210 protein-coding genes, 5 tRNA genes, 1 other RNA gene and 2 pseudogenes (1 of these 218 cut by a window edge) are annotated in these 230,686 nt (G+C 72.1%); 123 read left to right on the plus strand and 95 right to left on the minus strand.

The genetic code is table 11. The features are described 5' to 3' along the window. Window positions 1-99 precede the first annotated feature (99 nt). Entirely contained in the window at window positions 100-1,701 is a 1,602-nt protein-coding gene (locus JT362_RS04535) for an SLC13 family permease (RefSeq protein ID WP_260189739.1), read from the minus strand. Between the two features lie 116 nt (window positions 1,702-1,817). Further along, window positions 1,818-6,158, minus strand: coding sequence for an ExeM/NucH family extracellular endonuclease (locus JT362_RS04540; RefSeq protein WP_260189740.1), 4,341 nt, complete (start codon window positions 6,156-6,158; stop codon window positions 1,818-1,820). A 105-nt stretch (window positions 6,159-6,263) separates the two neighbouring features. Between JT362_RS04540 and JT362_RS04545 the strand changes: the two genes are divergently transcribed. Continuing rightward, window positions 6,264-7,394 (plus strand): AAA family ATPase, encoded by a 1,131-nt coding sequence (locus JT362_RS04545; protein WP_260189741.1) that lies wholly within the window; start codon window positions 6,264-6,266, stop codon window positions 7,392-7,394. On the opposite strand, the gene JT362_RS04550 is transcribed toward JT362_RS04545, so the two are convergent. Next, the gene (locus JT362_RS04550; RefSeq protein ID WP_260189742.1) at window positions 7,309-8,073 is read right to left on the minus strand and encodes a protein kinase domain-containing protein; all 765 of its coding nucleotides are present in this window, start codon (window positions 8,071-8,073) and stop codon (window positions 7,309-7,311) included. The two genes, JT362_RS04545 and JT362_RS04550, sit on opposite strands and share 86 nt — an antisense overlap. 174 nt (window positions 8,074-8,247) lie before the next feature. Between JT362_RS04550 and JT362_RS04555 the strand changes: the two genes are divergently transcribed. The 3 genes from JT362_RS04555 (at window position 8,248) to JT362_RS04565 (ending at window position 10,465) form a co-directional block, all read left to right on the plus strand. Next, on the plus strand, window positions 8,248-8,802 hold the full coding sequence (locus JT362_RS04555; RefSeq protein WP_260189743.1) for an NUDIX domain-containing protein: 555 nt from the start codon (window positions 8,248-8,250) through the stop codon (window positions 8,800-8,802). 116 nt (window positions 8,803-8,918) lie between these two features. Further along, window positions 8,919-9,092 carry a hypothetical protein gene (locus JT362_RS04560; RefSeq protein WP_260189744.1) on the plus strand — a complete coding sequence of 58 codons (174 nt, stop codon included), beginning with the start codon at window positions 8,919-8,921 and terminating at the stop codon, window positions 9,090-9,092. Between the two features lie 113 nt (window positions 9,093-9,205). Further along, complete coding sequence (locus JT362_RS04565; RefSeq protein ID WP_260189745.1) at window positions 9,206-10,465, plus strand: helix-turn-helix domain-containing protein; 1,260 nt, start codon at window positions 9,206-9,208, stop codon at window positions 10,463-10,465. A 10-nt stretch (window positions 10,466-10,475) separates the two neighbouring features. Here the strand turns inward: JT362_RS04565 and JT362_RS04570 are convergent, their stop codons facing one another. Together JT362_RS04570 and JT362_RS04575 are read right to left on the minus strand one after the other, a co-directional pair. Further along, the gene (locus JT362_RS04570; protein WP_260189746.1) at window positions 10,476-13,400 is read right to left on the minus strand and encodes an AfsR/SARP family transcriptional regulator; all 2,925 of its coding nucleotides are present in this window, start codon (window positions 13,398-13,400) and stop codon (window positions 10,476-10,478) included. 42 nt (window positions 13,401-13,442) lie between these two features. After that, window positions 13,443-14,351, minus strand: coding sequence for a LysR family transcriptional regulator (locus JT362_RS04575; protein WP_260189747.1), 909 nt, complete (start codon window positions 14,349-14,351; stop codon window positions 13,443-13,445). Window positions 14,352-14,463: 112 nt separating this feature from the next. Between JT362_RS04575 and JT362_RS04580 the strand changes: the two genes are divergently transcribed. The 5 genes from JT362_RS04580 (at window position 14,464) to JT362_RS04600 (ending at window position 17,879) form a co-directional block, all read left to right on the plus strand. After that, window positions 14,464-15,219, plus strand: coding sequence for a class I SAM-dependent methyltransferase (locus tag JT362_RS04580; protein WP_260189748.1), 756 nt, complete (start codon window positions 14,464-14,466; stop codon window positions 15,217-15,219). Between the two features lie 54 nt (window positions 15,220-15,273). Beyond that, on the plus strand, window positions 15,274-15,939 hold the full coding sequence (locus JT362_RS04585; RefSeq protein ID WP_260189749.1) for a vWA domain-containing protein: 666 nt from the start codon (window positions 15,274-15,276) through the stop codon (window positions 15,937-15,939). Window positions 15,940-15,941: 2 nt separating this feature from the next. Further along, window positions 15,942-16,808, plus strand: a complete 867-nt coding sequence (locus JT362_RS04590) for a protein phosphatase 2C domain-containing protein (RefSeq protein ID WP_260189750.1) — start codon at window positions 15,942-15,944, stop codon at window positions 16,806-16,808. After that, window positions 16,805-17,623: a hypothetical protein gene (locus JT362_RS04595; protein WP_260189751.1), complete on the plus strand. Its 819-nt coding sequence runs from the start codon at window positions 16,805-16,807 to the stop codon at window positions 17,621-17,623. Before JT362_RS04590 ends, JT362_RS04595 begins: the two co-directional genes overlap by 4 nt. Window positions 17,624-17,684: 61 nt before the next feature. Next, window positions 17,685-17,879: a hypothetical protein gene (locus tag JT362_RS04600; protein ID WP_260189752.1), complete on the plus strand. Its 195-nt coding sequence runs from the start codon at window positions 17,685-17,687 to the stop codon at window positions 17,877-17,879. Here JT362_RS04600 and JT362_RS04605 read toward each other — a convergent pair. The 5 genes from JT362_RS04605 to JT362_RS04625 form a co-directional block, all read right to left on the minus strand. Continuing rightward, the gene (locus JT362_RS04605; protein ID WP_260189753.1) at window positions 17,845-18,900 is read right to left on the minus strand and encodes a hypothetical protein; all 1,056 of its coding nucleotides are present in this window, start codon (window positions 18,898-18,900) and stop codon (window positions 17,845-17,847) included. The genes JT362_RS04600 and JT362_RS04605 overlap by 35 nt on opposite strands. 150 nt (window positions 18,901-19,050) lie before the next feature. Continuing rightward, window positions 19,051-20,073, minus strand: coding sequence for a LacI family DNA-binding transcriptional regulator (locus tag JT362_RS04610; RefSeq protein WP_260189754.1), 1,023 nt, complete (start codon window positions 20,071-20,073; stop codon window positions 19,051-19,053). Window positions 20,074-20,110: 37 nt separating this feature from the next. Next, entirely contained in the window at window positions 20,111-20,977 is an 867-nt protein-coding gene (locus JT362_RS04615; RefSeq protein WP_260189755.1) for a carbohydrate ABC transporter permease, read from the minus strand. Then, window positions 20,974-21,921, minus strand: a complete 948-nt coding sequence (locus JT362_RS04620) for a carbohydrate ABC transporter permease (RefSeq protein WP_260189757.1) — start codon at window positions 21,919-21,921, stop codon at window positions 20,974-20,976. The genes JT362_RS04615 and JT362_RS04620 overlap by 4 nt, the downstream gene beginning before the upstream one ends. After that, window positions 21,918-23,240: an extracellular solute-binding protein gene (locus JT362_RS04625; protein WP_260189758.1), complete on the minus strand. Its 1,323-nt coding sequence runs from the start codon at window positions 23,238-23,240 to the stop codon at window positions 21,918-21,920. The genes JT362_RS04620 and JT362_RS04625 overlap by 4 nt, the downstream gene beginning before the upstream one ends. Before the next feature lie 194 nt (window positions 23,241-23,434). Between JT362_RS04625 and JT362_RS04630 the strand changes: the two genes are divergently transcribed. The 4 genes from JT362_RS04630 (at window position 23,435) to JT362_RS04645 (ending at window position 28,691) form a co-directional block, all read left to right on the plus strand. Then, on the plus strand, window positions 23,435-25,783 hold the full coding sequence (locus tag JT362_RS04630) for a beta-xylosidase/alpha-l-arabinosidase (protein ID WP_260189759.1): 2,349 nt from the start codon (window positions 23,435-23,437) through the stop codon (window positions 25,781-25,783). A 1-nt stretch (window position 25,784) separates the two neighbouring features. Then, window positions 25,785-26,861, plus strand: a complete 1,077-nt coding sequence (locus JT362_RS04635; protein ID WP_260189760.1) for a Gfo/Idh/MocA family protein — start codon at window positions 25,785-25,787, stop codon at window positions 26,859-26,861. Beyond that, a complete protein-coding gene (locus tag JT362_RS04640; protein ID WP_260189761.1) occupies window positions 26,852-27,730 on the plus strand; it encodes a DUF6807 domain-containing protein in 879 nt (292 codons plus the stop codon). The genes JT362_RS04635 and JT362_RS04640 overlap by 10 nt, the downstream gene beginning before the upstream one ends. Window positions 27,731-27,821: 91 nt before the next feature. Continuing rightward, entirely contained in the window at window positions 27,822-28,691 is an 870-nt protein-coding gene (locus JT362_RS04645) for an SEC-C metal-binding domain-containing protein (RefSeq protein WP_260189762.1), read from the plus strand. Between the two features lie 7 nt (window positions 28,692-28,698). Here the strand turns inward: JT362_RS04645 and JT362_RS04650 are convergent, their stop codons facing one another. The 6 genes from JT362_RS04650 to JT362_RS04680 form a co-directional block, all read right to left on the minus strand. Next, the gene (locus JT362_RS04650) at window positions 28,699-30,936 is read right to left on the minus strand and encodes an alpha-glucosidase (protein ID WP_260189763.1); all 2,238 of its coding nucleotides are present in this window, start codon (window positions 30,934-30,936) and stop codon (window positions 28,699-28,701) included. A 40-nt stretch (window positions 30,937-30,976) separates the two neighbouring features. Beyond that, entirely contained in the window at window positions 30,977-32,092 is a 1,116-nt protein-coding gene (gene pcaDC, locus JT362_RS04660; protein WP_446014125.1) for a bifunctional 3-oxoadipate enol-lactonase/4-carboxymuconolactone decarboxylase PcaDC, read from the minus strand. Further along, window positions 32,089-33,360 (minus strand): 3-carboxy-cis,cis-muconate cycloisomerase, encoded by a 1,272-nt coding sequence (gene pcaB / locus JT362_RS04665; protein WP_260189764.1) that lies wholly within the window; start codon window positions 33,358-33,360, stop codon window positions 32,089-32,091. The genes pcaDC and pcaB overlap by 4 nt, the downstream gene beginning before the upstream one ends. Next, entirely contained in the window at window positions 33,360-34,133 is a 774-nt protein-coding gene (locus tag JT362_RS04670; RefSeq protein ID WP_260189765.1) for a PIG-L family deacetylase, read from the minus strand. The genes pcaB and JT362_RS04670 overlap by 1 nt, the downstream gene beginning before the upstream one ends. Before the next feature lie 17 nt (window positions 34,134-34,150). Then, window positions 34,151-35,347: an MFS transporter gene (locus JT362_RS04675; RefSeq protein WP_311202663.1), complete on the minus strand. Its 1,197-nt coding sequence runs from the start codon at window positions 35,345-35,347 to the stop codon at window positions 34,151-34,153. A gap of 209 nt (window positions 35,348-35,556) precedes the next feature. Then, on the minus strand, window positions 35,557-36,315 hold the full coding sequence (locus JT362_RS04680; RefSeq protein ID WP_260189767.1) for a DUF8017 domain-containing protein: 759 nt from the start codon (window positions 36,313-36,315) through the stop codon (window positions 35,557-35,559). 165 nt (window positions 36,316-36,480) lie between these two features. Between JT362_RS04680 and JT362_RS04685 the strand changes: the two genes are divergently transcribed. Both JT362_RS04685 and JT362_RS04690 read left to right on the plus strand, forming a co-directional pair. Further along, on the plus strand, window positions 36,481-37,710 hold the full coding sequence (locus JT362_RS04685) for a thioester domain-containing protein (RefSeq protein WP_260189768.1): 1,230 nt from the start codon (window positions 36,481-36,483) through the stop codon (window positions 37,708-37,710). A gap of 69 nt (window positions 37,711-37,779) precedes the next feature. After that, window positions 37,780-38,364 (plus strand): putative glycolipid-binding domain-containing protein, encoded by a 585-nt coding sequence (locus JT362_RS04690; RefSeq protein WP_260189769.1) that lies wholly within the window; start codon window positions 37,780-37,782, stop codon window positions 38,362-38,364. A 172-nt stretch (window positions 38,365-38,536) separates the two neighbouring features. Here JT362_RS04690 and JT362_RS04695 read toward each other — a convergent pair whose 3' ends face one another. Both JT362_RS04695 and JT362_RS04700 read right to left on the minus strand, forming a co-directional pair. Continuing rightward, window positions 38,537-39,514: a prephenate dehydrogenase gene (locus JT362_RS04695; RefSeq protein ID WP_446014126.1), complete on the minus strand. Its 978-nt coding sequence runs from the start codon at window positions 39,512-39,514 to the stop codon at window positions 38,537-38,539. After that, the gene (locus JT362_RS04700; RefSeq protein ID WP_375546440.1) at window positions 39,514-40,749 is read right to left on the minus strand and encodes a M20 metallopeptidase family protein; all 1,236 of its coding nucleotides are present in this window, start codon (window positions 40,747-40,749) and stop codon (window positions 39,514-39,516) included. Before JT362_RS04700 ends, JT362_RS04695 begins: the two co-directional genes overlap by 1 nt. A gap of 53 nt (window positions 40,750-40,802) precedes the next feature. Between JT362_RS04700 and JT362_RS04705 the strand changes: the two genes are divergently transcribed. Both JT362_RS04705 and JT362_RS04710 read left to right on the plus strand, forming a co-directional pair. Then, window positions 40,803-41,291, plus strand: a complete 489-nt coding sequence (locus JT362_RS04705; RefSeq protein ID WP_260189771.1) for a tRNA adenosine deaminase-associated protein — start codon at window positions 40,803-40,805, stop codon at window positions 41,289-41,291. Beyond that, on the plus strand, window positions 41,288-41,740 hold the full coding sequence (locus JT362_RS04710) for a nucleoside deaminase (protein ID WP_260189772.1): 453 nt from the start codon (window positions 41,288-41,290) through the stop codon (window positions 41,738-41,740). The genes JT362_RS04705 and JT362_RS04710 overlap by 4 nt, the downstream gene beginning before the upstream one ends. A gap of 229 nt (window positions 41,741-41,969) precedes the next feature. Here JT362_RS04710 and JT362_RS04715 read toward each other — a convergent pair whose 3' ends face one another. Further along, window positions 41,970-43,094 carry a helix-turn-helix transcriptional regulator gene (locus JT362_RS04715; RefSeq protein WP_260189773.1) on the minus strand — a complete coding sequence of 375 codons (1,125 nt, stop codon included), beginning with the start codon at window positions 43,092-43,094 and terminating at the stop codon, window positions 41,970-41,972. Between the two features lie 115 nt (window positions 43,095-43,209). Between JT362_RS04715 and JT362_RS04720 the strand changes: the two genes are divergently transcribed. After that, on the plus strand, window positions 43,210-43,800 hold the full coding sequence (locus JT362_RS04720; RefSeq protein WP_260189774.1) for a dihydrofolate reductase family protein: 591 nt from the start codon (window positions 43,210-43,212) through the stop codon (window positions 43,798-43,800). A 4-nt stretch (window positions 43,801-43,804) separates the two neighbouring features. Then, on the plus strand, window positions 43,805-44,407 hold the full coding sequence (locus tag JT362_RS04725; RefSeq protein ID WP_260189775.1) for a dihydrofolate reductase family protein: 603 nt from the start codon (window positions 43,805-43,807) through the stop codon (window positions 44,405-44,407). Between the two features lie 38 nt (window positions 44,408-44,445). Here the strand turns inward: JT362_RS04725 and JT362_RS04730 are convergent. After that, window positions 44,446-44,532: transfer RNA gene (locus JT362_RS04730), tRNA-Ser, on the minus strand. Between the two features lie 93 nt (window positions 44,533-44,625). On the opposite strand from JT362_RS04730, the gene JT362_RS04735 reads away from it, so the two are divergent. Beyond that, a complete protein-coding gene (locus JT362_RS04735; RefSeq protein WP_260189776.1) occupies window positions 44,626-44,787 on the plus strand; it encodes a hypothetical protein in 162 nt (53 codons plus the stop codon). A gap of 69 nt (window positions 44,788-44,856) precedes the next feature. On the opposite strand, the gene JT362_RS04740 is transcribed toward JT362_RS04735, so the two are convergent. The 3 genes from JT362_RS04740 to JT362_RS04750 form a co-directional block, all read right to left on the minus strand. Further along, a tRNA-Ser gene (locus JT362_RS04740) sits at window positions 44,857-44,943 on the minus strand. Window positions 44,944-44,966: 23 nt separating this feature from the next. After that, window positions 44,967-45,464: a hypothetical protein gene (locus JT362_RS04745; protein WP_260189777.1), complete on the minus strand. Its 498-nt coding sequence runs from the start codon at window positions 45,462-45,464 to the stop codon at window positions 44,967-44,969. A gap of 88 nt (window positions 45,465-45,552) precedes the next feature. Next, window positions 45,553-47,019 carry a glycosyltransferase family 39 protein gene (locus JT362_RS04750; RefSeq protein ID WP_260189778.1) on the minus strand — a complete coding sequence of 489 codons (1,467 nt, stop codon included), beginning with the start codon at window positions 47,017-47,019 and terminating at the stop codon, window positions 45,553-45,555. A 160-nt stretch (window positions 47,020-47,179) separates the two neighbouring features. Here JT362_RS04750 and JT362_RS04755 point away from each other — a divergent pair, with 160 nt between their 5' ends. Then, window positions 47,180-49,237, plus strand: a complete 2,058-nt coding sequence (locus tag JT362_RS04755) for an MMPL family transporter (protein WP_260189779.1) — start codon at window positions 47,180-47,182, stop codon at window positions 49,235-49,237. Here JT362_RS04755 and JT362_RS04760 read toward each other — a convergent pair. The 3 genes from JT362_RS04760 to ffs form a co-directional block, all read right to left on the minus strand. After that, a complete protein-coding gene (locus JT362_RS04760) occupies window positions 49,186-50,220 on the minus strand; it encodes an alpha/beta hydrolase (protein ID WP_260189780.1) in 1,035 nt (344 codons plus the stop codon). The genes JT362_RS04755 and JT362_RS04760 overlap by 52 nt on opposite strands. A gap of 14 nt (window positions 50,221-50,234) precedes the next feature. Then, window positions 50,235-52,421, minus strand: a complete 2,187-nt coding sequence (locus JT362_RS04765) for a terpene synthase family protein (RefSeq protein WP_260189781.1) — start codon at window positions 52,419-52,421, stop codon at window positions 50,235-50,237. A gap of 421 nt (window positions 52,422-52,842) precedes the next feature. After that, window positions 52,843-52,937: signal recognition particle sRNA small type (ffs, locus tag JT362_RS04770), an RNA gene on the minus strand. Window positions 52,938-53,012: 75 nt separating this feature from the next. Between ffs and JT362_RS04775 the strand changes: the two genes are divergently transcribed. From JT362_RS04775 to JT362_RS04825, 11 genes are all read left to right on the plus strand, one after another. Then, window positions 53,013-54,995, plus strand: coding sequence for a DNA polymerase III subunit gamma and tau (locus JT362_RS04775; RefSeq protein WP_260190380.1), 1,983 nt, complete (start codon window positions 53,013-53,015; stop codon window positions 54,993-54,995). Between the two features lie 70 nt (window positions 54,996-55,065). Continuing rightward, the gene (locus tag JT362_RS04780) at window positions 55,066-55,374 is read left to right on the plus strand and encodes a YbaB/EbfC family nucleoid-associated protein (protein ID WP_260190381.1); all 309 of its coding nucleotides are present in this window, start codon (window positions 55,066-55,068) and stop codon (window positions 55,372-55,374) included. 2 nt (window positions 55,375-55,376) lie between these two features. Continuing rightward, entirely contained in the window at window positions 55,377-55,973 is a 597-nt protein-coding gene (recR, locus tag JT362_RS04785) for a recombination mediator RecR (RefSeq protein WP_260189782.1), read from the plus strand. 26 nt (window positions 55,974-55,999) lie between these two features. Further along, window positions 56,000-56,551 (plus strand): uridine kinase family protein, encoded by a 552-nt coding sequence (locus JT362_RS04790; protein WP_260189783.1) that lies wholly within the window; start codon window positions 56,000-56,002, stop codon window positions 56,549-56,551. A gap of 93 nt (window positions 56,552-56,644) precedes the next feature. After that, the gene (locus JT362_RS04795; RefSeq protein WP_260189784.1) at window positions 56,645-58,318 is read left to right on the plus strand and encodes an ABC transporter substrate-binding protein; all 1,674 of its coding nucleotides are present in this window, start codon (window positions 56,645-56,647) and stop codon (window positions 58,316-58,318) included. Window positions 58,319-58,353: 35 nt separating this feature from the next. Continuing rightward, the gene (locus JT362_RS04800) at window positions 58,354-59,376 is read left to right on the plus strand and encodes an ABC transporter permease (protein ID WP_260189785.1); all 1,023 of its coding nucleotides are present in this window, start codon (window positions 58,354-58,356) and stop codon (window positions 59,374-59,376) included. Next, a complete protein-coding gene (locus JT362_RS04805) occupies window positions 59,373-60,305 on the plus strand; it encodes an ABC transporter permease (protein WP_260189786.1) in 933 nt (310 codons plus the stop codon). Before JT362_RS04800 ends, JT362_RS04805 begins: the two co-directional genes overlap by 4 nt. A gap of 6 nt (window positions 60,306-60,311) precedes the next feature. Beyond that, window positions 60,312-61,322, plus strand: coding sequence for an ABC transporter ATP-binding protein (locus JT362_RS04810; RefSeq protein ID WP_260189787.1), 1,011 nt, complete (start codon window positions 60,312-60,314; stop codon window positions 61,320-61,322). Between the two features lie 38 nt (window positions 61,323-61,360). Beyond that, window positions 61,361-62,440 carry an ABC transporter ATP-binding protein gene (locus JT362_RS04815; RefSeq protein WP_260190382.1) on the plus strand — a complete coding sequence of 360 codons (1,080 nt, stop codon included), beginning with the start codon at window positions 61,361-61,363 and terminating at the stop codon, window positions 62,438-62,440. A 331-nt stretch (window positions 62,441-62,771) separates the two neighbouring features. Beyond that, a complete protein-coding gene (locus tag JT362_RS04820) occupies window positions 62,772-63,125 on the plus strand; it encodes a hypothetical protein (protein ID WP_260189788.1) in 354 nt (117 codons plus the stop codon). A 79-nt stretch (window positions 63,126-63,204) separates the two neighbouring features. Then, a complete protein-coding gene (locus tag JT362_RS04825; protein WP_260189789.1) occupies window positions 63,205-63,711 on the plus strand; it encodes a hypothetical protein in 507 nt (168 codons plus the stop codon). 1 nt (window position 63,712) lies between these two features. Here the strand turns inward: JT362_RS04825 and leuA are convergent, their stop codons facing one another. Beyond that, entirely contained in the window at window positions 63,713-65,500 is a 1,788-nt protein-coding gene (leuA, locus tag JT362_RS04830; protein WP_260189790.1) for a 2-isopropylmalate synthase, read from the minus strand. Between the two features lie 27 nt (window positions 65,501-65,527). Between leuA and JT362_RS04835 the strand changes: the two genes are divergently transcribed. Further along, on the plus strand, window positions 65,528-66,046 hold the full coding sequence (locus tag JT362_RS04835; protein ID WP_260189791.1) for a hypothetical protein: 519 nt from the start codon (window positions 65,528-65,530) through the stop codon (window positions 66,044-66,046). Between the two features lie 25 nt (window positions 66,047-66,071). Continuing rightward, window positions 66,072-66,365, plus strand: a complete 294-nt coding sequence (locus JT362_RS04840) for a hypothetical protein (protein WP_260189792.1) — start codon at window positions 66,072-66,074, stop codon at window positions 66,363-66,365. Here the strand turns inward: JT362_RS04840 and JT362_RS04845 are convergent. Both JT362_RS04845 and JT362_RS04850 read right to left on the minus strand, forming a co-directional pair. Further along, window positions 66,362-66,973 carry a nitroreductase family protein gene (locus JT362_RS04845; protein ID WP_260189793.1) on the minus strand — a complete coding sequence of 204 codons (612 nt, stop codon included), beginning with the start codon at window positions 66,971-66,973 and terminating at the stop codon, window positions 66,362-66,364. The two genes, JT362_RS04840 and JT362_RS04845, sit on opposite strands and share 4 nt — an antisense overlap. Continuing rightward, window positions 66,955-68,184, minus strand: coding sequence for a mannosyltransferase family protein (locus tag JT362_RS04850; RefSeq protein ID WP_260189794.1), 1,230 nt, complete (start codon window positions 68,182-68,184; stop codon window positions 66,955-66,957). Before JT362_RS04850 ends, JT362_RS04845 begins: the two co-directional genes overlap by 19 nt. Before the next feature lie 201 nt (window positions 68,185-68,385). Here JT362_RS04850 and JT362_RS04855 point away from each other — a divergent pair, with 201 nt between their 5' ends. The 4 genes from JT362_RS04855 (at window position 68,386) to JT362_RS04870 (ending at window position 72,388) form a co-directional block, all read left to right on the plus strand. Further along, window positions 68,386-69,651 (plus strand): aspartate kinase, encoded by a 1,266-nt coding sequence (locus JT362_RS04855; protein ID WP_260189795.1) that lies wholly within the window; start codon window positions 68,386-68,388, stop codon window positions 69,649-69,651. Next, window positions 69,651-70,709, plus strand: coding sequence for an aspartate-semialdehyde dehydrogenase (locus JT362_RS04860; protein WP_260189796.1), 1,059 nt, complete (start codon window positions 69,651-69,653; stop codon window positions 70,707-70,709). The genes JT362_RS04855 and JT362_RS04860 overlap by 1 nt, the downstream gene beginning before the upstream one ends. A gap of 52 nt (window positions 70,710-70,761) precedes the next feature. Further along, window positions 70,762-71,529, plus strand: a complete 768-nt coding sequence (locus JT362_RS04865) for an NPP1 family protein (protein ID WP_260189797.1) — start codon at window positions 70,762-70,764, stop codon at window positions 71,527-71,529. Window positions 71,530-71,641: 112 nt separating this feature from the next. After that, window positions 71,642-72,388 carry a hypothetical protein gene (locus JT362_RS04870; RefSeq protein WP_260189798.1) on the plus strand — a complete coding sequence of 249 codons (747 nt, stop codon included), beginning with the start codon at window positions 71,642-71,644 and terminating at the stop codon, window positions 72,386-72,388. Between the two features lies 1 nt (window position 72,389). Here JT362_RS04870 and JT362_RS04875 read toward each other — a convergent pair whose 3' ends face one another. Continuing rightward, complete coding sequence (locus tag JT362_RS04875) at window positions 72,390-73,580, minus strand: MFS transporter (protein ID WP_260189799.1); 1,191 nt, start codon at window positions 73,578-73,580, stop codon at window positions 72,390-72,392. Window positions 73,581-73,657: 77 nt separating this feature from the next. After that, a complete protein-coding gene (locus tag JT362_RS04880) occupies window positions 73,658-74,755 on the minus strand; it encodes an alpha/beta hydrolase (RefSeq protein ID WP_260189800.1) in 1,098 nt (365 codons plus the stop codon). A 116-nt stretch (window positions 74,756-74,871) separates the two neighbouring features. Between JT362_RS04880 and JT362_RS04885 the strand changes: the two genes are divergently transcribed. Together JT362_RS04885 and JT362_RS04890 are read left to right on the plus strand one after the other, a co-directional pair. Continuing rightward, the gene (locus tag JT362_RS04885) at window positions 74,872-75,429 is read left to right on the plus strand and encodes an NADPH-dependent FMN reductase (RefSeq protein WP_260189801.1); all 558 of its coding nucleotides are present in this window, start codon (window positions 74,872-74,874) and stop codon (window positions 75,427-75,429) included. A 29-nt stretch (window positions 75,430-75,458) separates the two neighbouring features. After that, window positions 75,459-75,935, plus strand: coding sequence for a Dps family protein (locus JT362_RS04890; protein ID WP_260189802.1), 477 nt, complete (start codon window positions 75,459-75,461; stop codon window positions 75,933-75,935). Here the strand turns inward: JT362_RS04890 and JT362_RS04895 are convergent. The 9 genes from JT362_RS04895 to JT362_RS04935 all read right to left on the minus strand — a co-directional run bounded on the left by JT362_RS04895 (window position 75,859) and on the right by JT362_RS04935 (window position 82,549). Continuing rightward, the gene (locus tag JT362_RS04895) at window positions 75,859-76,665 is read right to left on the minus strand and encodes an SRPBCC family protein (RefSeq protein WP_260189803.1); all 807 of its coding nucleotides are present in this window, start codon (window positions 76,663-76,665) and stop codon (window positions 75,859-75,861) included. The two genes, JT362_RS04890 and JT362_RS04895, sit on opposite strands and share 77 nt — an antisense overlap. After that, complete coding sequence (locus JT362_RS04900; protein WP_260189804.1) at window positions 76,658-76,972, minus strand: ArsR/SmtB family transcription factor; 315 nt, start codon at window positions 76,970-76,972, stop codon at window positions 76,658-76,660. Before JT362_RS04900 ends, JT362_RS04895 begins: the two co-directional genes overlap by 8 nt. Continuing rightward, window positions 76,969-77,484: a TIGR03086 family metal-binding protein gene (locus JT362_RS04905; RefSeq protein WP_260189805.1), complete on the minus strand. Its 516-nt coding sequence runs from the start codon at window positions 77,482-77,484 to the stop codon at window positions 76,969-76,971. Before JT362_RS04905 ends, JT362_RS04900 begins: the two co-directional genes overlap by 4 nt. 31 nt (window positions 77,485-77,515) lie before the next feature. Continuing rightward, window positions 77,516-79,360: a prolyl oligopeptidase family serine peptidase gene (locus tag JT362_RS04910; RefSeq protein WP_260189806.1), complete on the minus strand. Its 1,845-nt coding sequence runs from the start codon at window positions 79,358-79,360 to the stop codon at window positions 77,516-77,518. A 38-nt stretch (window positions 79,361-79,398) separates the two neighbouring features. Continuing rightward, the gene (locus tag JT362_RS04915; RefSeq protein WP_260189807.1) at window positions 79,399-79,965 is read right to left on the minus strand and encodes a lipoprotein LpqH; all 567 of its coding nucleotides are present in this window, start codon (window positions 79,963-79,965) and stop codon (window positions 79,399-79,401) included. A gap of 236 nt (window positions 79,966-80,201) precedes the next feature. Then, window positions 80,202-80,651: a hypothetical protein gene (locus JT362_RS04920; protein WP_260189808.1), complete on the minus strand. Its 450-nt coding sequence runs from the start codon at window positions 80,649-80,651 to the stop codon at window positions 80,202-80,204. Window positions 80,652-80,835: 184 nt separating this feature from the next. Next, entirely contained in the window at window positions 80,836-81,276 is a 441-nt protein-coding gene (locus JT362_RS04925) for a hypothetical protein (protein ID WP_260189809.1), read from the minus strand. Between the two features lie 225 nt (window positions 81,277-81,501). Beyond that, window positions 81,502-81,575: transfer RNA gene (locus JT362_RS04930), tRNA-Pro, on the minus strand. A 17-nt stretch (window positions 81,576-81,592) separates the two neighbouring features. Continuing rightward, the gene (locus JT362_RS04935; protein WP_260190383.1) at window positions 81,593-82,549 is read right to left on the minus strand and encodes a metallophosphoesterase; all 957 of its coding nucleotides are present in this window, start codon (window positions 82,547-82,549) and stop codon (window positions 81,593-81,595) included. Window positions 82,550-82,598: 49 nt separating this feature from the next. On the opposite strand from JT362_RS04935, the gene JT362_RS04940 reads away from it, so the two are divergent. Then, complete coding sequence (locus JT362_RS04940; protein ID WP_260189810.1) at window positions 82,599-83,069, plus strand: GatB/YqeY domain-containing protein; 471 nt, start codon at window positions 82,599-82,601, stop codon at window positions 83,067-83,069. A gap of 217 nt (window positions 83,070-83,286) precedes the next feature. Here JT362_RS04940 and JT362_RS04945 read toward each other — a convergent pair whose 3' ends face one another. Then, a complete protein-coding gene (locus tag JT362_RS04945) occupies window positions 83,287-85,872 on the minus strand; it encodes a penicillin-binding protein (RefSeq protein ID WP_260189811.1) in 2,586 nt (861 codons plus the stop codon). Between the two features lie 250 nt (window positions 85,873-86,122). Between JT362_RS04945 and JT362_RS04950 the strand changes: the two genes are divergently transcribed. After that, window positions 86,123-86,428 (plus strand): WhiB family transcriptional regulator, encoded by a 306-nt coding sequence (locus tag JT362_RS04950; protein WP_260189812.1) that lies wholly within the window; start codon window positions 86,123-86,125, stop codon window positions 86,426-86,428. 8 nt (window positions 86,429-86,436) lie between these two features. On the opposite strand, the gene bagB is transcribed toward JT362_RS04950, so the two are convergent. From bagB to JT362_RS04965, 3 genes are read right to left on the minus strand one after another with little or no spacing between them, the layout of a single operon-like run. Continuing rightward, window positions 86,437-87,555 carry an ATPase BagB gene (gene bagB / locus JT362_RS04955; RefSeq protein ID WP_260189813.1) on the minus strand — a complete coding sequence of 373 codons (1,119 nt, stop codon included), beginning with the start codon at window positions 87,553-87,555 and terminating at the stop codon, window positions 86,437-86,439. Beyond that, window positions 87,552-88,541, minus strand: a complete 990-nt coding sequence (bagA, locus tag JT362_RS04960) for an ATPase BagA (RefSeq protein ID WP_260189814.1) — start codon at window positions 88,539-88,541, stop codon at window positions 87,552-87,554. The genes bagB and bagA overlap by 4 nt, the downstream gene beginning before the upstream one ends. A gap of 46 nt (window positions 88,542-88,587) precedes the next feature. Further along, window positions 88,588-88,839 carry a hypothetical protein gene (locus tag JT362_RS04965; RefSeq protein ID WP_260189815.1) on the minus strand — a complete coding sequence of 84 codons (252 nt, stop codon included), beginning with the start codon at window positions 88,837-88,839 and terminating at the stop codon, window positions 88,588-88,590. Window positions 88,840-88,911: 72 nt separating this feature from the next. Here JT362_RS04965 and sp36 point away from each other — a divergent pair, with 72 nt between their 5' ends. The 4 genes from sp36 to JT362_RS04985 are packed head-to-tail and all read left to right on the plus strand — an operon-like array spanning window position 88,912 to window position 92,537. Further along, a complete protein-coding gene (gene sp36, locus JT362_RS04970; RefSeq protein ID WP_157420884.1) occupies window positions 88,912-89,067 on the plus strand; it encodes a Sp36 family protein in 156 nt (51 codons plus the stop codon). A gap of 5 nt (window positions 89,068-89,072) precedes the next feature. Beyond that, on the plus strand, window positions 89,073-89,531 hold the full coding sequence (locus JT362_RS04975) for a RidA family protein (protein ID WP_260189816.1): 459 nt from the start codon (window positions 89,073-89,075) through the stop codon (window positions 89,529-89,531). A 9-nt stretch (window positions 89,532-89,540) separates the two neighbouring features. Continuing rightward, on the plus strand, window positions 89,541-90,158 hold the full coding sequence (locus JT362_RS04980; RefSeq protein ID WP_260189817.1) for a hypothetical protein: 618 nt from the start codon (window positions 89,541-89,543) through the stop codon (window positions 90,156-90,158). A gap of 48 nt (window positions 90,159-90,206) precedes the next feature. Next, window positions 90,207-92,537, plus strand: a complete 2,331-nt coding sequence (locus tag JT362_RS04985; RefSeq protein ID WP_260189818.1) for a hypothetical protein — start codon at window positions 90,207-90,209, stop codon at window positions 92,535-92,537. On the opposite strand, the gene JT362_RS04990 is transcribed toward JT362_RS04985, so the two are convergent. Continuing rightward, window positions 92,534-93,430 (minus strand): Gfo/Idh/MocA family protein, encoded by an 897-nt coding sequence (locus tag JT362_RS04990; RefSeq protein WP_260189819.1) that lies wholly within the window; start codon window positions 93,428-93,430, stop codon window positions 92,534-92,536. The genes JT362_RS04985 and JT362_RS04990 overlap by 4 nt on opposite strands. A 43-nt stretch (window positions 93,431-93,473) precedes the next feature. Between JT362_RS04990 and JT362_RS04995 the strand changes: the two genes are divergently transcribed. Further along, a complete protein-coding gene (locus tag JT362_RS04995; RefSeq protein ID WP_260189820.1) occupies window positions 93,474-94,331 on the plus strand; it encodes an NUDIX hydrolase in 858 nt (285 codons plus the stop codon). Next, the gene (locus JT362_RS05000) at window positions 94,328-95,095 is read left to right on the plus strand and encodes an MBL fold metallo-hydrolase (protein ID WP_260189821.1); all 768 of its coding nucleotides are present in this window, start codon (window positions 94,328-94,330) and stop codon (window positions 95,093-95,095) included. Before JT362_RS04995 ends, JT362_RS05000 begins: the two co-directional genes overlap by 4 nt. Here JT362_RS05000 and dnaN read toward each other — a convergent pair. The 4 genes from dnaN to JT362_RS05020 all read right to left on the minus strand — a co-directional run bounded on the left by dnaN (window position 95,092) and on the right by JT362_RS05020 (window position 98,858). After that, window positions 95,092-96,198 carry a DNA polymerase III subunit beta gene (gene dnaN, locus JT362_RS05005; RefSeq protein ID WP_260189822.1) on the minus strand — a complete coding sequence of 369 codons (1,107 nt, stop codon included), beginning with the start codon at window positions 96,196-96,198 and terminating at the stop codon, window positions 95,092-95,094. The genes JT362_RS05000 and dnaN overlap by 4 nt on opposite strands. Window positions 96,199-96,228: 30 nt before the next feature. Next, complete coding sequence (locus JT362_RS05010; protein WP_375546442.1) at window positions 96,229-97,452, minus strand: MFS transporter; 1,224 nt, start codon at window positions 97,450-97,452, stop codon at window positions 96,229-96,231. A 318-nt stretch (window positions 97,453-97,770) separates the two neighbouring features. Then, a complete protein-coding gene (locus JT362_RS05015; protein ID WP_260189823.1) occupies window positions 97,771-98,445 on the minus strand; it encodes a Crp/Fnr family transcriptional regulator in 675 nt (224 codons plus the stop codon). Window positions 98,446-98,582: 137 nt separating this feature from the next. Further along, window positions 98,583-98,858: a hypothetical protein gene (locus JT362_RS05020; RefSeq protein WP_260189824.1), complete on the minus strand. Its 276-nt coding sequence runs from the start codon at window positions 98,856-98,858 to the stop codon at window positions 98,583-98,585. 185 nt (window positions 98,859-99,043) lie between these two features. Here JT362_RS05020 and nth point away from each other — a divergent pair, with 185 nt between their 5' ends. From nth to JT362_RS05040, 4 genes are read left to right on the plus strand one after another with little or no spacing between them, the layout of a single operon-like run. Then, window positions 99,044-99,763 (plus strand): endonuclease III, encoded by a 720-nt coding sequence (nth, locus tag JT362_RS05025; protein ID WP_260190385.1) that lies wholly within the window; start codon window positions 99,044-99,046, stop codon window positions 99,761-99,763. After that, complete coding sequence (locus JT362_RS05030) at window positions 99,760-100,347, plus strand: TlpA family protein disulfide reductase (protein WP_260189825.1); 588 nt, start codon at window positions 99,760-99,762, stop codon at window positions 100,345-100,347. Before nth ends, JT362_RS05030 begins: the two co-directional genes overlap by 4 nt. After that, complete coding sequence (locus tag JT362_RS05035; protein WP_260189826.1) at window positions 100,344-101,039, plus strand: NUDIX hydrolase; 696 nt, start codon at window positions 100,344-100,346, stop codon at window positions 101,037-101,039. The genes JT362_RS05030 and JT362_RS05035 overlap by 4 nt, the downstream gene beginning before the upstream one ends. Further along, window positions 101,036-102,220, plus strand: coding sequence for a MarP family serine protease (locus JT362_RS05040; RefSeq protein WP_311202664.1), 1,185 nt, complete (start codon window positions 101,036-101,038; stop codon window positions 102,218-102,220). Before JT362_RS05035 ends, JT362_RS05040 begins: the two co-directional genes overlap by 4 nt. Window positions 102,221-102,273: 53 nt before the next feature. Here JT362_RS05040 and JT362_RS05045 read toward each other — a convergent pair whose 3' ends face one another. Together JT362_RS05045 and JT362_RS05050 are read right to left on the minus strand one after the other, a co-directional pair. Beyond that, window positions 102,274-102,819, minus strand: a complete 546-nt coding sequence (locus JT362_RS05045) for a dihydrofolate reductase family protein (protein ID WP_260189828.1) — start codon at window positions 102,817-102,819, stop codon at window positions 102,274-102,276. Window positions 102,820-102,862: 43 nt separating this feature from the next. After that, on the minus strand, window positions 102,863-103,252 hold the full coding sequence (locus tag JT362_RS05050; protein ID WP_260189829.1) for a VOC family protein: 390 nt from the start codon (window positions 103,250-103,252) through the stop codon (window positions 102,863-102,865). Between the two features lie 90 nt (window positions 103,253-103,342). Here JT362_RS05050 and JT362_RS05055 point away from each other — a divergent pair, with 90 nt between their 5' ends. Continuing rightward, window positions 103,343-103,915 carry a TIGR03086 family metal-binding protein gene (locus tag JT362_RS05055; protein ID WP_260189830.1) on the plus strand — a complete coding sequence of 191 codons (573 nt, stop codon included), beginning with the start codon at window positions 103,343-103,345 and terminating at the stop codon, window positions 103,913-103,915. 7 nt (window positions 103,916-103,922) lie between these two features. Here the strand turns inward: JT362_RS05055 and JT362_RS05060 are convergent, their stop codons facing one another. From JT362_RS05060 to acs, 6 genes are all read right to left on the minus strand, one after another. Beyond that, a complete protein-coding gene (locus tag JT362_RS05060; protein ID WP_260189831.1) occupies window positions 103,923-105,335 on the minus strand; it encodes an alpha/beta hydrolase in 1,413 nt (470 codons plus the stop codon). A 63-nt stretch (window positions 105,336-105,398) separates the two neighbouring features. After that, window positions 105,399-106,340 (minus strand): alpha/beta fold hydrolase, encoded by a 942-nt coding sequence (locus tag JT362_RS05065; protein ID WP_260189832.1) that lies wholly within the window; start codon window positions 106,338-106,340, stop codon window positions 105,399-105,401. Between the two features lie 27 nt (window positions 106,341-106,367). Continuing rightward, window positions 106,368-106,862 carry a phage holin family protein gene (locus tag JT362_RS05070; RefSeq protein ID WP_260189833.1) on the minus strand — a complete coding sequence of 165 codons (495 nt, stop codon included), beginning with the start codon at window positions 106,860-106,862 and terminating at the stop codon, window positions 106,368-106,370. 23 nt (window positions 106,863-106,885) lie between these two features. After that, window positions 106,886-108,091, minus strand: coding sequence for a Na+/H+ antiporter NhaA (nhaA, locus tag JT362_RS05075; RefSeq protein ID WP_260189834.1), 1,206 nt, complete (start codon window positions 108,089-108,091; stop codon window positions 106,886-106,888). 68 nt (window positions 108,092-108,159) lie between these two features. Continuing rightward, a complete protein-coding gene (locus tag JT362_RS05080; protein WP_260189835.1) occupies window positions 108,160-108,879 on the minus strand; it encodes a VIT1/CCC1 transporter family protein in 720 nt (239 codons plus the stop codon). Window positions 108,880-109,036: 157 nt separating this feature from the next. After that, window positions 109,037-111,025 (minus strand): acetate--CoA ligase, encoded by a 1,989-nt coding sequence (gene acs / locus JT362_RS05085; RefSeq protein WP_260189836.1) that lies wholly within the window; start codon window positions 111,023-111,025, stop codon window positions 109,037-109,039. Window positions 111,026-111,157: 132 nt separating this feature from the next. Here acs and JT362_RS05090 point away from each other — a divergent pair, with 132 nt between their 5' ends. Then, complete coding sequence (locus tag JT362_RS05090; RefSeq protein WP_260190386.1) at window positions 111,158-111,895, plus strand: oxidoreductase; 738 nt, start codon at window positions 111,158-111,160, stop codon at window positions 111,893-111,895. Window positions 111,896-112,101: 206 nt separating this feature from the next. On the opposite strand, the gene JT362_RS05095 is transcribed toward JT362_RS05090, so the two are convergent. From JT362_RS05095 to JT362_RS05120, 6 genes are all read right to left on the minus strand, one after another. Next, window positions 112,102-113,028: an N-acetylmuramic acid 6-phosphate etherase gene (locus tag JT362_RS05095; RefSeq protein ID WP_260189837.1), complete on the minus strand. Its 927-nt coding sequence runs from the start codon at window positions 113,026-113,028 to the stop codon at window positions 112,102-112,104. A 20-nt stretch (window positions 113,029-113,048) separates the two neighbouring features. Next, a complete protein-coding gene (locus JT362_RS05100) occupies window positions 113,049-113,966 on the minus strand; it encodes a MurR/RpiR family transcriptional regulator (RefSeq protein ID WP_260189838.1) in 918 nt (305 codons plus the stop codon). 178 nt (window positions 113,967-114,144) lie between these two features. Further along, window positions 114,145-115,908 carry a serine hydrolase gene (locus JT362_RS05105; RefSeq protein ID WP_260189839.1) on the minus strand — a complete coding sequence of 588 codons (1,764 nt, stop codon included), beginning with the start codon at window positions 115,906-115,908 and terminating at the stop codon, window positions 114,145-114,147. Between the two features lie 28 nt (window positions 115,909-115,936). After that, complete coding sequence (locus JT362_RS05110; RefSeq protein WP_260189840.1) at window positions 115,937-117,196, minus strand: exo-beta-N-acetylmuramidase NamZ family protein; 1,260 nt, start codon at window positions 117,194-117,196, stop codon at window positions 115,937-115,939. Beyond that, on the minus strand, window positions 117,193-119,019 hold the full coding sequence (locus tag JT362_RS05115) for a glycoside hydrolase family 3 protein (RefSeq protein WP_375546443.1): 1,827 nt from the start codon (window positions 119,017-119,019) through the stop codon (window positions 117,193-117,195). Before JT362_RS05115 ends, JT362_RS05110 begins: the two co-directional genes overlap by 4 nt. Before the next feature lie 549 nt (window positions 119,020-119,568). Beyond that, window positions 119,569-120,384: an HAD-IB family hydrolase gene (locus JT362_RS05120; protein WP_260189842.1), complete on the minus strand. Its 816-nt coding sequence runs from the start codon at window positions 120,382-120,384 to the stop codon at window positions 119,569-119,571. 425 nt (window positions 120,385-120,809) lie between these two features. On the opposite strand from JT362_RS05120, the gene ssd reads away from it, so the two are divergent. From ssd to JT362_RS05160, 8 genes are all read left to right on the plus strand, one after another. Beyond that, window positions 120,810-121,892, plus strand: coding sequence for a septum site-determining protein Ssd (ssd, locus tag JT362_RS05125; protein WP_260189843.1), 1,083 nt, complete (start codon window positions 120,810-120,812; stop codon window positions 121,890-121,892). 417 nt (window positions 121,893-122,309) lie between these two features. After that, complete coding sequence (locus JT362_RS05130) at window positions 122,310-123,473, plus strand: TadA family conjugal transfer-associated ATPase (RefSeq protein WP_260189844.1); 1,164 nt, start codon at window positions 122,310-122,312, stop codon at window positions 123,471-123,473. Further along, window positions 123,467-124,246 (plus strand): type II secretion system F family protein, encoded by a 780-nt coding sequence (locus tag JT362_RS05135; protein WP_260189845.1) that lies wholly within the window; start codon window positions 123,467-123,469, stop codon window positions 124,244-124,246. The genes JT362_RS05130 and JT362_RS05135 overlap by 7 nt, the downstream gene beginning before the upstream one ends. Before the next feature lie 226 nt (window positions 124,247-124,472). Beyond that, window positions 124,473-125,177, plus strand: coding sequence for a type II secretion system F family protein (locus JT362_RS05140; RefSeq protein ID WP_260189846.1), 705 nt, complete (start codon window positions 124,473-124,475; stop codon window positions 125,175-125,177). Between the two features lie 8 nt (window positions 125,178-125,185). Further along, window positions 125,186-125,371, plus strand: a complete 186-nt coding sequence (locus tag JT362_RS05145; RefSeq protein ID WP_260189847.1) for a DUF4244 domain-containing protein — start codon at window positions 125,186-125,188, stop codon at window positions 125,369-125,371. Beyond that, the gene (locus tag JT362_RS05150) at window positions 125,371-125,727 is read left to right on the plus strand and encodes a TadE family protein (protein ID WP_260189848.1); all 357 of its coding nucleotides are present in this window, start codon (window positions 125,371-125,373) and stop codon (window positions 125,725-125,727) included. Before JT362_RS05145 ends, JT362_RS05150 begins: the two co-directional genes overlap by 1 nt. Then, complete coding sequence (locus JT362_RS05155; RefSeq protein WP_260189849.1) at window positions 125,724-126,146, plus strand: Rv3654c family TadE-like protein; 423 nt, start codon at window positions 125,724-125,726, stop codon at window positions 126,144-126,146. The genes JT362_RS05150 and JT362_RS05155 overlap by 4 nt, the downstream gene beginning before the upstream one ends. 201 nt (window positions 126,147-126,347) lie before the next feature. Further along, window positions 126,348-126,977: a bifunctional DNA primase/polymerase gene (locus JT362_RS05160; protein ID WP_260189850.1), complete on the plus strand. Its 630-nt coding sequence runs from the start codon at window positions 126,348-126,350 to the stop codon at window positions 126,975-126,977. A 785-nt stretch (window positions 126,978-127,762) separates the two neighbouring features. On the opposite strand, the gene JT362_RS05165 is transcribed toward JT362_RS05160, so the two are convergent. Further along, the gene (locus JT362_RS05165; RefSeq protein ID WP_375546444.1) at window positions 127,763-130,093 is read right to left on the minus strand and encodes a DNA 3'-5' helicase SftH; all 2,331 of its coding nucleotides are present in this window, start codon (window positions 130,091-130,093) and stop codon (window positions 127,763-127,765) included. A gap of 280 nt (window positions 130,094-130,373) precedes the next feature. On the opposite strand from JT362_RS05165, the gene JT362_RS05170 reads away from it, so the two are divergent. The 6 genes from JT362_RS05170 (at window position 130,374) to JT362_RS05195 (ending at window position 140,642) form a co-directional block, all read left to right on the plus strand. Then, window positions 130,374-132,680, plus strand: coding sequence for a sodium-translocating pyrophosphatase (locus tag JT362_RS05170; RefSeq protein WP_260189852.1), 2,307 nt, complete (start codon window positions 130,374-130,376; stop codon window positions 132,678-132,680). Window positions 132,681-132,791: 111 nt separating this feature from the next. Next, on the plus strand, window positions 132,792-133,391 hold the full coding sequence (locus tag JT362_RS05175; RefSeq protein WP_260189853.1) for a hypothetical protein: 600 nt from the start codon (window positions 132,792-132,794) through the stop codon (window positions 133,389-133,391). Window positions 133,392-133,562: 171 nt separating this feature from the next. Beyond that, window positions 133,563-136,343, plus strand: coding sequence for a type I DNA topoisomerase (gene topA, locus JT362_RS05180; RefSeq protein WP_260189854.1), 2,781 nt, complete (start codon window positions 133,563-133,565; stop codon window positions 136,341-136,343). 284 nt (window positions 136,344-136,627) lie between these two features. Then, window positions 136,628-137,233, plus strand: coding sequence for a flagellar biosynthesis protein FlhF (locus JT362_RS05185; protein ID WP_260189855.1), 606 nt, complete (start codon window positions 136,628-136,630; stop codon window positions 137,231-137,233). 106 nt (window positions 137,234-137,339) lie between these two features. Continuing rightward, on the plus strand, window positions 137,340-139,448 hold the full coding sequence (locus JT362_RS05190) for a bifunctional MFS transporter/dTMP kinase (protein WP_375546445.1): 2,109 nt from the start codon (window positions 137,340-137,342) through the stop codon (window positions 139,446-139,448). Window positions 139,449-139,451: 3 nt separating this feature from the next. Further along, window positions 139,452-140,642, plus strand: a complete 1,191-nt coding sequence (locus tag JT362_RS05195; protein WP_260189856.1) for a DNA polymerase III subunit delta' — start codon at window positions 139,452-139,454, stop codon at window positions 140,640-140,642. 32 nt (window positions 140,643-140,674) lie between these two features. Here the strand turns inward: JT362_RS05195 and JT362_RS05200 are convergent, their stop codons facing one another. Beyond that, the gene (locus JT362_RS05200; RefSeq protein WP_260189857.1) at window positions 140,675-142,207 is read right to left on the minus strand and encodes a hypothetical protein; all 1,533 of its coding nucleotides are present in this window, start codon (window positions 142,205-142,207) and stop codon (window positions 140,675-140,677) included. A gap of 344 nt (window positions 142,208-142,551) precedes the next feature. Here JT362_RS05200 and JT362_RS05205 point away from each other — a divergent pair. Continuing rightward, window positions 142,552-142,628, plus strand: a tRNA-Thr gene (locus JT362_RS05205). Window positions 142,629-142,739: 111 nt separating this feature from the next. Here JT362_RS05205 and JT362_RS05210 read toward each other — a convergent pair. Both JT362_RS05210 and JT362_RS05215 read right to left on the minus strand, forming a co-directional pair. Further along, window positions 142,740-143,129 carry an XRE family transcriptional regulator gene (locus JT362_RS05210; RefSeq protein ID WP_260189858.1) on the minus strand — a complete coding sequence of 130 codons (390 nt, stop codon included), beginning with the start codon at window positions 143,127-143,129 and terminating at the stop codon, window positions 142,740-142,742. A 71-nt stretch (window positions 143,130-143,200) separates the two neighbouring features. Next, window positions 143,201-143,533, minus strand: a complete 333-nt coding sequence (locus tag JT362_RS05215) for a hypothetical protein (protein ID WP_260189859.1) — start codon at window positions 143,531-143,533, stop codon at window positions 143,201-143,203. A gap of 69 nt (window positions 143,534-143,602) precedes the next feature. Here JT362_RS05215 and JT362_RS05220 point away from each other — a divergent pair, with 69 nt between their 5' ends. Continuing rightward, window positions 143,603-144,406 (plus strand): SAM-dependent methyltransferase, encoded by an 804-nt coding sequence (locus JT362_RS05220; RefSeq protein ID WP_260189860.1) that lies wholly within the window; start codon window positions 143,603-143,605, stop codon window positions 144,404-144,406. Between the two features lie 6 nt (window positions 144,407-144,412). Here JT362_RS05220 and JT362_RS05225 read toward each other — a convergent pair whose 3' ends face one another. Further along, window positions 144,413-145,411 (minus strand): methyltransferase domain-containing protein, encoded by a 999-nt coding sequence (locus tag JT362_RS05225; protein WP_260189861.1) that lies wholly within the window; start codon window positions 145,409-145,411, stop codon window positions 144,413-144,415. A gap of 269 nt (window positions 145,412-145,680) precedes the next feature. On the opposite strand from JT362_RS05225, the gene JT362_RS05230 reads away from it, so the two are divergent. Together JT362_RS05230 and JT362_RS05235 are read left to right on the plus strand one after the other, a co-directional pair. Continuing rightward, a complete protein-coding gene (locus JT362_RS05230) occupies window positions 145,681-146,727 on the plus strand; it encodes a threonine aldolase family protein (RefSeq protein ID WP_260189862.1) in 1,047 nt (348 codons plus the stop codon). A gap of 15 nt (window positions 146,728-146,742) precedes the next feature. Continuing rightward, entirely contained in the window at window positions 146,743-147,264 is a 522-nt protein-coding gene (locus JT362_RS05235) for a gamma carbonic anhydrase family protein (RefSeq protein WP_260189863.1), read from the plus strand. 1 nt (window position 147,265) lies between these two features. Here JT362_RS05235 and JT362_RS05240 read toward each other — a convergent pair whose 3' ends face one another. From JT362_RS05240 to gdhA, 3 genes are read right to left on the minus strand one after another with little or no spacing between them, the layout of a single operon-like run. Continuing rightward, on the minus strand, window positions 147,266-148,030 hold the full coding sequence (locus JT362_RS05240) for a GNAT family N-acetyltransferase (RefSeq protein WP_260189864.1): 765 nt from the start codon (window positions 148,028-148,030) through the stop codon (window positions 147,266-147,268). Next, entirely contained in the window at window positions 148,027-148,809 is a 783-nt protein-coding gene (locus tag JT362_RS05245) for a class I SAM-dependent methyltransferase (protein ID WP_260189865.1), read from the minus strand. The genes JT362_RS05240 and JT362_RS05245 overlap by 4 nt, the downstream gene beginning before the upstream one ends. A gap of 41 nt (window positions 148,810-148,850) precedes the next feature. Further along, the gene (gene gdhA / locus JT362_RS05250; RefSeq protein ID WP_260189866.1) at window positions 148,851-150,200 is read right to left on the minus strand and encodes an NADP-specific glutamate dehydrogenase; all 1,350 of its coding nucleotides are present in this window, start codon (window positions 150,198-150,200) and stop codon (window positions 148,851-148,853) included. Between the two features lie 141 nt (window positions 150,201-150,341). Here gdhA and JT362_RS05255 point away from each other — a divergent pair, with 141 nt between their 5' ends. Continuing rightward, window positions 150,342-150,740 (plus strand): uL11 family ribosomal protein, encoded by a 399-nt coding sequence (locus tag JT362_RS05255; RefSeq protein WP_260189867.1) that lies wholly within the window; start codon window positions 150,342-150,344, stop codon window positions 150,738-150,740. Between the two features lie 3 nt (window positions 150,741-150,743). Continuing rightward, a complete protein-coding gene (locus JT362_RS05260) occupies window positions 150,744-151,127 on the plus strand; it encodes a CGNR zinc finger domain-containing protein (protein WP_260189868.1) in 384 nt (127 codons plus the stop codon). Here JT362_RS05260 and JT362_RS05265 read toward each other — a convergent pair. Continuing rightward, window positions 151,117-153,846 (minus strand): ABC transporter substrate-binding protein, encoded by a 2,730-nt coding sequence (locus JT362_RS05265; RefSeq protein WP_260189869.1) that lies wholly within the window; start codon window positions 153,844-153,846, stop codon window positions 151,117-151,119. The two genes, JT362_RS05260 and JT362_RS05265, sit on opposite strands and share 11 nt — an antisense overlap. 212 nt (window positions 153,847-154,058) lie before the next feature. Here JT362_RS05265 and glyA point away from each other — a divergent pair, with 212 nt between their 5' ends. Beyond that, the gene (gene glyA / locus JT362_RS05270) at window positions 154,059-155,321 is read left to right on the plus strand and encodes a serine hydroxymethyltransferase (protein WP_260189870.1); all 1,263 of its coding nucleotides are present in this window, start codon (window positions 154,059-154,061) and stop codon (window positions 155,319-155,321) included. 56 nt (window positions 155,322-155,377) lie between these two features. Here the strand turns inward: glyA and JT362_RS05275 are convergent, their stop codons facing one another. Further along, complete coding sequence (locus JT362_RS05275) at window positions 155,378-156,946, minus strand: glycoside hydrolase family 10-like protein (RefSeq protein ID WP_260189871.1); 1,569 nt, start codon at window positions 156,944-156,946, stop codon at window positions 155,378-155,380. A 188-nt stretch (window positions 156,947-157,134) separates the two neighbouring features. Between JT362_RS05275 and JT362_RS05280 the strand changes: the two genes are divergently transcribed. Together JT362_RS05280 and JT362_RS05285 are read left to right on the plus strand one after the other, a co-directional pair. Next, the gene (locus JT362_RS05280; RefSeq protein WP_260189872.1) at window positions 157,135-157,638 is read left to right on the plus strand and encodes a MarR family winged helix-turn-helix transcriptional regulator; all 504 of its coding nucleotides are present in this window, start codon (window positions 157,135-157,137) and stop codon (window positions 157,636-157,638) included. After that, window positions 157,639-159,297: a DHA2 family efflux MFS transporter permease subunit gene (locus tag JT362_RS05285; protein WP_260189873.1), complete on the plus strand. Its 1,659-nt coding sequence runs from the start codon at window positions 157,639-157,641 to the stop codon at window positions 159,295-159,297. A 37-nt stretch (window positions 159,298-159,334) separates the two neighbouring features. Here JT362_RS05285 and JT362_RS05290 read toward each other — a convergent pair whose 3' ends face one another. Beyond that, window positions 159,335-159,832: an inorganic diphosphatase gene (locus JT362_RS05290; protein ID WP_260189874.1), complete on the minus strand. Its 498-nt coding sequence runs from the start codon at window positions 159,830-159,832 to the stop codon at window positions 159,335-159,337. Window positions 159,833-159,912: 80 nt separating this feature from the next. On the opposite strand from JT362_RS05290, the gene dacB reads away from it, so the two are divergent. From dacB to folK, 15 genes and pseudogenes are all read left to right on the plus strand, one after another. Continuing rightward, window positions 159,913-162,594, plus strand: a complete 2,682-nt coding sequence (gene dacB / locus JT362_RS05295) for a D-alanyl-D-alanine carboxypeptidase/D-alanyl-D-alanine endopeptidase (RefSeq protein WP_260189875.1) — start codon at window positions 159,913-159,915, stop codon at window positions 162,592-162,594. A 50-nt stretch (window positions 162,595-162,644) separates the two neighbouring features. Then, complete coding sequence (locus JT362_RS05300) at window positions 162,645-163,730, plus strand: Rv3626c family coenzyme F420 biosynthesis-associated protein (protein WP_260189876.1); 1,086 nt, start codon at window positions 162,645-162,647, stop codon at window positions 163,728-163,730. A 114-nt stretch (window positions 163,731-163,844) separates the two neighbouring features. Further along, entirely contained in the window at window positions 163,845-164,786 is a 942-nt protein-coding gene (gene tilS / locus JT362_RS05305; RefSeq protein WP_375546454.1) for a tRNA lysidine(34) synthetase TilS, read from the plus strand. A gap of 11 nt (window positions 164,787-164,797) precedes the next feature. Beyond that, window positions 164,798-165,352: a hypoxanthine phosphoribosyltransferase gene (hpt, locus tag JT362_RS05310; protein ID WP_260190389.1), complete on the plus strand. Its 555-nt coding sequence runs from the start codon at window positions 164,798-164,800 to the stop codon at window positions 165,350-165,352. Further along, a complete protein-coding gene (locus JT362_RS05315) occupies window positions 165,349-166,020 on the plus strand; it encodes an ESX secretion-associated protein EspG (RefSeq protein ID WP_260189877.1) in 672 nt (223 codons plus the stop codon). Before hpt ends, JT362_RS05315 begins: the two co-directional genes overlap by 4 nt. A 94-nt stretch (window positions 166,021-166,114) precedes the next feature. After that, window positions 166,115-166,480, plus strand: coding sequence for a hypothetical protein (locus JT362_RS05320; RefSeq protein WP_260189878.1), 366 nt, complete (start codon window positions 166,115-166,117; stop codon window positions 166,478-166,480). Then, window positions 166,477-167,037, plus strand: a complete 561-nt coding sequence (locus JT362_RS05325) for a DUF3558 family protein (RefSeq protein WP_260189879.1) — start codon at window positions 166,477-166,479, stop codon at window positions 167,035-167,037. The genes JT362_RS05320 and JT362_RS05325 overlap by 4 nt, the downstream gene beginning before the upstream one ends. Before the next feature lie 14 nt (window positions 167,038-167,051). After that, the gene (locus JT362_RS05330; protein ID WP_260189880.1) at window positions 167,052-168,428 is read left to right on the plus strand and encodes a hypothetical protein; all 1,377 of its coding nucleotides are present in this window, start codon (window positions 167,052-167,054) and stop codon (window positions 168,426-168,428) included. 1 nt (window position 168,429) lies between these two features. Beyond that, a complete protein-coding gene (locus tag JT362_RS05335) occupies window positions 168,430-169,173 on the plus strand; it encodes an ESX secretion-associated protein EspG (RefSeq protein ID WP_260189881.1) in 744 nt (247 codons plus the stop codon). A gap of 202 nt (window positions 169,174-169,375) precedes the next feature. Beyond that, window positions 169,376-171,760: an ATP-dependent zinc metalloprotease FtsH gene (gene ftsH, locus JT362_RS05340; RefSeq protein ID WP_260189882.1), complete on the plus strand. Its 2,385-nt coding sequence runs from the start codon at window positions 169,376-169,378 to the stop codon at window positions 171,758-171,760. Between the two features lie 78 nt (window positions 171,761-171,838). After that, window positions 171,839-172,006: pseudogene (locus tag JT362_RS05345) on the plus strand (GTP cyclohydrolase I); the annotation flags it as partial. 600 nt (window positions 172,007-172,606) lie between these two features. Continuing rightward, window positions 172,607-172,954: pseudogene (gene folE / locus JT362_RS05350) on the plus strand (GTP cyclohydrolase I); the annotation flags it as partial. Between the two features lie 44 nt (window positions 172,955-172,998). Next, window positions 172,999-173,799, plus strand: a complete 801-nt coding sequence (folP, locus tag JT362_RS05355; protein WP_260190390.1) for a dihydropteroate synthase — start codon at window positions 172,999-173,001, stop codon at window positions 173,797-173,799. Next, entirely contained in the window at window positions 173,796-174,176 is a 381-nt protein-coding gene (gene folB / locus JT362_RS05360; RefSeq protein WP_260189883.1) for a dihydroneopterin aldolase, read from the plus strand. Before folP ends, folB begins: the two co-directional genes overlap by 4 nt. Next, window positions 174,173-174,670 carry a 2-amino-4-hydroxy-6-hydroxymethyldihydropteridine diphosphokinase gene (gene folK / locus JT362_RS05365; protein WP_260189884.1) on the plus strand — a complete coding sequence of 166 codons (498 nt, stop codon included), beginning with the start codon at window positions 174,173-174,175 and terminating at the stop codon, window positions 174,668-174,670. Before folB ends, folK begins: the two co-directional genes overlap by 4 nt. A gap of 123 nt (window positions 174,671-174,793) precedes the next feature. Here folK and JT362_RS05370 read toward each other — a convergent pair whose 3' ends face one another. Beyond that, the gene (locus JT362_RS05370; protein WP_260189885.1) at window positions 174,794-175,720 is read right to left on the minus strand and encodes a MerR family transcriptional regulator; all 927 of its coding nucleotides are present in this window, start codon (window positions 175,718-175,720) and stop codon (window positions 174,794-174,796) included. Window positions 175,721-175,781: 61 nt separating this feature from the next. Here JT362_RS05370 and JT362_RS05375 point away from each other — a divergent pair, with 61 nt between their 5' ends. The 7 genes from JT362_RS05375 (at window position 175,782) to JT362_RS05405 (ending at window position 182,215) form a co-directional block, all read left to right on the plus strand. Then, complete coding sequence (locus JT362_RS05375; RefSeq protein WP_260189886.1) at window positions 175,782-176,267, plus strand: DUF3180 domain-containing protein; 486 nt, start codon at window positions 175,782-175,784, stop codon at window positions 176,265-176,267. 58 nt (window positions 176,268-176,325) lie between these two features. Next, window positions 176,326-177,822: a DUF6779 domain-containing protein gene (locus JT362_RS05380; RefSeq protein ID WP_260189887.1), complete on the plus strand. Its 1,497-nt coding sequence runs from the start codon at window positions 176,326-176,328 to the stop codon at window positions 177,820-177,822. Window positions 177,823-177,908: 86 nt separating this feature from the next. Next, the gene (locus JT362_RS05385) at window positions 177,909-179,063 is read left to right on the plus strand and encodes a PrsW family intramembrane metalloprotease (RefSeq protein WP_375546446.1); all 1,155 of its coding nucleotides are present in this window, start codon (window positions 177,909-177,911) and stop codon (window positions 179,061-179,063) included. Between the two features lie 76 nt (window positions 179,064-179,139). Further along, window positions 179,140-180,042 carry a Rossmann-like and DUF2520 domain-containing protein gene (locus JT362_RS05390; RefSeq protein ID WP_260189888.1) on the plus strand — a complete coding sequence of 301 codons (903 nt, stop codon included), beginning with the start codon at window positions 179,140-179,142 and terminating at the stop codon, window positions 180,040-180,042. Then, window positions 180,039-180,926, plus strand: a complete 888-nt coding sequence (panC, locus tag JT362_RS05395; protein WP_260189889.1) for a pantoate--beta-alanine ligase — start codon at window positions 180,039-180,041, stop codon at window positions 180,924-180,926. Before JT362_RS05390 ends, panC begins: the two co-directional genes overlap by 4 nt. 12 nt (window positions 180,927-180,938) lie before the next feature. Then, on the plus strand, window positions 180,939-181,433 hold the full coding sequence (gene panD / locus JT362_RS05400; RefSeq protein WP_260189890.1) for an aspartate 1-decarboxylase: 495 nt from the start codon (window positions 180,939-180,941) through the stop codon (window positions 181,431-181,433). 5 nt (window positions 181,434-181,438) lie between these two features. Continuing rightward, window positions 181,439-182,215 (plus strand): type III pantothenate kinase, encoded by a 777-nt coding sequence (locus tag JT362_RS05405; protein WP_260189891.1) that lies wholly within the window; start codon window positions 181,439-181,441, stop codon window positions 182,213-182,215. On the opposite strand, the gene JT362_RS05410 is transcribed toward JT362_RS05405, so the two are convergent. Continuing rightward, entirely contained in the window at window positions 182,212-182,958 is a 747-nt protein-coding gene (locus tag JT362_RS05410) for a class I SAM-dependent methyltransferase (RefSeq protein ID WP_260189892.1), read from the minus strand. The two genes, JT362_RS05405 and JT362_RS05410, sit on opposite strands and share 4 nt — an antisense overlap. A gap of 54 nt (window positions 182,959-183,012) precedes the next feature. Here JT362_RS05410 and lysS point away from each other — a divergent pair, with 54 nt between their 5' ends. Then, window positions 183,013-184,512: a lysine--tRNA ligase gene (lysS, locus tag JT362_RS05415; RefSeq protein WP_260189893.1), complete on the plus strand. Its 1,500-nt coding sequence runs from the start codon at window positions 183,013-183,015 to the stop codon at window positions 184,510-184,512. Window positions 184,513-184,639: 127 nt separating this feature from the next. Further along, entirely contained in the window at window positions 184,640-184,987 is a 348-nt protein-coding gene (locus tag JT362_RS05420; RefSeq protein WP_260189894.1) for a histone-like nucleoid-structuring protein Lsr2, read from the plus strand. Between the two features lie 22 nt (window positions 184,988-185,009). On the opposite strand, the gene JT362_RS05425 is transcribed toward JT362_RS05420, so the two are convergent. Next, window positions 185,010-186,239 carry an MFS transporter gene (locus JT362_RS05425; RefSeq protein ID WP_260189895.1) on the minus strand — a complete coding sequence of 410 codons (1,230 nt, stop codon included), beginning with the start codon at window positions 186,237-186,239 and terminating at the stop codon, window positions 185,010-185,012. Between the two features lie 67 nt (window positions 186,240-186,306). On the opposite strand from JT362_RS05425, the gene JT362_RS05430 reads away from it, so the two are divergent. Further along, window positions 186,307-187,284, plus strand: coding sequence for an ArsR/SmtB family transcription factor (locus JT362_RS05430; RefSeq protein ID WP_260189896.1), 978 nt, complete (start codon window positions 186,307-186,309; stop codon window positions 187,282-187,284). Window positions 187,285-187,287: 3 nt separating this feature from the next. Here the strand turns inward: JT362_RS05430 and JT362_RS05435 are convergent, their stop codons facing one another. Further along, complete coding sequence (locus JT362_RS05435; protein WP_260189897.1) at window positions 187,288-187,941, minus strand: (2Fe-2S)-binding protein; 654 nt, start codon at window positions 187,939-187,941, stop codon at window positions 187,288-187,290. Between the two features lie 488 nt (window positions 187,942-188,429). Here JT362_RS05435 and JT362_RS05440 point away from each other — a divergent pair, with 488 nt between their 5' ends. From JT362_RS05440 to JT362_RS05450, 3 genes are all read left to right on the plus strand, one after another. Then, entirely contained in the window at window positions 188,430-190,979 is a 2,550-nt protein-coding gene (locus tag JT362_RS05440; protein WP_260189898.1) for an ATP-dependent Clp protease ATP-binding subunit, read from the plus strand. Between the two features lie 313 nt (window positions 190,980-191,292). Beyond that, entirely contained in the window at window positions 191,293-191,499 is a 207-nt protein-coding gene (locus JT362_RS05445) for a hypothetical protein (protein WP_260189899.1), read from the plus strand. Further along, entirely contained in the window at window positions 191,492-192,502 is a 1,011-nt protein-coding gene (locus JT362_RS05450) for an endonuclease/exonuclease/phosphatase family protein (protein ID WP_260189900.1), read from the plus strand. Before JT362_RS05445 ends, JT362_RS05450 begins: the two co-directional genes overlap by 8 nt. A gap of 3 nt (window positions 192,503-192,505) precedes the next feature. On the opposite strand, the gene JT362_RS05455 is transcribed toward JT362_RS05450, so the two are convergent. Further along, window positions 192,506-193,972: a M1 family metallopeptidase gene (locus tag JT362_RS05455; protein WP_260189901.1), complete on the minus strand. Its 1,467-nt coding sequence runs from the start codon at window positions 193,970-193,972 to the stop codon at window positions 192,506-192,508. A gap of 84 nt (window positions 193,973-194,056) precedes the next feature. Between JT362_RS05455 and JT362_RS05460 the strand changes: the two genes are divergently transcribed. Further along, window positions 194,057-194,839 carry an alpha/beta fold hydrolase gene (locus JT362_RS05460; protein ID WP_260189902.1) on the plus strand — a complete coding sequence of 261 codons (783 nt, stop codon included), beginning with the start codon at window positions 194,057-194,059 and terminating at the stop codon, window positions 194,837-194,839. 69 nt (window positions 194,840-194,908) lie between these two features. Here the strand turns inward: JT362_RS05460 and JT362_RS05465 are convergent, their stop codons facing one another. The 4 genes from JT362_RS05465 to JT362_RS05480 form a co-directional block, all read right to left on the minus strand. Further along, window positions 194,909-195,457, minus strand: a complete 549-nt coding sequence (locus JT362_RS05465) for a 2'-5' RNA ligase family protein (protein ID WP_260189903.1) — start codon at window positions 195,455-195,457, stop codon at window positions 194,909-194,911. 26 nt (window positions 195,458-195,483) lie between these two features. After that, window positions 195,484-196,509, minus strand: coding sequence for a peptidoglycan recognition protein family protein (locus tag JT362_RS05470; protein ID WP_260189904.1), 1,026 nt, complete (start codon window positions 196,507-196,509; stop codon window positions 195,484-195,486). 135 nt (window positions 196,510-196,644) lie between these two features. After that, on the minus strand, window positions 196,645-197,520 hold the full coding sequence (locus JT362_RS05475) for an iron-sulfur binding domain-containing protein (protein WP_260189905.1): 876 nt from the start codon (window positions 197,518-197,520) through the stop codon (window positions 196,645-196,647). A 12-nt stretch (window positions 197,521-197,532) separates the two neighbouring features. Continuing rightward, window positions 197,533-198,024: a beta-class carbonic anhydrase gene (locus tag JT362_RS05480; RefSeq protein ID WP_260189906.1), complete on the minus strand. Its 492-nt coding sequence runs from the start codon at window positions 198,022-198,024 to the stop codon at window positions 197,533-197,535. Between the two features lie 168 nt (window positions 198,025-198,192). On the opposite strand from JT362_RS05480, the gene JT362_RS05485 reads away from it, so the two are divergent. Further along, window positions 198,193-198,912: a hypothetical protein gene (locus JT362_RS05485; protein ID WP_260189907.1), complete on the plus strand. Its 720-nt coding sequence runs from the start codon at window positions 198,193-198,195 to the stop codon at window positions 198,910-198,912. 4 nt (window positions 198,913-198,916) lie between these two features. On the opposite strand, the gene JT362_RS05490 is transcribed toward JT362_RS05485, so the two are convergent. Then, entirely contained in the window at window positions 198,917-200,017 is a 1,101-nt protein-coding gene (locus JT362_RS05490; RefSeq protein ID WP_260189908.1) for a LacI family DNA-binding transcriptional regulator, read from the minus strand. A 193-nt stretch (window positions 200,018-200,210) separates the two neighbouring features. Between JT362_RS05490 and JT362_RS05495 the strand changes: the two genes are divergently transcribed. From JT362_RS05495 to JT362_RS05505, 3 genes are read left to right on the plus strand one after another with little or no spacing between them, the layout of a single operon-like run. Further along, complete coding sequence (locus JT362_RS05495; RefSeq protein WP_260189909.1) at window positions 200,211-201,257, plus strand: metal ABC transporter solute-binding protein, Zn/Mn family; 1,047 nt, start codon at window positions 200,211-200,213, stop codon at window positions 201,255-201,257. Continuing rightward, the gene (locus JT362_RS05500) at window positions 201,254-202,108 is read left to right on the plus strand and encodes a metal ABC transporter ATP-binding protein (protein WP_375546447.1); all 855 of its coding nucleotides are present in this window, start codon (window positions 201,254-201,256) and stop codon (window positions 202,106-202,108) included. Before JT362_RS05495 ends, JT362_RS05500 begins: the two co-directional genes overlap by 4 nt. Then, window positions 202,108-202,989, plus strand: coding sequence for a metal ABC transporter permease (locus tag JT362_RS05505; RefSeq protein ID WP_260189910.1), 882 nt, complete (start codon window positions 202,108-202,110; stop codon window positions 202,987-202,989). The genes JT362_RS05500 and JT362_RS05505 overlap by 1 nt, the downstream gene beginning before the upstream one ends. On the opposite strand, the gene JT362_RS05510 is transcribed toward JT362_RS05505, so the two are convergent. Next, window positions 202,952-204,115 (minus strand): DUF445 domain-containing protein, encoded by a 1,164-nt coding sequence (locus JT362_RS05510; protein WP_260189911.1) that lies wholly within the window; start codon window positions 204,113-204,115, stop codon window positions 202,952-202,954. The genes JT362_RS05505 and JT362_RS05510 overlap by 38 nt on opposite strands. 123 nt (window positions 204,116-204,238) lie before the next feature. On the opposite strand from JT362_RS05510, the gene JT362_RS05515 reads away from it, so the two are divergent. Continuing rightward, on the plus strand, window positions 204,239-205,228 hold the full coding sequence (locus tag JT362_RS05515) for a methyltransferase (protein WP_260189912.1): 990 nt from the start codon (window positions 204,239-204,241) through the stop codon (window positions 205,226-205,228). Window positions 205,229-206,136: 908 nt separating this feature from the next. On the opposite strand, the gene JT362_RS05520 is transcribed toward JT362_RS05515, so the two are convergent. Genes JT362_RS05520 through JT362_RS05545 form a run of 6 tightly spaced genes read right to left on the minus strand, consistent with a single transcriptional unit; the run spans window position 206,137 to window position 211,680 of the window. Next, a complete protein-coding gene (locus JT362_RS05520; RefSeq protein WP_260189913.1) occupies window positions 206,137-207,567 on the minus strand; it encodes an MBOAT family O-acyltransferase in 1,431 nt (476 codons plus the stop codon). A gap of 57 nt (window positions 207,568-207,624) precedes the next feature. After that, window positions 207,625-208,581, minus strand: coding sequence for a 23S rRNA (guanosine(2251)-2'-O)-methyltransferase RlmB (gene rlmB, locus JT362_RS05525; RefSeq protein ID WP_260189914.1), 957 nt, complete (start codon window positions 208,579-208,581; stop codon window positions 207,625-207,627). A gap of 1 nt (window position 208,582) precedes the next feature. Further along, window positions 208,583-209,968 (minus strand): cysteine--tRNA ligase, encoded by a 1,386-nt coding sequence (gene cysS / locus JT362_RS05530; RefSeq protein WP_260189915.1) that lies wholly within the window; start codon window positions 209,966-209,968, stop codon window positions 208,583-208,585. A gap of 43 nt (window positions 209,969-210,011) precedes the next feature. Beyond that, window positions 210,012-210,485, minus strand: coding sequence for a 2-C-methyl-D-erythritol 2,4-cyclodiphosphate synthase (gene ispF / locus JT362_RS05535; RefSeq protein ID WP_260189916.1), 474 nt, complete (start codon window positions 210,483-210,485; stop codon window positions 210,012-210,014). After that, window positions 210,482-211,168, minus strand: a complete 687-nt coding sequence (ispD, locus tag JT362_RS05540) for a 2-C-methyl-D-erythritol 4-phosphate cytidylyltransferase (protein WP_260190394.1) — start codon at window positions 211,166-211,168, stop codon at window positions 210,482-210,484. Before ispD ends, ispF begins: the two co-directional genes overlap by 4 nt. Before the next feature lie 20 nt (window positions 211,169-211,188). Further along, window positions 211,189-211,680 carry a CarD family transcriptional regulator gene (locus JT362_RS05545; RefSeq protein WP_075129788.1) on the minus strand — a complete coding sequence of 164 codons (492 nt, stop codon included), beginning with the start codon at window positions 211,678-211,680 and terminating at the stop codon, window positions 211,189-211,191. A gap of 284 nt (window positions 211,681-211,964) precedes the next feature. Between JT362_RS05545 and JT362_RS05550 the strand changes: the two genes are divergently transcribed. Then, complete coding sequence (locus JT362_RS05550; protein ID WP_260189917.1) at window positions 211,965-212,723, plus strand: copper chaperone PCu(A)C; 759 nt, start codon at window positions 211,965-211,967, stop codon at window positions 212,721-212,723. Window positions 212,724-212,754: 31 nt separating this feature from the next. After that, on the plus strand, window positions 212,755-214,143 hold the full coding sequence (radA, locus tag JT362_RS05555; protein WP_260189918.1) for a DNA repair protein RadA: 1,389 nt from the start codon (window positions 212,755-212,757) through the stop codon (window positions 214,141-214,143). On the opposite strand, the gene JT362_RS05560 is transcribed toward radA, so the two are convergent. Both JT362_RS05560 and JT362_RS05565 read right to left on the minus strand, forming a co-directional pair. Beyond that, a complete protein-coding gene (locus tag JT362_RS05560) occupies window positions 214,136-215,599 on the minus strand; it encodes an alpha,alpha-trehalose-phosphate synthase (UDP-forming) (protein ID WP_260189919.1) in 1,464 nt (487 codons plus the stop codon). The two genes, radA and JT362_RS05560, sit on opposite strands and share 8 nt — an antisense overlap. A 98-nt stretch (window positions 215,600-215,697) precedes the next feature. Beyond that, window positions 215,698-217,137 (minus strand): threonine/serine exporter family protein, encoded by a 1,440-nt coding sequence (locus JT362_RS05565; protein WP_260189920.1) that lies wholly within the window; start codon window positions 217,135-217,137, stop codon window positions 215,698-215,700. 132 nt (window positions 217,138-217,269) lie between these two features. Between JT362_RS05565 and JT362_RS05570 the strand changes: the two genes are divergently transcribed. Together JT362_RS05570 and JT362_RS05575 are read left to right on the plus strand one after the other, a co-directional pair. Further along, window positions 217,270-217,342, plus strand: a tRNA-Thr gene (locus JT362_RS05570). Window positions 217,343-217,590: 248 nt separating this feature from the next. Beyond that, window positions 217,591-218,379: a mechanosensitive ion channel family protein gene (locus JT362_RS05575; protein WP_260189921.1), complete on the plus strand. Its 789-nt coding sequence runs from the start codon at window positions 217,591-217,593 to the stop codon at window positions 218,377-218,379. A gap of 56 nt (window positions 218,380-218,435) precedes the next feature. On the opposite strand, the gene JT362_RS05580 is transcribed toward JT362_RS05575, so the two are convergent. Further along, window positions 218,436-218,822 (minus strand): DUF6401 family natural product biosynthesis protein, encoded by a 387-nt coding sequence (locus JT362_RS05580; protein ID WP_260189922.1) that lies wholly within the window; start codon window positions 218,820-218,822, stop codon window positions 218,436-218,438. 144 nt (window positions 218,823-218,966) lie between these two features. Between JT362_RS05580 and JT362_RS05585 the strand changes: the two genes are divergently transcribed. The 5 genes from JT362_RS05585 to JT362_RS05605 all read left to right on the plus strand — a co-directional run bounded on the left by JT362_RS05585 (window position 218,967) and on the right by JT362_RS05605 (window position 225,607). Beyond that, a complete protein-coding gene (locus tag JT362_RS05585) occupies window positions 218,967-219,335 on the plus strand; it encodes a YciI family protein (RefSeq protein ID WP_260189923.1) in 369 nt (122 codons plus the stop codon). Continuing rightward, window positions 219,332-220,573 (plus strand): RNA polymerase sigma factor, encoded by a 1,242-nt coding sequence (locus tag JT362_RS05590; protein ID WP_260189924.1) that lies wholly within the window; start codon window positions 219,332-219,334, stop codon window positions 220,571-220,573. Before JT362_RS05585 ends, JT362_RS05590 begins: the two co-directional genes overlap by 4 nt. 116 nt (window positions 220,574-220,689) lie before the next feature. Next, window positions 220,690-221,961, plus strand: a complete 1,272-nt coding sequence (locus JT362_RS05595) for a cytochrome P450 (RefSeq protein ID WP_260189925.1) — start codon at window positions 220,690-220,692, stop codon at window positions 221,959-221,961. A 1,594-nt stretch (window positions 221,962-223,555) separates the two neighbouring features. Then, window positions 223,556-224,299: a class I SAM-dependent methyltransferase gene (locus JT362_RS05600; RefSeq protein WP_260189926.1), complete on the plus strand. Its 744-nt coding sequence runs from the start codon at window positions 223,556-223,558 to the stop codon at window positions 224,297-224,299. Between the two features lie 72 nt (window positions 224,300-224,371). After that, window positions 224,372-225,607, plus strand: a complete 1,236-nt coding sequence (locus tag JT362_RS05605; protein ID WP_260189927.1) for an MFS transporter — start codon at window positions 224,372-224,374, stop codon at window positions 225,605-225,607. Window positions 225,608-225,610: 3 nt separating this feature from the next. Here JT362_RS05605 and JT362_RS05610 read toward each other — a convergent pair whose 3' ends face one another. Further along, window positions 225,611-226,762, minus strand: coding sequence for an acyltransferase (locus tag JT362_RS05610; RefSeq protein WP_260189928.1), 1,152 nt, complete (start codon window positions 226,760-226,762; stop codon window positions 225,611-225,613). 207 nt (window positions 226,763-226,969) lie between these two features. Between JT362_RS05610 and otsB the strand changes: the two genes are divergently transcribed. The 3 genes in view from otsB to JT362_RS05625 are tightly spaced (at most 45 nt apart) and all read left to right on the plus strand, a layout consistent with a single transcriptional unit that may run on beyond the window. Beyond that, window positions 226,970-229,498 (plus strand): trehalose-phosphatase, encoded by a 2,529-nt coding sequence (gene otsB, locus JT362_RS05615; protein WP_260189929.1) that lies wholly within the window; start codon window positions 226,970-226,972, stop codon window positions 229,496-229,498. 45 nt (window positions 229,499-229,543) lie between these two features. Further along, on the plus strand, window positions 229,544-230,134 hold the full coding sequence (locus JT362_RS05620) for an RNA polymerase sigma factor (RefSeq protein WP_260189930.1): 591 nt from the start codon (window positions 229,544-229,546) through the stop codon (window positions 230,132-230,134). Next, window positions 230,127-230,686, plus strand: partial view of a CU044_5270 family protein gene (locus tag JT362_RS05625; protein WP_260189931.1) — the 5' portion only. It continues 529 nt past the right edge of the window; 560 of the gene's 1,089 nt are visible here — the first part of the coding sequence; its start codon is at window positions 230,127-230,129; its stop codon lies beyond the right edge, outside the window. The genes JT362_RS05620 and JT362_RS05625 overlap by 8 nt, the downstream gene beginning before the upstream one ends.

Below are 230,686 nucleotides of genomic sequence, written 5' to 3' on the forward strand. Positions count from 1 at the left end.
CCGGCCTACCCCGGTGGCCCGGAACAGGACGCCGTCCGCGTGGACGAGGAGTGAACCGGGCGGCGCCCCCGGGGTACCCCGCCGGGGGCGCCGCCCGGTTCAGCTGCCCAGGCCGAGGACGGCCACCATGGTGGGGATCGTCAGCATGATCAGGATCGCGCCCAGGACGTCGAACGACGCGCCGGAGCGGATCATCGTGGTGATGGGCACCGCGCCGGAGCCGTAGACGACGGCGTTCTGCGGGGTCGACACCGGCATCATGAAGCCGAACGACGCGGCGAACGTCGCCGCCAGCGCAGGCACGAACGGGTCCACCCCGGCCGCGGCCGCCACCGGGATGATGATCGGGACCACCACCGACGCCGACGCCGTGTTGCTCGTCGTCTCCGACACGATGATCGCCAGCAGCACCGCGAAGATCGTGATCGTGACGCCGCTGGACAGGCCGAGGGCGTCGGACGCGCCGTTGCCCAGGGTCTCCGCCAACCCGGTCGAGGCCAGCAGCGAGCCGAAGATGATCCCGGTCCCGAACAGCACGATCGTGCCCCAGTCGATCTCCGCCGCGTCCCGCCAGCGCAGCGTGAACTCCCGGTCCCGCCACGTGGTCGGCAACACGTACAGCAGCCCGGCCCCGAGCACCGCGACCACACCCTCGTCGAGCCGCTCGGACACCTCCGTGTACACCGCCGAGTCGTTGCCGAAGATCACCGCGAGCACGCCGGGGAAGATCCACAGCGTCACCGTGATCCCGAACGCGATCATCGTGTTCTTCTCCGCGCGCGACAGCGGGCCCATCTCCGCCCGCTGCCGCGCCACGTACTCCGCGACGCCCTCGATCCGCTTGATCTCCGGGCGGTTGAGCAGCAGCAGCACGATCGCCAGGATCACGAACATCACCGCGCAGATCGGCAGCGCCATGCCCATCCACTGGGCGAACGAGATCCGCTCGCCGGTCGCCTCCTCGATCAGCTCCCGGCCGATCAGGTTCGGCGGGCTGCCGACCGGGGTGAGCAGGCCGCCGACGGACGCGCCGTAGGCCAGCATCAGCATGATCGCGGCGCCGACCCGCAGGCGCAGCGGGTCGAAGTTCGACTCCACCAGGCCGCGTTCCTGCAGCAGTTTCGCGATCACCGACAGGATGCCGATCGCGGTCGGCAGCAGCATCGCGACCGTCGCCGTGTTCGACACGAACGCCGACAGCACCGCCGTGATCAGGCCGAACGCGATGATCACGCCCGTCGTCGACTGGCCGAGCCTGGGCAGCGCCAGGATGCGGAACGCGAACCGGCGCGCCAGGCCGTGCTTGAGCATCGCCTGGGCCAGGATGAACGCGCCGATGAACGTGAAGATCGTCGACGAGCCGAACGGCTCCAGGGCGGTGTCCGGCGGCACCACGTTCAAAATCACGATGGCCGCGACGCCGATCAGGCCGCCGATCGGGATGGGCACCGCCTCGGTGACCCACAGGACGATGACGCCGAGCAGCACGCCGGCGAGGGTCTGCTGGTCGGCCGGCATGTCCAGCGGCAGTAACAGGAACACCACCGAGATCAGGGGTGCCAGCCAGAGCCCGGTCGTCCGCCGGGCCTTCTCGAATCTTTCCTCGCGTGGCGACAGGCGCTGCTCGCCGAGGCTGCGGTAGGTCGCGCTGCCCAATAGGGCCTTGTCCACATCGGTCCGGTTGCTGGTCTCTTCAGACACGTTGCCCTCCAACGGATCGACCTTGATCACGCGGAATGGGCAAGTTTCCCACAGAACGGGCCCCGGCGCGGGACGCCTTCCGCGCACTCAATGCACGGAAGGCGTCCCCGTTCCCGTCAGAGCCGTCGGCACTGCCCGATCGCCGCGCCACGGATGCGGTTGGGCGCGTCCGCGTCGGTCGGCGGCGGGTCGTTGCGCACGCAGTACAGCGAACCCGTGATCCGGTTCGCCGACACCACGTGCTCCCCGCCGGTGTTGTCGACCAGCGACACCGGGCCGGTCACCCGGTTGCCGTCGAGCCGCACGCCGCTCCGGTTGCCGAGCAGCGTCAGCGTCCCGGTCACCGAGGCGTTCTCGACCACCACTTCACCAGTGGCGCCGGCGACCGTGACCAGGCCGAGCACCCGCGTGCCGGACACCGTGACCCGCTCCGGCGTGGTCGCGGTCAGCGTGCCGAGCACCATGCCGTCGGTCGCGGTCAGCGACGCGCCGTCGTGCACCCGGACCGACCCGAGCACCACCGCGTCGTCGAGGCACGTCTCGCCGGCGCGGACGTCGACCTTCCACAGCCGCAGGCCGGTGATCGTCTCCGTGCACTCCGGCTCCGGCCGCGGGTCGCCGACCGTCGCGCGCGGCTCCGGGTCGGCGGTGACCGGCGAGTTGGCGCCCAGGTACTCCGTCAGCATCGTCAGGTCGTTGTTGCCGGTGGTGGCCTGGTCGGTGCCCTCGCCCAGGGTGACGAAGTTGTCCCCACCCGCGGCCAGGAACGAGTTCACCGTCACCCGGTAGGTGCCGTCGAGGTCGATCGGCTCACCGTTCAGCGACATCGACGTGATGCGCTCACCAGTCGGGTTGTCCGGCAGGTAGGTGTACGTGAAGCCCTTCGACACGCCCAGGTGCAGCTTCGGCCGGGACGCGCCCTCGGGCTGCCACTGCTCCTCCAGCACCTGCTTGATCTGCGCACCGGTGTAGGTCTTGGTCACCACGTCGTTGGCGAACGGCTGTACCGCGAACGCCTCCGCGTAGGTGACCACGCCGTCCGGCGCGTAGGTCAGGTCGGCCCGCAGCCCGCCGGGGTTCATGAACGCGATCTGCGCCCCGCCCCGGCCCTCCTCGGCGGTGCCGGCGAGCTGGACGTCGGCGACGAAGTTGCCGAGCACCGACTCGCTGCCCCGGTCCTCCGTGCCGTCCTCGGTGAACGCCCGGGTGATGTCGGCGGTGATCTCGCCCAGCGGCTCCTGGCCGAGCACCTCCGCGTTCGCGATGGCGTCCGCCACCAGCTGGGCGACCTCCTGGTCCTCCGGCACGCCGACCACGTCGAGCAGCTCGGCGCCCGTGTTCACGATCTCGCCGCTGGCCGGGTCGACGGTCAGCGTGGCCTTGCCGAGGCGGGTGCCGTAGTCCTCGGCCTGGATGACCGGGCGCAGCCGGTCGGTGCCGGGGATCGGCGCGGTGAACGCGTACGGCTGGTGCGTGTGCCCGCTGAAGATCACGTCGACGTTCGCGCTCAGGTCCACGAACTCGCCGAACACCGGGTCCGCCCGCAGCTCCTCGACCGAGTCGATGTTCTCCGTCGCCGCGCCCTCGTGGGCCAGCAGCACCACGACGTCCGCCTCGCCGTTCGCCTCGTCGCCGTCCTTGAGCTGGCCGGCGACCAGTTCGGCCTCGGCCACCGGATCGCGGAAGGTGATGCCGGCGATGCCGTCCGGGCTGACCAGCGACGCGGTCTGCTCGGTCACCACGCCGACGACGCCGACTCCGACCCCGTCGACCTCCCGCACCACGTACGGCGCCAGGGCGCGTTCGTCACCCCGGTAGACGTTCGCGCCGAGGTACGGGAAGTCCGCCCGGTCGGTCACCCGGCCGGTGAGGTCGTCCATGCCCCTGTCGAACTCGTGGTTGCCGACCGCCGACGCGTCCAGCTCCATCAGGTTCAGCGCGTCCAGCGTCGGGTTGTCGTCGTCGATCGCCGAGACGAACGTCGACGCGCCGATGTTGTCGCCCGCGGACAGGAACAGCGTGTTCGGGTTCGCCTGCCGCTGCTGCTCGACGAGCCCGGCCAGCTGCGCCGCGCCGCCGATCGGGTTGTCGTTCTCGTCGCTCGCCGGCGACTCCAGGCGACCGTGGAAGTCGTTGACGCTCAACAGATCCAGCTCCACCGGGCCGGCGGCCTCAGTGGACAGTCCCACCACGATCGGGTTGTGGTCGCTGGCCCGGTACGGGTCGGCCGAGTAGAAGGCCGGGTGGCCGTCGTACTGGAACGCGTACGACTCGTGCGAGTTGATCTGCCACACGTCCACGCCGGTGACCCGCTCGGCGAGCGCGGGCGAGGCCACCGCGTGGTCCAGCGAGCCCGACTCGCCGGCGAACACGTAGCTCGACTCGCCGGTGTCGTTCAGGTCCTGGAACGACGCCTCGTAGAGCACCCGCATCGGGTCCTCCTGCGTGTAGGCGTTGAAGTCGCCCAGCAGGAGCACGTTCTCCAGACCCGCCACGAAGGACACCAGCGACCGCGCCTGACGGGTCCGGTCGCCGTTGTAGGCGCCCTGCCCGTCACCCGAGTCGGCGTTGTCGCCGGTCGGGTCGCCGGAGGCGCTCTTGGACTTGAAGTGGTTGGCCACCACGGTGAAGGTGACGTCGCTTGCGGTGAACTCCTGCGCGATCGGCTCGCGCGCGTTGAACCACACCGACTCGTCGTCGATCGACCGCGACTCGCCGACCGGGGTCACCGCGCCCGGCTTGAAGATGATCGCCGTGGTGATCACGTCCTGCGCGTCGGCGCCCGGCAGGCTCGCCGGCGACCGCACGTAGTCCCAGGTACCGGCACCCTCGGCCGCGTTCAGCGCCTCGACCAGCCGCTTCAGCGCCTGCTGCGGGTCCTCGGCGTTGAACTTGACCGAGTTCTCGATCTCCTCCAGCGCCACGACCTCCGCGCCCAGCGCGGTGATCGCCGAGACGATCTTGGCCTCCTGGCGGGCGAGCCCGGCCTCGTCGTCCGCGCCGCGCGCCTCGCCGCCGAAGTGGACGAAGTAGTTGAGCACGTTGAAGCTCGCGACCTGGATGTCGCCGCCGACGTCCTCCGGCGCGGGCGTGCGCGGGTTGGTCGACTTGAACGTGGTCCGGTCGATCGCCGGCGTGTCGGCGTTCACCGGGGTGGTCGGCTGCAGCCGCCACTCGTCGAACCCGTAGGACAGCACGGTCGGGCCGAACGCCTCCACCTGGTCGCCGACGCGCAGCGGGGCGTCCGGGTAGACGTACGGCGGCGCCTGGCCGGCCTCGGACAGGTTCGTGGTGCGCCCGTCGTCGACCAGGAGCCGGCCGAGCGCGTTGGCCTCCGCGACCGCCCTGGCCTCCGGCGTGCCGGGCCGGTGCAGGTCGGTGGGGATGCGCGCGGCCTCGGTGCCGGCGGTGAGCACGACCTCGCCGTAGCGGTTGGTGTTGTAGACCTCGGAGACGGTGTACGGGCCGACCGGGGCCACCACCATGGACTCGACCGACTCGCGCGCGGCGGCGTCGAGCGGGAGCTCCAGTGGTGCGGCGGCGGGCAGCGGCGCGTCGTTCGCGCACACCTGCACGTCGGTGCGGGCGCCGATGGTCACCTGGGTGAGGCCGAAGTACTCGCCGACCGTGCCGCGCACCCGGACCTGGTCGCCGACCGCGACGTCCGGGTGGTTGGCGGAGTTCGTGGTCAGGTACACGAACACCGCGTCGGAGGCGGTGCCCGCGGCGGGCGCGCGATCGCCGGAGCCCTCGGTCTGCACGTAGACGCCGTTGTAGCCGCCGGTCCGGTGGTCGGCGGTGACGACACCCTCGACCACGACCTGGTCGCCGACCAGCGGGGAGGCGTCGCCGGTGCCCTGCACCTCGGCGATCGTGTGCGTGACCGGGACGTCGCAGTCGACCGGCTCCGGGTCGGGCCCGGGGTCCTCGCCGCCGGTGTTGCGGGCGCCGAAGCTGTGCGGGGCGGGGGCCTGCCAGACGCCGTCGACCTTCTGCAGCGAGTGGCCGGCCGGGGTGTCGGAGGCCTCGCTGACGCCGATGTCGGTGGCGGTCACGCCGCCCGCGGTCATGGTGCCCTCGTAGGAGAGGAACTCCGCGACCGTCCCGTCCGGAGCGATCAGCGCGACGCCGTCCGGGGAGCCGTTCTGGATGCCGTTGGTCGGGTAGGTCTCGACCACCACCCCGGCGTCCGGCACGGTGCCGGACAGGGTGCGGTTGTCGTAGACCGAGCCGCCGTTGCCGTTGTACAGCGCGAGCCGCCAGCCCGTCAGGTCGAACCCGACCGGGGCCTCGACCTCGATGGCCTCACCGGTGTCCGTACCCGTGTTGTCGTAGTGGATCTCGCTGATACTCGGCGCGGCCGGCTCCTCGGCGGCCGCTGTCGGGGCACCCGTGAACGCGATCGCGGTGATCGCGGTCAGTGTCCCGACGCGGGATAACGGACGTCTGCGTGGCATTGACGGGCCTTCCATGGGCGGGTTGAACCTGCCGGAGCCTAAGTACGTTTGGTGTCCGGAAAAAAGCGCGCAGGTGTACGTAACGCGATCGTTAGCCTGGGTCGCGTGCTGCGAACACTGGCTGTGGAGAACTACCGATCGCTGCGTGACCTGACCCTGCCGCTGGCCCGCCTGACGGTGGTCACCGGCGCGAACGGCAGCGGCAAGTCGAGCCTCTACCGGGCGCTCCGCCTACTCGCCGACGCCGCCCGCAACGGCGCGGTCCCGGCGCTGGCCCGGGAGGGCGGCCTCCAGTCGACCCTGTGGGCCGGGCCGGAGTCCGGCAACGGCTCCACCGGCACCGTCCGCACCAAGCCCATCGCACTGCGCCTCGGCTTCGCCACCGACGACTACGGCTACGCGCTCGACCTCGGCCAGCCCGTGCCCAACTCGTCGTTGTTCGACCGCGATCCCGAGTTCAAACGCGAGTCCCTCTGGCACGGCCCGGTGCTGCGGAAGTCCACCCTGGTCGCCGACCGAGCCGGCCCGGTCGTGAACGCCCGCGACGGCGAGGGCGTCTGGTCCCGCCGCCAGCACCGGATCGCCCCCTCCGACAGCATGCTCAGCGAGTCCGCCGAGCCGGAGGTCCTGCTGCTGCGCGAACGGATCCGCTCGTGGCGCTTCTACGACCAGTTCCGCACCGACCCCGACGCGCCGGCCCGCGCGACCCGCATCGGCACCCGCACCCCCGCCCTGGCCGACGACGGCGCCGACCTCCCCGCCGCCCTGCAGACCATCCGCGAGATCGGCGACGCCGCCGCGCTCGACGAGTCGGTGTCCGACGCGTTCCCCGGCGCGCGGGTGGAGATCGGCTACGCGGATGCCCGGTTCACCCTGCGCCTGCGCCAGCCCGGCCTGCTGCGCCCGCTGGACGCCGCCGAGCTGTCCGACGGCACGCTGCGGTACCTGCTCCTGGTGGCCGCGCTGCTCACCCCGCGCCCGCCGGAACTGCTGGTCCTCAACGAGCCGGAGACGAGCCTGCACCCCGACCTGCTGCCCCCGCTGGCCGCGCTGGTCGCCACCGCGTCCCGGCGGGTGCAGGTCGTCGTGGTGACGCACGCCCGGCCACTGGTCAGCGCGCTGGCCGCGCTGGACGAGGAGGCGGCGGTGCTCACCCTGGTGAAGGAGCGGAGCCAGACCATTCTGGACGGCCAGGGCCTGCTCGACCGCCCGTCCTGGCACTGGCCGAAGCGCTGACGGTGTGCGCCTGGCGCGCGGTCGGGCGGGAGCGCGGGTCGCGGGCGCGGAGCCGCCGGGCCAGGCCGCGCACCGGGCCGCGCCGGCTCAGGTCGCGGAGCAGGACGCCGAGCGCGAACAGGTCCGCGGCCGGGCCGGGGGCGGCGCCGTCGGCGAGTTCGGGAGCGGGGGCGGCCGCGCGCAGCCGGTCCCGGCCGGCGGCGGTGGCGCTGACCAGGTGGGCCAGGGCGACGTCGGTCAGCCGAACCTCGCCGGTACGGGTGAGCACGACGGTGTCGGCGCGGAGGTTCTGGTGCAGCAGGCCCGCGTCGTGCATGGCGTGCAGGCCGGCGGCGACGCCCGCGGCGATGCGGGCGACCTCGTCGCGGTCCGGTGGGCGGCCGGTGCGGAGGCGGTGGCGCAGCGTGGCGCCCTCGACGGCCTCGGACACGATGATCAGCGCGTCCCGATCCTCGGTGAGGTCGAGGACCGCGGCCAGGTGCGGGTGGCGGAGCGCGGTGAGGCGGTGGCGCTCCTCGTGCAGCCGGCGGGCGACCGGCGGCGCCGCCAGGTCGCCGCGCAGGGTGCGGACGGTGACGGGGGTGCCGGTGCGCCGGTCGCGGGCCACGTAGGTCTCGCCGAGCCGGTCCCGCCACAGGGGGTGCACGACCTGGTAGCGGTCGCCGAGCAGTGGTCCCATGCGTGTTCCTCGGGTTGTTGACGGTTCATCGTCGTCCCGGGAGCTGAACCAGAGCTGGACCGGAGGTGGATGTGGTGCGCGTTTGGCCCGGTCGTCCACGTAAAGTTCACCCTTGCGGGGGACCCTGGCGACTGACGCATACGGGCGGATACACGCAATGGTTGGCTTCCCCTCATGACCGAACGGCGCGCCGCGTGGGCGCGGCTGTCCTCGGCCGTGCGGTTCTCCTCCGAGTGGTTCGAGGTGCGCCGCGACGACGCGATCCGCCCGGACGGCAGCCGCACCAGCTACGACCACGTGGTCGCGCCGAGCGCGGTCACCGTGCTCGCGGTGCGCGCCGACGGGCACGTCGCGGTCACCCGGCAGTGGATCTACGTGCACGGGCAGATCCAGTGGCGGCTGCCGGCCGGCGGGATCGAACCCGGCGACGCCGACCCGGCCGCGGCGGCACGGCGGGAGCTGGCGGAGGAGACCGGCGTGCACGCCGAGACCTGGACACCGCTTGGCGCCATCCACTGCGCCGATTCGTTCACCAACCACCGCGACCACGCCTTCCTCGCCACCGGGCTGACCGAGGGCCGCGCGTGCCTGGAGGCGGGCGAGGCCGATCTCGAACTGCACTGGCTGCCGTTCGCGCGCGTGCTCGACCTGGTGCTCGCCGGCGAGCTGCCGCACGCCGGAAGCACGTTCGCGGTGCTCACCGCACGTGTCCGGGGCCTGGCCGAATAGCGTTTCCCGTTTCCTGGAATAGCGGGCAACGGGCAATATCTTGTTCGCCCCGGGTGGGATAGCGAATTCTTTTGGTACGCGGATCGGGTTGATCCGGCGAATACCAGGAGGAAATCATGTCCTTGCCCCGTGCTGCCGTTTTCACGGCGAAGATCGCCGCGCTGCTCGGCGCGGCCGCCATCGCGATCGCCGCGCCGATCACGTTCGCCACCGGTGCGTCCGCCGACGACGGCGCGCCGCCGCCCCCGCCGCCCACCACCACCACCGAGGGGCACGACTGGTCCGGCTGACCTTCGGGGGAGATTCGGGCCCCGTCGACCCAGGCGGGGCCCGAATCATTGCCAAAAGACATTGAGAAATGCTGTACTCGGGTTTCTCGCCATCATGAACCGGGGAGGTCCAGGTGGGCGACTCGTTCGGTGCTCGGTTACAGAAATGCCGACTCGCGGCCGGCATGACGATGGGGGAGTTGGCCAGGAGGACCAACTACAGCAAGGGCCACATCAGCAAGATCGAGAACGGGCACAAGCCGCCGAACCCGATGCTGGCCCGGCTCTGCGACGAGGTCCTGCGCACCGGCGGCGAGCTGGTCCGGTCGCTGCGCACGGCACCGGCGCCGCCCGCCCCCGCCCCCTCCCCGGATGACGAGGTCCTGGTCATGGCGTTCGACGAGACCGGCGAGCTGCGCTACCGGCAGCTGCCCCGCCGGGTCGTACTGGCCGGCGCCGGCGCGATCCTCGGCGACGCGCTCGTCCGCGGCTCCCGCTCGGCCGCCGACGAGCACACCGTGGTCACCCTGCGCGTGATGTTCGACCAGCTCCGCTCGCTCGGCACGATGATGAGCCCGGTCGTGGTGCTCGGCCAGGCCATGGCCCAGCTGACCACCGTGCGCTCGCTGGCCGCCGACGGCGAGGAGCCGGTGCGTGCGGAGCTGCTCCTGCTGGCGTCCAGGATCGCCGAGTACACCGGCTGGATGAGCCAGGAGGCGGGCGACGAGTCGGCCGCCCTGCGCTGGACCGACCAGGCCGTCCGCTACGCCACCGCCGGCCGCGACCCGCACCTGGCGAGCTTCGCGCTGGTCCGCCGCGCGGAGCTGGCGATGTACCGGCAGGACGCCATCGCCACCGTCGCGCTGGCCCGTCAGGCGCAGACGAGCGCCGCCGCCGGCCCGCGGATCCTCGGCCAGGCCGCCCGCTGCGAGGCCCAGGGCCACGCGCTGGCCGGCGACCGCGCCGCCTACGAGCGCGCGATGGAACGCGCCGGCACCCTGCTGGCGGCCCCGGCCGACGGGCCGACCCCCGTACTCGGCTCGGCCAGCGTCACCGACCAGGTGCCGCTCGCGCACGGCTGGTCCCTGTACGACCTCGGCCGGCCCGCCGAGGCCGCCGCCGTCCTCGACGACCACGTGCCGCGCATCCCGCCCGCCGCGCGCCGGGCTCGCGCCCGCTTCGGCACCCGCCGCGCGTTGGCCCACGCCCAACAGGGCGACGTCGACCAGGCGTGCGCCGTGGCCCGCGAGGTGCTCACCGACGCCGCCCAGGTCGACTCCGCCACCGTCCGCATCGACCTCCGTCAGCTGGCCCGTACCCTCGCCCGCTGGCACACCCACCCCGACGTCCGCACCCTGCACCCCCACCTCATGGCCCTCCTGCACATGCCGTGAACGACGCCGTTCAGGGGGTTCCGGCGGCGCAGGGGCAGTGCAGGGTGGCCAGCTCGGCCTGGAGGCGGGGCGCGTCGGGGAGACCGAGCGCGTCGTAGCCGGCGATGGCCGCACGCCAGTGCGTGGCCGCCGGGGCGTGCTGGCCCGCGTCGTGCAGGACGGCGCCGAGGCGGGCGTTCGCGCGGGCCTGCTGGGTGCGGTCGCCGGTGCCCGCGGCCAGGTCGAGCGCGGCGCGGAAGGCGTGCAGGGCCGCGCGGGTGTCGCCGGCGGCGACGGTGGTCTCGCCGCGGTCCAGGTACAGCTGGGTGCGCAGGTTCGGGTCGAGGACCAGGTCCGCGACCGCGCGGGCCCGCTGCTGGAACCGCGCCGCCTCGTCCAGGTCGCCGAGCAGCCGGTGGGTGTTGCCCAGGTTGTTCAGCGCGTACGCCTCGCACACCCGGTCGCCGCTCGCCTCCGCCAGCGCGCGGGCCCCGGTGTGGTCGGCGAGCGCCTCGTCCAGCCGTCCGAGCCGCTGGCGCACCCCGCCCAGGTTGTCCAGCACGTGCGCGGTGCCCTCGGTGTGCCCCAGCGCGCGCAGCAGCGCCAGCGCCTCGAGCCGCCCGGTCTCCGCCTCGGCCAGCCGGCCGTGCAGCTCGTCGAGCTGGGCCAGGTGGTCCAGCACGGCTGCCTGCCCCTTCCCGTCGCCGGTCGAGCGGTAGCCGGCCAGCGCGGCGTCGTACTGCTCGCGCGCCTCGGCGTGGTCGCCGAGGTTCTTGGCCGTGGTGGCGATCGCGCGCCGGGTGTCGGCCTCGCCGCGGACCTCGCCGAGTTCGATCCACAGCGGCAGCGCCGAGCTGGCGAGCGCGTGCGCGTCGGCCATCGCGCCCGCGTGCAGGCGGGCGTTGGCCAGCCACAGCCGGACGTGCGCCAGACCGAGCCGGTTGTCCGAGCCGGCCAGCGCGTCCTCGGCCAGCTGCAGCGTCTCCGCCCAGTCCCGCAGGTGCCCGCCGACGTAGAAGTACCGCCACAGCAGCACCGCGAGCCGCCAGGCGTGCTCCGGCCGGCCGTGCCCGGCCGCGTGCCGGATCGCCGACACCAGGTTCGGCCGCTCGGCGTCGAGCCAGGCCAGCGCGGCCGGCTGGTCGGCGAACCGGGGTATCGCGTGGCTCGTCCGCTCGACGGCGGGCTGGCGGTCGGCGCCGTGCGGGAACGCGGCCTGCATCGCGGCGGCGGTCGAGGCCAGGTAGAAGTCGAGCAGGCGCGGCACGGCGGTGTCGTCGTCGGTGTCGCCGCCGGGCAGGGTGAGGGCGAACGCGCGCAGCGGGTCGAGCATCCCGAACCGCTCCGGCGCCGGCTCCTCCAGCAGGCTCGCCCGGTGCAGGTCGGCCAGCAGCCCGCGGGCGTCGGGCACCGGGCGGTCCGCGAGCGCGGCGGCTCCGTAGGCCGACAGCTCCACCCCGGGGGCCCGCGCGAACAGGCGGAACAGCGCCCGCTGCGGCTCGGTCAGCTGCTCGTAGGACACCGTGAACGCGGCCGCCGCGGCGTCGGGGAAGGCGCCGAGCAGGGTCAGCAGGTGCTCCAGCGGCCAGCGGGTGTGCCGGCGGAACTGGGCGGCGATGACGTGGATCAGCAGCGGCACCCGCCCGCAGCGCTCCACGACGGCGCCCACCAGGTCGCCGCGGGCGCGGACCCGTTCCGGGTCGACCTGCCGCCGGAACAGCTCCACGGCCTCGGCCGCCGGCAGCGGTTCGAGGTGTACGTGGTCGGTGGCGTGGTCGGCACCGAGATCCCGGCTGGTCACGATCGCGAGGCAGCCCGGGGCGACCGGCAGCAGGTCGACGATCTGCGCCTCGGACGCCGCGTTGTCCAGCACGACCAGCGTCCGGGTGCCCTCGAGCTGGGCGCGGTACAGGTCGGCCCGGGCGCGGGTACCGGCCGGGACCAGTTCGGCCGGCACCCCGAGGTCGCCCAGCAGCCGCGCCAGCGCGTCCGCGGGGTCGGTGGGCGCCACGTTCGGCGTGAACCCGTTCAGCTCGACGAACAGCGTGCCGTCGGGAAACCGAGGGGCCACCCGGTGCGCGGCGTGCACGGCCAGCGTCGTCTTGCCCACCCCCGGCATGCCGCTGATCCACAACACCGGGACGTCCACGGTGTCCGACGCGACCTGCTCGACCTTGGCGGTCTCGGCCTCCCGCCCGGTGAACCGAGGCGGCCGGGCCGGCAGCGAGCTGTGCCGCTCGCCGTACTGCGCGAGCCGGGCCATGTCCCGCAGCTCCCGCGAGGTCTCCATGCCGAGGTCGTCGAGCGCGTCCCTGGTCTGGTGGTAGACGGTGACCGCCCGCACCTGGTCGCCGCCACGGACCAGCGCCCGCATCAGCGCCGCGGCGACCCGCTGCTGGCCGCGATCCTCCTCCCAGACCGCGCGCAGCCGGTCCCGGATCGCCCGGTGCTCCCCGGCCGCGAGCTCGAGTTCGGTCAGGTCGACCAGCGCGTCCGCCCGCGCCTCCTCCGACGGCGCCCCCGCCGGTCCGCCGGCCCGGTCGATGTCCAGGTCGGCGAGGTACCGGCCACGCCACAGATCCAGCGCCTCGGTCAGCAGCCGCCTGCGCTCGGCCGGCCGCGCGGTCCCGGCCTCCCGGCACAACCGGGTGAACCGCACGGTGTCGATGGTGTCCTCGTCGACCCGCAGCACGTACCCGGTGGTGGTCTTGTCGATCTCGACGCCGTCCGCGCCCGCGTCGCGGAACACCTTCCGCAGCCGCGCCACGTAACTGGTGATCAGATCGGACTTCGGCTGCTGCCCCGGCCACACGGTGTCCTGCAGGTACTGCCGCGACACCGACCGGTTCGCGTTCCGCAACAGGATGACCAGCACGAGCCGCTGCTGCAGGTCACCCGGCTCGACCTGTCCGCCGTCGTGCCGGACCTCGAACGGTCCGAAGAGCCGAAAGTCCATGCGTCAACCCCTGGTCCAGCCCGAGGAGGAACGCCGAGAACTCTACTCACCGTGACAACGGGAGGCGGCGACCTCGGTGGCGACTTCGGTGGCGATCTCGATGGCCCGCGCGGCGAGCGGTGAGTGGGTTCGTCCGGCCCGCCAGTGCAGGCGGATCTCCCGTGCCGGCGGGGCCGGCCGCAGCTCGTGGACGCGGAGCCGGTGGTCGGCCAGGACGTCGGCGCCCCGGATCGCGAGCCACGGCAGCACCGCCGAGCCCAGGCCGGCGCGCACCATGGACAGCAGGGTGTCGTTGACCGCGCTGCGGAACACGACGCGCGGACGGGCGCCGCCGCGCTCGAGTGCCCGCTCCAGGCCCGGTTGGTCGCAGGTCAACGGCCAGGCCACCACCGGTGAGCCGTCGAGCCGCTCCAGGTCAACCGGACCGTCCGGGAAGACGCCGTCGCCGGCCACCAGGAGGTACGGATCGTCGAGCAACGTGACGTGCTCGACGTCCCCGTCGACCGGTCCGTCGTGGAACAGCAGGTCGAGGTCGCCGATCCGAGGCTGCTCCGGCTCCTCCTCGGACAACCGGATCTCGCAGGCCGGGTGCTCGTCCCGCAGTCGCCGCACGACGGCCGGCAGGATCACCGTGGACACGCTCTGGAAGGTGCCGATGTCGATCCGCCCGTCGCCCGCGTTGAACCGCTCTACCGCGGCGGCCAGGTGTTCGGCCGTCGCCAACAGCTCGCGACCCCGCTCCAGCACCACGGCACCCAGCGGGGTGATCCGCACCGGCCTGGGCCCACCGGGCCGGTCGAACACCGCACCGCCGACGGCCCGCTCCAACGCGGCGATCTGCTGGCTCACCGTCGACTGCGTGTAACCGAGCCGCGCGGCCGCCCGTCCGAACGAACCCTCGTCGACGACGGCGACCATCGCCGCGAGATGACGCAGCTCGACCTCGGTCACCAGCTCAGAATATCGCGAACAACGATCGAATTGATCGAAAACCATCGCTTTCGACGATGAGTGCTTCCGGCCTACCGTGGCGGAACCACCGGACGTCCGAAACGAGGGTGAGATGTTCGACTACGACGCCGAGCTGAGCCGCTACGACGTCCGCCTGCGCGCCGCCGCGGACGTCCGAACCGCTGATCGCGTGCTCGACATCGGCTGCGGCGCCGGACAGACCACGCGGGCCGCCGCCCGCGCCGCGACCTCGGGCAGCGCGCTCGGTGTGGACCTGTCCCGACCGATGCTGGACCGCGCCCGCCACCTCAGCGAGCGGGACGGAATCCGCAACATCGACTTCGAGTGCGCCGACGCCCAGCTCCACCCCTTCCCGCCGGCGGACTTCACCCTCGCCCTCAGCCGGTTCGGCACGATGTTCTTCGCCGAGCCGGTCGCCGCGTTCACCAACATCGCCCGGGCCCTGCGGCCGGGAGCACGCCTGGCGCAGCTGGTCTGGCAGACCCACGACCGCCAGGAGTGGTCCACCGCCGTCCGGTACGCCCTGTCCGGTGACCGCCAGGCGCCGCCCCACGCCGCCTTCTCCCTGGCGGACCCGACCGCCACCGCGGGCGTACTCACCGCCGCCGGCTTCACCGCGGTCGAGATCACCGACGTGCGCGAGCCGGTCCACTACGGCGAGGACACCGCCGCCGCCCGCGACGCCCTGTTCGAGCTGGGGATGGTCCAGGGCCTGGTCGCCGACCTGGACAGCACGGAGAAGGCTCGCGCCCTCGACCGGCTGACGACCATGCTCGACGACCACGACACCGGCGACGGCGTCTGGTTCGACTCCGCCGCCTGGCTGGTCACCGCGCGCCGGCGCTGACCTCGTCAACGTCTGGTCCAGACCTGATGCAGGAGCGCGCGCCATCCTCCGGTTATGCCGGAACAGATACTGCCGTTCTACGTGGTGTGCGACCAGTCCTACTCGATGGCCGACCACCTCGACGGGCTGAACGGCGGGCTGCGTGAGCTGCACCGCGCGGTCGGCACCGACCCGGTCGTGGCCGACAAGACCCGGTTCTGCCTGATCGGCTTCGCCGGGGACGCGCGGGTGCTGCAACCGCTGTGCGCGCTGTCCGACATCGTGACCATGGTCGAGCTGGAGGTCAGTCCGGCCACCAGCTTCGCGGCGGCGTTCGAGCTGCTGCGGACCACGGTCGAGCGGGACGTCGAACGGCTGAAGGCCGACGGGCACCGGGTCTACCGGCCGGCGGTGTTCTTCCTGTCCGACGGGCAGCCGACCGACCCCGCCGCCTGGCCCGCCGCCTACGAGCGGCTGCTCGACCCCGACTGGCCGGCCCGGCCCAACATCATCTCGTTCGGCATCGGCGACGCGGACGAGACGACCATCGACCGGGTCGGCACCGTGCAGGCGTTCATGAGCCACGGCGGGCTGAGCCCGTCCGCCGCGCTGCACGAGTTCGCGCGGGCGCTCACCCGGTCGGTGGTCAGCTCCGGCGAACCCCTCGACGACGGCGACCTCGTGCTGCGCATCCCGCGCCAGGTCACCGGGTTCACCGCCCTGCGAATCGACCAGGTGTGAGCATGACCGTGGACACCACATGGGGAGACCGGGGCGTGTTCCGGCCGAGGGAGGTCGGGCCGCGCGCGGCAGCGGCGGAGGCGCCCTGGCGGCTCGGGCCGTTCGCGGACGTGCCGGACACCGTGCTCGACGCCGGCCGGGTCGGCGCGCTGGAGGTGCGGGCGGCGTCCACCCGGGGATTCGCGCACCGCTGCGACGGCGACGTGCGGCAGGACGCCGTCGGCCTGTCCGCGCCGGCCGGGCGGGTGGTGCTGGCCGCGGTCGCGGACGGCGTGGGCGCGGCGACCGACGCGCACCACGGCGCGCGGCTCGCGGTCCGGCACGCGCTCGGCTACCTGGCCTGGGCGATGCCCGACGGCCCGTTGGACGGCCTGTTGGACGCCGTCGACGTCGCGGCGGCGGTGCACGCGGCCGACCGGGCGGTGGGCCGGGCGGGACCGGCGCCACGACACCGCTCCACCACGCTGACCGTCGCCGCCGTCGACGTGTCGCCGGGAGCGGGCGGGCACGCGTTCCGGGTCGCCCGGGTCGGCGACAGTCCGGCGTTCGTGCTGGCCCACGGGCGTTTCCGGGCCCTGTTCGACGACGTGGAGGGCGAGCTCCACGACCCGGCGACCGACAGCCTGCCCGCCCCGGCCGGCCCGGTGGAGCGGGTCGCGGGGGTGCTGGCGCCGGGGGAGGCGCTGGTACTGGCCTCGGACGGCGTCGGGGTGCCGCTCCGGGAGACCGAGGCCGGCGCGTACCTCGCCGACGCCTGGGCCGAGCCGCCAGGACCGGTGGCGTTCCTGCACCAGCTGCAGTTCAACGTCCGCTCCTACGACGACGACCGGACCGCCGCCGTCATCTGGGCCGGCAGCGAGAGCGCATGAGCGGGGCGCCGCGCGCCGAAGTCCGGCTCGGCGACCTCGGGCCGGTCCGGCGGATCGCCGACGGCGGGCAGGGGGCGGTGTACCGGCCGGCGCGGCCCGGTGGGCTGCTGGTCAAGCTGTACCACGAGGACGTCGCCGTCGACGCGGACGAGCTGGCCGCGCTGATCGCCCTGCCCGCCCGGTTCCCCCCGGCCGCCCGGCGGCTGGTCGGTACCTCGACCGCGTGGCCGCGTGGCCGGGTGTTCGACCGCGGCCGCTGCGTCGGACTGCTCATGCGGGAGGCTCCCCGCCGGTTCGCCACCTCGCTCGCCGGCTCCGCGCGGCTGCTGGAGCTGCAGTTCCTGCTCTACCCGAGGCGCGCGATGTGGCGGGAGCTGGCCCTGCCGTCGGCCGACGGGCGGCGCGGGCTCGCGGTCCGGTACGCGCGGCTGTTCGACACCCTGCACGGCAACGGCGTGCTCCTCGGCGACGTGTCGATGCGCAACCTGCTGTGGTCGACCGCCGGCGGCGCGGGCGTGTTCGCCCTGGACTGCGACGGGTTCCGGGTCCTCGGCCGCCGGCCGGCCGTCCGGCCCGCGAGCACCGCCGGCTGGCTCGACCCGGCCGCCCGCCCCGGCGAGGCCAGCCTGGACACCGACCGCTACAAGCTCGCGCTCGTCGTGCTGCGCCTGCTGCTCGCCGACCACGCCGCCACCCCGGCCGACGACCGCTGCGCCGCGCTCGACCCGGCCCTGGCGGCACTGGCCACCCGCGCCGCCCGCCCCGGCACCCGCCCGTCTGCGGCCGCCTGGCTCACCGCGCTCGAAGAGCGGTGAAGGTCAGCTTCGTCCGGGTCTGGTCCGGCCGGGATGCAGGGCGGAGGCGCATGCTCCGGGTGTGAGCGAGGCGGGGAGGTGCGTCGCGGTGTTGGTCTCGATGTCGCTGCTGGTGCGGATGGTCGCGCTGGGGTTCGCGCTGGGCGTCGTGGTCGGGTTGTGGGTCGGTGTCGGCGGCCGCGTGGACGGGGGGCGGGCGCCGGCACCGGCTCCGACCGTGGTCACGACGACGCCGCCGGTCGAGGCGGGTTTCTGACCGCGGCCGGCAGGCGGGTGAGCTGGTGCCAGGCGCGCAGGTTCGTCGGCGTGTGCCAGTCGGGCAGGGACTCGGCCAGGGCGCGGTGCTCGGCGAGCGCGGACGCGCACAGGTCGTGCCAGCCGACGACCGGGGCTGGATGGTCGCGGAGGTGGTCGTGCAGGGTGAGTTGGGCGCTCAGCGAGTGCCGGAACGCCGACGCCTCCGGTCGCGCGGAGCGGGCCAGCGTGGTGAGCGGGCGGCCGTCGCACTCGGGGCAGTCGCAGTGCCACGACGGCGCGGTCCTGGCCGCGATCGTGGGCAGCGGGCGGTAGTCGAGCAGCTGGGGGACGAAGGCTGAGATCGACGGTAATCGGGGGACCGGCAGCCGACCGGTGCGCGGGTAGACGTGCCGCAACGCGGTCGTGGTCCCGATCGCGGCGGCGTGCGTGCCGTGGGCGAGGGCGGCGACAGCGGACACGTCGGCGCGCAGCAGCACCACCGGCACCTCGGCGGCCAGCAGCGACAGGAACCCGCGGATCAGGTACCGCACGCTGAACGGGTCCTTCTGGTGCTCGATCGCCACCGCCACCGGCAGGCTCGCCCGGTTCAGCTCGGCCACCAGGCCGTCGACCGAGTGCTCGAACCAGCGCGCGGCCAGCGGCAGCACCGGCAGCACCTGGCCGGGCTGGCGGGCGGCACCGGCGAGGATGCGGCGCAGGCCGGGCCAGTCGTGCTCGGCGAGGTAGCCGGAGTCGGTGAGGGCCAGCAGGCCCAGGTCGTGCTGCTCGGCGGTCCACGACCAGCCGGGGCCCGACTCGGCGAACGCGCGGCGGCGGCCCGCGTACCGGGCGGCGTCGCACAGGATCGGTCCGGTGAAGCCGTGTTCGCGCAGTGCCCGCACCACCGGGCCGGGCGTGTGGCCGGTGAGCACCAGGCCGGTGTCGTGCGCGGCCGCGACGCGTGCCGCGTTCTTCGCCTGCCCGGGTTGACACTGGATCAGTAACCGGCCGTTCAGCTCGTCGAGCCTCGCCCCCACCATGTCCAATACTGTGCGGCGCACGGACTGTCCGTGTCATCCGGTGTCATCCGAACGCAGCCAGATCCCCTCGGATGGCGGATGTAACGGTCGCGGTCCGCACACGAAACACGTTCTGCCGGGCGAGTCGGCGACCCTGTGTGCGGTTGTTGGCTACTGTGCGTGCTTGGCGGTGCTGTCCCGGACGACCAGGTCGGTGGCCAGCTCGACCCGGGGGCTGTCCGGATCCTCGCCCCGCGCCAGCCGCAGCAGCGTGCGCGCGGCCAGCATGCCCATCTCCGACAGCGGCTGGCGCACGGTGGTCAGCGGCGGCGACGACCAGCGCGCTTCGGGCAGGTCGTCGAACCCGACCACGCTCACGTCGTCCGGCACCCGCAGTCCGCGCTGGCGCAGGCCCTCGTACACGCCGAGCGCCATCTGGTCGCTGGCCGCGAAGATCGCGGTCGGCGGCTGTTTCAGGTCCATCAGCTCGCCCGCGCCGCGGAACCCGGACTCGTGGTAGAAGTCGCCCGGCCGGATCAGCGTGTCGTCGACCTCGATCCCGGCCGCGTCCAGCGCCGCGCGGTACCCGTCCAGCCTGGCCCGGCTGCACAGCAGACCCGGCGGGCCGGCGATGAAGCCGATCCGCCGGTGCCCCTGCGAGGTGAGGTGCTCGGTCGCGGCCATCCCGCCCGCCCAGTTGGTCGCGCCGATCGTCGGCACGTCCAGCGCGGGCCCGCCGGCCGGGTCGATCACCACGGTCGGCACGTTCAGCCTGCGCAGCTCCGCCTGGTGGGCGGGCTGGAGCGTGGAGAGCACCAGGATCACGCCGTCGGACGCGCGCTGCCGCAGGTTCTCCAGCCACTGCCGGGTGGCCCCGGAGTGCCGGTGCACCGCGCTGATCACCGTGCCGACCGCGGCCGCGTGCGCGACGTCCTCGACGCCGCGGATGATCTCCACCGCCCACGGGCTGTCCAGGTCGTTGAACACCAGGTCGATCAGCCCGGCGCTCTCCCGCCGCCGCGACACCCGCCGCCGGTAGCCGTGCTGGGCCAGCAGCGCCTCGATCCGCGCCCTGGTCTGCGGGGAGACGTCGGAGCGCCCGTTGAGCACCCGGGACACCGTGGGCACCGAGACCCCGGCCTCCTGGGCGATCACGGTAATCGTGACCTTCTTCTCCCCGTCCGTGCTGCTCACAACGCCCCTCCGACTTTTCTGAAACTCTTCCGGAAGGCTACCTGCTACCCATGCCGGCCAGCCCGGCGATGAGCCAGCGCCTGGCCACCAGGTACAGCACGAACACCGGCAGCGCGGTGAGCATGACCGCCATCATCATGCCCGGCAGGTTGATCTGGAACTCCTGCCGGAACCGCTGCAGGCCCAGCGTCAGCACCCGCAGGTCCGGGTTCTGGGTGAGGATCAGCGGGAACAGGAACTGGTTCCACGCGCCGAGCGCCGCGTACGTGCCGACCGCCGCGATGCTGCCCCGCGACATCGGCACCACCAGCTGCCACAGGATCCGGAACGGCCCGGCCCCGTCGATGGTCATCGCGTCGTACAGCTCGTTGGACACGTCCCGCAGCGACCCGGCCAGCACCAGGATCGACAGCGGCAGCCCGAACGCCACCGTCGGCAGGATGATCGCGGTCAGCGAGTCGTACAGCTGCATCCGGTTGATGATCAGGTACAGCGGGATGATCGTCGCCTGCGCCGGGATCGCCAGGCCCAGCAGGAAGATCCGGAACGCGAACCCGGACAGCCAGCTGGTCGAGCGCACGATCGCGTACGCCGCCGGGATCGCCACCGCCAGCGTCAGCACCACGCACGCCACGGTGACGATCACCGTGTTCAGCAGGTACCTGGCGAACCCGCCGGTGACCACCTCGGTGAAGTTCTCCAGGGTGATCGCGCTCGGCAGCGCGACCGGCCCGTTGTCCAGGAAGTCGTCGCGTTCCTGCAGGCTCCAGGAGACCATCGTGTAGATCGGCACCCCGACGATCACCAGCCAGATCGCGGCGAACACACCCGCGATCCGGTTCGGGCGTTCCTTCGGCGGGGTCGACACGGGGCCGGAAACGCTGACGTCCGATACGACGGTCACATTCCCTCCATCGTGGAGCGCATCTTCGCGAAGCCGGAGAACTTGACGATGATCAGCGAGATCGCGGTCGCCACGACCACCAGTACGGTCGCGATCGCCGAGGCGTAGCCGAACTCGAAGGACCGGAAGCCGCGGATGTACATCTCGAACGGCACCGTGTAGGTCGACGTGCCGGGGCCGCCGTTGGTCAGCAGCAGGATCGTCTCGAAGTAGGTCAGCGAGCCGACGACCATGATCGTGGACGAGGTGATGATCGTGTTCCGCAGCTGCGGCAACGTGATGTACCAGAACATGTGCCAGCGGGTCGCGCCGTCGATGGTCGCCGCGTCGTAGAGCACCTTCGGCACGTTCCTGGCCGCCGCCTGGTACAGCAGCGTGTGGAACGGGATGAACTGCCACCCGGTCACGAACACGATCGCCGCGAGCGCCCCGGACGGCGTGCCGAGGATGTTCTGGAACGGCCCGAACTCGGCGGCCAGCCCGAAGTACGGGTCGAGCAGCCGGCTCCACATCAGCGCCACCGCCGCGCTGGACAGCAGCAGCGGCAGGAAGAAGATCGACGACAGGATCGCCCGGTTGCGCTGCGGACCGGCCGCCCACACGCCGAGCAGCAGCGCGATCGGCGTCTGCGTCGCCCAGCCGAGCACGGTCAGCAGCAGCGTCGTCCCCACCACGTCGAGCACCCGCGCGTCGCCGACCAGCCGGACCCAGTTGTCCAGCCCGATCAGCGCCGGGTCGCCGATGCCCTCCCAGGAGGTGAACGACAGGAACACCACCAGCACCAGCGGGAACGCCGCGAAGACACCGAAGAACAACGCCGCCGGCAGCAGGTACCACGAGCTGGGCCGGCTGGTCGCTGGCCGTGACGGGCGGCGCGGGACGGGGCGGGCCGGCGCGGTGGCGTCCGACCCGTCCTCGGGGGCGACCCGCACGGTTGCGGTCACTTGGCCGCGTTCTCGTTGGCGGCCACGAACCCTTCCGCGTCCAGCTGGCCGAGGAACACCTTGGCGAGCGCGTCCAGCATCGGCTGGGCCAGGTGGCGCTCGACCGCCTGGTCCCAGGACAGCTGGAAGCTCGGCGCGTCGACGACCATGTTGTAGACCAGCTCGGCGTAGTCCCGGTTGGCCGCGGCGTCCATCCGCGCCTCCAGGTTCGTCGTCGCCGGGACGTCGCCCGCCTTGAGCCAGGCGTCGATGTAGGCGTCGGAGGCCATCTCGGTGCGCAGGAACTCCAGCGCCGCGTCCACGTTCGGCGAGCTCTTGGAGATGGAGAAGTAGTTCGTCGGGTTGCCGACGATCGCCTTCGGGTCGCCGACGCCGCCGTCGACCGCCGGGAAGTCCGCGAAGCCGAGGTCGTTGGCCGCGTACTCCGGCTGGTCGGTGACCTGGTTGGTGTACTCCCACGAGCCCATCAGGTGCATGCCGGCCTGGCCCTGCGCGATCAGCGTGGACGCGCCGCCGCCCTCCCAGCGGACCGAGGCGAAGCTGTCGCCGAACCCGCCGCGCTCCACCAGGTCGGTGATCATGTTCATCGACCTGATGAGCGCCGGGTGCCGCCAGGCGCCCTCCTCGCCGGCGGCGATCGCCCGGAACACCTCGGGCCCGCCGATCCGGTCCACCAGGTACTCCGGCCACACCAGCTCGCACCAGGCGTCGCCGCCGGCGAGCGCGAACGGGATGACCCCGTTGCCGCTGAGCCGGTCGGACGCGGCTAGCAGTTCGTCCCAGGTCGTCGGCGGCTGGAGGTCGTGGTCGGCGAGGACGGCCTTGTTGTAGAACAGGATGATCGGCTGCATGCCGCGCGCGGGGATGCCGTAGTACTTGCCGTCGATCATGCCCGCGTCGAGCACCGACGGGATGAACTTGTCCTTCCACGCCTGGTCCTGCTCCAGGTGCGGGGTGAGGTCGACCAGCAGGTCGTCGCGCGCGTAGGAGCGGATGCTGCCGCCGCCCCAGTTGTAGAACACGTCCGGCGCGTTGTCCGCCGAGCCCATGGCGGTGTGCAGTTTGTCCCGGTAGCCGTCGTTGCTGGTCGAGACCAGCCGGCCGCGCACCTCGGCGTCGCTGTTGAAGCTGTCCAGCGCGACCCGGTGGGCGACGTTCTGCGCCTCCTCCTGCAGTACCCAGATCTGCATCTGCTCGCCGCCGTCGCCACCGCCGCCGGTGGCGTCCGTGCCGCACCCGCTGGCGGTGGTGCCGACCAGACCGGCGCCGACCCCCGCGCCGACGAGCCCGAGGAACTTTCTCCTGGGAAGAGTGGACATGAGCCGCGCCTTTCCACGAAGTGGTCCGCGATCACAAAAGTTTCGGTCGTCAAACGTAAAGTTGCGACGAGTTAGGCAGAGGTTACGACTGGCCCAGCAGAGCGTCAATCCCTTGCTACCGTCGTAATAACAGGGTTAGCGTGGATGCATCGATTCCGAAAGTTTTCGGAACATTGATTCGAACGGACGGCGGCATGCTCAACGAGGCTGACGGCGCGGCGACGGTCGTCGAACCGTGGCGCGACACGCGTCGCACGATCGACGAGCGGGTCGCGGACCTGCTCGCGCGGATGACACTCCAGGAGAAGGTGGCCCAGCTCTACGGGGTCTGGCTCGGCCAGGACGACGGCGTGGACGACGGCGGCGGTGACGTGGCCCCGTTCCAGCACGAGCAGGTCGACGCGGCGCCGGACTGGTCGACGCTGATCAAGCAGGGCCTCGGCCAGCTGACCCGCCACTTCGGCTCGGCTCCGGTGACCCCGGTCGCCGGCACCGCGCGGCTCGCCGACCTCCAGGCGGAGATCATGGCCGCCGGCCGGTTCGGCATCCCCGCGGTCGTGCACGAGGAGTGCCTGAACGGCCTGATGGCCTGGGGCGCGACCATCTACCCGACCGCGCTGGCCTGGGGCGCGTGCTTCGACCCCGACCTCGTCGGCGAGATGGCGGGCCAGATCGGCGCCACCATGCGGAGTCTGGGTGTCCACCAAGGACTCGCGCCGGTGCTCGACGTGACCAGGGACGTACGCTGGGGCCGCACCGAGGAGACCATCGGCGAGGACCCGTACCTGGTCGCCACGGTCGGCACCGCGTACGTGCGCGGGCTCCAGTCCGCCGGTGTGGTCGCCACCCTCAAGCACCTGGTCGGCTACTCGGCCTCGCACGCGGGACGCAACTTCGGCCCGGTCGCCATCGGCCGCCGCGAGCTCGCCGACGTGCTGCTGCCGCCGTTCCTGCACGCCCTGACCGAGGGCGGAGCGCGTTCGGTGATGAACTCCTACGCCGAGATCGACGGGATCCCGCCCGCCGTCGACACCGACCTGCTCACCCGCCTGCTCCGCGAGGACTGGGGCTTCGCCGGCACCGTGGTGTCCGACTACTTCGCCGTGACGTTCGTCGAGACCCAGCACCGGCTGGTGGCCGGCGCGGCGTCGGCGGCCGCGCTCGCGCTCCGCGCCGGTGTCGACGTCGAGCTGCCGAACGTGTACTGCTACGGCGAACCCCTGGTCGAGGCCGTCCGTACCGGCGCCGTCGAGGAGTCCCTTGTGGACCGTGCGGCGGCCAGGGTGCTGCGGCAGAAGTTCGAGCTGGGACTGCTGGACCCGGACTGGCGGCCGCCGGTCGTGGACGGCCGGATGTCGCTGGACCCGCCGCCCGCGCGGGAGCTGGCCCGCCGGATCGCCGAGGAGTCGGTGGTGCTGCTGGCCAACGACGGCACGCTGCCGCTGCGCCAGGGCACCCGGATCGCGCTCGTCGGCCCGCAGGCGGACACCGTCGGCGCGATGCTCAGCTGCTACACCTTCCCCAGCCACGTCGGCAGCAAGCACCCGGACACCTCGCTGGGCATCGAGATCCCGACCCTGCTCGACGCGCTCACCCGCGAGGTGCCGCCCGAGCTGGTCGAGCACGCCCGCGGCTGCTCCGTGGACACCGACGACACCGACGACACCGCCGGGATCGAGGAGGCCGTTGCCGCCGCCCGGCGCGCGGAGGTGTGCGTGGTCGCGCTCGGCGACCGGGCCGGCCTGTTCGGCCGGGGTACCTCCGGCGAGGGCTGCGACGTGCCGGACCTGCGGCTGCCCGGCGCGCAGGGCAGGCTGCTGGCGGCCGTGCTCGACACCGGCACCCCGGTGGTGTTGGTGCTGATGACCGGCCGCCCGTACGCGCTCGGCCAGTACGCCGACCGCGCCGCCGCGATCGTGCAGGCCTTCTTCCCGGGTGAGGAGGGCGGCCCGGCGGTCGCGGGCGTGCTGACCGGCCGCGCCGAACCGGCCGGGCGGCTCCCGGTCAGCGTGCCCGCCGACCCGTACGGCCAGCCGGCCGGCTACCTCGCGCCGGTGCTCGGCCGGTTGAACGACGCCAGCTCGGTGGACCCGACGCCGCTGTTCCCGTTCGGCCACGGGCTGTCCTACACCGACTTCGAGTGGAGCGGCTACGGCCCGTCGAGCTACGAGACCGGCACCGACGGCGCGGTCACCGTGGGCCTGACCGTGACCAACACCGGCGACCGGCCGGGCTCGGACGTCGTGCAGCTGTACCTGCACGACCCGGTCGCGCAGGTGACCAGGCCGGTGGTGCGCCTGGTCGGCTACGCGAAGGTGCGGCTGCTGCCCGGCGAGTCGCGGAACGTGGAGTTCCTGGTGCCGGCGTCGGCGTCGGCGTTCACCGGGCTGGCCGGGCACAAGGTGGTCGAACCGGGTGAGCTGGAGCTGCGGCTGTCGACCTCCAGCGCGGTCGTGCGGCACGTGGTGCGGGTGCGGCTGGTGGGACCGGAGCTGCGGATCGAGGACACCCACTTCCCGACGGTTGCCGTTACCGTGACCTGACGTGGCTACCTACACGAGCGCGATCGTCGGAACGGGTGTGATCGCCGGCTTCCACGCGGCGAGTCTGGAACGGCTGGGCGGGCGGTCCAGGATCGTCGCCGCCACCGACATCGATCCGAACGCACTCGACGTGTTCGCCGACAAGTGGTCGGTGCCCGGCCGCTACCCGGACCTGGACACGCTGCTCGCCGAGGAGTCGCCGGACCTGGTGCACCTGTGCACGCCGCCCGGCCTGCACGCCGCGCAGGCGGTCGCCGCGTTGGAGCGGGGTTGCCACGTGCTGTGCGAGAAGCCGCCGGTGCTCAGCCTCGCCGAGCTGGACGCCATCTCGGCGGCCGCGGGCCGGGCGCGTTTCGCGACCGTGTTCCAGCACCGGTTCGGCAGTGGCGCCGAGGGCCTGCGCGGGCTGATCGGCGACCCGCGGCTCGGCCGGCCGACCGCCGCGGTGTGCCACACCCTGTGGTTCCGCCCGGACGAGTACTTCGCGGTGCCGTGGCGCGGGAACTGGGACGTCGAGGGCGGCGGGCCGACGATGGGCCACGGCATCCACCAGTTCGACCTGCTGCTGTCGATCATGGGGGACTGGCGGGAGGTGGTCGCGGTGGCCGCCAGGCAGGCGAAGCCGACCGCGACCGAGGACCTGTCGTGCGCGATCGTCACCTTCGCCAACGGCGCGGTGGCCACCGTGGTGAACAGCGTGGTCTCCCCGCGCGAGGCCAGCTACCTGCGGTTCGACTTCGAGCACGCGACCGTCGAGCTGAACCACGTGTACGGCTACGGCGACGACGACTGGACGGTGACCGCCGCACCCGGCCACTCCGACGAGGTGGCCGCGGCGTGGGCGGCGGCGCCGACCGGCGTACGCAGCGGGCACGACGCCCAGCTGGCCGCGGTCCTGGACGCGCTCGACGCGGGCGTGGCGCCGCCGGTGTCGCTGCCGGACACCCGGCGCACGGTCGAGCTGATCGCCGCGATCTACGCGTCGGCGTTCACCGGCCGCCGGATCACCGCCGGCGAGCTGGACGCGGACTCGCCGTTCTACCACCGGATGGACGGTTCGGGGGCGCCATGGTCCTGACCCTGGTCGAGGACCACGGCTCCGCGATGCGGATCTCCAGCGACGGCACGGAGATCGCGCGCTACGTGTACGGCCCGACGGACGCCCGGCTGGAGTCCCCGCGCCCGTACTTCCACCCGCTGCGGACCCTCGGCGGGAGCCTGGTGTCGTTGTACCGCCCGCACGACCACGTGTGGCACAAGGGCATCGCCTGGTCCCTGCCGAACGTGATCTCCCCGGCCGGGCCGGCGAATTTCTGGGGCGGCCCTACCTACGTCCGCGACCGCGGCTACGTGCAGCTGCCGAACAACGGCGCCACCCGGCACGTCGACTTCTCGGTGGTGCACCCCGGCCCGGAGCGGGTGCGGCTGGTGGAGTCGCTGTCCTGGGACACCGAGCAGGGGGAGACCTGGTTCGCCGAGGAGCGGATGATCAGCGTCGAGCTGGTGGCCGGCGGCTGGGCGCTCGGCTTCGGCACCAGCTTCACGAACGTGTCGGAGGCGGAGGTGGTGATCGGCAGCCCCACCACCGAGGGCCGGCCGAACGCGGGTTACGGCGGCCTGTTCTGGCGCGGCCCGCGCTCGTTCACCGGCGGCGGCGTGCACGTCCCCGGCCGGACCGGCGGCGACGAGCTGATGGGCGTCCGCGCCCCGTGGCTGGCGTTCCGCGGCCGGCACGACGAGCGGGGCGGCGAGTCCACCCTGGTGTTCGTGGCCCCCGACGAGCCGAAGTGGTTCGTCCGCTCCGAGCCGTTCGCCGCGGTCTGCCCGGCCCCGTTCTTCGACCGCGAGGTGACCGTCGCCGCTGACCAGACGCTGTCCTACGGCTACACGGTGGTGGTCGCGGACGGCGCGCCCGACCCGGCCGCCTTGGTGGCCTTGGTGGTCTGAGAGGACCGTGCCCGGGCCCTGCTTCAGGTGAGGTACGCGGCCAACCGAGGTCGGCCGGACGTTCGGACGGTGCTCTGAGTAATCTCCGCCCATGCGTGGTGCGAGAGTGAGCGGCGACGACATCGACTTCGCGGTGCGCGACGCCATCGACCAGGGTTCGCCGGACGCGACGATCGACCGCCTGATGGCGGCGGTGCACGACGCCGCGCTGCGCGGCCCCGAGTTCAGCGTGGCGCACGCGATGCTGACCGTCAGCGAGCTGCAGCTGCGTTACGGCCGTGCCCCCGAGGCCGAGGCCACCCTGCGCCTCGCGGTGTCCGACGACGTGCACGACGAGCTCGGTGAGCCCCGTGCCTACCTGGCGGCGCTGCTCGCCGACACCGGACGCGGCGAGGAGGCCGCCCGCGAGTTCGCCAAGCTGGTGGACCTCGGCCGCGCCGGTGCCACCGAACACCAGCTCTACGCCGAGGCACTGGAGGCCGCGGGCGACTTCGAGGCCGCCGTCCGCGTCTACACCGCGGGCGAGGCCCTGGCCTCCGGGCGGTTGGCCGCGCAGCTCCACAAGGCCGCCGACCGGGCCCGCGACGGCGGCGCCTCCCGCACACCGGCGTCGGTGGCGTCGGTGCCACCCACCGTGCTGTTCTGGCCCAGGTCCGACCACGCCCGCGCCGTCGCGACGTGGCCCACCCTCAAGGACGACCTCGGCGCCGACTGGGACGAGCACCGCACGACCGTCGAACGCACGCTGGCCCGCGTCCAGGACCCGACGTACGGGGTGGCCGACTTCGACGCGTTCAACGCCCGTACCCGCGGCCTCCCGCCGATCGGCACCACCCTGAGCGGTTATCTGCGCACGCTCCCCGTCGCCGGCACCTGGCCCCCCGACCTCAGCGCCGCGTGCTGGTGCGGCTCGGGTCAGCGGTACAAGCGCTGCTGCCGCACCCGCGGCCTGGCCGGGTAGCCGGCGCCTACCTGGTCCCCGAGCCGGTGACGACGCGGTCGCGGATCCGCTGTCCCCACCGGTCGCCGACCGGGAAGAACACAGCGGGACGGCCGGGCGGTGCGGCGACCGTCACCGAGGACACGGACCCGGTGTCGCCGTGCTCGGTTCCGGTCCACAGGTGCACCCACCGGCCGGGCGGCAGGTGGGCGGTCACCGTCGTCGCGCCCGGTTCGAGCACCGGGGCGACCAGGAAGGACGGTCCGAACAGGAACTGGTCGTCGCTGCCGGCCGGCCACGGCCGTTCCGGGTGGACCAGCCGGACGTGGCGCAGCACGGGCATCCCGGTGGCGGCCGCCTCGGCGACGACCTCGGCTCGGTAGTCGGCCAGCGCCGCGAACACCCTCGCCTGCTCGGCGAACGCCGCCGCGGCGCCCGCGTCGTCGTACACCTGGGCGTTCTCGGCGGGACGGTTGCCCTCGTGGGTGCGCAGCAGGAGCCCCCAGGCGGACAGCTCGGTCCAGCGGCGGAGTACCTCGGGGGTACGGCGCACCCCGACCAGCGGCTGGGCCAGGCCGGTGTAGCCGCCGGTGTCGGAGTGCGTCAGCGGCATGCCGGACGCGCCGGCGGCGAGCATGCCGTGCAGGGCCGAGGTCATCCCGTCGGCCGCGCCGAAGTCGACCAACTGGTCGCCCGCCCACAACAGCGGAGCCGTAGCGGCGGTGTCCTGGCCGGCCGACCGGTGGAACACCAGGCAGTCCGGCAGTGCCGCGCGCCGGCAGGCCGCCGCGTTGACCCTGGCCCACTCGTCCGGCCACCGGTTGTGCCACTCCTCGGGGTCGCCGCCGTGCAGGACGGCGTCGAACGGCAGTCCCTCGCCGAAGTCGGCCATCCACCCGGCGATCCCGGCGCTGGCCACCTCGGTCGCGATGACCTCGACGTACCAGTCGACCGCCGCCGGGTTGCTCAGGTCGACCAGGGCGGCGGAGAACCCGCCCTGGTCGAGCAGGTAGGGCCCGCCCCGCTGGTCGCGAACCAGGTAGCCGGCGGCCTCCGCCTCCCGGAAGAGGTTCCTGCCCGACCGTCCGGCCGCGTCGACGAGGAAGGGGTTGACGTAGGTCAGCACCCGGATGTCCCGTTCGCCGAGGTCCGCGACCAGGCGCTCCCAGTCCGGGTACCGCTCGCGGTCGACCTGCCAGGTCCACCACAGCCGGTCGCCGAAGTCGGTCCGCCTGCCTCCGGTCCAGTCCTGCAGCCACACCGCGGCGACCGGCGCGTCACGCAGTGCCGCGAGCTTGCGCCGGACCTGGTCGGAGCCGCCCTGCAGGCCGACGATCGCCCCGTCGAGCGCCCAGCCCGGCAGCGCGTCCGGCCGGCCGGTGTCCTCGGTGCGGAGCGCGAGCAGGTCGGCCGGGCGGTCACCGGTGTAGACGGTGGCGTCCACCTCGTCGTGCCAGTGCGTGACGTCGACGAGGTCCGGGCGCCGCAGGTCCCAGGTGGAGTACCGGGTGGTGTCGAGCGCGACCGCCCGCCGGCCCCCGACCATGGCGAACGGGACCGGTGCGTAGGTGGAGAACTCGGCGCCGCCGGCGCCCTCCGTCGCCTCGGCGAGCATCGTCAACGGCTGCCGCCCGCGCCCGACACCCTGCTCCCTGGTCACGACCGGAACGAACTTTCCCGACAGGTCGAACCCGCTGAACTGGGCCCCGAGCCCGTGCACCGCCTCGCCGCCGTCCCGACGGACCCTGAGCACGACACCGTCGGCGCCAGGAACCCGCACCGACACCGCGAGCCGGTGCGGGTCACCGGTTCCCAGCCGCAGCTCGAACGGCACCGTCTGACCGGAACCCGCCAGCTCCCCGGCGACGGTGACCTGGTCGGACCCGGCGTCGACCCGGCCGACCCGCATCGAGGTCCACACCGCCGCACGGTGCTCGGTGGCGGTGAAGTGCCCGGTGTGCTCGCGCCAGTCGACGTGCCCGCGCACCGCCGCCAGCGCCGACCGCCCGTCCCGCGACCCGAACACCGCGGTGCCCTCGGCGTCGACCACCACCAGCCCGCGCTCGCCGGTCACCACGCGGTAGTGACCGGTCTCGGTGTCGACCAGGGCCCCGTCGGCCACCGACACCCGCCCCGGCTCGGGCAGCGGCGCGGGCGGTGCGTAACGCCCGTTGAGCACGGACAGCCCCACGACCGCCACCACACCCGACGCCAGCAACGCCACGATCACGACCAGCAGCGTGACCCTGACCCCCGGACGCGACATCCGCCGATGCTAGTGAAGCGTCCGCGCCGGGCGGTGGGTTTCAGTCCAGGTCGTCGAGGGTCTCGCGGGCGATGGCGAACGCGGTGTTGGCGGCCGGGGCGCCGGCGTAGACGGCGGTGTGCAGGAGGATCTCCGCGATCTCGGCGGGCGTGAGGCCGTTGCGGACGGCGGCGCGGACGTGCATCGGGAGTTCCTCGAACGCCCGGAGCGCGGTGAGCGCGCCCAGCGTGACCGCGCTGCGGGTTCGCCGGTCCAGCCCCGGCCGGGCCCACACCCCACCCCACGCGGACTCCGTCACGTACTCCTGGAACGGCCGGGTGAACTCCGTGGTCCCGGCCACCGCCCGGTCGACGTGCTCGTCGCCGAGGACCGCGCGGCGGACGGCCATCCCGGTCGCGTACCGGGACGGGCGCAGGTGCGCCAGGATCAGCTCGGTGAACTCCGCCGGCCGCTCGGTGTTGCCCAGGTGCGCGGCACCCTCGACCACCGCCAGCCGCGCGCCCGGGACCGCCTCGACGATCCGGCGGGCGTGCTCCGGCGGGGTGGCCCTGTCCTCCGCCCCGGCGATCACCAGCGTGGGCACGCGCACCGAGCCCAGGTCGTCCTCGACGGTCATCGTGCGGATGGCGTCGCAGCAGGAGGCGTAGCCCTCCGCCGGGGTCGCGGCGACCATGCGGCGCAGGCGGGCGGCCAGGCCGGCGTCCGCTCCTGGCGTGAGCCAGCGGCCGACGGCCGCGTCGGCCAGCGGTTCCATGCCGGACTCGCGGGCCGCGCGCGCCCGGTCCAGCCACATGTCCGGCGGGCCGAGCCGCGCGGACGTGCAGCACAGCACCAGGCGCTCCACCCGCGCCGGCTCGTGCGCGGCCAGCCACATGCCGACCATGCCGCCCAGCGACAGGCCGACGTACGACACCCGCGCGATCCCGAGCCGGTCGAGCAGCGCGACCAGGTCACCGGCCAGCTCGGCCAGCGTGTACGGGCCGGGTGGCGCCGGCGACCGGCCGTGCCCCCGGTGGTCGTACCGCACCACCCGGAACCCGGCGCCGACCAGGGCGTCCACCTGCTGGTCCCACATCGTCAGGTCGGTGCCCAGCGCCCCGGACAGCACCACCACCGGCCCGTCCGACGGCCCGCGCACCTCGTGGAACAGGGTCACCGTCCGTCCCTCCGTCGAGCGTGCGCCGCCAGGGCCCGGTCGACGAACTCGCCGGCCGCGCCGAGGTACCCGGCCGGGTCGAGCAGCTCCGGGTCGACGCCGAGCGACGTCAGGTCCCGGCCAGCGCGTACGCACTCCGCCACCGCGTCGTGCGCCTCGACCCGACCCATCGTCGGCGCCAGCTCCGCGGCCACCCGCTCGGCCAGCAGCGCCTCGCCCATCAGGTTCGCGCGCATCCGCTCCGGGTGCACGGTCAACCGGGACACGCTCGTCCGCAGCCACGACACCGCCGAGCCGGTGACCCGCAGCAGGTCCGCCAGCGGCTCCCACTCCGCGTGCCACGCGCCCGCGGCCCGCTGGTGCTCCTGCGCCGCGCACGCCAGCAGCGTCGCCACCAGCCCGGGCGCCCGCACGGCCGAGGCCCGCGCGGACACCGCGGCGACCGGGTTCCGCTTGTGCGGCAGCGTCGACGAGCCACCGGCACCATCGGCCGACTCGGTCAGCTCGCCGACCTCCGTCTGGGCCAGCAGCACCACGTCGCCGGCGATCTTGGCCACGCACCCGCACACCCGCCCGAGCACGCCGGCCAGGTCGGCGATCCGCCCGCGCTCGGTGTGCCACGGGACGTCCGGCTCCCGCAGGCCAAGCCGCCGCGCGTACGCCGCGAGCACCGCCGGGCCGGCCGGGTGCAGCGACGCCAGCGTGCCGACCGCGCCGCCGAGCTGCGCCGCCGGCCGCACCCCGTCCAGGGAACGCCCGGCCGATCCGAGCCCGGACAGCCACCCGGCCACGGTCAGCCCGAACGTCGTCGGCAGCGCCTGCTGCAGCAGCGTCCGCCCGGCCTGCACGGTGTCCCGGTGCTCCGCGCACAGCGTGCCGAGGTCGTCGCAGCACGCCCACAGGTCCACCAGCACCGCCGACACCGCGCGGCGCGCCACCAGCATCGCCGCGGTGTCCAGGATGTCCTGGCTGGTCGCGCCCCGGTGCACGAACCGGCGGGCCTCGGGCGGCACCCGCTCGGTCAGCGCGCGGGCGAGCGGCGCCGCCGGGTTCCCGGTCGCGGCCGCCGCGCCTGCCAGCTCGGCGACGTCGAACCGGGACGCCACGCACTCCGCCGCGATGTCCTCGGCGACGGCCTGGTCGATCAGGCCCGCGTCGGCCTGCGCGCGGGCGAGCGCGGCCTCCGCGTCCAGCATCGCCTGCAGCCACGCCGCGTCGGACACCTGCGCGCGTACCGGCCCGGCGGCCAGCACCTCGTCGAAGAGCATCAGTCGAACAGGTCGTACTCGGCGATCCCCGGCTCCGCGCCGACGCGGATGAACCACTCGGTGCCGAACACGTACCCGAACACCTCGTCCGGCATCGCCAGGAAGAACGACTGCTCGCTGATCTGGCTCGGGTGCGCGCGCATCGCCTGCCGCTTGTAGGTGACCCACGGCGTCACGTCGACCTTGGTGGTCAGGATCGCCTCCGGGCTGCCGAAGTCGTCGCCGAGGTCGGGCATCTCGAACCCGGCCACCTCGGCGAACTGCGACCGCCCGCGCTTGGCCGCGTCCCGGTTCATCGTCGACTGGTACACCCGGGGCGTGCCGGCGAGCTCCGCGGCCCGCATGCCGACCCGGTGCACCTGGATGTGGTCGGGGTGGCCGTAGCCGCCGTGGTCGTCGTACACGGTGAGCACGTCGGCGTTCTCCTCGCGCAGGATCGCCGCGAGCCGCTCGGCGGCCTCCTCGACGTCGGCGGTCCAGAACGTGCCGGGCGCGTCGTTGGTCGGCTCGCCCATCATCCCGGAGTCGGTGTAGCCGAGGAACTCCACGCGCGCCGCGCCGAGGATGCCGGCCGCGTCCTCGGTCTCCTTGACCCGCCGCTGCCACAGCTCCTCGCCCTCGCCGAGGAACCCGTCCGGCACCTCGCCGAGTTCGCCGCGGGTCGCCACCACGAGCACCACCCGGTGCCCCTGCTCGTAGGCCTTCCGCATGACGCCCCCGCAGGCGATGCACTCGTCGTCGGGGTGGGCATGGAAGGTCACCATCGTTGCCATGGTCGGAAACTACGCCCCTATCTTGATTCCTGGACGGCCACCGAGACCGTCTCGTCGTCGGCGCTCGACTCGGCCTTCGGCAGAGTCTCCGGCGCCGGCAGCCACACCAGCGCGGCGACCAGGCACAGCGCGCCGGTGACCGCGAACGCGACGCCGTAGGAGAGCTGGTCGGCGAGCAGCCCGGCGACGATCGGCCCGAGCACCGCGCCGATGTCGGCGGACATCTGGAACGTCGCGAGCACCGGGCCGCCGCGCCCGTCCGAGCCGATCACGTCGGCGACCGTGGCCTGCATCGGCGGCGCGAGCAGCCCCGCGCCGAGACCGGCGACCACGGTGGCGATCATGAAGGTGAGCACGGTGTCGGTCAGCCCGACCCAGATCGTGCCGCCGGCGGAGACCAGCAGCCCGCCCAGCACGATCGGTTTGCGCCCGAGGGTGTCGGCGAGCCGGCCGGACACCAGCAGCATGACCACGTTGCCGGCGGCGAACACGGCGAGCGCGGTGCCGGCGAACGCGTCGTCGCGGCGGAGCACCTCGGTGACGAACAGCGGCACCAGCGACACCCGGACCCCGAACACGGCCCAGCCGTTGGCGAAGCTGGAGCTCATCGCGGCGATGTAGGCCTTGTGCCGCAGCGCCTGCCGCACGGTGATGGTCGGGGCCTTGTCGTCGGTGGAGCGGGCGGCGAGCGTCGAGTGCCGCAGGAACCACCAGACGATGAACACGGCCACGAACAGCGCGCCGGCGTAGACCAGGAACGGCGCGCGCAGGGAGATCGTCAGCAGCCCGCCGCCGAGCAGCGGGCCCATCACGTTGCCGAGCAGGAACCCGGTGCCCCACAGGCCGGACGCGCGCCCGCGCAGGTGCGGCGGGGTGAGCCGGATCAGCAGCGCGATCGCGGACACGGTGAACATCGTCGACCCGATGCCGCCGACCCCGCGGAACACGACGAGCTGCCAGTACTCGGCGGCGAACGCGCAGGCCCCGGTGGTGACCGCGACGATCGAGATGCCGACCAGGTAGATCTTCTGCTCGCCGAGCATGGTGACCAGCCGCCCGGCGGCCGGCGCGAACACCAGCCGCGCGACGGCGAACGCGCTGACCACGATCGACGCGGCGGTGACGCTGACGTCGAAGCTACGGGCGAACGTCGGCAGCGCGGGCGCGACCAGCCCGAACCCGGCCGCGATGACGAAGTTGGCCGCGACCAGCACCCAGACTTCCCTGGGTAGGCGCTTGGACCCCGGTGCCCCCGATGCCGCCGTCGTCGTCCCCGATGCGGCATCCACCCGCGATCACCCACCCCACACGTCGTCCACCACCCGGCCCGGACGGTCCCAACGTCCGGACCGTGCCCAGCATTCCAACGCCATGAGGGTGGCCTTCGGGACGTTGAGCGTCCCGAAGGTCACCCTCATGGCGTTCACGAGACCGCGGCGGACGCGAGGATGTCCTGGGCGACGGAGGTGGGCAGGGGAGCGGGCTCGGCCGGGCCGCCGGCGACGTCGCTGACCACGACGAGCATGGTCACCCCGGTCGGTTCGCCGTCCTCCGCGAGCGCGACGCCGAGGATGGCGATCTCGCCCTCGGTGGCCTGGCACTCCGGGATCGTGACCCGCGGCGTGACCTTCGCGGTGAGCGTCATCGCGGGCCGCCCGTCCAGCTCGGACTCTTGTGGTTTCCCGACCTCGACCCGGGCGCCGGCCTTGAACGAGCCCGTGGCGAAGGACGTGGCGAACTCCCGCACGGTCTTCGCCAGGTCGAGGTCGGAGCCGTCCTTGGCGCGCACGTCGCCGCTGGTGGCGAAGCTGCGGATGTAGGTCTGGCCCTGGCAGGTGTAGCTGCCGTGGTCGGCGGTGCCGGTGAAGTCGACGCCGAGCCCGCTGTCGCGCTTGTCCGGCACGACCTTCCAGTCGTCCGGCACCTGGTAGGTCAGGCCGGCGTCGGCGGTGTTGTCGACCAGCCGCCAGCCGTCCTCGGTCTCTGTCTCTGTATCTGTCTCTGTGGAGGTCGTCGTAGCCGGAGCGGCGGCGGTGGGCGCGGCCGTCGGCGTGCCACCGCTCTTCCGGTTCACCAGCGCGATCGTCACCACCGCGCCGACGATGAGCGTGATCGCCAGCACGCCGAGGATCATCGGCAGCCGCGAGGGCGGCGGCGGGGGAGGCGGCGGCCATCCGTGCACACCCGGACGATAGACGCCGCTCCCCGAGCGGGGGTAGATCGTCAGAGTGACACCACCCCTGACATGGGCGTGTTTGGTGCCTGTGAGTAAGCTGCGGCTCCGCCTGATCGACTTCCCTGTACCACGAGTAGGCGAGGGCTGCACGACGCACAACTAGGAGAGCGCATGGCCAGCAGGTTCAGGGCCGTCCGCACCGCCGTCGCGGTGCTGGGCGCAGCGGTGACGGTGACGATGACCGCGGCGATACCGGCGACGGCCGAACCGGCAACCGGCCTGCCGACGGGCGAGGTCACCGGCTACCACGTGAACGTGGGCAAGGGGAAGCTCCGGGACATCCTCGCCAAGGTGTTCAAGGTGGAGCTGTCCGACGGCAGCACCGTCGACGCGTACTGCGTCCAGGTCCGCCGAGGCAGCGACCCCGAGCACGAGCTGGTCGAGCAGCCGTGGGACGCGTTCCCCGACGCGGACTCCCCGTTCCACGCCAACCGCGACAAGATCAACTGGATCCTGCACAACAGCTTCCCGGCGGTCGGCCGCAAGGCACTGCAGCGCACCCTGCGGGACGAGGGCGTCAAGCTGCACAACGGCGGCCTCAACCGCGAAGAGGCGATCTCCGGTACCCAGGCCGCGATCTGGCACTTCAGCGACGGTGTGGACCTGAACCGCAAGAACCCGCTCCCCGTCGTCGGCAAGGGTTTCGACAAGGACGTCCTGGCCCTCTACGACTACCTCACCGGTGACGCCAACGAGGGCCTGGGCGACCAGCCCACCCCCGCCCTCGAGGTCACCCCCACCGAGCTGTCCGGCGAGGCGGGCGAACGCATCGGCCCGTTCACCGTGACCACCACCGGCAACGTCACCAAGCTCAAGGCCGACCTCCCAGAAGGCGTGACGATCACCGACGCCGACGGCGAGGAGCTGACCGCCAAGCAGATCGAGAACGGCACCGACCTGTACCTGGACGTCCCGGCGGACGCCGAGCAGGGCGCGGTCACCATCGAGCTGACCGCGCGGGCCGGCATCGACACCGGCCGCCTGTTCGTCGGCGAGAACTACGGCAAGGGCGACAAGACCCAGTCACTCATCACCGCGAAGTCCACCCGCACGAAGATCACCGTGACGATCGGCGCCGACTGGGCCGCCGCACCGCCCACGACGACCGTGCCCCCGACCAGCGACACGTCCACCACCGCGCCCCCCACGAGCACCGCCCCCGAGACGACGACGGAACCGACGTCGACCTCGTCGGAGGCAGCCCCGGTGCCGCAGCCGAGGAACACCAGCGGCCTGGCGACGACCGGCGCGTCGATCCTGATGCCCGTCGTGATCGGTCTGGTGCTGGTCGGTGCCGGTATCGGCGCGCTGCTGGTCCTGCGCCGCCGCCGAGGAGCCTGACCGTCCGGTGGCCCCTGCCCGTTCGTGCTGTCGGCCGGGGCCACCACCGGGCCGTAGTAGGTTTGCCCGATGACCTCGCCGCTGATGATGACCTGGCAGGGCGTAGCCGCCCCGTACCTCGAGTCGGCGCGGCTGCTGGTGTCCGACGGTCGGCTCCGGGCGTCCGGCCGCATCGTCGCCGCGGCCAACCCGGCACGGGGCCACGGAGCGTTCAACGCGTCCTTCGAACTGTCGGTCCCCCGCAGCGGCGACGTGGGCAAAGGCCTCCTCCGCACGATCACCGCCGACGAGGAACGCCAGATCTCGGTAGGCCGCACCGAGGACGGCGTCTGGCTCATAGACCACGGCGACGGCACCCAACGCAACGACTTCGACGGTGCCGTGGACGTGGACGTCTCGGGCTCGGTGACGTTCACGTCCTTACCCATCCGCCGCCTGGGCTTACATCGTGAGCCCGGCGAACACGTACTCCCGGTCGTCTACGTCTCGATGCCCGACCTCACGGTCACCCTGGTCCACCAGACCTACCGCACCGTCTCGGTCTCCGAAAAGGGCGCCGTCATCAACTACTCCGTCCCCGACTTCACCACCAACCTCACCGTCGACCGCGACGGCCTGGTCATCGACTACCCCGGCATAGCCACCCGCGTCTGACCCCGCCGGACACACCCGATCCACTTGTCCACAAGTGGATCTTGCCCCCTACCCCCACCCCCCACACCCCGATAGACTGGCCCTGAGGGGAGCCCCCGGGAACGGGTGGGGGATGCCCTTGACGTGTGCGCGCGAGGGTGTGGCAGCGAGAGCGGGCCGGGGCGGGGTGGGTTCAGTCCGGTAGGTCGGCGATCGCGATGTCGCCCTCCAGGCGCAGGATTCGGCCGCCGCCCGAGCCCAGGGAGCGCAGGTCCTCGAACGCCTCCGGGTCCGTCAGGTCGATCCGCAGCTCCTCCCGCGGCGTCTCCCGCAGCGCGACCAACCCGGCCCGCGCCTCGTTCCCCGCTCGGATCGTCGCCGCCAACCCGCCCGTCGACGCCAACGCCCCACGGGCCGCCCCCAACCGCCCCAGCGCGTCGTCCACCGCGTCCAGCAGCTGCTCCCGGTTCCCCTCGCACATCGCCAGCACCAGCTCCGCCCGCGTCCCCGCCACCCGGGTTCCGTCCGCGAACGACCCCGCGGCCAGCGACAACGCCAGCGGCCCTCCGTCCGCACCCGTCGCCGCCAGCACCGCCGCCAGCACGTGCGGCAGATGCGAGATCCGCGCCACCGCGGCGTCATGCTCGCCCGACGTCGTCGGCACCACGTGCGCCCCACAGCCCAACGCCAACGACACCGCCGCCCGCCAAGCCTCCGCCGGCACCTCCTCGTCCGTCGCCACCACCCACGGCGCGCCGTCGAACAGGTCCGCCGACCCCGCCGCCCACCCGGACGCCGACCGCCCCGCCATCGGGTGCCCGCCGGCGTACCGGACCCCCGGCGCGCGCCGAGCCACCGCCGACGCCACCGCCGACTTCACGCTCACCACGTCCGTGAGCAGGCACGACGGCGCCACCGACGCCACCGTCCGCAGCACCTCGTCGACCGCCGGCAGCGGCACCGCCAGCACCACCAGCGCATCCGCCTCCGCCGCCTTGGCCAGCGCCTCCTCGACCGGCAGCACCGTGAACCCGTCGGCCACCGCCGCCTCCCGGTCCTCCGAGGACGCCGTCGCCCCCCACACCGGCCGCCCGGCCCGCGCCGCCGCCCGCAGCACCGACCCCCCGATCAGACCGAGTCCGATCACGCACACCGCTCGCACGGGACCCATCATCGCAGCGTGTCCAGCGCGAACGCCGCGTACATCGCCACGCCGTGCGCGAACGCGGACTCGTCGAAGTGCACCCGGTTCGAGTGGTTCGGCGGCGCCTCGTCCGGCTCGACGCCCGGCGGGCACGCACCGAGGAACGCCAGCGTCGACGGCACCTGCTCGGCGACGTAGGAGAAGTCCTCCGCGGCCATCAGCGGGTCGGCCATCACCGGCCCGAACCGCGACCCGAGCACCGAGCCGGCCAGCTCCAGCACCCGCGCGGCCACCGCCTCGTCGTTGCGCGTCGGCGGGTAGCCGGTGGTGACCTCGAACGACGTCGTGCAGCCGTGCGCGGCGCCGAGGTGCTCGCACACCTTCGGGATCTCCGCCAGCGCCCGCGCCCGCACCTCCGGCGACAACGTGCGCAGCGTGCCCTCCAGCTCGGCGGTCTCCGGGATGACGTTCGACGTGGTGCCCGCGGTGATCCGCCCCACCGTCAGCACCGCCGGGTCGAACACCGAGAACCGCCTGGTCACCATCGTCTGCAGCGCCCCGACCATCGCCGCGGCCGCCGGTACCGGGTCGATCGCGTGGAACGGCATCGCGCCGTGCCCGCCGCGGCCGGTGACCCGCACCAGCCACGCGTCCGCGCTCGCCATGATCGGCCCCGGCCGGCAGGTGACCACGCCGGACGTGGCGGTGGCCGTGATGTGCAGCGCGAGCGCGCGCTCCACCGGCCGCCCACCCGCCTGCAGCACGCCCTCGTCGATCATGTGCCGGGCGCCGTGGTGACCCTCCTCGCCCGGCTGGAACATGAACACGACCCGCCCGGCCAACGCCTCCCGCCGGGAGTGCAGCAGCCGCGCGGCGGAGACGAGCATCGCGGTGTGCGTGTCGTGCCCGCAGGCGTGCATCCGCCCCGGCTCCTCGGACGCGAACGCCAGCCCGCTGTCCTCCGGCATCGACAGCGCGTCCATGTCGCCACGCAGCAGCACGGTCGGTCCCGGCCGGGCCCCGTTGAGCACGGCCACCACCGAGTCGCACGACTCGCCCTTGGTGACGTGCAGGTCGAGGCCCTCCAGCGCGTGCAGCACCGCGGCCTGCGAGCGCGGCAGCCGCAACCCGAGCTCGGGGTGCTTGTGCAGCTGGCGGCGCAGCGCGACCGTGCGGGGTTGCAGCGCGCGGGCGGCCTCGAGCAGCCCGGAGAACCGGGGGTCGTCGGCCGGGACGGGGCTATCGGCGGGTGTCATGCCCATGATGATCGCACCGGTGCTTCCGACTCGGCCGGTTCAGGAATACCGTGTGCGGCATGTCCGAGCAGGATGCGGTGCCAGGCTTCGCGGTCGCGGTGGTACGCGAGGACGGCAGATGGCGGTGCACCGCCATGGACGCCGCCGTGCTGACCGAGCTGGACGCGGCGATCACCGAGCTGCGCAAGGTCCGGTCCACCGGGGCGGTGTTCGGCCTCCTCGGCGTCGACGACCAGTTCTTCCTGCTGCTGCGCCCGAGCCCCCGAGGCATCTCCCTCCTGCTCTCGGACGCCGCCGCGGCCCTCGACTACGACATCGCCGCCGACGCCCTGGACCTGCTCCGCGTGGAGCCCCCCTCCGAGGACGACGAGGAGATCTACCCCGAAGGCGCCCTCGACATCCTCGCCGACATCGGCCTCCCCGCCGCCGAACTGCGCGTCATCGTCGGCGAGGTCGACCTCTACCCCGACGAGCAGCTCCAGATGATCGCCCAAAGGTGTGGCTTCGCCGACGAACTGGCCAAGCTGCTCGACACCATCACCCAGTGACCCAGCCCCTGATCCGCCGCGCGCTCGACGTGGCCCGCGAGGCCACCCGCACCGAGGACATCCCCATCGGCGCCGTCGTCTACGCCCCCGACGGCACCGAACTGGCGGCGGCCTGCAACGCCCGCGAAGCCCTCGGCGACCCCACCGCCCACGCCGAGCTCCTGGCCCTCCGCGCCGCCGCCCGACACCACGGCGACGGCTGGCGCCTCACCGGCTGCACCCTCGCCGTGACCGTCGAACCCTGCACGATGTGCGCCGGCGCCCTGGTCCTGGCCAGGGTGGCCCGGGTCGTCTTCGGCGCATGGGAACCCCGCACCGGCGCGGTCGGTTCGCTGTGGGACGTGGTCCGCGACCGCCGCCTCACCCACCGCCCCGAAGTGATCGGCGGCGTCCTGGCCGACGAGTGCGGCGCCCTGCTGGAGGACTTCTTCGCCCAGCACCGCCAGTGACACCGCGTCACACGGAAGTGGTGACGCCGCCGCACTGACGGGAGGCCCCGCCGGCGGCTGCGATGGACCCACGCGCTCCTGTCGTCCAGCGGCATCCTCCCGACCCTCGACCCGGCCCCGGAGGAGGTCCGGCAAGGTCCACGACCGCGGCAGGGAACTGGAGCGGGGCAACTGGGGCGCCGAAGCCGTGCGCACCGCCGTCACCTGGACCTCCGCGGCGAGCACCTCGTCAACGGCCGCCGCCGTGATCACCTCGACGACCTGAGGAGCCGGGTGCGGTCAGCGATTGGGCGTAGTGGTCGAAGAACAGCCTGGCGACGAGGTCTCCGCGGGATCCGGTGCCGGACTTCGCGAAGATCGACTTCAGGTGGTCCTGCACGGTGTAGGTCGACACCTTCAGCCGGTCGGCGATCCGCCGGGTGGGCAGACCCTGTGCCACGAGCTCGGTGACCTGCCGCTCGCTGGGGGTGAAACCGTACGCGGCGGCCAACAGCGGCGCCAGCTCGGCGGGACGGGCCGCCTCCAGGAGCACCGCGACCGGCGACGCGGCGTCGTCGCCCAGCACCGAGCCGCGAACGACCAGCCACCGACCGGTGTGCGTGCGCACCCTGGCCGTGGCCGGTGCCGCACCCGCCGGCGCGTTCAGGACCGCGCGCGCCTGCCGAGCCACGGCGGGGATCACGACCGGCAACCGCGCACCGGCCCGGTTCCCGGCACCGAGCTCGTCGAGCCAGCGCTCCGCGGTCCGGTTCGACATCCGCACGCCGTCATCGGGGTCGAGGACCAGCATGCCGGCGTCCTCATCGCCGGCACGCGCGCTGTCGAGGAGCAGACCGCGCCGCAGCCCGTCGGCGATCAGCCCGGCGACCGACGAGACCAGCCGCACCTCGGTTGGGTCGAAGTACGGGCTGCTCGCCTCCCGGAACACGGTCAGTTCGCCCCAGGTTCCGGTGCTGCTCGCGAGCACCACCCGCAGTTCGTCGGCGAAACCGCCAGGCCGCCGGATCTCCCGCTGCCGCAGGCTGCGGTCCAGCTCGCCCTCGGTGACCTCACTCAGACTGGCGGCGGGGCGGCCGGCGCCGGTCAGCTCCACCCACTTGTTGAAGTCCGGCTCGCGCACCTCGATCTCGACGAGCCGAAGCAACTCGGCCGCCGGAAGGCCGTTCTCGACGTACTCCGCCGTCGGCAACAGGGTCGCCGGGTCGGTGGTCATCAGGCAGGTGCCCTCGGCCGGCACCGCGCGGGTCAGCGCCGCACCGACGGCCCGCGAGAACTCCGCCACCGGCAGGGCGCGGTGCACCAGGCGCGCGATGTCGTCGCGGACCGCCGCCCGCGCCGCCATCGCGTTCCCCATGCGCCGACCCTACGCCCGTCGACCCGCGCCACCCCAGAATTCTGGGATTCCGCCCCGGGACCGGGGTTCCGCATGCTGGGGCCACGAAGTTCAGCGAAGGAAACGAGGCCGCGAAATGGGTGTGGTTCGGCTGTACATGTCGATGTCCGTCGACGGGTTCATCACCGGCCCGGAGGACGGAATCGAGCACGGGCTCGGCGTCGGCGGCGAACGCCTGCACGACTGGCTGGGTTCCGGTGCCCGTGGTTCGGGCCGGCCGGCCGGTCCTGCCGGCGGCGCCGACGCGACCGTCTTCGCCGAGGCGATGGCCACCGGAGCGGTGATCACCGGCCGGCGCACGTTCGACCACGCGGGGCACTGGGCAGGCGACCACCACGACGGTGTGCCGGTCTTCGTGCTGAGCCGGACCGCGAGGCCGGACGTCGGCCACGCGCGTCACGTCGCCGACGTCGAGTCCGGTGTGGCGCGGGCGAAGGCCGCGGCAGGCGACCGGGACGTTTTGCTGCACGGCGCGTCCGCCGCCCAGGCGGTGCTCCGGGCCGGCCTGCTCGACGAGCTGGAGCTGCACCTGGTGCCGGTGCTACTCGGCCGGGGCAGGCGCCTGTTCGACAACCTGCCGCCGGACCACGTCGAGCTGGACCTGGTCCGCGTCCTCGACGGGAACGACGTACAGCACCTGCGCTACCGCGTGCGATCGAAGGGCTGAAGCGATGGGCGCCATCCGCCTCTACATGACCATGTCCCTGGACGGCTACGTCGCCGGCCCTGACGACACCCCCGATGCGCCACTGGGCGTCGGCGGGTTCCGCCTCTTCAACTGGCTAGATCTACGCGAGAAACCAGGTCCGAGCGGCGAGGTGTACGCCGAGGCGATGGCCACCCGCGCGGTGATCTCCGGCCGGCGCACCTTCGAGCTGGCGAACAGGTGGCACGGCGACCACCACGACGGCGTGCCGATCTTCGTGCTCACGCACGACATACCGAAGGAGCCACCGCCGGGCAGCGCCCGCTATGTCACCGACGTCCACGAGGCCGCCCACAGCGCCCGCGCCGCGGCCGGCGACGAGGCCGTCCTGGTGCACGGTGCCGGCGCGGCGCAGGCCCTGCTGCGATCCGGTGAGCTCGACGAACTGGAGCTGCACGTCGTGCCGGTGCTGCTCGGCCAGGGCAGGCGCCTGTTCGACAACCTGCCGCCCGACCACGTCGAGTTGGAGCTGGTACGCCGGATGACCACATCCGCCGACGTCGATCCAGAACGGCAGGTCACGCACCTGCGCTACCGCGTCGCCGGACCAACGAGAAACGCCAGGTGAACCCGCGAAGATTCACCTGGCGTTCCTGCTGCTCAGAGCGGTAGCGGTGGGATTTGAACCCACGGAGGGCGTGAACCCTCACGCGCTTTCGAGGCGCGCTCCTTCGGCCGCTCGGACACGCTACCGCCGAGAACGATACCTGACCGGGTTCGCCGGGTCGGGGGTGGGGAATACTGCCCGGTGCGTGATCAGCTGACGTGGGAGACGAGGAGGACGTCATGCATGCTGACCAGCAGGAGCGGAAGGACACGGCCACCGGGCACGAGCCACGGCACGGTCGTCACTCCGCCCCCGAGGGGGCTGACCTCCACCCGCTGATCGACCTCGGCCGGGACCCGAACCCGGGGGTGGCCAACCACGCCAAGCCGGACGAGGACTAGCGGGACCGCACAACGGCGAAACGCCGGGCAGCTCGATGAGCCGCCCGGCGTTTCGCCTGTTCAGGAGCGCGGAGGATGCGGGATTTGAACCCGCGAGGGTTTTAACACCCAACACGATTTCCAATCGTGCGCACTAGGCCACTATGCGAATCCTCCGTCGAAGAGGGTAACAGGCCGGCTCAGCCGCGGATCGTGTACCTCGGGGGGTCGCCGGTGTCCCAGATGTGATGGCAGCGCGGGCACTGCTCGGCGCTCGGGCCGTGCCTGCGCGCCCAGTCCTCGGTGCTGATCACCACGTCCGGGCGCCGGAACCGGTGGCCGCACGCGGGGCACACCCGCTCCATCGGGTCCTCGCTCACGGGTGGCGGTCCATCGCCGGTGACCTTGCCGGCGGTGCGCAGGTCGGCCCCGGCCTCGCTCGCGCAGTCGACGTGGGCCAGCCAGCGGAGGTTGCCGAGCGGGTCCGTGGCCGGCGGGTGGTCGGCGGGCACCCGGCCTTGCAGGTCGCGCACCGCGTTCTCCTTCAGCGCGGCGATGTGATCCGCGCCCGCGATCGGGCGGTGGCAGAACACGCACGTGCGAGCGGGTGCCGGCGCCGGGCGGGGGCGGCGGCGGAGCGCGAACACCACCGCGACGAGCAGCGCCGCGAGCACGAGCACGCTGACTAGTGGATCCATACCGACCTCCTCGACCCCGACGTTAGCCACTCGGGTTCTCCACAGGTGGGGACAACACTGGGGATAACTCGAACAGCCGTTCGACGACTCAGTAGTAGTGGCGGAGCTCGGGCCAGAGCTGGGACCACGGCGCGCTCGTACCGGCACACACGACCAGATCGGTGCCCTGTTCGTCGTTGTCGACGATGCCGCGGTGCTCGGCGATCGGCTCGCAGCCGGTGAACTCGGGCGGTGTGCCGCCGTCGAAGTCGCCGACCAGGAGGATCGGGCCGGTCAGACCGTCCGGCGGCGGGCCCCAGTCCCAGTACGACATGTGCGCGGAGTACGGAGCCGGCAGACCCCGGTCGGGACCGTAGTGCTCCAGTGCCCCCGCCTGGCCGTAGTTGCCGGTGAGGATCACCTCGGCGTCGGGAACCGCGTGCCACGCGTCGGCCACCGAGTCCACGAACTCCGGCCAGCCGACCTGCTCGCCCTGTTCGGCGTTGATCGCCAGGACCGGGGCCAGCGCGCTCGGCGGCAGCACCGGAAGGCTGATCACCACGTTGACGGCCAGGACGACGGCGGCCAGGGCGTAGCCGGTTAACCGCCGGCCGCGGACCCAGCGCAGGGCGGACTCCGCGCCGGCCGCGACCAGCGGCAACAGCAGCGGGACCGAGTAGTACGGCTTGCCGCCCAGCACGAGCAGCACCACGCACAGCACCGGGTACGCGACGGCGAACGACCGGCCCCAGCGCAGCTCGGGATCGCGCCACAGCCGGGCGATCCCCGCCAGCCACACCGGCACCACGTACGCCAGCTGCATCGGCACGAACAGGATCCGGTTCTCCGCGCCGTCGTCGGCGGAGATGCCGCTCGCGACGGTCAGCAGGGGGAAGTCGTGCGTGGCCTGCCAGACCAGGGTGGGAGCCGCGACGAGCAGGGCCAGCACCACGCCGGCGGGGAGCCACCACGTGCGCAGGACCCGCCGCGGACCGGCCACCAGCACCCCGACGCCCAGGGCGAGGACCAGCAGCAGGATCAGCCACTTGCTCGCCAGCCCGACGCCGACCAGCGCGCCGACCACGAGCCACCAGCGCCCGTCGCCGGTGCGGAACAGGCGCAGCGCCGCCAGGCCCGTCGCCACCCACAGCAGCGTGTCCAGCGTGGTCGTCGACAGCATGTGCGCCGTCGCCAGCGGAATCGGCGAGCCGGCCGCGATCGCCGCCGCCGCGACCTGGGCCGCCCGGCCGCCGCCCAGCTCCCTGGCCACCAGCGCGACCACCACGATCGTCGCGGCGCCGATCAGGGTCGCGACCACGCGCAGGCCGGTGGGGGTGTCACCGAACAGCGCGGTCGACGCCCTCGCCAGCAGCGGGGTGAGCGGCGGCTGGTCCACGTATCCCCAGGCCGGCCGGTCGCCGGCGGCCATGAAGTACAGCTCGTCGCGGTGGAACCCGTAGCGGCCGGACAGCGCCGTCAGGACCGCCACCTGGAGCGCGACCACGATCCCGACCGCCCCGGCGGCGAAGCGTGGCAGCGGATCGACCCGTCGGACCGGTGACCCGACCGCCGCCACGGCGTCCTCCTGTCCATTGTGGACCGACCGGAGGTCGTGGTCCCGCAGCGGATCCTATCGGCCCGGCGGGCCGGTCAGAAGGCCGAAACCGGGGTTGTCATGCGGGCGGCCGCCGTGGCGGTCATGATCGGGGCGACGAGCGAGCGAGGGGTGGTTCCCGATGCGGTGGTTCCTGCCGGCTCTGCTGGTGGTGGTGTGGCTCGGACTCGGCGCGGTCGGCGGGCCCTACACCGGCAAGCTCGCCGACGTCGCCGAGAACGACAACGCCGCGTTCCTGCCCGAGTCGGCCGAGGCCACGGAGGTCCAGCGGCTCCAGGAGCGGTTCAGCGACCAGGAGGTCATCCCCGCGGTCGTCGTCGCCGAGCGGGCCGGTGGGCTCACCGAGGAGGACAACCGGTACCTCGCCACGCGGGCCCGTGACCTGGCGGCGCTCGACGGTGTCGTCGCCCCGCCCCAGCCTCGGCCGGCCCCCGACGGGGCGGCCGCGCAGCTCGTCGTCTCCATCAGGGGGGACGGCGACCCGGCCGCGGTCGTCGAGGAGCTACGGGCCGCGCTCGAGGACGGCACTCCGGACGGGCTGACCGTCCTGGTCGCCGGGCCGGCCGCGCAGATCGCCGACCTCTCCGAGGCGTTCGGCGGGATCGACGGCCTCCTGCTGCTCGTCGCCGCCTCGGTCGTCGCGGTGATCCTCATCGTGGTCTACCGGAGCCCCATCCTGCCGATCGTCGTGCTGTTCTCGGCGGTGGCCGCGCTCGGCGCCGCCAGTTTCGTCGTCTACCTGCTCGCCGACGCCGACGTCCTCACCCTCAACGGGCAGAGCCAGGGGATCCTGTTCATCCTCGTGGTCGGCGCGGCCACGGACTACGCCCTGCTGATGGTCTCCCGGTTCCGCGAACAGCTGCGGGAGACCGACGACCGCTTCGTCGCGATCGGCCGGGCCTGGCGCGGCACCGTCGAGCCGATCGCCGCCTCCGCCGGCACCGTCATCGCCGGCCTGCTCTGCCTGCTGTTCTCCGACCTCAACTCGAACAAGGGCCTCGGCCCGGTCGCGGCCATCGGGATCGGCGCCGCGCTGATCGCGTCGCTCACGTTCCTGCCGGCCGTGCTGGCGCTGCTCGGGCGGACCGCGTTCTGGCCGTTCCGGCCCGCGCACGGGTCGGCGAAGCCCGAGCACAGCGGGCTGTGGGGGCGGATCGCGGGACTCGTCGGGCGGCGGCCGAGGGTCGTCTGGATCGTCACCACGGTCGTGCTGCTCGCCGGGGTCGCGTTCGTGCCGCAGCTGAAGGCCAGCGGGACGGCGCAGTCCGACCTGTTCCTGTCCGAAGTGGACTCCGCGGCGGGGCAGGACGCGCTGTCCCGGCACTTCCCCGGCGGCTCCGGCGCGCCGACCGTGGTCATCGCCCGGGACCTGCAGGCCGAGGAGGTGCTGACCGCGACCAGGGTGGACGGGGTGGCGACCTCGTCGATCGTGGACCGCCGGGGCGGGTACGTGCTCATCCAGGCCGTGCTCGACGACGCGGCCGACTCCGAGGACGCGCAGGCCACCGTGGCGCGGATGCGGGACTCCGTGCACGCGATCGCCGGCGCGGAGGCGAAGGTCGGCGGGCAGACCGCGATCCAGCTCGACACCCAGCAGGCCGCGGCCCGCGACCAGCAGGTGATCATCCCGATCGTGCTCGTGGTGATCTTCCTGGTGCTCGCGCTGCTGCTGCGGGCGCTGGTGGCGCCGCTGGTGCTGATCGCCACCGTCGTGCTGTCGTTCGGGGCGACCATGGGCGTGTCCGCCCTGGTGTTCAACCACGTCCTGGACTTCCCCGGCGCCGACCCGGCGATCCCGCTGTTCGGGTTCATCTTCCTGGTGGCGCTGGGGATCGACTACAACATCTTCCTGATGACCAGGGTGCGCGAGGAGTCCCTGCGCACCGACACCAGAACCGGCACGCTGCACGGGCTCGCGGTCACCGGCGGCGTGATCACCTCGGCCGGCGTCGTGCTGGCCGCGACGTTCGCCGCGTTGTCGGTGATCCCGGTGCTGTTCCTCGCGCAGATCGCGTTCATCGTCGCGTTCGGGGTGCTGCTCGACACCGTCGTGGTGCGGTCGCTGCTGGTGCCGGCCCTGACCGTCGACATCGGGCCGAAGATCTGGTGGCCGGCCAGGCTCAGCCGTCAGCCGCGGGTGGGGAACCGTTCGCAGAGCCAGGCCAGCGACAGCGGGTAGCGGTACTCGATGGCGCCGTGCCTGGCGTCGAACAGCTCGAAGTGGACCTTCTCGTCGGCGACGCCGGCCCGGTCCAGCGCGCGGCGGTAGGCGACGGCGCCGAAATCGAGGTGGTACTCGTCCCGGGTGCCCGCGTCGATCCAGATCGAGTCCAGCGAGCGCACCGCGTCCCGGTACTCGGGGCGGTCGGCCATCAGCGCCGGGTCCAGCGCCAGCCAGCGCGCCCACACGTCCGGGACCAGCGCGCCGGTGTCGTCGAACGGGAGGTCGACCGAGCCGTCCTCGTTGCCGGAGTAGGCCGCGGCGTAGCCGTACATCTCGATCAGGTCCGAGTCCGACTCGCGGGTGCCGTGCAGCCGGCCGCGCCAGTCGGCGAGGAACGCGTCGTAGGAGCCGCCGTACTCGTCGCGCAGCAGGCGGGCCACGCGGGGGAAGTCCGGCTGGTAGCTGACCTCGAACAGGGCGTCGCCGGCGTGCGTGGCCAGCGAGCCGAACACGTCCGGGCGCAGCATCGGGGTGACCATGGCGCCGTAGCCGCCGCTGGACTTGCCGGCGACGGCCCGGTGCTCCCGGTCGGCGACGGTCCGGTAGCGCGCGTCGACCCACGGGACCACCTCGTCGCACAGGTACGAGTGGTAGCGCCCGGTGGCGGGGGAGTCGAGGAACTGGCTGCCGCCGACCCCGGTCCACGCGTCGACGTAGACCACGATCGCCGGCGGCGTGCCGTTCGCGAACACCTCGTCGGCCAGCTCCGGGAACGGCCGGCGGAACGGCATCCGGTTGAACCACATCCGCACGTGCCCGGTGTAGCCCTGGATCGTGTAGACGACGGGGTAGCGGCGGTCGGAGTCGTCGTAGCCGGGCGGCAGGTAGACGTGGATCGGGCGCTCGTGCGGGTCGCCGAGCCGGTTACCGCGCAGCAGCGCGCTGTCGACGACACCGGACTCGATACGACCGGCCAGTTCGGCGGACCAGGGGAGCATGGTCCGAGGCTAGATCACCGCACCGACAGCAGCCGGGACGTGCGGATGGCGGAGGTGCCGAGGCCGGTGGGGGCGCCGAGCCAGGCCTGCTCGTGGCGGAGCACGGCGTCTTCGTAGCGGTGGCAGCCCTGGTGCCAGTTGAGGATGCCGGCCATCCAGTCCTGCAGGTCCTGGACGTACTCGGCCAGCGCCGCCTTGCCCTCCTCGGCGAGGCCGAACTCGTCGGCCAGCGCCGGCAGCTCGGCCACGATGTGTTCGAACTGCCGCATCCGCCCGGTCATCAGGTCGTTGACGATCGCCATCGCCTGGTCCTGGCCGACGTCGAGGAAGTTGCGGACGACCAGGACGGCGTTGTGCAGCTCGCCCTCGAACTCGATCTCCTTGCGGTAGGAGAACACGTCGTTGAGCAGCGTGGCGTAGTCCATCGCCGCGTTCTCCATCGACGTGACCGGCCCGCTCGCGTACACCTCGGGCGGCAGCGAGTCCGCGTGCGCGAGCCGGGCCAGCGCCTTGGTCAGGTCCGAGCCGAACGTCTGCCGGCGCGTCTCGACGTAGTCCACGGGGTCCGGGATGCGGTTCTGCCGGGTGTTCTCCAGCTCCCACAGCCAGGCGTCCAGCATCCGCTCGACGGCGTCGCGCAGCGTCCGTCGACCCGCCTCGGGTATCGACTCGACCGTACGAACCCACATCGCGGCCAGGCTCCGCTCGACCGCGTTGACCGGCGTGATCGGCGCCGGTCCGTCGACCGGCATCAGCTGCAGGAGCCGCTCGTTGCTGGCCCGCGCCGCGGCCACGTCACCCACCCGGCCGAACACCTTCGGGTAGTAGTCGTCACCGTAGGTACCCCACATCAGCCAGCCCGACGACGTGTCCAGCTCGTCGGCGCTCGCCGTCGGATGGATGCCGGCCGCGCACAGCGGCAGGTCGTTGTTCCGCAGGTCGCGCTCGGTCCACACGCCCTCGTCGAGCAGGCCCCACTCGCGCCCCCACCGGACCACCTGCTCGCGCGAGGCGTCCAGGTGCTCGGACAGCCGCAGCGGGTACGGCTGGTAGATCTCCGGCAGCTCGACGTGCCCGACCGGCTCGAACGGAACGTGCTGGAACGCGCGCGCCCGGAGCGGCATGGTGGACGCCACCGACGCCGCGATCCGCGCCGCCGAGGTACCCAGCCCGGTCGGCCCGCCGAGCACGCCGCCCGGGGTGACCTGCTCGTTCATGTACCGGCTGGAGCGCAGGTGCCACTCGTGCCCGCCGGACTGCCAGTCCTGCAGGCCCTTGACGTAGGCGCCGACGCCGGCCTGGGCCGCCGGGTCGATCCCGTGCGCGGCGAACAGCGGCGGCACCTCGGTGAGCGCGGTGTGCTCGAACTGGTGCAGGCGGGAGGTCAGCAGGTCGTTGACCTTGTCCGCGGCCTCCTGGGTGGAGAGTCCGAGGAACCGCTCGAACACGAGGACCCCGTTGGACAGCTCGCCCTCCTCCTGCACCTCGCGCTGGTAGGAGAACAGGTCGTTGCGCAGGTGCACGCCGTCGGCGAACGCGTCCCGCAGCACCACCATCGGCCGGGACGCGGCGATCCCGGCCGGCACCTCTGCCCCGGCGACGTGCTCGATCAGGTTCGCCGACCACGGCGCCCCGCCGACCTTGCGCCGCATCTCGATGTACTCGATCGGGTTGGCGACCCGGCCCTCGTTGATGTTGGCGAGCTCCCACAGCGACTCGTCGAGCAGGTTCTTGGTGCTCTCCACGAACCGCGCCCGCCAGTCCGCCGAGTGCGCCGGGACGGTCCGGTTCCACAGGTCCATCAGCCCGCGCTCGACCGGATTCTCCGGCTCCTCGGTGATCTCCCCGTCGACCGGCATGAACAACGCGAGCCGGTCCAGGTAGCCGCGAGCCGCCGGCAGGTCCCCCGTCCGCTTGAACAGCTCGAGGAAGTGGTCGTCGAAGTAGAACACCCACACGTACCAGTCGGTCACCAGATCGAGGTCCTCGCCCGAGGCGTCCGGATGCGTGTAGGCACACAGCAGCGCGTAGTCGTGTGAGTCGAAGTCACCCTCGTCCCAGATCTTCGTCCCGTGCTGCGGCACGTCGATCATGTCCATGTCGTACGCCCAGCGCTTGCTGTGCTCCCGCGCACGCTCCAGATTCGGATTCAGCCGAGCCGGATAAGGCATGTAGAACTCAGGAAGCTCGAACGGCTGCATCAAACGAGGGCCCTTCCGGTCGCACCGTGCCTAGGAAGAGGCAACCAAACGCACCACCGAAGGCCAAGCACCCCGGAAACCAAGCACCCGAACGTGCGGACAGTTCCCCCGACCGGTCCAACCGCCGCTACAGGTCAGCGCTCGCCCCGACCGATCCCCACTCGTCGTCCGTCCGCACCAGCCCCCGCCGTCCAGCACCAACGGCCACCCCTCCCGAGTGATCACCGTCTCCGATGTCATCGAGAGCAGCGTTGATCTCATCAGTCAACGACTGTTCCGCTCCAGATAGCGGGACGTAAGCACGCTGAGTCAGCACCGATCGCACCGTGGGGGGTCTCGGGGGGGCTCGGCCCCCCCGGAATGAACGACGAAGACCGACCCCGCGAAGGTGGCGCAGCCACCGAGCAGGGTCGGCCAGAGGTCGAGGGGACCCCACGCACCCGTCAGAGCCCGCTTATCCTTGCTGCCTTCCGGCCCTGGGGAGGTTCACGAGATGAACGCCGCATGGGGTCCACGTTCAGTGTAGCCATGCCCGCCCGACCCGGCCCGTGGGTGGGTCGGGTGTCGGACCCGGCGGGTATGGTCCACGCCGTGGCGCTCGCCCTCTACCGCAAGTACCGTCCGGCGACCTTCGCCGAGGTCGTCGGGCAGGAACACGTCACCGAACCGCTGCGGGTCGCGTTGTCGGCCAAGCGGGTCAACCACGCGTACCTGTTCTCCGGCCCGCGCGGCTGCGGCAAGACCTCCAGCGCGCGCATCCTCGCCCGCTCGCTCAACTGCGAGCAGGGCCCGACGCCGGATCCGTGCGGCGTGTGCGACTCGTGCATCTCGCTCGCTCCCGAGGGGCCGGGCAACGTCGACGTGGTCGAGCTCGACGCGGCCAGCCACGGCGGGGTCGACGACGCCCGCGAGCTGCGGGACCGGGCCTTCTACGCGCCGGCCTCCTCGCGCTACCGCGTCTTCATCATCGACGAGGCGCACATGGTCACCACGCAGGGTTTCAACGCCCTGCTCAAGATCGTCGAGGAGCCGCCGGAGCACCTCGTCTTCGTGTTCGCCACCACCGAGCCGGACAAGGTGCTGCCGACGATCCGCTCGCGCACCCACCACTACCCGTTCCGGCTGATCCCGCCGAGCTCGATGCGCGACCTGCTGGAACGCAACGTCGCCGCCGAGGGCGCCACCGTCGCGCCCGCGGTGTTCCCGCTGGTCATCCGGGCCGGCGGCGGCTCGGCGCGGGACACCCAGTCGGTGCTCGACCAGCTGCTCGCCGGCGCCGGCCCGGAGGGCGTGACCTACGAGCGCGCGGTCGCCCTCCTCGGCGTCACCGACGTCGCCCTGATCGACGAGATGGTCGACGGCCTGGCCGCGGGCGACGCGTCGACCGTCTACGGCACCGTCGACAAGCTCGTCGAGGCCGGTCACGACCCGCGCCGGTTCGCCACCGACCTGCTCGACCGGCTGCGCGACCTGGTGCTGCTCCGGGCCGTGCCGGACGCGGGCACCCGCGGGCTGGTCGCCGCACCGGGCGACGAGCTGGAGAAGATGGCCACCCAGGCCCAGCAGCTCGGCCCCGGCACGCTGACCCGGTACGCGGAGATCGTGCACACCGGCCTGGTCGACATGCGCGGGGCGACCGCGCCGCGGCTGTTGCTGGAACTCCTGTGCGCGCGGATGCTGCTCCCCGGCGCGGTCCCGACCGACGCGGCCGCCGACTCCGCGGTCCTGCAGCGCCTGGAACAGATGGAACGCCGAGTCGGCGCGAGCGGCACGGCCCCGGCCCCCGCCCAGGCGCCGAACCAGGCCCCGCCCGCGGCGCAGGCCCAGGCGACAGCGCCCCCCGCGGCGCAGAAGACCTACCAGCGCCCCTCCCGACCCGAGCCATCCGCGCCTGCGCCGGAGCCGGCTCAGGAGTCATCCCCGCGCTCGTCCTGGCCGTCCGCGCCCCCGCCGGCGAGCGCGCCCGCCGCCCAGCCCGACCAGACCCCCGCGGTCACCACCCCGGCCGCCGAGGCCGCGGGTGAGTCGGGCTCCGCGTCCGTGGACGCCGCCGGCATCCGTCGCCTCTGGTCGGAGCTTCTCGCCGAGGTCCGCAAGGGCAGCCGCAGCACCGAGGCGATGCTGACCAACGCCAGCGTCCAGTCGGTCGAGGGCGACACGGTCACCATCGGCCACACGGCCGCCCCGCTGGCCCGCCGCCTCGCCGAGAGCCGCAACGTCGACGCCATCGCCAAGGCCCTCGCGGCGGTGTTCGGCGGCACCTGGCGGGTCCGCTGCGTGCACGCCGACCCGACCGCCGCCGCCGCGCCACCAGCCGAGAAGTCCAAGCCCGCCCCGACCTTCCAGCGCCCCACGCCGGCCGCCCAGCCTCCCGAGCCCAAGCCGGCACCGGTGTCCGAGGAACCGCCCCCGCCGGAGCCCCCGGACGAGCCGGACGAGCCGGACCTGGCCGACTACGACGCCGGCCCGGCCCCCGACTCGCTCCCCGCTCCCGAGCCGCCGCTGCGCAACCCGGAGGCGGACATGGTCAAGCTGCTCACCGACAAGCTCGGTGCCCGGCAGCTGGACCGCTGACCCGGCTACGCTGGGAAGCCAGACGTACTTATCGAGAGGAGCCGGCGTGCAACCCGGTGGCGTTCCCGACATGCAGCAGATCCTGGCCCAGGCGCAGAAGATGCAGGAACAGCTCGTGTCGGCGCAGGAGGACCTGGCCAACGCGGAGACCACCGGCACCGCCGGCGGCGGCCTGGTCACCGCGACCGTCTCCGGTGCCGGTGAGCTCAAGGCGCTCGCCATCGACCCGAAGGTGGTCGACCCCGAGGACGTCGAGACCCTCGCCGACCTGATCGTCGCCGCCGTGCGCGACGCGTCCAACGCCGCCCAGGACCTGGCGCAGGAGCGGATGGGCCCGCTGGCCGGTGGTCTCGGCGGGCTCGGCCTGCCGGGTATGTAGGAATGTATGAGGGCCCGGTCCAGGACCTGATCGACGAGCTGGGGCGGCTGCCCGGCGTCGGTCCGAAGAGCGCGCAGCGGATCGCCTTCCACCTGCTCGGTGCGGACCCGGCGGACATCGCCCGGCTCCAGCAGGCGCTGCAGAAGGTCAAGGAGGGCGTCGTGTTCTGCGACGTCTGCGGCAACGTCTCCGAGGAGGCCACCTGCCGCATCTGCCGCGACGCCCGGCGCGACCCCGGCTCGGTGTGCGTGGTCGAGGAGCCCAAGGACGTACTGGCCATCGAGCGGACCCGCGAGTTCAAGGGCCGCTACCACGTGCTGGGTGGCGCCCTGGACCCGCTGTCCGGCATCGGCCCCGACCAGCTGCGGGTGCGGGAGCTGCTGGCGCGGATCTCCGACCAGGAGGTCACCGAGGTGATCCTCGCCACCGACCCGAACACCGAGGGCGAGGCCACCGCCACCTACCTGGTGCGCATGCTCCGCGACTTTCCCGGCCTCACCGTGACCCGCCTGGCCTCCGGCCTCCCCATGGGTGGCGACCTGGAGTTCGCCGACGAGCTGACCCTGGGCCGTGCCCTCTCGGGCCGTCGCACGGTGTGAGCGGGGGAACGTCCACCGACGACCGTGTGCGCCTGGTCCGACCCGGACCGGCCCGGCTCGGCCGGGTGCGGCTGATCGCGGTCGACGGGCCGTCCGGGTCCGGTAAGTCGACCTACGCCGCCGAGCTGGCCCGGGAGCTCGGGGCCGCCCTGGTCAGCACCGACGACTTCGCCACCTGGGACGACCCGGTCTCCTGGTGGCCCCGGCTCGTCGAGGGCGTGCTCGACCCGCTCGCCGCCGGCCGGCCGGGGCGCTACGTCCGCACCGAGTGGACCGGCGGCCGCCCGCACCCCGGCGCGACCGTCACCGTCGAGGTCCCCGAGATCCTCGTGCTCGAGGGCGTCTCCGCCGGCCGCCGCTCGATCGCGCCGCGCCTGTCCGGACTGGTCTGGTGCGCGGTCCCGGACCCGGCCGAGCGGCTCGCGCGGGCCGTCGCCAGGGACGGCGAGCGGGCCAGGGAGGCGCTGCTGGCCTGGCAGGCGTTCGAGCGCGGGTGGTTCGCGGTGGACGGCACCGAGCAACGAGCCGACCACATCGTCGTGAACGGCACGGATAGTTCGGATAACGGGCATGCGTGACCGAGTTGTGACCCGTAGGCTTTGCGGACCAACCACCCGATCGGGATAAGGTCGGCGACCGAAACGTGAGACACCGACATCCTGAGGTGCGAAATGGTCCACATTCGCCCGGTCCGCATGGCCGCGCTCGGCTTGACCGCCGCGCTCGTCCTGACCGCGTGCGCTGAATCCGAGCGGGGCGACGACGGGGGTGACGCGGGCGGCCAGACCGGCGGCACGATGACCTTCGGTACCGAGGGCGCGCCGAAGCTGTTCGACCCCTTCTACGCCACCGACGGCCCCACCTTCCGCACCTCCCAGCAGATCTTCGAGGGCCTGGTCGAGTTCAAGCCGGGCACCGCGGAGGCCGCGCCGGGTCTCGCCGAGTCCTGGGAGAACAGCGAGGACGGCCTGACCTGGACCTTCAAGCTCCGCGAGGGTGTCAAGTTCCACGACGGCACGGACTTCAACGCCGAGGCCGCCTGCTTCAACTTCGAGCGCTGGTACAACACCACCGGCGCCGCGCAGAGCCCGGCGGTCACCGGCTACTGGCAGGACAACTTCGGCGGGTTCGCCGACAAGAAGGCTCCGTCGCTGTACGAGTCGTGCACGGTCAGCGACCCGACCACCATCGAGGTCAAGCTGACCCGCTACACCAGCAAGTTCCCGGACATCCTCGGCCTGCCGTCCTGGTCGATGCAGAGCCCGACCGCGCTGGAGAAGTACAACGCGAACGAGGTCACGCAGCAGGGTGACAGCTTCGCCTTCCCGGAGTACGCGACCGAGCACCCGACCGGCACCGGGCCGTTCAAGTTCGAGCGCTACGACGAGGCCAACGGCACCGTCGAGCTGGTCCGCAACGACGACTACTGGGGCGAGAAGGCCAAGCTGGACAAGCTGATCTTCCGCGCCATCCCGGACGAGACCGCGCGCAAGCAGGCGCTCGAGGCCGGCGACATCGACGGCTACGACCTGCCCGGCCCGGCCGACTGGCAGGACCTCGAGGACCAGGGCTTCCAGCTGCTGATCCGCCCGGCGTTCAACATCTTCTACGTCGGCATCGGCCAGAAGAACGTGCCGCAGCTGCGTGACCTGAAGGTCCGCCAGGCGATCGCGCACGCGATCGACCGCGAGGGCCTGGTCCAGCAGATGCTGCCCGAGGGCGCCGAGGTCGCGGAGAACTTCTACCCGGACACCGTGTTCGGCTGGACCGACGACGTGCAGTCCTACGACCACGACCCGGACAAGGCCAAGCAGCTGCTCGCCGACGCCGGCGCGCAGAACCTGTCGGTCAACTTCTACTGGCCGACCGAGGTCACCCGCCCGTACATGCCGGACCCGCGCGCCATGTTCGGCTTCATCCAGGGCAACCTGGAGGACGTCGGCATCAAGCTGAACGTGGTCTCCAAGCCGTGGAACGGCGGTTACCTGGAGGACGTCGACCAGGGCAAGGCCGACCTGTTCCTGCTCGGCTGGAACGGCGACTACAACACGCCGGACAACTTCCTCGGCAACTTCTTCTCCGACCCGAACAACCGCTTCGGCACCGGCAACTCCCCGTGGGGCGCGACGCTGTCCGACGAGCTGAAGGCCGCCGACTCGGAGGTCGACGACGAAACCCGCCAGGGCATGTACGAGGAGATCAACAAGAAGCTGAAGGCGGAGTACCTGCCGGCCGTCCCGATCTCGCACTCCCCGCCGGCCCTGGTCATCGCGGAGAACGTGTCTGGCCTGGTCGCCAGCCCGCTGACCGACGAGAAGTTCAACACGGTCAGCATCGGCAGCTGACCACGACTCCGCTCCCACCACAGGAAACCGACTAGGTGCTTCGCTACACGATTCGGCGGCTGCTGCAACTCCTGATAGTCGTCGGGGTGCTGTCGCTGCTGCTGTTCGCGTGGCTGCGCTCGCTCCCAGGAGGGCCGGTCTCGGCCCTCCTGGGCGAGCGCGCCACTGCCGAGACCAGGGCCCGGCTCACCGAGGAGCTGGGTCTGAACGACCCGATCTTCGTGCAGTACATCAAGTTCGTCGGACGCGCGTTGTCCGGCGACTTCGGGGTGTCCACCGGCGTGCAGCCGGGCGACCCGGCGCTGGACATCTTCCTGCAGCGCCTGCCCGCGACGCTGGAGCTGTCGATCCTGGCGATCATCATCGCCATCGCGATCGGAATCCCGCTCGGCTACTTGGCGGCCCGCCGCCGTGGGAGCGTGCTGGACAACCTGAGCGTGGTCAGCTCGCTGATCGGTGTCGCCGTGCCGGTATTCTTCCTGGCGTTCCTGCTCAAGCAGGTCTTCGCCGTCGACCTCGGCTGGTTCCCCACCGCGGGCCGGCAGGAGGGCGGGATCGACGCCACCCGGGTCACCGGGTTCTTCGTGCTGGACGGGATCCTCACCCAGGAGTGGGACGCGGCCTGGGACGCCTTCGTGCACCTGATCCTGCCGGCGGTCGCGCTGGCCAGCATCCCGTTCTCGGTGGTCTTCCGGATCACCAGGGCCTCGGTGCTCGACGTGGTGGACGAGGACTACATCCGCACCGCCGAGTCCAAGGGCCTCACCACACCGGTGATCCGGCGACGACATGTGCTCAGAAACGCGATGCTGCCGGTGGTCACCACGATCGGCCTGCAGACCGGCGCGTTGCTGGCCGGGGCGGTGCTGACCGAGACGGTGTTCGCGTTCCCCGGCATCGGGCAGGCGCTGGCGATCGGGTTCGAACGCCGGGACTACCCGGTGCTGCTGCTGCTCATCCTGTGCTCCGCCGGAGTGTTCGTGCTCATCAACCTGCTCGTCGACCTGTCCTACGCGCTGATCGACCCGCGCATCCGCACCCGAGGCGGTGGGCATTGAGCACCCGCACGGACAAGATCGACGCGCTGGCCGAGCAGGCCGCGCGCACGGACAGCGCCGGCGTCAGCGTGGCCGCCGCCGCGTGGCGCAGGCTGCGACGCAACCCGGTGTTCCTGTTCGGCGCCGCGATCGTGGTGGCGTTCGTGGCGCTGGCGCTGCTGTCGCCGTGGCTCGCCCCGTACGACCCGGGTGAGCGGATGCTGGGCGACCAGGTCATCCGGGCCCGCGACCAGATCCCGCCGCCGCAGGAGGGACACCCGCTCGGCGGCGACCAGGTGGGTCGCGACCTGCTGTCCAGGATCCTGATCGGCTCGCAGCAGACGCTGATGGTCGGCGTGCTGGCGACGCTGATCGGCTTCACCGGCGGGCTCGTGCTCGGCACGCTGGCCGGCGCGCTCGGCGGCTGGGTCGACACCGTGGTGATGCGCGCGGTCGACGTGATGCTGTCCATCCCGGGCCTGCTGCTCGCGGTGTCGATCGGGGCGCTGTTCTCCCAGCCCAACCAGTTCACCGTGATCCTCGCGGTGGCGATGGTGCAGGTGCCGATCTTCGCCCGGCTGTTGCGCGGCTCCATGCTCGCCCAACGGCACAGCGACCACGTGCTCGCGGCGCGGGCGCTCGGGGTCCGGCAGCGCGCGATCGTGTTCCGGCACATGCTGCCGAACTCGCTTGGCCCGGTGATCGTGCAGTCGACACTGGTGCTCGCGATCTCCATCATCGACGCGGCCGCGCTGTCGTTCCTCGGCCTCGGCAACCCGGACGACCGGATCCCGGAGTGGGGGGCGATGCTCGGCGAGGCGCAGAAGGCCATCGACAGCCACCCGCACCTCGCCTACTGGCCGGCGGCCTGCATCATCGTGGTGGCGCTCGGCTTCACCCTGATGGGTGAGTCGCTGCGGGAGGCCCTCGACCCGAAGAGCAGGCGGTGATCTGACATGGCGCTGCTGGAGGTGCGTGACCTCTCGGTCGTGTTCAAGCGCAAGGGCGAGGAGCCGTTCACCGCGGTCGACGGGGTGAGCTTCGACGTCGAGCCAGGCCAGACGGTCGGCCTGGTCGGCGAGTCCGGCTGCGGCAAGTCGGTCACGTCGATGGCGATCATGGGCCTGCTCGCCAAGCGTGGGGTGAAGGTCTCCGGCTCGGCGAAGTTCGACGGCACGGAGCTGCTGACGCTGTCGGACAAGCAGATGCGTGACCGGCGGGGCCAGGAGCTGGGCATGGTCTTCCAGGACCCGCTGTCGTCGCTGAACCCGGTGATCTCGATCGGCCTGCAGGTCGCGGAGGTGATCGAGCGGCACCGCGGCCTGTCCCGCAAGGAGGCGTCGGTCCAGGCGGCCGAGCTGCTGGACAAGGTCGGCATCCCGGACCCGAAGCGGCGGCTGTCGGAGTACCCGCACCAGCTCTCCGGCGGGATGCGGCAGCGCGCGCTGATCGCGATCGCGCTGGCCTGCCGGCCGAGGCTGCTGATCGCGGACGAGCCGACCACGGCGCTGGACGTGACCATCCAGGCCCAGATCCTCGCGCTGCTCGCCGAGCTGGTGAAGGAAACCGACACCGCACTGATCATGATCACCCACGACCTCGGCGTGGTCGCCGGCCTGTGCGACGAGGTGAACGTGCTCTACGGCGGCCGGGTGGTCGAGCGCGCGGGCCGGCACGACCTGTTCCGCGTGCCGCGCCACCCGTACACCCACGGCCTGCTCGCGTCGATCCCCAGGCTCGACGCGCCGAGGGGCGAACGCCTGTCCCCGATCCGGGGCTCGGTGGCCGACAACATCCCGTGGACGCAGGGTTGCGCCTTCGCCCCGAGGTGCCCGAACGCGATCGACACGTGCGTGGAGGTGACCCCGGCGATGGAGCCCGACCCGGTGGTGGCGGGCGAGCGGTTGCTGCGCTGCCACAACCCGGTGGAGCCGGCCGACCGCGTCGAGCAGGAGATCCTCACGTGACCCAGGTGACCACGTCGACCCTCGTCGAGGTCGAGGGCATGAAGGTGCACTTCCCGATCAAGCGCGGGGTGGTGCTGGACAAGACCGTCGGCTACGTCTACGCCGTGGACGGTGTCGACCTGTCGATCCGCCAGGGCGAGACCTACGGCCTGGTGGGCGAGTCCGGCTGCGGCAAGTCCACCCTCGGCCGCGCGATGCTCAAGCTCACCGAGCCGACGGCGGGCAAGGTCGTGTTCGACGGCGTCGACCTGTCCAGCATGAAGGGCGAGCCGCTGCGCACGATGCGCCGCCGGATGCAGATGGTCTTCCAGGACCCCATGTCGTCCCTGGACCCGAGGCAGTCGGTGGAGTCCCTGCTGGTCGAAGGCATGCGCGCGCACGGTTTGGACAAGGGCAAGGAGTCCACGGGTCGCCGCCTGCGCGAACTGCTGTCGGCGGTCGGCCTGCCGAGCACGTCCCTGCGCAAGTACCCCCACGAGTTCTCCGGCGGTCAGCGCCAACGCATCGGCATCGCCAGGGCGCTGTCCGTGGAGCCGGACCTGATCGTCGCCGACGAGCCGGTGTCCGCGTTGGACGTGTCGGTGCAGGCGCAGGTGATCAACCTGCTGGAGGACCTGCAGACCGAGTTCGGCCTCACGTACCTGGTGATCGCCCACGACCTGGCCGTGGTCCGTCACATCTCGGATCGCGTCGGCGTCATGTACCTCGGCGGTTTGGTCGAGGAAGCCAACTCCGACCAGATCTACACCGAGCCCCTGCACCCGTACACGAAGGCGCTGATGTCCGCGGTCCCGGTCCCCGACCCGGTGGTCGAGGACGTCCGCGAACGCATCCTCCTGGCCGGCGACCTCCCGTCCCCCGCGAACCCGCCGACCGGATGCCGTTTCCACACCCGTTGCCCCTGGCGCCAGGAGTCCCGCTGCGACACCGAACGCCCCGCACTCCGCGAACTCGCCCCCGGCCACAAGGTCGCCTGCCACTGGGCCGAAGACATCCGTGACGGCCGCATCCGCGCCCACGAGGTCAAACCCCAGCTGACCCAGGACGACTGGGACACCGGCGCCGACGACAACAGCCTCGCCGGCCCGGCCTCCGTCACCGAAACCCTCGGCCCCTGACGCCTGGCCGGCTGCCCTAATCTCCCTCGGAGAGTACGGTCCAGCCGCCCGCTCTGCACGAGGAGGATGTCCAGTCACGCTGCTCGTGAACGACGGGCCGCAGCCGGAGTGTCGGCGCGCGACCACGATGGCGACGATGGCGTTGACGACACTGCGGGAGGAATCCTGAGCACGCCGAGCAGACCGCGCAAGCCCCTCCGCCGCACGGCGTGGGGTTGCTGATCGCCGGCCTGGTCGGACTCGTGCTCGTGGTCGGCGCCGGGCTGGTCGTGTCGGCGAACAGCCCGAGGCGGGGCCAGGCCACGAAGCGACCTGGCCCGCCGGGGAGACGATGACCTTGTATCCGGTTCCACTGCGGGGCGACGGCGACAACGACGTGGCGCACTGCCGGCTCAGGTCCGACAACGAGCCCACCTGGCGCGACCTCGACGTGCCGGTCTGGGAACCGCGGACGCCGGACTTCTCCGGCGATGCCGTGATCAGCTGTGACCTGGCGGTCACGGTGCAGACCGGGACCGTCAGGTCGATCTCCGAGATCACCCGGCAGGGGCCGGCGATCGGCGTGCCGTTGGCCATGGCGGTGATCGGGGGCTTCCTGTTCGTCCCGCGGTTCGTTCACGCCATGGCGCACGTCTCCAACCCGCGCTGGGTCCGGCGGCTGCTGAAGCTCCCACCACCTCGCTGAGCGCGGTGCGGGACTGGTCGGCCGCACCCCGGTTGCTCCAGGTTCGACCTCATCACGGTTCGTGACCTGGGGGGAACCGATGACCAGAACCGATCGCGGACGGGCGCGCAAGCCGTTGCGGCGTACCGCGTGGGGGTTGTTCCTCGGCGGGTTGCTCGGGCTGGTGCTGATGGTCGGCGCCGGATTCGTCGCGTCGGGTGGGCCGCCGGCCGGGCCGGGGTCGGAGGCGACCTGGCCCGCGGGCGAGACCGTGGCGTTCTACCGCGTGCCGCTCGCCGAGAACGGGGACCAGGGCACGACCATGTACTGCCGGCTCACACCGGACGGCGAGGAGACCAGGACCGACTACGACATCCCGGTCCACCGGCGGGTGACCCCGGACTTCTCCGGCGACGCCACGATCACCTGCGACCAGGAGGTCACCCTCGTCACCGGTGAGACCAGGCTGACCGTGTCCGAGGTGAGCAGGGGGCCGTGGCTCACGCTCCCCCTGCTCGCCATCGTGGTGGGAGTCCTCTGCTTCTTCCCGCGCTTCCTGCTCGGCTGGAGCAGGCTGGCGAACGGCAGGTCCCCGTTCGGTCCCTGACTCAGCGGTTCGCGCGGTTGACGGCCGAGACCACCGCGCGCAGGGACGCGGTGACGATCGAGCTGTGGACGCCGACGCCCCACAGCACGCGGTCACCGATCGTGCACTCGACGTACGCGGCCGCGCGGGCGTCGTCGCCGGCGGTGAGGGCGTGTTCGGTGTAGTCGAGGACGCGGACGTCGTAGCCCACCGACGCCAGGGCGTCGACGAACGCCGCGATCGGGCCGTTGCCCGCGCCCGTGATCTCGTGCCGGTCGCCCTCGACGTCGATCACGGCGGTGATCTCGTCGTGGCCGGTGCCGTTGTCGGACACGCGGTGTTCGCGCAGGGCCAGCGGCGTCGACGTGGACAGGTACTCGGCGGCGAAGGTGTCCCACATCAGCGTGGGCGACACCTCACCGCCCTCGTTGTCGGTGTGGCGCTGGACGACCTGGGCGAACTCGATCTGCAGCCGCCTCGGCAGGTCGAGCTGGTGCTCGGTCTTCATCACGTACGCCACGCCGCCCTTGCCGGACTGGGAGTTCACCCGGATCACGGCCTCGTACGTGCGGCCGACGTCCTTCGGGTCGATCGGCAGGTACGGGACCTCCCACGGGTGCTCCTCCACCGGCCGCCCGGCCCGCTCGGCCTCGGCGCGCAGCGCGTCGAAGCCCTTGTTGATCGCGTCCTGGTGGCTCCCCGAGAACGCGGTGAACACCAGGTCACCACCCCACGGGTGCCGCTCGGGCACCGGCAGCTGGTTGCAGTACTCCACCGTCCGGCGGATCTCGTCGATGTCGGAGAAGTCGATCTGCGGGTCCACGCCCTGGCTGAACAGGTTCATCCCCAGTGTCACCAGGTCGACGTTGCCGGTCCGCTCACCGTTGCCGAACAGGCAGCCCTCGATCCGGTCGGCACCCGCCTGGTAGCCCAGCTCGGCCGCCGCGACGCCGGTGCCGCGGTCGTTGTGCGGGTGCAGGGACAGCACGACGGCGTCGCGCCGGGTGAGGTTGCGGTGCATCCACTCGATCGAGTCGGCGTACACGTTCGGGGTCGCCATCTCCACGGTGGACGGCAGGTTGATGATGGCGGGGCGGTCGGGCGTCGGCCGCCAGATCTCGGTGACCGCGTTGCACACCTCGACCGCGTAGCTCAGCTCGGTGCCGGTGTAGGACTCGGGGGAGTACTCGAACCGGAACTCCGTGTCGGGGTTCTTGCCGGCCAGCTCCTGCACCATCTCCGCCGCCGACGTGGCGATCTTCTTGATGCCCTCGCGCTCCTCGCGGAACACCACCCGCCGCTGCAGGATCGACGTCGAGTTGTAGATGTGCACGATCGCCTTGTGCGCGCCGGCCAGCGACTCGAACGTCCGCTCGATCAGCTCCGGGCGGCACTGCGACAGCACCTGGATCGTCACGTCGTCCGGTACCGCGCCGTCGGTGATGATCTCGCGGACGAAGTCGAAGTCGGTCTGCGACGCGGCCGGGAAGCCGACCTCGATCTCCTTGTAGCCCATGCGCACCAGCAGGTCGAACATCTTCCGCTTGCGCGCGGGCGACATCGGGTCGATCAGCGCCTGGTTGCCGTCCCGCAGATCCACCGCGCACCACTGCGGCGCGCGGTCGATGACCTTGTCCGGCCAGGTGCGGTCGGGCAGCGTCACCGGCTCGACGACCTGGGCGAACGGGCGGTAGCGGTGGACCGGCATGCCCGACCCGCGCTGGGTGTTCCACGTCGGCTGGTCGGCGGGTGCCGGCCGGGAGGGAACACGGATACGGCTGGTGACGGGCGGGGTGTCCTGGATGGTCATGTGCGAAAGCTCCTGCGTGCCGGGTGAATGAAGTCGACCGGCAAGGCTTCGCCCCGCGGCGGGGAGCCGGTCTGGTCAGGCCCCGTCGCGGCAACGAAGGAGGAGAGCACGCGCCACGGCCGTCAGCCTAGCCACCGCGACCCCGGGCGGCGAAACCCCGGTCCCACATTCTGGGCCGAACGGCGTAGCGAGGTTGCTCCCACGCGCCGTTTCGCCCAGAACGGCGACGGGCATTCCTTTCCCATGACTACTCGTAGTAGGTGGGCCGTCAGCAGTGGCCGCGGCACAGCGGCGCGAGTCATCACCGGTATCGGCGCCCTGTTCGCGCTGATCGAGGTCGTCTACATCCTGTTGCACCTCTTCGGCGCCAACCAGGCGAACCAGTTCTTCCAGTTCGTCAGGTCGCTGGCCGAGCCACTCGCGCTGTTCTTCCCCGGCCTGTTCCCGATGGCCAACAACAACCTCGAGATCATCGTGAACTACGGCCTCGCCGCCGTGTTCTGGATCGTCGTCGCCGGCCTGATCGCGCGGCTCGTTTCCCGCTGAGCCGATCTCGTGCCACACTCCCGCCATGGCCGCACGTGACACCGTGGTGGGAGTCGTGGCCGGGGTGGTCCGCTGGGTCGGGCTGGTCCTGGCGCTGACCCTGGTCATCCACGTACTGCTCACCGTAGGCCAGGCCAACCCGGACAACGGGATCACGACCTTCTTCGCCGAGGCCGCCGACCCACTGGCACTCGCGTTCCGGAACCTGTTCACACCGGAGAACGCCGAACTGCGCGTCCTGGTCAACTTCGGCCTGGCGGCACTGTTCTGGCTGATCGTCTCCAGCGTCCTGTCCCGGCTGATCCGCCGGCTCGGCTAGAACGCGGGGGAGCCCCACTCACCGGCGAACGCGATCTCCGACAGCGGGAGCCGCCGGCGCGGGGCCAGCTCGCGCTCCCGGCGGTCGTCGTCGAGGAGGTCGGGTGAGCCGGGGGTGCCGATGGCGATCACGACCAGGGGCCGGACGTTCTCCGGCAGCGAGAGGACCAGCTTCGCGCCGTCCTTGTTGAACCCGCCCATCTGGTGCGCGACCACGCCCTCGGCCACGGCCTGCAGCACCAGGTTCTCCGTGGCCAGGCCGACGCCGTACTCGGCCGACGGCAGCGGACCCTTCTCGTTCTCGGTGACCACGCAGCCGAGCACCAGCACCGCCGCCGCCGACGCCCACTCGCGGTTCCTCGGCGACAGCAGGTCCAGCAGCCGCCCGTAGGTCTCGTCGCCGCGCCGGCCGATCAGGTACCGGGCCGGCTGCGTGTTGCCGTGCGACGGCGCCCACCGCGCGGCCTCCAGCATCGCCCGCAGCGCCGGCTCGCCGACCTGCCCGTCCGGGTCGAGCGCGCGCGGGCTCCACCGCGTCCGGATCAGCTCGTGCACCGGGACACTGGTCCGGGCGGACTTGTCGGGCTCCATCAGATCGCGTACCCCCATGAGGTGATCGAGTAGGCCCCGAACCAGGAGCCGGCGACGACCAGCGCGCACAGCGTGAGCACCGCCGTCGATGGTTTCCGTTTCGCCAGGGCCGTGGCCACCGGGATGAGCAGGGTGAACGCCGGCACCATCAGCCGCGCCTTGGAGTTCATCAGGCCGTTCGAGCCGAGGTCCATCACCAGCACCCCGGCCGCGTACACCATCAGCGGCCACTCGACCCGCCGTTTGAACCCGACCACCAGCAGCACCAGCGCCACCACGATCAGCCCGACCGTGGTCACCTCGAGCACCGACCGCGCGTCGGCCAGCGCCTCCAGGCTGAACGTCACCGTCGCCACGCCGCCGTCGAAACCGGTGCCCCAGCCGCGTTCCTGCAGGCCGAACCAGCCGTTCCACTCGCCGGTCCGCACCCCGACCCAGGCCAGGTAGCCGAGCAGCCCGACCGGCGCGATCACGCCGCCGACCCACGGCCGCCACCCGTCCCGCCGCCGCACCACGGCCACGATGACCGCGAGCCCGACCGCCAGCACCAGCGCGGCGCCGGTGGAACGCACCAGCCCGGCCGCGGCACAGCACACGCCGGCCAGCACCCACCGCCGCTCCAGCACCCCGACCAGCGACCACGCCGCCAGCGCGCAGAACATCGCCTCGGAGTACGCCATCACCAGCACGATCGACATCGGCGACGCCGCGAACAGCGCCACCAGGATCAGCCCGGTCCTCGGCGAGCCGCCCCGGATGTGCCGGCCGAGCCGCGCGAGCGCGTACGCGCACGCCACCCCGAACGCGATCGTCACCGTGAACGCCGCGGTCACCAGGCCGATCCCGCCGTCGCCGTCGATGGCGGCGAACCAGCGGACGACCATCGGGTAGCCGGGGAAGAACGCCAGCGGGGTCTCCGCGGAGCGGTTGCCGAACGCGTCGACCAGGCCGGCCGGCACGCCCTCGTACCCGCTCTCGGCGATCGCCAGGAACCACTGCCCGTCCCAGGACCGCAGCGCCTCGGTGACCGACCGGCCGGTGGCCGCGGCCATCCAGGTCAGCACCAGCAGCCCGAACTCGCGGATCCCCAGGAAGATCAGCGCCGGCGCGAGCAGCGTCCAGATCCGCCGTGCCGGCCACCGAGCACGAACGGTGTCGATCAGGCGACGCTCGGTCACCCGGGGTGGCGCGGTCTCGGTGTCGGCGCCCGTCACATCCGTCGCAGACACCCCGATCCTTCCCACGTCACATCTGCCCGGCGGCTACAGCTTAGGGAGGTGGTCCAATCGGCCGGCGTACTCCCACGTCACGTGCGGAAACCGGGCCCGAATCCAAGATCTCCGCACGTGGCGGGGGCCACACGAAGGACGGAATCGATTCGCCGACTCGACTAGGCTCGGCTATCGGTCGCTTCGAGGAGGTTTCGGACAGTGGCGCTCGTGGTCCAGAAGTACGGCGGTTCATCGCTGGAGAACGCGGACCGGATCAAGCGGGTCGCCGAGCGGATCGTCGCCACCCGCAAGGCGGGCAACGACGTGGTGGTGGTGTGCTCGGCGATGGGGGATACCACCGACGAGTTGCTCGATCTCGCCCAACGGGTGAACCCGGTGCCCCCGGAGCGGGAGATGGACATGCTGCTCACCGCCGGTGAGCGCATTTCCAACTCGCTGGTGGCCATGGCGATCAGTGCGCTCGGCGCCGAGGCGGTGTCGTTCACCGGGTCGCAGGCCGGGGTGATCACCGACTCCACGCACGGCAAGGCGCGGATCATCGACGTGACGCCCGGCCGCGTGCGGCAGGCGCTGGACGACGGGTACATCTGCCTGGTCGCCGGGTTCCAGGGCGTCAGCCAGGACACCAAGGACATCACCACGCTCGGCCGGGGCGGCTCGGACACCACCGCCGTAGCGCTGGCGGCCGCGCTGAACGCGGACGTGTGTGAGATCTACACGGACGTGGACGGCGTCTACACCGCGGATCCACGGATCGTGACCGACGCGCGGCGGCTCGACCGGGTGCCCTACGAGGAGATGCTCGAGCTGGCGGCCTCCGGCGCGAAGGTGCTGATGCTGCGCTGTGTCGAGTACGCCCGCCGCTACGGCGTCACCATCCATGTCCGCTCGTCGTACACCAACAAGCCGGGCACGATCGTCACCGGCTCAGTGGAGGACCTTTCCGTGGAACAGGCAATGATCACCGGCGTCGCACACGACCGGTCCGAGGCCAAGGTCACCGTCACCGGCGTGCCCGACAAGGCGGGCGTCGCGGCCCGGATCTTCCGCGTGGTGGCCGACGCGGAGATCGACATCGACATGGTGCTGCAGAACGTGTCCAGCACGATGTCCGGGCGCACCGACATCACGTTCACCCTGTCGAAGGACAACGGGCCGACCGCGGTGTCCTCGCTGGAGAAGATCAAGGACGAGCTGGGCTTCACGTCCGTGCTCTACGACGACCACGTCGGCAAGGTGTCGCTGGTCGGCGCCGGCATGCGCTCGCACCCCGGCGTCACGGCGTCGTTCTGCGAGGCGCTGGCCAGGGCCGGGGTGAACATCGAGATCATCAACACCTCGGAGATCCGGATCTCGGTGCTGATCCGCGACACCGAGCTGGACGAGGCGGTCCGCGCGATCCACGAGGCGTTCGACCTCGGCGGCGACGAGATCGCCACGGTGTACGCGGGGAGTGGTCGCTGATGGCTCCCACGCTCGCGCTGGTCGGCGCCACCGGTGCCGTCGGCTCCGTGATGATCGACATCCTGAACGCGCGCCCGGAGTGGCCGTGGGGCGAGGTGCGGCTGATCGCGTCCCCGCGCTCGGCCGGCAAGAAGCTGACCGTCCGCGGCGAGGAGCTGACCGTCCAGGCGCTCGCCCCCGAGGTCTTCGACGGCGTCGACGTGGCGATGTTCGACGTTCCGGACGAGGTGTCCGCCGAGTGGGGGCCGATCGCGGCCTCCCGGGGCGCGGTCGTGGTCGACAACTCCGGCGCGTTCCGGATGGACGACGACGTGCCGCTGGTCGTACCCGAGTGCAACCTGGACAAGATCGCCGACCGCCCGCGCGGGATCATCGCGAACCCCAACTGCACGACCCTGTCGATGATGGCCGCGCTCGGCGCGCTGCACCGCACGTTCGGGCTGCGTGAGCTGGTCGTGGCGTCGTACCAGGCGGTGTCGGGTGCCGGCGTGGCCGGCGTCGAGCGGTTGTACGCGGAGCTGGCCGCGGTGGTCGGCAAGGGCGTCGGCGTGCGCGCCGGTGACGTCCGGGAGGCGCTGGAGGCCGCCGGGCTGCCGCTGGCGGACTCGCCGTTCCCGGCGCCGCTGGCGCTGAACGTGGTCCCGTCGGCCGGCTCGTACAAGGGCGACGGCTGGTTCTCCGAGGAGCTGAAGGTCCGCAACGAGTCGCGCAAGATCCTGGGCATCCCGGACCTGAAGGTGTCCGCGACCTGCGTGCGGGTCCCGGTGGTGACCACGCACTCGCTGGCCGTGCACGCCACGTTCGAGCAGCCGGTGACCGTGGAGCGCGCGCACGAGCTGTTCGCCGCCCAGCCGTCGGTGACGCTGGTCGACGACCCGTCGAACGGCGTGTTCCCGACGCCGGCGGACGTCGTCGGCGGCGACCCCACGTACGTCGGCCGGATCCGCCAGGCGCTGGACTTCCCGAACACGCTGGACTTCTTCGTGTGCGGGGACAACCTGCGCAAGGGCGCGGCGCTGAACACGTACGAGATCGCGGAGGCCCTCGCCAAGCGGTGACCCGACGTTCGTCGCTGTATCGGAGTGGGTACACCCCGTTACAGTCGATCGTGTGACTCGTCGAACACTGTCGCTCACGTTCCGTGCCGTACTGGGTGCCGTAGCGCTGACGGTGCTCGTGCCCGGCGTCGCCCACGCCGAACCGCCCACCGCGCTGCCGGCGAGCTTCGCCGAGGCCGACGGCCGGTGGCAGCCGGCGTTCGACTACGACGGCGACGGCTGCTACCCGACCCCCGCGATCGGCCAGGACGGCACGCTCAACCCGGGCCTGAACAACTCGGGTGCGCTGAACGGCAACTGCCACGACCAGTCGGACCTGGACAACACGAACTCGTACTCCCGGTCCAAGTGCGACGCCGGTTGGTGCGCGTACCTGTACGACCTGTACTTCGAGAAGGACCAGGCCGTGCCGGGCATCGACTGCTGCGGCCACCGGCACGACATCGAGCACGTCGTCGTGTGGGTGAACCAGACCAGCGACACGGCGGAGTACGTCTCGGTGTCCGCGCACGGCGACTACGCCACGTACCCCCGGTCGGAGGTCGGCTGGGAGGGCACGCACGCGAAGGTCGTCTACCACAAGGACGGGTGGAGCACGCACTGCTTCCGCATCGCCGGCAAGGACGAGCAGCCGGAGAACCACTACGGCACCTGGCAGTACCCCGACCTGGTGAGCTGGGACCACTACCCGGCCGGCATCCGCGCCACCCTCGTCGCCGCCGACTTCGGCAGCGCCAGCCTGGCCATCAAGGACGGCGCGTTCGAGGACAACCTCCGCAAGGCCAAGCCTGACGCCATCCCGTTCGACCCGTTCGCGTGAGGGTTGTGAACATGTGGACACTCCCTGTGGACAACTTGCGAACGGCAACCGAGGTAACGAACCGGCCGGGTGCGCGACTTCCCAGGCGAGATCGCCGCTCAGGAGGACCGCCGTGCCCGGACCCGGTACCTCGTACATCTACCTCGACGCGCAGTTCGTCGCCGACCTGCACGACCAGCTGTTCCCCGGCCTCCGGCTGACCGGTCGCGAGGTCCAGCAGCAGCGGACCACCGGCGCCCAGACCACCGGCGGTTTCGCCAACTGGATGCAGCTGCAGCGGTCCGGCGGCACCATGTCCGGCACCAACGACATCTACCAGGCCCCGGACTCCGACATCATCCGCGCGAGCCGGATCGAGGCCGAGCTGGTCCGCACCTGGCGCCTGGACCGGATCAACTTCGACGCCCCCACGAGCGACTTCCGCGAGCCGGTGCTCCGCGAACTCGCCAACGGCGACACGTTCGAGCTGGTCGCCCGCGGCCTCGACCGGCGGTGGGGGTCGAACCTCGAGCGGCTGGTGAACGCCGGGAAGGAGCTGGTGAACCGGCGCCAGGCGGACCTGGCCGCCACTCGCGACCAGCGGATCACGAACAACTCCGGCTACGCGTCCGTGGTGGCCGCCTTCACCGCCCTCGACCCGGCCATGCGCGGCGACCAGGCGGTGAACCACCTCGTGTACCGAAACCCGGCCAGCGGCCTGGTCGTGGTCGTGCCGATGGCCCTGTCGTCCGTCCGCAACGCCGGGCAGCACCTCCTGGCCCCCGGCAACACCGTCGTCGTCGAGTGCGTCGGCCAGAAGCTCGGCTACGACGAGCAGGCCAACGCGGCGACCGTGTACCCACTGTGGATCAAGGTTTGACTCACACCGGCACGGCCGGTACCGGCTCCACCTGACGTTGCCGGGCGATGAGGACCGCGGCCACCGCCGCCACCAGCACCCCGCCGACGCCGGCCAGCGCGAACCCCCAGCCGGGCGACGAGTGGTCCACCACGAACCCCACCAGCGGCGCCCCGGCCGCCGCCCCGATGGTGAACGCCGAGGACTGCATGCCCATCGCCTCGCCGCGGGCCGCCGCCGGGGCCAGGCGGCTGACCTGCTCGCCGGTGGCCGCGATCGTCGGCGCGCACAGGGCCGACGCCGGGAGCAGCGCCAGCGCCAGCACCCACCACTCGCCGCCGGCCAGGCCGATCGGCACGGTCAGCAGGCCCAGCCACGCCATCAGCGTCACCTGGCCAGGGGTCCGCGACAGCGCCCCGTACACCAGCCCGCCGATCGCCGAGATCGCCGACCACACGATCACCACCACGCCGGTGTAGGACAGCTCCCCGTTCTCCCGCAGCTGCGCCACGATCGCCACCTCGGAGCCGGCCAGGATGAACACCGCGCCGGCGCCGATCACCAGCACCGCGATCATCCTCGGGGTCAGCCACACCCGCCTCGGCAGCCGTTCCCCGGTCGCCTCCGCCTGCTCGTCCGCGGTCCGCACGGCCGGGTTCACCAGGAACACCGCGGCGCCGACCGTCAGCACGCCGAACCCCATCGCGAGCATCGCCGTCCTGGTGTCGAACTGCGTGGCCAGCAGCACCGCCAGCGCCGGGCCGACCATGAACGACAGCTCGGTGGAGATCGAGTCCATCGAGTACGCCGTGCGCCGCAGGTCGGCGGGCACCAGCGCGGCGATGGCCTGCCGTCCGATCGACTGCGCCGGCAGCACCAGCAGCCCGCCGACGAAGCTGGCCACCAGCAGCCCCGGGTACGGCAGGAACCGCGCGAACAGCCAGAACGCGGCCTCGCCGAGCGTGGTGACCAGCACCATCGACCGCAGGCCGTACCGGTCGACCACCCGGCCCATGACCGGCGCGCCGAGCGCGATGCCGATGGTGGCGGCGGCCCCGGCCAGGCCGGCGGCGCCGTAGCCGTGCTCCAGCCCGACCGCGACGTGCAGGGTCAGCACCATGCCCGCCGCCGTCGCCGGGATGCGGGCGAAGAAGATGAGCACCATCAGGGTGCGCACGCCGGGAAGGGCGAACATCTGTCGGTAGAGCCGCATGGCTTGATTGACCTCTCGTGATCGCCTTTCGGCAACCAATTTACGAGCGCCTACCGACAGTTCTGGTTGCGTCCGACTCAGGCGGTCGGCCGGAACAGGTCCACCACGTTGGCCCTGGACCGCAGCGCGAGCCCGGTGCGCAGCGCGCCGGCCGCCTCGGACACCGCCTCCCGGAACCGCGACCCGAGGCTCAGGAAGCTGACGAACCCGTGGATCAGGTCGTCGTGCTGGCGCTTCACCACCGGCACGCCCGCCTCCCGGAGCCGGTCGGCGAACGCGTTGCCCTCGTCGCGCAGCGGGTCGAACCCGGCGGTGGCGATGTAGGCGGGCGGCAGACCACGCAGGTCGTCGGCCAGCAGCACGGCGATCCTCGGGTCGGTGCGCGCGGACACGTCGGGGCAGTAGTGGTCGATGAACCAGGTCATGTCGTCGTCGGTGAGGAAGAACCCGTCGCCGAACAAGTCCCGCGAGCGGCGCCGCACCGACGGGTCGGTGGCCGGGTAGAACAGCAGCTGGAACACCGGACGCGGCCCGCCCCGGCGCACCGCGTCCAGGCAGACGACCGCGGTCAGGTTGCCGCCCGCGCTGTCCCCGCCGACCGCGATCGCCGACGGGTCGGCGCCGAGCGACTCCGCGTTGGCCGCCGCGTACCGGAACGCGGCGTAGGCGTCGTCGGCCGCGGCCGGGAACGGGTACTCCGGCGCGAGCCGGTAGCCGACCGACAGCACCCGCACGTTCGCGTGCGTGGCCAGGTACCGGCAGACGCCGTCGTGGGTGTCGAGGCCGCCGATCACCCAGCCGCCGCCGTGGTAGTACACCAGCAGCGGCGAGCCCGCCGGCAGGTCGTCCGGCTCGTACAGCCGGGCCGGGATCGTGCCGTCGGTGACCGGCAGGTTCAAATTCCGGGTGTCCACGCCGCCGACGATGGGTCCGCCGAGAAGCGTGCGCCCGGCCTCCATTCGCGCCCGCGCGCCCTCGGCGGTCGTCGAGGTCAGCGACTGGTCGGTGAGGGCGGCCATCCGCAGCAGGAGCTGGGCGTCCAGGGCGAGCTCGAGGCCGTCGCGGCGGATCGGCGGCCCGGCGAGCAGCCGGCGCGCCGGTTGGGGCAGGGCGAACACGGCGTGCAGCGCGGCGCCCTGCACCGACAACGGAACCCTGCTCAACGCGCTCGACATGCGCCAAGTCTGCACCCCTGACCTGCGACGCGGTAGCGAACACGCCCAGACCCGCGATCGGGGTAGGCGAATGGGGGATGATCGGAGGAGGCGACCCACGCGGGAAGGGAGCGGCGGTGACGGTCAACGTGGTCGGGATCGGCGGTTCACTGCGGACCGACTCCCAGTCCGAGCGTGCTCTGCGCATCGCGCTCGCCGGTGCGGCGCTGGCCGGCGCGAAGACCACGCTCGTGTCGGGCGCCGACCTGGTGCTCCCGTTCTACGACCCGGCCGAGCCGGAACGCGGCCCGCTGGCGCACCGCCTGGTCGAGGAGCTGCGCGCCGCCGACGGCGTGGTGCTGGTCTCGCCCGGCTACCACGGCACGGTGTCCGGCCTGGTCAAGAACGCCCTGGACTACGTCGAGGACCTCCGCGACGACCGCCGCCCGTACCTGGACGGCCGCGCGGTCGGTTGTGTGGCGACGGCCAGGGGCTGGCAGGCCGCGGTGACCACGCTGACGTCGCTGCGCTCGATCGTGCACGCGCTGCGTGGCTGGCCGACCCCGCTGGGGGCCGCGGTCAACTCCGCCGACGTGCTGTTCGACCCGGACGGCGACTGCTCGGACGAGAAGGTGGCGGCGTCCCTTCGCACGATCGGGTCACAGGTGGTGGAGTTCGCCACAGCGCGGGTATGACCGCACTTCGGTCTGGGTAGTCCCGGACCATGACCAAGTCACCCATCACCAGCCCTCTCCCGGAAGCCGACCGCACGTCCACGGGTGCCGTCCTGCAGGCGACACTGGTGGACCTCGTCGACCTGTCGCTGATCGGCAAGCAGGCGCACTGGAACGTGGTCGGCCCGAACTTCCGCAGCGCGCACCTGCAGCTGGACGAGCTGGTCACCGCCGCGCGTCAGTTCGTCGACGACGTGGCCGAGCGCGCGAACGCCATCGGCGTGTCCCCGAACGGCAAGACGAAGACGGTGCTGGAGAGTTCCGGCATCCCGGAGTACCCGGACAACTGGCAGTCGGTGGAGTCGACGGTCGCGGCGATCGTGGAGATCCTTGGCGCGTTGATCGAGCGGCTGCGCAAGCGCATCGACGAGACCGACAAGTCCGACCTGGTCACCCAGGACCTGCTGATCGAGATCGCCGCCGAGCTGGAGAAGCAGCACTGGATGTGGCAGGCGCAGAAGGCGTAGCGACGTACGTCCGGGCTTCGGTGACCAGCCGCCGCCACCGGTCGAGTTCGGCGGGCATCGTCGGCTTGGGCACCATCACCCACTCGCGGGTCGGCCGCCCGCCGGAGCGGAACGGCACGGCCTCGCCGCCGTCGACCATCGCGGCGGTGACCTCTGCGGGCAGCTTGACCACGAGCCGGTCCTTGGTGACGAACGCGTACACCCTGTCGTGCACGCGCAGCACGTCCTTGCGCATGGCCCGGCCCATGACCACGCCCGGTCGGCGCAGCTGCTCGCCGGCCAGGTCGTCGAACAGCTCCCGGGTGGTGACGGTGAGCAGGTCCGGGCCGGGGTCCCCGCCGGCGGCAACGGTGCGCAGCCGGTCCAGGAAGTACACCCAGCCGGCCGCGTACCCGCTGCCCTTGGTGCCCGGCAGCCCGGTGTGCTCGAGGTCGACCCTGGTGCCCGTGGTCGTCGGCGTGAGGCGGAACTCGACCCGCGACGAGCCGGCCGGGAACTCCTCGCTGCCGGCCACGCCCCAGGTGACCACCATCCGATGCGGCGCCTCGACCTCGACGTAGCGGCCGCGGATCGGCGTGCCGTCGACGTCGACGGTGAACTCGCCGCCCGGCTCCGGGTGGAGCACCGCGTGCTGACCCATCCAGGCCACCATGCCCTCGGGGGTGGTGAGGTGCTCGAACACGACCTCGGGCGGCGCGTCGATGTCGATCGAGCCGCGGTACTCAGCCATCGGCCGACCTCCGCTCCGCCGCCTGTTTGAGGGCGGCCAGCCGGTCGGGCCAGAACGAGTCGAGGTACTCGCGGACCGCACCGAAGCCGTCCACCCGGACCGCGAACAGGTGCCGGGTGCCCTCGCGCCGCTCGGTCACCAGGCCGGCGCCGCGCAGCACCCGCAGGTGGTGCGACACGGCCTGCTGGGACAGCGCGACCCGCTCGGCGATCTCGCCGACCGCGCGCGGCTCGTCCCGCACGAGTTCGAGGATCGCGCGCCGGTTGCCGTCCCCGAGCGCGCGCAACGCCGCCTCGAGCCCGCTCACGGTGTCCGCCCGTAGAAGGCGAGCAGCCTGGACTCCCCGGTGTCGCCCGCCGGCAGCTCCGGCCCGAACACCGGCCCCCGGTGCGCGTCGGTGACCAGCGGTTTCCCTGCGTCGAGCAGCGGCTCGGCGAGCCAGCCCGGGATGGTCGCGCGTTCCCCGGTGGCCACGCCGACGTCCCAGCCGTGCAGGACGACCTCGGTCACGTGCAGCACGAGCACGACCCGCGCCGGCGTCGGCCCGAACGGCATCGGACAGGTCCGGTCGAGCACCCCGGGCTCGGCCCAGACCCGCGCGGCCCGGTCGGCCACCTCCTCGAAGGTGACCCCCTGGGCGGCCGGCGTGCCCTCGACCGCGTCCAGCTGCATCGCCAGCGCGCCGACCAGGTGGTTCAGCAGCTGCCGCAGGTTCCAGTCGGGGCACGGCGTCGGCGCGTCCAGGGCCGAGGGCGGCACGGCGGCCAGGCGCTTCCCGGTCCACGCGTACGCCTCGTCGAGCAGGTCCACGAGTGGCATGCCCGAATACAAACACGCGCTTGTACAAGCGTCAATGATTGGACATGCCGAGTGCCCGCCGCGTGAACTCGATCTCGATGGCGACCTGCTTGATCGTCTCGGCGACGACCAGCGAGCCGTGTCCCGCGTCGTACCGGTACACCTGGTACGCGGCGCGCCGGACGGCCAGCCGGTCGAGGTAGTTGTCGATCTGCCGGATCGGGCAGCGCGGGTCGTTCTCGCCGGCGACCACCAGCACCGGCGCCCGCACCTCGTCGACGTAGGTGATGGGCGAGCACTCGACGTAGCGTTCCCGCACCTCGTCCGGCGAGCCCCCGAACAGGGCCCGGTCGAACGCGCGCAACGGCTCCATCTCGTCGGCGTACGCGGCCAGGTAGTCGGCCACGGGCACGCCGGCGACCCCCGCCGCCCACAGCTCCGGCTGCGTCCCGAGCGCGAGCAGCGAGAGGTAGCCGCCCCAGGACGCCCCGTTCACGACGCACCGAGCCGGGTCGGCGAGCCCCTTCTCCACCGCCCACGCGTGCACCGCGGCGACGTCCTCGAGTTCGGTGAGCCCCGGCCGCCCCTCGATGGCGTCGCGCCACGCGGACCCGTACCCGGTCGACCCGCGGTAGTTGACGTGCACGACCGCGAACCCCGCGTCCAGCCAGGCGGCGCGGTACGCCGAGAACCGGTCCTCGTCGGCCGAGTGCGGGCCACCGTGCAGGATGAACACGGTCGGCAGCGGCCCCTCCGGAGCGAGCACCGGCCGCGCGTACAACGCGTGCACCATCCCGTCGGACTCGACGAACACGTCCTGCAGCTCGACCGAGGCGGGCGCCTTGTGCCCCGGCGGTTCCAGCAGCACCCGCCCGGTCCCGTCCGGGAACAACGCCCGCACCACGGTCGGCTGGGCCGCGTTGGACCACGCGTACTCCACGGTCCCGTCCGGCCGCACCGACGCCGACCCGATCGTCCCGTTCGGAGTGTCCAATCTGGACAGTGCGTTGGTGTCGAGATCCAACCGGTACAACGAGTTCCGCGCCTCATGCGTGTGCAGAACGACGATCGACCGCCCGTCGGAGCACCACTCCCCGGTGACCTCCCCCGGCAGGTCGAGGCCGAGCTCGGTCTCGGTCCCCGCCACCGGGTCCCAGATCAGCAGCTCCTCCCGCCCCCGCCGCTCGTGCAGCACCAGCAACCGCTGATCCCCCGCGACCGGACTGAACGCGAGCGCGTCGAGCCCCTTCCCGGCCCCGTCCCACAGCTCCGCGACGGTCGACCCGTCCGCGACCGCCAACACCCGCAAGGCCGGATGCCGGTTGTCCCCGTGCTCCGAGTGCGCGATGGCCAGCAACGTCTCGTCCCGGGACAGCGCCGCGACCCCGCCGTCGTGCGGGTCCCGGTACACCACCTCGGCCGGCTCGTCGCCCCGCGCGACGAAGACGGTCGTCCCGTCGTCGTTCGACACCCCGACCGCGGCAACGGATCGCCCGATCTCCACGCCGGCCGGATACCCCGGCACGCTCCCCGGCATCGCGACCTCGGCGTCCGCCCCGGCGGGCCGCCCGGCGAACGCCTCCCGGACCCAGCTCCCGAACTCGTCCCCGTCGGAGTCCGCGAACCACCAGATGTGCTCCCCGTCGGGGCTGATGGCCGCGTACGAGGTGCCGTTGGGCCGGTCGGTGACCTGGCGCTGGGTTCCGGTCACCCGATCCCAGGCGTAGACCTCCCAGACCCCGCTGGAGTTGGACAGGAACAGGTTCCGGTCGGGCGCGTCCTGCGCCCACCGGGGCAGCGACACCCGCGCGGCGGTGAACCGCGCACGCCATCGCGCTTCCGCTTCCTCGTCATCGAACAGCGACTCGGGAACCACAGCCAAGGGATGATTGCTCACCCCCTGGATCCTGCCTCATCCGTGGGGCCGGTAGGCCACTAGTTCCCGTCGGGGATGCACACGGCCTGCCCGGGCGGACAGGACCCCGGGATGCTCGGCAGCTCGCCGGGATCGACCTTGCTGCTGTCCGGCGGGGAGTCGACGAACTCCGCGCACTCGGCGTCGATCGTGAACGCCCGAGGCTCCGAGGAGTCACCGGAGACCCCGATCGTCCCGTCGACCGTGACGGAGTTCCCGTCCCGCGAAACCTCGGCGGTCTGCCCGTTCGCGCCTTCCTCGTACCGGAACAGCTCCCCGTCCCGAACGCCGATGCTGAGGGACACGGTGTCCTGGTAGTGGTCCATCAGGAAGTGCGAGGCGTCGGGATCGTCGGCGTTGTACGCCTCGACCATCAGGTGCCCCTCGTGGTCGTAACACGTCGACACCGAGTCGGTCAGCTCGACCGGCTCCCCGCCAACCGTCAGCTCGATCGTCGTGACAGCGGGCTCGTCGGTGGTCTCCGTAACCTGCCCCACCGGGTCGGCGGACGTGTCGTCGGAGCATCCACTCACCGCCAACAGGAGGGCCGCCCCGACGCCGACCACCCCGGCAACGCTACGTCGCATGATCATCTGAGGTGCTCCATGATCGCATCCGATGTCGCGGCCACGATACCCACCAGACCGGTGCCGGACCCGAAAAACCGTCACATCAACGAACAGGCCCTAGGGCCGCAGTCCGAGCAACGGGGGAAGCTCAGAGCAGGCTGCGAGGAAGTGCCCGTACCTTGTGCCCGCGGCCCGGACCCGCCTTGATCGGTGTCATGGTTGCTCTCCACGTGTGGTCGCGGCAGATCTGCGCGTTAACGTGCGGTGTTGTGGCGGGAACGGCGGTAGGCGCTGATGACCGTGTACGCGGTAACAGTGACGGCTGCCGCAGCGAACAGCGCGGTAGCGGCGTTGAGGGGCCACGGTGTGACGGTCACCGTTCCCCCAGCTGGCCACACGCATTGAACGTTGACGGGATATTCGAAGAAGTACCCGCCGCTGAGATAGACGTTGTCGCCCAACTCTGGGCGATATTTCGCGCACAGGTCCTCTGCTTGGTTGGCCACGCCTGACCACAACGCGAACGTGTGCGAGTCGACTGCCCCGAGGAGCAGCCACGCCACCAACTCGACCTTCACTCCGCGCGAGCCACGTGAAGCGAAAGACAGGCGCTGCGCGGCGAGCCCGTGCACGACCTTGGCGAACACCAGCAGCGGGGTGCAGACCAGGAACATGAGGGCGATGTCGCTGGCGAACTCTTCCACGGTCCTGGTCAATCCTCACTCAGGGCGCGGAGGCGTCGGTTCTCCTCCCTGCGAAGAGCATTGAGGATATCGGCGTACCCCTTGCAGAAGGCCCGCAGGTCTTCGCCGCGTCGACTGGCCACTGCGGCCAGGTTGGTGTCCGTCATGGTGTCGTAGCGGCTGTCGAAGAACCGGTTGACTCGCGTCAGGTGGCCGCCGCCGGCAGTACGTACTCGAACTGGGTTGCGACGTTCGCGCCGCCCCGAATCATCATGCCGATGTGGTGGCGGTCTATGTCCTCGACGAGGTCATTGAGCATGAACGTGGTGATCACGTTCGTCTTCGCGATCCTCGACATGGCGTATTGGTAGCCGTTCTTGTTCGCGGGCTCGTCGCGGACCCATTCCCCGTAGAAAGTGATGAGATCGCCGCACCATCCGCCGAGGTCACCGGCACCCTTCAGCAGTAGGCATTTCGCGGTGGTGGCGTGGTTCCTTCGTCCACGTCTTTGAAGATCGTGCGCCACTGGAAGTCGTTGTACTTCGGGTAGCCCAGCCACTCCAAGGGTCAGTTTTGAGGCACGTGACGAGTCGTATCCGTTCGCCAGGTTATACACCTGACGCAAGTAGGAGAGGAACTCGTCCACACGGTCTAGGCCGACAGTCCGGTGCACTTCAAGGGCCGTCTGTGAGGGAACGACCTAAACATGGGTGTCAGGTAAGGACCCGCCCCGCAGACCCGCAGTCTCGGCTCGTCGTGCTTCAGTTCGCACGGGGACGACAAGCGCCAAGAGCTCGCAGTCAGGCAGCTAGTCAGGCATAGACGAATCAGGCCCTGTCCACATCCTCTGTGAACAGGGCCTGACCTGCGGTCGGGGTGACAGGATTTGAACCTGCGACCTCTTCGTCCCGAACGAAGCGCGCTACCAAGCTGCGCCACACCCCGGAGGTCCGAGCAGAAGTCTAGCCGACGTCCGCGCCGGCTCCGAAGCGGGCGCCCTGTTTGCTGCTGTCGGCGCCGTTACCGCCGGTCGGGCGGGGTACGAGGGTCAGCAGGCTGGCCTCCGGCGGGCAGGCGAACCGGACCGGGGCGTACGGGGACGTGCCGAGGCCGGCCGACACGTGCAGCCACATGTGCGCGCCCCACCGGGACGCCCCGCGCGCCCGGGTCCGGTCCAGCTCGCAGTTCGTCACGATCGCGCCGTAGCCGGGGACGCGGAGCTGGCCGCCGTGGGTGTGGCCGGCCATGACCAGGTCGTAGCCGTCCTCGGCGAAGGCGTCCAGGACCCTGGGCTCGGGGGAGTGGGTCACGCCGAGGCGCAGCGCGGCCGACCGGTTGGGGCGGCCGGCGATGTCGGTGTACCGGTCGCGGTGCAGGTGCGGGTCGTCGACGCCGGCCATCGCGATCGGCTGGCCGGCGACGGTGACGAGCTGGCGGACGTGGGTGAGGTCGTGCCAGCCGCGTTCGACGAGGGCGGCGCGCAGGTCGCGCCAGGGGAGCGGGATGCCGTGGATCTTCCGCTTCGACTTCACCAGGTACCGCACGGGGTTCTTCGGGCGGGGCGCGTAGTAGTCGTTGCTGCCGAAGACGAACACGCCGGGGCGCTGGAGCAGCGGGCCGAGCGCGCGCAGCACAGCGGGCACGGCGTGCCGGTGGGCGAGGTTGTCACCGGTGTTGACGACCAGGTCGGGGTCGAGCTCGTCGAGCGCGGCGACCCAGCGCTGCTTGGACTTCTGCCCGGGCATCATGTGCAGGTCGGACAGGTGCAGCACGCGCAGCGGCCGCGCCCCCTCGGCGAGCACCGGCAGCTCGGCCCGGCGCAGCGTCCAGCGGGTTCGTTCGATCCCGGCCGCGTACGCCACGGTGGCGGTGCCGACCGCGGTCGCGCCGAGTGCGGTTCGTCCGATGTTGCGCGCCATGTTGCCCACATACCGAGCCTAGATGACCGCCCACAGTAGGGTTCGGGCCATGGCTGAGCTCAAGGCACGGTTGCGGGCCGACCTCGCGGAGGCGATCAAGAACCGGGAGTCCGTCCGCATGGCGTCCCTGCGGATGGCGCTGTCCGCGGTGACCACCGAGGAAGTCGCCGGCGACGCGGCGCGCGAGCTGTCCGACGCCGAGGTACAGCGGGTGCTGACCCGCGAGGTGAAGAAGCGCCGCGAGGCCGCCGAGGCGTTCGCCGGCGCCGGCCGCGCCGAGCAGGCCAAGGCGGAGCAGGACGAGGCCGCGGTCCTCGAGGCCTACCTGCCGACCCAACTCACCGACGACGAGCTGGAGACCCTGGTCGCGGAGGCCGTAGCCGAGGTCACCGAGCAGCTCGGCGACGCGCCCGGCCAGCGGCAGATGGGCCAGGTCATGAAGGCCGCGAACGCGAAAGTCGCCGGCCGCGCCGAGGGCGGCCGGGTCGCGGCGGCCGTACGCGCCAGACTGACCGGCTGAGCAACTCCCGAAACCGCACCGGCAGCACCCGGCCAACCCCAGTACACATCCCCACCCGATCCCGGGGGCCGGCCCCGAGCCCAGTCTACAAGGGGTAGTGCCTGGTCAGCGGGGTCGTGGCGGGTCTGTGGACAAGTCGTCGCGCGAATGTACCGGTGCGTTGGTCCGCCTTCGCCGGGCGGCGCTCCACGGCTGTGGGGCGCCGCCCGGCGGGAGGTCACGGAGGCGTGCCGGGGCCTTCCTCGCCGTCCGGTGGTCGGCCGTCGCCGCCTCCGCCTCCTCCGCCGCCGGGTCCGCCGCCGTTGCCGCCTCCGTTGCCGCCGCCTCCGTCGTTGTTGCCGCCTCCGTTGTCGCCGTCGCCGCCGTTGCCGCCGTCACCCTCCGGGGGCAGGCTCGGCTCGTCCTGCTCGGTCTGCGGGGGCGGCACGTAGCCGGTGCTGATCAGGATCGTGATGGTCTCGCCCTTGAGCGCGTTGCCGCGCGGGGACTGGCTGACCACGGTGCCCTGCTGCTGGGAGGAGTTGATCTCCTCGGCGACCACCTTGTAGCCGGCCTCCTCCAGCTCGGCGGTGGCGTCCTCCTCGCTGTCCCCGACCACGTTCGGCACCCGGTTCTCCGCGCCGCCGTCGACGTAGCGCGGGGTGGTCGGCGGCAGCGGCAGCACCCGCGCGCCCTCGTGGATCGGCTTCATCGCCTCGAACCACGTTCTGGCCGGGATCCTGCCGCCGAAGATGTTGCCGTTCTCCCCGCACAGGGTCGGCGGGTCGGAGTCGCAGATGCCCTCCGGTGAACGGCCGTCGTTGAACGTCAGGACGGCCGCGGACAGCTGCGGGGTCGCGCCGACGAAGCCGGCCGAGCGGTGCTGCTGGGTCGTGCCGGTCTTGCCCAGCATCGGCCGGGTCCAGTCGTACTGGGACGCGGCGTTGGCCGCGGTCCCCCCGGGGTGGTGGTCGTCGCTGAGGCCGTGCACCAGGGTGTTCGCCAGGCCCGGGTCGACGGCCTGCTCGCACGGCTGCTCGTTGATGTCGACCTTGTTGCCGTTGCGGTCCAGCACCTCGACCAGCGGCGTCGGCGGGCACCACACGCCGCCGCTCATCAGCGTGGCGCCGACGTTGGCCAGCTCCAGCGTGGACAGCGGCGACGGGCCGAGGGTGAACGACGCGTTGCCGGGCCGGTTCGGACCCTTGGCGCGGAAGAACTCGGTCTGGCTGACCTGGTTCTCGTGCATCTCTGCGTCCGGGTTCGGGGTGTTGCCGGACATGTTCGTCGCCATGCTCTTGCGCAGGCCCAGCCGGCTCGCCATCTCGACGATCGGGGTCATGCCGACCCGCTCCTCGAGGATCACGAAGCCGGTGTTCGGCGAGGTCTTCAGCCCCTCGCGCAGCGTCATCTGCGACGGGTAGTCGTCGTTGGCGTTGCTCAGGCAGTACCAGGTCGTGTCGCCGTCGATCGGGTCGGAGGTCTGCGGGCAGTTCTCCGGGTTGCCGCCGGTGAACACGTTCGACACGTGCCGCGACGGCGTATCGATCACGTTGTTGATGCCGCCGCCCTTCTCCAGGAAGGCGGCCGAGGTGAAGATCTTGTAGATGGATCCGGCGCCGAACTTGTTCTCCACGTCGTACGGGTAGCCGAGCGTGGTCTGGCCGGCGTCGGCGTTCAGGCCGTAGTCGCGGTTGGACACCAGCGCGACGACCTCGTGCCGCTCCTTGCCGGGGCGCACGATCGCCATCGAGTTGTTGATGCCGTCGGTGGTCTTGGGCACCTGGTTCTCCGCCGCCTGCTTGGCCAGGCGGGTGGCGCGGGCGTCGAAGCTCGTCTTGATCGTGTAGCCGCCGGCGTAGAGCTGGTCCTCGGTGAACCCGATCTCCAGCAGGTACTCGAGGACGAACTGGCAGTAGAAGCCGTACTCGGGGCCGGCGCCGGTGCAGTTCGACGCGGGCTTCACCGGCTCGGGCAGCACGCCGAGCGGCTGCTTCTTGGCCTCCTCGCCGGCGGCCTCGGTGATGCTCTTCGTGCCCACCATCGTGTCGATCACCAGGTTGCGCCGGCGCAGCGACTCCTCCGGGTTCGACCACGGGCTGTACAGGTACGGGTTGTTGACCATGCCGGCGAGCAGCGCGGCCTGCGGGATGGTCAGCTTGTCGGCGGTGGTGTCGAAGTACGCGCGGGCGGCGGCGCCGACGCCGAAGATCCGGTCGGTGAACTCGACGACGTTGAGGTAGCCGGCGAGGATCTCGTCCTTGCTCATCGTCTGCTCGAGCTGGACCGCCAGCCGCGCCTCGCGGAGCTTGCGGGTGATGGTCTGCTCCTGGGCCCGCTCGCGCTGGATCTTCTTCGCCGGGTCCGGCTCCTCCCCGACCTGGTCGCGGTAGACGACGTTGATCAGGTAGTTCTTCACGTACTGCTGGGTGAGCGTGGACGCGCCCTGGGTGTCCTCGCTGGTCTGGTTGCTGATCGCGGCGCGCAGGGTGCCCTGCCAGTCGACGCCGTGGTGCTCGAAGAACCGCCGGTCCTCCACCGAGATCAGCGCGGCCTTCATCTCCGGCGAGATCTGGTCCGCGGTCAGCGGAAGGCGGTACTGGTCGTACAGGTACGCGATCGGTTTGCCCTTGGAGTCGGTGATGCTGGTGACCATCGGGGCAGGTGTCGACACCAACTCGGCCGACACGCTGTCGATCGTGTCGCTCGCCCGGTTGGACACCACCCCCAATGCCCCGACCACCGGGAACAGCATGCCGGCCATGAGCACGCCGGCGAGGAGGCAAAGACCGAGAAGTTTCAGCAGACCGTCTCCCACTCGCACGCGAACCAGCCTACGCGGGGTGGAATCAAGCCTCCGTTACCCAACCGAGTTATTGACAGTTGGTAACAGCTGCGGACCCCGTCACCCGGATGGGAACCGAGAAGCTCTAGAGTCCGTCAACGTCTCAACGACAGAAGCCGACGACAGGGCACCAGCCAGGTGGTCGGCACCCCGGTGGGTACGAGGTGGAAGGCACCTTCGAGGGGAACCGGGGTGATGGGTCGCGACGACGCTTTTAGGGGCGGGGGTTATGTATATCGAGCAGGCGGACTGGCGAGTCAACGCGTCATGCCGCGAACAGGACCCGGACGGATTGTTCGTTCGGGGCAAGGAACAGCGCAAGGCCAAGCTGGTGTGCATCGCGTGTCCGGTGCGCATGGAGTGTCTGGCCGAGGCGTTGGACAACCGGATCGAGTTCGGTGTCTGGGGTGGCATGACGGAGCGTGAGCGCCGTGCACTGCTGCGCCGTCGCCCGGACGTGTCGTCCTGGCTGGAGCTGCTCCAGTCGGCCCGGCGTCGGCACTCCGACGCCGACGAGGACGTCCGGGTCGGCTGAGTTCGGGGTCAGATCCCGGCCAGCCGGTCGCCGATCGTGCGCAGACCCACGAGGTCGTGCACGTCGGAGGGCATGGCCGGGACGTCGACCACCGGCACCGACGGGTGCGCCTTGGTGAATCGGGCGAGCAGCCGGCGTTCCCGCTCGCACACGGCCACCCGGTCGGCGTGCAGCCGCAGCACGGCCGACGCCAGCGGCGCCTCGCCGCTCTCGTCGAGCCGGTCGGCGGCCGCGGTCGCCTTCGACGCGGACAGCCCGGCAAGCACCGGGTGCGTCCGGTTGATCACGAGCCCGGACAGCGGCATCTGCTCGCCGGCCAGCCGCTCCACGAAGTAGCTGGCCTCGCGCAGCGCGTCCGGCTCCGGCGAGGCGACCACGACGAACGCGGTGCCCTCCGACCGCAGCAGCTCGTAGGTCCTGCGCGCCCGGGCCTTGAACCCGCCGAACATGGAGTCGAACGCCTGCACGAACGCGGACGCGTCGGCCAGCAGCTGCCCACCCACGATCGTGGACACCGCCTTGGTGAACATCGTGACCCCGGCACCGACGACCTTGCGCAGCCCCCACCCACCGGTGCGGGCCGGCCCGGACAACAGCCGGATGATCCGCCCGTCCAGCGCGGTCGACATCCGCTGCGGCGCGTCCAGGAAGTCCAGCGCCGACCTCGACGGCGGCGTGTCCACGACGATCAGGTCCCAACGGCCCTCGCCGGCGAGCTGGCCGAGCTTCTCCATCGCCATGTACTCCTGCGTGCCGGAGAACGACGTGGAGATCGTCTTGTAGAAGGGGTTGGCGAGCACCTCCTGGGCGCGCTTCTCGCCGGCGTGCGCGAGCACCATGTCGTCGAAGGTGCGGCGCATGTCCAGCATCATCGCGGAGAGCTGCCCGTCGGGCTCGAAACCGTCGACCTCGACCTCACGCGGCGTGTTCCCCAGTTCGCGCAGGCCGAGCGCCTGGGCGAGCCGCCGGGCCGGGTCGATGGTGAGCACGACGGTCTTGCGCCCGCGCTCGGCGGCCCGCAGCGCGACGGCGGCGGCCGTGGTGGTCTTGCCGACCCCGCCGGAGCCGCAGCACACGATGACCCGCATGTCCGGGTTGTCGATCAGCGCGTCGATGTCCAGTGTCATCGGACCCCCTGCTCGACCAGGTCCTCGGCGAGCTCGTAGAGGGCCGTGGTGTCGATGCCCCCGATGACCTCGGGCAGTTCGAGGGCCGGCAGGTCGACCTCGGCGAGCCGCTCCCGGGCGCGCTGCTCGGCGAGCACCCGCACCGCGTGCTCGACGGTCTCCTCGACCAGCCCGTCGAGGTCCGCCGGCGCGAGGTCGAGACCGGCGCTGGCCAGGCCGGCGCGCACCCGCGACGCGTCCACCCGCCCGCCCGCTGCCGGCGTCACCGACCGAGCCGGCAGCCGAGGCGGCCGGACCCGGTTCACGAAGACCGCCCCGGGCCGCAGCTCGGCGGCGGCGAGTTCGGTGACGGCCTCGATGGTCTCCCGGACCGGCATCTCCTCCAGCAGGGTGACGAGGTGGACGGCGGTGTCCTGGGAGTGCAGCAGGCGGACGACGCCGTCGCTCTGGCCCTTGATCGGCCCGACCTTGGCGAGGTCGGCCATGGCCTTGGTGACGTCGAGGAACTTGACGATCCGCCCGGTCGGCGGGGCGTCGAGCACGACCGCGTCGTAGGCGTGTCGGCCCTTGCCGTCCGTCCGCCCGACGGTCTCCTTGACCTTCCCGGTGAGCAGGACGTCCCGCAGCCCGGGCGCGAGGGTGGTGGCGAACTCGATGGCCCCCATCCGCCGCAGGGTGCGGCCGGCGATCCCGAGGTTGTAGAACATCGCGAAGTACTCGAGGAGCGCCGCCTCCGCGTCCACGTGCAGCGCCCGGACCTCACCGCCACCCGGCGCCGAGGCGATCCGCCGCTCCTCGTAGGGCAGGGGAGCGGTGTCGAAGAGCTGCGCGATCCCCTGCCGCCCCTCGACCTCGACCAGCAGGACTCGGCGCCCGCCGGTGGCGAGCGCCAACGCCAGCGCGGCCGCGACGGTGGTCTTGCCGGTGCCGCCCTTGCCGGTGACCACGTGCAGCCGCGCCCGGGATACCTGCTGGGTCCAGCTCACAACTCCAGAGTAAGTGGACAGTTCGGGCAGGTGCCGGACAGGCGGGTCAACTAGCGAGCAGCATCACGCCGACCACGGCCGCCACCCCGCCGGCCACACTCCAGGCCACGGCGGGCGAGAAGACGGTCAACGTGAGCACACAGAGCACGACGAGGATCGTGAACGCGATCGTTCCGTTCACGGCGACCTGCCCCCCGGTGGCACCGCGCCGGTCCCGGGTACGGGCCATGGTCAACAACACCAGCACGATCCCGCCCGCACCGAGCAGCACGGCCGCGAGCACCCGCCACGTCTCCACACGATCACCGTATCCGGCGCACGGGGGAACCTGGGGCACGCGCGGGCGCCGGGCCGGTTACAGTCCCGGGTCATGACGAAGTGGGAGTACGCCACCGTGCCGCTGCTGATCCACGCGACCAAGCAGATCCTCGACCAGTGGGGCGAGGACGGCTGGGAGCTCGTGACCGTTCTGCCCGGTCCCACCGGCGAGCAGATGGTGGCCTACCTCAAGCGCCCGAAGGGCTGACCGCCATGACGACCTGGAGCGACAGGCTCGACGTGCTCGGCATCAACCTGCCCGCCGTCCCGGCGCCCGCGGGCGCCTACGTGCCGGCGATCAGGACCGGGAACCTCGTCTACACCGCGGGTCAGGTGCCGATCGTGGACGGGCAAGTCGCCGCGACCGGCAAGGTCGGCCAGGAGATCAGCCCGGAGGAGGCCAAGGGCCTCGCCGGGCTCTGCGCGCTCAACGCGCTCGCCGCCGTGCACGACCTGGTCGGCATCGACTCGGTCGTGCGGGTGGTGAAGGTCGTCGGGTTCGTCGCGTCCGCGGAGGGCTTCACCGGTCAGCCGGCGGTCGTCAACGGCGCGTCCGAGCTGCTCGGCGAGGTGTTCGGCGACGCGGGCCGGCACGCCCGTTCCGCGGTCGGCGTCGCCGAGCTGCCCCTGGGCGTTCCGGTCGAGGTCGAGCTCATCGTGGAAGTGTCCTAGGGAGGCGGCATGACCGACATCGAAGACCACGGGGACCCGTGCCACGAACTGCTCCTCCGGCTCGCCGGGCGGCTGCCCGACCGGCAGCTGTGGCGGCTGCGTGACTGGCTCGCCGGCGGCGCCATCGACGCGCTCGCCCGCGCGCTTCCGCTCACCTTGCTCAGAGAACGTGTCGCGATCACCGCGCGTGAGTCTCTGCTGCTCAACGCCGCGCTGTTGGACGCGGGAGCCGACGCCGGCCGCCTGCACGCCGTCCCCTGGGTGGACCAAATCGACGAAGTCGACTACACATTCACATCGGAGTCGCCCGAACGGGTGAACACGGGTGACTCCGAAGCAGTTGTGCTCGGGGCGATCCTCCATGGCCGTCCCGAGCTGGTCGATGTGCGTGGGAGTTGGCGACGGCATCGGTCCGGGGTCGGTCCGGCCACCAGGATCGTGCTGGTCACAGCGTCTTCGGGCTGCGCTCGATTGACCGGGGAGTTGCAGCGCGTGCTGCGGGCGCTCGGAACGCACGAACCGGGTGTCGAGGTGATGCCGGAGGGCATCGACCTCCCGCCGTACCACAGGGCGGCGCTCGCGGCGTCCGAGCCGTTGCTCCCCGGGATGGTCGTGGCTCAGGGGTAGCAGCTCGCTTCCCGCCGCGTCGGCCCAGACGAGCGGAAGGAGCCGACCGTGACCCAGGTCTCCCGGGGGAACCGGCCAGGTGTTGCGTTGCCGATCCGAATACATGAGCTCCTGCTCGGCCTCGCCGGCCGGCTGGACGACGACGCGCTGGCGGACGCTCGCCAGATGCTCGCGTCCGCCGAGCTGGACCGGGCGCTGGAGTTCGTCGCCGGCTGCCTCGCGGCCGGGCGTGTGGTGCTGACCGGACCGCAGCACCAGGAGCTCGAGGAACTGTTCGCGAGCACCTACCTCGACCCGTCGGTCATCGACCGCGTGGTCGCGAGCGACAAGACGCCGCCGTACCGGCACCGGTTCGCGGTCGGCCCGGTCGATGGCGTCGAGCCCGACCGAGGCGTGGCGGAGGCGGTGCGCCCGGTCCTGGACGTCCTGCCCGACGTCCGCTCGATGTGGTGCGTGTGGCGGCTGACGCCGTCGGGTCCGATCTCCGGCCCGGTGCCGCACCGCGTGGTGCTGGTCGGCGTCGGCCCGGGGGGCTTCGCGCCCGCGACGGCGTACCGGGTCGAGTACGCCCTGCGCCGGGCCGGCATCCGCGCGTCCGTGGAGGTCCTCGTCGACGGCGCCCAGCCGACCGACTACCACCAGGAGGCGATGCGCTGCGCGCGACAGGTCCCTTTCGATGACCCCGGGCCAGGCGGTGGCGGTGGCCGCCCGCCGATGAGCCCGGCAGAGCCGGTCCGCGCGGAGTCCTTCGCCGCGGAACCGGTCCGCGCCCACGCGACCCCGGACCGAGCCGAGGTACCCGCGACCAGCGCCCACCGACCCCCAACGGCCACCCCGCCACCCCTTCCGAACACGAACGGTTCACCGGCCCCGATGCCGCCCGCGAGCGGCCTGTCGGCCCCCGCCGACCCCCCGACCCCGCCGAAGACCGACGCCGGTCCGACGGCGTCCGCAGGTTCGGTGGCCACTGCGGCAGGTGCTGGTGGTCCGACGGCTTCCGGGCCGGCCGCAGGTTCGGTGACCCCTGCGGCGGGTGCTGGTGGTCCGGTCGCTTTCGGATCGCCGGCTGCCGTGCCGCAGGCCTTCACGGCGCCGACTGCCGATGGTCCGGTGTCTGCTGGGCCGTCGACGGCCGATGGTTCGGCGGCTTTCGCGCCGCCGGCTGGCGGTGACTCGGCCGCGGGCGCCGGCCCGGTGGCTTCCCCGCCACCGGCCGCTGATGGTTCCGTGCCGTCGGCTGCCCCTGGTCCGGTGACGGCGTCCGCCGATGGACCGATGGCCGACGCCCCGGCTGCTGATGTTTCCGTGGCGGATGTGTCGCCGGTCGCCGCCGGTCCGGTGCCCGCGGTGTCGTCGGCGCCTGATGACCCGGTGGCTGTCGCGCCGCCGGCCGCCGATGGCCCGGCTTTCGCGGCGTTGGCCGCTGGCGGCCCGGTGCCCGCCGTGCCGCCGGTTGCTGGGGCTGACCCGGTGGCTTCCGCGTCGCCGGCAGCCGACTCGGCGTCCGGGACGCCGTCGACCGCTGATGGCCCGGCTTCCACGCCGCCGGCCACTGACGGCGCGGTGCCTGCCGCGCCACCGGCTGCCGCGCCTGGCCCAGTTGCTCCCGCGCCGCCGGCTGCCGATGGCCCGGTGGCTCCCGTGCCGCCGGTCGCCGATCCTTCGGCGTCGCCGGCCGCTGACGTCCCGGCCTTCGCGTCGCCGGTTGCCGATGCCGGCCCGGCGGCCTCCACCTCGTCACCCGCCGACGGGTCGGCAGCGCAGACCCCGCCGGTCGCCGCCGCGCCGTCGCCTGCCGAAGCGGCGCTGGCGGCCTCCGACGGGGACGCGCTGCCGCGGCGCAAGCCCGCGCCGGCGCCCGTGGCCGAGGTGAAGCCGCCGTCGCCGTTCGGGGTGGAGCCGCCGCCGATCGACTCGGTTCCCGCCTCGCCGCCGCCTCCGTCCCAGCGGCCTACTCGGCTGTCGCGGCCGAAGCCGGTCGAGTCGATGAAGTCGGTGTTCGAGCAGGAGCGGTTGCCCGAGGAGGAGACCCCGCCGCAGCCGCCGTCGGCTCTCCGCGCGGAGAATCCGACGAACTCGCGGCCATCGCCTCGGCGGCGGGCACGGCGTGCCGAGAACGAGCCGCCGTCGCGGCCTCGGCTGGTCCCCGCTCCGGAACCGGAGCCCACGCCGACCGTCGACAAGCACTCCGCGGCGCTCGTCGACGAGATGCTGAACACCCAGGAGCGCAACCTCCTGCGCGAACTGCAGGACGAGCTCGCCCGCCGGGAGAAGCAGGACAACCCCGGCCCGTGGCGCTCCGGCCGGCACGGCAGGAAGGGCCCGATCGCCGTCAACGGCGTGCCGCCGCACCCCGACCGGGGCTACGGCTCCGCCTAGTCCACCAGCGCGGCCTGCACGGCGCCCAGCAACCGCTGGAGGTGCAGGCCGCGCCGGATGTCGGTCGGGTGTTCCGTCCCGCCGGTGCGCACCAGGTCGATGAACGCGTCGAGCAGGGCGGCATACCGGCTACCGGGGTCGCCGGAGGCGTCCAGGTGCCGGTAGCCGTGCTCGCCGAACACCGTGAAGTCGTTGACCTGCGGCTCCGCCGGCGTGTGCATGGTGAGCGTCGCCGTGCTGGTGGCGCCGGACTCGTGCCCGAGCAGCAGGTGCCACACCGCCCCCGGCTCGGCGAAGTGCGCGTGCAGCACCCGGGTGACCGGGCCGAGAGCCGCGTCGAGCAGGTCCAGCGTGTGCGGGCCGATGTCGGCGAGCGCTCCGCCGTCGTGCCGCCACGGGGACGCCTCGTACCGCATGTCGAGCAGCGTCGAGGAGATCCAGCGCGCGGCCCCGCCGTGCCAGCCGCCGACCCGCCGCACGTCGTCGAGCCACCCGGCGACCTCGGGGGCGTACCGGAACGTCAGCACCATCAGGGTGGCGACGCCGACCCGCTCGGCCGCGTCGACCAGCCGCCCGGCCTCCTCGACCGTGCTCGCCAGCGGCTTCTCCAGGACCACGTGCTTGCCGGCCTCGATCGCCCGCAGCGCGAGTGGGGCCTGCACCTGCGGCGGCACCGCGAACGTCACCGCGTCGACCGTCGCGAGCAGGTCGTCGAAGGACGCCATCGGGGTCGCGCCGCCGGCGACCGCGGCGACGGACGAGGCGGCCTCGGGACGGCGCGCCCACACGGCGACCAGGTCGGTTCCGGGATGCGCGGCGATGCCGGGGCCGTGGACGCGGTGCGCCCACGGGCCGGCGCCGACCAGGCCCATGCGCAGCGTGGTGTCGTTCATGGATCACATCCTGGCAGTCCGAGGAGTGCGTAGGCTCTGGCGTGTGCGTGAGCTGCCGAGGGAACTGGTACTGCCGGAGGGGTTCGTCCCACCGGAGGTGCCGGACCCGCCCGTGCCGCCGAAGGACGCCGCCACGGTCATGCTGGTGCGCGACACCGACGCCGGGCTCGAGGTGTTCCTCATGCGCCGGGTGCTGGGCATGGCCTTCGCCGGTGGGATGACCGTGTTCCCGGGCGGCGGGGTGGACCGGCGGGACGCGGACACCTCACTCGCCTGGCACGGCCCGTCGCCCGCCTGGTGGGCGTCGCGGTTCGCCTGTGACGTGGGACTGGCGCGGGCGCTGGTGTGCGCGGCGGTGCGGGAGACGTTCGAGGAGTCGGGCGTGCTGCTCGCCGGGCCGTCCGAGGACACCGTCGTCTCCGACGTGCGCCCGTACGCCGAGGCGCGGGCGCAGCTGGTGAACCGGGAGCTGTCGATGGCCGGGTTCCTCGCCGAGGCCGGGCTCGTGCTGCGCGCGGACCTGCTGCGGCCGTGGGCGGACTGGGTGACCCCGGAGGAGGAGCGGCGCCGGTTCGACGCCCGCTTCTTCCTGGCGGCGCTCCCGTCCGGCCAGCGGGCCGACGGCGCGACCACCGAGGCCGCCGAGGCACGCTGGCAGCGCCCGGCCGAGGCGCTGGAGGAGTGGCGGGCCGGCCGGGTGGGGCTGCTGCCGCCGACCTGGACGACGCTGGCCGAGCTGGAGGAGTGCGCGAGCGTGGCCGACGCGATGGCCCGCGAACGCACGATCACCCGGCTGATGCCGAGGGTGGTCCGCGACGGCGACGTGCTGCGGATCGTGCTGCCCGGCGACCCGCTGTACGACGAGGGCGCCGCCCACCTCGAACCGGGGGACCGGTCATGAGCCATCCGGCGTACGGGGTGGTCCGGCCGGTCACGCCGGTCGCGTCCGTGCTGCTCGAGGACAACCCGGGCACGATGACCCTGGACGGCACCAACACCTGGCTGCTGCGCGCCCCCGGTGCCCCGGCCTCGATCGTCGTCGACCCGGGTGACGACGACGTCGAGCACCTGACCCGCGTCGCCGAGACCGGCGAGGTGGCCCTGATCCTCGTCACGCACGGGCACCCGGACCACGGCCGGGGCGCGCCCTGGCTCGCCGAGCGGGTCGGCGCACCGGTCCGCTCGGCCGGCGAGTCCCTCGGTGCCCCGCCGCTGGCCGACGGCGAGGTCATCGAGGCCGCCGGGCTGCGGGTCCGGGTACTGCACACCCCCGGCCACACCGACGACTCGGTCTGCCTCGAGGTCACCCACGACACCGGCACCGCGGTGCTCACCGGCGACACGATCCTCGGCCGCGGCACGACCGTCATCTCCGCGCTCGGCCCGTACCTCGCCAGCCTGCGGCGGCTCGCGGGGCTCCCGGCCGGGACCGCCGGGCTGCCGGGGCACGGACAGGAGCTCCCGGACCTCGCGCCGGTCGCCGCCGAGTACCTCGCGCACCGGGAGGAACGGCTCGGCCAGGTCCGGGCCGCCCTCGACCGGCTCGGACAGGACGCGACGGCCCGGCAGGTCGTCGAGGTCGTCTACGCCGACGTGGACCGGGCGTTGTGGGGCCCGGCCGAGTGGTCGGTCGCCGCGCAGCTCGAGTACCTGCGCGACGGTTAGTTCTTCGGCGGCAGCATGGGCATCACCACGTAGCGGAGATCGAGGTCGGCCGGCTCGGGGGCGCGGAACACGGTCGCGCGCATGCCGGGCTGGATCTCGACGCGCACCGGACCGCCGAGGAACGGGCGGAGCGCGTCGGTGAGGAACCGGGACTGGTAGGCCTGGGAGGTCCGGTCCCCGGTCACGGTGGCCTTCACCGACTCCTCCGCCTCGCCGGCCCGCTGGTCGGCGCCGCGCAGCCGGACCTCGCCGTCGCCGACCTCCAGCAGCAGGACGCCCCGCGCGTCGGTGTACAGGCCGACCCGGCGGACGGCTCCGGCCAGGGCGTCGGCTTCCAGTTCCAGCGTGGTGTCCACGTCGGACACGGACACCTTCGACTCGTGCAGGAAGCTCCCGTCCAGCACGGACGTCGCCGCGTGCGTCCCCGACCAGGACAGCCCGAACCGGTCGCGGTCGGCGTGCAGCACCACGTCACCCGCGCCCGCTGCCTGCTTGGCGATCTCGGCCAGCAGCGACGCCGGCACCAGCGCGTCCACCGGCTCCCCGGCCGGCCGCCAGCCCAGCGACGCCACCGCCATCTGGTACCGGTCGGTCGCCACCAGCACCAGCCGCGCGCCCTCCGACCGCACCCGCACGCCGGTGAACATCGGCAGCGCCTCGTCCCGGGACGCCGCCGTCGCCACGGTGGCCAGCGCGCTGCCGAACACCGCGCCGTCGACCGTGCCGACCCGTGCCGGCGGTTCCGCGACGCCCGGGTGCACGTCGGCGTCGAGCAGCGGCAGCGCGAACCGGGCGCCCGGCGCGCGGATCGCCAGCTTCGACCCTTCGACGACCAGCCGGACCTGTTCCAGGTCCAGCGCCCGTAGCGTGTCGGCCAGCGGCTTGGCCGGCACCAGCACCCGGCCCTCGGTGTGCACCACCGCGGCGCGCTCCACCCTGGCCGCGCGCTCCCGGTCGGTCGCCGCGAGCGACACGCCGTCGCGCCCGGCGGTCAGCAGCACACCGGAGAGCACCGGGTCGATGAGCTTGCCCGGCACCAGCCGCACGAGCGCCGACGCGGCCGAGGCCAGGTCACCAGTGCCGACGGTCAGATCGAGGTCCATGCCGACAACCTAACGGCGACCACCGACAGTTCAGCCGACCAGGGCGGGAGCCGGTACCCCCGAGGCGACCGTGCCGCGCCGCAGCCACACCAGCAGCGCGACCAGCAGGCCCGCCCCGCTGGACGCCAGGAACGACGCCGGCACCCCGACGTGCTCCACCAGCCATCCGCTGGTCGAGTGCCCGGCCGCCAGCCCGAGCGTCACCGACGTGATCACCCAGCCGAACGCCTCGGTGGCCGTCCCCTGCGGCGTCACCTGCTCGATCGCCGTCGAGTGCGCGGTGGACTGCGGGGTGATCAGGATGCCCGCCACCAGCATCGCGACCGACAGCCAGACCAGCCCGGGGGCGATCGCCATCGGCGCGATCAGCAGCGCGAACCCGCCGAGCAGCGCCGGCAGCCGCAGGTGCATCGGCCGGGGCCACGGCCGGACCGCGTAGTACAGCCCGAACGCCACCGACGTCAGCGACCACATCGCCAGCATCACCCCGCCGAGCCACGCCTCGCCCGCGTTGGTCGCCGCCGCCGGCACCGCGACCTCGACGAACCCGACGGTGATCCCGAAGCCGAACGCGGCCAGCGCGACCGTCCGCATCCCCGGGAACGCCAGCGCGCCGAGCAGCGGCCCGTGCGCGACCGGCTCGGGCCGCACCGCGCGCGCCACCGGCGTCAGCGCGAACCCGACGCTGCCGGCGATCATGCACACCGAGCCGAGCACGACCCCGGTGCCGCCCCATGGCGCCGCGACCAGCACCCCGGCGAGCGCCGGGCCGAGGATGAAGAACACCTCGAGGCTGATGGCCTCGTAGGCGTAGGCGGCGTGCCGGACCGGTCCGGGCGGCAGCAGGTGCACCCACAGCGCCCGGGACGCGGGCCCGACCATCGGCTCGGTCAGCCCGACCAGGCCGCCGAGCGCGACGAGCACGACCGACGGCTGGTGCGCCTCGATGGCCAGCACCACCGCGGTGATGGCGGCGGCGAACAGGGTGGCGACGACCAGCAGCGGGCGGGTCGGCCCGAGCCGGTCCATGATCCGCCCCTGCGCGACCGCGCCCACCGCGACACCGATCAGCGACCCCGCCGACACCGCCCCGGCGACCGCGAACGAGCCGGTCTCGCGCTGCACGAACAGCAGCAGGGACAGCCCGATCATCGCGATCGGCATCCTGGCCAGCAGGGAGGTGAGCACCGGCCAGCCGGCGCCCGGGGTGGTCAGCGCGGCGCGGTAGTCGGAGACGCGTGCGGAGTGGGACACACGTCCCAGTATGCAATCTTTGGTACGTCCGTACCAGTTAGTTTCCGGCGATCCCCGTCACCGCGATCGTTCAACGAAAACGGTCTCGATCCGGTAACGGTGACAAGAAATCCGGTCAACTCGCACAACGGAAGGGCATACCAGTGAGTCCTACTTGTGTTGGACCGTTCGAACTCCCTCCGGGCACATGGGTCGGGGCCTTAATGCCGGAGGGCGGGGAGCGTGGGTCGTCGGGGGATGATCCACGCAAGAAGAGCCGGTGCGCCGCGTCGGGGGCGGCGCCCGGCTCTTCTTCTATGTCGACAAATCGTGAAATCGCTACCGCGCGCGACGGGCCAGTCGCTCCGGGTCCAGGATCAGCACGCTCTTGCCCTCCAGCCGCAGCCAGCCGCGGTGCGCGAAGTCCGCCAGCGCCTTGTTCACGGTCTCCCGCGACGCGCCGACGTACTGGGCGATCTCCTCCTGCGTGAGGTCGTGCATGACCCGCAGCAGACCGGCCTCCTGGCTGCCGAACCGCTGCGCGAACTGCAGCAGCGCCTTGGCCACCCGGCCGGGCACGTCGGTGAAGATCAGGTCCGCGAGCATGCCGTTGGTCCGCCGCAGCCTCCGGGCGACCACGCGCAGCAGCTGCTCGGCGATCTCCGGCCGGGTCGAGATCCACTGCCGCAGCGCCGGCCGGTCCATCGTGCGGGCGACCACCTCGGTCACCGTCGTGGCGGTCGACGTGCGCGGTCCCGGGTCGAAGATCGACAGCTCGCCGAACATGTCCGCCGGGCCCATGATGCCCAGCAGGTTCTCCCGCCCGTCCGGCGACTTCCGGCCGAGCTTCACCTTGCCCGACTGGATGATGTACAGGCGGTCACCGGGCTCGCCCTCGGCGAAGATCACGTGCCCGCGTGGAAACTCGACCATCTCCAGCGTCTGGGCGAGCGCCTCGGCGGCCGCCGGCTCGACGCCCTGGAAGATGCCGGCCCTGGCCAGGGTCTCGTCCACCTTCGTCCCTCCCAATCAGACTCGGGCCGGCAGCGCGCCGGCCCTCGATCCAGGGCTACTCCGCCCCTGATCACCAGTGGAAGTGTAGGGCGTGTGCGGTGGATCACCTCGCAGGGCGTACTACCGGTATGTCGCGGTCAGGGCCCCGGCCTGGGAATACGCACCGTCGGCTGCCGCATGACCTTGCGCGCGCGGGCCTTCGCCCTGCCCCGCCGCAGCCGGAACAGCTCCAGCGCACGACCGATGCCGTGCCCGTAGAGTGCCCGCACCTCGTCCGGCCGGGCGTTCTCGAGTAACTCCTCGACCTCGTCCTCCTGCACGGCGACGTGCCGGAGTCGGCTCTCCACCCGCTCCATGAACAGCGCGAAGAACATCACCACGATGGGCACCGCGAACACGAACCAGACAGCCATAGATCCTTGATCCTCGCTCAGGTCGGTGGAGATCGCAGGGTTTCGCTGAGTAGACGTCCAGGGCACGGTTGGGGTTGTTCGGCGGCCCGTAGGCTATCGGGGTGCCACCAGCCACCCGTCAACTACCCCGAGGCGACTCGGCCGAAACGGGGCCGAGCACCGCGCTGGTCCGCCGCGCCCGGCGGATGACCCGGGTCCTCGCCGAGGCCTTCCCGGACGCGCACTGCGAGCTCGACTTCACCAACCCGCTCGAGCTGACCGTCGCCACGATCCTGTCCGCGCAGAGCACCGACGTGCGGGTCAACCTGACCACGCCCGCGCTGTTCGCGCGCTACCGCACGGCCGCCGACTACGCCGGTGCCGACCGCACCGAGCTGGAGGAACTGGTCCGGCCGACCGGGTTCTACCGGAACAAGACGTCCTCGCTGATCGGTCTCGGCCAGGCGCTCGTTGAGCGCTTCGACGGCGAGGTGCCGAACAAGCTCGAGGACCTGGTCACCCTGCCCGGCATCGGCCGCAAGACCGCGAACGTGGTGCTCGGCAACGCCTTCGGTGTCCCCGGCATCACCGTCGACACGCACTTCGGCCGGCTGGTCCGCCGGTTCGGCTGGACCGAGGAGGACGACCCGGTCAAGGTCGAGCACGCGGTCGGCGCCCTGGTCCCGCGCAAGGACTGGACGATGCTGTCGCACTGGGTGATCTTCCACGGCCGCCGCGTCTGCCACGCCCGCAAGCCCGCGTGCGGCGCGTGCGTGCTCGCCAAGGACTGCCCGTCGTTCGGTGCCGGGCCGACCGACCTCGAGACCGCGGCCAAGCTGGTCAAGGGCGACGAGGCGCCGCACCTGATCGACCTCGCCGAACGCGTCCGCAACGGCTACAAGCCGGGACGGGTCGGCTCCGCGTGACCAGCGCGGCGCGGTGGTCGATCGCCGGGTTGATCCTGGTGGTCGCCGCCGTGATCGCGATCTGGCCGAGGGGCGAGGAGCCGCCGCCCGCCCCCGAGCCGCCCACGCCCGACCTCGCCGCCGCCAGGAGCGCGGCGGCGCTGCCCGCGTGCGCGGCCGGCTCCGACGGGCCGAGCACGCTCACCGGCGTCGGGGTCACCTGCCTCGCCGACGGGTCCGAGGTGGACCTCGCGGCGGTGCTCGGCCGGGGCCCGGTGCTGGTGAACGTCTGGGCCACGTGGTGCCAGCCGTGCCGGGAGGAGCTGCCGCTGCTCGCCAGGTACGCCGCCGAGCCGGACGCCGTGCCGGTCGTCGGACTCGCCGTGCAGAGCACCGAGGCCGGAGCCCTGGACCTGCTGGCCGCGCTCGACGTGCGGTTGCCGATGGTCCTGGACACCGGCGAGGCGGCCGCGCGGGCGCTTGAGCTGCCGGCCGGCCTGCCCGCGAGCTACGTGGTCGAGGCAGACGGCACCGTGCGGCTGGTGCGCGACCCGCGCCTGTTCCGGTCGGTCGAGGAGGTACGGCGGGCGGTCGATGCGCCGTGAGCGCCGGCCCGCTCGTCGACCCGGCCGGGCTGCCGGCCTGGCTGCGTCCGCTGGTGGCCGGCACCAGCGACCTGGACCACCCGACGCTGCGCCGGCTGTCCGCGCCGGACGCGGGCGGGCGTGACGCGGCGGTGCTGATCCTGCTCGGCGAGCACGAGACCCGCGGCCCGGACGTGCTGCTCCAACTGCGGGCGGGCGGCGACGACGCGCACGCCGGCCAGGTCGCGTTCCCCGGCGGGTCGGCCGAGCCCGGCGACGACGGCCCGGTCGGCACGGCGCTCCGGGAGGCCGTGGAGGAGACCGGCGTCGACCCGGCCGGGGTGCGCCCGGTGGCGCTGCTGCCCCGGCTGCACATCCCGGTGTCGAACTTCCACGTCACGCCGGTGATCGCGCACTGGGAGCGGCCGAGCAGGGTGTGGGCGGTGGACCCGGCGGAGACCGCCGCGGTGGCCAGGGCGCCGCTGGCCGACCTGGCGGACCCGGCGAACCGGTTCCAGCTGCGGTCCCCGTCGGGGTACCTCGGGCCTGGCTTCGCGCTACCGGGCATGCTGGTGTGGGGGTTCACCGCGATGGTGCTGACCCTGGTGCTGAACGTCGGCGGGTTCGAGCGGCCGTGGGACGGTGGCGACATACGGGATCTTGACGCGGCATGGCGTTCAGTTGGCTCGGTCGTCGGGGAGGTGGACGCGTGAACTGGGTCGACGTGCTCGTGATCGCGCTGGCGGTGCTGGCCGCGATCTCCGGGGCGAGGCAGGGCGTGCTCACCGCGCTGCCCGCGTTCGTCGGGGTGCTGCTCGGCGCGATCGCGGGGATCAAGCTCGCGCCCATGGTGGTCCGGCACATCGAGTCGACGCCGACCAGGGTGGCGTTCGCGGTCGCGGTGTTCGTGCTGCTGGTCGCGCTGGGGGAGACGCTCGGGGTGTGGCTCGGACGCAGCATCCGGCAGCGGATCCGCTCACCGAAGCTCGCCGGTGTGGACAACGCGCTCGGTGCCGTCGTGCAGGGCGCGGTCGTGTTCGTGGTCGCCTGGCTGATCGCGCTGCCGCTGGTCACCGTCGGCGGCCTGCCCGGCCTGGCCTCGGCGATCCGCGGGTCGACCGTGCTCGGCGGCGTGAACAACGTGATGCCCTCGGCCGCGCAGAACCTCCCGGACGAGCTGCGCAAGCTGCTCGACGTCTCCGGCTTCCCGGCCGCCGTCGACCCGTTCGACCGGACCCCGAGCAAGGACGTCGCCCCGCCCGATCCGGCCCTGCAGGGCAGCGCGGTCGTGCAGCGGGTACGGCCGAGCGTGCTCAAGATCCACGCCAAGGCGCCGTCCTGCTCCAGGGCGCTGGAGGGCACCGGCTTCGTGATCTCCCCCGAGCGGATGATGACCAACGCCCACGTGGTCGCCGGCACCAGCGAGGTCAGCGTGGAAACCGACGACGGCCCGCTGGACGCGCGGGTGGTGCACTACGACCCGAACACCGACGTCGCGATCCTGGCCGTACCCGGCCTGTCCGCCACCCCCCTCCCGTTCGCCGACGACCCCGCCGAGTCCGGCCAGGACGGCATCGTCCTCGGCTACCCCCTCGACGGCCCGTACACCGCGTCCCCCGCCCGAGTCCGCGACCTGATCAACCTCACCGGCCCCGACATCTACGACTCCCGCACCGTCACCCGCGAGGTCTTCACGCTCCGCGCCCTGGTCCGCAGCGGCAACTCCGGCGGCCCCCTGATCGACACCCAGGGCCGCGTGATCGGCGTGATCTTCGGCGCCGCCGTCGACAAGTCCGAAACCGGCTTCGCCCTCACCGCCGACGAAGTGGCCGACGAGCTCGAATCCGCCCCCGACCTCTCCCGCTCCGTAGGCACCGGCTCCTGCGCCGCCTAACCCCCGCGAGTCGTACGTTCCCGTCGCGCGAGTCGTACGTTCCCGTCGCCGGGTCAGGCGCGCGGGATGTCGCGCCCGGTCGGCCGGTACTCCAGCAGCAGCACCCGGCCGTCCAGCGCCCGGTGGCCGACCAGCTCCAGGTCGGCCGCGGCCGCGCCGGCGAAGAACGGCTCCCGCCCGTCCGGGCCGACGAGCAGCGGGAACGTCATCAGCAGCAGCCTGTCGACCAGACCCGCGGCACACAGCTGCCGCGCGATCGACAGGCTGCCCATCGTCCGCATCGGGACGCCGCCCTCGCGCTTGAGCCGGGTGATCTCGGGAACCAGGTCCCGGCAGACGCGAGTGTTCGGCCAGGTGGCGGCTGGCAGGGTGTGGGAGAACACCACCTTGTCCAGCTCGGTCATCCGGTCCCAGTCGGCGTCCCGGACCTCCTCGGGCGGGTCCGCGAACATCTCGTAGGTCCGCCGCCCGAGGACGAGCAGCTGGGGCTCGGCCAGCTGCTCGTCGATCCACTGCCGCAGCTCAGGCCCGTGATAGCCGAAGTAGCCGGGGGAGACCGCGCTACCGGCCCACCCGTCCACCGACACGAACACTTCCACGGCCAGGTTCACAAATTCAGTTTTTACGTAAACGCGAGTTTTGTCAATGTGCGTGTGCCGGATCGACGCGGCGCCGGAGCAGGCAGAACTCGTTGCCTTCGGGGTCGGCGAGCACGTGCCAGGACTCCTCGCCGGTCTGTCCCACGTCGACCTTCCGCGCGCCGAGGGCCAGCAGACGCTCCAGCTCGGCGTCCTGGTCCCGGTCGGTGGCGTTGACGTCGAGGTGCAGGCGCAGCTTGTCCCGCTTCGGCTCCGGCACCCGGCTCAGGATCAGCGTCGGCTGCGGGCCGCCGAACCCGACGTCCGGCGGCCCGATCTCGATGTCCTCACCCTCCCGGCCGAGCTCGACGTAACCCAGCACGGCGGACCAGAACTCGGCCAGCCGTTCCGGGTCGACGCAGTCCAGGATCAACTCGGTGATGCGGCAGCTCATCCGCCGGACGGTACCGGCGCCGGACGGACGGGCCCGGTGCCCGTCGAGGACGAACCCGTGATTGTCGGTACCTCGTGACAGGGTGCGCCGGTGACACAAACAGATCCGCGACCGCGGCTACGCGCCGCGCTCGACCAGACCGAACACCAGATCAACGCGGTCGGACACGCCGACCTGGGCCTGCCGACACCGTGTGCCGAGTACGACCTGCGGACCCTGCTGGCTCACCTCGTCGCGGTTCTGCGCAAGCTCACGGCTCTCGGCAACGGCGAGGGCACGGCCGACGTGCCGGACCCGGCCGACGACCACACCGACGACTGGGGTGAGACGTTCCGCGGCGCTCGTGCCGAGCTCGAACAGGTCTGGACGTCCGACTCGGCACTCGGCAAGAGCTACAGGTTGCCCTGGGCAACGCTGAGCGGACAGGAGCTGCTGGCGGCGTACACGCACGAATTCACCGTCCACTCCTGGGATCTCGCCCGAGTCACCGGTCGCAGCGCCGACCTCGACCCGGTTCTGGCGGAGGTCGCGCTCGACTGGTTCACCCACAACCTCACGGCGGAGGATCGCGGCGAGGGCGGACAGTTCGGACCGGTCACCCCGGTGGCCGACGACGCCGACGTGTACCTCCGGCTCGCCGGCTTCGTCGGCCGACCGGTGTAGCGCCGGCTCATCCACCGGACCGATCCGCCGGGCAGGTCGCCCCGCGGCGCGGAAGCTCCAGGTCGACCAGATAACGGGTGGTGGCCTCGACCGTGCACGGGGTGCGGTCGACGACGCCGTGCCCCCAGCCCTCGTAGGTGAGCAGCCGGCCGTGGTCGATCTGACGCGTGACGTTCCGCGCCCACTCGATCGACGTCGCCGGGTCGTGCGCGGAGTTGAGCACCAGCACCGGCGTGTGGTCGATGTCCAGCCGGTGCTGGGGGTTGTTCGTCTCCGCCGGCCAGGCCGAGCACAGCGTCACCGGCAGCCAGGCGAAGTGCGTGCGCAGCGTCGGCGCCGCCCGGTTCTGCTGCGCCCAGAGCCGCTGCCACTGGCGCTCCGAGCGGATCGACACGCGGTGGTCGGCGCAGAACGCGGCCACGGGGAACGGCTCCGTCTCCTCGGCCGCCACCCGCGCGGCCGGCGCGCCGTCGGCGAGCGAGCGCAGGAACACCGCGGCCTCGGCCGAGCTCGGGCCGTAGAAGAAGCTCACCGTCCGGTTGACCAGGTCCATCGGACGCACCGGCCCGCCGGAGGTCGGGTCGACCAGCTCGCCGGCCACCGACTTCGCGTACAGCGTGTCGTACACCGCGTCGACGTCCTGGCCGTGCAGCGCGCACTCCTCCGCGCGGTCGCACCACGAGGCGAACTCGCGGAACGAGTCCTCACCGGTCGCCGTCTGCGTCCACAGGAACCGCCGCGGCGACAGGCTGTGGTCGAACACGCTGTCGAGCACCAGGGCACGCACCCGGTGCGGGTACCGCTCGGCGTACATCGCCCCGGCCAGCGTGCCGTAGGAACGCCCGTACAGCGACAGCTCACGCTCCCCGAGCGCGGCCCGGATCGCGTCCACGTCCCGGGCGACGCTCACGCTGTCCAGGTGGTCGAGCAGCGGGCCGGTGTGCTCGCGGCAGCTCTCCCCGAGCGCGCGGGCGTAGTCCCGCATGCCGGCGAGCGTGGCGCCGGCGTCGGGGTTGGTGACCGGCAGGTTCGCGACCAGCTCGGCGTCACACGTCACCGGGGCGCTGCGGTTGGTGCCACGCGGGTCGAAGCTCACCACGTCGAACCGGGAGCCGATCTCGTCCGGCAGCGGGTCGCGGTCGAGCAGCCGCCGCACGCCCGAGTCGCCGGGCCCGCCGGGCAGGTAGAACAGCGTGCCGATCGGATTCTCGACGGCGCGGCGGGCCACGGCGACCTCGATCGTGTCGCCGTGCGGCCGGGACCAGTCGATCGGCACCGTGATCGTCGCGCACTCGACGGCGGCGTTCTCGCCGCACTGCGCCCAGTCGAGGTCCGGCGTGGCGGCCGCGGTGGCGGCACCGGCGAGCGTGGCGCCGACCGCGACCGCGGCGAGCAGTGTCGTGGTGCGAAGCAGTCTCATTGCTCGAATGCTGCTCCGCGCAGGGCCGCGCGGGCTCCGGGAAGTCCCCGAGAAGTCCCGGGGTCACGACCCGGAGAGGAACTCCGTGAGCACGCGGTTGCTGATCGCCGACGCCTCCTGGTGCGGGAAGTGCCCGACCCCGTCCAGCAGCCGGGTGCGCAGCGGGCCGTGCGCCCACGCGCCCGACGCCCGGATCGTCCCGGGCAGCACGCACGGGTCGGCCGCGCCCGCGAGCTGCAGCACCGGCGTGGTGATCCGCCGCTGCATCACCTCGCCGAACCGCCTGCCCTCGCCGCGCAGCTGCGCGCGCACCGCCCAGCGGTAGTACTCCAGCGCGCTGTGCGCGACGCCCCGCACCGACATGGCCCGCCGGTACCGTTCCACCACGTCGTCGAATCCTGGTTGGACAGTCCACTCCGGACCGGACCAGCGGCGTAGGAGGGTCTCGACGGTGGCCGCGTCGTCGCGGGTCAGCCAGCGTTCCGGCAGCAGCGGGACCTGCGCGCGGAACACGTGACCGAGCGCGCGCGCCTGGTTGGTTCCCTTGCGCCGCAACGCGGTCCGCCGGATCTCGCGGCGCAGTGCGAGCGGGTGCGCGGCCGCCACCGCGCTGACCGAGCGCACCAGCCGGGGGTGCATCGCGGCGACCGTCCACGCGAGCGTGCCGCCCCAGCCGTGCCCGACCAGGTGCGCCCTCGGCTCGCCGAGCGCCTTGACCAGCCCGCCGACGTCACCGGCGAGCGTCCAGGCGTCGTAGCCTCGGGGCGGTTTGTCCGAGTCGCCGTACCCGCGCAGGTCCACCGCGACCGCGCGGAAGCCGGCGCCGGCCAGCGCGGTGAGCTGGTGCCGCCAGGTCCACCAGAACTCGGCGAACCCGTGCAGCAGCAGTACCAGCGGGCCCTCGCCGGTCTCGGTGACGTGCAGCCGGATGCCGTTCGCGTGCACGTCCCGGTGCTGCCACGGCCCGTCGATCCGGACGGTCGACGGGTCGGGCCGGGAGCGCACGACGGCGGTGCTCAGTGCCGGGTCCGATCAGACACGGCGGGCCGGGGCGTTCGCTGGTCCTGGCTCGTCGTCGTCGCCGCGGCTGCGGAGTACGGCGGCCGTGTCCTTCATCGAGTCGATCGTGCGCTTCGGCGCGCGGATCGCCCGGACCTTGCGGTACCCCAGGTAGCCCGCGAGCCCGGCGACCCCCAGCATCGCGCCGAACACGATGAGGAACGCCGACCAGCGCGGCAGCCACTCGGCCAGCAGCTCGGCGGCGAAAAAGAAGAAGAAGAACGAGCTGTACGCCAGGACGACCAGGGCGAGGATGAACCAGACGCTGCCCTTGAGTCCCTTCTTGATCTCGCCGGCGACTTCGGACTTGGCCAGCTCGACCTCGGCCCTGACCAGCGTGGACAGGTGCGTGGTCGCGTCCTTGACCAAGTTCCCGATCGACTGCTCGCCCGCGGCGCCGGTCTCGTCCGCGAGCGGGATGGACGGGACCCGCGGCAGGCCTTCTGAGTTCTCGCGCGCACTGGTCACCGCGTCATCGTGCCATGTGCCGATCAAAGGGGCTGTTCGGGCGCGCCGTTGTCCTCGTGCGCTCGGCTGCGCCACCGCAGCAGCCCGGCGGCGACCAGCGCCGCGACCAGGGAGGCGACGAGCACCGCGCCCTTCGCGATCGCCATGTCCTCGCCGTCCATCGCGAGCTCGGCGATCAGCAGACTGACGGTGAACCCGACCCCGCCGAGCATGGCGACCGCGACCAGGTCCCGTTTGCCGAGCCCGGCCGGCATCTCGGCGATCCGCAGGCGGACGGCCAGCAGCGCCGAGCCGGCGATCCCGACCAGCTTGCCGATCACGAGCCCGATCACCACCGCGAGCGCCATCCGGTCGTCGACCAGCCGCGCGAGGCTCTCCCCGTCGACCGGGATGCCCGCCGCGAACAGCGCGAACACCGGCACCGCGACCCCGGCCGACCAGGGCTGGAGCCGGTGTTCGAGCCGCACGCACGGCGAGTGCTCCTCGTCCGGGTCCTGGCGTACCCGGGTCAGCAGCGCGAGCGCGACCCCCGCGACGGTCGCGTGCACCCCGGTCTCGTGCACCGCGATCCAGACCCCGACCGCGAGCGGCACGTACAGCCACGGGCTGCGCACCCGCCGACGCTGCAGGACCCAGTACCCCGCGAGCAGCACGACCGCCGCGGCCGCCGCGATCAGGTCGATCGTGCTGGTGAACAGGATCGCGATCAGCAGAATGGCGCCGAGGTCGTCCACCACGGCGAGGCTCAGCAGGAACACCCGCGCACTGCTCGGCAGCCCGGACCCGGTCAGCGCCAGCACCCCCAGCGCGAACGCGATGTCCGTGGCGACCGGGATCGCCCAGGCGTCGCCGATGCGCGGGTCACCCCAGCCGACCCCGACCGCGACCAGGGCGGGCACCACCATCCCGCCGACCGCCGCGATGGCCGGCAGGATCGCGCTCCTGAACCGGGAGAGCTCGCCGACCACCAGCTCCCGCTTCAGCTCCAGCCCCGCGACGAAGAAGAAGAGGGCGAGCAGCCCGTCCTTGGCCCAGTCCCCGACGGTCAGGTCGAGGTGCAGCGCGGACGGGCCGATCGTCGTCTCGCGCACGGAGTGGTAGATGTCGGCCCACGGCCCGTTCGCCGCGATCAGGGCGATCGCCGCCGCGGCCAGGAGAATGACGCCGCCGACGGTCTCCGTGCGCAGGTAGCGCACGAACTCGCCGACGGCCGGAAGCCGTCGTGTCACACATGTCCTTTCGGCTGCACAGGTTGGTCGTGCCGCCGACCAGGCTTCCCGGCTCTCCGAAATCCATTCTACCTGGTAGTGACTCCGAACAGGACGCCAACGACGTAGGTGACCAGCATCGTCAGCGCGCCGACGCCGACGTTGCGCAGCACCGCGCGGCCGGCGGGGGCGTTCCCGAGCCGCGCGCTGAGCGCCCCCGTCAGCGTCAACCCGACCAGTACGGCCGCCGCGCAGGCCCACACCCGCAGCGCGACCGGCGGGAGCGCGATCGCGACGAGTGGGAGCACGCCGCCGCAGGTGAACGCGGCCAGCGAGGCCCAGGCGGCGTGCCACGGGCTGGTCAGCTCGTTGGGGTCGATGCCGAGTTCGGCCTCGGCGTGGGCCTCGAGCGCGTCGTGCCGGGTGAGTTCGCGGGCGACCTCGGCGGCCAGGCCGGGGGAGAGGCCCTTGTCCTGGTAGATGTCGGCGAGCTCACGTTCCTCGGCCTCGGGCATGGTGTCGAGTTCGTACTGTTCGAGGGCGAGCGCGGCGCGTTCGGTGTCGCGCTGGGTGCTGACCGAGACGTACTCGCCGCCCGCCATCGACAACGCCCCCGCGACGAGGCTCGCCACCCCCGCGACCACGATCGCCGTCCGGTCCGTCGTCGCGCCGGCCACTCCCACCACGAGCCCCGCGACCGACACGATCCCGTCGTTGGCCCCGAGCACTCCCGCCCGCAGCCAGTTCAGCCGCGACCCGAGCCCGTTCCGGTGCTGCTCACCGGGGTGCGCGTGCTCCACCCGACTCATTCAACCCCGCCGCACGCGCCCGCGCGATCTCGTCCAGCGCGCGCCGCCCTGCCGGGCGAACTCGCGCAGTGCGTTCTCGGCGATGACGAAGACGTCGTCAACGGGGTGAAGGACGCCTCCGCCGCGTCCAGTGCGGCGAAGGCGTCCCGCACCGCGTCTACTCGTCCGAGCCGGAGCCCTTGAGGCCGGACGAGATCAGGTCCATCACCGACGAGTCGGCCAGGGTGGTCACGTCGCCGATCTCGCGGTTCTCGGCCACGTCGCGGAGCAGGCGGCGCATGATCTTGCCCGACCGCGTCTTCGGCAGCTCCGGCACCACCATGATCTGCCGGGGCTTCGCGATCGGCCCGATCTCCTTCGCCACGTGGTCGCGCAGGGCCTTGATCGCGGCCTCGCCCTTCGCCTCGTCCTCGGCCACCCCGCCTCGCAGGATCACGAACGCGACGATGCCCTGACCCGTCGTCGGATCGGTCGCGCCGACCACCGCGGCCTCGGCGACCGTCGGGTGCGACACCAGCGCCGACTCCACCTCCGTCGTCGAGATCCGGTGCCCGGACACGTTCATCACGTCGTCCACCCGGCCCAGCAGCCAGACGTCCCCGTCCGCGTCGTACTTCGCGCCGTCGCCGGCGAAGTAGTAGCCCTGCTCGCCGAACCGCGACCAGTACGTCTCCCGGTACCGCTGGTCGTCACCCCAGATCCCCCGCAGCATCGACGGCCACGGCTGGTCGAGCACCAGGTAACCGCCGCCGCCCTTGCCGACCTCGTTGCCCTTGTCGTCGACGACCTTCGCCGAGATCCCGGGCAGCGGGCGCTGCGCCGAGCCGGGCTTGGCGTGCGTGACGCCGGGCAGCGGGGAGATCATGATCGCGCCGGTCTCGGTCTGCCACCAGGTGTCCACGACCGGGGTCCGGCCGGAGCCGATCGTCTCCCGGTACCAGACCCACGCCTCCGGGTTGATCGGCTCGCCCACCGACCCCAGCACGCGCAGCGACGACAGGTCGAACTTCGCCGGGATGTCGTTGCCCCACTTCATGAACGTCCGGATCAGCGTCGGCGCGGTGTAGTAGATCGTGACCCCGTACTTCTGCACGATCTCCCAGTGCCGGCCCTCGTGCGGGGTGTTCGGGGTGCCCTCGTAGACCACCTGCGTGGCGCCGTTCGCCAGCGGCCCGTACACGATGTAGCTGTGCCCGGTGACCCACCCGATGTCGGCCGTGCACCAGTACACGTCGGACTCCGGCTTGAGGTCGAAGACGTTCCGCACCGTGTACGCCGTCTGGGTGAGGAAACCCCCGGACGTGTGAAGAATCCCCTTCGGTCGACCCGTCGTCCCGGAGGTGTACAGGATGAACAGCGGGTGCTCGGCGTCGAACGCCTCCGCGGTGTGCGTGTCGGACTGTCCGTCGACCAGGTCGTGCCACCACACGTCGCGCTCGTCGGTCCACTCGACGTCGATGCCGGTGCGCCGGACCACCAGCACCTTCTCGATCGAGGGCGTGCGCGCCACGGCCTCGTCGACGGCGGCCTTGAGCGGCGCCGGCTTGCCGCGCCGGTACTGCCCGTCCGCGGTGATCACGAGCTTGGCCTCGGCGTCGTCGATGCGCGAGCGCAGCGCCTCGGCGGAGAAGCCGCCGAACACCACGCTGTGGGTGAGGCCGAGGCGCGCGCAGGCGAGCATGGAGAAGATCGCCTCGGGGAGCATCGGCAGGTAGATCGCGACCCGGTCACCCGCCTTGAGGCCGAGCGAGGTCAGCGCGTTCGCGGTCTTGGCGACCTCGCGCTGGAGTTCGGCGTAGGTGATCGTGCGGCCGTCGCCCGGCTCGCCCTCCCAGTGGATCGCGACCCGGTCGCCGTTGCCGGCGTCGACGTGCCGGTCGACGCAGTTCACCGCGACGTTGAGCCTGCCGCCGACGAACCACTTCGCGTAGGGCGCGTCCGACCAGTCGAGCACCTGGTCCCATTGGGTGTCCCAGCGCAGCTGCCCGGCCTGCTCGGCCCAGAACGCCTCCCGGTCGGTGGCGGCCTGGTCGTACATCGCCTCGGTGGCGTTGGCCTGCGCCGCGAACTCGGCACTCGGCGGGAACGTCCTGCTCTCGGTGAGCAGGTTGTCCAACGTCTGGCCCTGGCCGGGCTGCTCGGTCATGGTGCGGATCCTCCTCGACCCAGGGTGGAGATGTCGACCACGACCGTAGTAGGGGAACGCCCATGGCAACAGCGTGAAGTGACGCGCACCGGCCCCACGGTCGGCGGACACCCGGTAGGGTCGCGGCTCGTGATGGACCCGCTGGCGCCACTGCTGGACCTGCCCGGTGTCGCGGACGCCGTCGCCGCCGCCCGGGAGGCGGTCGACCAGGTGCACGCGCACCAGGCCAACCGCCGCGGCTGGCCAACGACGGCGGCCGAGGCGTCGGTTCGCGCCGCCCGCGCGTCAGCGGCCCTCGACGGTGCCGACACCGAGATCCCCACCACCGGCGAGGTGACGGAGCCGAGGCTGGCCGGCGCCCTGCGGATCGCCGAGTCCATCGGCCCGATGCTCCCGACGTGGCAGCGGGCTCCCATGCAGGCCCTGGCCAAACTGCACGTCCTGGCGGCGGCCGACCTGGTCCCCGACGAGGAACTGGGTCGCCCCCGAGCCAGCCGAGGCGTCTCCCGCCGCCTGGATCTCCTGGGCGACATCATCGCCGGCGGCACCGCCGTCCCCGGCCCGGTGCTGGTGGCGGTCGTCCACGGCGAACTCCTCGCCCTGTCCCCCTTCGCCTCCGCCGACGGTGTCGTAGCCCGCGCCGCCGCCCGCCTCACGATGATCGGCACCGGCCTCGACCCCAAGGGCCTCACCGTGCCCGAGGTCTTCTACTACCGCCGCGCCGACCGCTACCGAGCCGCCGCGTCCGCCTTCACCACCGGCACCGACGAGGGCCTGGCCGAATGGATCCTCCTGACCTGCGAAGCGGTCGAGGCCGGCGCGAGCGAGGCGGTCGGCATCGCCGACTCCACCCTGGCCGACCGCCGCTGATCCGACGCTGACTCCAGCGCGCGTCCAGCCCGTCTCGTCCAGCGCCCCGCACCATGGGAAGTGCGAGTCCCCTTCCTCGCTGTGTGGTGGGATCCCACAGGGGGCGGGCCGAGGTTCCTAGCGCCTCGGCCCGCCGTCACCGCATGGGGATCAGCGGACTGGTGGGTGTCCTGTTCAGCGCTTCCGCCGGCCGCGAGTGATCCAGGTCAGACCGCGGCGGCGCCCAGGGCGTCGAGGGCCTGGCGGACGTGGCCGTCGGCGCCGGCGAGGGCGGCGGCGGCGGTCTTGGCGTCGACGCCGGAGAGCAGGTGCACCAGGGCCACCTTCAGGTCGCCCTGCGCCTCGTCCAGGGCGATCGCGCACTCGTGCTGGTCCAGGCCGGTCGCCTCGCGGAGGATGCGTAGCGTGCGGCCGCGCAGCTTCGCGTTCGTCGCGCGCATGCTGACCATCAGGTTCGAGTACGTGCGGCCGAGCCGGACCATCACCGCCGTGGAGAACGCGGTGAGCACGATCTTCTGCGCGGTTCCGGCCTTCATCCTGGTCGACCCGGCCACCACCTCCGGGCCGGTGTCCACCTCGACCAGCACGTCGATGTCCATCAGCCGCGTGGCGTGCGGGTTGCTGAACACCAGGCCCGTCCTGGCCCCCATCGAGCCCGCCGCGCGCAGCGCGCCCAGCACGTACGGGGTCCGCCCGGACGCGGTCAGGCCCAGTACGAAGTCACCGGGGGAGACCGACGCGCGCAGCTCCTCGGCACCCGCCTCCTCGTCGTCCTCCGCGTCCTCGACGGCGTTGGTGAACGCCGCGCCGCCGCCCGCGTGGTGCACCACGAACCACTCGGCCGGCGCGTTGTACGTCGGCGCCAGCTCGGCCGCGTCCAGGGTCGCCATCCGGCCGGACGTGCCGGCTCCGACGTAGTGCACCCGGCCGCCACCGCGCAGGGCCTCGACCGCGAAGTCGACGGCGGTGGCCAGCGCCGGCAGCGCGGCGGCCACCGCGTCGGGCACCAGGCGGTCCTCGGCGTTGATCGACCGGAGCACGTCCAGGGTGGACAGCTGGTCCAGGTCGGTCGTGCGCGGGTTGCGTCGCTCGGTCGGTGAGTCGACGTGCACGGCCTGCCGTGGCACGGTCATCTTGCGGCCTCCCCCATGGATCACTTCCCGGTCTCTCGCGACTTGCGACGACCGTCGTGGCGGGTCTCCAACCGGTGGCTGCCCACCGCGTCCCGGGTGTCGTCCAGCGCACGCATCGACTCCGACAGGTGGCGCTGCGCCACCCCGATGAACAGGCAGTCGACGACGGTCAGCTGGGCGATGCGGCTCGCCATCGCACCCGAGCGGAACGTCGTCTCCCGCGCGGCGGTGGTGAGCACCAGGTCGGCGACCTCGCTGATCGGCGCGGTCGGGAAGTTCGTGAGCGCGACCGTGGTCGCACCGGCCTTGCGGGCCTCGCGCAGCGCCTCGACGGTGTCCTGGGTCGCGCCGGTGTGCGAGATCGCGAACGCGACGTCGCCCTTGCCGAGCACCGCGGCCGAGGTCAGCATGATGTGCGTGTCGCTCCAGGCGAAGCTGATCCGGCCGATCCGGTGCAGCTTCTGCTGCAGGTCGGCGGCGACGAACGCGCTCGCGCCGACCCCGTAGACGTCCACCCGCTTCGCGCCGGCGATCGCGTCGACCACCTTTTCCAGCACGCCGACGTCGAGCTGTGCGGACGTCTCCTCGACCGCGCGCGCGTCCGCGTAGGTGACCTTGCCGACGACGCTGGCGAGGTCGTCGTCCGGCGCGATCTCGCCGCCGAGGTCGCGCTCGGCGCGGGCCTCGGAGCGGGCGGTGTCGGCGGCCAGGGCGATCCGCAGCTCGGGGTAGCCGCCGACGCCGATGGCCTTGCAGAACCGGGTCACCGTCGTCTCGCTGGTGCCGGCCGCCTCCGCCACCTCGGTGATGCTCCGGCGCGCCACGGTCGACGGGCTGTCCAGGACGACCTTGGCGACGCGCTGTTCGGCGCGGGCCAGACCGGGCAGCAGTGACCGGATTCGGACCAGGGGACTTGACTCAGTGTGTTGTGTGGTCATGACACTCGCGCTCACGTGGGAAACTTACTAACAGGCATGTGGACAACGAAGGTGGCAGCGGCCGCCCAAGGACAACGCTACTCGTCTACGGCTGAAACTTCAGGGTACGCGGTGGTTGCCTAACCTCGGAATCGACGATCGAACCCGGGTCGTTAGCGTTTCAACCAGTTTTACCGCACTATCGTGACCTGAGGTCCCACCCGTCCGGCTGTAGTTTGTGGGGTTCTTTCTCACCGTTGAGGAGCGTGTGGCCACGGTCCGTAACGAGGAGATTGTCCACATTGATTCCGCGCCCGGTGTACCGGGTGTCGGTGATGAACCGCCAGCGCAGCGTGATCTCCGCTGCGTGCGGCACGTCCGCGCGGACCTGCCACCAGGTGCGGTGACCGGTCCCCGACAACGCCGCCACCTCCCCGGATGGGGCCCCACGACCGGTGACGGTCAGCGGGACGGCCGTCCAGGCGCCCCCTTCGGCACGCGCCTCAAGTGTGAGCCGATCCGTTATCTCAGAGTCCACGAAGGCATCAAACTTCACCCGAACGTGTCCGCGTGGTCGCAGTGAGACAGTACTGAGAGTGGACTGAGACGCGTCCCCGATCCCGGTGTACCAGGACGCCCGCCCCCGCACCGGCCGCACCGCGAGCGCCTTGGCCAGCCCGGTGCTCAGCGTCTCCCGCGCCAGGTTGATCGAACCCCAGCTCCGGCTCGGGTGCACCCGGTTGGTGAGCAGGATCGCGAACGACCGGGACGCCAGGTCGATCACCAGGTCGGTGCCGGTGTACCCCCCGTGCCCAGCGGTGCGCGGCCCGGTCAGCCCGCCCATGTACCAGATCTGGTCGAGCTCGAACCCGTAGCCGTGCTCGTTGCCGGGGAAGGCCTCGTTGTGGTTCTCCAGCATCGCCTCGACCGTCGAGCGCCGCATGATCCGCTCGCCGCGGTACGTGCCGCCGTTCAGGATCGTCTGCGCGAGGATCGCCAGGTCGTCGACGGTCGAGAAGACCCCCGCGTGCCCGGCCACCCCGCCCAGCGACCACGCGTTCTCGTCGTGCACCGACCCACGCACCATCCCGCGCGGGGGAGCGGACTGGAACTCCGTCGCCGCGATCCGGTCCAGCTTCGCCGCCGGCGGGTTGTACCCGGTGTCGACCATGCCCAGCGGACCGGTGATCCGCGCGGCGACCACCTCGTCCAGCGGATCCCCGGTGACCCGCTCGACCAGCACGCCGAGCGTGATCAGGTTCAGGTCCGAGTACTCGTAGTTCGTCCCGGGCGGGTTCTGCGGGGCGACGTCCATCACGGCCTGGATGCGCGACGGGACGTCCGGGTACGCCGACCACAGCGGCAGCCACGACACCAGTCCGGAGGTGTGCGTGAGCAGCTGCGCGACGGTGATCGACTCCTTGCCGTTCACCCCGAACTCCGGCACATAGGTCGCCGCGGGCGCGTCCACGTCCACGTCGCCGGACTCGACCAGCTGCATCACCGCGATCGAGGTGAACAGCTTCGACACCGACGCCAGGTCGAAGATGGTGTCGGTGTGCATCGGCACCTGCTCCGCGGCCGGCAGCTCGGTGCCCTCGCCGTCGGCGTACCGCACCGCGTACCCGGCCGCCGACCGGCTGACCACGGCCCCGTCGTGCGCGAGCAGCGACACCGCGCCGGAGTACAGCGGGTGGTCGGTGCCGGGCGTGGGGTGGGTCCTGGTCCACTCCTCGACCCGCGCGACGGCCGCGTCGATCGGCCCGGAGTCCAGCCCGACCCGACCCGGCGGCGCGTCCCGCAGCGTGGTCCACGGCGGCGCGAACCCCTGCCGGGGCTGGTCGAACCGCCCGTCGCGGTCGCCGTGCGGCGCGGCGCTCACCGGGACCGTCGCGGATGTGACGGTGGCGAGCACGGCGACCAACGCGCCGATGACCCGCCTGGACAGGACACCTCTGGACATGGCCACCTCGTCGTCAGCACCGAAGGAGTCACCGGTAGATCAGATACCGCTCCCGCTTGCGCTCGAACGCCGCCAGCTCACGGCGCCAGGCGCCGATCACGTCGTCGACGTCCGCGCCCGCGTCGATCATCAGCCGCAGCCGGTCGGAGCCGGAGAGCTTGTCGATGAAGTTGTCCGGCCGCCAGCCGAACACGTCCGGGTGAACTTCCCGCGCGGTGACGAGCATCGTGACCGCCGTGCGGATCGCGTCGAACCGGTGCTCGTCGGTGACGTGCACCTGCACGCCGCCGCATACCTCGCCGACCCACTTGCTGAACGTCGGCACGAAGTACGCCTCGCGGATGTCGACGCCGGGCAGCCGCGCCCGGTTGACCGCCTCCGCCCAGTGCCAGTCCAGGCCCGGCGCGCCGATCATCTCGAACGGGCGCGTGGTGCCCCGGCCCTCGGAGAACACCGTGCCCTCGAACAGGCAGGTGCCCGGGTAGACCAGCGCCGTCAGCGGCGTCGGCATGTTCGGGCTCGGCAGCACCCACGCCAGCCCGGTGTCGGAGAACAACTCGCGCCGCCGCCAGCCGCGGACCTCCACGACCTCCAGGCTCTTCAGCCGCCCGCCCGCGTCGTCGGGCAGGAACTCGGCGTCGAAGAACCGGGCCAGCTCGCCGACGGTCATGCCGTGCTGCTGCACGATCGGCTTGCGGCCGACGCCGGACGAGTACGCGGGGTCGAGCATCGGCCCGTGGGCCTCGCCGCCGACCGGGTTGGGCCGGTCCAGCACCACGAAGTCGACGCCGGTGCGCACCGACGCCTGCATGGCGTAGTACATCGACCAGATGTAGGTGTAGAACCGCGCGCCGACGTCGGCGATGTCGAACACGAGCGTGTCGATGCCGGCCTTGGTGAACTGCCCGGCGATCTTGTCCACCGACGCGCCGTAGGTGTCGTAGACCGGGAGCTGGGTGCGCGGGTCGAGGTAGTCGCCCTCGGAGCCGCCGGCCTGCGCGGTGCCCCGGAACCCGTGCTCCGGCCCGAACACGGCCACGGGTGGCACGCCGGCGGCGACCATCGAGTCGACCGTGTGCGTCTGGTCCTGGAGCACCCCGGTCGGGTTGGTGAGGATGCCGACCTTGCGGCCGCGGAGCATCCGCCACCGGTCGTCGGCGAGCCGGTCGGACGCCGGGATCACCCGGCGGCCGTGGCCTCGTTCGGCCACCGCGGGGGTCGCGGCCACCGAGAGAGCCGGCGCGGCGAGCGCGGACGCGGCCAGGAAACGTCGACGGTCCACGGTCACCACGCCAATCCGGTGTCGTACGGGTACAGGATCGTGTTCGGGTCGTCGCCGGCCGGGATGTCGACCGGGAGCTTGCCGGTGGGGGCCCGTTCGCCGAGCAGGACCTTGGTCAGGGCCTCCAGGTGGTTGGCCCGCCAGCCGTAGGTCGCCACCCAGGTGGGCGCGTCGACGAACCCGGCGTCGTAGGGGATCTGCGAGGCGACCGCGACCACCGGCTTCCCGGTGGCCAGCAGGGCCTCGACCAGGGCACGTTGCCGCTCCCGGCCACTGAGGTTGTTGGTCAGCACGACCACCAGGTCGGCGGCGTCGGCGGCGGTGACGGCCTGGTCGACGGTCGCCTGGTCTGGGTTGGAGCCGGTCGGCAGGGGAGTGGCGCCGACCCCGCGCTTCGCGAGGGCGTCGGCGAGCCAGCCGGGGCTGCGCGCGTCGCCGTGGCCGGTGACCAGGACGTTCCCCGGGTTCTCGACCGGGAGCAGGCCGGCGTCGTTGCGCAGGACGGTCGGGGTGCGGTCGGTGACCTCCTGGATCGCGGCGACGTGCTCCGGGGTGCCGACGATCCGGTCGACCTTCTTCTCGTCCGCGAACGGGTGGGTCAGGATGCCGCGCTTGAGCTTGAGCAGCAGGATCCGGAGCAGGCTCTCGTCGATGCGGCGCTCGGACAGCCGGCCGCTCTCCACGGCGTTCTTGACCGCGGTGAGGGCGAGTGGCAGGTCCGGCGGCATGAGGAGCTGATCGACGCCGGCCTCCAGCGCCATCACCGGGATCTCCTCCGGCGGGAAGACGTGCGCGCCGCCCATGCCGAGCGAGTCGGTGACGATCACGCCCCGGTAGCCGAGCTCCTCGCGCAGGATCCCGGTGAGGATCGGCTTGGACAGCGTCGCCGGCACCCCGGACGGGTCGAGGCTGGGCACGGTGATGTGCGCGGTCATGATCGAGTCGACGCCGGCGTCGATGGCGGCCTGGAACGGAGGCAGGTCGATCGCGCGCCACTCGGCCTCGGTGCGGTCGATCTCCGGGAGCACGTGGTGGCTGTCGGTGGCCGCGTCGCCGTGGCCGGGGAAGTGCTTGGCCGAGGAGGACACGGTCTGGTGGAAGCGGCCGCCCTCCTGGTAGCCCTCGACCTCGGCGGCGACCATCCGGCCGGCCAGCTCGGGGCGCGAGGAGAACGAGCGGGCGCCGATGACCGGGTTCAGCGGGTTGGAGTTCACGTCGGCGACCGGGGCGAAGTTCTGGTTGATGCCCATGGCGCGCAGCTCGCGGCCGTTGATCCGGGCGACGGTCTTCGCGTCCTCGGTGCTGCGGCCGGCGCCGACCGCCATGCTCGCCGGGAACTCGGTGGCCGGCGACTCCAGGCGGGTGACGTTGCCGCCCTCCTGGTCGATGCTGATGATCAGCGGCAGGCGGGTGTTGTGCCGGACCGCGGCGCGCTGCAGACCGTTGGAGAAGGCGGCCATCTGCCGCGGGTTCTCGACGTTGTCGGTGCTGCTGTTGTTGAAGTAGATGACGCCGCCGACGCCGAACTTCTCGATGACCTCGGCCGGGGTGTCCACGCCGTACTCGGCCCGGTTGGTCGGGTGCGGGTCGTCGGCGGCCGTGCCCCAGACGGAGACGACGAACAGCTGCGCGATCTTCTGTTCGAGCGACATGCCGAGCATCCGGGTGCGCGCCTCGGCGAGCGCGACCGCCTCGGCGTTCGGGGTGCGCGGGTCGGCCTGGGGCGATCCGGAGACCGCGGCGGCGGGGGAGACGCCGCTAACCATGGCCGTGCTCGCGATGGTCGCGACGGCTGCGGAGAGACCGCGTCTGGCTGATGTGCGGGACATGGGCAACGACTTGGGCAACACGGCCTCCCTGGCCGGCCAACAGGACCACTACGTAACCTCTTAACCGAGAACAAGCAGCATCGGTAAGTTACCCACGCCAATCGGGCGTGGGCAAGCACGCGTTCGGCCCAAGTTAGCTGCTGAGCGGGAGTCCGCAAACGGAACTGGGCGACCCCAGTCCGTAAACCGGGGTCGCCCAATCGCTCCGCACGAGACGACTCGGGGTACCAAGCGTGCAACAGTGTCGTACTTACCTGGCCTCGGCGTCCGGCGTCCCGGTACGCAGTCCGTTGACGACATGCCTCCCGCGGCTGGCTGCGCGTGGGTTCCCGGTGTCTCGTGCACGGAGCCCCATCGGGGTGGCCTGAACTTCTCTTCCGTTCCGACCCTGGCCGATCGGGGGTCCGCATGTCCTTTCTACCCAGTGATGGAGGTCACTTCAAGCCCTCGATCCGGTGCACCGTTAAAGAGACTGAAAGGTGTCGACGGATACGTTCAGTGAGCGTATTCTGTTCCTTCTTTTCCCAGCTCGGAGCCGTGTTCCTGGGCTCATCGGCCACGGCGCCGAAGCCGGTACCAGGCGCCCGCGGTGGCGACCGCGCCGAGCCCGATCGCGGTCACCGCGGCGGCGGTCCCGAGGGGGACCCGGATCCGCGACCGGAGCGACACGGGCTTGCTGAACTCGAGGATCGGCCACCCGCGTTCCAGGGCGAGCGAGCGGAGCCCTCGGTCGGGGTTGACCACGGTCGGGTGACCGACGGCCTCGAGCATCGGCAGGTCGGTGATGGAGTCGGAGTAGGCGTGGCTCGCGGCCAGGTCGTAGCCGCGCTCGGCGGCGAGCTCCCGGATGGCGGTGGCCTTGTTCCGGCCGTAGCAGTAGAACTCGATCTCGCCGGTGTAGCGGCCGTCGGCGGCGACCATGCGGGTGCCCATGCTGTGCGTGGCGCCGACCATGGTCGAGATGGGGGAGACGATCTCGGCGCCGGAGGCGGAGACCACGACCACGTCCCGGCCCTCGGTGGCGTGCTCGGCGATCAGCTCGGTGGCCTCGGCGTAGACCAGCGGGTCGACGATGTCGTGCAGGGTCTCCTCGACGATGGCGCGGACCTGCCGGACGTCCCACCCGGTGCACATCTCGGTGAGGTGCGCGCGCATGCGCTCCACCTGCTCGGCGTCCGCACCGGAGGCGGCGAAGACGAACTGGGCGTAGGCGCTCCGGAGCGCCGCTCGCCGGTTGATCAACCCGTTGCGCAGGAAGGTCCGGCCGAACGCGAGCGCGCTGGACTTGGCGATGACCGTCTTGTCGAGGTCGAAGAACGCGGCCGCCCGAGGCCGCTCAACAGCCGTTTCACCGCTCGCGTTCACCGCAACAGCATAGGTCCCGATGATCCACCGCGTGCCGGAGGACATCGGATGTATGTAGCCGTCACGGCACTTTGAGCAAGTTGCAACCACGACGTGAACGGGAACGGGATACAGTGGTGGCGTCCGGCATTTGCCGGGCGGGTTCAGCCCGACCCCCCGGGGCTGAACCTTTGACGACCCCCGTCCCTCCCCCCTGGCGGGGGTCGTCCCACATCCGGCCAATGCGCGCCAGGGACAACCCTCCGACGGTACTCCCGCCCCCCGACATTCGGGCGTCCCCAACGGCCGTCTCCCCCCGGTTGTCCACACCCCCCGCACCTGTCCACATGTTGATCAAGCGTCGTTGAGTCACGCCCACTCCGGACCGATCGTGTTCGTCGAGGCCAGGAACCCGCCTGGCCCACCGACACGAACGGGGACGTCAGGTGGAGCAGACCCGCCCACTGGCCTACGTCGAGGACGAACACCTGCTGGACGACGTACTGAAAGTGGCCGCCGCCGCCGGCTGTGAGCTGGAGTGCCCGCCGGACGTGGCGGCCGCCCGGTCGCGCTGGCACACCGCCCCCGTCGTGGTGCTGGACACGAGGGCCGCCGAACACTGCGCCCAAGCCGGCCTACCGCGCCGCGTCGCCGTCTACCTGGTGACAGCCGAACCCGGTACCGACCCCCCATGGCGCCAAGCGGTGGCGGTGGGCGCCGAACAGGTCCTGGAACTCCCCACCGCCGAGACCCACCTGGTGACCGCCCTGGCCGACGCCACCGAAGCACCCGCGTCGACCACCGGCAGAGCCATGGCCGTCATCGGCGCCAGAGGTGGCGCCGGAGCATCCGTCTTCGCCGCGGCGCTGGGCCTGACCGCGCTGCGCACGGCCAACAACGCCCTCCTCATCGACTGCGACCCCCTCGGCGGCGGCCTGGACGTGGTCCTGGGCGCCGAGCAGGAGGAAGGCCTCCGCTGGCCCGACCTCCAACTGAGAACAGGCCGCGTACCAGCCACGTCCCTGCACGACGCCCTCCCCACGAGGACGAGGGGAAAAACCCGCCTGACCCTCCTCTCCGGAGCGAGAAAAGGCACGTCCCCCGCCCCCGAGGCGGTGGCCGCGGTGTTGGAAGCAGGCCGCAGAGCAGGCGAGACAGTCATCTGCGACCTACCGAGGTCCCTCGACCCCGGCTCCCGAGCAGCCCTCGCAAAAGCCGACGTGACCCTGATGATCGTCCCGGCAGAACTGCGAGCCTGCCTGTCCGCCCGCCTCCTCGCCGACTCCCTGGCAGACCTGGGCGTGACCCCACACCTGGTCATCCGAGGCCCGTCCCCAGGCCGTCTGACCCCAGCACAAATGACAAAGGCGATCGGCCACCCCCTCCTGACCGTGATGCGCCCCGAACCCAACCTCCCCCAGGCCCTCGAGGACGGCAACTTCACCCCCCGCCCCAAAGGCCCCCTGGCCAGAGCCGCCCGCACCGCCCTAACCCACCTCTCCACCCAACCCCGACGAGCCACCTCATGAGCACTCTCAGCCCCCCCCGGCGCCCCATCGCCGCACCTGCCTGGCGTGGCGCCGGTCCACCCGACCAGGCGCACCCGTAAGCGGCCACGACCCACCGTTCGCGTCCGGCCGCCCGAGCCACGCCGGTCGCTCCCGCACACCACGCGATCCCGTTTCCACCCACTTCGCCAACGACAAGCGAGCCCAGCCATGAACACCCCACGCCCGTACCCCTGTCCGCACCCTGAGGGCCTGGCCGCCGTGATCGACCTGGCCGAACGCCGCAGAACCGCCCGCCTCACCGGCACCCGCCACCGCCGAACCCCGGCCTGCCGCGTCCGCGCCTACCTCTGCTGCACCAGCCGATGGTGTTGCCCCCACCAACCCTGCGGCGGCGCGGCCGCCTGAACCCGAACCACCCGAGAAAGGCCACCACCCATGACCGACACCACCCTCGTCGACCGCGTCCGCAGCCGACTCGCCAGCACGGCCACCGACATCACCCCCGCCGTCGTCGCCCAGGCCGTCCGCGAGGAAGCCGGCGGCGTGGTCGGTGACGCCGACGTGCTCAGCGCGCTCCACCTCATGCGCCAGGAGTTCGTCGGCGCCGGCCCGCTCGACCCGCTGCTCCGCGCCGACCTCGTCACCGACGTCCTGGTCACCGCCCCCGACCAGGTCTGGCTCGACGGCGACGGCGGCCTCCGCCGTACCGACGTCACCTTCCCCGACGAGGACGCCGTCCGCCGCCTCGCCCAACGCCTCGCCCTCGCCTGCGGCCGCCGCCTCGACGACGCCCAACCGTTCGTCGACGCCTGGCTGCCGGTCAGCGCCCACGGCCGGGTCCGGCTGCACGCCGTGCTCCCGCCCGTCGCCGCCGACGGCACGTGCCTGTCGCTGCGGGTGCTCCGCCGCGCCGGCCACACCCTCGACGACCTACGCCACCTCGGCACCTTCGACGAGCGAACCCAACGCGTCCTCGAGGCCGTCGTCGCCGCCCGCCTGGCGTTCGTCGTCACCGGCGGCACCGGCGCAGGCAAGACATCCCTGCTGTCGGCCCTGCTCACCAGCGTCGACCCGAGCGAACGCATCGTCTCCATCGAGGACGCGGGCGAACTCGCCCCCGACCACCCCCAGTTCGTCCGCCTCATCGCCCGACCCCCGAACGTCGAGGGTGCGGGCGAAGTCACCCTCGCCGACCTGGTCCGCCAGGGCCTACGGATGCGCCCCGACCGCCTGATCGTCGGCGAGGTCCGCGGCAGCGAGGTCTGCGACCTCCTGACCGCCCTGAACACCGGCCACGACGGCGGTGCGGGCACGGTCCACGCCAACTCCCCGGCCGAACTACCCGCCCGCATGGAGGCCCTCGCGGCGCTCGGCGGCCTGTCCCGCCCCGCCCTGCACAGCCAGCTGGCCGCCGCGTTCCAGGTAGTCCTCCACCTACGCCGCCACCCCGACGGCACCCGCCGCCTCGCCGAGATCGGCGTCCTCGACCGCCTGGACAACGCCGTCTGGGTCGTCCCCACCTGGCACGCCGACGACCCACACCCGAGCGCCGAACTCGCCGACCTGCTCGAGTCGAGGGGAGTGACCCCGCCATGGTGACCGCGGCCGTCCTGTGCCTGGCGTTCCTCACGTGGCCACCCGCCCACGCCGCCAGGCGCCTGCACACCCTCACCCCCACCCGCGGCCACCGCTGGCACCCACCCCGCCCCAGCGCCGTGACCCTCACCTGCGCAGCCGCGGCCGCCGGCTGGCTCGTGGCCGGACTCCCCGGCGCCGCGGCGGCGGCCGTCGCCCTGGTGACCCTGCAACGCCGCTGGCACGCGCGCCAGACCCGCACCCGTTCGCTCACCGCCACCGCGGCCCTCGCCGAAGCCGTCCACTCCCTGGTAGCGGCCCTCCGCACCGGCGCCCACCCCGCCGACGCCGCCGAGTCCGCCGCCACCGACGCACCCCCGTCCGCGGCCGGTCCCATGCGCGCCGTAGCCGCGGTGGCCCGCCTAAACGGCGACATCACCCAGGCCCTGTCCACGGCGCCACCGGTCCAGCACCGCATAGCCCGCGCCTGGTCCCTGGCCCAACGCCACGGCCTCCCCCTGGCCGACGTCCTCGAAGCCGTCGCCCGAGACCTGGACCAACGAGTCAGATTCACCCGCCAGGTCCTGGCCCGCATGGCCGGCCCGAGAACCAGCGCCACCGTCCTGGCCGCCCTCCCAGCCCTCGGCATAGCCCTGGGCGAAGCCATGGGCGCCCACCCCCTCCACGTCCTGACCACCACCCCCCTCGGCGGCGCCCTCCTGGTCGTCGGCGTCGCCTTCCTCGCCGCGGGCATCACCTGGACAGCCCGCCTCACCACGCAGGCGGTGCCCCAATGACTTCACCTCGCCGCCGCCTGCGCCATCTGAACCGCCCGGCTCACCACGCAGGCGGTGCCGCAATGACTTCACTTCGTCGCTGGTATCACGTGAACCGCTCGGCCCTGATCACCGAGGCGGTGCGCCAACTGTCCCCACTCCGCCGTCACCCAACCTCTGCAGGTGGCACCTCGTCCGCCCACCCAGGCGGTACCCGACGCGAGCCGAGCCCACCGGCGGTGCCGCGATGAACCCGACCAGTACCGCGCTCCTGCTCCTGGCCGCCGCCCTACCGCTGTCCGCGCGGCCACGCGCGACAAGCGGTCGCCTGGCCGCGCTCAGCGGCACCCGACGATCGCGGTCACCCAGCCCAGCCGTCCTTCACGCCGCGCTCGCCGTGACGCTGGGTCTCCTGACCGCCCTCTCGGCCGGCCTCCCACTCGGCCCGATCGCCGGCGCGGCCGTCGCCGCGTTCACCTGGTCGCTGACCCGCCGACGCACCCGCGCCCCCGCACCCGACCCCCTCGCACTGGCAGCCGCCTGGGACCTGCTCGCCGCGTGCCTGCGCGCCGGCCTCCCCGTCGCGACCGCCGTCACCTCCGTCGCCGACGACTTACCCGGGGACGCGCGCCGAGCCCTGCGAGCCACCGCCGACCTGCTCGCGCTGGGGGCCGACCCGGCCGACGCCTGGCTGCCCGCACTGCACTGCCCGCACACGGCCGCCCTGGCCCGCGGCGCGCGTCACACCACCCGCTCCGGCACCGCACTCGCCGACATCGTCGGCGCCCTGGCCACCTCCGTCCGCGCCGACGCAGGCGACGAGGCGGAGACCAGGGCCCAACGGGCGGGCGTGCTCATCGCCGCGCCGCTCGGGCTGTGCTTCCTGCCCGCGTTCATCTGTCTCGGAATCGTCCCCGTGGTGGCCGGCCTGGCCGCCCAACTGTCCATTTAGGAGCAATCATGTTCGTCCCACCCCGTCCCACCCGCGAGTTCCTTCTCGGCGACGACGGCATGACCACCGTCGAGTACGTCATCGGCGCGCTGGCCGCCGCCGCCCTCGCGGGGATCCTGATCGCGGTCGCCGGCAGCGAAACCGTGATGAACAAGCTCGCCGACATCATCGACCGGGCGCTGTCGGTGCACTGATGGCCGACGTCAGGCGCGGCCGCGACAACGACAGCGGCATGGTCACCGTCGAGGCGGCGATCGCGCTCACCGCGTTCATCGCCGTCCTCGGCATCGCCCTCGGCGCGATCTCGGCCGCGATCGACCAACTGAGATGCACCGACGCCGCCCGCGAGGCGGCCCGCCTGACCGCCCGCGGCGAATCCGACAAGGCCACCTCCGCCGCCCGCCACATCGCCCCCGACGGCGCCACCATCCACGTCACCACCGACGGAGAGGAGATCCACGTGTCGGTCACCGCCACCCCGTTCCCCGGCATCGACCTGCATGCCGACGCCTACGCCATCGCCGAACCGGCACCGGCGCCGAGCCCGTGACCGCCACCGAGACCGAGACCGAGACCGAGCCGGACCACCCGGGGGACCGCGGAGTGGCGACACTCTGGGCCGCCGGCGCCATCGCCGCCGTCATGGTGGTGACGGTCGTCGTCGTGTGGATCGGGGCCGCGGCGAACGCCCGGCACCGCGCCGCGGCGGCCGCCGACCTCGCCGCGCTCGCCGCCGCCGGGAGCGCGATCCACGGTGAACGGTCGGCGTGCGACAAGGCCAGCTGGGTGGCCGACCGGATGCGGGTGACGCTCGCCTCCTGCCGGCTCGACGGCTGGAACGCCCTGGTGGAGATCACCGCCGCCCCGCCGGGCGTGCTCGCCGGCTTCGGTCCGGCGGAAGCGCGGGCCAGGGCCGGACCAGGGAAACCGGTGGTCGAGCCAAGGCGAACGGTCGTCCCGGAACGGTAAGCGGTGTTACTCGACCTCCCGACACCGCGACGACCGGCCGATCGGGCTTCAGCCCGTCACCTTTTCGTTATGCGTTCACCGTGCCACAACGACCAGTTGTCGACAGCACGTTTCCTCCGCGACGGCTCTGCCGTCAAATGAGACGTGGAGCACCTCGCGATGATGCGGGCGCTCGAAGTACCAAGGAGGCAAGTTCCCGACATGTTGGACATGGAATGGTCGGATAGCTGGCGCGGAGCCTTCCGCGTCGAGCTGCGGGCGCAGGCCATCGGCCTCGCGTGGCGTGGCTGGCCGGTACTGCCAGGCACCTATCCGGCGGGCTCGCACTGGGCGGGCCGCGAACTCCCCGAGCACACCGGTCCCCACCCCGTCCACGACGACTGGCAGGCGCGCGTCGGCACCGAGCCGGAGCAGGTCGCCTCCTGGTGGAGCGGCCGCCCCTACAGCGTCCTGCTCGCCACCGGCGTCACCTTCGACGCCATCGAGGTCCCCGGCGACCTCGGCCGCGGCGCCGCCCGCGAGCTCCGTACCGTCGGGCTCCCGGTGCCGATCATCGCCACCCCCGACGACCGCTGGACCTTCCTGGTGACCACCGGCCGGCCGCTGGCGCGCACCCTCGCCGACCACCCCGACGTCGTCCTGCACGCCGACGGCGACTACGTCCCGCTGCCGCCGACCCCGGTGCGGCACGGCGTCGTGCACTGGCGGGTCAACCCCGAGGTGTGCGGCTGGCAGATCCCCGCCTCCAGCACGGTTCAGGACGCGCTCCTCGACGCGCTGGCCCGCGAGACCGTCGCCCGCCCGGTCGCCGACCTCGTCACCGCCGACTGACCCGGACGGACACGACCTGGGATGAGTGGGATGCGCTCAGCAGTACCCGAGACACACGCTTCGCCGGAAGCTCCCTTCCGGCGAACCCGCGGTGGGCGTTCCGCAGAAATGCCGCCACACCGCGAACGACCCGTTCCGACGTTCGCCGCCGCTCCCGCAACCAGGCGGCCGAACCGGGAACGGGCAGCATGCCGGGCACTCGCTGGAGGAGACGGCCTCCCGCGGCGTGACCAGCACCGGGCCATCGGCGAGAACCTGGCCCCAGGGACGCCCGACGCACGCGGAGGTCTCAGCCTCCCCGCAAGCCCCGCGCGCGCCGGACGCCCCGCCGATGCCCGACCGCTGACCACGCACCGACCCGAGCGGTAGCAGACCGCTCCTCGCGTGCCTGGCGTAGCGCAGCGCGCCGGGGCCACCGGAACCCGCTCCGGCCCCCGGCGCGCTGCCGCATCTCCCACGAATGCCCCGAACGACCCGTACGGGACGCCCAACGTCCCAAATGGTCGTTCAGGGCATTGCCGCACCGGGCGGCAACAGGCCGCGGAGGTTCGGCCGACCGCGTACCGGGCGCGGTGCCGGGCAGCGGAGCGTTCGGTCGATCGCGTGTCGCGTTGGAGTCTGGCGACCAAGCGTTCGGTCGGCCGCGTGTCGCGGTGGAGTCTGGCGACCAAGCGTTCGGTCGGCCGCGTGTCGCGTTGGAGTCTGGCGACCAAGCGTTCGGTCGATCGCGTGTCCCGGCGATGTCTGGTGGCTGGGCGTTCGGCCGACCGCGTGTCGCGGTGGGGTCAGGCGGCTGGGCGTTCTGCGGTGACCGCGTCGAGGACGGCGGTGAGGATCGCGACCGCGCCAGCCTTGTCCAGGGGCTCGTTGCCGTTGCCGCACTTGGGGGACTGGACGCACGAGGGGCACCCGGCCGGGCACTCGCACGCCGCGATCGCGTCCCGGGTCGCCGTCAGCCACGGGACGAGTGCGGCGTGCGCGCGGTCCGCGAACCCCGCCCCGCCCGGATGTCCGTCGTGCACGAACACCGTTGCCTCGCCCGTGTCGGGGTGCATCGCCGTGGACACGCCGCCGATGTCCCACCGGTCGCAGGTCGCGAACAACGGCAGGAGCCCGATCGCCGCGTGTTCGGCCGCGTGCAACGCTCCTGGTACGTCCGCCTTCGGCACACCGGCCGCCGACAACACCGACGGCGGCACCGTGTACCAGACCGCCCGCGTGCGCAGCGTCTGCGACGGCAGGTCCAGCGGCACCTGGTCCAGCACCTCACCCGTCGGCAGCCGGCGCAGGTAACCCACCACGTGCGAGGTCACCGCCACCTCGCCGAGGCACACCGACACCGCGTCGAACGAACGGGACGTCTCCGTCGACAGCACCGCGATGTCCACCACCTCGCGCGGCTGCGTCGTCCACTCCGGATCCTCCCGGTGCACCAACGCCAACCCCGACGACAGGTCCAGCTCGTCCACCACGTACGACGTCCCCTGGTGCAGGTACACCGCCCCCTCGTGCACCGACGTGAACGCCGACCCGAAGTCCACCGTCCCCAGCATCCGGCCCGAGTCGCCCTCCACCACGGCGACCTGCTCGCCACCCGAACCCCGGATGTCCACCGACGCGTGCGGGCGCTCGCGGGACGTCCAGAACCACCCCGTCGGCCGCCGCCGCAACGCACCGTCGGCCACCAGGTCGGACAGCACCCGGCGCACCGCGGCCACCGGCCCGAACGACGGCAGGCACGCCTCGGTCACCGGCAGCTCCGCCGCCGCGCACGCCAGCTGCGGCGCCAGCACGTACGGGTTCGCCGGGTCGATCACCGTCGCCTCGATCGGCTTGTCCAGCACCGCCGACGGGTTGTGCACCAGGTACGTGTCCAGCGGGTCGTCCCGCGCCACGAACACCACCAGCGCGCTGTCCCCGGCCCGCCCCGCGCGCCCGGCCTGCTGCCAGAACGACGCCAGCGTCCCCGGATACCCGGCCACCACTACCGCGTCCAGCCCGGCGATGTCCACCCCGAGCTCCAGCGCGTTCGTACTGGCCACGCCCAACAGCGAACCGGATGCCAGGGCCTGCTCCAACGCCCGCCGCTCCTCCGGCAGGAACCCCGCCCGGTACGCCGCCACCCGCTCCGGCAGCGATGCGTCCACATGGGACAACGCCTGCCGTGCCGACAACGCGGTCAGCTCCGCGCCCCGCCGTGACCGGACGAACGCCAGCGTCCGCGCGCCCTCGACCACCAGATCCGTCAGGATCCGCGCCGTCTCCGCGCCGGCCGACCGCCGCACCGGCGCGCCGTTCTCCCCGGCCAGCTCCGGCAACAGCGGCGGCTCCCACAACGCAACCGTCCGCGCCCCCCGAGGCGACGCGTCCTCGGTCACCGCCTCGCACGGCACCCCGGTCAGCAGCGACGCCGACTCCGCCGGGTCCGACACCGTCGCCGACGCCAGCACGAACACCGGATCCGACCCGTACCGCCGCGCCACCCGCCGCAACCGGCGCAGCAGCAGCGCGACGTGCGAACCGAACACCCCCCGGTACCCGTGGCACTCGTCGACCACCACGTACGCGAGCCGCCGGAAGAACTGCGCCCACTTCGCGTGCGCCGGCAGGATCCCGCGGTGCAGCATGTCCGGGTTGCTGAACACCCACCGCGAGTGCGCCCGCACCCAGTCCCGCTCCGGCATCGGGGTGTCCCCGTCGTAGGCCGCCGGCCGCACGTCCGCGGCGCAGAACGCGGACAGCGCGCGCAGCTGGTCGGCGCCGAGCGCCTTGGTCGGCGACAGGTACAGCGCGGTCGCCTTCGGCCGCTCCGCCAGTGTCGTCAGCACCGGCAGCTGGTAGGCCAGCGACTTCCCGGACGCCGTGCCGGTGGAGATCACCACGTGCCGCCCGGCCCACGCGTGCTCGGCGGCCGCCACCTGGTGCGCCCACGGCGCGTCGATCCCGCACGACGCGAACCTCGAACGCAGCTCCTCGGGTACCCAGGACGGCCACGGCACCGGCGTCGCCGCGCGTTCTGGCAGCTCACGGGCGTGCCGCAGCGGGTTCTCGCCGGACGGCACCCCGGCCAGCACGCGCTCGAGCAGCCGGGCGCCACGCTGCTCACTCACGCGCACGAGCTTCGCACACCGCCCCGACAGCCCGGCGACACCGGGCCGACCACGAAAAGCAGCAATTCTTGATCGATACTCTTAATCGATCACGGGAAACCCGCGAAAAGTCGAGGAAAGCGCAGTTGGCGGGCCACGTCGACGGTCCCGTCCGGCGAACCAATAGACTCCGCCGTCGTCCCATCAACAACTGGTGGCGCACCCCTTGCAACCAGGGGCTTTGTCGCGGTCGGTCCAGGCCGCCCCGCACACGCGCCCACCTCAGGCATTAGTACCTGGAGGACCGATGTCCTGGCAGTACCTAGCGGAAGGCCCGTCGCTGACCGGCGGTGATCGCGGCATAGTCGTCGTGGTGGCCGTGATCGCTCTCGCTGCCCTGGCCGTTGGCTACGTGCTGCTCAAAGAGGTCCTGGCCGCGGGTCAGGGCACCTCGAAGATGCAGGACATCGCCAAGGCCGTGCAGGAGGGCGCGGGCGCGTACCTCAAGCGTCAGCGCAACACCCTGTTGATCTTCGGCGCGATCGTGTTCGTCGTCCTGTTCTTCCTGCCCGCCGAGGGCTGGGGCGAGCGGATCGGGCGCTCGATCTTCTTCGTGTTCGGCGCGGTGTTCTCGTTCGGCATCGGGTGGCTCGGCATGTGGCTGGCCACCCAGGCCAACCTGCGCGTCGCCGCGGCCTCCCGCGAGCAGGGCGGCCGCGAGATCGCGATGCGCGTCGCGTTCCGCACCGGCGGCGTGGTCGGCATGGCCACCGTCGGCCTCGGCCTGTTCGGCGCCGCGATCGTCGTGCTCGTCTACGCGGGCGGCGCGCCCAAGGTGCTCGAGGGCTTCGGCTTCGGCGCCGCGCTGATCGCCATGTTCATGCGCGTCGGCGGCGGCATCTTCACCAAGGCCGCCGACGTCGGCGCGGACCTGGTCGGCAAGGTCGAGCAGAACATCCCCGAGGACGACCCGCGCAACGCCGCCACCATCGCCGACAACGTCGGCGACAACGTGGGTGACTGCGCCGGCATGGCCGCGGACCTGTTCGAGTCCTACGCGGTGACCCTGGTCGCCGCGCTGATCCTCGGTTCCACCGCGTTCGGCGCGCAGGGCCTGATCTTCCCGCTGATCGTGCCGGCACTCGGCGTGATCACCGCCGTCATCGGCGTCTACATCACCCGCGCCAAGACCGGCGAGAGCGGCCTGGCGGCGATCAACCGCTCCTTCTACATCTCCGCGCTGATCTCCGCGGTGCTCTGCACGGCCGCGGCGTTCATCTTCCTGCCCGGCTCGTTCGCCGACCTGTCCGGCGCGGCCGAGCCCGACATCTCCGGCAGCCCGGCGATCATCGCGGCCGTCGCGGTGCTCATCGGCATCGTGCTGGCCGTCGTCATCCTCCTGCTCACCGGGTACTTCACCGGCACCGAGTACAAGCCGGTCAAGGACGTCGGCAAGTCCTCGCTGACCGGCGCGGCGACCGTGATCCTCTCCGGCATCTCGGTCGGCTTCGAGTCCGCGGTCTACACCGCACTGGTCATCGGCGCCTCGGTCTACGGCGCGTTCCTGCTGTCCGGTTCGCTGTTCGTGGCGCTGTTCGCGGTCGCCCTGGCCGGCTGCGGTCTGCTCACCACGGTCGGCGTCATCGTCGCCATGGACACCTTCGGCCCGGTCTCGGACAACGCGCAGGGCATCGCCGAGATGTCCGGTGACGTCGAGGGCGAGGGCGCGGCGATCCTGACCGACCTCGACGCCGTCGGCAACACCACGAAGGCCATCACCAAGGGCATCGCGATCGCGACCGCCGTGCTCGCGGCGACCGCGCTGTTCGGCTCCTACCTCAACGCGATCACCGATGCGCTGAGCGAGGCGGCGTCGACGCTGAACCTGATGGACTTCATCGTGTTCAGCCCGAAGGTGCTGGTGGGCATCGCGATCGGCGCCTCGGTCGTGTTCATGTTCTCCGGGCTCGCGGTCAACGCGGTGTCCCGCGCCGCGGGCGCGGTGGTGTTCGAGGTGCGCCGGCAGTTCCACGACAACCCCGGCATCATGGACGGCACGGTCCGCCCGCAGTACGGCCGCGTCGTGGACATCTGCACCCGGGACTCGCTGCGCGAGCTCGCCACCCCGGGCCTGATGGCGGTGCTCGCGCCGATCGCGGTCGGCTTCGGTCTCGGTGTCGGCCCGCTGGCCGGCTACCTGGCCGGCGCCATCGCCACCGGCACGCTGATGGCGGTCTTCCTGGCCAACTCCGGCGGCGCGTGGGACAACGCGAAGAAGCTGGTCGAGGACGGCAACCACGGCGGCAAGGGCTCCGACGCGCACGAGGCCACGATCATCGGCGACACCGTGGGTGACCCGTTCAAGGACACCGCCGGCCCGGCGATCAACCCGCTGATCAAGGTGATGAACCTGGTCTCGCTGCTGATCGCGCCCGCGATCGTGACGCTGACCGTCGGCGACAGCGCCAGCACCGGCGCCCGGGTGGCGATCGCCGTCGTCGCGGCGCTGCTGGTCGCTGCGGCGATCTTCCTGTCCAAGCGGCGGGGCACCGCGATCGCGGACAACCCGGCCGACCAGGGCACGAACACCCCGGTCACCAACGGCGCTTCCTGACCTCGCGTCGAAGGGCGGCCCCGGCACGTCACCGTGCTGGGGCCGCTTTGTCGTTACCCGGTCACGCACAGCACTTCCGCGAGATCGAACGAGTGTTCTATCCTTGGCCGGGTGGCGCAGTTGTCGTTCTACTCCGCCGAGGCGAACCCGCCGGCCAGGGCGGACCTCGCCGGGCTGCTGTGCGGGCCGGGGCAGCTGGTGAGCTTCGGCGGGGTCACCGCGCGGCTCTCGGTCACCGTCGCCGACGCCTGGCGCGGCCGCGCGCTGGTCCGCGCGCTCGGCGAGCGCGGGGTGGAGGCGACGCTCTACACGTGCGACGGCGGGCTGCTGGTGCGCACCGCGTTCCGCGCCGACCTGATCCGGCTGGCGGCCACGTGGAGCAACGGGGACGCGCAGAAGGTTCCTCCGGACGGACTCGCTCTCGGCGGCGCGGCCCTGCGGCTCTGGGCGCTGGCCGCGGGCGGCTGGACCGACGGCGGCTACCTGCTCGGCCTCGACCCGCTCGTGCCGGACACGCACGACCGGATCGCCGAGGCGCTGGCCGGCGCCGGTCTGCCGTCGATCCTCTACGCTGGTCGCGAAACCGGTCCCGGCCTGCGCATATCGGGCCGGCGGCGGCTCGCGCGGCTCGCCGAGCTGGTCGGTCCGCCGCCGCTGTCCGCGGCCGAGTCGAACTGGCCGGCGGTATCCCGCGTGCGCCAGCCGGCCTGAGGATGTGCTACTCAGGTAAAGGGGAACGGGCGCTCACCGAGCGCCCACCGAACGCCTACGCGAAGTGTGCTGCGAGGCACCTGGGGGTAGGTAACACGAACGGCAACGTGCACACTGTCGAGCTGAGAGTGAGCTCGACGTGAGTAGAGCGGGACGAGAGAGCGGGATCGAGTGGCAGGGTCTACCAAGACGAAGAGAAGCGGCGCGACCAACGGGGCCGAGCCGCGCCGGCTCGTGATCGTCGAGTCGCCGACGAAGGCGCGCAAGCTCGCGTCCTACCTCGGCCGGAACTTCGTCGTCGAGTCCTCCCGTGGACACATCCGGGACCTGCCGCGCAAGGCCGCCGAGGTGCCGGCGAAGTACAAGGGCGAGTCCTGGTCCAACCTCGGCGTGAACGTCGACAACGGCTTCGAGCCCATCTACATCGTCACCCCGGACAAGAAGTCCACGGTCACCGAGCTGAAGGAAGCCCTCAAGACCGTCGACGAGCTCTACCTCGCGACGGACGGCGACCGCGAGGGCGAGGCCATCGCCTGGCACCTGCTCGAGGCGCTCAAGCCGAAGATCCCGGTGCGCCGGATGGTGTTCCACGAGATCACCGAGTCCGCCATCCGGGCCGCCGCCGACAACACCCGCGCCCTCGACCAGGACCTCGTCGACGCCCAGGAGACCAGGCGCATCCTCGACCGGCTGTACGGCTACGAGGTCAGCCCGGTGCTGTGGAAGAAGATCACCCGGGGGCTGTCGGCCGGCCGGGTGCAGTCGGTCGCCACCCGGATCGTGGTCGACCGCGAGCGGGAGCGGATGAAGTTCGTCTCCGCCTCCTACTGGGACATCTCGGCGAAGCTGGACGCGGGGGCGGACGCCGAGCCGCGCGAGTTCGGTGCCCGGCTGCTGACCGTCGACGGCACCCGCCTGGCCACCGGCCGCGACTTCGGCCCGGATGGCCAGCTCAAGGCCCCCGGCCAGGTGCTGCGGCTGGACGAGACCGAGGCCCGCCGGCTCGCGGAGTCGCTCACCGGTGCCTCGCTGGCCGTCTCCAGCGTCGAGGAGAAGCCGTACACGCGGCGGCCGTACGCGCCGTTCATGACCTCGACCCTCCAGCAGGAGGCGGGCCGCAAGCTGCGGTTCTCCGCCGACCGGGCGATGCGGATCGCGCAGCGGCTGTACGAGAACGGCTACATCACCTACATGCGTACCGACTCCACGACGCTGTCCGAGACGGCGATCGCGGCGGCCAGGTCGCAGGCCCGCGAGCTGTACGGCGACGCCTACGTGTCCCCGCAGCCGCGCCAGTACAACCGCAAGGTCAAGAACGCCCAGGAGGCGCACGAGGCGATCCGCCCGGCCGGCGAGGTGTTCCGCACCCCCGGCCAGGTCGCCGGTGAGCTGGAGTCCGACGAGTTCCGCCTCTACGAGCTGATCTGGCAGCGCACGGTCGCCTCGCAGATGGCCGACGCGCGCGGCACCACGATGTCCGTGCGGATCACCGGCACGGCCGCGTCGGGGGAGGAGTGCACGTTCGCCGCGTCCGGCCGGACGATCACCTTCCCCGGTTTCCTGCGGGCCTACGTGGAGACGGTGGACAACGAGGAGGGCGGCGAGGCCGACGACGCCGAGCGCCGGCTGCCGAACCTCACCAAGGACCAGGCCGTCACGGCCAGCGAGCTGAACCCCGACGGCCACTCGACCAGCCCGCCGCCGCGCTACACCGAGCCCAGCCTGGTCAAGACCCTGGAGGAGCTGGGCATCGGCCGCCCGTCGACGTACGCGTCGATCATCAACACCATCCAGGACCGCGGCTACGTGTGGAAGAAGGGTTCCGCGCTGGTGCCGTCCTGGGTCGCGTTCTCCGTGGTCGGGCTGCTGGAGCGGCACTTCGGCCGGCTGGTCGACTACGACTTCACCGCCGCGATGGAGGACGAGCTGGACCGGATCGCGGCCGGCGAGCAGCAGCGCACCCAGTGGTTGACCGGGTTCTACTTCGGCGGCGACGTCGGTGCCGAGGGCTCGGTCGGCCGGTCCGGCGGGCTGAAGAAGCTCGTCGGCTCCGGCGTGGACACCATCGACGCGCGGGAGATCAACTCGATCCCGCTGTTCACCGGCGAGGACGGGCGCACGGTCGTGGTCCGGGTCGGCCGGTACGGCCCGTACCTGGAGCGCGACGGGGAGAACGGCGAGCCGCAGCGGGCGAACCTGCCGGAGGACCTGCCGCCGGACGAGCTGAGCGTAGAGATCGCGGAGAAGCTGTTCGCCACCCCGGTCGAGGGCCGGTCGCTGGGCACCGACCCGGTCACCGGGCACGAGGTCGTGGCCAAGGAGGGCCGGTTCGGCCCGTACGTCACCGAGGTCCTGCCCGAGGACGAGAGCGTCCCGAAGACGAAGCGGCCGAAGCCGCGTACCGGCTCGCTGTTCAAGTCGATGGACATCGGCAGCATGACGCTGGACGACGCGCTCAAGCTGCTGTCGCTGCCCCGGGTGGTCGGCAACGACCCGAACAGCGGCGAGGAGATCACCGCGCAGAACGGCCGGTACGGCCCGTACCTCAAGCGCGGCACCGACTCCCGGTCGCTGGCCAAGGAGGAGGACATCTTCACCGTCACCCTCGACGAGGCGCTCAAGCTGTACGCGGAGCCCAAGCGCCGGGGCCGGCAGGCGGCCGCCGCGGCGCCGCCGCTCAAGGAGCTGGGCAACGACCCGGCCTCTGGCAAGCCGATGGTGGTCAAGGACGGCCGGTTCGGCCCGTACGTCACCGACGGCGAGTACAACGCGTCGCTGCGCAAGAGCGACGACGTCGAGACGCTGACCGACGAGCGCGCGGCCGAGCTGCTGGCCGAGAAGCGCGCGAAGGGCCCGGCACCGAAGCGCCGGACGGCGGCGAAGAAGACTCCCGCCAAGAAGGCGCCGGCGAAGAAGGCTCCGGCGAAGAAGGCTCCGGCCAAGAAGGCGTGAAGTGCCATGAAGATCACCTTCATGGCGTTCCCGGGGGCGCTAGCCTCGCCGCGTGACCGGGGACCGGGGCGAGTTCGAGCGGCGGGCCGTGGAGGCGTGGTTCCGCCGTCGCGGGTTCCCGCCGGTGGTCCGGCAGGACCGGCGCGGCTCGGCGCTCGACCCGCTGTTGGCCGACGTTCGCGTCAGCCTCGCGGTTCGGCAGGTTTATCTCGCCCGGAGGACAGGGCACCCTTACCCTGGTATGCGGACGGTCACCGACAGGTAGCACAGGGAGACGCCGAACCATGACCAACGACGGCACACAGGACCCCGGTCCGCCGCCGGTCCTGTCCGACCCCTCGGCCGGCCTGGTCACGGGGTCACATTACGCACCGGAGCCGCTCAAGGTGCGGGTGGTCGAGCCCCCGATGCCGGACATCTCGGCGGTCCGCGAGGCGATGGCGGGCATGCTCGACGAGGACTCCGAGCTGAACTTCGACCTCGTGCACCCCGCCGTTTCCGGTTCCGATTCCCCGGCCGAGCGGACCGCGGAGATCCCGGCTCAGGCGTCCTCGCCGGAGAACGCTCCCGAGGAGCCATCGGCCTCGGAGCCGGATCCGACCCCGCCGGCCGGAATCCCGGCCCAGGCCCGGCCGGCCACGTCGACGGCCACCGTGCCGGAGCCGGGCGGCGGCACGGCCCGGATGGCCACATCGGGCAACGTCGAGCAGCCGCGGCGGCTGCCGGTCCGGCTCCGCCGGGAACGGCCGCCGAAGCCGGCGGGGGCGATCCGCCGCAAGTCCTCGGCCCCGGGCGTCACGGCGACCATTGTGTTACTCCTGGTGATCGCGGTGCTCGTCATCGTGCTCATCGCGAGCTTCCTCGACACGATCGGGTCGCTGTTCGCCTAGCCTTGGTACACCCCGGGCGACGGTGCCATGGGTCACCTACTACGGTCCGACCATCCTGACGTGCTCGAGTCCCGGTTACCCTGGTGCCGAGCTGCGTGGAGATGGGGTGGCGGCTATCAGCGGGGGAACTGGTCCGGATCCGGAGGCCGGCGCGGCGGCGCCGACCCAGTCCAACGCGTCGATCACGCACCGAGCGCGGAGCGTGCTCGCCATCCGGGCCTTCCGCAGACTCTGGGGTGTCACCTACCTGTGCAGCGTTGGTGACTGGCTGTCACTGCTCGCGCTGACCGGTCTGGTCACCAAGCTCACCGAGGGATACCAGGCGCAGAGCTTCGCGTTCGCCGGCGTGGTGCTCACCCAGCTGCTGCCCGGCCTGCTGTTCGCGCCGCTCGGCGGCCTGCTCGCGGACCGGTTCGACCGCCGCAAGATCATGGTGATCTGCGACGTGTTGCGGTGCGGGCTGTTCCTGTCGATCGCGATCGTCGGCACCACGTGGTGGCTGTTCATCGGCAACTTCCTCATCGGCTGCTGCGCGCTGATGTGGATTCCGTCGAAGGACTCGGCGGTGCCGAACCTGCTGCGCCGGCCCGACCAGGTGGAGACCGCCAGCCAGCTCGGCATGGTGATGACCTACGGCATCTCGGTGATCACCGGCGCCGGGCTGTACGCGGCGATCACCGGCATCACCACCAACCTGGACATCCAGCCCGACCCGGCCGGTCTCGGCATCGCCAAGATCATCCTGGTCATCAACGGCCTGCTCTACCTGACCAGCGCGATCCTGGTGGCGACCCGGATCCCGGAGCTGTCCCTCCGCGACCCCGGTTCGCCGGCCCGCCGGGAACGGAGGAACGAGGGCGAGAAGTCAGGCTTCACCGCGATGGTCCGCGACGCCGGCAGATTCGTGCGCACCACACCGCTGGTACGCGGTCTGCTCACCGGCCTGGTCGGCGCGTTCGCCGCGGCCGGCGCGCTGGTCGGCTCGGCGAAGCTGTACGCGGACAGCCTTCGTGGCGGCGAGTCCACGTTCGGGCTGCTGTTCGTGGCGATGTTCATCGGCCTGGCCACCGGCATGGCCGGCTCGCCGAAGCTGGCCCGCAGGCTGCCGCACAACCGTCTGTTCGGCATCGCGATCGTGCTCGCCGGCCTGGTGATGTGCCTGGTGGCGCTGTCCCCGCACCTCGCGGTCTCGCTGGCCACGGTGATGGTCGTCGGCGCGTGCGCCGGTGCGGCGTTCCTGACCGGCGTGACCATCATCGGCTCGCAGATCGAGGACGCCATCCGCGGCCGGATCAACGCGATCTACCAGGCGTTGATGAAGATCATCCTGGCCGGCGCGATGGGTCTGACCCCGGTGCTGGTCGGCTTGGTGCAACCGAGGACCGTGATCGTCTGGGGCCGGGAGATGACGATCGACGGCACCCGCCCGGTGCTGCTCGCCGCCGGCCTGCTGGCCGCCGTGGTCGGCGTGCTCGCCTACCGGCAGATGGACGACCGCCGCAGCGAGCCGATCATCGCCGACCTGCTGGCCGCGATCCGCCGCAAGCCGCGCCGTTCGACCGGCCTGCTGATCGCGGTGGAGGGCGACACCGTCCAGGACACCGCCGTCCAGGCGAGCCTGCTCGCGGACTGGCTGCGCCGCCCCGGCACCAAGGAGGTGCTGCTCGCCAGCGACCCGGCGCTGGACGACGAGCGCCTCCAGGCGGTGCTGTCCGGCGCGCAGCTCGACGGCGCGCGAGCGCACGCGCTGGTGGCGGCGGCGGTGCGCGCCGACATCGTCGAACGCCAGATCCGCCCGGCGCTGGAGCGGGGCGCGCTGGTGGTGATGGAGCGGTTCGTGGACAGCCCGCTGGCGCACCTGTCCGCAGCGGCGGACCTGGACCCGGCGGAACTGGAGGGCCTGGCCGACTGGGCCACCGCACGGCTGCGCCCGGACGTGACCGTGCTGCTGGACCGCGACCCGAGCACGCTCCCGGAGGGGCGCAGCCGCCAGCCCCAGCACCACTGGCACGTCCAGCGGGTGCTGACCGAGATGGCGTCCGCCGAGCCGGACCGGTACGTGGTGGTCGACGGCGACGGGGCGCCCGAGGACGTGGCCGTGCGGGTGCGGCTGGCGGTGCAGGCCGCGCTGGCCGGCCGGCGACTGGCGAGCCTGGTGCCGAGCGACGGCGCGGCCCCCGTACCCGCGTCGGCGGTGCCGAAGGTGGAGACTTAGCGGGTGAGTGTCTGGTCGCAGGTGGTCGGTCAGCCCGACGCGGTGGCGGTGCTGACGTCGTCGGCGGCGGTCGCCGCGTCGATGGTCGACGGCACGTTCACCGGTTCGGCGTCGCCGGTGCCGCACGCGTGGCTGTTCACCGGCCCGCCCGGCTCCGGTCGCTCGGTGGCCGCCCGCGCGTTCGCCGCCGCCCTGCAGTGCCACACCGGGGAGGGCTGCGGTGACTGCCCCGGCTGCCGCACGTCGATGGCCGGTACCCACGCCGACGTCCACGTGGTGGTCCCGGAGGGCCTGTCGATCTCGGTCGCCGAGATGCGCTCGCTGGTACAGATCTCGGCCCGCAGGCCGACGGGCGCCCGCTGGCAGGTGGTCATCATCACCGACGCCGACCGACTGACCGAGGGTGCCGCGAACGCCCTCCTCAAAGCGGTCGAGGAACCCCCCGAACGCACGGTGTTCCTGCTCTGTGCCCCGTCCGACCACCCAGAGGACGTCCCGGTCACGATCCGCTCCCGCTGCCGTCACCTGGGCCTGCGCACCCCGTCCCCGTCCGCGATCGCCGAGGTCCTCCGCACCCGCGACGGCATCCCCGACGAGATGGCGACCTGGGCCGCGTCGGTGTGCGGTGGTCACGTGGGCCGAGCCCGCCGCCTGGCGACGGACGAGTCCGCCCGCACTCGCCGCGAGTCGGTGCTGCGGATCCCCCTGAGCCTCCGCCGCCTCCCCGATGTGTTCACGTGCGCCGACAACCTGGTCAAATCCGCCGAGTCCGACGCGGTAGAGGTGAGCGGCACCCGCGACGAGGCCGAGAAGGAGGCCCTGAAAACGGCCATGGGCCACGGCGGCACCGGCAAAGGCACCGCATCGGCGACCAGAGGCAGCGCCGCCGCGATCAAGGAGCTGGAACGCCGCCAGAAATCCCGAGCCACCCGAACCCAACGCGACGCGATCGACCTGGCCCTGGTCGACCTCGCCGGCTTCTACCGCGATGTCCTGGTCACGGCCGCGGCGTCCCCGGCGACCCTGAACCACCCGGACCGCGCCGCCGACGCCCGCACCGCCGCGTCCGCGTGGACTCAGGAAGCCACCCTGCGCCGGCTGGAGGCCGTGCTGGCCTGCCGAGAGGCGCTGGAACAGAACGTCAAGCCGCGCATCGCCATCGAAGCCATGCTCACCACCCTCCACCACGGCTGACCGCGACTCTCCCTCGCCGCGCGCCACCTGGCTCACTCCGGGTCGGCGCCTGCGTCGCTCTCGGCTGCTACGTCGCCTTCCGCGCCAGCTTCCGGGTGGGTGTCGGCCTTCGGCTCGGGTTTCGTGTTCGCGTCGGCGTCGGCGTTCGTGCCCGTGTCGGGTGCGTCGCCTTCGATCTCGTCCGCTCCCGCCGGGTCGCCGCCGCCACTCGCCCCGGCCGCCCCACGTGCCGGCCGCGACATCGGTACCGCGGCCACCAGCACCACGCCGATCAGCAGCATCGCCGTGCCCGCCCAGAACATCGGCACCGTCTTGTACGCCAGCGTCGTGTACGCGAGCTCGCGCGGCGCCCGGCCCTGCGGCTCCGGGTCCGGCGGCGGCTGCGGCTGATCCGACGTCCGGCACACCACGCCGCCCGTCGGCGCGTACGCGCGCGCGATCTGCTCACCCAGCGACACCTGCACCAACGCCGACGGCAGGTTCGGCAACCCCAGCGCCTCGGTCAGCAGCACCTGCACGTCCAGCATCCGGGCCGTGGCCCCCAGCTGGAAGCCCTCGAACGGGTCGGTCATCGCCGCGCGCTTCTCGTCCAGCCGCGCGACGCCGAGCCGGAGGACGCCGAGGTCGAGCGTCCGCACCGCGTCGTCGACCCGCTGCCCGTTCGCCAGCAGCCCGCCGATGACCGGCAGCTTCTCCGCACCCGGCACGTCCGGCAGCGGAATCCCGATCGGCACGTCGAGGTTCGGGTCGGCCGCGTCCAGCCGCCCCAGCTGCCGCCCGCCCTGCCACACCTCGATCACCGGCGCCGTGTACTCGACCGACGACGTCCGCGCGTTCCCGGTCGCGGTGACCTGCAACGTCGGCTGGCTCACCACGCGCAGTTCGAGCGCGAACGGCGTCCCCGCGAGCAGCTCGATCGCCGCCACCCGCAACGTCGACGTCGACCGCACCGCCTTGTTCGGCGACCCCGGCAGGTCCACCAGCTGCACGATCGACCGCGTGGCCAGCGTGTTCGGCAGGCTCACCAGCGACCCACGTCCGTCCGCCCGCGGCGCCCCGTCCCCCGACAGCACCCCACCGAGCGTGCTCAACGGCCCCGCGAGCCGGCGGATCCCGTCGATGATCGCCCGATCGGCGCCCGCGTCCAGCCCAGGCGCGTCGAACACCCCCGTCAGATCCCCGACGTCCGGCAAGGTGGGGATCGCGTTCACCAACGACAGGCTCCCCACCTCGGTCGACGCGTCCGACACCGTGCCCACACACGGCCCGAGCACGTCGTCCCACTGCGCGTGCACCTGCCCGCGCAGCGCGCCGCCCGTGATCAACGAGTCCAGCGGCGTCTCCGGCAGCGAGAGCCCGGCGTGCACCGGCTCCGCGTTGTCCGGCGGTGCCGTCTGCGCCAACGCCCCCGGCGCCCGCGGCGAGGACCCGCCCACCGCGACCCCACCCGGCGCGGCCTCGGCCACCGACTGCTCGAACGCGAGATAGGCCTCGGAGTTCACCTGCGCCGACGAGACCCCGAACCCCAGCTCGACCGCCGCCTGCCGAGGCAGCTTTTCGGCCATCTCCGGCAAGATCGACCTGGTCGGCGTCGAGTTCGGCAACACCCGGACGATCCCCAGCCCGGTCCCGGCATCCGCGACGACCCGAGCCGTCGGCTCCGCTCCCACCGGCGCCGACATAGGCGGCGACCCGGACCCCGGCGGAGCCGGCACCGGCGTGGTCACCGGCTCCCCAGCCGCCGGCGCCACCGAAAACCCCAGCACGACGACCACAACCCCGAACCCCGTCGCGACGAGGGAGCGTCCACGCATCGCCCGGGCCTCCTTGCCGAGAAGCGACTCCACCCTTCTAACGACCCCGGTGCCTGCGGGTGACGCGACCGGGCCAGCTACACTGAGGACGCACCGCCGCCTTAGCTCAGTCGGCCAGAGCGGCTCACTCGTAATGAGCAGGTCAAGGGTTCGATTCCCTTAGGCGGCTCCAGGTGAGAGCCGGTAACACCCGGAAGCCGGGTTCGCGTGCCACATCATGTGACGCGAACCCGGCTTTGGTGTGCGCTCAAGTGGGAGAAGGACACCCAGACTCACGAACCTGCTACCGCTCGTCGTGTGGTTGTTGGCGGTCGACGAGGGTGGACAGGTTCGCGGTCAGCTTGTCGAGGCGTTCGGTGATCTCGGCGAGGTGGTCCTCGATGGCGGCCAGCCGGGCGGGCACGGTGTCTGCGGCGAGGTCGACGGGGGCGTCTGGTGCTGGTGGGGCGTGTCCGAGCAGGACCGCGGCCAGGTGGCGCGGGTGCCAGCCGAGGCTCACCGACAGGGCTTCCAGGGTCCGGCCGCTGCGGCGGCGCTGGACCGTGTTGTGCACGATCTCGCGGACGATCGACAGGGCCACGCGCGACCGGCCGGCGAGCTCGCGTTGGTTCACGCCGAGCTCGGTCATGCGCTCGTTGATCGCCGTCGCGACCGCGGGCCAGTCCTCCGTCACGTATTCCTCCGCGCTTCACCGCTCGGCCCAACATCATTCCAAACCAGGACAACGTCCCTGGGACATCACAACTAGCCGATGTCGCCAGCCTGCTCTCGCCGGTAGACCGGCGCCCGCTCGCTCTTGAGGGTGGTCGACGAGGTCGGCGAACGCCGTGGCGGCGTATCCGCCTTCCTGCGTGGCAAATGGTGGAACTCCTCGTCGAGCGCGGGAAGTTGCTCAAGGGTTGTTCGAGCACGGGGAAGCTCGGCTTGAAGCACATCGTGCACGACGGTTGCGGGCGTGATGACCTCGACGAGTTCCCGATATGCCGGTTCAACGGTGTGCGGGTGGCGTTCGATGGGGCGTTGCGCATTCCAGCGAGGATTGTGTTGAGCACAGGAAGTTCGACGGTCGTGAGGCACGATCTGGGGCCACCGTGGGCGCGAGAAGTACTTCCCCTGACGCCGCCGCAGAGTACTAAGATCACCGGTATGTCGACAGAGCGGCCTGGTTGGGCACCGGACGATGTTGATCTTGATCGGCCCAATGCCGCGCGGGTGTATGACTATCTGCTTGGGGGGTCGGCGAACTTCGCGAAGGATCGGGAGTTCGCGGGGCGGCTGTTGGAGATCGCGCCGGATGCGGCGAAGTTGGCTCGGGGGAACCGGGCGTTCTTGCGGCGGGCGGTGAACTACTGCCTGCGTCACGGGATTCGGCAGTTTTTGGACATCGGGTCGGGGATTCCCACTGTCGGGAACGTGCACGAGATCACGCAGCGGACGGAACCGTCGGCGCGGGTCGTTTACGTGGATGTCGAGCCGGTTGCCGTGGCGCACACCGAGTTGATGCTTGCTGGCAACGAGAACGCCGGCGTCGTGCGGGGTGAGCTGCTTGAGGCGGACGAGCTGCTCGGGTCGGAACCGGTGCGGCGGCTGCTCAACCTGGATGAGCCGGTGGCCGTGTTGATGGTGTCCGTGTTGCACTTTCTCGGCGGGAACGAGCCTTACGGCGCGGTCGCCCGGTACGTGGACGCGATGGCGTCCGGCAGTTACCTCGTGATCTCGCACATCGCCGCGGAGGATTCCGAGGAGCAGTCGCAGGCGCGCAACCTCTACCAGAAGGACGCGGTTCCGATCGTCGGGCGTACGCGTGCGGAGCTGGCCGGCTTCTTCGCCGGGATGGAGCTGGTCGAGCCGGGTGTCGTGTGGACGCCGGAGTGGCATCCGGAGGCGTCCGACGTCGTGGTGGAACCTCAGCTTTCCAGGGGGCTCGTGGCGGTGGGGCGTAAGCCCTGATCGGCGCTAGGGGCGCCGCGCGAGGACGATCACGGGGTGTCTGCCGTTCAGGCTGATCGGCCAACAGCTCACGGGCAGGAGGCCGGCGGGCGCGATCAGGTCCTTGTCGGGTTGTAGGAGGACGGCTCGGCCGCCGGGGCGGAGGACTCGGGTCAGCTCCGTCCAGAAGCGGGCGGGGTCGCGGGCCAGTTGGCCGGACGGGGTGACCTGGCGGTGCCACGGTGGGTTGCCTACGACGGCGTCGATGGACTCCGTGTCGATGGGCAACCGGGCGGCGTCGGCCAGCAGCCAGGTGACGTGGGCGGTGACGTCGTTGGTCCTGGCGGCGGTGATCGCGGCGGGGGCGTGGTCGGCGCCCACGCACTTGAGCCCGCGGTCCAGGGCCGCTTCGATGGGGATCGTGCCGGTGCCGCAGCACGGGTCGAGGAGGCGGGCACCGGGTGCGGGCGCGGCCAGGCGGACCAGGGCGTTGGCCAGGGGCGGGTGCAGGCTGCCGGGGCGGGACGCGGTTCGGTAGCTCCTGCGGTGCAGTGGGCGGGCCCCCACACGAAGCGACACCACGGCACGTTCGCCGGCGATGGTCACGCGCCAGGGGAGGCTGTCGGGTGGCGGGGCCTGGCCGCCTCGTCTGCTGCGGTACGGGGTGCCGATCACCTGGGACAGGGCCTCGCCGACGGCGTCCTCGATGTCGTAGCGGGTGTAGGCGCGGCGGCCGAGGAACGACGCGGACACGTCGACGCCGTCGAACTCGGCCGGGCCGCCGCAGCGGGAACGGAGTGCCAGGAGCCCGCGCAGGGGCAGGGTCCGGGCGGCTCGGGTCAGGTGGCGCAGGTCGGCGCGGGTGGTGCCGATGCCGTCGACCACCGCGGCGATGAGCAGCACGTCGTCGGCGGTGCGCAGGTCGAGTACGGCGGGGCCGGGCGTGGCGGTGTCGAACCAGACCTCGCGGTGGCCGACCTGGTTCACCTGCCCAAGCGCGCGCTCGCGGATCTCGTCCGCGACCACACGTTCTATCCCTCGCACCGTCCGCGCCAGCAGGCGCGCGCGGGTCACCGTGCGAGCACGGTGCCAGGACGGGGTTCGATCTCACGGATCACGTGTCTTCTCCCACGTCGCAACCCGGAACGGGCGGTTTTGCCCGTTCCGCGTCGCCGGCGGCGGGTGGTCCGCGCGGTGCCGGCGGGTCGCTCAGTGTCGGAAGAAGAAGCTCACGGGACCGAGGTTAGCGGTCGGGGGAAGCGGATTTCGGTCGACAGCCCGGGCAGACTGAGGGCGTGACGCGATCGCTGGTCAACCACGCGCACGTGCGGCGGGCGCCGGACGTGATGCTTCGGCGGATGCTCGGTCGGGTGTCCGCCGACACCTCGACGACCGAGCCGGTGGAGGAGCTCGAGCGGCGGCTCGCGGAACTGCTCGGCAAGCCGCGGGCGCTGTTCTTCCCCACCGGCACCATGGCCCAGCAGGTCGCGCTCCGGATCCACGCCGAGAGCACGGGACGCTGGGGGTTCACCGGGCACCGGACCAACCACCTGGTCCTGTGGGAGCAGCAGGGGTACGCCGCGGTGCACGGGCTGCGCTACCTGCCGGCGGGCGACGCCCACTCCCCGCTCACCCGCGCCCAGCTCGACGACGTCGGCGAACGGCCCGGCACCCTGCTGATCGAGCTGCCCCAGCGGGAGATCGGCGGGCTGCTGCCCACCTGGGACGAACTGGGTGAGCAGCTCGGCTGGGCCTCGGACCAGGGCGCGGCGGCGCACCTCGACGGGGCTCGGCTCTGGGAGGCGCAACCCTTCTACGACCGCCCGTACGGCGACATCGCCGGGCTGTTCGACACCGTCTACGTCTCCCTCTACAAAGGACTCGGCGGGGTTCGGGGCGCCGTGCTCGCCGGGGACGACGACTTCGTCGCCGAGGCCGCGGTGTGGCGGCAGCGTCTCGGCGGCGCGATCCCGGACGCCTGGCCGCTGGCCATCGCCGCGCTGGTCGGGCTGGACGAGCTGCCGGCGCGGATGGCCGAGTTCCGCGACCACGCCGTCGCCATCGCGGCCGCGCTCACCGCCGACGGAACCGCGACCGTGCACCCGAACCCGCCGGTGACGCCGATGTTCCACGTCCACCTGCCGGTCGGCGCCGAGGCCGCCACCCGCGCGGCCAAGGCGATGCTCGACGAGCGTGACGTCCAGGTGCTCGTCCGCGCGCAGAGCCAGCCGCTGCCGGACCGGAGCCGGTTCGAGCTCACCGTCGGCGAGAACGCCATGGAGTTCACCCCGGACGAGGTCGCCGCGCTCGTCGTGGAACTGGTCGAACGGGCCGGCGGCTAGGCCTACTGTGGACGGATGCCGCTGTACTCGTTCGAGGGCAAGCGTCCCAACATCCACCCGGACGCCTGGATCGCGCCGACCGCCACCCTGGTCGGCGACGTCACCGTCGAGGCGGACGCCTCGGTCTGGTACGGCGTCGTGCTGCGGGCCGACTTCGGCGCCATCGTCGTCCGGGCCGGCGCCAACGTGCAGGACAACTCGGTCGTCCACGTCGGCGAGGGCACCTGCGAGATCGGGCCGGACGCGACCGTCGGCCACCTGTGCGTGATCCACCACTGCGTGATCGGCGCGGAGGCCCTCGTCGGCAACGGGTCGACCGTGCTCGACGGCGCCGTGGTCGGCGCGCGAGCCCTGGTGGCCGCCGGGTCGACCGTCTCGCCGGGTACCGAGGTCCCGCCCGAGACCGTCGCGTTCGGCTCGCCGGCCAGGCGGTTCGCGCCGCTGACGGGCCCGGCGAAGCAGTGGGTGGACGGCAACCCGGCGATCTACCGCGACCTGGCGCGCCGGCACCGGGACGGGACAGCTCCCGTCGACTGAGTCAGCGGGACCGGTACGGGGTGGTCGTGGTGAGCTGCCGGAAGCCGATCCGCTCCAGGATCGGCCGGCTGGTCGGCAACGCGTCCGTGCGCAGGTACTCGTAGCCGCGCTCGGCCGCCAGCCGTGCCCGGTGGCTCACCATCGCCCGGTAGACGCCGCGGCCGCGCCACCCCGGCAGCGTTCCGCCGCCCCACAGGCTCGCGAACCGGGTGCCGACGTGGAAGTCGACCCGCGACGCGGACACCGGCTCGTCGCCGGCCATCGCCAGCACCGCCGCGACGGCACCGGTCGGCATCCGCTCCCGGATGCTCGCCACCACGGCCGTGTGGTCGCCGCCGAAGACCTCCTCGTGCACCCGCCGCACCAGCGCCAGCTCGGCCTCGGAGGTCACCGTGCGCAGCTCGACGCCGTCCGGCGCGGGGGTGTCCGGGACGTCGGCGACCGAGGCGACCATCAGCGCCTCCTCCTCGTCCGGTTCGAGGCCGGCGGCGCGCAGCCGGTCGGGGAGGTCGGCGGGACGGTCGTGGCCGTAGTACTTCCACTCGAACGAGCGGCCAAGACCGGCGAAGTACGCGACCTGTTCGGCGATCACCGCGTCGGCCGACGATTCGTCCACATCGGACCACTCGATGCCGTTCCAGCCGTCGGGATCCTCGCTGACACAACGGATCACCCGCCCGGCACGCTCGAACATGCCGCCGTCCAGCGAGGGCCGGACGGTGTCGCGCAGCTCCGCGTCGAACGCGGCGAGCACCGGATCCGTCATGGCCGCCTCGCCGCGACCAGCAGGTGCGAGGTGGCCCCGATCGTCGCCGGTTCCCGCTCGGTGCGGGCGATCAGGTCGAGCACCAGCGCGCGGAAGTCCGGATCGGACAGTCGGGCGACCTGGTCCGGGATCCAGTGCGCCATGCCCTCGACCGCGTACAGGTCGGAAAGGCGCAGGCCGGCGTCGGCGACCTCGCCGGGCAGCTCGTCCGGGCGGTGGAAGTAGGCGTTGGTGAAACCGTGCGGCAGGTCGACCGAGTCGCGCCGCGTGCCGGTGGCCAGCTCGGCGCGCACCAGGTCGGCGAAGCCGGGCACCGTGCCCAGCTCGGTGAGCAGCGCCTCGTACGTCGACGCCCACCGGCTGATCGCCGCCGCCAGGACGACCCCGCCGGGCCGCACCACGCGCCGCGCCTCGGCGAACGCGGCGACCCGGTCGGCGCGGTCGAGCAGGTGGTACAGCGGGCCGAGCAGCAGCACCGCGTCCCAGCCACCGTCCGGCTCGTCGAGCGACCGGGCGTCGCCGACGACCGCGTCGACGCCTTCCCGCGCCGCGGTGTCCACGTGCAGTGGCACCGGGTCGACGAGCCGCACCCGGTGACCCCGGTCGGCCAGCCAGGTCGCGTAGACGCCGAACGCGCCGCCGACGTCGAGCACGGACGCCGGTGGCGCGGGCAGCAGACGTTCGAGCAACACCTTGGTACGCAACAGCTCCAGCGTCCCGTCCAACCGGGTCCGCTCACCGCCGCGGTCGTAGTAGGTGCGCACGTCGCGATCCAGCATGCCGGCCACGGTAGCGGCGCGACGACGAAACCGCGCCCGAGTTAAATCACGCCGAGGGCGAGCATGGCGTCCGCGACCTGGGTGAACGCGGCGATGTTCGCGCCGGCGACGTAGTTGCCCGGGGTGCCGTAGTCGTCCGCGATCTCCAGGCAGCGGTCGTGGATGCCGTGCATGATCTCGCTGAGCCGCTGCTCGGTGTACTCGAAGCTCCACGAGTCACGGGAGGCGTTCTGCTGCATCTCCAGCGCGCTCGTCGCCACCCCGCCGGCGTTGGCCGCCTTGCCGGGGGCGAACGTCACGCCGGACTCGGCGAACAGCCGGACCGCGTCGGGCGTGCACGGCATGTTGGCGCCCTCGGCGACGATGCCGCACCCGTTCGCGACGAGCGTCGCCGCGGCGGACCCGTCGAGCTCGTTCTGGGTCGCGCACGGCACGGCGATGTCGCACGGCACCTCCCACACCGGCCGGTCCGGGACGTACCGGGTGCCCCCGTCGCGCTCCTCGGCGTACTCGGCGATCCGCGCCCGGCGCACCTCCTTGAGCTCCTTGAGCAGGCGGAGGTCGATGCCGTTCTCGTCCACCAGGTAGCCGCCGGAGTCCGAGCAGGCGACCACCCGGCCGCCGAGCTGCTGGACCTTCTCGATCGCGTAGATGGCGACGTTGCCCGACCCGGAGACGACCACCTTCTTGCCGTCGAACGAGTCGCCCCGGGTGCGCAGGATCTCCTCGACGAAGAACACCGTGCCGTAGCCGGTGGCCTCGGTGCGGACCTGCGAACCGCCCCAGGCCAGGCCCTTGCCGGTCAGCACACCGGACTCGTAGCGGTTGGTGATCCGCTTGTACTGGCCGAACAGGTAGCCGACCTCGCGGCCGCCCACCCCGATGTCACCCGCCGGCACGTCGGTGTACTCGCCGATGTGCCGGTACAGCTCGGTCATGAAGGCCTGGCAGAACCGCATGACCTCGCCGTCGGACCGTCCCTTCGGGTCGAAGTCCGAGCCGCCCTTGCCACCGCCGATCGGCATGCCAGTCAGGGCGTTCTTGAAGATCTGCTCGAAGCCGAGGAACTTGACGATGCCCAGGTAGACGCTCGGGTGGAAGCGCAGGCCGCCCTTGTACGGACCGAGCGCGGAGTTGAACTCGACCCGGAACCCGCGGTTGATCCGCACGGTGCCGGTGTCGTCGACCCACGGCACCCGGAAGATGATCTGCCGTTCCGGCTCGCACAGGCGCCGGATCACGGCACTGTCGGTGTACTCCGGGTGCTTGGCGACCACGGGACCGAGGCTGTCCAGGACCTCGTGCACGGCCTGGTGGAACTCCGTCTCGCCCGGGTTGCGCCGCAGGACCTCGTCGTACACGTCACCGAGCCGCTCGTCCAGACCGGGCACGCGGTGCTCCTTCCGTCTCCGGTTGCGTACCGGGCACCGTCTCACGCGGACCCGACCGAGTCACGCGAGTGACCCGGTTGTGTGACGGTGGCCACGAACGGGGTTGAGTTTCACGTAACGTCAATTCCTAGCGTGCGGCGCATGCCAGCGAAGAAGCAGACCGCCCAGGTCACGATCGAGATGCCGGCGGGCGACGCGCCGATGATGGACCTCGGCAAGATGCTCGGCCAGACCGGCGTGAACCTCGTCGAGATCAAGCGCGCGTACGACACGAGTACCGCCGCCCAGCGCGGCGAGGTGGTGCCGGCGGTCGTCACGGTGTTCGACGACCGCTCGTTCGAGCTGCGGCTGAAGACGCCGCCGACCTCGTTCCTCATCCGCAAGGCGCTGGGCGGCAACGGTTCCCGGCAACTGAGCCGCGAGCAGCTGCGCGCGGTGGCCGAGCGGAAGCTGCCGGACCTGAACACCACCGACCTCGACGCCGCGATGCGCACGGTCGCCGGCACCGCGCGGTCCATGGGCGTGTCCATCTCGGACTGAGCGGTGCGACGCGCGGCCATTCCGCCGTTCCGGACCCTGGATCCCGCGCTGGCGGCCGCCGAGCGGCTGCTCGCCGGGCCGGGTCTGTCCACTGTGCTGGACGCGTTGCCGGACGAGCGGGCGGCGGCCGCGCGGCTGAACGCGCTGCTCGCGTCGCTCGGCGCCGGACCGAGGCTGCGCGGCGGCGCGGGCGGGTGGCGGGTGGTGCTGGTGGACGGCGCGGGGGAGGAGGGCGACCTGGTGACGGCGGCGGGCGGGGTGGTCGCGTTGGTCGCGGTGGCCGGGTGGTCCCGGTTCAAGCGCTGCGAGCGGTGCGACACCCCGTTCGTCGACCGCACGAACGGGCGGACGCGGCGCTGGTGCGCGGGGCATCGGCCTAACCGGTGATCGGGCAGCCGTGGGGTCGTTGCGTCCTGTTGCCCTGGTAGAGCCGGCCGATCATCAGGTCGCAGGTGGGAATCCCGTCCTCGCCCGTCACCTCGTACACGTCCTCGATGGTCAGGATCGCCAGGTTCCGGGTGTTGCCGATCCGGGACTCCTGGAAGCTGATCTCGCCGGTGGCGCCCTGGAACGTCATCTCGCGGAACTCCTGGGCGACAGCGGCCCGGTGCGGCGCCCCGCCGCCGGTCTGCTTCCGCACGCGGCGCACGGCCTCGACGAACATGCCGGCCGCGTCGTACAGCCCGCCCACGCGTTCCCCCGGCCACGGTGCGGTCGGCCGCTCCTCCTGCGACAGCTCCGCCTGGTCCTCGCGCAGCTCGCGGTATCCGGCGCAGAACGCGGCGAGCGCGCGACCGCTTCCGGGCAGCGCTTCGGGGCTGCCCGCCACACACTCCGCACCGGCGAGCACCACGAGCCCACCCATCGCGACGTAGGAGACCCTGATCCCGTTCAGCTCGCTCTGCCTGCGGCCCGGCGCGTGCGCGACGAACCGGGACACCGCGTCGTCGGCCACGATGTGCGGCAGCTTGTCCGGATCGGAGCAGTTGCGGTGGGTCGTCCGGAGGAAGTCGCCGAAGCCCAGCTCACGCCCGGCGTAGAACGCGATCTCGGAGCTCCGGTCCGCCGACCCGACGCACAGCGCGTCCAGCTCGGTGGGGGAGTGCTCCCACGGCTCGGGGACGACCTCGATGCCGTTGTCGGCGAGGCGCTTGCGCATCACCTCGACCAGGGTGTCGACGTAGCTGTTCGACCCGTTCACCGGTGGGTGGTAGATCGTCACCTTTGTCGCGTTCATCTGTTGCGCGTACCTGCTGACCAGCTCAGCCTGCATGGTGTTGTCCGGCACGAGCTGGAAGTACAGCGGCGACAGCTCGCCGAGTCCCACGCTGGTCAGCGTGGTGCCGAGGACGGGGATGCCGTGCCGGCCCAGCTCCCGGATCGCCGTCTCGGTCTCGGCGACGCTGCGATCCAGGCCGACCACGCCCAGGATGCCGCGGTCCGACTCGGCCAGCGGCACGAGCGCCTCCCGGACCACCTCGGGCGCGGCGGCCATCCCGGTGCCGCCGTTGGCCACGACGACCCGCAGCAGTGGCTCGACCGTCGACGTCGGGTCGTTCAGCTCGCGCTGCCGGATGACCAGCCCCTCGAGCTCCTCGGCCACCGAGTGCTCGGCCGCGGGGGCGCTCCTGTTGCTGGTCAGGCCGGCGAAGTAGACCAGGCTGACCAGCGGCCGGTCCGGCAACCGGTCGTGCAGCTGCTCGGCGACCTCGTTCTGCGCGAAGACGGCACGCTGCGCGAACCGCAGCCGCTCGTTGCGGCCGAACACCTGGCCGTCGTTGTCGCTGTACCCGACGCACTGGTCGTGGCCGTCGATGCGCACCACCTCGGTGGCGATCCCGTCGGTCGCCGCGCCGAAGAACGCGCAGCCGACACCCCAGTGGTTCATCGCGGTCAGCGCGGGCGGCGTGAGCGCGGCGACCAGCACCGCGGCCACGATCAGCTCGCCGATGCCGCGGCGGGCCAGCCTCGGCGCGGGCCGAGGACCGTCGTCCGCCGCCGTCTGCCACGCGTCCGCGTCCCGTTCGGACAGGTCGGCCGCCGGGACGGACGCCGGCAGGGCCACGAACAGGTACCGCGCGTCCGCGGCGAGCAGTTGGCGGCGGCGGGGCAGCCGGTCCTTCCAGGCGGCGAGGGACTCCTCGGCCACGGTCGGTTCGGTCGGCTTGCGCGGCTCACTGGGCAGCCAGGACGGCGCACGGTCCCCGGACGCGATGACCAGCAGCGGGTCGAGCCGGCCGGTCTCGTTGCGGACCTCGTTGATCAGGCGGAGCAGCTCCCAGCCGCCGTTGGCGTCGACGTTGTCCAGCAGCACGGTCACGTAGGCGGTGCGGCGCCAGCCCCGCCTGCGGGGCAGGAACCGCAGCCGGTTGCGGCGATAGGCGATCCGCAGGTCCTCGAGCAGGGCGTGCACGAGGAGCTTGCGGACCTGGTCGGGGTTCTCCTCCTCGCGCTGGTCCTTGGTGAGCCGCGCGGCGAACCGGAGGAAGCCGGGTGAGTGCCTCGGCACCATGTAGGGCTGGCGCATGAACCAGCGGCGCTCGCGGAACAACCCCGGCACCCGGTCCCGGCCCCAGTAGAGACCGATGAGGTACCCGGTGAGCTTGAACAGCGCGACGACGGTCCGCAGCCGGTCGGTCGGCACGTCGTCCGGCGACAGGCTCGGCCGGTCGCCGCGGCTCCACGCGTGCAGCACCCGCTTGATCGGCTCGTCCCGCCTGCCCTCGCGCGGAGGCAGTTCCACACCGGTCAGGTGGTGTGCCAGTTCGTAGTTGTCGAACCGCTTGATCGAGCCCTGCTTGCCGAACCCCCGCTTGCGCAGCTGGTCGTGCAGCTCGTGCAGCAGTGGGAGCACGGTGTCCTGCTTGTGCACGTTGGCCGCGTCGACCAGGACGTGCGGCACCTCCTGCAGCTCGGTGTCCAACGCCTTGCCGAGCCGGGGGAGGAAGTCGTGCGTGCCGCGTTTCCGGAGCAGGCAGACCAGGGGGAGCGGCAGGTCGCCGCGCACCTTGAGGTCGTCGTCCCGCTCGAAGTAACGCGGTCTGCGATACAGCGTGCGGACCAGGGCGAGCAGTGCGTGCACCCCGGGAAACACCGGGTCGGACATTCGGCCCCCAGCCGTCGTTCTTGCTTCGCGATACTAGGGCCCGTTCCATGAAGTCCTTGTGGGCGAGGTCACGTTGGGTGGAGTGCTCGGCTCGGACGAGTTCGTCGTGGTCTCGCACGTGTCGTCGGTGACCTGCGAGCACGAATGGAGCGCGCGGGCGGATAGTGTCTTCCTGGTCGTTCGAGTCAATCCCGTTCTTGGAGGCACCCACGATGCACCAGCCGGCGATCCCGCACCTGGCCGCGGCCGATCCCGAGCTCGCCCAGCTCATCGAGGGCGAAGCGAAGCGCCAGTTCGACAAGGTGCGGCTGATCGCGTCCGAGAACTACGTCTCGACCGCGGTCCTCGAGGCCACCGGAACGGTGCTGACCAACAAGTACTCCGAGGGCTACGCCGGCAAGCGCTACTACGAGGGCCAGCAGTTCGTCGACCAGATCGAGGCGATGGCCATCGAGCGGGCCAAGGCGCTGTTCGGGGTCGACCACGCGAACGTGCAGACCTACTCCGGCTCGCCCGCCAACCTCGCCGTCTACCTGGCCCTCGCGGCCCCGGGCGACACGGTGATGGGGATGGCGCTGCCGGCCGGCGGCCACCTCACCCACGGCTGGAGCGTCTCGGCGACCGGCAAGTGGTTCCGGGCCGTCCAGTACGGCGTGCGCAAGGACACCGGGCGCATCGACCTCGACGAGGTGCGTGACCTGGCCCGCGCGGAGCGGCCGAAGCTGATCTTCTGCGGCGGCACCGCCATCCCGCGCACCATCGACTTCCCGGCCTTCGCGGAGATCGCGAAGGAGGTCGGCGCCGTGCTGGTGGCCGACATCGCGCACATCGCGGGGCTGGTCGCGGGTGGCGCGCACCCGTCGCCGGTGGGCCACGCGCAGGTCATCTCGACCACCACGCACAAGACGCTCCGCGGGCCGCGCGGCGCCATGCTGATGTCCGACGCCGAGTACGCGAAGGCCCTGGACAAGGCCGTCTTCCCCGGCCTGCAGGGCGGCCCGCACAACCACACCACGGCGGCGATCGCGGTCGCGCTGGCCGAGGCGGCCCGCCCGGACTTCCGCGAGTACGCCGCGAACGTGGTCGCCAACGCCAAGGCGCTCGCCGACGCGCTGCTCGGCCGCGGGTTCGACCTGGTCTCCGGCGGCACCGACAACCACCTGATCCTGATGGACCTGACCAGCAAGGGCATCGGCGGCAAGCCGGCCGCGCAGGCGCTTGACCGGGCCGGGATCGAGCTGAACTACAACACCGTGCCGTTCGACCCGCGCAAGCCGTTCGACCCGTCCGGCGTGCGCCTCGGCACCTCGGCGATCACCACCCGCGGCCTCGGCGTCGACCAGATGCCGCAGGTCGCCGAGTGGATCGACCGCGCCATCGCCGCCACCAACGACGGCGACGACCCCGCCATCGGCACCATCGCCGCCGAGGTCAGCGAGTTCCTCTCCGCCTACCCGATGCCCGGCTGGGCGTGATGCGATGAAGGCTCCCTTCGTCGCGTCGAATGCGGCGAAGGGAGCCTTCAGCGCGTTTACCCGAGCCGGCGCGGGGAGCTGGCCCGGCTCTCGTTGTGCACGCGGTCCAGGGCGGTCACCACGTACGTGTACCGCCCGTCACGCTCGGCGGTCTCGTCCACGAACGACTGGAGCGGCCCCCACCCGTCCTGGACGACCCCGACCAGGTGCCGAGCGTCTACCGTCGCGCAGTGGGCGTTCCGGTCCTCCACCCGGTACACCGCGTAGTCCGTGGCCCGCCGGTCCGTGGACACCCAGACCAGGCGTACCCCGTCGGCCGCCCGGCGCGCCGTGGCGAGCACCGGCGCCCGCGGACCGGCGGCCTCGAGCCGCGCCGGGGTCGGCGGAACCGCCGGCTGGCCGTAGTGGTCGGCCTTGACGATGCCCATGTGGTCGAGGGCGTTCTTGCGCACCTGGACGGCCGAGAAGTAGATGTCGCCGCCGACCTCGGGGTGGTCGCGGTTGAACGTCAGGTGCTCGCTCATCTCGTTCGGGTCGTGCCAGGGTGCGCCCTGGTTGGGGTCGGCGACCTTGTAGTTCGCCTGCCCGATGTAGAGGTTCACGCCCGTGCCGGACACCACCGACGACCACCACGGCACCAGCTTCGCGTAGTCGGCCACGGTGAAGCCGATGTTCCAGTACACCTGCGGCACGATGTAGTCGAGCCACCCCTCGCGCACCCACTTGCGGGTGTCGGCGTACAGGTCGTCGTAGGTCTCCACGCCGCCCTGGGTCGGCGAGCCCTCCGGGTCGGTGGAGGAGTTCCGCCAGATCGCGAACGGGCTGACGCCGAACTGCACGTGCGGCTTGGCGGCCCGGATCGCCGAGGACAGCTCCGAGATCAGCAGGTCGACGTTGTTCCGCCGCCAGTCGGCGATGTTGTCGAAGGATCCGCCGTGCTCGGCGTAGGTGTCCGCGTCGGCGAAGGTCTCGCCGGCGACCGGGTACGGGTAGAAGTAGTCGTCGAAGTGCACGGCGTCGATGTCGTACCGGGTCACCGCGTCCATGATCGCGTCGATGGTGAACCGCCGGACCTCGGGGAGGCCCGGGTCGTAGTACAGCTTCCCCCCGTACGGGATCACCCAGTCGGGGTGCACGCGCGCGGGGTGTTCCGGCACCAGCGTGCCCGGGTCGTCGGTCATCGACACCCGGTACGGGTTGAACCAGGCGTGGAACTCCAGGTTCCGCTTGTGCGCCTCGGCGACCGCGAACCCGAGCGGGTCGTAGCCGGGGTCCTGGCCCTGCGTGCCGGTCAGCCAGTGCGACCACGGCTCGTGCGGCGACGGCCAGAACGCGTCCGCGGTCGGCCGCACCTGCACGACCACGGTGTTCAGCCCCAACTCGACCGCCTCGTCGTACCAGCGGACCAGCTCCGCCTGCTGCTGCGCGGCGGTCAGGTCGCGGCTGGACGGCCAGTCGATGTTGGCCACGCTCGCGATCCACTCGGCGCGCATCTGCTGCTTGGGCGTCGCCGGGTCGGGCGTCGGACACTCGTAGCCACCCGATGGGGTGGCGGCACTTGACACGGCCGGGGCCACCAGAAACGCGGTGGCGACCGTGAGCAGGGAGCTGAGGAGGCGTCTCATGGCCCCAGAGTCTTACGTGTCGCGCGTCACCTGTGAACCGTGGAAAGCTAACAAATCAGACTGACTGCTGCTGAATCCTTCACGATGAGTGCCGGCTCACAGGTAATTCGCTTGCCGAACGAACCGCCGGAGGCGCATGCTTGTATCGATCAACTAGATGGGTGATGCAAGCAATCAGGAGACCGCGCGTGGAAACCGAGATCGCGAACGACCAGGACATCGAGGTCGGACGCCGGCTGGCCGGCGCCATGTTCGGGCTCGGCAAGCAGCAGGCGAGCCTGGGGCATCGAATGAGCAAGTCGGGGGTCGACCGCTCAACGATCGTCCTGCTCAAGACCATGGTCGCGTACGGCCCGAGCCGGTCCAGTGAGCTCGCCGGCGCCGTCCACTCCGACCCCTCGACGGTCTCCAGGCAGGTCGCGGCGCTGGTCCGCGACGGCCTGGTCGAACGCCGGGCGGACCCGGAGGACGGCCGCGCGAGCGTGCTCGCACCGACCGAGGCCGGTCTCCGCCTGCTCGAGGAACAGCGTGAGCGGCTAGGGCTCGCGCTGGCCAGGGTCGTCCGGGAGTGGGAACCCGAGGACGTGTCCCGCTTCCTCGAGTTGCTCGAGCGCTTCGTGGCCGACCACGAACGCGCGCTGCCGAATTTGCTGAACGAATGCGCCAAGCCGCGTTCCGAAGGGGAGAGCTAGATGTCCGAACCAACCTCGCGTGCCGAGGTGGGCGATCGGTCTTCAGGGGGACCGACCGCACTGTCACACCGAGAGATCATGACGGTGCTCGCCGGGCTGATGCTCGGCATGCTGCTGTCCGCGCTGGACATGACCATCATGGCGTCGGCGACCAAGACGATCGCCGACGAGCTGCACGGCCAGACCATCCAGGCCTGGGTCACCACGGCGTACCTGATCACGATGACGATCTCCACGCCGCTGTACGGCAAGCTGTCCGACATCTTCGGCCGCAAGCCGATGTACCTGACCTCCATCTCGCTGTTCCTGGCCGGCTCGGTACTGGCCGGCGTCGCGAACTCGATGTACGAGCTCGCCGCGTTCCGCGCGGTGCAGGGCCTCGGCGCCGGCGGTCTGATGTCGCTCGCGCTGGCGATCATCGCCGACATCGTGTCGCCGCGGCAGCGCAGCCGCTACCAGGGCTACTTCATGGGCATCTGGGGAGTGTCCAGTGTGGCCGGTCCGGTGGTCGGCGGCTTCTTCGCCGGTGCGGAGAGCTTCGCCGGGATCGACGGCTGGCGCTGGGTGTTCCTGGTGAACGTGCCGATCGGCATCATCGCGCTGGTCGTGGTCGCGAAGTTCCTCAACGTGCCGCACACCAGGGTCAAGCAGCGCGTCGACTACTGGGGCGCCGTCGCGCTGACCGTGGCGCTGGTGCCGCTGCTGATCGTGGCCGAGCAGGGCCGGGAGTGGGGCTGGGGCTCCACCACCGCCGTGCTGATGTACGTGATCGGCACGCTCGGCATCGCCGCGTTCGTGCTGGTCGAGCGGGCCATGGGGGACGCGGCGCTGCTGCCGCTGCGGCTGTTCCGGCGGTCGGTGTTCTCACTCAGCAACGTGATCAACTTCATCATGGGCATCGGCATGTTCGGCATGATGATGTCGCTGCCGCTGTACCTGCAGATCGTCAAGGGCGCGACGCCGACCGAGTCGGGCCTGCTGACCCTGCCGATGACCGCCGGCATCCTGGTCGCGTCCATGGGCAGCGGCATCCTGATCTCGAAGACCGGGCGCTACAAGCGTTTCCCGGTCACCGGGCTCGGGGTCGTGTCGGTGGCGATGTTCCTGTTCGCGCAGATCGGCGTGGACACCCCGCTGTGGCAGACGATGCTCGTGATGGGCTTCGCCGGCCTCGGACTCGGGCTGTGCATGCAGACGCTGATCCTGGCGATCCAGAACGACGTGCCGCCGAGGGACATGGGCGTGGCGACCTCGTCGGCCACGTTCTTCCGCTCGATCGGCGGCACGGTCGGCACGGCGGTGTTCCTGTCGGTGCTGTTCAGCGTGGTCGGCGGCCGGATCGCGAACGCGTTCGCGAGCGCGCGGACCGATCCCGCGTTCCTCGCCGCGCTGCGCGAGAACCCGGAGTTCGCCGAGTCGCTGAGCAGCGGCGGCCTCGACCTGAACAACACCGAGTTCCTGAACACCATCGACCCCGCGCTGGCCCGGCCGGTGCTGACCGGATTCGCGGAGTCGATCGACACGGTGTTCATGGTCGGCGGGTTCGTGATGGCCGTCGCGTTCGTGCTGATGTGGTTCCTCCGTGAGGTGCCGCTGTCCGACAAGTCGGGCATCGAGCGCGTCGCCGAGGACGAGGCCGCGCCGGTCGCCGTCCACTGAGTCGCCGTCCACTGAGGAGCCCCGGGGGCCGCCGCGGTCAGTGCGGCGGCTCCCCGGCGTCCTTGAGCCGCTGGTAGGAGCGGACGATCTCGGCCTCCGCCTCGGTGCGGCCGACCCAGGTGGCGCCCTCGACGCTCTTGCCCGGCTCGAGGTCCTTGTAGACCTCGAAGAAGTGCTGGATCTCGAGCCGGTGGTACTCGGCCAGGTGGTGGATGTCACGCAGGTGCTCGGTGCGCGGGTCCGCCGCCGGCACGCACAGGACCTTGTCGTCGCCGCCTGCCTCGTCAGTCATCCGGAACATGCCGATGGCCCTGGACTTGATCAGGCAGCCGGGGAAGGTCGGCTCCTGCACCAGCACGAGCGCGTCGAGCGGGTCGCCGTCCTCGCCGAGCGTGTTCTCGACGAAGCCGTAGTCGGCCGGGTACTGAGTGGCCGTGAAGAGCGTCCGGTCCAGCCGGATGCGCCCGGTCACGTGGTCCATCTCGTACTTGTTGCGCTCCCCCTTGGGGATCTCGATCGTGACGTCGAACTCCACGCTGCCTCGCTCGGGTCGGCTTGTCCTGGTGTGCGATTAGTAGTCTGAACCACCGCAGGGGACCACCACGGGGAGGGCATGTGCCGCAGTCGAACGATGGCTGGCCAACCGTCGACGACGACCGTGACGGCGACCACTCCGGCGACGACTCGGGCGACCGTGGCGTCGAGGAGGCTGTCTCGTCGGGCCCGACCGCGGAGTTGCCGGTGCCCGAGGTGACCGAACCGGCCGACGAGCCGGAACCAGAACCGGAGTCCGAACCGGAGCCCGCGTCCGCGTCGGAGCCCGAGCCGGAACCTCGATCCGAGCCCGAGCCCGAGCCCGAGCCCGAGCCCGAGCCCGAGCCCGAGCCCGAGCCTCAGGCCGAGCCGGAGCCTCGATCCGAGCCGGAGCCGGAGCCGGAACCGCAGCCCGAGCCCGAGCCTGCGTCGGAGCCTGCGTCGGAGTCGGAGTCGGTCGAGGATGTCGCCGAGCAGGAGCCCGCGCCCGAGGAACAGGCCTCCGACGACTCGGAGCCCGAGCCCACCCCGGACGAGCCGACGCCGGACGAGCCCGCACCGGCCGAGTCGACATCGGACGAACCGACGCCGGACGAGCCCGTGTCGGAAGCTCCGACCCCGGACGCGCCGGCCGAGCCGGCCGGCGAGCCGAAGCCGGACGAGTCCCTCCGGGAGGAGTCCGTCCCGGACGAGCAGGCGCCGGAGGAGCCGGTCCGGAGTGAGCAGGCGCCCGAGCCCACTCCGGACGAGCAGCTCGACGAGCCGCCCGCCCCCGAGACCGCCGAGACCCCCGAGACCGCGTCGAGTCCGGCCTGGCCGGCGGCGGAGGAGCCGGGCTGGCCGCAGGAGCCCGTCCCGGAAGAACCCCGGCACCCCGAACCGGACTCCTCCGGCGACACCACGATCCAGCAGCCACGTCCCCAGCAGCCAAGTCCCCAGCAGCCAAGTCCCCAGCAGGCAAGTCCCCAGCAGGCAAGCCCCCAGCAGGCACGTCCCCAGCAGCCAAGCCCCCAGTGGCCCGCTCCCACGCGGCACGACCCGGGCGCCGACGCCACCATCCGCGTCCCCCGCCCACTCACCCCACCGCCACCCCCGCGTCAGCGGCCGCCCCAGGGCCCGCCACCACGCGGGCCCCAGGGCGCACCGCCGCGTCAAGGGCCGCCCGCCCCGCCCCAGAGTCCTCCGCCGCTCCAGCGGCCCCCACAACAACGCCCCGCCCAGCGCGGCGCCGCCTTCTGGGACCAGCACCCGCCGCGCCCGTCCGCCCCGTGGCCCCCGCCCGAGCCACCCCGGGCCGCGCCCGTACGCGTCGGCCCCCCACCGGACCCCAAGCCAGAACCCCGGCCCGAGCCGGAACCCGAACGGCCCGCACCCCGCAACCGCACCCGCCTCCTGATCGCCGTCGCCGTCGTCGCGGTGGTCGCGCTCGCCGCGGGCGTCGTCTTCGCCGTGCCGGGGCTCTCCGACCGGCTCGGCATCACCGACCCCACCCCGGAAGCCGCCGGACCCCCCGCGCCGCCGGTCGAGTTCAGCCCCGGCCTGCGCGCTCCCGGCGGCGACGCCCCCGCCCCCACTCCCGACGGTGTCCAGGCCGCGCTCGCCGGCCCGGCCGCGGCACCCGAACTCGGCACCCTCACCGGCGTCGTCCTCGACCCGGCCACCGGCGAGACGCTCTGGGAGAGCGCCCCGAACACCCCGCTCGTCCCCGCCTCCACCACCAAGCTGCTCACCGGCGCCGCCGCCCTGCTCAGCCTCGACCCCACCCAGCAACTCGTCACCAGGGTCGTCCAGGGCGAGGAGCCGGGCTCGGTCGTCATCGTCGGCGGTGGCGACCCCACGCTGTCCTCGCTGGAGGAGGGCGTCGAGTCCGTCTACACCGGCCCGCCGCACCTCAGCGACCTCGTCGAGCAGGTCAAGGCCAGCGGCGTCCAGGTCGACACCGTGTACGTCGACCTGAGCCGCTACGCCGGCGAGGGCATGGCCCCCGGCTGGCTCGATATCGACGTCGCCGCCGGCTACATCACGCCCATGGTGCCGGCCATGCTCGACGGCGGCCGGGCCGACGACCCGCAGGCCCAGAACGGCACCCGCACCGACAACCCCGCCCGCGCGCTGGCCGAGGAGTTCGCCGACCGGATCGGCGCCACCGTGCCGTCCGCCGCCGAGCAGACCGCCCCGGAAGGCGCGAAGGTGCTCGGCGAGGTCCGCTCGGCGCCGATGGTCGAGCTGGTCGACAACATGCTCCGCACCTCCGACAACGTGCTCGGCGAGGCAGTCGCCCGCGAGGTGGCGAAGGCCGCGGGCAAGGAGGTGTCGTTCGCGGGCGGCAGCGAGGCGACGCGCGAGGTCCTGGCCGAGAACGGCTTCGACCTCACCGGCGTCGAGCTGGCCGACGGCAGCGGCCTGTCCACCGAGAACCGGGTGCCGGCCGCCCTGCTCGGCGAGATCCTCAACGTCGCCGCGGCCCCCAGCGGCGACGACCCGCGCACGGCGAAGCTGCGTCCGCTGCTCGGCGGCCTGCCCGTCGCCGGCGGCAGCGGCACCCTCGACGACCGCTACGACACCGCCGCCTCCACCGCCGGCAAGGGCTACGTGCGCGCCAAGACCGGCACGCTGTCCGGCGTGAACTCGCTCGCCGGCATCGTGCTGAACGCCGACGGCCGGGTTCTGGTGTTCGCCCTGATGACGGCGGGCACCACGTCCAGCGCCCGCCCGGCCCTGGACGCCATCGCCGCCACGCTGCGCGATTGCGGCTGCCGGTAGCGCATCCGTCCGCACGGCCACCTCACGGGCCGTCGGGTAGCGTCGCCGGTGTGAGCGCAGCCGCGGAGTCGGAGGAGTCGACGGTGCCCAACACGCCGGTCGACTGGGGCATCGCGGTGGCCACCGCCCACCGGCTGATCAAGCCGGGCCCGGTGGTGCCGAAGGAGGAGGCCGAGCGCACCGTCGGGCAGCTGCGCGAGGTCACCGGTGTCGCCGAGGCCCACGTGCGCGAGCTGACCGGCCTCGGCGCCGACCTGCCGCTGCTTCCCGGCGACGTCGTCGACCGGCGCGGCTGGGTCACCGCCGCGGCCGAGGGGCTCGAGGCGCTCACCGATGGCGCACTGCCGGCCGCCGGCCAGGGCCGGGCGATCGGTGGCGTGCTCGCCGGCAGCGCGGGCGTGCAGGCCGGCATGGTGCTGGCCTACCTCGGCGGCCGCGTGCTCGGCCAGTACGACCCGTTCGGCGGGGACGAGAACGGCGGCCGGCTGCTGCTGGTTGCGCCGAACATCGTCGCCGCGCAGCGCGCGCTGGACGTGCCGGGCGAGGACTTCCGGATGTGGGTGTGCCTGCACGAGTGCACCCACCGGCTGCAGTTCACCGCGGTCCCGTGGCTGCGCGACTACTTCGCCGGCGAGGTGCGCCGGTTCCTCACCGACCTGGACGACTCTGCGTCCGGCGCGTTCAACCGGCTGCCCGAGATGATCCGGACCATGCGCCGCCGTCCGGATGACGACACCACCAGCAGCAGCGGCCCGATCGGGCTGGTCGAGATGCTGCAGACCCCGCAGCAGCGGGAGGTGTTCGACCGGCTGATCGCCCTGTCCACCCTGCTCGAGGGGCACGCGGACCACGTGATGGACGCCGTCGGCCCCAGCGTGGTGCCCAGCGTCGCCACGATCCGCGCCCGCTTCACCGCCCGCCGCCGCGGCGGCGGCATGCTCGACCGCGTGCTGCGCACCGTGCTCGGCGTCGACGCCAAGGTCAAGCAGTACGCGGTCGGCGCGTCGTTCACCCGGCACGTCGTCGACGCCGTCGGCATGACCGGCTTCAACGCGATCTGGACCTCGCCGGACACCCTCCCGCTACGCGCGGAACTCGGCGACCCGGCCGCCTGGGTCCGCCGTGTCCACCCGTGATCGTGAGCGGAGCGACGGAGCGTCCGGCGGCTGGACTGAGGAGCGCGCGCAGGCGCGCCAGCGCCGAGCACGCGACGAGGGAAGCCGCCGGGTAGCGGAGGAGCGGAGCGAACCATAGATACAGCGAGCCAGGCCGTCGACGACACTCGGCGAGCCGTTCGTGACCTGCTCGACGAGGCCGGCGGTCCCACCGACGTCGCCGTCGCCGTCTCCGGTGGGGCCGACTCCCTCGCGCTCGCCGCGGCCACCCAGCAGCTCGCCGACCGGCGCGGGCTCGCCGTCCTCGGGCTGATCGTCGACCACCGCCTCCAACCCGGCTCCGCCGACGTCGCCGAGCGGGCCGCCAAGCAGCTCCACCACCTCGGCCTGCCCGAGGTCCGCGTGCTCACCGTCGACGTCGAGGGCCCCGGCGGCCCGGAGGCAGCCGCCCGGCGCGCCCGCTACGCCGCCCTGCGCGACGCCGCCGCCGGCCGGCTCGTCCTCCTCGGCCACACCCGCGACGACCAGGCCGAGACCGTCCTGCTCGGCCTCGGCCGCGGCTCCGGCCCGCGCTCGATCGCCGGCATGCGCCGCCTCGACCCGCCGTGGGCGCGCCCGCTGCTCGACCTCCCGCGCACCACGACCGCCGCCGCCTGCGCCGACCTCGGCCTCGACCCGTGGCAGGACCCGCACAACGCCGACCCCGCGTTCACCCGCGTCCGGCTGCGCCGCGAGGTGCTGCCGTTGCTCGAGGACGTCCTGCGGGGCGGCGTGGCGAAGGCGCTCGCCCGCACCGCCGCCCAGCTCCGCGAGGACACCGAGGCGCTCGACGCCCTCGCCGCCCGGGTGCCCGTCGAGAAGGACGGGATCGAGGTGGCCGCGCTGGTGGGGGAGCCGCCCGCGCTGCGCCGCCGCGTGCTGCGACGATGGCTCCTGGGCGCCGGGGTCCGGGAGCTGACCGACGCCCAGCTCCGGTCCGTCGACGCGTTGATCGGCGAGTGGCGCGGCCAGGGCGGTGTGTGGTTGCCGGGCGGCCTCGAGGTCCGCCGGGCGAGTGGCAGGCTCACGGTGAGTTGAGAGGGGACCTTGTGTACGGCGACGACATCGCCTCCGTGCTGATCACCGAGAAGCAGATCGAGGAGAAGATCGGGGAGCTGGCCAAGCAGGTCTCCGACGACTACCCGGAGCGCGGCGACCGCGACGACCTCGTGCTCGTCGGCGTGCTCAAGGGCGCGGTCATGTTCATGACCGACCTGGCCAGGTCGCTGTCGGTGCCGGTGCAGATGGAGTTCATGGCGGTCAGCTCCTACGGCTCGGCCACCTCGTCGTCCGGCGTGGTGCGCATCCTCAAGGACCTCGACCGCGACATCGCCGGCCGGCACGTGCTGATCGTCGAGGACATCATCGACTCCGGGCTGACCCTGTCCTGGCTGCTCAAGAACCTGGCCTCGCGCAACCCCGCGTCGCTCGAGGTGTGCACACTGCTGCGCAAGCCGGACGCGGTGAAGGTCGACGTGCCGGTCAGGTACGTCGGCTTCGAGATCCCCAACGAGTTCGTCGTCGGCTACGGGCTCGACTTCGCCGAGCGCTACCGCGATCTGCCCTACATCGGCACCCTCGACCCGAAGGTCTACTCCTCGTGAACATCCTCTCGCCGCTGGAGCTGGACTTCCTGTGGGAGTCGGTCGGCGCCGGCGAGCTGCCGTACCCGCTCGAGTCCCGCTCGCACGGCACCACCGTCGACGAGCGGGGCGCGCTGCGCCGCCGGGTGCTCGGCGACCGGCCCGTCGTCGACCACGTCGAGGACTGGCTGACCGTGCTGGCCAGGGCCGACCGCAGCGTCGACGCCGTGTTCCTGGCCGAGCCGGACGCGCGTCCCACCTCCGCGATCGCCGCCGCCCTCGACGACCGGGCGCTGCTCGCGACCCAGCACGGCGACGGCGTGTCGCTGCGCCCGATCGACCCGGTCTCGCTGGCGTCGTCGGTCGTCGACCTGCTGCCGGCCGCGCCGCGCGGCACCGAGCCGTCGGTCACCATGCCGGCCGACGAGCTGGCCGCCGGCGGCCGGACCGGCGCGGACCGCGAGGTGCTCGCCCGGTTCGCCGAACAGCGCCACCTGCGCGTCGGCCAGCTAGCGGCGAACGCCAGGCGGCTCGGTGGGCGGGCCAGGTCGCCGGTGCTGTCCTGGTTCGACACCGACACCGGCCGCTACCTGACCTACACCACCGACGGCTGGGTGACGATCGCGCCGGCCGACGCGCCGACGCTGCGGCACCGGTTGATCGAGATGCTGGGGTCGTTGGTCCGGTGATTCCGTACACGGCCGTGTGGGCCGTGCGATAACCTCGGTTGCGGTGACGCATCGCACCTGGGGCGGTGCTGCGAGGGTTGAACAGGGGAGCAGCGTGTACGAGGCAGTGGGTGGCGCGGTAGGCGCGTTCAGCAAGGCGGCGGCGAGCGGCCAGGTCTCCATCGAGGCCGAGGCGGCGCAGGACGCCCTGACCAAGATCACCAAGGTCAAGGACGAACTGACCACGCTGCTGCGTGACGCCGGGTCCGGCGGCGCGGACGTGCAGCTGGGCGCCAACCCGGTCGGCCAGGCGATGGCCCGCAAGTCGGTCGGCCGGTACGACGGCGGTGACTCCTTCGTCGCGGCGCTGCGCCTCCTGCAGGAGCAGACCGACCTGGCGGAGCGGGCCCTGCGGCGCAGCATCGACAACTACACCGACATCGACCTGGGCCACGCCCAGCACTACGGGCGCCAGGCGTGAACCGTGCCGTGACGGCGGCGGCGCTGCTCTGCGCCGCCGGTCTCACGGTGCTCGCCGCGTGCGGCCAGTCCACGGCCGGCGAGCCGATGCCGTCCGACGTGCCAGCTCAGGAGGAACAGACCTCGAGCGAGGCCCCGGCCACCGAGCCGGACGACTACACGCTCACCGACCTCTGCGGCCTGCTCGAACCGGACGAGGCGGCGCGGCTGCACGCCCCGTCCGAGGGGCGGCCGACCAACAGTGTCTCGACCGGCGCCGACCTCTGCACCTGGCGCGGCGAGATGTACCTGGTCGCGGGCGCGCAGCCGGGTGGCACGACCGAGGGCTTGGAGAGCGGTCCGGACCAGATCCTCGAACCGGCCGAGGTGGCCGATATGTCCGCGTTGCGGAAGAAGACTCCGTCGCTCAAAGCCTGTGAGCTGCTCTTCGAGCTGCCGAGCGACACCCTGTTCAGCATCAGTGCGGGACCACTCTCCAGCGGTGAGGGCAAGTACGACTCGTGTGCCGTGGTCGACGAGTTCGCGGCCATCACCGTGCCGAGAGTCAAGGACGACTAGACAAGGGGGAGGCCATGGCGCCCAACAACGAGAACCAGCCCTACAACACCCAGGTGTACGCCGGGGACACCGCGGACGCCCTGCAGAACATCCCCTTCATGGGCGGTGCGTTCAGCACCCAGTTCGAGAACACCATCAGCGCGGCGCAGGCGAGCAACCTCGCGCCCGAGGTGCGGATGGGTGACGACCACGTCCTGGGCGACACCCCCAACTGGCACGGGTACTCCAGCCAGCAGCTGTACGACTTCGCCATGCGGGGCAACGTCCCCAGCACGGCGGACGCGCTCGGCCGCGGCTTCACCGACGGCGGCAACCGGCTCGCGGAGGCGGCGAACGGGCTCTTCGAGGCCGTCACCGCGCTGGAAGGTGCCTGGACCGGCGTGGCGGCCGACTCCGCTCGTGCCGCGCTCGCCCCGCTCGCGCAGGCCGCCGGCCAGACCGGGCAGACCGCGCAGATGATGGGCGTGCAGATGTCCCGCCAGTCCGTGGCCGCCACCGAGGTGCGCAAGCTGCCGCCGCCGCAGGAGGTCGACCAGCAGCAGGCCATGCAGTCGATGCTCACCGGCGGCCCGGCCGCCATGCAGGCCGACCTGCGCGCCCAGCGGGAGGCCGCCAACGCGGTCAAGCGCGAGCAGATCAGCTACCTCGAGGCCTACACCCGCTCGATGAGCGATGTCGACCAGCAGACCCCGAGCTTCGTCCCGCCTCCGACCGGCTCCATCAACCCCGATGCGGGCGGCGGATCCCGGATCACCGGCTCGTCCGTCCCGGTGCCGCACTCCGGCGGTGGGTTCGAGGGCGGCACGTCGACCGGCAACCCCGGCGGCGGCTGGGTCGGCGCCGCTCCCGGCTCGGCGGTCGGCGGACAGACGCCGGCCTTCGGCGAGGGCGAGCTGGACACCGGCGACCTGACCATCCCCGGCACGATCCCGAACACCTCCGCCTCCGGCTTCACGTCGCACACGCCCTCGGTCACGCCCAGCGTGTCGCCCGGCGGCATGCCGGGCTCCGTCCCCGGCGGCGCCCCCGCGGCCCCGGCGGCCGGTGCGGGCGGCTTCGGCGGCGCGTTCGGCAACTTCGGCGCCGGTGGCGGCGCGGGCGGCACCGCCGCCGGTGCTGGCGGCACGGGTGCCGGCCAGGGCAGCGGCACGGGCGCACGCGGCATGGGCCCGACCGGTGCGGGTGCCGGCGGCGCGGGCACGACCGGCGGCGTGACCGGCCGCGGCGGTGTCGGCGCCGGTGCCATGGGTGCCGGCGGACGCAAGGCCAACGGCGAGGACGACGACGAGCACGAGCGGCCGTCGTACCTGGTCGAGGGTGACCCGGACAGCGCGTTCGGCAGCGACCAGCTCACCGCCCCGTCGGTCATCGGCGGCGACGGGAACGAGTGACATGCCGGGTGAGCGCCGAATCGGGCCGCTCGCGCTGGACTTCCTCTGGGAGGCGCTCGGCGCGGGTGAGCTGCCCTATCCGCTCGAGGTCCGCTCGCACGGCGCGACCATGGACGAGCGCGCCGCGCTGCGCCGCCGGGTGAGCGAGGACCTGGTCTCAGCCGGCCTGATCGACCACGGCGGCCGGCTCGAGCCGGAGCTGGAGGACTGGTTCGGCGTGCTCGCCCAGCCCGACCTCAGCATCGACTCGGTCTTCCTGCCCGAGCTGGACGCGCCGCCGGTGCTGGCGCTGGCCGCGGCCGGCCGCGCCGGCGCCGTGCTCGCCGTCCAGCACCGGCAGGAGCTGCGGCTGCGCCCGATCCCCCGGGACGGCCTGGTGTCGGCGATCGTCGCGATGCTGCCCGGCGCCCCGCGCGGCACCGAGCAGTCGATCTCCGTTCCGGCGGCTGAGCTGGCGGCGGTACCGGCCGGGGCGGCCCAGCGGACCAGCGACGTCGAGACGAGGAAGGCCCTGGCGACGCTGACCGCGATGCCGAACCGGCGCGGCGGCCAGATCGGGGTGAACAGCCGCACCGACGTGCGCGGCCGCCGCCGGTCCCCGGTGCTGTCCTGGTTCGACAACGACAGCGGCCGCTACCTCACCCAGACCCGCGACGGCTGGGCCACCTTCGCCCCGGCCGACGCCGCGACCCTGCGGCACCGCATCGGTGAGCTGGCCACCCAGCTCACCGCCGACCGCCGCTGACCAGCGTCGGCGCCCGCGGGAACCGATCGGGACCCGCGGGCGTTGAGGTGAGGAGAGCACCACGCCGGGTATTCGCGACGTGGTCGCTCAGGAACGGGCGGTACGCTGGGTGGACCGGAGTGCATGTCCGGCCGGGTAATGGGCGCCATTGCCCCCACCACGCAAGTCAGGGAGGGTCGGGCCGCACCGCGGCCGTAAGTTGATGGACCGCAAGCGCCTGTTGCGCAACCCGCTGGTGTGGATCTTGGTGGTGTTGCTGCTCTACTTCCTGATCAGCATGCTGTTCGACGACACCCGCGGTTACACCGAGGTGCCCACCTCCAGGGCGATCAGCCAGGTGACCGAGGGCAACATCGAGTCGGCGGAGCTGGAGGACAAGGAACAGCGGATCAAGCTGACCCTCCAGGAGCCGATCGAGGTCGAGGGTCAGGACGTCACCCAGGTCATCACCCAGTACCCGGACGCCGCCGAGGGCATGATCTACCGGCAGCTCCAGGAGCAGGCGAGTGACGAGACCGAGATCAACACCACGGTCACCACGGACAGCTTCCTCACCCAGATCCTGATCTTCCTGATCCCGCTCGGCCTGCTGCTCCTGCTGCTCATGTGGATGATGAACAACGTCCAGGGCGGCGGCAACCGGGTGCTCAACTTCGGCAAGTCGAAGGCCAAGCAGCTGCCGAAGGACATGCCGAAGACCACGTTCGCCGACGTCGCGGGCGCGGACGAGGCGGTCGAGGAGCTCTACGAGATCAAGGACTTCCTGCAGAATCCCGGCCGCTACCAGGCACTCGGCGCCAAGATCCCCAAGGGCGTGCTGCTCTACGGCCCGCCCGGCACCGGCAAGACGCTGCTGGCCCGCGCGGTCGCCGGCGAGGCGGGTGTGCCGTTCTACTCGATCTCCGGCTCGGACTTCGTCGAGATGTTCGTCGGTGTCGGCGCCTCCCGGGTGCGTGACCTGTTCGAGCAGGCCAAGCAGAACGCGCCGTGCATCATCTTCGTCGACGAGATCGACGCGGTCGGCCGCCAGCGCGGCGCCGGCCTCGGCGGCGGCCACGACGAGCGCGAACAGACCCTCAACCAGCTGCTGGTCGAGATGGACGGCTTCGACGCGCGCGGCGGCATCATCCTGATCGCCGCCACCAACCGCCCGGACATCCTCGACCCTGCGCTGCTGCGCCCCGGCCGCTTCGACCGGCAGATCCCGGTGTCCGCGCCCGACCTCGCCGGCCGCAAGCAGATCCTGTTGGTGCACTCCAAGGGCAAGCCGCTCGACCAGGACGCCGACCTCGACGGGCTGGCCAAGCGCACCGTCGGCATGTCCGGCGCCGACTTGGCCAACGTCATCAACGAGGCGGCGCTGCTCACCGCCAGGCAGAACGGCACCATGATCGACGGCGCCGCGCTGGAGGAGTCGGTCGACCGGGTGATCGGCGGTCCGGCCCGCAAGAGCCGGATCATCTCCGAGAAGGAGAAGAAGATCACCGCCTACCACGAGGGCGGGCACGCGCTCGCCGCGTGGGCGATGCCGGACCTCGAGCCGGTCTACAAGCTGACGATCCTGCCGCGCGGCAGAACCGGCGGGCACGCGCTGGTCGTGCCCGAGGACGACAAGCAGCTGATGACCCGCTCGGAGATGATCGCCCGGCTGGTGTTCGCGCTGGGTGGACGCTCGGCCGAGGAGCTGGTGTTCCACGAGCCGACCACGGGCGCGTCGTCCGACATCGAGCAGGCCACCAAGATCGCCAAGGCCATGGTCACCGAGTACGGCATGTCCGCCCGGCTCGGCGCGGTCAAGTACGGCAAGGACGAGGGCGACCCGTTCCTCGGCCGGTCGATGGGCCATGGCGCGGACTACTCGCTGGAGGTCGCGCACGAGATCGACGAGGAGGTGCGCAAGCTCATCGAGGCCGCGCACACCGAGGCCTGGGACGTGCTCAACACCTACCGGGACGTGCTCGACAACCTCGTGATCGAGCTGCTGGACAAGGAGACCCTGCAGCGCAGGGACCTGGAGCGGATCTTCTCGAAGGTGGAGAAGCGCCCGCGGATCACCGCGTTCAACGAGTTCGGCGGCCGCACGCCGTCGGACAAGCCGCCCATCAAGACCCCGGGCGAGCTGGCCAAGGAACGCGGCGAGCCGTGGCCGCCGGTCACCGAGGAGGAGCCGACTCCGGTGCGCACCGCGCCGGGCGGCGCCGAGGTGCCGGGCGGCCCACCGCGGCCGAACCCCGCGCCTCCCGGCGGCAACGGCGCCGGGCCCAACGGCCTGCCGCATCCGGGTCCGCCGCCGCAGCCCGGCCCGTACGGGCAGCCGTACCCGGGTGCGCCGCAGCCCCCGCCGTACGGCCAGCCCGGTCCGACCGGCCCCAACTCGGGCCCGCCGAACTACGGCGCCCCGCCCGGGTGGCAGCCGGCCACCACGCCGCCCGGCCACCCCAACCAGCAGCAGCCCCAGCAGCCCCAGCAGCCGTGGCGGCCGTCGTGGGAGCAGGGCGACCGCAACCGGGAGCAGCCGGGTCCACATGGTGGACGGTCCGAACCGGACGACCGGGGTCAGGGCCCGGAGTGGGATGCTGGGCGCTGAGCCCAGAACTCCGGAGGCACGTTGACGGCTGACAGCTCCCAGCAGGGCCCGCTGTATCGCACGGGTGGACCGCTGCCGATGTTCGACCAGGCCCGCGCCGAGAAGGCCGTGCGCGAGCTGCTACTGGCGTGCGGCGAGGACCCGGACCGGGAGGGTCTGCAGGACACCCCGGCCCGGGTGGCGCGCGCGTACCTGGAGATGTTCGGCGGCCTCTACACCAACCCGGACGAGGTGCTGGACAAGACCTTCGCGGAGAGCCACGACGAGCTGGTCCTGGTCACCGACATCCCGACGTACTCGACGTGCGTGCCGGCCCGGCAGCCGGTGGACGCCGTCGGCGGGCCACTGGACGCCGCCGACGTGCGGGTCGGCGACCAGCTGTGGACCCTGGCCGCCGGCCGCGCCGAGCCGACCACGGTCACCCGGATCACCGCCCGGCCCGCGCGGCAGCTGGTCGAGGTGGTCACCCCGGGCGGCGGCTTCATCGTCACCCCCGACCACCCGCTGGCCACGCCGAACGGCTGGGCGGAGGCCGCGGACGTGGCCGGCACGGCCGTCGAGTGGACCTCACCGGCCGCGCTGACCCGCCCCCGCGCCCACGCGCTGCCTCGCCGCAGGTCCGTTCCCGTCGAGGTGCCCGCCGAAATTCCGTGCAGCGGTGACGGCTGGTGGCGCCGGCACGGGTTCGCCAAGGAGTCCCACCACACCGAGCTGGTGGAGTCCCGCTGGCAGCGGGTGACCACGGTGCGCCCGTTCGAGGCGCCGGCCGACTCGCCGTTCACCGTGTACAGCTTCACCTGCGACCCGCACCCGACGTTCCTGGTCGCCGGGCACCTGACGCACAACTGCGAGCACCACCTGGTCCCGTTCCACGGCGTCACCCATGTGGGGTACATCCCGAACGTGCAGGGCAAGGTCACCGGTCTGTCGAAGCTCGCCCGTCTGGTCGACCTCTACGCCAAGCGCCCGCAGGTGCAGGAACGCCTGACCTCGCAGGTCGCCGACGCGCTGGTACGCAAGCTCGACCCGCGCGGGGTGATCGTGGTCGTCGAGGCCGAACACCTGTGCATGGCCATGCGCGGCATCCGCAAGCCCGGCGCCCGCACCACCACGTCGGCGGTGCGCGGCATGCTGCGCACCTCGTCCACGTCCCGAGCCGAGGCCCTGGACCTCATCCGCGGACGGAGCCGGTGACCGTCGTGCACCCGTCCCTGCCCCGCCCGGGCCGGTGCGCGGTGATGGGCGTGCTGAACGTGACCCCGGACTCGTTCTCCGACGGCGGCCGCTACCTGGACCTGGACGACGCCCTGGCCCACGGCGTCGCGATGTGGACCGCGGGCGCCGACCTGGTCGACGTCGGCGGCGAGTCCACCCGCCCCGGTGCCGCCCGGATCGACGCCCCCACCGAGATCGCGCGGATCCGGCCCGTCGTCGAGGGCCTGGTCGCTGCGGGCGTGGCGGTCAGCGTCGACACCACCCGAGCCAGCGTGGCCTCCGCCGCGCTCGAAGCCGGTGCACGCGTGGTCAACGACGTCTCCGGCGGCCTGGCCGACCCCGACATGGCGCGGGTGGTGGCCGACGCGGGCGCGCCGTGGATCCTGATGCACTGGCGCGGGCCCAGCGACACCATGGACACCCTGGCGACCTACCGCGACGTGGTCACCGACGTCCGCGACGAACTGTCCGCCCGCGCCGACGCCGCGCTGGCCGCCGGAGTGGACGCGTCCGCCCTGGTCCTGGACCCCGGGCTGGGTTTCGCCAAGCGCGCCGAGCACAACTGGGCGCTGCTCCGCCGCCTCGACGTGCTGCTGGGTCTGGGCTTCCCGGTCCTGGTGGGAGCGTCCCGCAAACGCTTCCTCGGCACCCTCCTGGCCGACAAGACCGGCACCCCCAGGCCCCCCGATGGCCGCGAGGAGGCCACCGCCGTCCTGTCCGCGCTGGTGGCGTCGGCGGGTGCGTGGGGCGTGCGCGTGCACGACGTCATCCGTTCGCTGGACGCCGTACTGGTGGTCGAAGCCATGACCAAGGACGCTCTGTGACCGACAGGATCACCCTCACCGGCATCCGCGTACGCGGCCACCACGGCGTGTACGCCCACGAGAAGCGCGACGGCCAGGACTTCCTGGTCGACGTCACCGCCTGGCTGGACCTGGCCCAGGCCGCCCGGACCGACGCCGTGGAAGACACCCTCCACTACGGCGAACTGGCCGAACAGGTGGCCGAGATCGTCGGGGGCCCCGCCCGGGACCTCATCGAGACCGTCGGTGCCGAAGTGGCCGACCGCGTCATGCGCGACGGTCGTGTCCATGCCGTGGAAGTCACCATCCACAAGCCGAACGCCCCGATCCCCGTGCCGTTCGCCGACGTGGCCGTGACCGTCCGCCGCTCCCGCCGAGGCGGCCGGGCCCGCGCGTGACCAGGGCGGTCCTGTCCATCGGCGCCAACCTAGGTGATCGCCTGGCCAACCTCCGCATCGCCGTAACCGGCCTGTCCGAGTTCCTGGAAGCGGTGTCCCCCGTCTACGAGACGGCCCCCTGGGGCGTCACCGACCAGCCCGACTTCCTGAACGCCGTCCTGATCGTCCGGGACCCAACGGCCGACGCGTGGGCGTGGCTGCACCGCGCCCAGGCGCTGGAACAGCAGGCCGGCCGCATCCGCGACCGCCGCTGGGGCCCGAGAACCCTCGACGTCGACATCGTCACCGTCGACGGCGTCACCAGCGACCACCCCGACCTGCTGCTCCCACACCCCGGCACCCCCACCCGAGCCACGGTCCTCATCCCCTGGCTCGCGATCGCCCCCGAAGCCGAACTCCCCACCCACGGCCCGATCGCCGACCTCCTGGCAGCCCTCCCTCCCGAAGACCACCAGGCGGTCCGCCCCCGCCCGGACCTCGTCCTACGCCCCTGACCCGACCAACCGACCCCGCCATTCACCGGCGCGAGTTGTCCACAGCCCTTCCACCAACCCCCGAAACCGCCCCACTCCTCGGTAAGCTGGTGATCGGGGCCCGGAGGCCGACCCCCGATCACCTCAGCCGGCCGCCGCCCGCAGTGCGGCGATGATCCATTCGGCCTTCGGCACCTGGGTCGGCACCGGCTCCCAGCCGTTGATGATGCCCATCAGCTGCCAGTAGCGCTCGGCCCGCGCGTCCGTCCCCACGGCGAGCGCGTCCGCCGCCTCCCCGGGCGGCACGCCCATCGCCGTCGACACCTCCTCGGCCAGTGCCCGGCCCTCCGGGGACGACGGCGCCAGACCGCGCTCCATCGCCTCGCCCGCCTTGGTCGACCAGCCCCACCACTGCTGGTTCTGCTCGTCCGACGGGGCGACCAGCTTCTCGTCCTCGCCGCGTGCCCGGGTCGCCGCGTGGTGTTCGCCCATGCCGCGGATCCGGCGCCGGAAGTCCTCGTTCCGCACCAGCTCCGCCAGCTCGATCCACGCCTGCAACTGCTCCGGCGTCGGATCGTCCGGCAGTTCCGGCTTCGCCGAGCGCATCGCGGCCTCGAAGTCCGGGTGCATGTCCAGGCCACCCAGCACCTCGTCCCAGAAACCTTCGATCAGCCGCCGGCGCTCCTCGTCGGTCATCGCCGCCAGGTCCTTCATCACCTTCACCTCATCCAGCTCGGAACCATTGCGCACGACCGCACGCAGCACCGCGCGACGATGCCGCAGCACCCGGATCTGCTCGTCGAGCACGGACACGTGCTCCTTCGCCAGCTCCACCACGCTCGACCGGCCGGCCAGCGCCTCGGCGGCGTCGTCCAGGCCGAGGCCGAGCTCGCGCAGCGTGCGCAGCAGCTCCAACCTCGCCAGTGACGCCGCGTCGTAGAGCCGGTAACCGGAGTACGTGCGGTCGGCGGGCGGCAGCAACCCCTCGTCGGAGTAGAACCGGATCGTCCGGGTGGTCAGGCCCGTCCGGCGAGCGAGCTCGCCGATCGTGAACAACCCGCTGTCGCCCATGGCCACGATGCTCAACCTTCCAGTTGCTGGAGAGTCAAGCGCCGACTGTAACGTTGGGACCATGCACTTCACCCGGGCCCGTGACCTGGTGGTCGCCGGGGTGCTGGCCACCGGGGTCGTCTACCTTCTCGTCACCACCAGCTACGGGGACCTGCCGTCGATCCCGCGGCTCGCCGGGGTGACCCTGCTCGTGCTGGCGATCGTCGAGGCCGCGCTGGGCGCCTCGCTGCGTTCCCGCATCCGTGACCGTGGCCGAGACCGGCGACGGCCGGTGCAGGCGCTCACCGCGGCCCGCGCGGTCGCGCTCGCCAAGGCCTCGTCGTTACTCGGTGCGATCATGCTGGGCGCGTGGCTCGCGATGCTCGGGTACGTGCTCCCACGTCGCGCCGAGCTCACCGCGGCGGCCGCGGACACCCCCGGCGTGATCATCGGCGTGGGTTGTTCGGCGGTGTTGATCGGGGCCGCACTGTACCTCGAGTGGTGCTGCCAAACCCCCGATGACCAGGACAATCAACCGCCCGAGTACCGGTCGGGACCCGCCGCCTGACCAGATCGTTCGGCACGGATTGGTCTCGCGTTGGTAACGGGCCGGTACGGTGTGTGCCATGAACGCCCGCCGCGACTCGTCCGACGAGCCCACGCGCGGCTCGTTCGGCGGCAGGCTGTTACTCAGCGCAGCGGTCGTGTTCGCGCTCGGTGCCACCGCCGTGCTGATCCTCAGCGAGGAGCTGAAGTGGCTGCGGCTCGGCATCGTCGCCGCGCTGTGGGCCGCGCTCGCCGGCGCGTTCCTCGCCGCCCGCTACCGCCGGCAGGTCGCCGACCAGGAGGACGCGGCGGCCGAGCGGCAGGAACGCTACGAGCTCGAGCTGGAGCGCGAGATCGCCGCGCGCCGCGAGTACGAGCTCGAGGTCACGGCCGAGGCGAAGCGCAAGGCCGAGGCGGACGCCCGCGACGACATCGCCGCACTGCGCCAGGAGCTGTCCGGCCTGCGCCAGACCCTGGAGAGCCTGCTCGGCGGCGAGTTCCTCGTCGAGCGGTACGCCCTGCGCGCCGAGTCGACGCGGATGCGCTCCATCGACGACCCGTCGCTCAAACGCCTCCCCCCGGCGCGCCCGAGGGACGGCGACCTCGACGACATCGTGCCGTCGATGGTCCAGGATGCGCAGACCGACCTGATCGAGCGGGTGCAGGAGCTGCACCGCACGCGCCCGGTGGAGCCCGAACCGAGGCGCCCGGCCGACTTCCCCCTGCCGCAACCCCCCGAGCCGGTACGGGTCGAGCACCCGGCCGAGGTCTCCGACCGCTGGTTCGTCCCGGACGGCCTCGGCACCGACCAGCCCGCGCAGCAGCCGGAGCCCCACCCGTACGCGGCCCGCCAGTACGTGCAGCGAACCAGGGACACCCACCAGAACCAGCCGAACCGCCACACCGTCGCGTCCGGGTACATGGAGCCGGTCAGCCGCCCCCGCGCCTACCAGACCAGGCCCGACGGCTCCGGCTACAACCGCCCCCCCGCCCCACCCAACAGCCCCGCCGAGTCGTCGGGCTACGGGCATCCCGCGTCGACGAACGGTGCCGAGTCCTCGGGCTTCGCCCGCCCCGCCGGTTACGCCTCGCCCGCGAGCCCCGCCGAGTCGTCGGGCTACGGCCACCCGGCGTCGACGAACGGTGCCGAGTCCTCGGGCTTCGCCCGCCCCGCCGGTCACGCGCCCGCCACGAACCCGGCGGAGTCCTCTGGCTACCGGCACCCGGCCCGCCCGACTCCCGCTGAGTCCTCTGGCTACGGGCACCCGGCCCGCCCGACCCCCGCTGAGCCCTCTGGCTACGGGCACCCGGTCCGCCCGACCTCCGCACAGCGTGCCGAATCGTCCGGCTACTCCGCTCCCGCGCCGACCGGCGGCGAAGCCCCCAGCACCCCCGACACCGGCGGCCGCCGCCGTCGCGCTGAGGGCCAGCCGACCTGGCAGGAGGCCCACGCCGACGAGGCCGCCCCGTCCGGCTCCCACGCCGCCGGGCGCTCCGTCAGCGAACTCCTCGCCTCCCACGGCAGCCCCAACTCGCCGAACACCCCCCGCCGCCGCCGTCGCCGCCGCGAAGACTGAACCGCGCTCCGGTCGGGAGCACCCGGACGCGCCGCACCGTCGCAAATGGGCGATTCCCGGTGTGATCGGCATCGTAGGGTGATCCCGTGAGCCAGCCCCTCGTTCCGCACCGGCACTCGCCGCGTCGTCGTACGGTGCTGCTGCCGGCCATCGGGCTCGTCGTGCTCGCCGGGTGTGGGCTGGCGCTCCTCGCCATCAGCACCGCCAACGTCGGGCTGGTCGCCGAGCTCGTCGGGATCGTCGCGGCGCTCGTGCCGGTCGGGTCGGTCGTCGCCGCCCTGCTCTGGATCGACCGGTGGGAACCCGAGCCCGCCCGCCTGCTGTGGCTCGCGTTCGGCTGGGGCGCCAGCGTCGCCGCGATCACCGCGCTGCTGATCAACAACACCGCCGAGGCGGTCGGTGACGCGCTGCTCGGCCACGGGCACGGCGACACGATCAGCGCGGTCGTCTCCGCACCCCTGTTCGAGGAGGCCGCCAAGGGCGCGTTCGTCCTCGGCATCATGCTCTGGCTGCGCAACGAGTTCGACGGCGTGATCGACGGCGTCGTCTACGCCGGCTTCGTCGCCGCCGGGTTCGCGTTCACCGAGAACATCTACTACTTCGGCCGCGCGTTCGCCGAGTACGGCTTCGGCGACCCGACCACCCCGGGCGTGATCACCGCGTTCATCCTCCGCGGCGTCCTCGCGCCGTTCTGCCACCCGCTGTTCACCGCCATGATCGGCATCGGGATCGGGCTCGCCGTGCGCACTCCGAGCCGCTGGGTCCGCGTCCTCGCACCGGTCGGCGGGTACCTCGCCGCCGTCCTGCTGCACGCCATGTGGAACGCCGCCGCCACCCTCGGCACCGCCGAGACCTTCCTCAACGTGTACTTCCTCGTCATGGTCCCGGTCTTCATCGCCGGCCTGCTGTTCGTCGGCTGGCACCGGCGCCGCGAGCAGCGCATCGTCGCCCACGCCCTGCCCGGCATGGTCGAACGCGGCTGGGTCGACCCCGCCGACACCCGGCGCCTCGCCACGCTCGCCGCCCGCCGCGCCTGGCGGGCGAAGGTCGCCCGACGCGACGGCCGGCCCGCGGCCCGCGCTCTCGGCGGCTACCAGGCCGCGGTCACCGAACTCGCTTTCCTTTGGCACTCGATCCGGCTCGGCCTCGCCGGCGCCGACGCCGCCGAACGCGAGACCCAGCTCGTCGCCGCACTGCTCACCGCGCGCGCCAACCGCGAGTCCCCACCGCGCTCCCGGTGACCCTGATCACCCGGTTCGTGAACCCCTGTTCGGTAATGGTTACGCTCGATTTCACGCAGCACACGGGAGGCCGACGATGAACCGACCGGCGCGCCTGGCCGTCGGCGTGGTCTCCACCGGCCGGGTTGGCGCGGTACTCGGCGCCGCCCTGGCCAGGGCCGGCCACACCGTCGTCGCCGCGTCCGGCGTCTCCCGCGCCTCCACCCAGCGCGCCGAGGACCTGCTGCCCGGCGTCCCGCTGCTGCCACCGGACGAGGTCGTCCGCCGGGCCGACCTGGTGCTCCTCGCCCTGCCCGACGACGCGCTCGCCGGCATGGCGCGCGGGCTGGCCGCCGCCGGCGCGCTGCGCGCCGGCCAGATCGTCGTGCACACCTGCGGCGCGCACGGCGTCGACGTCCTCGCACCCGCCGTCGAGCACGGCGCGCTGCCGCTAGCGCTGCACCCGGTGATGACGTTCACCGGCCGCGCCGAGGACCTGGAACGGATCGCCACCTGCTGCTTCGGCGTCACCGCCGCCGACGGCGACGAGGCGGCGTGGAGCGTCGGCGAGGCGCTGGTCGTGGAGATGGGCGCCGAGCCGGTCCGGGTGCCCGAGGCCGCCCGGCCGCTCTACCACACCGCACTCGCGCACGGGTCGAACCACCTGGTCACGCTGGTCGCCGAGGCCGCCGACCTGCTCCGCGACGCCGGCGTGGGCAGCCCAGACCGGATGCTCGGCCCGCTGCTGTCGGCCGCGCTGGACAACGCGCTGCGGCACGGTGACCGCGCGCTCACCGGCCCGGTCGCCCGCGGTGACGCCGGCACCGTCCGCGCGCACCTGCACGTGCTCGCCGAACACGCACCTGACATGCTGCCCGCCTACCGCGCGCTCGCCGCGCGCACGGCCGGCCGGGCCGAACGGGCCGGCCTGCTGCGCGCCGACCTCGCCCCCGACGTCACCGCCGCGCTCGAGCACGGCCTCGGTGAGGAGCCAGATTGACCAGCCCGAAGTTCACGCCAGGCCGGCTGCACGTGCAGGCCGACGTCGACGAGGTCGTGCGGACCACCCGCGCGCTGCGCGCCGTCGGCCGCAAGATCGCGCTGGTGCCGACCATGGGCGCGCTGCACGACGGCCACCGCAAGCTGCTGCGCACCGCCCGCCGGCTGCCGAACGCCGTGCTGTCCGCGTCGATCTTCGTCAACCCGCTCCAGTTCGGCGCCGGTGAGGACTTCGACCGCTACCCGCGCCCGCTCGACGCCGACCTCGACGTCTGCCGCGACGAGCGGGTCGAGCTGGCGTTCGTCCCGGCCCGCGAGGCGCTCTACCCGCCGGACGCGCAGGTCACGGTGCACCCGGGCCCGCTCGGCGACGAGCTGGAGGGCGCCGCGCGGCCGGGGCACTTCGCCGGCGTGCTCACCGTCGTCGCCAAGCTGCTCAACATCGTCCGCCCGGACTACGCGCTGTTCGGGGAGAAGGACTACCAGCAGCTCGTGCTGATCAAGCGGATGGTCCGGGATTTGAACCTGGACGTGCGGGTCCTCGGCGTGCCGACCGTCCGCGAGCCGGACGGTCTGGCGCTGTCCTCCCGCAACGCCTACCTCGATCCCGGCCAGCGCGCCGCCGCGGTGGCGCTGTCCGCCGCGCTGGCCGCCGGTGCCGGGGTCAGCGTCGGCGGGGGCGAGGCGGTGCTCGACTCGGCGCGGGCCGTGCTCGACAAGGAGCCCGGCATCGAACTTGACTACCTCACACTGCGCGGGCTCGACCTGGGACCGGCACCGGAGCGCGGGGAGGCCCGCCTGCTGGTGGCTGCCCGCGTCGGGGAGACCCGCCTGATCGACAATGTGTCCGTGTTCCTCGGCGAAGTGCCCGGCGAACACCAGTAGGGGAGGACTGCGATGTTCCGCACGATGCTCAAGTCCAAGATCCACAGAGCCACCGTCACCCAGGCCGACCTGCACTACGTCGGCTCGGTGACCGTCGATCCGGTGCTGATGGAGGCCAGCGACCTGCTGGCCGGCGAGCAGGTCACCATCGTCGACGTCACCAACGGCGCCCGGCTGGAGACCTACGTCATCGAGGGCGAGCGCGGCAGCGGCGTGCTCGGCATCAACGGCGCCGCCGCGCACCTGGTGCACCCGGGCGACATCGTCATCCTGATCGCCTACGGGATCATGGACGAGGCCGAGTCCGCCGCGTTCCGGCCGAAGATCGTGTTCGTCGACGAGCACAACGCGATCCTCGACGAGGGCGCCGACCCGGCCGCCGTGCCCGCCGGCTCGGGCCTGGTGTCCGGCGCGGAGACCGCGTCCGGCGGGGAGTCCGAGTCGAAGCACGAGTCCGAGACCGCCGAGGCCGCCCTGCTCGACGCCCTGCTGCAGCCGGAGAGCTGACGCCGGTGCTGCTCGCCATCGACGTCGGCAACACGAACATCGCGCTCGGCCTGTACCAGGGCGACGACCTGGTGCGGGACTGGCGAATGCGCACCGACGCGCGGATGACCGCCGACGAGTTGGCTCTCACCATGCGCGGCCTGCTCGGCGAGCACGCCGACGCGATCACCGGCGTGGCCGCGCTGTCCACGGTGCCCGCGGTGCTGCGCGAGCTGCGGGTGATGCTCGGCCGGTACTACCGGGCGGTGCCCAGGGTGATCGTCGAGCCGGGCGTGCGGACCGGGGTGCCGCTGCTGGTGGACAACCCGAAGGAGGTCGGCGCCGACCGGGTGATCAACACGCTGGCGGCGCACCACCTGCACCAGACCGCGTGCGTGGTGGTCGACTTCGGCACGTCGACGAACATCGACGTGATCTCGGCCAAGGGCGAGTTCCTCGGCGGGGTGTTCGCGCCCGGCATCGAGATCTCGGTGGACGCGCTGGCCGCGCGGGCGGCGGCGCTGCGCAAGGTCGAGCTGGTCCGGCCGAGGACGGTGATCGGCAAGAACACCGTGGAGTGCCTGCAGTCCGGGATCATGTACGGCTTCACCGGCCAGGTGGACGGCCTGGTCCGCCGGATCGTCGACGAGCTGGACCACACCCCGCACGCCGGCGAGGTCACCGTCATCGCCACCGGCGGCCTGGCCCCCCTCGTGGTCGACGAGTCCGAGACGATCGTCGACCACCGCCCCGACCTCACCCTCCTGGGCCTCCGCCTGGTCTTCGAGCGCAACACCCGCTAGCGACGGCGGAGCCGGCGCGCGTTCGTGACCAGCGGCAGGTCGAACTCGCCGCCCGCGGTCTCCGGCCGGGCACGCAGGTAGGCCCGGACCCGGTCCAGCACCTCCGCCCGCTCCGCCGCGTCGACCATCAGCAGGCGCGAGTGCGTGCTCAGGTAGCCGACGGTCGACTCCACGGTCCTCGGCAGCGCGTGCCGGAACAGGGCCCCCTCGACCGGACCGAACCCCTCGTGCGGCGGCAGCTCGAGTCCACCCTGGAACCCGGGGCTCGCACTCGTGCTGGACGCCGCCATCAGCTCGGTGACCCAGTCGACGTCCGGGTCCTCGCCGTTCCAGAGCACACCGAGCGCGCCACCCGGCCGCAGCACCCGCGCGATCTCGGTCAGCGCCGCCACCAGGTCGAACCAGTGGAACGCCTGCCCGACCAGCACGGCGTCCACCGAGGCGTCCGGCAGCGGGATCGCCTCCGCCGTGCCGGCCATGGCACGCGCCGCCGGGAACCGCTCGGCGAGCACCCCGCGCATCCCGTCGTCCGGCTCGACCGAGGTCACCTCGAAGCCGAGGCCCAGCAGGCCCTCGGTGAGCTTGCCGGTGCCCGCCGCCAGGTCCAGCACGTGCCGCGGCTCGCGGGTGCCCACGTCGAGCACCCAGCGGATCGCGGCGGCGGGGTAGCCCGGCCGGTGCTCGTGGTAGGCGGCGGGGCGCCGGCCGAACGACCGCGCGCGACCCGGCTCACTGTCGGTCATGGTCGCACCGTAACCCGATAGTCCGCGCGGGAACGTTCTCCGTACCCTTTCCCCGTGACCGACGAAGCGCCTGCCCAGCCCGATGACCTGCCGGAGCAGCTGCGGATCCGCCGGGAGAAGCGGGCGCGGCTGCTGGACGAGGGGTTCGACCCCTATCCGGTCGAACTGCCGAGGACACACACCCTCGCGGAGATCCGGCGCGCCCATTCCGACCTGCCGCCCGACACGTCCACCGGAGAGGTGGTGGGCATCACCGGTCGGGTGATGTTCGTGCGCAATACGGGCAAGTTGTGTTTTGCGACCCTGGTCGAGGGGGACGGCACCGAACTGCAGGCGATGCTCAGCCTGAACAACGTCGGATCCGACTCTCTTTCCGCGTGGAAGGCCGACGTCGACCTCGGCGACCACGTTTTCGTGCACGGCGAGGTAATCACCTCCCGGCGCGGCGAGCTGTCCGTACTGGCCGACGAGTGGCGAATGGCGGCGAAGTCGCTGCGGCCGCTGCCGGTCGCGCACAAGGCGTTGAACGAGGAAACTCGCATTCGGCAACGCTATGTCGACCTGATCCTGCGACCGCAGGCCCGCGATACGGTCCGCACCCGCGCCGGGGTGACGCGCGCATTGCGAGACAGTTTCCACGAGCGCGGATTCATCGAGGTCGAGACCCCGATGCTGCAGACCTTGCACGGCGGTGCCACCGCGCGGCCGTTTGTCACACACTCGAACGCCATGGGCATGGATCTCTACCTGCGGATCGCGCCCGAGCTGTTCCTGAAGCGCTGCGTGGTCGGCGGTATCGAGAAGGTCTTCGAGATCAATCGCAACTTCCGGAACGAGGGCAGCGATTCCTCGCATTCCCCCGAGTTCGCGATGCTCGAGTTCTACCAGGCCTACGCCACCTACGACTCGATGGCCGTGCTGACCAGGGAGCTCGTGCAGGAGGCCGCGGACGCGGTGTTCGGCACCCGGGAGGTCACCCTCGCCGACGGCACCCCGTACGACCTGTCGGGGGAGTGGACGTCGCTGACCATGTACGGGTCGCTGTCCGACGCGCTCGGCGAGGAGATCACCCCGAACACGCCGGCCGAGGCGCTGCACAAGCACGCCGAGGCCCGCGACCTCGAGGTGGACCCGAAGCTGGGTCACGGGAAACTCGTCGAGGAGCTGTGGGAGCACCTGGTCGGGCAACACCTGGTCGCGCCGACGTTCGTGCGTGACTTCCCGGTCGAGACGTCCCCGCTCACCCGCCAGCACCGCACCGAGCCAGGGGTCGCCGAGAAGTGGGACCTCTACGTGCGCGGGTTCGAGTTGGCGACCGGATATTCGGAGCTGGTCGACCCGGTCGTGGAACGCGAGCGGCTCGTCGACCAGGCGAAGCTCCGCGCGACCGGCGACGACGAGGCGATGCGACTCGACGAGGACTTCCTGCGCGCGCTGGAGTACGGAATGCCGCCGAGCGGTGGTGTCGGAATGGGCGTCGACCGCTTGCTCATGGCCCTGACCGGCCTGGGCATCCGCGAGACGATCCTGTTTCCGCTCGTGCGCCCCGAATGAGTGCTCGGCGTCGGCTCGATCACTAAACCTGAGACGCGATTTGCGTTGACCTCCTAAGTGGGAGTATTTATATATCGAGCCGTCGAGACGCGTGTTCGGCCTCGAGTAGCAAACCTAGGAGGGCGCAGTGGCGCAGAAGGTCATGGTTACCCTGGTCGACGACCTTGATGGTTCCGAGGCCGAGGAGACCGTCGAGTTCGGTCTCGATGGCGCGTTCTACGAGATCGACCTGTCCGAGGACAATGCGGAGCGGTTGCGGGACGCGCTCGCCGAATACGTCGAGCACGCGCGTCGCGCCGGTGGCCGTAAGCGGCCGAGCGGCCGCGGTGGTGCCGGCCGGCCGCCGCGCACCGCGTCGGCGGATCGCGAACAGAACCAGGCAATTCGCGAGTGGGCCCGCAAGCAGGGCATGAACGTCTCGGATCGCGGTCGAATCCCGAAGGAGGTCACGGACGCGTACAACGCGCAGGCGTGACCCAAACCTTGATTAGCGTCGCTCACCGCACGGTTTCGAGGTGAGCGGGGGAGTTGACGTTTTCCCGCCGGGAAACGGACACCCGCCGGCCGATCCAGATCGCCGTGAGCACAGCGGAGACCCCGCCCAGTGCCATGGCCGTCCCGACCGGCAGCACCTCCGTGAGCAGGCCGAAGACCGTCGGTCCGACACCCTGGAAGGTCATCAGCCCGGTCGAGAGCAGGCTGAACGCCTGGCCGCCGCGATCGTCCGGGATGGCCTGCCGGAACGGCTCCTGCAGCCCGAGCGCGTAGGCGAAGCCGAACCCGGTCACCACGAGCAGCGCGCCGGCCACCGCGATGTGCACGTCCAGGGCGAACCCCGCGAGCGACAGTCCCTGGACCACGACCAGCGCCGCCACCAGCCGTTCCCGGCGGCGCGGCGCGAGCAGCCGGGCGACCACGAGGTTCCCGACGAACATGCCGGCGGCCTCGCACGCCAGCAGCAGCCCCGGTGACGACTCGGCGAAGCCGCGCAGCAGCGCGTACGGCACGATCAGGCTGAGCGCCCCGGTGACGAACGCCGGCGGCAGCCACATCGCGAACAGCAGCCGGCGCACGACCGGATCCCCGAGCAGCTCCCGGTTCCCCCGCCAGCTGCGCCGCAGCAGCTGACGCTCGCCGGACCGGCCGGGCGCCGGCAGGTTCGGCAGCAGCGTCAGCGTCCCGAGCGCGCTGGTCAGGTGCAGGCCGGCGACGACCAGCAGCGCGTGCGTCGGTCCGAGCACGGCCACCGCGGCCCCACCGGCGGCCAGCCCCAGCACCTGCGCGGCCGAGGCGGCGAGCTGGAACAGCCCGCGGCCGATCACGAAGGCGTCCCCGTCGAGCGTCTCGGCGGTCAGGCGCCCGGTGGTGCCGTTGAACACGGGCGCGAGGCAGCCGATGCCGGCGACCAGGACCAGGCAGGCCCACACGGGCAGCCCGGCCAGGGCGAGCACCGCGGCGCCGGCGGCTTCGAGCGTGTAGCCGGTGACGATCAGCAGTCGCGGCCGGACCAGGTCGGGCAGCGCGCCGATCACGAGCCCGCCGACGACCTGGGGCAGGAACGAGATGCCGTAGGTCAGCGCGCTGAGGAACACCGACCCGGTCGAGGTGAACACCACGACCGAGAGGGCGACCGTGCGGAGGGTGTCGGCGCCGATGGCGACCGAGCGGGTCCAGAACAGCACGCGGAAGACCGGTTCGGCCAGCACCTGCCGGAACGTCGTAGCCACCGGCCGATCCTGGACGCCCGGCTCCACTTCGGCCGAATCATTCGTCACCGGACGTAAGGTCAATCGCATGCTCCGGCTCACCGTCCACCGCGACGACCTCCTGAACAGCAGGTTCGCCGTGTCGCCGTTGTTCGAACTGGACAACCTGCTCCGCAAGCTCGACGGCCACACCCCGAGCCGGCTGCCGCCGGAGTGGCTGGCGCGGCTGCGCCCGGTGTACCGCGAGCTGCGCCGGACGACGGCCCTGCCCGCGGTGCAGGCGCTGCACGGGCCGGGGTGGGGGGCGGGTTTCGTGTCGCCGCCGCCGGCCGGCCTGGCCCAGACCATCGACGACGACCTCGCCGAGGTCCGGGCGACGCCGCTGGCGCTGGCGCGCAGTGAGATCGCCCGGTGCCTGCGGGGTCTTCCGGCGCAGCCGCGAGCGGTCATGGACGTGCTGGAGTCGCCGTCGGTGGTGTCGGTGGTCGCCGACACGCTGGAGACCGCGTGGCACGAGCTCGTCGGGGCGGACTGGCCGGCGCTGCGCGCGGTGTGCGAGCGGGACGTCGTCTACCGGGCCGGTCTGCTGAGCCGCTCGGGCTGGGCGGGCGCGCTGGTCGGCCTGCACGAACGGGTGAGCTGGCACGACGGCGAGATCCGGGTGCGGGACATGGTCGAGCAGGAGGTCGACCTGGGCGGGCGGGGGATGCTGCTGGTGCCGTCGGTGTTCGTGTGGCCGAAGCTCGGGGTGTACACGGACGCGCCGTGGCCGCACGGTCTCGCCTACCCGGCCCGGGGGACGGCGGCATTGCTGGAGCCGGAGTCCTCGCCGGCGCCGGAGGCGCTGGGTGAGCTGCTCGGCCGCTCCCGCGCGCGGCTGCTGGCGTCCCTGTCGGAACCGGCGAGCACCACCCAGCTCGCGACGACCCTGCGCCTGGCCCCGGGCGCGGTCGGTGACCACCTGGCGGTCCTGCACCGGTCCGGCCTGGTCACGAAGGCCCGCGCGGGCCGGTCGGTCCTCTACCGCCGCACACCACTCGGCGACGCGCTCGCGGCGACGTCCTGACGGCTACCTGGGCAGCACTCGGGGGCACGTCGAGCACGGGCCCTTGCCGCACTCGAGCAGGTAGTGGAAGCAGCAGCTCTCCCGCCGCCTGGTCCACCCGGCGCCCGTCTCGGCCGGTCGCATCGTCGACCCCGAGGTGAACGGCACCAACCGCTCCGGCAGCAACAGCGCACCGTCCACCACTCCGGCACCCTCGTCACCCCCGTACCGCCCGGCCAACAACATCGAGTCGTCCAGCGCATCGGTCGCCGCCGCCCACAGCGTGTGCCGGCCGAACCGCACCGTGGGGGCGAACGCCGCAACGAACCGCGACGCGTGCGCGGTAAACCGGCCCCGCAGCACCGCCGCCAGCGCCCGCTCGTCCGGCACCACCGTCGCCTCCGGCGTCCCCGCCGCCGGGTCCTCCGGCAGGCACACGAACCCCCGGTCTAGCAGCGCGATCGACTCGGGATGGGGCCTCGGTCGAGCCACCCGGAACGCCAGGTGCTCAGGACGCAACGACGGCACCCGCCGCTCGTGGTGGAACAGCAGCGCCGCGAGGTACGCGGGCACCGACAGATAGAACGTCATGACGTAACCGGCCGTGGCCCGTTCGGGTGCCTCGCCGTACTGGTCGATCAGCCATTCGCCGAGCTCGGCCCGCCAGCGGGTGAACAAGCTGACATCGGACAGTAACGATGCGCAATTCACCCAATCGTGGGTATCCTCGGGGGTGCCGACCTGGAGAGCCACCCTGGCCTGGCGAGACCCCGCGCGCGCCACCGACTCGGCGAGGGCGTCTCGCCGGGTGTCGGTCACGAAGCGTAGGCTCGTACTGGTCCGCACGGGCGGTCTCCACTGGTCCGAGTGGTTGTGAGGTATGCCTTAACTTACCGAATGTCCGAAGCGCGTGCGACGGGGACGTGATCCCGCGGATCGGCACTGTTCGCGCTCAGCGGACAGCCCGTTGTTGCGGAATCCATCCCGATACCCGCACGTTGTTCCCTGTGACGGTCAACCAGCCGACGAAGACCGCGACGCTCAGCCGCAAGTGGTACTGAGAGCGACAGGCCGGGCGACTACAGTGGTTCTCACGGTGCTGAACCCACCGCGAGCGGGAACGAACGGTGGGGCAAGGGCCGCCGGCGCAGCAGTCAGGAGTGCAGATGTTTGAGAGGTTCACCGACCGCGCGAGGCGGGTGGTTGTCCTGGCCCAGGAAGAGGCCAGGATGCTCAACCACAACTACATCGGCACCGAGCACATCCTCCTGGGCTTGATCCACGAGGGTGAGGGTGTCGCCGCCAAGGCGTTGGAGTCGTTGGGGATCGCCCTCGAGGGCGTGCGGCAGCAGGTCGAGGAGATCATCGGCCAGGGTCAGCACGCGCCAGCCGGGCACATCCCGTTCACCCCCCGGGCCAAGAAGGTCCTCGAGCTGTCGCTGCGGGAGGCGTTGCAGCTCGGCCACAACTACATCGGTACCGAGCACATCCTTCTCGGCCTCATCCGGGAGGGCGAGGGCGTGGCCGCCCAGGTCCTCGTGAAGCTCGGCGCCGACCTCAACCGCGTCCGTCAGCAGGTCCTCCAGCTGCTGTCCGGCTACCAGGGCAAGGAGCCCGCGGAGACCGGCGGCCGGGGCGAGGGCACGCCGTCCTCGTCGCTGGTGCTGGACCAGTTCGGGCGCAACCTCACCGCCTCCGCGCGGGAGGGCAAGCTCGACCCGGTCATCGGGCGGGCCAAGGAGATCGAGCGGGTCATGCAGGTGCTGTCCCGCCGCACCAAGAACAACCCGGTGCTGATCGGCGAGCCCGGCGTCGGCAAGACCGCCGTCGTCGAGGGCCTCGCGCAGATGGTCGTCAAGGGCGAGGTCCCGGAGACGCTGAAGGACAAGCAGCTCTACACCCTCGACCTCGGCTCCCTGGTCGCCGGCTCGCGCTACCGGGGTGACTTCGAGGAGCGCCTCAAGAAGGTGCTCAAGGAGATCCGCACCCGCGGCGACATCATCCTGTTCATCGACGAGATCCACACCCTCGTCGGCGCGGGTGCCGCCGAGGGCGCGATCGACGCCGCGTCGATCCTCAAGCCGATGCTCGCCCGCGGCGAGCTGCAGACCATCGGCGCCACCACCCTCGACGAGTACCGCAAGTACGTCGAGAAGGACCCCGCGCTGGAGCGCCGCTTCCAGCCGATCCAGGTTGGCGAGCCGGGTCTCGAGCACACGATCGAGATCCTCAAGGGCCTGCGCGACCGGTACGAGGCGCACCACCGCGTCACGATCACCGACCCGGCGCTGGTGGCCGCGGCCACCCTGGCCGACCGGTACATCAACGACCGGTACCTGCCGGACAAGGCGATCGACCTGATCGACGAGGCCGGTGCCCGGATGCGGATCCGCCGGATGACCGCGCCGCCGGACCTGCGCGAGTTCGACGAGAAGATCGCCGACGTGCGCCGCGACAAGGAGAGCGCGATCGACGCGCAGGACTTCGAGCGGGCCGCCAAGCTGCGGGACGACGAGAAGACGCTGCTCGGCCAGAAGGCGGAGCGGGAGAAGCAGTGGAAGGACGGGGACCTGGACGTCGTCGCCGAGGTCGACGACGAGCAGATCGCCGAGGTCCTGGCCAACTGGACCGGCATCCCGGTGTTCAAGCTCACCGAGGAGGAGACCACGCGTCTGCTCCGCATGGAGGACGAGCTGCACAAGCGGATCATCGGCCAGGAGGACGCGGTCAAGGCCGTGTCGCAGGCCATCCGCCGCACCCGTGCCGGCCTGAAGGACCCGAAGCGCCCCTCCGGCTCGTTCATCTTCGCCGGCCCGTCCGGTGTCGGTAAGACCGAGCTGTCCAAGGCGCTGGCGAACTTCCTGTTCGGCGAGGACGACGCGCTCATCCAGATCGACATGGGTGAGTTCCACGACCGCTACACCGCCTCGCGGCTGTTCGGCGCCCCTCCCGGGTACGTCGGCTACGAGGAGGGCGGCCAGCTCACCGAGAAGGTGCGGCGCAAGCCGTTCTCGGTGGTGCTGTTCGACGAGATCGAGAAGGCGCACCAGGAGATCTACAACACGCTCCTGCAGGTGCTGGAGGACGGTCGCCTGACCGACGGCCAGGGCCGTACGGTCGACTTCAAGAACACGGTGATCATCTTCACCTCCAACCTGGGCACCCAGGACATCTCGAAGGCGGTCAACCTCGGCTTCTCGGCCGGCGGTGAGGGCCAGACCTACGACCGGATGAAGCAGCGCGTCGACGACGAGCTGAAGAAGCACTTCCGGCCGGAGTTCCTCAACCGCATCGACGACATCATCGTGTTCCACCAGCTCACCGAAGAGCAGATCGTGAAGATGGTGGACCTGATGATCACCCGGGTCGAGGAGCAGCTCCGCAACAAGGACATGGCGATCGAGCTCACGCCGAACGCCAAGAAGCTGCTCGCCTCGCGTGGTTTCGACAAGGTGCTGGGCGCCCGCCCGCTGCGCCGCACGATCCAGCGCGAGATCGAGGACCAGCTGTCGGAGAAGATCCTGTTCGGCGAGCTCGAGCCGGGCCAGATCATCATCTGCGACGTCGAGGGCTGGGACGGCGACGAGAACTCGTCCACGGACAAGGCGACCTTCACCTTCCGTGGCGAGGCCAAGCCCGCCAACGTCCCGGACGCCCCGCCGGTCGAGATGGCCGCCGGTGGCCCCGAGTCCGCCGAAGGCGAAGAGTCCGCCTAACCACCGGACCCGACAACGCCGAGGGCCGCACCCCCACCCCGGAGGTGCGGCCCTCGCCTTTTGCCCGCGAGTCGTACCTTCCCGTCGCGCGAGTCGTACGTTCCCGTCGCGCGAGTCGTACGTTCCCGTCGGGCGAGTCGTACGTTCCCGGAAGGTACGACTCGCGGGTCCGGAAGGTACGACTCGCGGGTCCGGAGCGTACGACTCGCGGGGGTTGCGAGTTGTACGTTCCCGGGGCTGGTGCGGGAGCGGGGAGGGGCGGTGTGCGGCGGGGCGTCGGCGGGCGGGCGGTCGGGTCGGGCATCCTGGGTGCATGGGTTTGGAGGACGATCCGTTCGACTGGCGGTCCACGAAGGACGGCCAGGTGCTCGTCTCGCGCGGGGGGCGCACCGTGACCACGATCCGCGGCGGCGCGGCCGGTCGGCTGCTGGCCAAGCTCGAACGCGCCGACGAGCACGAGACCCAGCACCTCCTCGCCCGCGCCACCGGCAACTACAAGCGGGGCAACGAGCGTGCCTAGGACCAGCGTCGTCGAGGAGACCGACGTTCCCGCGACCGGCGACGCGGCCCCCCGGCGACGTCCAGGCGGGCGCAAGGTCGGCTTCGTCGTCTGGCTGGTCGCCCTCGTCATCCTCGCCTACGCCGGCCTGCGCCTCTGGGGGCTCGAGACCACCGAGTACCTCATCGCCGCCATGGCGGTCAGCCCGTACGTCGCCGGGTTCGGACTGGTCTGGGGCCTGCTCGCGCTCCTGCTCCGCCGCCGCCTCGCCGCCGGGCTCGTCCTCCTGCTGAGCGTCGCGCTGGGCAGCCTGCTCGCCCCGCGCGTCCTGTCCGACACCCAGCCGGGCGCCGACGGCGAACGGCTCCGGATCATGGCGGTCAACCTGTACCTCGGCAGCGCCGACCCGCACACCGTCGTCGACCTCGTCCGCTCCCAGCAGGTCGACGTCCTCGTCCTGCCCGAGCTCACCCAGGACGCCGCCGACGACCTCGACCGCGCCGGCCTACGCGACCTGCTCCCCGAACAGGTCTACGACGTCGGCGTCGGCGGCGAGGGCACCGGCATCGCCGCCAGCCTCCCGCTGCGCCAGATCGTCCTGATGGACGAGACCACCCTCTCCCAGCCCTCCGTCGTCGTCGACCTCGATGGCCGGGAGGACGTCGAGCTGACCGCCGTGCACACCATGCCCGGCGTCCGGGCGAACTCCGCCGGCACCTGGCACGACGAGCTGGCCGCGCTCCCGCACCCCACCCCGGACGAGCGGATCCGCGTCCTCGCCGGCGACTTCAACGCCACCTTCGACCACGCGGCCTTCCGCGACGTGGTCGACCGCGGTTACGCCGACGCCGCCGAGGAGACCGGCCAGGCCCTCACCCCGACCTGGTCGAGCATGCCGACCGGCCCACCGGTGACCATCGACCACATCCTGGTCGACCGCCGCTGCGCCATCGGCAGCTACGCCGTCTTCGACGTCCCCGGCACCGACCACGACGCCGTCCTGGCCGAGATCGTGCTGCCGTAGAGCTCAGCGCCGCAGCGAGCCCGGGTAGAGGTACTCGTCGGCCGGCTTGCCGCCGTCGTGGAACCAGGCGAGGAGGAAGCCGGTCAGGCCCTGCCCGGCGATGTCCTGGGTGAGCCGCTCGAACTCCGGCCAGGAGGCGTTGCCGTCCCGGTGCCGCTCCGGCCACTCGCGCAGCAGCCGGTCGAACGCCTCGTCCCCGATCTGCCGGCGCAGCGCGTGCAGGGCCAGCGGCCCCTTCTCGTACACGGCGCTGAACTCGTTGCCCGCGCCCATGTCGTAGAGCTCGCCCTGCCAGAGCCGCTCGGCCGAGCGCGCCACCTCCGTCCGGTACCGCGCGTCGAGGTCGACGCCCTCCTTCTCCTCCTCCCACAGCCACTGCGCGTAGCTCGCGAAGCACTCGTTCAGGCAGATGTCCGCCCACGACGACACGCTCACCGAGTTGCCGTACCACTGGTGCGCGTTCTCGTGCACGACCACCGGCAGCTGCGCCCAGTCGGCGTAGATCGGCCTGCCCTGCGTCTCCAGCGAGAACCCGATGCTCTCGTTGACGTAGATGCCGCCGGCCGCGCTCTGCGGGTACGGCCCGAACTTCGACTCCAGGAACTCGATGATCTCCGGCAGCCGCGCCTCGACCTGACGCTTGTCCTCCGCCCCCGGCGCGTACGCGCTCACCACCGGGGTCCCGCCGGGCAGCGTCGAACGCTCGAACGTCCACTTGTCGATGCCGACCGTGGTCAGGTAGGTCGCGACCCGGTTCGGCTCCCGCCAGTGGAACGTCGTCCAGCCGTCGGACCCGCGGGTCGGCGCCTGCTCCACGCCGTTGGACACCACGCTCCACCCGTTCGGCACCCGCGCGTCCAGCCGGAACGTGGCCTTGTCCTTCGGGGTGTCGTTGGCCGGGTACCAGCTGGTCGCCGAGTGCGGCTGACCGGCCACGAACGCGCCGCCGGAGCTGGCCACGTGCCAGCCGTTCTCGCCGAGCGCGCCCCGGCCCATCATCGCCGGCACGCCCGCGTAGCGCACCCGCGTCTCGAACGTGGCGCCGTCCTCGACCGGTTCCGGTGGGGTGATCACCAGCTCGTGTTCGCCCTCCCGGGTGAACTCGGCCGGCTGGCCGGCGACCTCGACCGAGTCGACCGTCAGCCCGTGCAGGTCGAGGTTGAACGTCGTCAGGTCACCGGTCGCGGTGGCGGTGACCACGGTGTCGCCGTCGAGCCGCCGCGTGCCCGGCTGGTAGCTGATCGACACGTGGTAGCCCTCGACGTCGTAGCCGCCGTTGCCGTCGTCCGGGTAGTACGGGTCGCCGGCGCCGTCCGCGCCCGGCTCGGTCTCGACCGGCTCGGTGCGTGTCGGCAGGCTGCGCGGTGCGGCCTCGCCACCGTCGTCCCCGCCGTCGGCGGTGCAGGCGGTGAGCGAGGCGAGCGCGGCCAGGGCGAGGCAGGCGGCGCGCACGGACGAGCGGTGGTGCATCGTGACAAGGCTCCTTGGTGTGGTGACCTGGGCCATCATGGCCGACGAGCCGTGATGCGCGAGTGGGATCGGGAGGTGTCGCGTGTGGCGGAGCCGACTGTCACCCGACCGGAGGTAGTCGACTTCGGCGGCAGCGGGCCGCCGATCCTGCTGCTGCACGGGCTGATGGGCCGGGCGAGCACCTGGCGGCCGGTCGCGCCCTGGCTGACCCGGTACGGCCGGGTGGTGGGACTCGACGCGCGCGGGCACGGCGCCAGCCCGCACCGCGGCGGCGGCTGGCGCACCGAGGACTTCGCCGCCGACGCGGCCGCCGCGGTCGAGGAACTCGGCGCCCCCGCGGTGGTGGTCGGCCACTCGATGGGCGGCCTGCACGCGTGGACCCTGGCCGCGATCCGCCCCGAGCTGGTGCGGGCGGTCGTGGTCGAGGACATGGCCCCCGACCAGCGCGGCCGGACCGTCGACCCGTGGCGCGCGCACTTCGCGTCCTGGCCGGTGCCGTTCGCCTCCCTGGACGACGTGCGCGCGTACTTCGGCGGTCCGGTCGGCGACTACTTCGCCGAGTGCTTCGAGGAACGCGCCGACGGCTACCACCTGACCGCCGACCTCGACGACCTGTACGGCATCGCCGCCGAATGGGGGGAGCGGGACTTCTGGCCGCTGGTCGAGCGCGTCACCTGCCCACTGCTGGCGATCGAGGCCGAGCACACCGCGATGCCACCCGGCCAACAGGCGCGACTGCCGGTACGTGCCCCCGGCGGCGGCCACCACCTGGTCGTCGCCGGCGCCGGCCACGTCGTGCACCGGGACGCACCCCTGACCTACCGGGGCGCCGTGGAGGCGTTCCTGTCCGAGGTACTCACGCGTTGAGACACTTCTGGCAATCTCCCGCAACCGGCACCTCAGCCGAACGCGCACTGCCCAACGCGACCGACAGGGTTAATTCCGGGGAGGCGGAACTGTGAGCCGCAGCAGGGTTTCCGCCTCGCCGGTGTGGGTGTCGACCACGGCGACCTCGCTGACCCTGGCCCGGATCGGCGTCACCGGGTACAGCGCGGCGAAGCCCGCGACGACCTGCTCCGGCTCGATGCCCTGGGCCAGCGTGCAGTGCGGTACCCACGAGCCGGGTAGGTAGTACGCCGACGGCGACTTCACCCGCTTGGCCAGCACGTCGTGCACGGCGGAGTGCACCGCGAGCAACTCGGTGTCCGCGACGGCCGCGAGCATCAGCACGCTGTCCGGTCCGGGGAACGCGGACAGCGTGGACAGCCAGAGGCTCGGGATCGACAGCAGCCGCAGGTCGTCGGCCAGCGCCTCGCGGGTACGCGCCGGAATGCCCCCGGCGACCGCGAACGAGACGTGCGGCCGGTGCCGCCGGTGCGTGCGGGTGTCCAGACTGGGCACACCCGCACGCTCCAGCTCGCGCCACAACCCACGTACGGCGGCATCGGCCTCGCCGTCGAACAGGAACTCCAGCGCCTGCGCCATGGGCAGCAGGGTGCCAGAGGACGCCGTCAGCTCAACAGGCGCTGCCACTCCGCGGTGTCGACCACGTGGTTCGCGGCGACCCGCCTGCCGTTGGCCGACAGCAGCACCCTGGCGGCCTTGCCTGCCTCGCCCGGGTCGGTCGCGGGGACCTCGCGGACCAGCAGCTGCCAGGTCGGCGTCCCGACGAAACCGCTCTCGTCCGCGACCCGGCTGGCGTAGCAGGGCTGGTAGTCCGCCCCGAGCGCCTTCGCCGCGTCGAACGTGGCTCGGCCGAACACGCCGTCGGCCGGCACGTCCGCGCCGCGGGCCCGCAGCAGGTGCTGCGCGGCCCGGACCTTCGGCCCGCTGTCGCCCGGCTTGAGCAGCGGCCAGGTGCGCACCGGCTTGACCGGCGTGCCGAGCACCGCGCCGACCGCGTCCCGCAGCTCCGGCAGCCGCCCGTACAGCACGGTGCCGGGGCACTCGGTGGCGTTGAAGTCGCGGTGCCCTCGGATCAGGTCCGGCGTGACGCCGTACTGGGAGGCCATGTACGCGACCAGCTGCACCAGCGAGTCCCACAGCTCCGGCGTGACGTCCACGTCGGTGTAGAGACCCTCGTTCTCGATCCCGATGGTCTCGCTGTTGTGCCCGCCGACGTGCGCGCCCTGCACGTGCTGGACGCCGCCGTCCAGGACCTCCAGGCTGCGGTGCCGGCCCTCGGTGATGTGCCCGCCCCGGCTGTTGGTGAACTGCTGGCCGGAGTCGACCCAGCCTCGGCTGTCCATGTGGAAGTTCTGGATCCCGCGCGAGATCTCGAACGCGTGCTCCAGGGACTTGTCGCTGGAATTCCCTCCCGCGGTGTGGTGCACCACGATGTAGGTCGGTTTGCGGTCGAGCACCGTGATGGTGCCGTTGGGTGGGCGCGCGCCCCAATCGGCGGTGCCGTGCATGGTCGGCCTGGCGGCCGCCCTGCTGCCTGCCGCGTTCGCGGCGATGGGAACGGTGGCGCCCAACGCGCCGACCGCGGTAACGGTGAGTCCGCCGCGTAAAACGGCACGACGAGATACGGCCATCTTCGATCTCCCTCGACAAGGGGGCGACTCTGCCCCAGATCGGTGACTGGCCTATCCGACGGTAGTCACCCGGTGACCCGACGACAAGAGTTCCCCAATTACCAGAGATTCCCGTTGAGACTTGGCTGAGGTGGATCAGTGTTCGCCGGGTAACGCGAACATCCCGTCGACGGTCTGCTCGACCAGACCGTCGACCAGCAGCGAGTCGAGGCACCGGTCGCGCTGGCCCGCGTTCGACCAGACCACGTCCAGCTTCGCCTTCTCGACCGGGGTGTCGGTGCCGCGCAGCACGTCGAGCAACAGCCCGCGCACCTGCCGGTCGGTGCCGGCGAACTTCTGCACCGGCTTGGCCGGACCCGCGTAGGCGGGCTTCCCGGCACGCTGCCAGGCGCAGTCGTCGAACACCGGGCAGTCCGCGCAGCGCGGCGCCCGCGCGGTGCACACGATCGCGCCGAGCTCCATCATCGCCGCCGACATCCTGGCGGCGTACTCGTCGTCGGCCGGCAGCAGCGCGTCGGCGTCGGCGAGGTCGCGGGCGGTGGACGCGGGCCCGGCGTCGCCAGCGCCGTGCACGGCCCGGGCGATCACCCGGCGCACGTTCGTGTCGACCACCGGGCAGCGCTTCCGGTACGCGAACGCGGCGACCGCCCTGGCCGTGTAGGCGCCGATGCCGGGCAGCGCGAGCAGGGTGTCCACGTCGTCGGGGACGACGTCGCCGTGCTCGGTGGCGATCGCCGTGGCGGCGTCGCGCAGCCGCAGCGCGCGCCGCGGGTAGCCGAGCTTGCCCCAGGCACGCAGCACCTCGGCCGGTGTGGCGGCGGCCAGCGCGGACGGCGTCGGCCAGCGGGCCATCCAGTCGTGCCAGGAAGGCTCGACCCGGGCGACCGGGGTCTGCTGGAGCATGATCTCGCTGACCAGGACGCCCCAGGCCGACGTGCCCGGCGCCCGCCATGGCAGGTCCCGGGCCCGATCGGCGAACCATTCGGTCAGCACCCGGGCGTCGAGGCTCATCGCCGAAAGACTCTAGTCCACTTCGGTCAGCTCGGCCGTGTGTACGTCGTAGACGAAGCCGCGGACACTCTCGGTGAGCGTCAGGAACGGGCTGCGCCGCACCCGCTCGACCGACTGCCGCACGCTGTCCTCGACCACCCGGAACGCCTCGATCGCCCACGGCGGACGGAGCTTGGTGTCCTGCTCGAGCTCGTCCTTGAACTCGTCGTCGGTGATCAGCGACAGGCCGCACGAGGTGTGCTGCATGACGACGATCTCGCGGGTCTCGAGCTTGCGCTGGCTGATCGCGAGCGACCGGACGACGTCGTCGGTGACGACCCCGCCCGCGTTGCGCAGGATGTGCACCTCGCCGTGCCGCAGGCCGAACACGTCGAACACCTTGATCCGGGCGTCCATGCAGGTCACCACGGCGAGGTGGAGGCCGGGAACGGGGGTCGGCACCTGCGGGGCGCCGGTGTCGGTGCCCCTGGCGTGTCGGTCGAGCAGTTCGTCGATCGCACTCATGTTCCGCTCCCGGCTCGCGCGGCTTGTCGGCTCATTGGATCAAGGATCGCGCATCGCCGGCAATATGGCATTGGTTACCGCGCGCAGTCGTCTCACCTGCGACTATCCCTCGATCGGGGACACTAAAGATCCACGGAATCGCCGCGGGCCGGGGTTAGGTTTCGGGCCATGATGGAACCGACCGGTCCACTGCCCGCCGGCGTCTACTGGCGCCGCCGGGCGGTGGCGGCGGGTGCGTGCGTCCTCGCGGTGGTCGTACTGGCCTGGGTGATCGGCGGCTTCGTCGGCAGCGCGGACGACGAGCCGGTGCGCGGCACCGGTTCCTCCCGTGACCTGGCGTCGGCCCCCAGCTCACCGGCCGTCGGGTCGAGCCGCCCGGCCTCCGGCACGTCCGCGCCGGCCAGCGCCACCTCGTCCCGCCGGACCTCGCCGGCCCCGACCGTCACCCCGACGACGCCCCCGCCGGCCACGACGGTTCCACCAGCCCCGCTGAAGCCCTGCCCGGACTCGTCGATCAAGGTCGTTGCCAAGCCGGACGCGCCGAGCTACCGCGTCGGCGAGCGGCCGTTGCTGCACCTGCTGGTGCTCAACGCCGGCAAGGTCCCGTGCACCAGAGACGTCAGCCACAACCTCCGCGAGCTGCTCGTCCACAGCGCGGACGGCAAGAAGCGCCTGTGGTCGAGCAACGACTGCTACCAGGAGCCCGGCACCGACCAGCGCGTGCTCGAGCCGGGGAAGCCGCTCACCTTCGAACTCCGGTGGGCCGGCCGCACCTCCGCCCCCGGCTGCCCGGTCGACCGCACCCGGGTCCCCGCCGGCACCTACCGCGTCGTGGGCAAGCTCGGCGCGCTCACCGGCGCCCCGACCCCGCTCCGCCTGACCCCGTAGCGAACTACGGGCCGAACCAGGGCTGCTCGGTCGTGCGGGGTGGGGCCGAGGTCGTGCCGAGGACGAGCTCGGTGTCCAGCGTGATGTGGCGCGGGCGGCTGTGGTCGGCGGCGCCGAGCAGGAGCTTGCCGGCGGCCCGGCCCTTCTCCAGCACCGGCTGGCGGATCGTGGTCAGCCCGACCCGCTCGGCCTCCACGATGCCGTCGAAGCCGGTGACGGTCAGGTCGTGCGGCACCCGCAGCCCGCGCCGCTTCGCCTCCGCCAGCGCGCCGAGCGCGAGGATGTCCGACGTACAGATCAGGGCGGTGACCTCGGGGTTCGCGTCCAGTAGCTGCGCGGCGGCCGATTCGCCCATCGCCGAGCTGTGGTCGAACCGCTCCACCACCGGGACCCGCTCCCAGTCGACGCCGGCGGCCGCGAAGCTGTCGGCCAGCGCCGCGAGCCGTGCCCGCTGCACGTGGAAGTGCGCGGTCCGCTGCCGCGCCACCGACGCGAAGCCGTCGTTGCGGTCCCGCGCGAGCCGCATGCACAGCACGCCGACGTTGCGGTGCCCGAGGGTGATCAGCCGACCCGCGAGCTGCGCGATGGCCGCGTGGTCGTCGATCCCGACCAGGTCGACGCCGTCCACCCTGGGCTGGTCGCACACCACGGTCGGCACCGGGCGGGACAGCACGGCGGCCAGGTGCGGGTCGTCGTCGGGCACCGAGTACACGACGAACCCGTCCACGCCCGCGCTGTGCACGGCGGCGACGTCCTCCCGCTCCGGGTTCACCGGCACCAGGTGCAGGCCCTGGCCGGCGCCCTCGCAGGCGAGCGCGAGGCCCTCGAGGAAGCCGATCGCCGCCGGGTCGCGGAAGGCGTAGGAGAGGTTCTCGGTGAGCAGCAGCCCGACCGCGCCCGCCTTGCGCGTGCGCAGCGACCGCGCGACCGGGTCCGGGCCTGGGTAGCCCAGCCGGCGCGCGGTCTCCAGTACCCGCCTGCGCAGCTCGGGGGAGAGCTGGTCGGGCCGGTTGTAGGCGTTGGACACGGTGGTCCGTGACACGCCGAGTTCCGCCGCCAGCGACGCCAGTGTCGCCGGTCGACGTGCATGCATAGGCCGGGCCATGTGCTGACCGTAACGGTTCAGAACCAATTGCAGAAGCCCGGCGGCACACGCCACATTCACCAGTTGGCGTGCGTCCTAATTCACCCGGTAGGGGCACTGGTCGGCCGATAGGCGTCGTATAGTCGTCGGAGCGTAGTCGGAAACGGTTTCCATTTCCATAGTCAACTGCGCATGTGTCGCTGAGGAGTGCCTGATGAAACTGACCCGATCCGCACCCGTCGCCGGCCTGGCGCTGACCGTGCTCGCACTGGCCGGCTGCGGTTCCGACGACGGCGAAGGAGCCGGCGGCGATCCGGCGGCCGCCGACGGCACGATCACCGTGGTGGCGTCCACGAACGTGTGGGGGAGCATCGCCGAGCGGGTGGGCGGTGACGCGGTGAGCGTCGAGGCGCTGATCACCGACGCCTCCGCCGACCCGCACGCGCACCCGGACAAGCCGTCGGACGCCGCGAAGCTGGCCGACGCCGACGTGGCGGTCTACAACGGCGGCGGCTACGACGAGTTCTTCACCAAGCTGGTGGAGACCACCGGCACCGATGTGCCGCGGGTCAACGCGTTCGAGCTGTCCGCCCACGCCGAGGAGGCCGGCCACGAGGGCGAGGAGGAGCACGCTCACGAGGGCGAGGAGCACGCCCACGAGGGCGAGGAGCACGCCCACGAGGGCGAGGAGCACGCCGAGGAGGAGCACGGGCACGGCCACGAGCACGGCGCCGTCAACGAGCACGTCTGGTACGACCTGGAGACCGTGCACAAGGTGGCCGAACGGCTCGCCGAGGAGTTCGGCACCCTCGCCCCCGACCACCGGGAGACCTTCACCACCAACGCCGAGGCCCTGGGCACCGAGCTGGACGACCTCGCCACCAAGGCCGCCGGCATCGGCGAGGCCAACCCCGGCGCGAAGGTCGTGGCGACCGAGCCGGTCGCGAAGTACCTGCTGGACACCGCCGGCCTGACCGACGTCACCCCGCCGGAGTTCTCCGAGGCCATCGAGGAGGAGACCGACCCGCCGCTGGCCGCCGTCGCCGCGACCACCGAGCTGATCAGCAAGAACCAGGTCGCCGCGCTGGTCAACAACTCCCAGACCGAGACCTCGGTGACGAACTCCCTGAAGGACGCCGCCACCAAGGCCGGCGTGCCGGTGGTGGACGTGACCGAGACGTTGCCCGAGGGCGTGACCGACTACGTTGAGTGGATGACCAGCGCAGTGGACGCCCTGGCGGGCGCTCTCGACAAGTCGTGACCGTCGAGCGGGACGCCGCTCCGGGCCGGTCCGAGCACACCCGGCCGGAGTCGAGCGTGGTGTCGTTGCGCGACGCCACGCTCGGCTACGGCCGACGCGTGCTGTGGTCCGGCCTGAACCTGGACGTGGCGCCCGGCGAGTTCGTCGCCGTGCTCGGCCCGAACGGGTCGGGCAAGACGAGCCTGCTGCGCGTGCTGCTCGGCCTGCAGCCGGTGACCTCGGGCAGCGTCCGGGTGGTCGGCGAGTCGCCCGGCCGCGGCAACCGCCGGATCGGCTACGTGCCGCAGCAGCGCGCGATGGAGGAGAGCCTGGTCATGCGCGGCCGCGACCTGGTCGGGCTCGGGCTGGACGGGCACCGCTGGGGCATCGGCCTGCTCGGCATGCGGGCCAGGCGGGAGCGGGTCGACGCGGCACTGGACGCGGTGGACGCGCACGGTTTCGCCGACGCGCCGGTCGGCCGGCTGTCGGGTGGCGAGCAGCAACGGCTGCGGGTGGCGCAGGCGCTGGTCAGCGATCCCGAGGTACTGCTGTGCGACGAGCCGCTGCTGTCGCTGGACCTGGCGAACCAGCAGGTGGTCAGCTCCCTGATCGACCGCAGGCGCCGCACGGCGAACACCGCGGTGCTGTTCGTCACGCATGAGATCAACCCGGTACTGCCGCTGGTCGACCGGGTGCTGTACCTGGTGGACGGCCGCTTCCGGATCGGCACGCCGGACGAGGTGATGACCGCCCGGACGCTGTCCGAGCTGTACCGCGCGAAGATCGACGTGGTGCGGGTGCGGGGGCAGATCCACGTGGTGGGCGCCCAGGCCGGGCTGTGCGAGCAGGACCACCACGAGGACCGGAACTGATGGACCAGTTGTTCGACTTCGAGCTGACCGCCGAGCTGCTCGACTTCCCGTTCGTGCGGACGGCGTTGATCGCGGCCGCCATCCTCGGCCTGGTGGCCGGGGTGCTGGGCCCGCTGATCGTCAGCCGCAACATGGCGTTCGCCGTGCACGGCACCAGCGAGCTGTCCTTCACCGGCGGCGCCGCGGCGCTGCTGCTCGGCGTGAACGTCGGCCACGGCGCGCTGGCCGGCGCGGTCGTCGCCGCGCTGGTCCTCGGCCTGCTGTCCCGCCGGTCGTCGGAGCACGACTCCGTGATCGGCGCGATCCTGGCGTTCGGCCTGGGCGTCGGCGTCCTGCTGCTCTGGTTCTACCCCGGGCGGGCGTCGAACAAGTTCGGCCTGCTGGTGGGCCAGATCGTCAGCGTCGACTTCGCGTCACTGGCCCTGCTCGGCGGCTGCGCGGTGGCGGTCCTGGCGGTGCTCCTGTTCATCTACCGCCCGTTGCTGTTCGCCAGCGTCGACCCGGACGTCGCCCGCGCCAGGGGCGTGCCGACCGGTGCGCTGTCCCTGGTCTTCGCCGTCCTGGTCGGCATCGCGACCGCCCTTGGCGTGCAGACGGTGGGTGCCCTGCTCGTCTTGGCCCTGATGATCACCCCCGCGGCGGCCGCCTGCCGCGTCACCGCCAACCCGCTGAAGGCGACGGTCCTCGCGGTGGTCTTCGCCGAGTTCGCCGCGGTGGGGGGCATCGTCCTGTCCCTGGCCCCCGGCGCCCCCGTGAGCGCGTTCGTGACGGCGATCTCGTTCTTCATCTACCTGGTGTGCTGGATCATCAGCCTCACCCGAGGCCGGGCGCGGCGCGGCGTGGCTAGTGCAACAACAGCAGTACCTGCAACTCCCCGATGATCGCGCCGATCACGGCACCCACCGCGATCAGCTTCCACTCGTCCTGCCGAAACGCGGGCCGCAGGAGCCCCTCGTACTCGACCCGACCCAACCGCCGAATCCGCGACGCGATCGTGTCCCGCACGTCCAACGCCCTGGTCGCGTAGTCCCGCGCGGAACTGATCGCCCCCGGCAGGTGTCGCACGGCCCCGTCCGCCGCCGCGTCCACCATCCCGTTGAACCGCTCCGCATTCATGAACGGCCGCACCGCCCTGGCCTGCTCCGCCACACTCTCCCGAACCACCCGCCGAATCCCGGCGAGCAGCCGGTCCGACCGGGGTCCACGCAACAGCCCGTCGAGAATGTTCGGCACCGTCATCACGTCCCGAGCCACGATCTCCGCGTACTGTTTGGCGACTTCGTCCCGCCGCCGCTGAAAAACCCCCTGAAAAGTGAACGGCCCGATCCGCCGCGCGGCCCGCGGAAAGAACACGAGCTTGATCGCGAGCCAGTCCGTCAACCACCCCACGAGCGCCCCGAAAACCGGCAAGACCCAGGCTTCCTTGGTGGCGGCCCACACCACGGTCTGCACCAGCCCCAACAACAGTCCGAAGTAGATCCCGCACCGAGCGATGAACCCCATCTCCGGCCGAGAAATCTCCCGAACGAGCCCGATCAGCAACCGCTTGTCCCGCCCCATCGCGGCTACCGCCACCCGCTCGATGTCCAGTACGTCCCCGATGTTGTCCCGAATCTCGTCCAGCACCCGCCGAACCAGCACCGGTGTGTCCGCCTGCGCCCGCTTCACCACAAGCTCCCGCCCAATAGGCGGAAGCGCGTCCCACACGCTCCCGTGAAACCGCCCAAGAACATCCCGAACAACATCGTCGACCGCGAGCAGAAGAGGCCCCTCAACCTCCCGAACCAACCGATCAGCGTCCAGCCGGCCGAATATCTCCCGGGCGTCCACCAGCCGCCTGGTCAACAGATCAGCGGAAATCCGAATCATCCGATCGGAATGCCGAGGAACAACCCCCTGCCACCCCAACCAGGGCTCCTTGATCCCCACGAACCGCAACGGCCGAAACATCATCTCGATCGCGGCCCGCTTGGTCAGATACCCGATGACGGCGGCGACCAACGGCATGGACAGGTAGACGGGCCAGTGCGCAACAAAGTCCCCACCCACACCGAACCCCTCGTCGACCGGCCCACAGTATCCCGTGACACAGTGTTTCTTGTGGGACGAAACGCGGACTCAATCCGCACCATGGCCGCCCTGGCCACCCCGATGGCCCTACGCGTAGCGGTCACCCTGAACCTGCCCGACCGCCTACGCGGCCCCGGCGCACCCGTCGAGGACCTGGCCCCCGAACTCGACGCCGACCCCGTAGCCCTCGACCTCCTGCTGGCCCACCTGACAACCCTGGGCATCGTCGACCGCCACGGCGACACCTACCGCACCACCGAGTACGGCACGAACCTGTGCACCGACGCCGGCAACGGCCTGGCCAACCTCCTGGACCTGAACACCGCCGGCGGCCGCGCCGAGCTGGCGTTCGTAGAGCTGGCCCACAGCGTGACCACGGGTCGAGCCGCCTACCCCCACCGCTACGGCCAGGACTTCTACGCGGACCTGACCGACCACCCCCGCCTCCGCGAGTCGTTCGACCACCAGATGACCCACCGAATCCGCGACCAGCTGGCCGAACTGGTAGCCACCTACGACTGGTCCCGCTTCACCACCCTCGTCGACGTAGGCGGCGGCCGAGGCACCGTCCTGGCCGCCATCCTCGCCGCCCACCCCGAGATGCACGGCCACCTGATCGACCTGCCCCCCACCGCCGCCGAAGCCCGCCACACCTTCACCACCCAAGGCGTCGCCGCTCGAACCCAGACAACCCCAGCAAGCTTCTTCGACCCCCTCCCACCCGGCGCCGACGCCTACCTCCTGCTGGACATCCTCCACAACTGGGACGACGAGCACGCCCACCGCATCCTGACCCGCTGCACGGAAGCCGCCGGCCCGACCGGCCGCATCCTGGTAGTAGAACCAGTAGGCGACCGCCACGCCGAAACCGAGTTCAACCTGGCCATGCTCGCGATATTCGGCAGCCGCGAACGCACCATCGACGAGTTCCGCGCCCTCGCCGCTCCCCACGGCCTGACCCTCGCCTCGGTCACCGACCTGACCCACCAACGCTGCCTACTCGAGTTCAGCCCCGCGACCCCGGCCCCGGCAACCGCGGATCCGGCTTGACGCGCACGAGAACGTCCGCTGTGCTGCATCCGCCTCCAGCGTTCCAACGACGCGGCCGGAACAAAGTGAGGTTCCCTGTAACGCGCACCTCAGCTCAAGCGACCCAACGAGCGGTGCCGCGACTGCGGCCCTACTGTCATACGAAGGACCCCCGAGTCTCCGAGGTGATTGCAGCACTTCGGATGCACGGGGGTCCGTTCTATTCGGTTGTGTCCTTCAGGCGTCGCGGTCGCGTGCCCATCAGGCGTAGCTGATGAGCTTCCAGGTCACCGCCTCATTGCGGTAAGGCGGCATCTTGTTGTTCTTCGCGATCGGTGCGGTGGTGCTGGGGGCCCCATCGACCTTCCACACCCCGCTCTCGGGGCAGGTCTGCCCCGTCCTCCGCGTCGTACCCAAGGGTTCCCGCAAGGCGGGTCTCCTTTCTCTGGATGTCGACAACGAGTTGACGCTGCCGACATATTCTCCACGCCTGGCCCTCTGCCACGCGCTGATTCCATAACAACATCCGCGTAAGACGAAATCCATTCACAGGAGCTCGGTAGCGCTCAGTGGCGCGCGGACCGCGCCAAGCGGATCGGAGCGCCAATCGGCCTATAGTGAGGCTCATATGGCCTACGACGAACGGTCCGTCTCGGACGATCAGCGGTCAAACATGTGTTCCCTTGAGGCGGAGTAACACCTGTTCAGAGCGCTACGTGCACGCTCAACTACTGAAGTATTACATGTCACGATCATGTCTTGCTCACAGTTGACCAGCCCTTACGCTAAGTGACTGGATGAAACTTCGTTACCTCTGAATTCCCGGTGTTCGAACCTGTCGCGCCGGGGTGTCCCTGAGGAGCATGGGCGAGCAAAGACGACAATCGGAATGACGAGACTGCGGCTCAGCGGAACGCGTGGTTCCGTCGTCAGAACTGGTAGTACAGGAACGGGCTGAAGGTGCCGGTGGCGACGAGGATGGCGGCGTAGAACAGGCCCACGGTCATCACCGTGATGCGGAGGGCGGCGGCGGGGCGGCTGCGGGACGACTCCAGCAGCGGGCCGCTCGGGTGGGCCGGGAGGAACACGATCGCCAGGGCTACCAGCAGGATCAGGGTGCGCTGGTTCGTGAACGCCTCGCCGACGACGTCGGTCACGCCGGTGAAGTCGGGCAGGAGCATGTGGCCGATCATCGTCAGTGCCTGGGACATGTCGGTGGAGCGGAAGAAGACCCAGCCGATCACCACCAGCAGGAACGTCAGGGCTCGGCGGGCGATCATGCGACCGGCCGTCGGCGGGGTCTTCTCCCAGTGGAAGCCGCGTTCGATGATCAGGAGGGCGCCGTGGTAGATGCCCCAGACCAGGTACGTCCAGTTGGCGCCGTGCCAGAAGCCGGTCAGGACGAAGACGATGGACAGGTTTCGGTAGGTTTTGGCGCTGCCTTGGCGGTTGCCGCCCAACGGAATGTAGACGTAGTCGCGGAACCACCTGGACAGGGACATGTGCCAGCGGCGCCAGAACTCGGTGACGGTGACCGACGAGTAGGGGCGGGCGAAGTTCTCGGGGAGGCGGAAGCCGAGCATCCGCCCTAGGCCGATGGCCATGTCCGAGTAGCCGGAGAAGTCGAAGTAGAGCTGCAACGTGTACGTCAACGCCCCCAGCCACGCCGTGGCGAAGGTCATCTCGTCGTTGGGGGTCGCGAAGCAGGCGTCCACCACCGGGCTCAGGGAGTCCGCGATGATGACCTTCTTGCACAGGCCCAGCGCGAAACGGGGGAAGCCCGCCGCGATGTCGTCGAGGCGGTGGGTGCGTTCCTGGGGCAGCTGGTCGGCGATCTCGCGGTACCGCACGATCGGACCGGCGATCAGCTGGGGGAACATCGAGATGTACGTCGCGTACGCGACCGGCTGGCGCAACGCCCGGCGCTCACCTCGGTAGATGTCCACCACGTACGAGATGTTGTGGAACGTGTAGAACGAGATGCCGATCGGCAGCAGCAGGTGCACCACCGGGAACTCGCCGCCGAACAGCCTCGCGAAGCCGTCCAGCTGCATCGTCAGGAAGCCCGCGTACTTCCACACCACGAGCGTCGCCACGTCGAACACGATCACCGCGATCAGCAGTGCCCGCTTCCGCCGCGCCGCCAGTGCCCAGTCGTCCGGCTCCAGGGCCTGACCGGCGAAGAAGTTCACCACCATGGTGACCAGCAGCAGGATCGTGGTCGCCCCGGCACCCACCGCGTAGAACGTGAGGCTCGCCACCGCGACGATGCCGTTGCGCCAGCTCCGCGGGCACGCCAGTACCAGTGCGAGCACCAGCGGCGTGAAAATCCACAGGAACAACGGGCTGGCGAACGACATCCCCCCACCTCACCTCCCCAGACAAGGACGCCTGACCTTATCCGAGAGGTGTGCGGATCAGGTGCGGCCCGCCGCCCGCCGGCGTCGCGCCACCTCCGCCAGCACCACGCCGGCCGCCACCGACGCGTTCAGCGACTCCACGCCGGCCGCCATCGGGATCGACACCGTCTCGTCGCACGTCTCGCGGACCAGGCGGGACAGGCCGCGGCCCTCCGACCCGACGACCACCACCAGCGGGGACGTCGCCAGGGACAGGCCGTCGACATCGACCGAGCCGTCCGCGTCCAGGCCGACGATCATCAGGCCGGCCTCGGCGTACTGGCGCAGGGTCCTGGTCAGGTTGGTCGCCAGCGCCACCGGGAGCTTCGCCGCCGTACCGGCGGACGTGCGCCACGCCACCGCCGTCACGCCGGCGCTGCGGCGTTGCGGGAGCAGGACGCCGTTCGCGCCGAACGCGGCAGCCGAGCGGATCACCGCGCCCAGGTTGCGGGGATCGGTCACGCCGTCGAGCGCCACCAGCAGCGGGGGCTCGGCCGTCTCGGCCGCGGCTTCCAGCAGGTCGTCCGGGTGCGCGTACTCGAACGGCGGCATCTGCAGCGACAGGCCCTGGTGCAGCGCGCCGCCGGTGAGCCGGTCCAGCTCCGGTTTCGCCACCTCGAGCACCGAGATGCCCCGGTCGGCGGCCAGCCGCACGGCCTCGGTCACGCGGTCGTCGGCGTCCACGCCCAGCTGCACGTACAGCGCGGTCGCCGGCACGTCGGCGCGCAGGCACTCGACCACCGGGTTGCGGCCGGCGACCAGCTCGCTCGTCGGCTTGTCCTTCGAACGCCGTTGGGCCGCCTTCGCCTGGGCGGTCGCGCGCCGCTGCGCGGGGTGGCCGGGGCGCATCGACGCGCGCGGGGTCGGGCCCTTGCCCTCCAGCCCCCTGCGCCGCTGCCCGCCGGAGCCGGCGACCGCGCCCTTCTTCGTGCCGGTCTTGCGGATCGCGCCCCGGCGCCTGGAGTTTCCCGCCACGTCAACTGTCCTTAAATGTCCACTGTGGACCGTCGGGGGTGTCCTCGACGGTGATGCCCGCGGCCAGCAGCCGGTCGCGGATCGCGTCGGCGGTGGCGAAGTCGCGGTTCGCGCGGGCCTCCTGGCGGGCCGCCAGCTGCGCGCCGACCAGGGCGTCGAGCGCCCCGGACGCCGCCGGGTCCGACGACGTCGACCACCGCTCCGACAACGGGTCGAGCCCCAACACGGCGGTCTGCGCCCGGACCGTGGCGGCCGCGGCGCGCGCCCCGGCGTCGTCGCCCGCGTCGAGCGCGGTGAAACCCTGCCGCACCGTGCCGTGCACCGCCGCGAGCGCCGCCGGCGTGCCGAGGTCGTCGTCCATGGCCGAGGTGAACTCGGGACCGACCTCGCCCGGCGGCACCGACCCGGTGCGCGCCGCCACCTTGTGCACGAACGACTCGACGCGCTGGTAGGCCCGCACGGACTCCTCCAGCGCGGCCTCCGAGAACTCCAGCGTCGACCGGTAGTGCGGCGCGACCAGGTGGTACCGCAGCTCCTGCGGGCGGTACTTCTCGACCAGCGCCGGGATCGACACCACGTTGCCCAGCGACTTCGACATCTTCTCGCCGGCCATGCCGACCAGGCCGTTGTGCATCCAGAACCGGGCGAAGGCGTCGCCGGCCGCGCGGGACTGCGCCAGCTCGTTCTCGTGGTGCGGGAACACCAGGTCCAGCCCGCCGCCGTGGATGTCGAACTCGCTGCCCAGGTACGTCAGCGCCATCGCCGAGCACTCCAGGTGCCAACCCGGCCGCCCGGGCCCCCACGGCGTCGGCCAGGACGGCTCGCCGGGCCGGGCGCCCTTCCACAGCGTGAAGTCGCGGCCGTCGCGCTTGCCCTCGCCCGCGGACTCGCCCTGCTGCACCTCGTCGAGCTTCTGCCCGGACAGCGATCCGTACTCCGGGTACGAGCACACCGAGAAGTACACGTCGCCGGCCGAGGCGTACGCGTGCCCCCGGTCGATCAGCCGTTGCATCAGCTCGACCATCTGCGTGACGTGCCCGGTGGCGCGCGGCGCGATCGTGGCCGGCAGCACGCCGAGCGTGTCGTAGGCCTCGTCGAACGCGCGCTCGAACCGTGCCGACCACTCCCACCACGGCGTGTCGTGCTGGGCGGCCTTGGTGAGGATCTTGTCGTCGATGTCGGTGACGTTGCGCACCAGGGTGACCGCGAGGCCCGCGTGGGTGAGCCAGCGGCGCAGCACGTCGTAGTTCAGCGCGCTGCGCACGTGCCCGATGTGCGGCGGGCCCTGCGGGGTCGGCCCACACACATAGATCGACGCCGTTCCGTTCCGCACGGGGTGGAACTCCCGCACGCTCCGGCTCGCGCTGTCGAACAGGTGCAGGGTCACGGGTCTTCTCTTCCTGGGAGGGGGAGTGCTGAGACTCAGCAGCCTAGTCGTGGGGTACGACACACGCCGTGGCCACCGCCGCGACGCCCTCGCCGCGGCCGGTGAGGCCGAGCCCGTCGGTCGTCGTGCCGGACACCGAGACCGGGCCGCCGACGGCGTCCGACAGCACCCGCTCGGCCTCCGCGCGCCGCGGGCCGATCTTGGGCGCGTTCCCGATGACCTGCACCGCCGCGTTGCCGACCCGGTAGCCGGCCGCCTCGACCCGCGCCCGCACCTCGGCGAGCAGCACCACGCCGTGCGCGCCGGACCAGCGCGGGTCGCCGGTGCCGAACACCGCGCCGAGGTCACCGAGCCCGGCCGCGGACAGCAGCGCGTCGCACAGCGCGTGCGCGGCCACGTCCCCGTCGGAGTGCCCGGCGCAGCCGTCGACGCCATCCCAGCGCAGCCCGGCGATCCAGCACTCCCGCCCGGCCTCGACCGGGTGCACGTCCGTGCCGACGCCGACCCGGGGGATCATGCGCGCACCCCGAACAGCGCCTCGGCCACGTGCAGGTCGAACGGGGTGGTGATCTTCATGGCGGCGGGATGCCCCGGCACGGTCGACACCGGCACGCCGATCCGCTCGGCGAGGCCCGCGTCGTCGGTCGCCTGGCCGGCCGCGGCCGCGTAGCAGCGGCGCAGCACGTCGACCTGGAAGCCCTGCGGGGTCTGCACGGCCCGCAGGTCGGCCCGGTCCACGGTGCCGGTGACCACGCCGTCGGCGTCCACCCGCTTGACCGTGTCGGCGACCGGCAGCACCGGCACCACCGCCGGCGAGCCGCCGGCCACCTCGGCGACCACGGCACGCACCAGCTCGGGTGGGGTGAACGCCCGGGCGGCGTCGTGCACGAGCACGATCTCGACGTCCCGCGACTCGCCGAGCGCGGCGTCCAACGCGAGGCGCACCGACTCGGTACGGTCGGCACCGCCGGGCACGACGAGTGCGTCGGCACCGGCGTCGGCGAGCACGGTCCGCATCGTGTCCAGCGCGGTGGCGGGGGCCGCTACGACGACACGCCGCACACAGCCCGCGCTGAGCAGGCCGCGTACGGCGCGTACGACGAGGGGAACCCCGTGGACCGGCACGAGTGCCTTGGGGCCCTTGTCACCGAGGCGCTCGCCTCGCCCCGCTGCGGGGACGAGCGCGACGGCGGATGTGATTCGGTTGTCGTTCAGGGCGGCTAGACGGACGCCGTGGCGAGGACCTCGTCGAGGATGACCTCGGCCTTGCCCTCGTCCGTACCTTCGGCCAGCGCCAACTCGCTGACCAGGATCTGCCGTGCCTTGGCGAGCATGCGCTTCTCGCCGGCGGACAGTCCGCGATCCTTCTCGCGCCGCCAGAGGTCGCGCACCACTTCGGCCACCTTGTTCACGTCGCCCGAGGCGAGCTTCTCGAGGTTGGCCTTGTACCGCCGGGACCAGTTGGTCGGCTCCTCGGTGTGAGGAGCACGCAGAACATCGAAGACCCGGTTGAGACCCTCTTGACCGACGACGTCCCGAACACCGACGATCTCGGCGTTGTCAGCGGGAACGCGTACGGTGAGATCACCCTGGGCGACCTTGAGGACGAGGTACTTCTTCTCCTCGCCCTTGATCACGCGGGTCTCGATTGCTTCGATGAGTGCGGCACCGTGGTGCGGGTAGACGACGGTCTCTCCGACCTTGAAAACCATGTGTCCTCTGCCCCTTTCGCTGCATCCATCTTAACACGTACGGCGGTAGGGGTGTATCCGACCCATGAACCGTTACCGCAGGTCAGCGGGCAGAAGGCGGAACGGTCTGGGGCTTGACAAACCCGCTCCAGGCATGCTCCAGCGTTTCGGTAGGGGAATGTGCTCCGCCCCGCCGGCAATCCACAATGGACCGTGATCGGGGAATCCGGCGGACCACTCGACCGGGCCGTCCGCGCCCCCCGCTACCCTTCCGCGTGAGTAGGCACGCCCGAGGAAGGACCGCGATGCTGAGTCGTACGACCGGACCGCTGCGCACGATCCTGCCGGCGGTGGCCGTGGGCCTCGCCGCGCTGTTGGCCGGTTGCGGTGCCGGGCAGGTCACCCAGACCGACTCGATGGAGCCGGCGGTCAACGGCAACCGGGGCGACGTCGGCGAGATCGCGCTGCGCGACGTGCAGCTCGCCCACCCCGACTCCGACGGCTACACCGAGGGCGAGCAGGCCCCGCTGACGCTGACGATCGTCAACAGCGGCGGGGAGGACGACGAGCTGGTCGCCGTGTCCAGCCCGGCCGCGCGCGACGTCGCGCTGGAGGGCGACACGACGCTGCCCGGCCACAACGCGCTGCGGGTGGTCGTGCCGGAGGAGCCCGTCGGCGAGACGAGCGCGCCGTCCACCACCACCGGCACCTCGAGCCCGGGCGGATCGTCGGAGCCCGACTCGGACACCTCGGTGACCAACCCCTCCCCGCCCGCGGAGACCGGCGACGAGTCCGCCGAGCCGCCGCCCGGCTCGGAGGCCCCGCCGACGCTGACCGACTCCCCGTCCGACTCCGAGGCCACCGAGACGCCGACGAACCTCCCGGACGAGGTCGGCGTGCTGAGCATCGTCCTGCTCGACCTGGTGCAGGACCTGCCGGCCGGCAAGAACGTGCCGGTCACGTTCGTGTTCGCCAACGCGGGCGAGATCACCATCCAGCTGCCGATCGCCCCGCCGGCGACCGCGCGCCACGACCCGCCGGCCACCGAGGACGAGGCGCACTAGGACTGTCGGTGCCGGCCCCTAGGTTGGTGCCGTGGCCAGGAACACGAAGTCGAACAAGCCCGGGTACCGCTGCGTCGAGTGCGGGCACGAGTCCGCCAAGTGGTTCGGGCGCTGCCAGGAGTGCCAGGCCTGGGGGACGCTCGAAGAGGTAGGGGTGCCCACCCGGGCCACCATGGCCAGGATCTCGGCCGGCGCCCCGAGCGCACCCGCCCGGCCGATCGCCGAGGTCGACGTCGAGACCGCCCGCGCCCGCCGGACCGGGGTGTCCGAGCTGGACCGGGTGCTCGGCGGCGGTCTGGTGCCCGGTGCGGTCGTCCTGCTCGCCGGTGAGCCGGGAGTCGGCAAGTCCACGCTGCTGCTGGAGGTCGCGTTCCGCTGGGCCGCCCGTGACGGCGCCGCCAGCCCGTCCCTCTACGTCACCGGTGAGGAGTCAGCCGGCCAGGTGCGGCTGCGGGCCGAGCGCACCGGCAACGTGCACGACTCGATGTTCCTGGCCGCCGAGAGCGACATCGGCGCCGTCTTCGGGCACGTCGACGTGGTGCGGCCGGGCCTGCTCGTGGTCGACTCGGTGCAGACCCTCGGGTCGACGGAGATCGACGGCACGCCCGGCGGGGTCACCCAGGTCCGCGCGGTCACCGCCGCGCTGGTGGCGCTGGCCAAGGAGCGCGGGCTGCCGGTGGTGCTGGTCGGCCACGTCACCAAGGACGGCGCGATCGCCGGGCCGAGGGTGCTGGAGCACCTGGTCGACGTGGTGCTGCACTTCGAGGGCGACCGGCACACCTCGCTGCGGATGGTGCGCGGGGTGAAGAACCGGTTCGGCCCGGCCGACGAGGTCGGCTGCTTCGAGCTCGTCGACGACGGGATCCTCGGCGTGCCCGACCCGTCCGGCCTGTTCCTGAACCGGCGCGACACCGGGGTCGCCGGCACCGCCGTCACCGTCGCCGTCGAGGGCAAGCGGCCGCTGCTGGGGGAGGTGCAGGCGCTGGTGTCGAAGTCGGCGCTGCCGTCGCCGCGGCGCGCGGTCAGCGGCCTGGACTCGGCCAGGGTGGCGATGGCGCTGGCCGTGCTGGAACGCCGCGGCCGGATCCGGCTGTCGGAGTCCGACGTGTTCGCCGCGACCGTCGGCGGCATGCGCATCCACGAGCCCGCCGCCGACCTCGCCCTTGCGCTGGCCGTCGCGTCGGCGGCCAGGGACATCCCGCTGCCGCCCGACCTGGTGGTCCTCGGCGAGGTCGGCCTGGCCGGCGAGGTCCGCCGGGTCACCGGGGTCAAGTCCCGCCTGGCCGAGGCCGCCCGGCTCGGGTTCACCCGCGCGCTCGTCCCCCCGGACTCCGGCACGATCCCGGACGGCATCCGGGCCACCGTCACCCCGGACCTCGGGGCCGCCCTCCAGGCCCTCCACGAGTCCGCCGCTACGTGACGGCGTCCTGGGTCGAGGGCCGCAGCGCGTCCAGGAACGAGCGGGCCCAGCGGTCCACGTCGTGGGTGAGGACCTGGCGGCGCAGCGCGCGCATCCGCCGGCGGCCCTCGGCCGGATCCAGGGTCAGCGCGGCGTGCATGGCGTTCTTCACACCGTCCAGGTCGTGCGGGTTCACCAGGAACGCGCTGGTCAGCTCGGCCGCCGCGCCGGCGAACTCGCTCAGCACCAGCGCGCCGCCCAGGTCGTGCCGGCAGGCCACGTACTCCTTGCAGACCAGGTTCATGCCGTCCCGCACCGGGGTCACCAGCATCACGTCGGCGGCGGAGAAGAACGCGGCCAGCTCCTTGCGGTCGATCGACTGGTGCAGGTAGTGCACCACCGGCCGGCCGACCCGGGCGAACTCGCCGTTGATCCGGCTGACCACCTGCTCGATCTCGCCGCGCATCCGCTGGTAGTGCTCGACCCGCTCCCGGCTCGGGGTGGCGAGCTGCACCATCGCCACCTCGGACGGGTCGACCCTGCCCTCGGTCAGCAGCTCGTGCAGCGCGTACAGCCGCAGGTCGATGCCCTTGGTGTAGTCCAGCCGGTCCACCCCGAGGATGATCTTGCGCGGGTTGCCGAGGTCGGCCCGGATCTGCCTGGCCCGCTGGATCACCTCGCGAGTCCTGGCCATCGTGTCCAGCCCGGACGAGTCGATCGAGATCGGGAACGCCCCCACCCGCACCGACCGGTCCCCGACCTGCACCACACCCGGCCTGGTGCGCACCCCGACCGCGCCGCGGCTGGGCTCCAGGCCGATCAGGCGTCTGGCCAGCCACAGGTAGTTCTGCGCGCCGCCCGGCCGGTGGAAGCCGACCAGGTCCGCGCCGAGCAGCCCGCGGATGATCTCCGCGCGCCACGGGAGCTGCATGAACAGCTCGGTCGGCGGGAACGGGATGTGCAGGAAGAAGCCGATCCGCAGGTCCGGGCGCAGCTCGCGGAGCATCGCCGGCACCAGCTGCAGCTGGTAGTCCTGCACCCACACCACCGCGCCCGGCGCCGCGATCTGCGCGCTGGCCTCGGCGAAGCGCTTGTTCACCCGTACGTAGACGTCCCACCAGCCGCGGTCGAACACCGGGGTCGCGACCACGTCGTGGTACAGCGGCCACAGCGTGGCGTTGGAGAACCCCTCGTAGTAGTCGCGGACCTCGTCACTGGTCAGCGTCACCGGGTGCAGCCAGACGCCCTCCTCGGTGAACTTGTCCACCTCGACGTCCGGAACTCCCGGCCAGCCGACCCAGGCGCCGCTGTGGGTGCGCAGGAACGGCTCCAGCGCGCTGACCAGGCCACCTGGGCTGTGCTTCCACCGTTGGGTCCCGTCCGGCAGCCGCTCCAGATCGACCGGGAGCCGGTTGGCGACCACGATGAAATCGGCGCCGCCGCCGTCGGGAATGTCGGTCGTGCTGTCATTCGTCACGCCGCGCGTGCCTCCCTCGAAACCGTCCGGATTCGAGATTAGTCAATGCAATACCTCCGTGGGTGACGGAGATTGCCGGCATCACGGAGAAAGCGCGTTCATTCCAGCCTGCGGCGGGTCGGGCGCAGCGGCCCGGCCAGGCGCGGACCGGACAGCCTGCGCTCCAGCCTGCCCAGTCCGTAGCGCACCGGCTGCGCCAGGTACTCGCCGAGCACCACGCCCGCGGCCAGGGCGAGCGCGGTCCCGGCGGCACCCATCAGGGTCGGCAGTCCGGTGATGGTGCGCTCCACGGCGAGCTCGAACAGCGCCCGGTAGGTGCTGAGACCGGGGAGCAGCGGCACGATCCCGGACACGGCGACGACCAGCGGCGGGATCCGCAGCCGCCGGGACAGCAGGCCACCGGCGAACCCGATCGCCGTGGCCGCGACCGCCGCCGAGGTGATCTGCCCTACGTGGGCGATCGCCAGCGCGCTGAAGCTGCCCGCGCCCGCGCCGCCGGCGACCGCGGCGACCAGCACCGCCCTCGGCGTGGCGTAGCTCGCCACCGCGAAGGACGCGGCCGCGACCGTGCCGGCGACGATCTGCGCCGGCAACCGGAAGAACGACGGCGCCAGCGGGTCGGCCAGCGCCTGGGGCGGCAGCCCGAGCGAGACCGCGACGTTCAGCGCGAGCACCACGCCGGCGATCAGGCCGGCGGTCATCATCGAGACCTCGATCGTGCGGCCGGCCGCGGTGACGTTGTACCCGGTGATGGCGTCCTGCACGGTCGAGACGACCGACAGGCCGGACAGCAGCACGGTGATCGCCGCCGCGACGACCAGCGTCGGCCGGGTGTCGTCGGGTAACACGCCGCTCGCGACCAGCAGCAGTGCGCACGTGGTGGCCAGCGCGCCGCCGACGACCTGTTGGAAGAAGAACGGCAGCGCGCGCCGGTTCAGCAGTCGCCCGACCCGGTCGACCAGCGCGGTGATCAGGCCCGCGAACAGGGCCATCAGGGCGTCGCCGCCGATCAGGACGGTGATGCCCGCGGCCATGCCGCCCCAGGCCAGGGTGGCGACCCAGCGCGGGTAGGGGTGCGGCGCGGTGGTGATCTTGTTCAGCTCGATGTGCGCGTCCCGCACCCGGATCCGGCCGCGGGTGATGTCGCGGACGAGCCGTTCGACCAGGGCGAGGCGGGTGTAGTCGAGGCTGCGGGAGCGGACCACCCGCAGCGAGGTGAGCGGCGGATAGTCCACCCCACGGTGGCATGTCACGGTGATCGAGGTGAAGATCACATCGACCTCGCAGTGCGGCAGCCCGTACGCGTTCGCCACGGCGATGATCGTCGCCGTCGCGTCCGAGGCGCCAGCGCCGGAGGACATCTGCACCTCGCCGATCCGGACGGCCAGGTCCAGTACATAGTGGACTGTGGCCTCGTCCGGCAGTGCGGGCCCCTGAACTGCGGGAACCTGACTGTCGACCCGACGATCACGGACGAACCGAGGCTGGTTGTGCGAACGCGCGGGCCGGTTCCGCTGCGCGAACCACACTGCTGTCACCTCCACCTTGGTCACGGCGATTCCGACGCTATCCCAGGGCACATCGAACCGCCGGTTCCCCGTGTTATGGGACTCCCGCCGTGGCGTGCACCACGTGACCTACGATGAGTCCCGGCCACCTCCCGTGGCCGTGCCGCTGTAGCTCAATCGGTAGAGCACTCGCCTTGTAAGCGAACGGTTGCGGGTTCAAGTCCTGTCAGCGGCTCCCTCTGGGACGCCCCGGCTGTGCCCGCGAGTCGTACGTTCCCGTCGCGCGAGTCGTACGTTCCCGTCGCGCGAGTCGTACGTTCCCGTCGCGCGAGTCGTACGTTCCCGTCGCGCGAGTCGTACGTTCCCGTCGCGTCGGGGCTCACTCGATCGAGGTACTTGGGGTGTGGTGTGGGAGGTGTGGGGGAAGTTCCTGGTCAGAGCGCGTTCGTCCGGGACGTGCTGGTGACGCCTGGAAAGGGGGCGGTGACGTTGTCCGTCGACTTCGGACAGGGCCTATCCAACGCCTGGAACTCCATCGCCACGTTCGTTCCGAAATTCGTGGCCTTCCTGGTGATCCTGCTGATCGGCTGGATCATCGCGAAGGTCGTCGCGAAGGTCGTCGACAAAGTGCTCGAGCGGGTCGGGTTCGACCGGGTGGTCGAGCGCGGCGGCGTCAAGCGGATGCTGGCGAACAGCAAGTACGACGCCTCGGACATCATCGCCAAGCTGCTGTACTACGCGATCCTGCTGATCACGCTGCAGGTCGCCTTCGGGGTGTGGGGGCCGAACCCGGTCAGCGCGGTACTCACCGGCATCGTCGCCTGGCTGCCGAGGGCCGTGGTGGCCATCGTCATCGTCGTGGTCGCCGGGGCCATCGCCAGCGCGGTCAAGGACCTGGTGACCGGCGCGCTCGGCTCGTTGTCCTACGGGCGGCTGCTCGGCACGCTCGCCTCGGTCTTCATCTGGGGCCTCGGCATCATCGCCGCGCTGAACCAGATCGGCGTCGCCACCACGGTGACCACGCCGGTGCTGATCACCGTCCTGGCCACCATCGGCGGCATCGCCGTCGTCGGTGTCGGTGGCGGGCTGGTGCGCCCGATGCAGTCCCGCTGGGACCGCTGGCTGAACCGGGCCGAGGACGAGATCCCGCAGGCCAAGGCGTCCGCGGAGGCGTACCAGCGCGGTCGCGAGGACGCCGCCCGCACCGGCGCCCGGCCGGCCGCGCACCGGGCCACGACCGGCCCGGCCACCCCGCCGCCAATGGGTACCTGAGCCCCCCGCGGCGGCCGGTGCCCACCTCCCGGCCGCCGCGGAAGTCAGCACCGAAGTCAGGCCAGTGACGGCAGCTCGTCCGTGGTTCCCACCGGGTGCCCCGGCCGCAGGTTCCTGGCCAGCGAGCACACCGCGACCAGCCGCATGCTGAACCAGTCGGCCCGCGCCCAGTCCGCCGCGTCGGCCGGCACCCGCAGCTGCTCGCCCTTCTCCCGCACGTGGTCGAGCACGCCCTGGGCGTAGCCGGCGAGCAGGACGCTGCCCGCCACCGCGGCCCCCGCCTCGACCCCGGTCGTCAGGATGTCGCGCACCGCCGCCGCGTGCTGGTCCACCACCGCCGCGAGCCCCGGCACCGCCGCCGCCACGACGAGCCCCGCGCCTACCTGGTCGTGCAGACGGTCCAGCAGCCGCCGCGCCGACCGCTCCAGCCGCCGAGACCCCATTCGATCACCTACTTCACGCTCGAAAATCCTGTGCGTGTGTACCACCGGCCGGAAAATTCGTCGAGGATGATGTCCGGCCCGGACCGGCCGCTCCGACTTCCTCACGACCCGGCCCGAGGGGGCCGGCGAGGACAGGAGAGCGACATGAAGTATCTGTTGATCATGCAGGTGAACCCGGCCGCGATGGAGGCACTCACCGAGGCGGAGCGCAACTCGATCGGTGCGGGGCACGAGGAGTTCATGCGGTCGGTGAAGGAGTCCGGCGAGCTGATCGTCACCCAGGCACTCGCCGATCCGGTGAACTCCACCACAGTCCGCGGCACCGGCGGCGTTCCGGCGGTCACCGACGGGCCGTTCCTGGAGGCCAAGGAGCACATGGGCGGCTTCTACCTGGTCGACTGCGAGAGCCACGAGCGCGCGGTCGAGCTGGCCAGGATGATCCCGGACACCCGGTTCGACGGCTTCGCGGTCGAGGTGCGGCCGGTGATGTTCTCCGCCGGGCTCGACGAGTGAGTGGAACACCGGCGATCGAGGACCTGCTGCGCCGGCTGGCGCCGCGGGTCCTCGCGGTGCTGGTCCGCCGGCACGGCGCGTTCGACGCCTGCGAGGACGCCGTCCAGGAGGCGCTGCTGGCCGCGGCGACCAGGTGGCCGGCCGAGGGCGTGCCGACCGAGCCGGCCGGCTGGCTGGTCACCGTCGCCGGCCGGCGGCTGACCGACCAGTGGCGCAGCGAGTCGGCCAGACGCAGGCGCGAGACCGAGGTCGCGGCCCGCCTGCCCTACCACGAGCTGGTGGCCCCGGACCCGGCCGACGAGCTCGACCGGGCCACCGACGACACGCTCACGCTGCTGTTCCTCTGCTGCCACCCGGAGCTGTCGGCGCCCTCGCAGCTCGCGCTGACCCTGCGCGCGGTCGGCGGCCTGAGTACCGAGCAGATCGCGCACGCGTTCCTGGTGCCGGAGGCGACCATGACGCGGCGGATCACCCGGGCCAAGCAGACGGTCCGGCGGGCCGGGGCGACGTTCGCGATACCGGCCGGGCCGGAGCGCGCGGAGCGGCTCGCGGTGGTGCTGCACGTGCTGTACCTGGTGTTCAACGAGGGCTACACCGCGACCTCCGGCCCCGACCTGCAGCGGGTCGAGCTGACCACGGAGGCGGTCCGCCTCACCCGGGAGGTGCACAGGCTGCTGCCGGCGGACGGCGAGGTGGCCGGCCTGCTCGCGCTGATGCTGCTGACCGACGCCCGCCGGACCGCCCGCGTCACCCGGGAGGGGGAACTGGTGCCGCTGGCCGAGCAGGACCGGTCGCGCTGGGACAGCGGCCTGATCCGGGAGGGCGTCGAGCTGGTGGAGCGTACGATGGCGACCGCGCCGCTGGGTTCGTACCTGCTGCAGGCCGCGATCGCGGCGGTGCACGCCGAGGCACCGAGCACCGAGGACACCGACTGGCCACAGATCCTCGTGTTGTACGGCATCCTCGACCGGATCGCGCCGAACCCCGTGGTCACCCTGAACCGGGCGGTCGCGGCCGCGATGGCGCACGGCCCGCGGGCCGGCCTCGACCTGCTCGACGGGCTCGACGCCGACCAGCGGATCGCCGGGCACCACCGGCTGGACGCGGTCCGGGCGCACCTGCTCGAGCTCGCCGGGGAGCGTGAGCAGGCCCGCGAGCACTACCGACGCGCGGCGAAACGGACGGTCAGCCTGCCCGAGCAGCGGTACCTGCAGGGCAGGGTCACCCGAACGGGGTGAGGTAAACCCCAGGGAATTATTGGGGTAAACCCCGTGGTGGACCGCCCCCGCCGCTCGTAGCGTCGACGCCATCGAGGTCTACCCTCCCGGCGTACGGGAGTTGTTAGGGGGTAATCATGGGGCTCAAGGATCGGGTCGTCGGGGCGTTGACCCGTTGGTACCTGGCCCGTGCGCAGCGCAAGGGCTTCGACCTGTCCAAGATGGCCTTGCTGCCGGACTCGGCGTTGATGCCGCTCAAGCGCACCGGGCTCGACCCGGTGCCGGAGCTGGGCGAGGTACGTGCCCGCGAGCCGGTCAGCAAGATCAACATCCCGTTCGGGGTGAACGTCTGGCTGGTCACCGGCTACGAGGAGGCCAAGGCCGTCCTCAGCGACGCCAAGGGCTACAGCAACGACTTCGCGAACCTGGTCGGCCAGCACGGGGCGTCCGAGAACCACAGCCCCGGCGGCCTGGGCTTCGCCGACCCGCCGGAGCACACACGCCTGCGCAAGCTGCTCACGCCCGAGTTCACCATGCGCCGCCTGTCCCGCCTGACTCCCGGGATCAAGGCCATCGTCGACCAGCGCCTGGACGCGATGGCAGCCGCCGACGGCCCGGTCGACCTGGTGGAGGAGTTCGCCCTGCCGATCCCGTCCCTGGTGATCTGCGAGCTGCTCGGCGTCCCCTACGAGGACCGCGCCGACTTCCAACGCCTGGCGATGGCCCGCTTCGACCTGTTCGCCGGCGCCACCGCGTCCCTGGGCGCGATCAGCGAGTCCCTCGAGTACCTGCAGGGCGTGGTCAAGAAGCAACGCGAGAACCCGGGCGACGGGCTCCTGGGCATGATCATCAAGGACCACGGCGACAAGGTCGACGACCTGGAACTGGCCGGCCTGGCCGACGGCGTGCTCACGGGTGGCTTCGAGACCACCGCGAGCATGCTGGCCCTGGGCGCCCTGGTCCTCCTCCAGGACCCCGACTCGTTCAAACTGGTCCACGACGACGACGCCGCCGTCCACGACTTCGTCGAGGAGCTCCTCCGCTACCTCACCGTCGTCCAGGTGGCCTTCCCCAGATTCGCCCGCCAGGACATCGAGATCGCCGGCGCCCAGATCAAGGAGGGCGACGCCGTCATCGTCTCCCTGGCCGCGGCCGACCGAGACCCGGCCCTGGGCACCGACCTCGAGTCCGTCGACCCCACCCGCCCCGCCACGTCCCACCTGGCCTTCGGCTACGGCGTCCACCGCTGCATCGGCGCCGAACTGGCCCGCATGGAACTCCGAGCCGCCTACCCGGCCCTGGTCCGCCGCTTCCCCTCCATGCGCCTGGCCACCCCCGCCGAAGACCTCAACTACCGCAAGGTCTCCATCGTCTACGGCGTGGACCGCTTACCCGTCCTCCTCGACTGACCACCCCGTCCTCCCCGACGTCGGCAACGACACGGTGCCCAGGAAGCCACCAAGCTCCCCACCGGCCACGCAGGGCGCCGTATAGGCCGCCGACCCGGGATCGGGCGGTCCGTCAACCGTGCTCGTCAACGGAACGTGCCGTGCCAGCCAGCGCAGTGAGCGTGCTTCGCGCTCGCTCGGCCAGCTCGGCGTCGGGAGCGCGCTTCGCGCTCGCTCCGCCACCAGCACGCAGCTGATCACGCGCGGCGAACCGGAGCAGGCCCCGCCAAGCCACCGATCGCGGCGCCGCACGGATCGACGCCCATACCCCGGCGAGCCGGATCGGTACCCGCCACAGCGATCAAGGTGTCCCTCTCAGGTTCGCCTGCGAAGAACCGGCGGTGCCGTCGATGGCGCAGCCAGCATCGTTGGTGCCCGCCGGCACCCCAGGCACCAGCTGGCACCCCGGCACCTTGCCGCTCGCCTGCACCGCTGGCATCGCTGGACGGTCGGTGCCCGCTGTCGACGTTGGCGCCGTTGGTGCCCGCTGGCGCCCGGCCGGCACCAACGGTGCCCGGCGGCACTGTTGCGCCCGCTGGCGCCCGGCGGCATCCGTTGGCACCGGCTGGCACCGTTGTTGCTCGCCGGAACCGCTGGCACCGCTGGCGCCCGCTGGCGCCGGCCTACACCGTTGGCACCTGCTCGCACCGCCGACACCCGCCAGCCCGCTGGCACCGGCCGGCACCCGCCGGCACCCGTTGATGCCCGGCGGCACCGCTGGCCGGGGCTGGCACCGGCCGGCACCGTTGGTACCCGCTGGCACCGTTGGTACCCGCTGGCACCGGCTGGCACTGTTGGTACCCGCTGGCACTGTTGGTACCCGCTGGCACCGTTGGTACCCGCTGGCACCGGCCGGCATGGTTGGCACCGGGTCGGCACCGGCCGGCATGGTTGGTACCCGCTCGCGCCGTTGGCACCCGATGACGCCGGCCTCCGCCGTTGGCGGACGCCGCCACCGAAGGCATTCGTCGCACCGAAGGCATCCGCCCGACATCGACTGTCTTCGGCCGTGACCTTTGTCTTTGGCGCCGGGCTTCTCGTCGGGGTCGGGTGCTCTGCTAAATCAGGTCGTCGATGGCGGCGAGCCGTCTGCGGAAGGCTCTGGCGTCGCGGGCTGGCAGAGCGTGCGCGACAAGCTCCAGGAGCCGGCGCAGCTCGTCGGGATCGGGACAGCACGACATGACTCCGCACCCGTATTGGGCATCCCACAGCCGATGTATCGGGTCGCGGGCGAACCGTTCCCATGCTCTCAGTGCTTCGGCGGCGGCTCCGGGCCATAGCCGGGTGCGTTCGAGCCGGAGGAGAGACGCCTCGTGGTGAGAGGCCGTTGGGTGTGGGGATTCGCTTTCTGGGGATGTCGTGGGTGTTCTCGCGGATCCGGGCGGGCGGTTTACGCGCCATCGCCCTTTCGGGTGATCGACATGGCGGGGATTCTGCACATCGGGCCGACGGCCGGTCAATGTGGCGTCGGGCCACGGGTGGGCGCCGGAAAGGGGTGGCGTCGTGCCGGGCGGGGCCGGTATGCATGATCTCGGGGGCGGTCAGGAGGCGCGGCATGGCCAGGATCAGCTACGACGACCAGACAGCGGCGGCGTTCAAGGCGGTACGGGAGATCCGGCGGGACGGGCTCGCGCACTGGCGGGACGCCGTTCGTCGGCATCTCGGGCCGGGGCCCGGGATGACCGTGGCCGACATCGGCGCGGGGACCGGGGCGTTCGCGGCCGCGTTCGCGGACTGGTTCGGGGTCGACGTGCTCGCGGTCGAGCCGTCGGCGGCGATGCGGGCGTGGATCCCGGCTCGGCCGGACATCCAGGTGTTCGAGGGGCACGTCGGCGACCTTCCGCTTCCGGCCGACTCCGTGGACGGTGTCTGGCTTTCCCTTGTCGTTCACCACGTTTCCGACCTCGCGGCCGCCGCGCGGGAGGTTCGGCGGGTTCTTCGGCCGGGCGCTCCGGTACTGCTCCGGCAGGGGTTCTCGGGCAGGGTCGACGCGGTGCGCACCTTTCCCTGGGAGTTCTTTCCCGAGGTCGCTCGGATGGTGACCGACACCTGTCCCTCCGTCGACGAGGTGTGCCGGGCGTTCGCCACGGCGGGGTTCCGGCGGGACGCGCTCGAGGCGGTGCCCGAAACCCTCATGAGCCCGGCCGAGTTCCTCGACCAGCTGGACGCCTTCCGCCGGGCGGACACCAACATCCGTCGTCTCTCCGAGGAGGAGTTCCGGCGGGGCCGGGAACGGCTCCGGCACGCCACGGGAACCGAACCCAGGACCAACCAGCTCGACCTGCTCGTGCTGCGCTGAGGCCAGCGCTGGACCTTGCCCCATGGGCAGGGCCCACCCTCGCCGGTACGCGAACGGCGAAGGGGAAACGCGGTGAACCTGGGTACCTACCTCATCGACCGGCGACCGCTGCGGATTCCCGCGTTCCGTCGGCTGTGGACGGCCTCGGCGGTCACCGCGGTCGGCGGGTCGTTCAGCCTCGTCGCCGTGCCGACCCAGCTGTTCACGCTCACCGGCTCGTCGGCGGCTGTCGGTGCCTCCGCGGCGATCTCGTTGGGGACGCTCGTCGTGTCCGCTCTCTGGTCCGGGGTGCTGGCCGACACTACGGACCGGCGCCGGCTGCTGCTGGCGGGCAACGCCGGGCTGGGAATCGCCTACCTCGGGCTGTGGGGGAACACCGCGCTCGACTCCGTCCCGGTGCTGCTGGTGCTCGTCGGTGTGCACGGGCTCTGCTTCGGCGCCACGCTGACCACCTCCGGCGCGGTGGTGCCCCGGGTCGTGCCCGCGGAGCAACTGGTCGCGGCCAACAGCCTCAGCGCGCTCGCCCGCTACACCGGCGCCGTCGTCGGACCGCTGCTCGCCGGCGCGCTGATCCCGTCCGTCGGCCTCGGCACGCTCTACCTGCTCGACGCCGTCGCGTTGGGCACCGTGCTGCGGGCCGTCGCGGCCCTGCCCGCGCTGCCGCCGGCCGCCGGCGCACCGGCACCGCACGACGTGCTCCGCCGCCTCGGCGAAGGCTTCCGGTACCTCGCCGGGGAACGTCTCCTGGTCGGGATCCTCGCCGTGGACCTGGCCGCGATGGTGTTCGCGATGCCGGTCGCGCTGTACCCGGAGTTGGCCGAGCACGTGCACGGCGGCCCAGCCGGCGGCGGCACCGAGCTCGGTCTGCTGTTCGCCGCCTACCCGACCGGGGTGCTCCTCACCGGGCTGCTGTCCGGGCGGCTCAGCCGGACACGGCGGCACGGCGCTCTGCTGGCCTCAGCCGCGATCGCCTGGGGTGTCTGTGTCGTGCTGCTCGGGCTGGCCGCCGACCTGTGGCTCGCGCTGGCCGCGCTGGCCGCGGGCGGCGCGGTCAACTTCGTCCTGAGCACGTGCCGCAACGCGATCTCCCAGGCGCACACCGACGACGCGCTCCGCGGCCGCATCCAGGGCGCGCTCACCGTCGTGCTGATGGGCGGGCCGCAGCTGGCGAACGTGGTGCACGGGTTCGCGGCGGCCGGGCTCGGTGCGCGTCCGGCGATCGGCGTCGGCGGTCTGCTCACGGTGCTGACCGTGGTGCTGCTGCTGCGCACCCTGCCGGAGCTGTGGCGGTACGACGCCGCGCGGTGAACCTCAGCTCGCGGTCGCGAGCTGACGGCGGGGGAGCAGCGGCATCCGGTCCCTGGCCACCAGCTGCTTGGCGAACGGCGACCGCAGCATCAGCTCCACCAGCACCACCGAGGTCACGTACACCGCGAGCACCACGATCGGCACCCGCACCACGTTGTACGGGATCTCCGCCAGCAGCGTCGGGGTGAACCACTGCCCCAGCAGCCAGATCGCCAGCGGGTGGCACGCGTACACCCCGAACGCCCGCACCGACCCCGCGTCCACGAACCGCGCCAGCGGGTCGTCGTCGCGGCGGCGGGCCAGCCACATCGTGCCGACCACGTACAGCGCCAGGATCATCGCCAGCGCCGGCACCACCTGGGCCGGGTGCATCGCCATCGCCGCCCGGCGCGGGGGCGTGTCCAGCTCGTACACCCGCACGTAGAAGATCACCCCGGTCGCCATCAGCCCGAGCGACGCGACCGCCCCCAGCAGCCGCAGGTGCGACGTCACCCACGCGTGCATCCGCTCGTAGTGCACCGCCGCCAGCGCGCCGAGGATCGCGAACCCGATGTACATCGGCAGCAGCGTGAAGCTCCGCCCCCACAGCAGCCAGCCGGCCCACCCGGCCGGCGCCGGCACGAACGCGACCACATACATGTAACCCAGCTGCAGCACCCAGGCCCCGGCCGCCAGCAGCCCGTGGTGCCCCTCGGTGCGCCGCAGCAGCCACCTCAGCAGCGGGAACACCAGGTAGATCTGCATCGAAACCAGCAGGAAGTACAGGTGGTACCAGCTGGACCCGTACACGATGTTGTGCCCGATGAACCGAAGGGTTCCGCCGAACCCGCGCCACGGCGAGTTCGACAGCGTCAGCGCCAGGTAGATCCCCGACCACAGCAGGTACGGCAGCACCACCAGCCCGAACCGCCGCCGGTAGAACGGCAGCACGCCGTCGTCGCGGCGGTAGTACCCGACGAACAGCACGAAAACGGTGATCGCGACGAACGCGTACCGGGTGAAGTGCATGAGGTAGTCGAGCGCGGCTACCGGCGCGGTCGAGTGGCTCATCACCGAGCCGACGGTGTGCACCAGCACCACACAGGCGAACGTGATCACCCGCATCAGATCGACATGGTGCTTGCGGGCGCGCGGTGCCGTGCGCGGTGCGGTCATGACCTGTTCCTGCCGTTGGGGACCCGGGCCCGTTCAGCACGGGGCACGACGGCATACGCCGCGGACCGCCGTTCTCGACGGGCGATACAGTTCGGCTCTGCCGCAGTGTGCCAGCCTCAGGTGACGTGCTCGCGCACACACCCCCTTGCGTAGAGAGTCGAACGACCGTGACCGTTGAACCCGTGTGCGAAAGCCGAGGGACGCGCCATGACCGCTGAGGCCCTCCCCGCCGGCCTGCGCCGTGCGATCGTGCAGATCGCACGGACGCCCCGGCTCCTGGTCGCCTGCGACTACGACGGCACGCTGGCGCCGATCGTGGCCAACCCGGACGAGGCCAGGCCGATGACCGAGTCGGTGGGTGCGCTGCGCTCGCTGGCCGGCCTGCACGAGACCACCACCGCGGTGATCTCCGGCCGCGCCCTGCGCGACCTCGCCACCCTGTCCCGGCTGCCGTCCGAGGTGCACCTGGTCGGCAGCCACGGCTCGGAGTTCGACATCGGCTTCGTGCACGCGCTGGACGACGAGGCCCGCGACCTGCACCGCCGCCTGGAGGGTGAGCTGGAGCGGATCATCGACGACACCGTCGGCGTCCAGCTCGAGATCAAGCCGGCCAGCATCGCCGTGCACACCCGCCGGGCCGAGCGCGCCACCAGCGACCGGGTCACCGAGGCCGTCCGCTCCGGCCCGTGCACCTGGGAGGGTGTGCAGGTCACCGAGGGCAAGGAGGTCATCGAGCTCGCGGTCGTCCAGACCGACAAGGGCCGCGCCCTCGACGTCCTGCGCCACCAGGTCGGTGCCACCGCCGCGGTGTTCGTCGGCGACGACGTCACCGACGAGAAGGCCTTCGCCCGGCTGTCCGGGCCCGACCTGGGCGTCAAGGTCGGCCCGGGGGAGAGCCTTGCCGGCTACCACATCGCCGACCCGGCCGAGGTCGGCATGGTGCTCGCGTTCCTGCTGGAGGAGCGCCGCAACTGGCTCTACGGCGAGCAGGCCCCGCCGATCGAGCGGCTCACCATGCTCGCCAGCGAGCGCTCGGTGGCGCTGATCACCCCGGACGCCCGGCTGACCTGGCTGTGCCACCCCGAGCCGGACTCGGCCGCGGTGTTCGCCGACCTGCTCGGCGGCACCGCCGCCGGCCACTTCTCGATCACCCCGGAGCGCGGCGGGCTCCCGCTCGGCCAGCGCTACCTGCCGGGCACGATGACCGCCGAGACCCGCTGGTCGGGCCTGCTGGTCACCGACTACCTCGACCACTACTCGTTCCCGCACCGCACCGACCTGGTGCGGGTGATCTCCGGCACCGCGCCGGCGGTCGTCGAGTTCGCGCCTCGGCCGGAGTTCGCGCAGGTCCAGGTGCGGCTGATCCCGTCGGCCGACGGCCTGCGCGTGCTCGGCACCTCCGACCCGGTCGCCCTGCGCGCGCCCGGCGTGTCCTGGGAGATCACCTCCGACGGCATGCACGACACCGCCCGCGCGGTCGTGCACCCCACCGCCGACACGCCGATCGTGCTGGAGCTGCGCTGCGGCACCAACGACCTCGACCCGCACCCGGTCGCCGAGTCGGACCGGGCCGCGCGGTCGGCCGGGTACTGGTCGGAGTGGCTGGACGGGCTGACCCTGCCGCCGGTGGAGAAGGACCTGGTCGCCCGCTCCGCGCTCACCCTGCGCGGCCTGTGCCACGCCGACACCGGCGCGATCATGGCCGCGGCCACCACGTCGCTGCCGGAGGAGCTCGGCGGCATCCGCAACTGGGACTACCGCTACTGCTGGCTCCGCGACGGCGCGATGACCGCGAAGGCGCTGGTGTCGGTCGGCTCGATCGGCGAGGCCGAGGGCTTCCTGTCCTGGCTGCACGGCGTGCTCGAGACACTGCCCGGCCCGGAGCTGCTGCACCCGCTCTACACGATCGCCGGCACCACGCTGCCCGCCGAGGCCGTGATCGACACGCTGCCCGGCTACGCGGGCTCGCGTCCGGTCCGGGTGGGCAACCTGGCCAACCAGCAGGTCCAGCTGGACGTGTTCGGCCCGGTCGTCGATCTGGTCGCGGCGCTGTCGGAGGCACGCGGCAAGCTCACCGACGACGACTGGAAGATGGTCTGCGCGATGGCCGAGGCCGTCGCCCGGCGCTGGCACGAGCCCGACCACGGCATCTGGGAGGAGCGGCACCGGCCGCGCCACCACGTCTACTCGAAGGTCATGTGCTGGCTGACCATCGACCGGGCGATCACGCTCGCCGAGGCCTACGGCCGCGACATCGAGCCGAACTGGCCCGGCCTGCGCGCCCGGATCGCCGACGACGTGCTGACCAAGGGCTGGAACGACGAGGTCCGCTCGTTCACCACCGCCTACGACGGCACCGACCTGGACGCGGCGACCCTGCTGATCGGCATGGTCGGCCTGCTCGACCCGAGCGACGAGCGCTTCCACGCCACGGTCACCGCGATCGAGGCGGAGCTGCGCAGCGGGTCGACGGTCTACCGCTACCACCGCGACGACGGCCTGCCCGGCAACGAGGGCGGCTTCCACCTGTGCGCGGCGTGGATGATCGAGGCGTACCTGCTGACCGGGCGGCGTACCCAGGCGGAGGACCTGTTCGCGCAGATCGTCGACGCCGCCGGGCCGACCGGGCTGCTGCCGGAGGAGTACGACCCGGTCGCCGAGCGGTCGCTGGGCAACCACCCGCAGGCGTACTCGCACCTCGGTCTGATCCGCTGCGCGCAGCTGTTGTCCGAGTAGCGCGAACGTCCCCGCGGTCGTCGGGCAACACCCGGTGTGATGACGATGACCGAACGGCAGCCGCCCGACGACGTGCCGGCCCACCGGGACCGCCCCCACCTGGGCGGGCCCGAGCCGGCCGTCGAGTTCGGGCGGCTGTTCGACACCTACGCCCGCCCGCTGCACCGGTACCTGGCCCGCCGGGTCGGCCAGGACGCCGCGCACGACCTGGTCAGTGAGACGTTCCTGGTCGCGCTGAACCAGCGGCACGACTACGACCCCCGGCGCGGGGTCGTCCGGTCCTGGCTGTACGGGATCGCGACGAACCTGCTGCGCCGCCGGGCCCGCGACGAGGTGCGCGGCCTGCGCGCGGCCGCCAGGTCCGCCGGGCACGCGGCCGGTCAGGACTCCGGCCACGACAACGCGGTCGCCGCCAGGGTGGACGCGGCGGCGATGGCCGCCCGGTTGGCCGGCGCGCTCGCCGGACTGTCCGAAGGGGACCGGGACGTCCTGCTGCTCACATCCTGGGCGGGGCTCGACTCGAACGAGGTCGCCGACGCGCTCGGCATCCCGGTCGGCACCGTCCGCTCCCGCCTGCACCGGGTGCGCAGGTCGCTGCGCGCCACCGCGCCCCGAGAGGAGACCGGCGATGAGTGACGACACCGTCCGCGAGATCTGGTCCGACGACGACCTGGACCTCGCACTCCGCACCCTTCGGTCCGATGTGGACACCGACACCGCGGTGCTCGCCCGGTCGCGGACCGAGCTGATCACCGCAGCGGGCGGGACGCCGGCCGAACCGGCGGCGCCGGGAAGGAACCGGTCCCGCCGGTGGCCCTGGTTGGCCGCCGCCTGCGCGACGGCCGTGGCGCTGGTCGCGAGCCTGCTGCTGGTACGGCTCGACCAGCCCGAGCCGAACGCGGTCGCGGCGGACCTGAACGTGGTCGCGGACCTGGTCGTGGACCGGGTCGCCGTCAGCGACGAGCCGGTCCCCGCCGGCCGGTACCGCTACATCGCGACGCACGCCTGGTGGATGTCGACCGCGGTGCTCCCGCACGATTCCTTCTCCTACCTGGAGGAGCGCGTGATCGAGACCTGGGTGCCGGCCGACGAGCGGCAGGAGTGGCTGCGGCGGGACACGGTGACCGGTGAGCGGAAGTGGATCGACGGCACCGAGGAGGAGGCGAAGGCCGCGGGTGTCTCCTTCGA

It is taken from the genome of Actinophytocola gossypii (genome assembly GCF_025165815.1).
Lineage (GTDB): Bacteria > Actinomycetota > Actinomycetes > Mycobacteriales > Pseudonocardiaceae > Actinophytocola > Actinophytocola gossypii.

Coding starts and splice junctions, on each gene's coding strand:
- JT362_RS04585 (WP_260189749.1), top strand. CDS start 15,274: ATGCCGGAACAGATACTGCCGTTCTACGTGGTGTGCGACCAGTCCTAC.
- JT362_RS04700 (WP_375546440.1), bottom strand. CDS start 40,749: ATGGGCATGACACCCGCCGATAGCCCCGTCCCGGCCGACGACCCCCGG.
- JT362_RS05430 (WP_260189896.1), top strand. CDS start 186,307: ATGCTCCGGCTCACCGTCCACCGCGACGACCTCCTGAACAGCAGGTTC.
- JT362_RS04825 (WP_260189789.1), top strand. CDS start 63,205: ATGACCAGAACCGATCGCGGACGGGCGCGCAAGCCGTTGCGGCGTACC.
- JT362_RS04820 (WP_260189788.1), top strand. CDS start 62,772: ATGACCTTGTATCCGGTTCCACTGCGGGGCGACGGCGACAACGACGTG.
- JT362_RS05485 (WP_260189907.1), top strand. CDS start 198,193: ATGATGGAACCGACCGGTCCACTGCCCGCCGGCGTCTACTGGCGCCGC.
- JT362_RS04745 (WP_260189777.1), bottom strand. CDS start 45,464: ATGGATCCACTAGTCAGCGTGCTCGTGCTCGCGGCGCTGCTCGTCGCG.
- ftsH (WP_260189882.1), top strand. CDS start 169,376: ATGGACCGCAAGCGCCTGTTGCGCAACCCGCTGGTGTGGATCTTGGTG.
- JT362_RS05130 (WP_260189844.1), top strand. CDS start 122,310: ATGACCGACACCACCCTCGTCGACCGCGTCCGCAGCCGACTCGCCAGC.
- JT362_RS04580 (WP_260189748.1), top strand. CDS start 14,464: ATGTTCGACTACGACGCCGAGCTGAGCCGCTACGACGTCCGCCTGCGC.
- JT362_RS04590 (WP_260189750.1), top strand. CDS start 15,942: ATGACCGTGGACACCACATGGGGAGACCGGGGCGTGTTCCGGCCGAGG.
- nth (WP_260190385.1), top strand. CDS start 99,044: ATGACCCGGGTCCTCGCCGAGGCCTTCCCGGACGCGCACTGCGAGCTC.
- JT362_RS04560 (WP_260189744.1), top strand. CDS start 8,919: ATGTCCTTGCCCCGTGCTGCCGTTTTCACGGCGAAGATCGCCGCGCTG.
- JT362_RS04915 (WP_260189807.1), bottom strand. CDS start 79,965: ATGCGACGTAGCGTTGCCGGGGTGGTCGGCGTCGGGGCGGCCCTCCTG.
- JT362_RS05550 (WP_260189917.1), top strand. CDS start 211,965: ATGCTGAGTCGTACGACCGGACCGCTGCGCACGATCCTGCCGGCGGTG.
- JT362_RS05330 (WP_260189880.1), top strand. CDS start 167,052: ATGGCGCCCAACAACGAGAACCAGCCCTACAACACCCAGGTGTACGCC.
- dnaN (WP_260189822.1), bottom strand. CDS start 96,198: ATGGACCTCGATCTGACCGTCGGCACTGGTGACCTGGCCTCGGCCGCG.
- JT362_RS04845 (WP_260189793.1), bottom strand. CDS start 66,973: ATGGGGGTACGCGATCTGATGGAGCCCGACAAGTCCGCCCGGACCAGT.
- JT362_RS05105 (WP_260189839.1), bottom strand. CDS start 115,908: ATGTCCAGAGGTGTCCTGTCCAGGCGGGTCATCGGCGCGTTGGTCGCC.
- JT362_RS05050 (WP_260189829.1), bottom strand. CDS start 103,252: ATGAGCTGCCGCATCACCGAGTTGATCCTGGACTGCGTCGACCCGGAA.
- JT362_RS05445 (WP_260189899.1), top strand. CDS start 191,293: ATGGGTTTGGAGGACGATCCGTTCGACTGGCGGTCCACGAAGGACGGC.
- JT362_RS04550 (WP_260189742.1), bottom strand. CDS start 8,073: ATGGGACCACTGCTCGGCGACCGCTACCAGGTCGTGCACCCCCTGTGG.
- JT362_RS05410 (WP_260189892.1), bottom strand. CDS start 182,958: ATGACCGACAGTGAGCCGGGTCGCGCGCGGTCGTTCGGCCGGCGCCCC.
- JT362_RS05620 (WP_260189930.1), top strand. CDS start 229,544: ATGACCGAACGGCAGCCGCCCGACGACGTGCCGGCCCACCGGGACCGC.
- JT362_RS05265 (WP_260189869.1), bottom strand. CDS start 153,846: ATGTCCGACCCGGTGTTTCCCGGGGTGCACGCACTGCTCGCCCTGGTC.
- JT362_RS04625 (WP_260189758.1), bottom strand. CDS start 23,240: ATGTCCACTCTTCCCAGGAGAAAGTTCCTCGGGCTCGTCGGCGCGGGG.
- JT362_RS04670 (WP_260189765.1), bottom strand. CDS start 34,133: ATGGCAACGATGGTGACCTTCCATGCCCACCCCGACGACGAGTGCATC.
- JT362_RS04595 (WP_260189751.1), top strand. CDS start 16,805: ATGAGCGGGGCGCCGCGCGCCGAAGTCCGGCTCGGCGACCTCGGGCCG.
- JT362_RS05520 (WP_260189913.1), bottom strand. CDS start 207,567: ATGTCGTTCGCCAGCCCGTTGTTCCTGTGGATTTTCACGCCGCTGGTG.
- JT362_RS05220 (WP_260189860.1), top strand. CDS start 143,603: ATGTCGACAGAGCGGCCTGGTTGGGCACCGGACGATGTTGATCTTGAT.
- JT362_RS04685 (WP_260189768.1), top strand. CDS start 36,481: ATGGCCAGCAGGTTCAGGGCCGTCCGCACCGCCGTCGCGGTGCTGGGC.
- JT362_RS04715 (WP_260189773.1), bottom strand. CDS start 43,094: ATGGGGAACGCGATGGCGGCGCGGGCGGCGGTCCGCGACGACATCGCG.
- JT362_RS05580 (WP_260189922.1), bottom strand. CDS start 218,822: ATGGGGTCTCGGCGGCTGGAGCGGTCGGCGCGGCGGCTGCTGGACCGT.
- JT362_RS05505 (WP_260189910.1), top strand. CDS start 202,108: ATGGACCAGTTGTTCGACTTCGAGCTGACCGCCGAGCTGCTCGACTTC.
- leuA (WP_260189790.1), bottom strand. CDS start 65,500: ATGACCATCCAGGACACCCCGCCCGTCACCAGCCGTATCCGTGTTCCC.
- JT362_RS05370 (WP_260189885.1), bottom strand. CDS start 175,720: ATGGGCGACAGCGGGTTGTTCACGATCGGCGAGCTCGCTCGCCGGACG.
- JT362_RS05275 (WP_260189871.1), bottom strand. CDS start 156,946: ATGAGACGCCTCCTCAGCTCCCTGCTCACGGTCGCCACCGCGTTTCTG.
- JT362_RS05595 (WP_260189925.1), top strand. CDS start 220,690: ATGGGGCTCAAGGATCGGGTCGTCGGGGCGTTGACCCGTTGGTACCTG.
- JT362_RS04875 (WP_260189799.1), bottom strand. CDS start 73,580: ATGCGGCTCTACCGACAGATGTTCGCCCTTCCCGGCGTGCGCACCCTG.
- JT362_RS04815 (WP_260190382.1), top strand. CDS start 61,361: ATGAAGGTGCACTTCCCGATCAAGCGCGGGGTGGTGCTGGACAAGACC.
- JT362_RS05095 (WP_260189837.1), bottom strand. CDS start 113,028: ATGACCGTGCCACGGCAGGCCGTGCACGTCGACTCACCGACCGAGCGA.
- JT362_RS04905 (WP_260189805.1), bottom strand. CDS start 77,484: ATGCCACTCGTGGACCTGCTCGACGAGGCGTACGCGTGGACCGGGAAG.
- JT362_RS05510 (WP_260189911.1), bottom strand. CDS start 204,115: ATGCCGTTGGTCGCCGCCGTCATCGGGTATCTGACCAAGCGGGCCGCG.
- JT362_RS04765 (WP_260189781.1), bottom strand. CDS start 52,421: ATGCAGCCGTTCGAGCTTCCTGAGTTCTACATGCCTTATCCGGCTCGG.
- JT362_RS04605 (WP_260189753.1), bottom strand. CDS start 18,900: ATGGTGGGGGCGAGGCTCGACGAGCTGAACGGCCGGTTACTGATCCAG.
- JT362_RS04795 (WP_260189784.1), top strand. CDS start 56,645: ATGGTCCACATTCGCCCGGTCCGCATGGCCGCGCTCGGCTTGACCGCC.
- JT362_RS04895 (WP_260189803.1), bottom strand. CDS start 76,665: ATGGCTGAGTACCGCGGCTCGATCGACATCGACGCGCCGCCCGAGGTC.
- JT362_RS04640 (WP_260189761.1), top strand. CDS start 26,852: ATGGTCCTGACCCTGGTCGAGGACCACGGCTCCGCGATGCGGATCTCC.
- JT362_RS05545 (WP_075129788.1), bottom strand. CDS start 211,680: ATGGTTTTCAAGGTCGGAGAGACCGTCGTCTACCCGCACCACGGTGCC.
- recR (WP_260189782.1), top strand. CDS start 55,377: ATGTATGAGGGCCCGGTCCAGGACCTGATCGACGAGCTGGGGCGGCTG.
- JT362_RS05090 (WP_260190386.1), top strand. CDS start 111,158: ATGGACCCGCTGGCGCCACTGCTGGACCTGCCCGGTGTCGCGGACGCC.
- JT362_RS04760 (WP_260189780.1), bottom strand. CDS start 50,220: ATGCTCCCCTGGTCCGCCGAACTGGCCGGTCGTATCGAGTCCGGTGTC.
- JT362_RS05490 (WP_260189908.1), bottom strand. CDS start 200,017: ATGGCCCGGCCTATGCATGCACGTCGACCGGCGACACTGGCGTCGCTG.
- JT362_RS05465 (WP_260189903.1), bottom strand. CDS start 195,457: ATGGCGCAGGCGCTGGAGTTCCTGTTCGACGGCGAGGCCGATGCCGCC.
- JT362_RS05115 (WP_375546443.1), bottom strand. CDS start 119,019: ATGTCCCGCACATCAGCCAGACGCGGTCTCTCCGCAGCCGTCGCGACC.
- JT362_RS04570 (WP_260189746.1), bottom strand. CDS start 13,400: ATGGACTTTCGGCTCTTCGGACCGTTCGAGGTCCGGCACGACGGCGGA.
- JT362_RS05140 (WP_260189846.1), top strand. CDS start 124,473: ATGAACCCGACCAGTACCGCGCTCCTGCTCCTGGCCGCCGCCCTACCG.
- JT362_RS04780 (WP_260190381.1), top strand. CDS start 55,066: ATGCAGCAGATCCTGGCCCAGGCGCAGAAGATGCAGGAACAGCTCGTG.
- JT362_RS04695 (WP_446014126.1), bottom strand. CDS start 39,514: ATGGGTCCCGTGCGAGCGGTGTGCGTGATCGGACTCGGTCTGATCGGG.
- JT362_RS05235 (WP_260189863.1), top strand. CDS start 146,743: ATGCCGCTGTACTCGTTCGAGGGCAAGCGTCCCAACATCCACCCGGAC.
- JT362_RS05600 (WP_260189926.1), top strand. CDS start 223,556: ATGGCCAGGATCAGCTACGACGACCAGACAGCGGCGGCGTTCAAGGCG.
- glyA (WP_260189870.1), top strand. CDS start 154,059: ATGCACCAGCCGGCGATCCCGCACCTGGCCGCGGCCGATCCCGAGCTC.
- JT362_RS04950 (WP_260189812.1), top strand. CDS start 86,123: ATGTATATCGAGCAGGCGGACTGGCGAGTCAACGCGTCATGCCGCGAA.
- JT362_RS04705 (WP_260189771.1), top strand. CDS start 40,803: ATGTCCGAGCAGGATGCGGTGCCAGGCTTCGCGGTCGCGGTGGTACGC.
- pcaB (WP_260189764.1), bottom strand. CDS start 33,360: ATGCTCTTCGACGAGGTGCTGGCCGCCGGGCCGGTACGCGCGCAGGTG.
- JT362_RS05185 (WP_260189855.1), top strand. CDS start 136,628: ATGACCAACGACGGCACACAGGACCCCGGTCCGCCGCCGGTCCTGTCC.
- JT362_RS05060 (WP_260189831.1), bottom strand. CDS start 105,335: ATGAGACTGCTTCGCACCACGACACTGCTCGCCGCGGTCGCGGTCGGC.
- JT362_RS04940 (WP_260189810.1), top strand. CDS start 82,599: ATGGCTGAGCTCAAGGCACGGTTGCGGGCCGACCTCGCGGAGGCGATC.
- JT362_RS04835 (WP_260189791.1), top strand. CDS start 65,528: ATGAAGTCGACCGGCAAGGCTTCGCCCCGCGGCGGGGAGCCGGTCTGG.
- folP (WP_260190390.1), top strand. CDS start 172,999: ATGGGCGTGCTGAACGTGACCCCGGACTCGTTCTCCGACGGCGGCCGC.
- JT362_RS05610 (WP_260189928.1), bottom strand. CDS start 226,762: ATGACCGCACCGCGCACGGCACCGCGCGCCCGCAAGCACCATGTCGAT.
- JT362_RS05240 (WP_260189864.1), bottom strand. CDS start 148,030: ATGACGGATCCGGTGCTCGCCGCGTTCGACGCGGAGCTGCGCGACACC.
- JT362_RS05255 (WP_260189867.1), top strand. CDS start 150,342: ATGCCAGCGAAGAAGCAGACCGCCCAGGTCACGATCGAGATGCCGGCG.
- JT362_RS05020 (WP_260189824.1), bottom strand. CDS start 98,858: ATGGCTGTCTGGTTCGTGTTCGCGGTGCCCATCGTGGTGATGTTCTTC.
- acs (WP_260189836.1), bottom strand. CDS start 111,025: ATGACCGAGCAGCCCGGCCAGGGCCAGACGTTGGACAACCTGCTCACC.
- JT362_RS04935 (WP_260190383.1), bottom strand. CDS start 82,549: ATGGCGCGCAACATCGGACGAACCGCACTCGGCGCGACCGCGGTCGGC.
- JT362_RS05390 (WP_260189888.1), top strand. CDS start 179,140: ATGAACCGACCGGCGCGCCTGGCCGTCGGCGTGGTCTCCACCGGCCGG.
- JT362_RS04720 (WP_260189774.1), top strand. CDS start 43,210: ATGGGTGTGGTTCGGCTGTACATGTCGATGTCCGTCGACGGGTTCATC.
- JT362_RS05375 (WP_260189886.1), top strand. CDS start 175,782: ATGCACTTCACCCGGGCCCGTGACCTGGTGGTCGCCGGGGTGCTGGCC.
- JT362_RS04650 (WP_260189763.1), bottom strand. CDS start 30,936: ATGTCGCGTCCGGGGGTCAGGGTCACGCTGCTGGTCGTGATCGTGGCG.
- JT362_RS05170 (WP_260189852.1), top strand. CDS start 130,374: ATGTCCTGGCAGTACCTAGCGGAAGGCCCGTCGCTGACCGGCGGTGAT.
- JT362_RS04725 (WP_260189775.1), top strand. CDS start 43,805: ATGGGCGCCATCCGCCTCTACATGACCATGTCCCTGGACGGCTACGTC.
- JT362_RS05515 (WP_260189912.1), top strand. CDS start 204,239: ATGGCCGCCCTGGCCACCCCGATGGCCCTACGCGTAGCGGTCACCCTG.
- ispF (WP_260189916.1), bottom strand. CDS start 210,485: ATGATCCCCCGGGTCGGCGTCGGCACGGACGTGCACCCGGTCGAGGCC.
- JT362_RS05475 (WP_260189905.1), bottom strand. CDS start 197,520: ATGAGCCTCGACGCCCGGGTGCTGACCGAATGGTTCGCCGATCGGGCC.
- panD (WP_260189890.1), top strand. CDS start 180,939: ATGTTCCGCACGATGCTCAAGTCCAAGATCCACAGAGCCACCGTCACC.
- JT362_RS04810 (WP_260189787.1), top strand. CDS start 60,312: ATGGCGCTGCTGGAGGTGCGTGACCTCTCGGTCGTGTTCAAGCGCAAG.
- JT362_RS04555 (WP_260189743.1), top strand. CDS start 8,248: ATGACCGAACGGCGCGCCGCGTGGGCGCGGCTGTCCTCGGCCGTGCGG.
- JT362_RS05100 (WP_260189838.1), bottom strand. CDS start 113,966: ATGACCACACAACACACTGAGTCAAGTCCCCTGGTCCGAATCCGGTCA.
- JT362_RS05335 (WP_260189881.1), top strand. CDS start 168,430: ATGCCGGGTGAGCGCCGAATCGGGCCGCTCGCGCTGGACTTCCTCTGG.
- JT362_RS04880 (WP_260189800.1), bottom strand. CDS start 74,755: ATGTCGAGCGCGTTGAGCAGGGTTCCGTTGTCGGTGCAGGGCGCCGCG.
- otsB (WP_260189929.1), top strand. CDS start 226,970: ATGACCGCTGAGGCCCTCCCCGCCGGCCTGCGCCGTGCGATCGTGCAG.
- JT362_RS05200 (WP_260189857.1), bottom strand. CDS start 142,207: ATGGCCGAAAAGCTGCCTCGGCAGGCGGCGGTCGAGCTGGGGTTCGGG.
- JT362_RS05480 (WP_260189906.1), bottom strand. CDS start 198,024: ATGAGTGCGATCGACGAACTGCTCGACCGACACGCCAGGGGCACCGAC.
- JT362_RS05245 (WP_260189865.1), bottom strand. CDS start 148,809: ATGCTGGATCGCGACGTGCGCACCTACTACGACCGCGGCGGTGAGCGG.
- sp36 (WP_157420884.1), top strand. CDS start 88,912: ATGACGAAGTGGGAGTACGCCACCGTGCCGCTGCTGATCCACGCGACC.
- JT362_RS05080 (WP_260189835.1), bottom strand. CDS start 108,879: ATGAGTCGGGTGGAGCACGCGCACCCCGGTGAGCAGCACCGGAACGGG.
- JT362_RS05285 (WP_260189873.1), top strand. CDS start 157,639: ATGTCCGAACCAACCTCGCGTGCCGAGGTGGGCGATCGGTCTTCAGGG.
- JT362_RS05150 (WP_260189848.1), top strand. CDS start 125,371: ATGGCCGACGTCAGGCGCGGCCGCGACAACGACAGCGGCATGGTCACC.
- JT362_RS04645 (WP_260189762.1), top strand. CDS start 27,822: ATGCGTGGTGCGAGAGTGAGCGGCGACGACATCGACTTCGCGGTGCGC.
- JT362_RS05495 (WP_260189909.1), top strand. CDS start 200,211: ATGAAACTGACCCGATCCGCACCCGTCGCCGGCCTGGCGCTGACCGTG.
- JT362_RS04980 (WP_260189817.1), top strand. CDS start 89,541: ATGACCGACATCGAAGACCACGGGGACCCGTGCCACGAACTGCTCCTC.
- JT362_RS04540 (WP_260189740.1), bottom strand. CDS start 6,158: ATGCCACGCAGACGTCCGTTATCCCGCGTCGGGACACTGACCGCGATC.
- JT362_RS05000 (WP_260189821.1), top strand. CDS start 94,328: ATGAGCCATCCGGCGTACGGGGTGGTCCGGCCGGTCACGCCGGTCGCG.
- JT362_RS05470 (WP_260189904.1), bottom strand. CDS start 196,509: ATGGCCGTATCTCGTCGTGCCGTTTTACGCGGCGGACTCACCGTTACC.
- JT362_RS04735 (WP_260189776.1), top strand. CDS start 44,626: ATGCATGCTGACCAGCAGGAGCGGAAGGACACGGCCACCGGGCACGAG.
- JT362_RS05585 (WP_260189923.1), top strand. CDS start 218,967: ATGAAGTATCTGTTGATCATGCAGGTGAACCCGGCCGCGATGGAGGCA.
- bagB (WP_260189813.1), bottom strand. CDS start 87,555: ATGACACTGGACATCGACGCGCTGATCGACAACCCGGACATGCGGGTC.
- JT362_RS04860 (WP_260189796.1), top strand. CDS start 69,651: ATGGCTCCCACGCTCGCGCTGGTCGGCGCCACCGGTGCCGTCGGCTCC.
- JT362_RS05380 (WP_260189887.1), top strand. CDS start 176,326: ATGAACGCCCGCCGCGACTCGTCCGACGAGCCCACGCGCGGCTCGTTC.
- JT362_RS05145 (WP_260189847.1), top strand. CDS start 125,186: ATGTTCGTCCCACCCCGTCCCACCCGCGAGTTCCTTCTCGGCGACGAC.
- JT362_RS04630 (WP_260189759.1), top strand. CDS start 23,435: ATGCTCAACGAGGCTGACGGCGCGGCGACGGTCGTCGAACCGTGGCGC.
- JT362_RS05160 (WP_260189850.1), top strand. CDS start 126,348: ATGTTGGACATGGAATGGTCGGATAGCTGGCGCGGAGCCTTCCGCGTC.
- JT362_RS04755 (WP_260189779.1), top strand. CDS start 47,180: ATGCGGTGGTTCCTGCCGGCTCTGCTGGTGGTGGTGTGGCTCGGACTC.
- JT362_RS05135 (WP_260189845.1), top strand. CDS start 123,467: ATGGTGACCGCGGCCGTCCTGTGCCTGGCGTTCCTCACGTGGCCACCC.
- JT362_RS04840 (WP_260189792.1), top strand. CDS start 66,072: ATGGCCGCACGTGACACCGTGGTGGGAGTCGTGGCCGGGGTGGTCCGC.
- JT362_RS05455 (WP_260189901.1), bottom strand. CDS start 193,972: ATGCACCACCGCTCGTCCGTGCGCGCCGCCTGCCTCGCCCTGGCCGCG.
- JT362_RS04975 (WP_260189816.1), top strand. CDS start 89,073: ATGACGACCTGGAGCGACAGGCTCGACGTGCTCGGCATCAACCTGCCC.
- JT362_RS04890 (WP_260189802.1), top strand. CDS start 75,459: ATGACCAAGTCACCCATCACCAGCCCTCTCCCGGAAGCCGACCGCACG.
- JT362_RS04690 (WP_260189769.1), top strand. CDS start 37,780: ATGACCTCGCCGCTGATGATGACCTGGCAGGGCGTAGCCGCCCCGTAC.
- JT362_RS04990 (WP_260189819.1), bottom strand. CDS start 93,430: ATGAACGACACCACGCTGCGCATGGGCCTGGTCGGCGCCGGCCCGTGG.
- JT362_RS05440 (WP_260189898.1), top strand. CDS start 188,430: ATGTTTGAGAGGTTCACCGACCGCGCGAGGCGGGTGGTTGTCCTGGCC.